The sequence below is a fragment of the Paenibacillus sp. Y280 genome (genome assembly GCF_056786335.1).
The window spans coordinates 115344-346029 of record NZ_JBXCIW010000001.1; the positions used below are offsets into that span (position 1 = coordinate 115344).

At 47.1% G+C, this 230686-nt stretch carries 208 protein-coding genes, 8 tRNA genes, 3 pseudogenes, 2 riboswitches and 1 other annotated feature (2 of these 222 only partly in view); of the genes and pseudogenes, 50 read left to right on the forward strand and 169 right to left on the reverse strand.

Annotated features, from left to right (window positions below; translation table 11 throughout):
* The 6 genes from AC1TPC_RS00530 to AC1TPC_RS00555 all read left to right on the forward strand — a co-directional run.
* On the forward strand, positions 1-573 hold the 3' portion of the coding sequence (locus AC1TPC_RS00530) for an extracellular solute-binding protein (protein ID WP_482064929.1). The gene continues 543 nt to the left of window position 1, outside the view; the window shows 573 of its 1116 coding nt (coding positions 544-1116); the start codon falls outside the window, past its left edge; the stop codon is at positions 571-573.
* Positions 574-588: 15 nt separating this feature from the next.
* Positions 589-2259 carry an ABC transporter permease gene (locus tag AC1TPC_RS00535; RefSeq protein WP_482064930.1) on the forward strand — a complete coding sequence of 557 codons (1671 nt, stop codon included), beginning with the start codon at positions 589-591 and terminating at the stop codon, positions 2257-2259.
* A complete protein-coding gene (locus AC1TPC_RS00540) occupies positions 2256-3458 on the forward strand; it encodes an ABC transporter ATP-binding protein (protein WP_482064931.1) in 1203 nt (400 codons plus the stop codon). The genes AC1TPC_RS00535 and AC1TPC_RS00540 overlap by 4 nt, the downstream gene beginning before the upstream one ends.
* A 9-nt stretch (positions 3459-3467) precedes the next feature.
* The gene (locus AC1TPC_RS00545; protein WP_482064932.1) at positions 3468-4136 is read left to right on the forward strand and encodes a metallophosphoesterase; all 669 of its coding nucleotides are present in this window, start codon (positions 3468-3470) and stop codon (positions 4134-4136) included.
* 138 nt (positions 4137-4274) lie between these two features.
* Positions 4275-5039 (forward strand): VCBS repeat-containing protein, encoded by a 765-nt coding sequence (locus tag AC1TPC_RS00550; RefSeq protein WP_482064933.1) that lies wholly within the window; start codon positions 4275-4277, stop codon positions 5037-5039.
* Positions 5040-5139: 100 nt separating this feature from the next.
* Positions 5140-5535, forward strand: a complete 396-nt coding sequence (locus AC1TPC_RS00555; RefSeq protein ID WP_482064934.1) for a collagen-like protein — start codon at positions 5140-5142, stop codon at positions 5533-5535.
* 710 nt (positions 5536-6245) lie between these two features.
* Here the strand turns inward: AC1TPC_RS00555 and AC1TPC_RS00560 are convergent.
* The 6 genes from AC1TPC_RS00560 to erpA form a co-directional block, all read right to left on the reverse strand.
* Positions 6246-8186 (reverse strand): ABC transporter permease, encoded by a 1941-nt coding sequence (locus tag AC1TPC_RS00560; RefSeq protein ID WP_482064935.1) that lies wholly within the window; start codon positions 8184-8186, stop codon positions 6246-6248.
* Positions 8161-8937, reverse strand: a complete 777-nt coding sequence (locus AC1TPC_RS00565) for an ABC transporter ATP-binding protein (protein WP_482064936.1) — start codon at positions 8935-8937, stop codon at positions 8161-8163. The genes AC1TPC_RS00560 and AC1TPC_RS00565 overlap by 26 nt, the downstream gene beginning before the upstream one ends.
* A 125-nt stretch (positions 8938-9062) precedes the next feature.
* Positions 9063-10142, reverse strand: coding sequence for a sensor histidine kinase (locus AC1TPC_RS00570; protein WP_482064937.1), 1080 nt, complete (start codon positions 10140-10142; stop codon positions 9063-9065).
* Positions 10139-10873, reverse strand: a complete 735-nt coding sequence (locus tag AC1TPC_RS00575) for a winged helix-turn-helix domain-containing protein (protein ID WP_482064938.1) — start codon at positions 10871-10873, stop codon at positions 10139-10141. Before AC1TPC_RS00575 ends, AC1TPC_RS00570 begins: the two co-directional genes overlap by 4 nt.
* A 650-nt stretch (positions 10874-11523) precedes the next feature.
* Positions 11524-11886 (reverse strand): hypothetical protein, encoded by a 363-nt coding sequence (locus tag AC1TPC_RS00580; RefSeq protein ID WP_482064939.1) that lies wholly within the window; start codon positions 11884-11886, stop codon positions 11524-11526.
* Between the two features lie 120 nt (positions 11887-12006).
* Entirely contained in the window at positions 12007-12369 is a 363-nt protein-coding gene (gene erpA, locus AC1TPC_RS00585) for an iron-sulfur cluster insertion protein ErpA (protein WP_482064940.1), read from the reverse strand.
* 248 nt (positions 12370-12617) lie between these two features.
* Here erpA and mqnE point away from each other — a divergent pair, with 248 nt between their 5' ends.
* Together mqnE and AC1TPC_RS00595 are read left to right on the forward strand one after the other, a co-directional pair.
* Positions 12618-13721 carry an aminofutalosine synthase MqnE gene (gene mqnE, locus AC1TPC_RS00590; RefSeq protein WP_482064941.1) on the forward strand — a complete coding sequence of 368 codons (1104 nt, stop codon included), beginning with the start codon at positions 12618-12620 and terminating at the stop codon, positions 13719-13721.
* Positions 13722-13784: 63 nt separating this feature from the next.
* The gene (locus AC1TPC_RS00595; protein WP_482064942.1) at positions 13785-14852 is read left to right on the forward strand and encodes an NAD(P)/FAD-dependent oxidoreductase; all 1068 of its coding nucleotides are present in this window, start codon (positions 13785-13787) and stop codon (positions 14850-14852) included.
* An 8-nt stretch (positions 14853-14860) separates the two neighbouring features.
* Here the strand turns inward: AC1TPC_RS00595 and AC1TPC_RS00600 are convergent, their stop codons facing one another.
* Positions 14861-15133 carry a YuzB family protein gene (locus AC1TPC_RS00600; protein WP_482065314.1) on the reverse strand — a complete coding sequence of 91 codons (273 nt, stop codon included), beginning with the start codon at positions 15131-15133 and terminating at the stop codon, positions 14861-14863.
* An 86-nt stretch (positions 15134-15219) separates the two neighbouring features.
* Here AC1TPC_RS00600 and AC1TPC_RS00605 point away from each other — a divergent pair, with 86 nt between their 5' ends.
* Entirely contained in the window at positions 15220-15465 is a 246-nt protein-coding gene (locus AC1TPC_RS00605; RefSeq protein ID WP_053372062.1) for a NifU family protein, read from the forward strand.
* A gap of 130 nt (positions 15466-15595) precedes the next feature.
* Here AC1TPC_RS00605 and AC1TPC_RS00610 read toward each other — a convergent pair whose 3' ends face one another.
* From AC1TPC_RS00610 to AC1TPC_RS00710, 21 genes are all read right to left on the reverse strand, one after another.
* Positions 15596-16378 carry an SDR family oxidoreductase gene (locus tag AC1TPC_RS00610; protein ID WP_482064943.1) on the reverse strand — a complete coding sequence of 261 codons (783 nt, stop codon included), beginning with the start codon at positions 16376-16378 and terminating at the stop codon, positions 15596-15598.
* A gap of 19 nt (positions 16379-16397) precedes the next feature.
* Complete coding sequence (locus AC1TPC_RS00615; protein ID WP_482064944.1) at positions 16398-17108, reverse strand: Cthe_2314 family HEPN domain-containing protein; 711 nt, start codon at positions 17106-17108, stop codon at positions 16398-16400.
* Between the two features lie 48 nt (positions 17109-17156).
* Complete coding sequence (locus AC1TPC_RS00620; RefSeq protein WP_482064945.1) at positions 17157-18920, reverse strand: UbiD family decarboxylase; 1764 nt, start codon at positions 18918-18920, stop codon at positions 17157-17159.
* On the reverse strand, positions 18920-19849 hold the full coding sequence (locus tag AC1TPC_RS00625; protein ID WP_482064946.1) for a COX15/CtaA family protein: 930 nt from the start codon (positions 19847-19849) through the stop codon (positions 18920-18922). Before AC1TPC_RS00625 ends, AC1TPC_RS00620 begins: the two co-directional genes overlap by 1 nt.
* 159 nt (positions 19850-20008) lie before the next feature.
* On the reverse strand, positions 20009-20356 hold the full coding sequence (locus AC1TPC_RS00630) for a thioredoxin family protein (protein WP_482064947.1): 348 nt from the start codon (positions 20354-20356) through the stop codon (positions 20009-20011).
* Positions 20357-20425: 69 nt separating this feature from the next.
* Positions 20426-22045, reverse strand: a complete 1620-nt coding sequence (locus AC1TPC_RS00635; RefSeq protein WP_482064948.1) for a copper amine oxidase N-terminal domain-containing protein — start codon at positions 22043-22045, stop codon at positions 20426-20428.
* Positions 22046-22163: 118 nt separating this feature from the next.
* Complete coding sequence (locus tag AC1TPC_RS00640) at positions 22164-23387, reverse strand: polysaccharide deacetylase family protein (RefSeq protein WP_482064949.1); 1224 nt, start codon at positions 23385-23387, stop codon at positions 22164-22166.
* Between the two features lie 94 nt (positions 23388-23481).
* Positions 23482-24507 (reverse strand): sensor histidine kinase, encoded by a 1026-nt coding sequence (locus AC1TPC_RS00645; protein WP_482064950.1) that lies wholly within the window; start codon positions 24505-24507, stop codon positions 23482-23484.
* A 14-nt stretch (positions 24508-24521) separates the two neighbouring features.
* Entirely contained in the window at positions 24522-25226 is a 705-nt protein-coding gene (locus tag AC1TPC_RS00650) for a response regulator transcription factor (RefSeq protein ID WP_482064951.1), read from the reverse strand.
* A gap of 342 nt (positions 25227-25568) precedes the next feature.
* The gene (locus AC1TPC_RS00655; protein ID WP_482064952.1) at positions 25569-27212 is read right to left on the reverse strand and encodes a putative polysaccharide biosynthesis protein; all 1644 of its coding nucleotides are present in this window, start codon (positions 27210-27212) and stop codon (positions 25569-25571) included.
* Between the two features lie 20 nt (positions 27213-27232).
* Positions 27233-27958, reverse strand: coding sequence for a ThuA domain-containing protein (locus tag AC1TPC_RS00660; protein WP_482064953.1), 726 nt, complete (start codon positions 27956-27958; stop codon positions 27233-27235).
* 30 nt (positions 27959-27988) lie between these two features.
* Positions 27989-28471, reverse strand: coding sequence for a DUF456 domain-containing protein (locus tag AC1TPC_RS00665; RefSeq protein WP_482064954.1), 483 nt, complete (start codon positions 28469-28471; stop codon positions 27989-27991).
* Between the two features lie 7 nt (positions 28472-28478).
* Positions 28479-29231 carry a Cof-type HAD-IIB family hydrolase gene (locus AC1TPC_RS00670; RefSeq protein WP_482064955.1) on the reverse strand — a complete coding sequence of 251 codons (753 nt, stop codon included), beginning with the start codon at positions 29229-29231 and terminating at the stop codon, positions 28479-28481.
* Between the two features lie 183 nt (positions 29232-29414).
* On the reverse strand, positions 29415-30842 hold the full coding sequence (locus AC1TPC_RS00675; protein WP_482064956.1) for an ABC transporter substrate-binding protein: 1428 nt from the start codon (positions 30840-30842) through the stop codon (positions 29415-29417).
* Between the two features lie 231 nt (positions 30843-31073).
* Positions 31074-31943 carry a metal ABC transporter permease gene (locus AC1TPC_RS00680; RefSeq protein ID WP_482064957.1) on the reverse strand — a complete coding sequence of 290 codons (870 nt, stop codon included), beginning with the start codon at positions 31941-31943 and terminating at the stop codon, positions 31074-31076.
* Positions 31940-32881: a metal ABC transporter permease gene (locus tag AC1TPC_RS00685; protein WP_482064958.1), complete on the reverse strand. Its 942-nt coding sequence runs from the start codon at positions 32879-32881 to the stop codon at positions 31940-31942. The genes AC1TPC_RS00680 and AC1TPC_RS00685 overlap by 4 nt, the downstream gene beginning before the upstream one ends.
* A gap of 3 nt (positions 32882-32884) precedes the next feature.
* Entirely contained in the window at positions 32885-33700 is an 816-nt protein-coding gene (locus tag AC1TPC_RS00690; protein ID WP_482064959.1) for a metal ABC transporter ATP-binding protein, read from the reverse strand.
* 29 nt (positions 33701-33729) lie between these two features.
* Positions 33730-34692 carry a metal ABC transporter solute-binding protein, Zn/Mn family gene (locus AC1TPC_RS00695; RefSeq protein ID WP_482064960.1) on the reverse strand — a complete coding sequence of 321 codons (963 nt, stop codon included), beginning with the start codon at positions 34690-34692 and terminating at the stop codon, positions 33730-33732.
* A 194-nt stretch (positions 34693-34886) separates the two neighbouring features.
* On the reverse strand, positions 34887-36995 hold the full coding sequence (locus tag AC1TPC_RS00700; protein WP_482064961.1) for a peptidoglycan D,D-transpeptidase FtsI family protein: 2109 nt from the start codon (positions 36993-36995) through the stop codon (positions 34887-34889).
* Between the two features lie 47 nt (positions 36996-37042).
* Positions 37043-38200, reverse strand: coding sequence for a transglutaminase domain-containing protein (locus tag AC1TPC_RS00705; protein WP_482065315.1), 1158 nt, complete (start codon positions 38198-38200; stop codon positions 37043-37045).
* A gap of 5 nt (positions 38201-38205) precedes the next feature.
* Positions 38206-38655 carry a hypothetical protein gene (locus AC1TPC_RS00710; protein WP_482064962.1) on the reverse strand — a complete coding sequence of 150 codons (450 nt, stop codon included), beginning with the start codon at positions 38653-38655 and terminating at the stop codon, positions 38206-38208.
* A 161-nt stretch (positions 38656-38816) separates the two neighbouring features.
* On the opposite strand from AC1TPC_RS00710, the gene AC1TPC_RS00715 reads away from it, so the two are divergent.
* From AC1TPC_RS00715 to AC1TPC_RS00725, 3 genes are all read left to right on the forward strand, one after another.
* On the forward strand, positions 38817-39977 hold the full coding sequence (locus AC1TPC_RS00715; protein ID WP_482064963.1) for an MFS transporter: 1161 nt from the start codon (positions 38817-38819) through the stop codon (positions 39975-39977).
* A 140-nt stretch (positions 39978-40117) separates the two neighbouring features.
* The gene (locus AC1TPC_RS00720; RefSeq protein WP_482064964.1) at positions 40118-40237 is read left to right on the forward strand and encodes a YjcZ family sporulation protein; all 120 of its coding nucleotides are present in this window, start codon (positions 40118-40120) and stop codon (positions 40235-40237) included.
* A 144-nt stretch (positions 40238-40381) separates the two neighbouring features.
* Positions 40382-40753, forward strand: coding sequence for a toprim domain-containing protein (locus tag AC1TPC_RS00725; protein WP_482064965.1), 372 nt, complete (start codon positions 40382-40384; stop codon positions 40751-40753).
* Here AC1TPC_RS00725 and AC1TPC_RS00730 read toward each other — a convergent pair.
* Positions 40750-41355 (reverse strand): SCO family protein, encoded by a 606-nt coding sequence (locus tag AC1TPC_RS00730; protein WP_482064966.1) that lies wholly within the window; start codon positions 41353-41355, stop codon positions 40750-40752. The genes AC1TPC_RS00725 and AC1TPC_RS00730 overlap by 4 nt on opposite strands.
* Before the next feature lie 24 nt (positions 41356-41379).
* Positions 41380-42258, reverse strand: coding sequence for a heme o synthase (gene cyoE / locus AC1TPC_RS00735; protein WP_482065316.1), 879 nt, complete (start codon positions 42256-42258; stop codon positions 41380-41382).
* A gap of 240 nt (positions 42259-42498) precedes the next feature.
* Here cyoE and AC1TPC_RS00740 point away from each other — a divergent pair, with 240 nt between their 5' ends.
* Together AC1TPC_RS00740 and gerQ are read left to right on the forward strand one after the other, a co-directional pair.
* The gene (locus AC1TPC_RS00740; RefSeq protein WP_482064967.1) at positions 42499-42921 is read left to right on the forward strand and encodes a cell wall hydrolase; all 423 of its coding nucleotides are present in this window, start codon (positions 42499-42501) and stop codon (positions 42919-42921) included.
* Positions 42922-42958: 37 nt separating this feature from the next.
* Positions 42959-43549: a spore coat protein GerQ gene (gene gerQ, locus AC1TPC_RS00745; protein WP_482064968.1), complete on the forward strand. Its 591-nt coding sequence runs from the start codon at positions 42959-42961 to the stop codon at positions 43547-43549.
* On the opposite strand, the gene AC1TPC_RS00750 is transcribed toward gerQ, so the two are convergent.
* Positions 43546-43854, reverse strand: a complete 309-nt coding sequence (locus AC1TPC_RS00750) for a hypothetical protein (RefSeq protein ID WP_482064969.1) — start codon at positions 43852-43854, stop codon at positions 43546-43548. The genes gerQ and AC1TPC_RS00750 overlap by 4 nt on opposite strands.
* Before the next feature lie 86 nt (positions 43855-43940).
* On the opposite strand from AC1TPC_RS00750, the gene AC1TPC_RS00755 reads away from it, so the two are divergent.
* Positions 43941-44927, forward strand: a complete 987-nt coding sequence (locus AC1TPC_RS00755; RefSeq protein WP_482064970.1) for a metal-dependent hydrolase — start codon at positions 43941-43943, stop codon at positions 44925-44927.
* Between the two features lie 389 nt (positions 44928-45316).
* Here the strand turns inward: AC1TPC_RS00755 and AC1TPC_RS00760 are convergent, their stop codons facing one another.
* Positions 45317-45538, reverse strand: coding sequence for an alpha/beta-type small acid-soluble spore protein (locus AC1TPC_RS00760; protein WP_482064971.1), 222 nt, complete (start codon positions 45536-45538; stop codon positions 45317-45319).
* A 142-nt stretch (positions 45539-45680) separates the two neighbouring features.
* Between AC1TPC_RS00760 and AC1TPC_RS00765 the strand changes: the two genes are divergently transcribed.
* Positions 45681-45857, forward strand: a complete 177-nt coding sequence (locus AC1TPC_RS00765; protein WP_169083723.1) for a DUF5325 family protein — start codon at positions 45681-45683, stop codon at positions 45855-45857.
* Positions 45858-45880: 23 nt separating this feature from the next.
* Here AC1TPC_RS00765 and trpS read toward each other — a convergent pair whose 3' ends face one another.
* A complete protein-coding gene (gene trpS / locus AC1TPC_RS00770; RefSeq protein WP_482064972.1) occupies positions 45881-46870 on the reverse strand; it encodes a tryptophan--tRNA ligase in 990 nt (329 codons plus the stop codon).
* A gap of 70 nt (positions 46871-46940) precedes the next feature.
* Positions 46941-47200: a binding site (T-box leader), on the reverse strand.
* A gap of 74 nt (positions 47201-47274) precedes the next feature.
* The gene (locus tag AC1TPC_RS00775; protein ID WP_482064973.1) at positions 47275-47682 is read right to left on the reverse strand and encodes an O-methyltransferase; all 408 of its coding nucleotides are present in this window, start codon (positions 47680-47682) and stop codon (positions 47275-47277) included.
* Positions 47683-48198: 516 nt separating this feature from the next.
* Here AC1TPC_RS00775 and AC1TPC_RS00780 point away from each other — a divergent pair.
* Positions 48199-49461: a methyl-accepting chemotaxis protein gene (locus AC1TPC_RS00780; RefSeq protein ID WP_482065317.1), complete on the forward strand. Its 1263-nt coding sequence runs from the start codon at positions 48199-48201 to the stop codon at positions 49459-49461.
* Between the two features lie 71 nt (positions 49462-49532).
* On the opposite strand, the gene AC1TPC_RS00785 is transcribed toward AC1TPC_RS00780, so the two are convergent.
* The 3 genes from AC1TPC_RS00785 to AC1TPC_RS00795 form a co-directional block, all read right to left on the reverse strand.
* Entirely contained in the window at positions 49533-49868 is a 336-nt protein-coding gene (locus AC1TPC_RS00785) for a (2Fe-2S)-binding protein (RefSeq protein ID WP_482064974.1), read from the reverse strand.
* Between the two features lie 105 nt (positions 49869-49973).
* Entirely contained in the window at positions 49974-50339 is a 366-nt protein-coding gene (locus AC1TPC_RS00790) for a hypothetical protein (protein WP_482064975.1), read from the reverse strand.
* A gap of 75 nt (positions 50340-50414) precedes the next feature.
* Positions 50415-51308, reverse strand: a complete 894-nt coding sequence (locus tag AC1TPC_RS00795) for a fumarylacetoacetate hydrolase family protein (protein ID WP_482064976.1) — start codon at positions 51306-51308, stop codon at positions 50415-50417.
* A gap of 164 nt (positions 51309-51472) precedes the next feature.
* Here AC1TPC_RS00795 and AC1TPC_RS00800 point away from each other — a divergent pair, with 164 nt between their 5' ends.
* The gene (locus AC1TPC_RS00800; RefSeq protein ID WP_482064977.1) at positions 51473-52279 is read left to right on the forward strand and encodes a polysaccharide deacetylase family protein; all 807 of its coding nucleotides are present in this window, start codon (positions 51473-51475) and stop codon (positions 52277-52279) included.
* Between the two features lie 51 nt (positions 52280-52330).
* Here AC1TPC_RS00800 and AC1TPC_RS00805 read toward each other — a convergent pair whose 3' ends face one another.
* The 9 genes from AC1TPC_RS00805 to yicI form a co-directional block, all read right to left on the reverse strand.
* Positions 52331-52981 carry a 3D domain-containing protein gene (locus AC1TPC_RS00805; RefSeq protein WP_482064978.1) on the reverse strand — a complete coding sequence of 217 codons (651 nt, stop codon included), beginning with the start codon at positions 52979-52981 and terminating at the stop codon, positions 52331-52333.
* A 120-nt stretch (positions 52982-53101) separates the two neighbouring features.
* The gene (locus AC1TPC_RS00810; protein WP_482064979.1) at positions 53102-53881 is read right to left on the reverse strand and encodes a CAP domain-containing protein; all 780 of its coding nucleotides are present in this window, start codon (positions 53879-53881) and stop codon (positions 53102-53104) included.
* Positions 53882-54124: 243 nt separating this feature from the next.
* Entirely contained in the window at positions 54125-54814 is a 690-nt protein-coding gene (locus AC1TPC_RS00815) for a peptidoglycan recognition protein family protein (RefSeq protein WP_482064980.1), read from the reverse strand.
* Between the two features lie 144 nt (positions 54815-54958).
* Positions 54959-55795 (reverse strand): DUF4097 family beta strand repeat-containing protein, encoded by an 837-nt coding sequence (locus AC1TPC_RS00820; RefSeq protein WP_482064981.1) that lies wholly within the window; start codon positions 55793-55795, stop codon positions 54959-54961.
* Positions 55792-56349 carry an HAAS signaling domain-containing protein gene (locus tag AC1TPC_RS00825; RefSeq protein WP_482064982.1) on the reverse strand — a complete coding sequence of 186 codons (558 nt, stop codon included), beginning with the start codon at positions 56347-56349 and terminating at the stop codon, positions 55792-55794. The genes AC1TPC_RS00820 and AC1TPC_RS00825 overlap by 4 nt, the downstream gene beginning before the upstream one ends.
* Positions 56346-56666, reverse strand: coding sequence for a PadR family transcriptional regulator (locus AC1TPC_RS00830; RefSeq protein ID WP_482064983.1), 321 nt, complete (start codon positions 56664-56666; stop codon positions 56346-56348). Before AC1TPC_RS00830 ends, AC1TPC_RS00825 begins: the two co-directional genes overlap by 4 nt.
* A gap of 213 nt (positions 56667-56879) precedes the next feature.
* Complete coding sequence (locus tag AC1TPC_RS00835; RefSeq protein ID WP_482064984.1) at positions 56880-57902, reverse strand: Gfo/Idh/MocA family protein; 1023 nt, start codon at positions 57900-57902, stop codon at positions 56880-56882.
* Positions 57903-57934: 32 nt separating this feature from the next.
* On the reverse strand, positions 57935-58705 hold the full coding sequence (locus tag AC1TPC_RS00840) for a sugar phosphate isomerase/epimerase family protein (protein WP_482064985.1): 771 nt from the start codon (positions 58703-58705) through the stop codon (positions 57935-57937).
* Positions 58706-58910: 205 nt separating this feature from the next.
* Positions 58911-61232, reverse strand: coding sequence for an alpha-xylosidase (gene yicI / locus AC1TPC_RS00845; protein ID WP_482064986.1), 2322 nt, complete (start codon positions 61230-61232; stop codon positions 58911-58913).
* Between the two features lie 170 nt (positions 61233-61402).
* On the opposite strand from yicI, the gene AC1TPC_RS00850 reads away from it, so the two are divergent.
* The 3 genes from AC1TPC_RS00850 (at position 61403) to AC1TPC_RS00860 (ending at position 63802) form a co-directional block, all read left to right on the forward strand.
* Positions 61403-62314, forward strand: coding sequence for an AraC family transcriptional regulator (locus AC1TPC_RS00850; protein WP_482064987.1), 912 nt, complete (start codon positions 61403-61405; stop codon positions 62312-62314).
* Positions 62315-62456: 142 nt separating this feature from the next.
* Positions 62457-62684, forward strand: a complete 228-nt coding sequence (locus AC1TPC_RS00855) for a 3-dehydroquinate dehydratase (RefSeq protein ID WP_482064988.1) — start codon at positions 62457-62459, stop codon at positions 62682-62684.
* Between the two features lie 218 nt (positions 62685-62902).
* Positions 62903-63802: an ArsR/SmtB family transcription factor gene (locus tag AC1TPC_RS00860; RefSeq protein WP_482064989.1), complete on the forward strand. Its 900-nt coding sequence runs from the start codon at positions 62903-62905 to the stop codon at positions 63800-63802.
* Positions 63803-64779: 977 nt separating this feature from the next.
* On the opposite strand, the gene AC1TPC_RS00865 is transcribed toward AC1TPC_RS00860, so the two are convergent.
* Positions 64780-66018, reverse strand: coding sequence for an MFS transporter (locus tag AC1TPC_RS00865; protein WP_482064990.1), 1239 nt, complete (start codon positions 66016-66018; stop codon positions 64780-64782).
* Between the two features lie 255 nt (positions 66019-66273).
* On the opposite strand from AC1TPC_RS00865, the gene AC1TPC_RS00870 reads away from it, so the two are divergent.
* A complete protein-coding gene (locus AC1TPC_RS00870; protein ID WP_482064991.1) occupies positions 66274-67164 on the forward strand; it encodes an ROK family protein in 891 nt (296 codons plus the stop codon).
* A 265-nt stretch (positions 67165-67429) separates the two neighbouring features.
* Here AC1TPC_RS00870 and AC1TPC_RS00875 read toward each other — a convergent pair whose 3' ends face one another.
* The 3 genes from AC1TPC_RS00875 to rbsK all read right to left on the reverse strand — a co-directional run bounded on the left by AC1TPC_RS00875 (position 67430) and on the right by rbsK (position 69731).
* Complete coding sequence (locus AC1TPC_RS00875) at positions 67430-67993, reverse strand: TetR/AcrR family transcriptional regulator (protein WP_482064992.1); 564 nt, start codon at positions 67991-67993, stop codon at positions 67430-67432.
* 17 nt (positions 67994-68010) lie between these two features.
* Positions 68011-68721, reverse strand: coding sequence for an MBL fold metallo-hydrolase (locus AC1TPC_RS00880; protein ID WP_482064993.1), 711 nt, complete (start codon positions 68719-68721; stop codon positions 68011-68013).
* An 86-nt stretch (positions 68722-68807) separates the two neighbouring features.
* Entirely contained in the window at positions 68808-69731 is a 924-nt protein-coding gene (gene rbsK, locus AC1TPC_RS00885; protein ID WP_482065318.1) for a ribokinase, read from the reverse strand.
* An 88-nt stretch (positions 69732-69819) separates the two neighbouring features.
* On the opposite strand from rbsK, the gene AC1TPC_RS00890 reads away from it, so the two are divergent.
* Positions 69820-70371 carry a hypothetical protein gene (locus AC1TPC_RS00890; protein ID WP_482064994.1) on the forward strand — a complete coding sequence of 184 codons (552 nt, stop codon included), beginning with the start codon at positions 69820-69822 and terminating at the stop codon, positions 70369-70371.
* 410 nt (positions 70372-70781) lie between these two features.
* On the opposite strand, the gene AC1TPC_RS00895 is transcribed toward AC1TPC_RS00890, so the two are convergent.
* From AC1TPC_RS00895 to AC1TPC_RS00905, 3 genes are all read right to left on the reverse strand, one after another.
* A complete protein-coding gene (locus AC1TPC_RS00895) occupies positions 70782-72083 on the reverse strand; it encodes an MFS transporter (RefSeq protein WP_482064995.1) in 1302 nt (433 codons plus the stop codon).
* Positions 72084-72218: 135 nt separating this feature from the next.
* Positions 72219-73400: an MFS transporter gene (locus AC1TPC_RS00900; protein ID WP_482064996.1), complete on the reverse strand. Its 1182-nt coding sequence runs from the start codon at positions 73398-73400 to the stop codon at positions 72219-72221.
* Between the two features lie 143 nt (positions 73401-73543).
* On the reverse strand, positions 73544-74101 hold the full coding sequence (locus AC1TPC_RS00905; protein ID WP_482064997.1) for a TetR/AcrR family transcriptional regulator: 558 nt from the start codon (positions 74099-74101) through the stop codon (positions 73544-73546).
* A gap of 110 nt (positions 74102-74211) precedes the next feature.
* Between AC1TPC_RS00905 and AC1TPC_RS00910 the strand changes: the two genes are divergently transcribed.
* Positions 74212-74376 (forward strand): hypothetical protein, encoded by a 165-nt coding sequence (locus AC1TPC_RS00910; protein ID WP_482064998.1) that lies wholly within the window; start codon positions 74212-74214, stop codon positions 74374-74376.
* A gap of 40 nt (positions 74377-74416) precedes the next feature.
* Here AC1TPC_RS00910 and AC1TPC_RS00915 read toward each other — a convergent pair whose 3' ends face one another.
* Positions 74417-75124: a DNA alkylation repair protein gene (locus tag AC1TPC_RS00915; RefSeq protein ID WP_482064999.1), complete on the reverse strand. Its 708-nt coding sequence runs from the start codon at positions 75122-75124 to the stop codon at positions 74417-74419.
* A gap of 277 nt (positions 75125-75401) precedes the next feature.
* On the opposite strand from AC1TPC_RS00915, the gene AC1TPC_RS00920 reads away from it, so the two are divergent.
* Positions 75402-76511 carry an N-acetylmuramoyl-L-alanine amidase family protein gene (locus AC1TPC_RS00920; protein WP_482065000.1) on the forward strand — a complete coding sequence of 370 codons (1110 nt, stop codon included), beginning with the start codon at positions 75402-75404 and terminating at the stop codon, positions 76509-76511.
* A gap of 98 nt (positions 76512-76609) precedes the next feature.
* Here AC1TPC_RS00920 and AC1TPC_RS00925 read toward each other — a convergent pair whose 3' ends face one another.
* From AC1TPC_RS00925 to AC1TPC_RS00940, 4 genes and pseudogenes are all read right to left on the reverse strand, one after another.
* Positions 76610-78307 carry an Ig-like domain-containing domain gene (locus AC1TPC_RS00925; protein WP_482065319.1) on the reverse strand — a complete coding sequence of 566 codons (1698 nt, stop codon included), beginning with the start codon at positions 78305-78307 and terminating at the stop codon, positions 76610-76612.
* A gap of 30 nt (positions 78308-78337) precedes the next feature.
* Positions 78338-78808 (reverse strand): annotated as a pseudogene (locus AC1TPC_RS00930) (S-layer homology domain-containing protein); the annotation flags it as partial.
* 80 nt (positions 78809-78888) lie between these two features.
* Positions 78889-79347, reverse strand: coding sequence for a type II toxin-antitoxin system VapC family toxin (locus tag AC1TPC_RS00935; RefSeq protein WP_482065001.1), 459 nt, complete (start codon positions 79345-79347; stop codon positions 78889-78891).
* Between the two features lie 13 nt (positions 79348-79360).
* Entirely contained in the window at positions 79361-79654 is a 294-nt protein-coding gene (locus tag AC1TPC_RS00940; protein ID WP_482065002.1) for a hypothetical protein, read from the reverse strand.
* A gap of 181 nt (positions 79655-79835) precedes the next feature.
* Here AC1TPC_RS00940 and AC1TPC_RS00945 point away from each other — a divergent pair, with 181 nt between their 5' ends.
* A complete protein-coding gene (locus tag AC1TPC_RS00945; RefSeq protein ID WP_482065003.1) occupies positions 79836-80120 on the forward strand; it encodes a hypothetical protein in 285 nt (94 codons plus the stop codon).
* A 737-nt stretch (positions 80121-80857) separates the two neighbouring features.
* On the opposite strand, the gene atzF is transcribed toward AC1TPC_RS00945, so the two are convergent.
* The 12 genes from atzF to AC1TPC_RS01005 all read right to left on the reverse strand — a co-directional run bounded on the left by atzF (position 80858) and on the right by AC1TPC_RS01005 (position 99047).
* Positions 80858-82714 carry an allophanate hydrolase gene (atzF, locus tag AC1TPC_RS00950; RefSeq protein WP_482065004.1) on the reverse strand — a complete coding sequence of 619 codons (1857 nt, stop codon included), beginning with the start codon at positions 82712-82714 and terminating at the stop codon, positions 80858-80860.
* Positions 82711-86346 carry an urea carboxylase gene (uca, locus tag AC1TPC_RS00955; protein ID WP_482065005.1) on the reverse strand — a complete coding sequence of 1212 codons (3636 nt, stop codon included), beginning with the start codon at positions 86344-86346 and terminating at the stop codon, positions 82711-82713. Before uca ends, atzF begins: the two co-directional genes overlap by 4 nt.
* A 55-nt stretch (positions 86347-86401) precedes the next feature.
* Positions 86402-87052, reverse strand: a complete 651-nt coding sequence (locus AC1TPC_RS00960) for an urea amidolyase associated protein UAAP2 (RefSeq protein ID WP_482065006.1) — start codon at positions 87050-87052, stop codon at positions 86402-86404.
* A 38-nt stretch (positions 87053-87090) separates the two neighbouring features.
* Positions 87091-87810, reverse strand: coding sequence for an urea amidolyase associated protein UAAP1 (locus AC1TPC_RS00965; RefSeq protein WP_482065007.1), 720 nt, complete (start codon positions 87808-87810; stop codon positions 87091-87093).
* Positions 87811-87868: 58 nt separating this feature from the next.
* A riboswitch (guanidine-I (ykkC/yxkD leader) is annotated at positions 87869-88031 on the reverse strand.
* Positions 88032-88150: 119 nt separating this feature from the next.
* A complete protein-coding gene (locus tag AC1TPC_RS00970) occupies positions 88151-88951 on the reverse strand; it encodes an ABC transporter permease (RefSeq protein ID WP_482065008.1) in 801 nt (266 codons plus the stop codon).
* A 6-nt stretch (positions 88952-88957) separates the two neighbouring features.
* Positions 88958-89971 (reverse strand): ABC transporter substrate-binding protein, encoded by a 1014-nt coding sequence (locus AC1TPC_RS00975; protein ID WP_482065009.1) that lies wholly within the window; start codon positions 89969-89971, stop codon positions 88958-88960.
* A 76-nt stretch (positions 89972-90047) separates the two neighbouring features.
* Positions 90048-90199, reverse strand: a riboswitch (guanidine-I (ykkC/yxkD leader).
* Positions 90200-91016: 817 nt separating this feature from the next.
* A complete protein-coding gene (locus AC1TPC_RS00980) occupies positions 91017-92801 on the reverse strand; it encodes a sensor histidine kinase (RefSeq protein ID WP_482065010.1) in 1785 nt (594 codons plus the stop codon).
* On the reverse strand, positions 92798-94339 hold the full coding sequence (locus AC1TPC_RS00985; RefSeq protein ID WP_482065011.1) for a response regulator: 1542 nt from the start codon (positions 94337-94339) through the stop codon (positions 92798-92800). Before AC1TPC_RS00985 ends, AC1TPC_RS00980 begins: the two co-directional genes overlap by 4 nt.
* A gap of 122 nt (positions 94340-94461) precedes the next feature.
* Positions 94462-96123 (reverse strand): extracellular solute-binding protein, encoded by a 1662-nt coding sequence (locus AC1TPC_RS00990; protein WP_482065012.1) that lies wholly within the window; start codon positions 96121-96123, stop codon positions 94462-94464.
* Positions 96124-96199: 76 nt separating this feature from the next.
* The gene (locus AC1TPC_RS00995) at positions 96200-97096 is read right to left on the reverse strand and encodes a carbohydrate ABC transporter permease (protein WP_482065013.1); all 897 of its coding nucleotides are present in this window, start codon (positions 97094-97096) and stop codon (positions 96200-96202) included.
* 32 nt (positions 97097-97128) lie between these two features.
* Positions 97129-98085: an ABC transporter permease gene (locus tag AC1TPC_RS01000; protein WP_482065014.1), complete on the reverse strand. Its 957-nt coding sequence runs from the start codon at positions 98083-98085 to the stop codon at positions 97129-97131.
* A gap of 185 nt (positions 98086-98270) precedes the next feature.
* Complete coding sequence (locus tag AC1TPC_RS01005; protein WP_482065015.1) at positions 98271-99047, reverse strand: YheC/YheD family protein; 777 nt, start codon at positions 99045-99047, stop codon at positions 98271-98273.
* Between the two features lie 188 nt (positions 99048-99235).
* Between AC1TPC_RS01005 and AC1TPC_RS01010 the strand changes: the two genes are divergently transcribed.
* A complete protein-coding gene (locus AC1TPC_RS01010) occupies positions 99236-100540 on the forward strand; it encodes a glycosyltransferase family 39 protein (RefSeq protein ID WP_482065016.1) in 1305 nt (434 codons plus the stop codon).
* 229 nt (positions 100541-100769) lie between these two features.
* On the opposite strand, the pseudogene AC1TPC_RS01015 reads toward AC1TPC_RS01010, so the two are convergent.
* From AC1TPC_RS01015 to AC1TPC_RS01040, 6 genes and pseudogenes are all read right to left on the reverse strand, one after another.
* Positions 100770-100892, reverse strand: a pseudogene (locus AC1TPC_RS01015) (carbohydrate ABC transporter permease); the annotation flags it as partial.
* Positions 100893-100999: 107 nt separating this feature from the next.
* Complete coding sequence (locus tag AC1TPC_RS01020) at positions 101000-101239, reverse strand: Spo0E family sporulation regulatory protein-aspartic acid phosphatase (RefSeq protein ID WP_482065017.1); 240 nt, start codon at positions 101237-101239, stop codon at positions 101000-101002.
* A 199-nt stretch (positions 101240-101438) separates the two neighbouring features.
* The gene (hflC, locus tag AC1TPC_RS01025) at positions 101439-102305 is read right to left on the reverse strand and encodes a protease modulator HflC (protein ID WP_482065018.1); all 867 of its coding nucleotides are present in this window, start codon (positions 102303-102305) and stop codon (positions 101439-101441) included.
* Positions 102302-103369, reverse strand: coding sequence for an FtsH protease activity modulator HflK (hflK, locus tag AC1TPC_RS01030; RefSeq protein WP_482065019.1), 1068 nt, complete (start codon positions 103367-103369; stop codon positions 102302-102304). Before hflK ends, hflC begins: the two co-directional genes overlap by 4 nt.
* A gap of 661 nt (positions 103370-104030) precedes the next feature.
* Positions 104031-104957 (reverse strand): SPFH domain-containing protein, encoded by a 927-nt coding sequence (locus tag AC1TPC_RS01035; protein ID WP_482065020.1) that lies wholly within the window; start codon positions 104955-104957, stop codon positions 104031-104033.
* Between the two features lie 6 nt (positions 104958-104963).
* On the reverse strand, positions 104964-105392 hold the full coding sequence (locus tag AC1TPC_RS01040; RefSeq protein ID WP_482065021.1) for an NfeD family protein: 429 nt from the start codon (positions 105390-105392) through the stop codon (positions 104964-104966).
* Positions 105393-105534: 142 nt separating this feature from the next.
* Between AC1TPC_RS01040 and uraA the strand changes: the two genes are divergently transcribed.
* Positions 105535-106836 (forward strand): uracil permease, encoded by a 1302-nt coding sequence (gene uraA / locus AC1TPC_RS01045; RefSeq protein WP_482065022.1) that lies wholly within the window; start codon positions 105535-105537, stop codon positions 106834-106836.
* Positions 106837-107172: 336 nt separating this feature from the next.
* Here the strand turns inward: uraA and AC1TPC_RS01050 are convergent, their stop codons facing one another.
* The 7 genes from AC1TPC_RS01050 to AC1TPC_RS01080 all read right to left on the reverse strand — a co-directional run bounded on the left by AC1TPC_RS01050 (position 107173) and on the right by AC1TPC_RS01080 (position 115018).
* Positions 107173-108645: a leucyl aminopeptidase family protein gene (locus tag AC1TPC_RS01050; protein ID WP_482065023.1), complete on the reverse strand. Its 1473-nt coding sequence runs from the start codon at positions 108643-108645 to the stop codon at positions 107173-107175.
* Positions 108646-108658: 13 nt separating this feature from the next.
* Entirely contained in the window at positions 108659-109567 is a 909-nt protein-coding gene (locus tag AC1TPC_RS01055) for a carbohydrate ABC transporter permease (RefSeq protein ID WP_482065024.1), read from the reverse strand.
* Between the two features lie 80 nt (positions 109568-109647).
* Positions 109648-111354, reverse strand: coding sequence for an extracellular solute-binding protein (locus tag AC1TPC_RS01060; RefSeq protein ID WP_482065025.1), 1707 nt, complete (start codon positions 111352-111354; stop codon positions 109648-109650).
* Between the two features lie 80 nt (positions 111355-111434).
* Positions 111435-112358, reverse strand: a complete 924-nt coding sequence (locus AC1TPC_RS01065; protein ID WP_482065026.1) for an ABC transporter permease — start codon at positions 112356-112358, stop codon at positions 111435-111437.
* Between the two features lie 10 nt (positions 112359-112368).
* Positions 112369-113226 carry a histidinol-phosphatase HisJ gene (gene hisJ / locus AC1TPC_RS01070; RefSeq protein ID WP_482065027.1) on the reverse strand — a complete coding sequence of 286 codons (858 nt, stop codon included), beginning with the start codon at positions 113224-113226 and terminating at the stop codon, positions 112369-112371.
* A gap of 345 nt (positions 113227-113571) precedes the next feature.
* Positions 113572-114366 carry a DeoR/GlpR family DNA-binding transcription regulator gene (locus AC1TPC_RS01075; protein WP_482065028.1) on the reverse strand — a complete coding sequence of 265 codons (795 nt, stop codon included), beginning with the start codon at positions 114364-114366 and terminating at the stop codon, positions 113572-113574.
* Positions 114367-114754: 388 nt separating this feature from the next.
* On the reverse strand, positions 114755-115018 hold the full coding sequence (locus AC1TPC_RS01080) for a helix-turn-helix domain-containing protein (protein WP_482065029.1): 264 nt from the start codon (positions 115016-115018) through the stop codon (positions 114755-114757).
* Between the two features lie 134 nt (positions 115019-115152).
* Between AC1TPC_RS01080 and AC1TPC_RS01085 the strand changes: the two genes are divergently transcribed.
* The 3 genes and pseudogenes from AC1TPC_RS01085 to AC1TPC_RS01095 all read left to right on the forward strand — a co-directional run bounded on the left by AC1TPC_RS01085 (position 115153) and on the right by AC1TPC_RS01095 (position 116111).
* Positions 115153-115542: a DUF4981 domain-containing protein gene (locus AC1TPC_RS01085; protein ID WP_482065030.1), complete on the forward strand. Its 390-nt coding sequence runs from the start codon at positions 115153-115155 to the stop codon at positions 115540-115542.
* A gap of 81 nt (positions 115543-115623) precedes the next feature.
* Positions 115624-115707: pseudogene (locus AC1TPC_RS01090) on the forward strand (hypothetical protein); the annotation flags it as partial.
* A 44-nt stretch (positions 115708-115751) separates the two neighbouring features.
* Positions 115752-116111, forward strand: coding sequence for a beta-galactosidase small subunit-related protein (locus AC1TPC_RS01095; protein WP_482065031.1), 360 nt, complete (start codon positions 115752-115754; stop codon positions 116109-116111).
* A 278-nt stretch (positions 116112-116389) separates the two neighbouring features.
* Here AC1TPC_RS01095 and AC1TPC_RS01100 read toward each other — a convergent pair whose 3' ends face one another.
* From AC1TPC_RS01100 to AC1TPC_RS01205, 22 genes are all read right to left on the reverse strand, one after another.
* The gene (locus AC1TPC_RS01100; protein WP_482065032.1) at positions 116390-118387 is read right to left on the reverse strand and encodes a beta-galactosidase trimerization domain-containing protein; all 1998 of its coding nucleotides are present in this window, start codon (positions 118385-118387) and stop codon (positions 116390-116392) included.
* A 12-nt stretch (positions 118388-118399) separates the two neighbouring features.
* Entirely contained in the window at positions 118400-119317 is a 918-nt protein-coding gene (locus AC1TPC_RS01105; RefSeq protein WP_482065033.1) for a metallophosphoesterase family protein, read from the reverse strand.
* Between the two features lie 104 nt (positions 119318-119421).
* Positions 119422-120231, reverse strand: a complete 810-nt coding sequence (iolB, locus tag AC1TPC_RS01110) for a 5-deoxy-glucuronate isomerase (RefSeq protein ID WP_482065034.1) — start codon at positions 120229-120231, stop codon at positions 119422-119424.
* Between the two features lie 123 nt (positions 120232-120354).
* Complete coding sequence (locus tag AC1TPC_RS01115; protein WP_482065035.1) at positions 120355-121800, reverse strand: CoA-acylating methylmalonate-semialdehyde dehydrogenase; 1446 nt, start codon at positions 121798-121800, stop codon at positions 120355-120357.
* A 31-nt stretch (positions 121801-121831) separates the two neighbouring features.
* Positions 121832-122842 carry a 5-dehydro-2-deoxygluconokinase gene (iolC, locus tag AC1TPC_RS01120; protein WP_482065036.1) on the reverse strand — a complete coding sequence of 337 codons (1011 nt, stop codon included), beginning with the start codon at positions 122840-122842 and terminating at the stop codon, positions 121832-121834.
* A 48-nt stretch (positions 122843-122890) separates the two neighbouring features.
* Entirely contained in the window at positions 122891-124756 is a 1866-nt protein-coding gene (gene iolD / locus AC1TPC_RS01125) for a 3D-(3,5/4)-trihydroxycyclohexane-1,2-dione acylhydrolase (decyclizing) (RefSeq protein ID WP_482065037.1), read from the reverse strand.
* Between the two features lie 101 nt (positions 124757-124857).
* Entirely contained in the window at positions 124858-125622 is a 765-nt protein-coding gene (locus AC1TPC_RS01130; protein ID WP_482065038.1) for a sugar phosphate isomerase/epimerase family protein, read from the reverse strand.
* Positions 125623-125641: 19 nt separating this feature from the next.
* On the reverse strand, positions 125642-126601 hold the full coding sequence (locus tag AC1TPC_RS01135; protein ID WP_482065039.1) for an aldo/keto reductase: 960 nt from the start codon (positions 126599-126601) through the stop codon (positions 125642-125644).
* 1 nt (position 126602) lies between these two features.
* Positions 126603-127952 (reverse strand): glycoside hydrolase family 125 protein, encoded by a 1350-nt coding sequence (locus tag AC1TPC_RS01140; protein ID WP_482065040.1) that lies wholly within the window; start codon positions 127950-127952, stop codon positions 126603-126605.
* Positions 127903-131046 carry an alpha-mannosidase gene (locus tag AC1TPC_RS01145; protein ID WP_482065041.1) on the reverse strand — a complete coding sequence of 1048 codons (3144 nt, stop codon included), beginning with the start codon at positions 131044-131046 and terminating at the stop codon, positions 127903-127905. The genes AC1TPC_RS01140 and AC1TPC_RS01145 overlap by 50 nt, the downstream gene beginning before the upstream one ends.
* Before the next feature lie 207 nt (positions 131047-131253).
* The gene (locus AC1TPC_RS01150; protein ID WP_482065042.1) at positions 131254-132375 is read right to left on the reverse strand and encodes a GntR family transcriptional regulator; all 1122 of its coding nucleotides are present in this window, start codon (positions 132373-132375) and stop codon (positions 131254-131256) included.
* An 81-nt stretch (positions 132376-132456) separates the two neighbouring features.
* Positions 132457-133284 carry a carbohydrate ABC transporter permease gene (locus tag AC1TPC_RS01155; RefSeq protein ID WP_482065043.1) on the reverse strand — a complete coding sequence of 276 codons (828 nt, stop codon included), beginning with the start codon at positions 133282-133284 and terminating at the stop codon, positions 132457-132459.
* Between the two features lie 43 nt (positions 133285-133327).
* A complete protein-coding gene (locus AC1TPC_RS01160; protein ID WP_482065044.1) occupies positions 133328-134227 on the reverse strand; it encodes a carbohydrate ABC transporter permease in 900 nt (299 codons plus the stop codon).
* 79 nt (positions 134228-134306) lie between these two features.
* Positions 134307-135617, reverse strand: a complete 1311-nt coding sequence (locus tag AC1TPC_RS01165; RefSeq protein ID WP_482065045.1) for an ABC transporter substrate-binding protein — start codon at positions 135615-135617, stop codon at positions 134307-134309.
* Between the two features lie 415 nt (positions 135618-136032).
* Positions 136033-137574 carry a GxGYxYP domain-containing protein gene (locus AC1TPC_RS01170; RefSeq protein ID WP_482065046.1) on the reverse strand — a complete coding sequence of 514 codons (1542 nt, stop codon included), beginning with the start codon at positions 137572-137574 and terminating at the stop codon, positions 136033-136035.
* A gap of 87 nt (positions 137575-137661) precedes the next feature.
* The gene (locus AC1TPC_RS01175; protein ID WP_482065047.1) at positions 137662-139764 is read right to left on the reverse strand and encodes a GxGYxYP domain-containing protein; all 2103 of its coding nucleotides are present in this window, start codon (positions 139762-139764) and stop codon (positions 137662-137664) included.
* Entirely contained in the window at positions 139761-141989 is a 2229-nt protein-coding gene (locus tag AC1TPC_RS01180; protein WP_482065048.1) for a GH92 family glycosyl hydrolase, read from the reverse strand. The genes AC1TPC_RS01175 and AC1TPC_RS01180 overlap by 4 nt, the downstream gene beginning before the upstream one ends.
* 24 nt (positions 141990-142013) lie before the next feature.
* Positions 142014-143399, reverse strand: a complete 1386-nt coding sequence (locus tag AC1TPC_RS01185) for an extracellular solute-binding protein (RefSeq protein WP_482065049.1) — start codon at positions 143397-143399, stop codon at positions 142014-142016.
* Between the two features lie 40 nt (positions 143400-143439).
* Entirely contained in the window at positions 143440-144354 is a 915-nt protein-coding gene (locus AC1TPC_RS01190) for a carbohydrate ABC transporter permease (protein ID WP_482065050.1), read from the reverse strand.
* The gene (locus AC1TPC_RS01195) at positions 144351-145322 is read right to left on the reverse strand and encodes a carbohydrate ABC transporter permease (protein ID WP_482065051.1); all 972 of its coding nucleotides are present in this window, start codon (positions 145320-145322) and stop codon (positions 144351-144353) included. Before AC1TPC_RS01195 ends, AC1TPC_RS01190 begins: the two co-directional genes overlap by 4 nt.
* Before the next feature lie 167 nt (positions 145323-145489).
* Complete coding sequence (locus AC1TPC_RS01200; protein WP_482065052.1) at positions 145490-147043, reverse strand: S-layer protein; 1554 nt, start codon at positions 147041-147043, stop codon at positions 145490-145492.
* 188 nt (positions 147044-147231) lie between these two features.
* The gene (locus AC1TPC_RS01205; protein WP_482065053.1) at positions 147232-148383 is read right to left on the reverse strand and encodes a GntR family transcriptional regulator; all 1152 of its coding nucleotides are present in this window, start codon (positions 148381-148383) and stop codon (positions 147232-147234) included.
* Positions 148384-148539: 156 nt separating this feature from the next.
* Between AC1TPC_RS01205 and AC1TPC_RS01210 the strand changes: the two genes are divergently transcribed.
* On the forward strand, positions 148540-148878 hold the full coding sequence (locus AC1TPC_RS01210) for a L,D-transpeptidase (RefSeq protein WP_482065054.1): 339 nt from the start codon (positions 148540-148542) through the stop codon (positions 148876-148878).
* Between the two features lie 325 nt (positions 148879-149203).
* Here the strand turns inward: AC1TPC_RS01210 and AC1TPC_RS01215 are convergent.
* The 10 genes from AC1TPC_RS01215 to AC1TPC_RS01260 all read right to left on the reverse strand — a co-directional run bounded on the left by AC1TPC_RS01215 (position 149204) and on the right by AC1TPC_RS01260 (position 151275).
* Positions 149204-149285 (reverse strand) — tRNA-Leu (locus AC1TPC_RS01215).
* Positions 149286-149345: 60 nt separating this feature from the next.
* Positions 149346-149421 (reverse strand) — tRNA-Lys (locus tag AC1TPC_RS01220).
* Positions 149422-149471: 50 nt separating this feature from the next.
* Positions 149472-149546 (reverse strand) — tRNA-Glu (locus tag AC1TPC_RS01225).
* 113 nt (positions 149547-149659) lie between these two features.
* Complete coding sequence (locus AC1TPC_RS01230) at positions 149660-149974, reverse strand: hypothetical protein (protein WP_482065055.1); 315 nt, start codon at positions 149972-149974, stop codon at positions 149660-149662.
* Positions 149975-150152: 178 nt separating this feature from the next.
* Positions 150153-150237 (reverse strand) — tRNA-Leu (locus AC1TPC_RS01235).
* Positions 150238-150290: 53 nt separating this feature from the next.
* Positions 150291-150366 (reverse strand) — tRNA-Lys (locus AC1TPC_RS01240).
* 50 nt (positions 150367-150416) lie between these two features.
* Positions 150417-150491: transfer RNA gene (locus AC1TPC_RS01245), tRNA-Glu, on the reverse strand.
* 105 nt (positions 150492-150596) lie between these two features.
* Positions 150597-150687: transfer RNA gene (locus AC1TPC_RS01250), tRNA-Ser, on the reverse strand.
* 5 nt (positions 150688-150692) lie between these two features.
* Positions 150693-150768, reverse strand: a tRNA-Asn gene (locus tag AC1TPC_RS01255).
* A gap of 27 nt (positions 150769-150795) precedes the next feature.
* Positions 150796-151275: a SprT family protein gene (locus tag AC1TPC_RS01260; RefSeq protein ID WP_482065056.1), complete on the reverse strand. Its 480-nt coding sequence runs from the start codon at positions 151273-151275 to the stop codon at positions 150796-150798.
* Between the two features lie 133 nt (positions 151276-151408).
* Here AC1TPC_RS01260 and AC1TPC_RS01265 point away from each other — a divergent pair, with 133 nt between their 5' ends.
* Positions 151409-151771: a hydrolase/acyltransferase gene (locus AC1TPC_RS01265; RefSeq protein WP_482065057.1), complete on the forward strand. Its 363-nt coding sequence runs from the start codon at positions 151409-151411 to the stop codon at positions 151769-151771.
* Between the two features lie 90 nt (positions 151772-151861).
* Positions 151862-152005 (forward strand): cortex morphogenetic protein CmpA, encoded by a 144-nt coding sequence (cmpA, locus tag AC1TPC_RS01270; protein WP_141680301.1) that lies wholly within the window; start codon positions 151862-151864, stop codon positions 152003-152005.
* Between the two features lie 180 nt (positions 152006-152185).
* Here cmpA and AC1TPC_RS01275 read toward each other — a convergent pair whose 3' ends face one another.
* The 6 genes from AC1TPC_RS01275 to uptA all read right to left on the reverse strand — a co-directional run bounded on the left by AC1TPC_RS01275 (position 152186) and on the right by uptA (position 157768).
* Positions 152186-152860 (reverse strand): nitroreductase family protein, encoded by a 675-nt coding sequence (locus tag AC1TPC_RS01275; protein WP_482065058.1) that lies wholly within the window; start codon positions 152858-152860, stop codon positions 152186-152188.
* A 176-nt stretch (positions 152861-153036) separates the two neighbouring features.
* A complete protein-coding gene (locus tag AC1TPC_RS01280) occupies positions 153037-153483 on the reverse strand; it encodes an RrF2 family transcriptional regulator (RefSeq protein ID WP_482065059.1) in 447 nt (148 codons plus the stop codon).
* A gap of 95 nt (positions 153484-153578) precedes the next feature.
* Positions 153579-155735 (reverse strand): Tex family protein, encoded by a 2157-nt coding sequence (locus AC1TPC_RS01285; protein WP_482065320.1) that lies wholly within the window; start codon positions 155733-155735, stop codon positions 153579-153581.
* A gap of 123 nt (positions 155736-155858) precedes the next feature.
* A complete protein-coding gene (locus AC1TPC_RS01290; protein ID WP_482065060.1) occupies positions 155859-156512 on the reverse strand; it encodes an MBL fold metallo-hydrolase in 654 nt (217 codons plus the stop codon).
* A gap of 19 nt (positions 156513-156531) precedes the next feature.
* Positions 156532-157098, reverse strand: a complete 567-nt coding sequence (locus AC1TPC_RS01295; protein ID WP_482065061.1) for a thioredoxin family protein — start codon at positions 157096-157098, stop codon at positions 156532-156534.
* A gap of 61 nt (positions 157099-157159) precedes the next feature.
* Positions 157160-157768: an undecaprenyl phosphate transporter UptA gene (uptA, locus tag AC1TPC_RS01300; protein ID WP_482065321.1), complete on the reverse strand. Its 609-nt coding sequence runs from the start codon at positions 157766-157768 to the stop codon at positions 157160-157162.
* Positions 157769-157936: 168 nt separating this feature from the next.
* On the opposite strand from uptA, the gene AC1TPC_RS01305 reads away from it, so the two are divergent.
* Positions 157937-158383, forward strand: a complete 447-nt coding sequence (locus tag AC1TPC_RS01305; protein ID WP_482065062.1) for a cupredoxin domain-containing protein — start codon at positions 157937-157939, stop codon at positions 158381-158383.
* A gap of 82 nt (positions 158384-158465) precedes the next feature.
* On the forward strand, positions 158466-158777 hold the full coding sequence (locus AC1TPC_RS01310) for a dehydrogenase (RefSeq protein WP_482065063.1): 312 nt from the start codon (positions 158466-158468) through the stop codon (positions 158775-158777).
* A gap of 87 nt (positions 158778-158864) precedes the next feature.
* Here the strand turns inward: AC1TPC_RS01310 and AC1TPC_RS01315 are convergent, their stop codons facing one another.
* The 14 genes from AC1TPC_RS01315 to AC1TPC_RS01380 all read right to left on the reverse strand — a co-directional run bounded on the left by AC1TPC_RS01315 (position 158865) and on the right by AC1TPC_RS01380 (position 175630).
* Positions 158865-159050 (reverse strand): H-type small acid-soluble spore protein, encoded by a 186-nt coding sequence (locus AC1TPC_RS01315; RefSeq protein WP_482065064.1) that lies wholly within the window; start codon positions 159048-159050, stop codon positions 158865-158867.
* Positions 159051-159104: 54 nt separating this feature from the next.
* Positions 159105-159287 (reverse strand): hypothetical protein, encoded by a 183-nt coding sequence (locus AC1TPC_RS01320; RefSeq protein WP_482065065.1) that lies wholly within the window; start codon positions 159285-159287, stop codon positions 159105-159107.
* Between the two features lie 124 nt (positions 159288-159411).
* Entirely contained in the window at positions 159412-160842 is a 1431-nt protein-coding gene (gene cls / locus AC1TPC_RS01325; protein ID WP_482065066.1) for a cardiolipin synthase, read from the reverse strand.
* Between the two features lie 143 nt (positions 160843-160985).
* Positions 160986-161957 carry a glycosyltransferase family 2 protein gene (locus AC1TPC_RS01330; protein WP_482065067.1) on the reverse strand — a complete coding sequence of 324 codons (972 nt, stop codon included), beginning with the start codon at positions 161955-161957 and terminating at the stop codon, positions 160986-160988.
* Positions 161947-163353, reverse strand: a complete 1407-nt coding sequence (locus AC1TPC_RS01335) for an undecaprenyl-phosphate glucose phosphotransferase (protein WP_482065068.1) — start codon at positions 163351-163353, stop codon at positions 161947-161949. Before AC1TPC_RS01335 ends, AC1TPC_RS01330 begins: the two co-directional genes overlap by 11 nt.
* 94 nt (positions 163354-163447) lie before the next feature.
* Complete coding sequence (locus tag AC1TPC_RS01340) at positions 163448-164386, reverse strand: glycosyltransferase family 2 protein (RefSeq protein ID WP_482065069.1); 939 nt, start codon at positions 164384-164386, stop codon at positions 163448-163450.
* 8 nt (positions 164387-164394) lie between these two features.
* Complete coding sequence (rfbD, locus tag AC1TPC_RS01345; RefSeq protein WP_482065070.1) at positions 164395-165243, reverse strand: dTDP-4-dehydrorhamnose reductase; 849 nt, start codon at positions 165241-165243, stop codon at positions 164395-164397.
* A gap of 1 nt (position 165244) precedes the next feature.
* Positions 165245-166267 (reverse strand): dTDP-glucose 4,6-dehydratase, encoded by a 1023-nt coding sequence (gene rfbB, locus AC1TPC_RS01350; RefSeq protein WP_482065071.1) that lies wholly within the window; start codon positions 166265-166267, stop codon positions 165245-165247.
* Between the two features lie 9 nt (positions 166268-166276).
* Positions 166277-166834, reverse strand: a complete 558-nt coding sequence (gene rfbC, locus AC1TPC_RS01355; RefSeq protein ID WP_482065072.1) for a dTDP-4-dehydrorhamnose 3,5-epimerase — start codon at positions 166832-166834, stop codon at positions 166277-166279.
* Positions 166835-166849: 15 nt separating this feature from the next.
* A complete protein-coding gene (locus AC1TPC_RS01360) occupies positions 166850-167593 on the reverse strand; it encodes a sugar phosphate nucleotidyltransferase (protein WP_482065073.1) in 744 nt (247 codons plus the stop codon).
* Positions 167590-168564, reverse strand: a complete 975-nt coding sequence (locus AC1TPC_RS01365; protein ID WP_482065074.1) for a glycosyltransferase family 2 protein — start codon at positions 168562-168564, stop codon at positions 167590-167592. The genes AC1TPC_RS01360 and AC1TPC_RS01365 overlap by 4 nt, the downstream gene beginning before the upstream one ends.
* A gap of 30 nt (positions 168565-168594) precedes the next feature.
* Complete coding sequence (locus AC1TPC_RS01370; protein WP_482065075.1) at positions 168595-172938, reverse strand: rhamnan synthesis F family protein; 4344 nt, start codon at positions 172936-172938, stop codon at positions 168595-168597.
* A 24-nt stretch (positions 172939-172962) separates the two neighbouring features.
* Positions 172963-174234, reverse strand: a complete 1272-nt coding sequence (locus AC1TPC_RS01375; protein WP_482065076.1) for an ABC transporter ATP-binding protein — start codon at positions 174232-174234, stop codon at positions 172963-172965.
* 19 nt (positions 174235-174253) lie between these two features.
* Positions 174254-175630, reverse strand: a complete 1377-nt coding sequence (locus tag AC1TPC_RS01380) for an ABC transporter permease (protein ID WP_482065322.1) — start codon at positions 175628-175630, stop codon at positions 174254-174256.
* Between the two features lie 477 nt (positions 175631-176107).
* Here AC1TPC_RS01380 and AC1TPC_RS01385 point away from each other — a divergent pair, with 477 nt between their 5' ends.
* The 3 genes from AC1TPC_RS01385 (at position 176108) to AC1TPC_RS01395 (ending at position 179998) form a co-directional block, all read left to right on the forward strand.
* Positions 176108-178369: an O-antigen ligase family protein gene (locus AC1TPC_RS01385; RefSeq protein ID WP_482065077.1), complete on the forward strand. Its 2262-nt coding sequence runs from the start codon at positions 176108-176110 to the stop codon at positions 178367-178369.
* Positions 178370-178547: 178 nt separating this feature from the next.
* Positions 178548-179561 carry a M23 family metallopeptidase gene (locus tag AC1TPC_RS01390; RefSeq protein ID WP_482065078.1) on the forward strand — a complete coding sequence of 338 codons (1014 nt, stop codon included), beginning with the start codon at positions 178548-178550 and terminating at the stop codon, positions 179559-179561.
* Between the two features lie 5 nt (positions 179562-179566).
* On the forward strand, positions 179567-179998 hold the full coding sequence (locus AC1TPC_RS01395; RefSeq protein ID WP_482065079.1) for a bactofilin family protein: 432 nt from the start codon (positions 179567-179569) through the stop codon (positions 179996-179998).
* A gap of 84 nt (positions 179999-180082) precedes the next feature.
* Here the strand turns inward: AC1TPC_RS01395 and AC1TPC_RS01400 are convergent, their stop codons facing one another.
* From AC1TPC_RS01400 to AC1TPC_RS01420, 5 genes are all read right to left on the reverse strand, one after another.
* Positions 180083-180877: an ABC transporter permease gene (locus tag AC1TPC_RS01400; protein WP_482065080.1), complete on the reverse strand. Its 795-nt coding sequence runs from the start codon at positions 180875-180877 to the stop codon at positions 180083-180085.
* A complete protein-coding gene (locus AC1TPC_RS01405; RefSeq protein ID WP_482065081.1) occupies positions 180870-181790 on the reverse strand; it encodes an ABC transporter ATP-binding protein in 921 nt (306 codons plus the stop codon). Before AC1TPC_RS01405 ends, AC1TPC_RS01400 begins: the two co-directional genes overlap by 8 nt.
* Before the next feature lie 457 nt (positions 181791-182247).
* Positions 182248-182706, reverse strand: coding sequence for a S24/S26 family peptidase (locus AC1TPC_RS01410; protein ID WP_482065082.1), 459 nt, complete (start codon positions 182704-182706; stop codon positions 182248-182250).
* Positions 182707-182717: 11 nt separating this feature from the next.
* On the reverse strand, positions 182718-184100 hold the full coding sequence (locus AC1TPC_RS01415) for a sugar phosphate nucleotidyltransferase (RefSeq protein ID WP_482065083.1): 1383 nt from the start codon (positions 184098-184100) through the stop codon (positions 182718-182720).
* Between the two features lie 52 nt (positions 184101-184152).
* Entirely contained in the window at positions 184153-184593 is a 441-nt protein-coding gene (locus AC1TPC_RS01420) for a PilZ domain-containing protein (RefSeq protein ID WP_482065084.1), read from the reverse strand.
* A 131-nt stretch (positions 184594-184724) separates the two neighbouring features.
* On the opposite strand from AC1TPC_RS01420, the gene AC1TPC_RS01425 reads away from it, so the two are divergent.
* The gene (locus AC1TPC_RS01425) at positions 184725-185093 is read left to right on the forward strand and encodes a helix-turn-helix domain-containing protein (RefSeq protein ID WP_482065085.1); all 369 of its coding nucleotides are present in this window, start codon (positions 184725-184727) and stop codon (positions 185091-185093) included.
* On the opposite strand, the gene AC1TPC_RS01430 is transcribed toward AC1TPC_RS01425, so the two are convergent.
* Together AC1TPC_RS01430 and gltB are read right to left on the reverse strand one after the other, a co-directional pair.
* Positions 185068-185223: a hypothetical protein gene (locus tag AC1TPC_RS01430; RefSeq protein WP_482065086.1), complete on the reverse strand. Its 156-nt coding sequence runs from the start codon at positions 185221-185223 to the stop codon at positions 185068-185070. The genes AC1TPC_RS01425 and AC1TPC_RS01430 overlap by 26 nt on opposite strands.
* Before the next feature lie 224 nt (positions 185224-185447).
* Positions 185448-190052, reverse strand: coding sequence for a glutamate synthase large subunit (gene gltB / locus AC1TPC_RS01435; protein WP_482065087.1), 4605 nt, complete (start codon positions 190050-190052; stop codon positions 185448-185450).
* Between the two features lie 429 nt (positions 190053-190481).
* On the opposite strand from gltB, the gene AC1TPC_RS01440 reads away from it, so the two are divergent.
* Positions 190482-191843: a stalk domain-containing protein gene (locus AC1TPC_RS01440; RefSeq protein WP_482065088.1), complete on the forward strand. Its 1362-nt coding sequence runs from the start codon at positions 190482-190484 to the stop codon at positions 191841-191843.
* Between the two features lie 2 nt (positions 191844-191845).
* Here the strand turns inward: AC1TPC_RS01440 and kapB are convergent, their stop codons facing one another.
* Positions 191846-192241 (reverse strand): kinase-associated lipoprotein KapB, encoded by a 396-nt coding sequence (kapB, locus tag AC1TPC_RS01445; protein WP_482065089.1) that lies wholly within the window; start codon positions 192239-192241, stop codon positions 191846-191848.
* 204 nt (positions 192242-192445) lie between these two features.
* On the opposite strand from kapB, the gene AC1TPC_RS01450 reads away from it, so the two are divergent.
* From AC1TPC_RS01450 to AC1TPC_RS01460, 3 genes are all read left to right on the forward strand, one after another.
* Entirely contained in the window at positions 192446-193561 is a 1116-nt protein-coding gene (locus tag AC1TPC_RS01450; RefSeq protein WP_482065090.1) for an MGDG synthase family glycosyltransferase, read from the forward strand.
* Positions 193562-193656: 95 nt separating this feature from the next.
* A complete protein-coding gene (locus tag AC1TPC_RS01455; protein WP_482065323.1) occupies positions 193657-195060 on the forward strand; it encodes an NAD-dependent malic enzyme in 1404 nt (467 codons plus the stop codon).
* A gap of 387 nt (positions 195061-195447) precedes the next feature.
* Entirely contained in the window at positions 195448-196089 is a 642-nt protein-coding gene (locus AC1TPC_RS01460; protein ID WP_482065091.1) for a YqaA family protein, read from the forward strand.
* Between the two features lie 73 nt (positions 196090-196162).
* On the opposite strand, the gene AC1TPC_RS01465 is transcribed toward AC1TPC_RS01460, so the two are convergent.
* Together AC1TPC_RS01465 and AC1TPC_RS01470 are read right to left on the reverse strand one after the other, a co-directional pair.
* Positions 196163-197068: a cation diffusion facilitator family transporter gene (locus AC1TPC_RS01465; RefSeq protein WP_482065324.1), complete on the reverse strand. Its 906-nt coding sequence runs from the start codon at positions 197066-197068 to the stop codon at positions 196163-196165.
* Between the two features lie 262 nt (positions 197069-197330).
* Positions 197331-198329, reverse strand: a complete 999-nt coding sequence (locus AC1TPC_RS01470; protein WP_482065092.1) for an ABC transporter substrate-binding protein — start codon at positions 198327-198329, stop codon at positions 197331-197333.
* Between the two features lie 268 nt (positions 198330-198597).
* Between AC1TPC_RS01470 and AC1TPC_RS01475 the strand changes: the two genes are divergently transcribed.
* Genes AC1TPC_RS01475 through AC1TPC_RS01485 form a run of 3 tightly spaced genes read left to right on the forward strand, consistent with a single transcriptional unit; the run spans position 198598 to position 201523 of the window.
* A complete protein-coding gene (locus AC1TPC_RS01475) occupies positions 198598-199605 on the forward strand; it encodes a FecCD family ABC transporter permease (protein WP_482065093.1) in 1008 nt (335 codons plus the stop codon).
* Between the two features lies 1 nt (position 199606).
* Complete coding sequence (locus AC1TPC_RS01480; RefSeq protein WP_482065094.1) at positions 199607-200653, forward strand: FecCD family ABC transporter permease; 1047 nt, start codon at positions 199607-199609, stop codon at positions 200651-200653.
* Positions 200654-200707: 54 nt separating this feature from the next.
* Positions 200708-201523, forward strand: coding sequence for an ABC transporter ATP-binding protein (locus AC1TPC_RS01485; RefSeq protein ID WP_482065095.1), 816 nt, complete (start codon positions 200708-200710; stop codon positions 201521-201523).
* A gap of 95 nt (positions 201524-201618) precedes the next feature.
* On the opposite strand, the gene AC1TPC_RS01490 is transcribed toward AC1TPC_RS01485, so the two are convergent.
* The 10 genes from AC1TPC_RS01490 to AC1TPC_RS01535 all read right to left on the reverse strand — a co-directional run bounded on the left by AC1TPC_RS01490 (position 201619) and on the right by AC1TPC_RS01535 (position 214848).
* Positions 201619-203280, reverse strand: coding sequence for a glycoside hydrolase family 13 protein (locus AC1TPC_RS01490; protein ID WP_482065096.1), 1662 nt, complete (start codon positions 203278-203280; stop codon positions 201619-201621).
* Positions 203281-203296: 16 nt separating this feature from the next.
* Positions 203297-204388: a carbohydrate ABC transporter permease gene (locus AC1TPC_RS01495; RefSeq protein ID WP_482065097.1), complete on the reverse strand. Its 1092-nt coding sequence runs from the start codon at positions 204386-204388 to the stop codon at positions 203297-203299.
* A 1-nt stretch (position 204389) separates the two neighbouring features.
* Positions 204390-205472, reverse strand: a complete 1083-nt coding sequence (locus AC1TPC_RS01500; protein ID WP_482065098.1) for a carbohydrate ABC transporter permease — start codon at positions 205470-205472, stop codon at positions 204390-204392.
* A 156-nt stretch (positions 205473-205628) separates the two neighbouring features.
* The gene (locus AC1TPC_RS01505) at positions 205629-207029 is read right to left on the reverse strand and encodes an ABC transporter substrate-binding protein (RefSeq protein ID WP_482065099.1); all 1401 of its coding nucleotides are present in this window, start codon (positions 207027-207029) and stop codon (positions 205629-205631) included.
* Positions 207030-207313: 284 nt separating this feature from the next.
* Positions 207314-208321 carry a LacI family DNA-binding transcriptional regulator gene (locus AC1TPC_RS01510; protein ID WP_482065100.1) on the reverse strand — a complete coding sequence of 336 codons (1008 nt, stop codon included), beginning with the start codon at positions 208319-208321 and terminating at the stop codon, positions 207314-207316.
* A 304-nt stretch (positions 208322-208625) separates the two neighbouring features.
* Entirely contained in the window at positions 208626-210245 is a 1620-nt protein-coding gene (locus tag AC1TPC_RS01515) for an ABC-F family ATP-binding cassette domain-containing protein (protein ID WP_482065101.1), read from the reverse strand.
* Between the two features lie 46 nt (positions 210246-210291).
* The gene (locus AC1TPC_RS01520) at positions 210292-210873 is read right to left on the reverse strand and encodes an MFS transporter (protein WP_482065102.1); all 582 of its coding nucleotides are present in this window, start codon (positions 210871-210873) and stop codon (positions 210292-210294) included.
* A 10-nt stretch (positions 210874-210883) separates the two neighbouring features.
* Complete coding sequence (locus AC1TPC_RS01525) at positions 210884-212314, reverse strand: FAD-binding oxidoreductase (protein ID WP_482065103.1); 1431 nt, start codon at positions 212312-212314, stop codon at positions 210884-210886.
* Positions 212315-212427: 113 nt separating this feature from the next.
* Positions 212428-213495 (reverse strand): Gfo/Idh/MocA family protein, encoded by a 1068-nt coding sequence (locus tag AC1TPC_RS01530; RefSeq protein WP_482065104.1) that lies wholly within the window; start codon positions 213493-213495, stop codon positions 212428-212430.
* A 201-nt stretch (positions 213496-213696) separates the two neighbouring features.
* Positions 213697-214848 carry an MBL fold metallo-hydrolase gene (locus AC1TPC_RS01535; RefSeq protein WP_482065105.1) on the reverse strand — a complete coding sequence of 384 codons (1152 nt, stop codon included), beginning with the start codon at positions 214846-214848 and terminating at the stop codon, positions 213697-213699.
* A gap of 299 nt (positions 214849-215147) precedes the next feature.
* On the opposite strand from AC1TPC_RS01535, the gene AC1TPC_RS01540 reads away from it, so the two are divergent.
* A complete protein-coding gene (locus AC1TPC_RS01540; protein WP_482065106.1) occupies positions 215148-216305 on the forward strand; it encodes a virulence factor in 1158 nt (385 codons plus the stop codon).
* 395 nt (positions 216306-216700) lie between these two features.
* Here AC1TPC_RS01540 and AC1TPC_RS01545 read toward each other — a convergent pair whose 3' ends face one another.
* The 5 genes from AC1TPC_RS01545 to AC1TPC_RS01565 form a co-directional block, all read right to left on the reverse strand.
* Positions 216701-217885 carry a transglutaminase domain-containing protein gene (locus AC1TPC_RS01545; protein ID WP_482065107.1) on the reverse strand — a complete coding sequence of 395 codons (1185 nt, stop codon included), beginning with the start codon at positions 217883-217885 and terminating at the stop codon, positions 216701-216703.
* A gap of 174 nt (positions 217886-218059) precedes the next feature.
* Entirely contained in the window at positions 218060-219034 is a 975-nt protein-coding gene (locus AC1TPC_RS01550; protein WP_482065108.1) for an alpha/beta hydrolase, read from the reverse strand.
* Positions 219035-219051: 17 nt separating this feature from the next.
* Complete coding sequence (locus tag AC1TPC_RS01555) at positions 219052-219684, reverse strand: bifunctional 4-hydroxy-2-oxoglutarate aldolase/2-dehydro-3-deoxy-phosphogluconate aldolase (RefSeq protein ID WP_482065109.1); 633 nt, start codon at positions 219682-219684, stop codon at positions 219052-219054.
* Positions 219685-219712: 28 nt separating this feature from the next.
* Positions 219713-220972, reverse strand: coding sequence for an A/G-specific adenine glycosylase (gene mutY, locus AC1TPC_RS01560; RefSeq protein ID WP_482065110.1), 1260 nt, complete (start codon positions 220970-220972; stop codon positions 219713-219715).
* A complete protein-coding gene (locus tag AC1TPC_RS01565) occupies positions 220972-221850 on the reverse strand; it encodes an AraC family transcriptional regulator (protein ID WP_482065111.1) in 879 nt (292 codons plus the stop codon). Before AC1TPC_RS01565 ends, mutY begins: the two co-directional genes overlap by 1 nt.
* Positions 221851-222026: 176 nt before the next feature.
* Between AC1TPC_RS01565 and AC1TPC_RS01570 the strand changes: the two genes are divergently transcribed.
* On the forward strand, positions 222027-222380 hold the full coding sequence (locus AC1TPC_RS01570; protein WP_482065112.1) for a c-type cytochrome: 354 nt from the start codon (positions 222027-222029) through the stop codon (positions 222378-222380).
* Positions 222381-222468: 88 nt separating this feature from the next.
* Here AC1TPC_RS01570 and AC1TPC_RS01575 read toward each other — a convergent pair whose 3' ends face one another.
* The 5 genes from AC1TPC_RS01575 to AC1TPC_RS01595 form a co-directional block, all read right to left on the reverse strand.
* Entirely contained in the window at positions 222469-222696 is a 228-nt protein-coding gene (locus tag AC1TPC_RS01575; RefSeq protein ID WP_482065113.1) for a hypothetical protein, read from the reverse strand.
* 67 nt (positions 222697-222763) lie between these two features.
* Positions 222764-223156: a holo-ACP synthase gene (acpS, locus tag AC1TPC_RS01580; protein ID WP_482065114.1), complete on the reverse strand. Its 393-nt coding sequence runs from the start codon at positions 223154-223156 to the stop codon at positions 222764-222766.
* Positions 223157-223250: 94 nt separating this feature from the next.
* On the reverse strand, positions 223251-225374 hold the full coding sequence (locus AC1TPC_RS01585; protein WP_482065115.1) for a copper resistance CopC/CopD family protein: 2124 nt from the start codon (positions 225372-225374) through the stop codon (positions 223251-223253).
* 59 nt (positions 225375-225433) lie between these two features.
* Positions 225434-226495 (reverse strand): DUF4198 domain-containing protein, encoded by a 1062-nt coding sequence (locus tag AC1TPC_RS01590; RefSeq protein ID WP_482065116.1) that lies wholly within the window; start codon positions 226493-226495, stop codon positions 225434-225436.
* 117 nt (positions 226496-226612) lie between these two features.
* Positions 226613-228247 carry a hypothetical protein gene (locus AC1TPC_RS01595; RefSeq protein ID WP_482065117.1) on the reverse strand — a complete coding sequence of 545 codons (1635 nt, stop codon included), beginning with the start codon at positions 228245-228247 and terminating at the stop codon, positions 226613-226615.
* A gap of 121 nt (positions 228248-228368) precedes the next feature.
* On the opposite strand from AC1TPC_RS01595, the gene AC1TPC_RS01600 reads away from it, so the two are divergent.
* Positions 228369-228527: a hypothetical protein gene (locus AC1TPC_RS01600; protein WP_482065118.1), complete on the forward strand. Its 159-nt coding sequence runs from the start codon at positions 228369-228371 to the stop codon at positions 228525-228527.
* Between the two features lie 53 nt (positions 228528-228580).
* Here the strand turns inward: AC1TPC_RS01600 and AC1TPC_RS01605 are convergent, their stop codons facing one another.
* From AC1TPC_RS01605 to AC1TPC_RS01620, 4 genes are all read right to left on the reverse strand, one after another.
* Entirely contained in the window at positions 228581-228979 is a 399-nt protein-coding gene (locus AC1TPC_RS01605) for a ribosomal maturation YjgA family protein (RefSeq protein ID WP_482065119.1), read from the reverse strand.
* 124 nt (positions 228980-229103) lie between these two features.
* Positions 229104-229913, reverse strand: coding sequence for an ammonia-dependent NAD(+) synthetase (gene nadE, locus AC1TPC_RS01610; protein ID WP_482065120.1), 810 nt, complete (start codon positions 229911-229913; stop codon positions 229104-229106).
* 14 nt (positions 229914-229927) lie between these two features.
* A complete protein-coding gene (locus AC1TPC_RS01615) occupies positions 229928-230362 on the reverse strand; it encodes a BrxA/BrxB family bacilliredoxin (RefSeq protein ID WP_482065121.1) in 435 nt (144 codons plus the stop codon).
* Between the two features lie 97 nt (positions 230363-230459).
* Positions 230460-230686, reverse strand: the 3' portion of a protein-coding gene (locus AC1TPC_RS01620; RefSeq protein ID WP_482065122.1) for a DUF3905 domain-containing protein. The gene runs 151 nt beyond the window's last position; 227 of the gene's 378 nt are visible here — the last part of the coding sequence; the start codon falls outside the window, past its right edge; its stop codon occupies positions 230460-230462.

Consider the following 230686-nt stretch of genomic DNA (forward strand, 5'->3'; position numbering starts at 1 on the left):
CCACAATCATGGGAGGACTTCTCCAATGCGAAATACAAAAACTTGATCGGCATGGCTGATCCAGCGATTGCGGCTCCTGCTTATCCGTTTGTTTCTTGGTTCTTTAACGAAAAAACAATTGATGGCGGACAGAAGTTCTTTGGCTCGCTGATGAGCAACGGCCTTCGCGTCTATCCAAAAAACCCGAATGTCGTCAAAGCGCTAGCCGCTGGCGAAATCTCCATAGCTGCGCTGCAAGAAAGCAATGCATACGCCATGAAAAACGACAATGAGCCAATTGAAATCATCTGGCCTGCTGAAGGAGCGCCTGCTTCGGTCCGGGTAGCAGCGATTCAGAAAAATACGAAAAATCCGAATGCGGCAAAAGCATTTATCGAATTTTTGCTCGATCCAAAAACACAGCAAGCGCTAATTGACAAAGGCGACGAAAGTTATTTCCAGCCTTCCGTTAATGGCGTAAATGCTAAGCAAGGTCGTGCAGCCGATGCGAAGCTCGTTGCAGCCGACGCTTCATGGGCATCCGAGAATGAAGCGGCCATTAAGCAATGGTTCGCCGACCAATCCGTTAAGTAACCGATGCAAACCTTTATGAAGGATCGACTGGGGTGGTTCGTCAGCATCATCCTATTCATCCTCGTCTTATATCCCTTGGCGGCAGTCATTATTCAAGTACTGCTGCCCGGGGTTTTCTTCGGCAATTGGCAACTTGGGGATCTTGCGCTGCTGCTCGAAATATTCAAGCGTCCCCTATGGCAAAAATCACTCGAAAATTCCGTCGTGCTTGGACTAGGGACAACCGTGCTCGCTACGCTGCTTGGCGGCGTACTGGCAACGATTCGTGCAAGATGGTCATTTCCGACGGCAAAGCTGTTAGACGCATCGGTTTGGCTGCTTATTATTACGCCTTCCTTTATTTTGGCGCAGGGCTGGGTGCTGTTTGCAGCCGGCGGCGGCATTGCCGTGAGCCTGCTTGGCTGGCACTGGGTCACGAGCGCTGTTTTCCAGCCAGCCGGACTTATTTTTATTATGACATTAAGCAAATTTCCGTTCGCTTATTTAAGCGTTCATGCGGCAATGGAGTGGAAGGTTGATCAGCTGTCCCACGCTGCTCGTCTATCCGGCGCTTCGGCTTTTACCGTATGGCGGACGATCGAGGCACCTCTGCTTATGCCAGCCGTCTGGGCTGGAGCAGCACTTGTTTTTATGGACACCATCGGCGATTTTGGGCTTCCCGCATCGATTGCCGCCGTTTATCGTTTTCCAACGCTGCCCTACTCTATCTATTCAGCTATTTATACTTCGCCAATTCGGTTCGATATGGCAGGCGTCCTTTCGTTTTATCTCGTTTTGCTGATTGGCATTGCGATGTTTGTTCAATTTTACGCGATGCGCCGCTCTCGCTTTGATTTCTTATCGGCGCGTGCAGAACGCTCCGTACCGAAACCGGCAGGCAAGCTTGCCGTGCTTCTTACGACACTGAATTTGTTATTTCTTGCCGTAATCATCGGCATTCCGATAGGCGCGAACGTACTCATGTCCGTATTCAAAACCCAGTCAGGCGGCTTGAAGCTAAGCAATCTCACCTTCGAGCATTACCGCGTTTTATTTCATAGCTCAAGCACGCTGCTGAAAGGTTTGTCCCATTCCTTAATGATCGCCGGCATCGCTGCCATGCTTGGTTTAATATTCGGGCTATGCGTCGCTTATGTGCTAACCTATTCGCAGTTCAAGTTCAAACGTACGATTGAGGTATTCTCGATCGTCACGCTTGCCGTACCCGGCGTCGTGCTTGGCATTGGCTATATTTTTGTATGGAATCAAAAATGGCTCGAAGCGATCGGTCTGCTCCTTTACGGCACGCCATGGATTCTTGTGCTTGCCGCCATTGCCGGCGCCATCCCTGTCATTACAAGATTGATGGTAGGCGCAATGGCGAAGGTGCCGCACAGCTTGCTCACAGCCGCACAGCTGCAAGGCGATACGCTCGCAGGTCGGGTCCGCTTCATACTTGTACCGCTCATTCGCGGCGCGCTGCTCTCTGCCGGCCTTGCGGCATTTGGCTCCAGCGTCTTTGACCTCGCGGTCAATTCGATCCTGTTCCCGCCGAACTTCCTTACGCTGCCCGTTACGATCAACAAAGCGTTTGAGGATTTGGATTTCGGTTATGCGTCAGCAGCTACCGTACTTGGATCGGCCATCGTTATACTCATCATTTTGGCGATTGAGCTATTGCTCCGCCGCAAGGAGGCCAAAGCATGACATCGACTGCTATGAAGCAAAACCATTCTCTCTCTGACGAGATTAAGCTTGCAGTTCCGGAAGCTGCGAGGCCACTGCTAACAGCGGATAACCTGACCAAAAGCTATGGCGCTTTCCAAGCGCTCAAAGGAATTTCCTTCGACATGCGCGAAGGTGAGATCATTAGCGTGCTTGGGCCGTCTGGCTGCGGCAAATCGACGCTGCTCCAGCTTGTTGCCGGCTTGTCGAAGCCAGACAGCGGCCAGCTTACGCTGGGCGATGAGGTTATCGCCTCGTCTTCTAGCATGATGCCCCCTGAGAAACGCGGGGTTAATATGGTTTTTCAAGACTATGCGCTGTGGCCGCATATGAATGTCCTCGATAACATCGCTTATGGGCTGCGCAGAAGCAAGATGGCACGGGCGGACATCCAGCAGCGTGTCCAAGAGCTGCTGAGGATGCTCCATCTCGAAGGGCATGAGCATAGGCTGCCGCCCCAGCTCTCCGGCGGCCAGCAGCAGCGAGTCGCCATTGCGAGGGCACTGGCAACAAGGCCAAAGCTGATGCTGCTTGATGAGCCGCTCTCCAATCTCGATATGCGTCTGCGCGTAGAAATGCGTAGCGAGATGGCGTATTTATTCCGCCAGTTAGGCATGAGCGTTTTCCATGTTACGCATGACCCGGAGGAAGCCTTCGCGATGGCTGATCGGCTGCTCATTTTGCGCAATGGACAAATCGACCAGATCGGCACGCCGCAGCAATGCTTTACGCGTCCTGCCAGCCGCTGGGCAGCTTCCTTGCTAGGGGCGATCAACGGCTTGCGCGGCGAAGTCGTAAACGGGAGCAGCGGTACCGCTGTTCGAATCGGCTCGACGCTTATTCACGGCTTGCTCGCACCAGAGCAGCATAACCTGCCTGACCACTCGCAAGCGATCCTCATGTTTCGTCCCGAGGAGACCGAGGTGCTGGAGCGCCATGGCGAAGCAGATCCAGCAGCCGTTCTATCACTAGCTGTACCGCAGGAGCACGCTGAAAATACGCTTTTGCTTCATGTGCTTCACTGTACTTTCGAGGGAAACCGCTGGCGTACGGTCGCACAAACGAGCTGCGGTCAAAAGCTGTATTTGGTGCTTGCGATTCCATTGGAGGCTGGCGAATATGTAACGATTAAGCTTGCCACACGTTCTGCTTTCATTTACCCGAATGAGGAAGAAAGGTAGTCGATTCTTTTGCATAACCCAACTAGAACAAACTCGCGGCTGCTGGCTGTCGCAGATATTCACGGCTATAAAAAAGAGCTGTTGTCTTTGTTGCAAGAGGCAGACTATAACCCGCTTAAGGATCGGCTTATTCTGCTTGGCGACTATATCGATGCCGATAATCCCGCTACTTGGAGCACGCTCGATACGGTTCGCCAGCTTGTAGCCGAAGGCGCAGCAGCCTTGCTCGGAAATCAAGAGCTTCGCCTGCTCGCTTCTACAAAGTCTAGCAAAAAGCTTAGCGCAGGCACGAAGGAATGGCTGCGCAAGCTTCCTTTATATTTCATTCAAGGCCCCTACCTTTTCGTTCATGCCGGCATACGTCCAGGCGTACCGCTGCATCGGCAAAAACCGGCGGATCTTACTGAAATTCGCGACGAATTTATCTATACTTCGTTATCCGAGCAGGACGAGGCACAGCCATACACCATTATTTTTGGCCATACGCCGACCTTTAAGCTGGGCTCCCCCGGAACCCCATGGCATGGTGACCGCCGATTCGCCATCGATACTGGAGCCAAGCATGGGTACCGTTTAACGCTGCTTGATGTCAACAGCAAGTTAAGCTATTCATGCTCAACCTCGCCTGAAAGCCGCGGCAGCGATTTTAGAATCGACCCGCTCACTTCCTCCTCATAAAAAAAGCGCTGCCCGAATTTTATTTACGAGGCTTGCGCTTTTTTTCATATAGCAGATAGGCATCCGTACAATCAAAATCGAGCATGCCTGCATAGGTATAGACAGGAGCATAGTTAATTCACGCTTGGAGGAATGGTTATGTACTCGTCTTTCCATACACATAGATTTGAACCGAATCACTTTCCTAGAGACAATGAGTTGCTGGACATGAAGCAAGGCGATGTGAACGGGGACGGCATACCCGATCATGTTTATTTATTCGGACATAAACCAGATGGACCATCCGGCATATTCGCTGATCAGATTACGCTTGTCATACTGGATGGCTATTCCCAGAAGCGTACAGTCGTTCCTATGCAGAACAATGCAGGCTACAATGCCGCATTGTTTTTAGGTGATTTTGATCAGAACAAAATACCCGATATGCTAGTGAGCATCGACTCTGGGGGAAGCGGCGGATATGGCACCTTCTATATCTACTCCTTTGCTCATAACGAACTTCGCATGTTATTTGATTCAGAAAGCTATAATCAACAATACAATTTCCGTGTCCAATATGAAGACATGTACAAAGTAACCGTATCAAGCCCTCAGCTCGATGTGCTGTTTACGATTGACATAAGCGGCAAAGGCTGCTCCTATTTGTCTGCCTACTACAAGGAGGACGGAAAGCTAAAGAAGCCGCTGCAGGGCGAGGTGCTTGCTTTGGCGGCTTTAAACCCGATTGTGACTGCTGAGAACCGATCATCTTATGATTTACTCGCTCTTCAGCGCATCATCGGCACCACGAACGCAGATACGCTAGGCTACGTTGAAAATCTGCTTACATGGGACAGGAGCCAGTTTATTTCCGCAAGATTATCCGTTGCCATCCTTGGCGCCAAATTAATTTCTCATTTCTAGCCGCCTTCCACTTAAGCAAATTTTATTAATGAATAGCCCAGTCCTCGCCATTTGCTTCTGCATAATATGCTTTAGCCTACAACTTAAGGAGTGATATTGCATGGCATTTATGCCCCCTCCAGGTCCACCAGGTTCGTCTGGACCTTTTGGACCGCTAGGGCCGATAGGACCGTTTGGACCGTTTGGACCACAAGGGCCTCAGGGACCGCAAGGACCGCAAGGACCGCAAGGAGGTCCCGGTATGATGGGACCAACAGCCCCGCCCCCACAGTTCACGCCGCAGCAGCCATCTGCTTCGCTTTTTGCCGTTGACCCTGGCGCGATTTCCGGCTGTCTATTTCGCAACACTTATGTTTGGCTAAATAATGGGCAAAATTTTTGGTTTTTCCCTATCTTTGTAGGGCGTACTTCCGTTGCAGGGTTTCGCTGGTTCGGAAGATCTTGGGGCTATACAGGAATCGATTTGAGGCGAATCAGCTCGTTTACCTGCTTCTAAATAATATGGATTTATCAAAAAAAGTTGCCGTCCAAAAGTAGTATGCTTGTTGGGAAGATAGCTCGCTTTGAATTTAATGTTGGAAGAAATGAAAAAGCGGTACAGGGGCTATTCCTGTACCGCTTTTTTTCTATTCAGGTCTATGGTTGCTTGGCTTATTGAGATTGTGAGCAATCGAAAGTCTCCCCACCTTCAGGCTTGCCTATGGCAAGCTACGAAGCAGGAATCGGCGGGATCCCTGGTTCTTCTGTAGTCTCGGGTTCAATCATTCATGGGGCTGAGCCCTCTTGAGTCAGCAATTACGGGAAAAACTCCCGTTATTTCATGTGTTTCTTGGCAAAAATCGGATTTAGATGGATTTTCTCCCGTTAATATCTCGCTTTTGACCCTATTTCGGTGAAAATGCTCCGAGTAACGGGAGTTTTTCCAGCTAAATGAACGAACTAGCGTCTTATCAGGGAATTAGATGGAGAATTTCCTGTTAATTCCACAAAACTGATTTGAGATAGCCTTTTATTTCAAACTTACGGGTTAGAACAATGAGCGCTGGAATAAGCGAAAAAGCCTGCGGAAAGTAAGGTTAAGGAGCGAATGACAGGAGCTCAGGGTTCTCAGCTAACTGGTTAAAAAATTTCATAGTTAGGAACAAGTAAACGAGCAGCATTGGGAGTTCCCATTCCGTGCGAACACTTGCCCCTTCTTCAATCGTGCTACGCCGATGCGCCGCGAAGCATGCTCTTCATATAACTGCTGCATGCAACGAGGAAATACAGCGTCTGCATTAAAATATAGATGCCAATGACGACAAAAGAATAAAACCAATTGGATGACTCCATCATGTTGTCCAGCGCCTTCATGGCGAACAGCGCGTGAGAAATACCAACAACAACAGGAACGAAAAATACAAAACCTATCTGAGAGACGACGATTTTGCGTATCTCGCCCTTTGTCATGCCGATTCGAGTCAGCGCATTGAACTGTGCCTGATCCTCCTGCAGCTCGGTGAACAGCTTGAAATAAATCATGCTGCCTGACGCGATGAAGAACAGCAGACTAATGAACATTCCGATAAATAAAGTGAGTGCAACCGTTTCCTGCATTTCCTCATAATTCGAAACGCGGCTAAAGTCGATTTGTCCTTGAAGCTCCTCAGGTACGAGCTTCTTCAGCTTCTCCGCTGTTGCAACGGTGTTCTCCCAATCGCTCAGCTCATAACCGTACATCACATACAGCTTTTCTTCCGGTACGCTCGATAGCAGCTTCACAAACGAGAAATCGTCCATGACAAATGTAAAGTAGTTGCTATCCAACCAGTTCATGATCTTAGCATCTATTACCCTGCTGATCTCAAACCTTTCTTCTTTGCCATTGATGCTGCCTTTAACAACGCCTGTGCGTTGTACATCGGCACCATATGGCTGCGCAAGAGTCAGCTTGCCGCTCTCAGGATGGATGCTCGGTTGACCCGTTATATCCGCCAGCTTATTGTAGTCGGTTTCCGAAATGATCAAAGCATCCGAGTCATTTAGGTTGGGTTCATCATTATTCCAACCAATCGCATAGCGGTTAATCAGCACGCCAGCCACTTTTGCTTCACGTACGATACTCAATCCGTCCTCAGTGACGATGCGCTTTAGCTCCGCCGGGTCGATCACCTCATGCGAATTTAAGCCCACTTCACTATAGGCAAGCGAGAACGGCGAGTTCCAAAGCATGCTTTGCTTGCTGCCGATTTGCATAATATAAACGGTACCCAAGGCAGTCATAACGACGGCGCTTAAGATCGATACGGTAAATAGAATACGTGCATTATCTTTGATCTTATAGCCAAGCTGGGCGAACACAATCATATTCGTGCGTTTGTAATAAACCGAGGACCGTTTTTGAATAAAACGAAGCAGCAATATGCTAAGCTGCGTAAAGAGGAAATACGTGCCGATAACGACGGTAACCAAAATGGGCAATGCCAGCACAAGAAAAGTTTCGCTTGTCATTAATATCGCCATGCCGTAAGCAGCGCCAAGGCAAACCACGGCAACGGTCACAAGCCAAGACGAGAAGACAAGCTGTCCCTTTGGCTTCCGGGCCGCTTTCAGCAAATCTATAATTTCCGCACGACCGATTCGAAGCGCCGTCCAAACCGAGATAAGCATGAACAGAACGAAGAAGCCTCCAGCCGTCATAGCTACCGCTTTGATCGGAGCCGCGAACGGAATCGTTTCATTCAAGTTTAATAGCACCGCGAGCGCCATGAAGAACAGCTTGCTGAACAGCATGCCAAGCCCAATTCCGACAGAGATAGCTAGGACTGCAATCGCAGCATTCTCATAAATCACCAGCTTGCGCAGCTGCGCCTTCGTCATTCCAAATAAGGAGAACAATCCAAACTCCTGCTGCCTTGTCTTGAGAAAGGCTGAATTGGAATAGAGCACGAATAGGAAAGAGAAAATGACGATAATGTATTCGCAGAACACCATGCCGGTTCGAATTTTTGAGGCTGCCATAATCTGGCCGTTAGCCACTTCCGGATGGTACAGAAACGCAGCATAAATATAAAAGATCATTACGGAAAACACGCTGCTCAGAAAAAATGCGCTGTACGACCGCCAGTTGCCCCGAATGTTGCTAAGCGCGAGCGAACGGAACGTCATCGAAATTACCTCCCAGCACGCTGAGAGCGTCTAATATTTGTTGGAAAAATGCTTGTCGATTCGAGCCGCGGCGAATTTCAGAGAAAAACTTGCCGTCCTTGATAAATACGATGCGCTGGCAATAGCTCGCTGAGAACGGGTCATGCGTAACCATCAGCACGGTCGCCTTAAACCGCTCGTTCATATCCTTAAGCGAGTCCATGACGTCCTTCGCTGATTTCGAATCCAAATTTCCTGTCAGCTCATCTGCCAGCACGAGCGAAGGCTGATGAACAATGGCTCTCGCAATCGCGGCGCGCTGCTTCTGTCCGCCTGACACCTCATAAGTCCGCTTTTCCAATATCGGCTTAATTTGCAGCAGCTCAGCTAACGGATTTAGCTTCTGTTCAATTTGCTTCGGTGCCATACCCTCCAATACGAGCGGCAAAATAATATTCTCCTTAATCGACAGCGTATCGAGCAGGTTGAAATCCTGAAAGACGAAGCCGAGCTCACGGCGGCGGAATAATGCCAGCTTCTTATCGGTCAGCTTGCTTGGGTTCACGCCGTTAATTTCGATTTGACCGGAGGTCGGCCGATCAATGGTGGACAATAAATTCAGCAGCGTCGTCTTACCGCTTCCCGATGGCCCCATGACGCCAACGAATTCCCCTGCTTCCACCTTTAGTTCAATATCCTCTAATGCTTTATAGGCCACATTTCCTTTACTGCTGTATATTTTGCCAAGTCCTTGTGCTCTTAGTACACTCATTGCTTTGTTCCTCCCCGGATCTGTCTGTATTTGCGCTTCATTAGCCTTAGTATAGACGAGCGGAAGAGGTCGAACCCATCGATTTCCCTTTCAATTGCATGCACTGAACCTTACAAAGTTGTCACTTAATGCCCGTTCGCATCACTTTCGCTGTTTAAAATATGAATGCCCCGCGGCTGGAACGCTACCGTCAAGGTTGTGCTTTCCCCAAGCACCGAAGCTATGTCCATTGCATGTCCCAGCCGGTTGCATACCTGCTTCGCCAAATAAAGTCCCATGCCCGTCGACTCCCCTGCAGTGCGACCGTTCTCTCCCGTGAAGAAGGGCTCGAATACGCGAGGAAGATCATGCGGCGCGATGCCGATTCCTTCATCGGATACCGTTAGCCTGCCTCCTCCGTTGCCATAAGCTTGCAAATGAAAAATAAGCTTCTTCGCGCCCGATTTGCTTTTGCTGTATTTGATCGCATTGCTCACGAACTGGTTTAATACAAAGGTCATCCATTTCTCGTCCGTCTCTACAGTGAGCTCCCCATCTATACGCGGAAATATCGAGTGGCGGATACACAGCTTTTTGTGCGCATTGATAACAGTACGTACAAGCTCATGCAGCGCTGTCTGCTTCACGTGAAGGTCAATCTCAAACTTGTCCAGGCGCGCCGTATAGAGCATCATTTCCAGTCCGCGCGTCATCCGGTCCGTCTCCTCCTGTACGCTTAGCGCAAGCTGCTTATGCTCGGGCTGCAAAGCTTCCTGAGCCAGCAGGTCGATAACCGAAACGGGCGTCTTCATATGATGCACCCATTGGAGCACAAAATGATTATGCAGCTCCTGCTGGCGGCGATACTTGCCCAGTTCGTTCAAATAAGCGCGGCTCTGCTCCTCCAGCATTTTGGCGACGAGCTTCTGTTCCTGCGTAATGGTAGCTTGCACGATGGTTGTCGCCTGAAGCTCTTCAGACCGTTCAATGGCGTCAATCAATTGCTTGAAATAGGCACGCTGGCGCAAATAGTCGACCGCAAGCCATACCCCAAGAAAAAATAAAGCAAGAATGACAAAGTAATAAATGGTTCCCAGCGCGATAAGGCCGGGATAACGCTCCCGCTCGAGCAGCAGCATAGAGATCGACAATGAAATAATTAATAAAGCCATAAAAATAAACAGCAGACGGTCACGCAAAAATAACGCCAGCGACAGGCCTCTCATCGCGGCGTTTCCTCGCATCGTGCTAACGTCAGCTTATACCCATGTCCGCGCACCGTCTCGATCGCTTTCGGCAATCCAAGCTCTTCAAGCTTCTTGCGAAGTCTCGTTACATTAACGGTGAGCGTATTATCATCGACAAACTGCACGACATCCCACAGCGCCTCCAGCAGCTGCTCGCGGGAGGCTACTTCGCCCGGATGCTTCATTAAGCATTCAGCAAGCAGCTGCTCGTTTTTGGTCAGCTCGACACGCTGCCCTTTCCATTCAAGCTCATTCCGGTTTAAAAAAAGCCGGAGGCCGCAAGCTGTTAGTTCGCCATGCGCACCAGCGCCCGTTTCAACTGCTGCTGCCACAGCACCCGCATACTCCCCGTATGCGCGTCTTAGCACGCTTTTCACTTTCGCCATCAATAAGTCTAAATGAATAGGCTTCGTTATGTAATCATCCCCGCCGTTCTCAATGGCCATGACCTGATCCATTTCACCCGCGCGAGCCGATATGAAAATAATGGGCATGCTTGAGCGGGCGCGAATTTGCCGGCACCAGTAATAGCCGTCGAAATACGGCAAATTAATGTCCAGCAGCACCAAATGCGGCGCAAACGCCTCGAGCTCCGGCATGATTTCCCGGAACTGCGTGACGGCTGCCGCTTCAAAGCCGTACTTATCCATATTGTTTTTCAAGATGGAAGCAATCTTGTCGTCATCCTCAACAATAAAAATGCGATACATGAATTTCTCCCTTCACGATTTTGGTTTACTGAGAATAAGGACTGCCGGATCAGACCATCGCATGGTCATCACCTATCATTAGCTTTATCATTTCCTTCATCCTCCGCTGCCCCATTTGAAACATAATGCTGCCATTTCCACACTATTATAGCTTATATTTGCGGTTCGAGCAGTAGGCTCGCCAGTTCATTCGTTAGGATGGACGCTAACTCAAGCTCATTGGTTAGGTAGCTTTGGGAAGAACGTCTGCCGATCAGCTGGACGCTATGCTCTTGCTTTATATGTCAGGGAATTCCCTGAATTATGCTAAGCAATACTCCCCTCGGCCTTCTCATGGCAAACAAAAAAGAGAAGCCCTTTTACAGGCTTCTCTTATGACGGTGTTTGATCGTTCGAGTCTCTTCCATCTAACACTTCACATTATTAAGATAACTTGGGCACCGCTTATTTACTTTCCGGTTTTAACGGATCGCTTTCAGCGTGTGTGTTCAGAAGTGCTCTGCGACACAACCCCTCGCTTTCATAAAAGCTAAGTGATTAAATAAGTTCCTCCTGCAGCCCTAGCACCAAATGGTCCAACGGAACCACACCTCTCTTCACACCGTCAACACTATCTTGCACGCAATCAGCCGACCTTATACATCGTTTTTCTATACAGCTGAAACTTCTTTTTTCGTCTCATGGGCAGCGCTCTTTTGTTCCGCTTCTTTTTCGTGGATCATATAAATGGTCTCGCCTGCAAAAAAAACGATAACCAAGCCAATGACAACCATCATTTTGATCGTCGTCGCTTTATTTCTTTTCATCATCTCATTATTTTCCGACTTCAAAGTCCGGGTACACTTGTCCTTGTTAGCGGTGCTCTCCGTTTGGCCGCAAGAACAGCTTACGGGTGAGTGAAACGAATAGCCCTGCGAGGTAACGCTGTATTGATCGGCTTGAACGGTATGCTTCCTGCCGCATGATGAACAACCTACCTCGATAAATTGTCTATAATCATGAATAAATGTCATGTGCTGCCAGCCCCCAAAGATGATTGATTAATAGACTTGAAGCGAAAAAACAAACAAAAAAAACTTCCGGAATGCATATGTAATCATACGCATTTCGGAAGATGCCTATACTAGCAAGTATTAACACTCACCCGCTGCAGCCGGTTTGCCTGCATCGGCAGCTGTACGGAATGATGAACCGCAGCCGCATGTTGCGCTGGCGTTCGGATTTTCAATCGTGAAGCCGCCGCCCATCGCGGATTCTTTAAAATCGATAACGAGACCGTTCAAATATTTGATGCTGTCCTCGTCTACGACAACCTTAAGTCCATCCATATCGAGTGCTTTGTCTCCATCATGCTGCTCATCGTCAAAGCCCATTCCGTAGGAAAAGCCGCTGCAGCCGCCTTCCTTAACGCCAATTCGCAAGAAGAGCTCTGGTCCGCCTTCTTCAGCGAGCATTTCTTTTATTTTGTCAGATGCCGTGTCACTGATCGTGATCATGCTACATCCCTCCGTTTATCCGAATAATGATTCGATTGCACTCACTTCACTTACTTATTTGTAGTATACTCCAGTTTGTTCCGTTGCTCAAGAGCAGCCTGCCCAACTACTCATTTTCCAATTTATGGTCAATGAATCACTTTTGTTATTGCCCATGTTACGTATGAGGTTTATAATAGTTACAGCTTCTTTAAACGGGAAAGAAAGTTCTTTTTTTCACAATCGATTAATATTTAGGAGGCTAGACCATGAACGTCGTTATACCGACAGAGGATACACATATGCATCACATTATTGAAAAGGTGCGTCATGGGCAGCGTTTAACGCTTGAGGACGGTGTTTTCTTATATCAATCAGATGATCTGCTCACGATTGGACAGCTCGCTAATGAAGTCGCCATGCGCAAAAATGGCAAAAAGGTTTATTTTATCGAAAACATGAGTCTCTATTTTACAAACGTATGCGAGGCTCACTGCGCTTTCTGCAATTTCCGTAAGGACGAGGGCGAAGAAGGCTCCTATACACTAAGCGGCCAGCAAATGATTGAATATGTGGAGCAGCACTTTCACCCTGGCGTACGTGAATTCCATATTGTTGGCGGCCATAATGCGAATGTTCCATTCCAATACTATGTAGACTCGCTTAAAGCGTTGAAGGATCGGTTTCCAGAGGTTACACTTAAAGCTTATACAGCTGCGGAAATCGATTTTTTCTCGCGCATTAGCGGCCTGACTTACCGTGAAGTGCTTCAAGAGCTAATGAAAGCGGGCTTGCAATCGTTGACTGGCGGCGGCGCTGAAATTTTATCCGATCATTACCGCAAAAAAATGCGCGTGGACAAAGCTGATGTTACACAATATTTGCAGGTACACCGCACAGCTCACGAGCTTGGACTGCGGACGCATACGACGATGCTGTATGGATCGATCGAAACGAAGGAAGATCGGATTCGCCACTTGATGCATCTTCGCGAGCTTCAGGATGAGACAAACGGCTTTCTTGTTTTCATTCCGCTTTCGATGCAGCCGATCAACCCTAGAGCCGGCATACGCCGCCGCAACTCAGCGTTCGAGGATTTGAAGACCATTGCAATCAGCCGTCTGATGCTCGACAACTTCCAGCACATCAAAGCTTACTTTATCAACATCGGCGTTCAGCTCACGCAGGTTGCTCTAACGATGGGCGCATCGGATGCTCACGGTACGATTGTGAAGGAAAAAATCAGCCATGCTGCTGGAGCACTGACGCCTGAGGGCATTACTCGCGAGGATCTGATTTGGCTTATAAAAGGCGCAGGCCGCATTCCGGTTGAACGCGATACGTTTTACAATGAAATTAAAGTTTACGAATGAGTAATCGACAGCACGGAAGCACAAAATAGAATTATCATCAAGAGGCGTGGAGTTGGAAATCATATGAGAAAACTTATTATTTTAGGCGGAGGCTATGGCGGTCTCGCCATTGCTAATGAATTGCTCGAAAAGCAGCTGCCGATCGATGTCTCCGTCGTATTAATTGACCGGATGCCGTTTCAAGGCTTGAAGACGGAATATTACGCGCTTGCCGCTGGAACGGTTTCGGATCTGGAGCTCCGGGTCAAATTCCCGGTTGATCCAAGAATTACTTTGACATACGGGGAAGTAACAGATGTGGACATGGAATTGAAGCTTGTCCATATCGAAGGACAGGAATCGATCGAGTATGAATGGCTTGTTATCGGTCTTGGCTGCACCGATAAATATCATGGAATCGAAGGCGCTGAGCAGTTCTCAACCAGCATCCAGACCTTCTCTGCGGCTAGAAAAACCTACATGCAGCTGAATGACGTTAAGCCTTATGGTCAAGTAACAATTGTGGGCGGCGGTCTAAGCGGCGTAGAGGTTGCAGCAGAGCTCCGTGAAAGCCGTCCGGACCTTAACATCCGTATTTTGGATCGTGGTCCGAGCGTGTTGTCTGCTTTCCCAAGCAAGCTTCAATCTTTTGTTTCGGAATGGTTCGAGGAGCATCATGTTGAGATGCGCGGGCATGTCGGATTGACGCACGTCGAAGGCGGAATCCTCCATGATTGCAATTCTACAGCGCCAATCTATACGGATGTAACGGTATGGACGGCAGGCATTCAGCCTGTTCCGCTCGTTCAGCGTATGAATTTGCCGAAGGATAATCAAGGAAGGCTGATTATAAATGGATATCATCAGCTGCCAGACCATACCGATGTGTTTATCGTAGGAGACTGTGCAGCATTGCCGCTTTCACCAAGCGGTCAAGCTGCAGGCGCCCAAGGCAAGCAAATTGCCGAGGTGCTTCAAGCGATCTGGCATGACAAGACGCCGCGGCTCGGCAAGCTTAAGCTGAAGGGCGTTCTCGGTTCGCTTGGCAAGAAGAGCGGATTCGGCCTTATGGGCGGTACGCCTATTTTGGGACGCGTGCCACGCCTCGTTAAGAGCGGAGTGCTCTGGCGCTCTAAGCGCCACCTTGGTTAGGACAAGTCTTACAAATCATCCAGCAGCTTATCCAGCGCTTCTTTATCTGCTTGCTGCTGCTTGATTGCTTTCAAAATGTTGGCATGAAGCTCATCCACCGATTCGGCAGATACAATCTCGCCATCGACCAAAGCGAATGGATTCAAATAACATTCGCCGCAATTTCCTAAGCAGCCATATTCGGTTACTTCGTACTCAACATTTTGCTCAAACTCATTCATTATACGGTCAGTGCCGTGATGCATATTGCTGGCACAAAATTCGATCATTGGTTTAAACATCATGCTTCACCTAACTTTACTTAGTTACTATCCATTTTCAATTGCTTCACTTTGTACTATAATAGGGGAGAAAGGAGATGATTGCAATGAGTGAACAAGTACAAGATACGATGTACGATGAAGTTTTGGACGTACTCGATAAGCTTCGTCCGTTTTTGCAGCGCGATGGCGGCGACGTTGAACTGGTTGATGTCGAGGGCGGCATCATCAAGCTTCGTTTGATGGGCGCATGCGGAAGCTGCCCAAGCTCGACGATCACGCTTAAAGCGGGTATCGAACGTGCACTTCTCGAAGAAGTTGAAGGTGTAGTCGAAGTCGTTCAAGTATTCTAATAGATAAGAACGAACCAGGCACGCCTCATGTATGACAAATGATGAAGAGTCTTATCAGCGCTGCGGAGCATGTCTCCCTAGCTTCCTGATAAGACTCTTTTTTTGCGGTGATTTGTTTATGCTTGAACAGCTAAAACATTCCTTTGATGTTGGCAACAATGGGATCGAAGCCGCCTGTCACATCAATGACGTTGCCGGTCAAGAAATTCGAATTTTTGTCGCATAGGAAAAGCACCACTCGAGCAACGTCCTCCCCCGCACCGGGGCGCCCGATAGGCGACTCCTTATCGTATTCTTCCTCCACCTCGGCAATGGACCGTTCCTTGTTAACCCCGCGAATATCGCCTGGACCGATTAGATTGACAGTGATGCCATGAGGTGCCTCTTCTACGGCGAGCGACTTCGTGAATGATACAAGCCCCGTCTTGGCGGCGGCATACACCGCACGATGCGGCCAAGCTCTCGCTTCACCTGCATGGCCGAAGCCAAAATGGATGATCCGCCCCCATTTTCGCTCGCGCATGCCCGGTAGAAGGCGATGGTCAAGCATCATAACGCCTAACAAGTTGCCATGCAGCAGCCTGATAATCGTTTCCTCATCGTATTCGCTGAAGAGTCGGCGTTTGCGGACGAAGGGCCCTGCATTATTGACAAGAATGTCAACGCCTCCAGCCCATTTCTCCGCTGCATCAGCCAGCTTTGCTGCACCTTCTGTTGTTGCAATATCGGCTTGCACGGTAATCGCTTTTACACCTAGCTGCTCAATCTGTGCCTTTACCTGTCTTGCTTCAAGTTCGCTCTCGTAGTAATTAATAACAACATTGCAGCCTTGCTCAGCAAGCTGAAGCGCCGTTCGTTTGCCAAGCCCCTTCGCACTGCCTGTTACTAACGCGGTTTTGCTGTTGAGTCCCACGAGTGTTCCCCCTTTGGGATTAATGTTGCTTGTTTCGCATTAATCCGCATGCATATTGAAATGTCAGCAGCAGCGATTCCATCGCCAGATATAGCCCCTGCGTCAAATCAGCCGATTGCTCGGCTAAATTTTCGAGTTTGACCTCCTCGCCATACATACGGCTGCTTTGAATCAGATCATCATGCATTTCCGAGTTCATATAATGAGTTTCGGTATTTCTGCGCTTGCGCAGCCTTGTCATTGGTTCCTTGTATTTCTCCTTCACATCGTTCAGCTTCCAAGTCAGCTCTGGATGTGCCCTCTTCTCGCGCATGTTGCGCAAAACCGTGAAATAGGAGAAATGAGACTTTATCCGCTCCGTCTTCATGTCTAGAAGCTCATTTAGCAATGTGCCAAGCTTATCGAGCAAAGAAAAAACGCGAATGAAAGCGTTTTTATCAAAGTAGATATAACGATTATAAAAGATTCTCTCCTCCGCTGTCATTTGCTTAACCGAGGAGGAGGTAATTTTATGCTGAAAATGAAACGCAACATAGTGGCTCTGCTCAAGCTCATCCAAGGATGAGCGGAGACCTAACGTCCATATTTCGTACTTCCGAAGCTTATGGGGGTCTCCGCCTTCTGCCATTTTTTTGGACAAAGAGGATACGAACTGATCCATTATACGAAACGTTTCTGCAAGGGTTCCTTCCGCTTCTCTCAAGGGTTCATCAAACAGGAAACGCAGCATAATTGAACAGTCCTTTCGTCACAAAATTACGATTTTTTATCGGCGAAATTACAGCTTGTATTCACTCCACCGTTTATCTACCAGCTTCACGATATCCTCGCGCGGGAACAGCTCATCCGGATATCCCGGCTTCATTCTCGCATCGATTACGACAGGAAGCTTATAGCCAAAGTGGTGACGGGTAATATCGGAATTCGCATAAATATCGTCCGCTGGATTAAACCTTGTAAATACCGTCCATAAGAACGGCGTTTGCGCGGCCGCGATACCTGCATCATCGGCAAGGATCACGAGCGGCCATTCTGTTTCCTTCTCTGACAGGCGCTCAAGCAGACGCTGTGCCAGCTTTGGCTCCTGCTCATAGGATGCTCCAGATACGACTAAGCAACCCCGGCAATACGGCTGAGCAGCCGTTATCTCATCGATTGCTCCTTCGGTATAGGTGCTTGGGAGCTCACGTACCTTATCACCAACACCAAGCATAACCCCTTTGCTGCCGTGGTTTAGCTTGCCGCCAGTATAGTCGAGCGTATCATGCGAGGTATTATCGAAAATAAACAAATCGGTTTCCGGGCGGAAACGCTCAAGAACCGTTTCAAGCAGTACAGGAAAGTTTTCAAGCTCTACTGACTGATTCGTAACGATTAGAAATTTGGTAAGCGTTAGCTGCCCTTCTCCCAGAATGCGAAATGCAGATGTCAATGCTTCGCGTGAATAGCTTTCCCTAACGACAGCCGCCGCAAGCGCATGAAAGCCCGTTTCCGCGTATGTCCATAAATCCTTAACGCCAGGCATAGCCATCGGGAACGCGGGCGAGAGCAGCTTTTGCAAAAATTCGCCCATATAATAATCCTCTTGGCGCGGCTTGCCGACAATCGTTGCCGGATAGATAGCATCCTTGCGATGCCACATATGGCTGACATTGAATATTGGAAAATCATGCATTAATGAGTAGTAGCCGTAATGATCGCCAAACGGCCCTTCCGCTCTCTTAATATGTGGCGGCACATGGCCGCTTAACACAAATTCAGCTTCTGACGGAATGCGATGCGCGCCGTTTGGATCTTTGACAATCGACAGCTTGCCGCCCATGATGAGCGATGCAAGCAGCAGCTCAGGCAGATGCTCAGGTACTGGAGCTATCGCAGAAGCGATTAGAGCGGGTGGGCCGCCGAGAAAAACGGAAACGGGCAGCGCTTCATTCCTTTTCTCCGCTTCATGGTAATGGAAGCCTCCTCCTTTATGTATTTGCCAGTGCATGCCTGTTGTAGAGTCATCGAAAATTTGCATTCTGTACATGCCGAGATTATGCTGTTTGCGATGCTTGGGATGTTCCGTATAGACGAGCGGCAGCGTAATAAAGGGACCGCCGTCATCCTGCCAGCTTGTAATCGCAGGCAAACCTGCAAGCGGATTTTCATGTTTGCAGGCCTGTAGAATAGGAGCGCTGCTGGCAGGAACCTCTTTCATTCCCACCTTCAGCATGTCCCATATTAAGTTTTTCTCGCCCCAAATCGCCTTTGGCGTAGGCGGCAGAACGCGGTCAACCGCCCCAATAATTTGTTTCATAAGCGCTTCAGGCCTTGGTCCGAAGGCCAGATCAACCCTGCGGCTTGTCCCGAACAAATTTGTTACGATCGGGAAAGGACTCCCCTTCACGTTCGTGAACAATAATGCAGGCCCTCCCGCATCGATTACGCGCCGATGAATTTCAGCTACCTCAAGATTTGGATCTACAGGAGCATCTATAATTGCCAAATCATTTTCACGCTTTAGTACGTCCAAAAATTCTCGTAAATTTTTAAAGCTCACTAACCTCCACGCCCTTCCCTTAGCCGCCACGAACGAATTAATATATCCATTAATATGCCAAACAGACCAGTAACAATTAGATTATGCAATAAATTGGTGAACAAAAACCAATTCGAATTCGAAATCGTGTATGTCAGCAGCGCCCCGCTGAATATTTGCGTAACAACAAGACCTAACGTCCATGCAGCCGGCTTCGTTAAGCCCGCTCCGCCTATGCTTACCTTCCGAATGTGAATAAACAAGCCTGCCAAGCTGATAGCTAGCGCCATAGCAGCCACCCGGTGTATGAATACGGCTCCGGTTGCGCCGCTAATCTCCGGAACGACCTCTCCGTTGCATAACGGCCATCCCATACAGCCTCCACCTGAATCGGTATGCCGAATGAATGCGCCCAGGTAGACGACAATGTAGCAAAAAATCGCAGTAAGCAGCACGCGCGGAAATATGGAGCGCGGTACTTTGAATTCCACTGGAGGTCCGTTTTTGGCTCTAAACGTCCAGATCACCAGCAGCAATGTCGAAGCGAATGCGATTAACGATATGCCGAAGTGAATCGCCATAATAGGCGGAGATTGCGGCCACATGACCGCTGCCGCACCCATTAAAGCTTGAATAATGGTGAACAGCAATGCGCCTCCCGCATAAAACAACGGCTCGCTGTATCCTGTGCGGTTTTTTCTAAACTTCGAATACATCGAAAGACAAGTAGCGAGAACGAGCAGCCCTTCAAAGCCGGTTACAAGCCGATGCGAATATTCAATCAGGGATTCAATCGTATAAGCAGGTATAAACTTCCCATGACACAATGGCCAATCATCACCGCAGCCGCGTCCTGAATCTGTATTCGTGACTAGTGCCCCGCCGAGCAGTACAAGAAGCATTCCGATGCACGCAGCGATAGCTAACGCGCGAAAACGCCCGGTTACCATAATAAAATCACCTTATTTCGTGTTTTAATAACAGTTCAATTATAGCTATAAAAAAAGGCAAAAGCCATGTTGAAAATGTGACACTTCCGAGTAGAAACGCGATAAAAAAAGGAAAGCCCGCGCGAGAGAAATGCTTCCTCCTCAAGCGCGGACCAGCGATTACTTATGGGTCAGCGCATCGCTGACTTGTATGGCTCGATCTACAAACTCCTCGATCTCCTCGCGTGACTTGCGCAGCTTGCTTACGAAGCGCACTAGCTCCTGGCTTTTCCGGAAAGCAATAAAGCTTGGAATGCCTAAAATGTTCAGCTCGGAGCACAGGTCGGGAAGGTCATCGCGGTCAAGCTCTACGAAAGCAGCCTTTCCTTCATATTGACGCTCCAAATCAGGCATAAATGGGTCAATAAAGTGACAATCCTTGCACCAGGTCGTTTTGAATACGGCAATCGTGAGTCCTTCGCTGGCAACTGCCTCGCGAAACTGCTCATCCGTCGTTAGCTTTTTCATATGGCACCTCTAAATTAATCATATTAGAATCTTTACGGTATTGTTATTGTTCACTACATTCGCTACAGCTTAGACTTCCCGATCAATCGTAAATATTCTCATTTCGTCGCTAATAACAGTCCAGTCAATCTTTGCTTTCAGCGCAGAAGCCAAATTGCGCGCCGGAACATAGGTTACTCCGTCAATTACGGTGACTGGGAATGACCATTTTACGTTTTTGCCATTCACGACTGCAGCATCGCTGCCGTTCTTCAATAAAATCGTTGTGTTCGTCGCATCGTCAAATACTTTTAAGCTTTTTGTCTTCTTATCGTACGCAAGAGTGCCGCCAAGCTGTTCAATTGTATCGCGAAGCGGAATGATCGTTACGTGGCTGGCTGTCACAATGACCGGATTATAATACTGGTATGAGTCCCAAGTCATGTTCTGTTTATTGATATGAAACTTATTTTTAAGAAGGTCATAAACGGTTGAGTTCTCATTAAACTGCTTGAGCACTTGATAGCCCTGCGCGTTGAATAATTTGGCTACCGGTACTGCTGATTCCGATGCGACTGGCGCTTCCGCTTTAACCGCGCCGTTCACATTCCAAGACTCGCTCACGACTTTGATTGTCAAACCTTTCACCGGCAGCACGCCGTATGCCAGCTCCACGCTTGGCACATAAGACAGCTCATAGGCTTGCTTACGGATGTCAAGCTTGCTGTCGACATAGACGTCTGCTTTAATCGTTAAATCCTTGCTCAAGATTTGATCAACCATTTCCTGATCCTCTTTAACTAGCTGGTTCAGCTCTCCCTGTAGCTCAGTCAGCAGAAGCGCCATGCCATCGGATGCTTCCTTCAAAGCTTCCGCTGAATCAGGAGCATCAAGACCGCTGTCCGCTAAAGGATTAATCGTTCCGGCAGCTGCCCATACATCCGGGTTTTTTTCAAGAATTTCGAACACGCCAGCTATCATTTTATCCAAGCCCGCACGGTCAGCGACAAGCGCGTCCACATATTTTTTCACCCACGCCCAAATCTCAGGTCCATCCATATCGATATGCACATGCATCAAAGAGGTTGAGGTGCCGTAAATCGATTCCGTCACGGGCTTTACTGCGATGCGTTCCGGATTCGGCAAATTATGAATGACATAAGTGCCAACCGTATCGATCATTTGTTGACCCAGCTCCGTTAGAGCGGCTTCATCCAGCGTAGGAGCATCTGCGGCTGCGGCTTCTTCAGGAAGGCCAGTCACGTCAGACATGCCCATCAAACCTAGCAAGCCCTGGCTTGTCAGATCAAGCACGAACGGCTGCTTCGCGCCCTCCAGCTCCATTACCGCAAGCTTATCGGACATTTTCAACGAGAATTTAATAGAAGCTGCATCTCCCAAAATCAAATTGCCGTCAAAGGATACATGCGAGTTATCCTGTGCTTTTATGTTATTAAGCTGTAGTTTCAAATTGGAAACCAGCTTCATTAGCGCAAGCTGCTCTTCAGGTGCGCCTTCGTACGCTGCTTCATCCAAGAGCAGCTTGAGCTCTACCGATTGATTGCTTTCACTCGATGTTACCTTGAGAGAATTTTTTAGCACGGTATTGAAATCGAGATTAGAAACCGACTGACAGCCTGCCACAAAAACGAGCGTGAAGGCTAATAATAGCACAATCAGCTTGCTTGGTTTTGCAAAAAATTTTTTCATTCATTCGTCTCCTTTTATAACGCCAAGTATAAGTCCGCTTTATTTACAAACTCTACTTATTGTACAGGAGACACTATGTATTGTAAATGTATGGAAAGAGCTAGTTTTGTCGAATTTGTTAGGATTTTTCCTCTGAATATGGCGATTGAAGCATCTTGATCTCGACGAGCTCCTGCCGCTCATTCCAGACGATTGTCCAGTCAAAAAAACGGCAAAAATCACGTAAAGAAATCATGTTTTCTTGTGTATCTTCATTTTTGGAAAAGCCTATGTCCACAGCCTCTTGTCCGTCCATAATCATAATGGCTGCATTGCCGTCTTTCTCCGTATGACTGCCTAATCGTTTCAGCTTATCGATCAATTGTTCTTCGGTTTCACCTGCTTTCGTACCATTAATGCGGTAGCCTGTGTGATGGAATCTCGAGTTTATGCCTTCTTTTGTACTAAATTTTATCAGAATGCCTGAAGCACTCGCTAGCTCTGAGGCACCTGCGTTGTAGGCTCCATATGGAAAGGCGAGTGCGCTTTGCGTATTTCCCAGCTCACTCCGCAGCATTTCCTCGGCTTTTTGCAAATCCTCGACCACACGTTTGACGTATTCATCCTCTGTTTCGTTCCTTTGACTCACTTTGTCATAAATATGTCTCACCATGACTGGCGTTGTATCGCCAGCTTCATTCACCGCGCCATATACATGCATATTATAAGTATGACTGCGAAAGCTCATCCCTTCTTGCTGCATGGTCCTCATTTGATCCCAGGTTAGCTTGGCTGTTTGCGGCTTAGTACGGTCGCCAACCGAAGATACGATGACAAAGTTAGTAGCCGGGTAGCCGTATTTCTTCAAAACAGGAAAGGCAAACGTATAAAAGCTTTCATAGCCGTCATCAAAAGTAATCAATACCGCATTATCCGGCACTTCGCCATTCGATAGTATAAAGCTTTCATATTGTTCCAGACTAATGACTTGAAATCCGCTTTGCTTCAATAGGCTCATCTGCTTCTCAAATCGCTCGAGAGCTATAATGGAATCGTCAAGAGGGTTCGGTGCGATATCATGATACATAAGCACGGCTACCTGATCCGAATAATAGGCAGCATTGTTTTTTGGAGGCAGGTTCAGCCATTCAATTTGTTTTTGAGATATTTGCTCAAGATAGCTCTCCGGCACCATCAGTCTGCCGTCACGGATGAGCGCGGACGCTTTAGTCTCCATTTTTGTATCGTTGATTACAAATTGAAGATTTACCTTCTTTTCATTCGAGCAGCCCGTCATCAACCATCCCACCATCATAGCTGTCGCGATTACGGCTGCGATCGCAGTTTGCCTTATACGATCCATTTAACTTCTCCTCCTTGGTCTAATTAATGAGTAGTGTAGAGGACGGATCTTATCGGCCGGGCATCTTTTCGCTTACCAATTGCTTAACGAATTCTTAAACTTTGCTATGCGGCAGAGGAAACCGTGTTTCAAATATCGTTTCCTTCGCAGTGCTGCTAACCGAAATAGCTCCTCCCTGAGCCTCGATGATGCTTTTCGTAATCGCAAGACCAAGCCCGGTGCCTCCCGATTCAGCAGACCTAGCTTGGTCAACACGGTAAAAACGATCAAAAATATAGGGAACATCCTTAGCTGGAATTTGTTCGCCATAGTTAACGATTTGAACAATCGCCTCATCTCGCGTCTTCTCAATACGAATATCAATCGATTTTCCAACATGGCCGTATTGAATCGCATTGGCTATGAGATTGTCGAAGGCGCGCACGAGTAAATCGCCGTCAGCCATAATCCATAAGGCCTCTTCTGCTGTTTGGATGCGGCAGCTCATCCCCGCCTTCTCCAGACTTGGGACAAATTCCTCGGTGAGCTGCATCGTGAAACCCACGATATCCAGCTCCGCTAAAGCGAGCGGCATGCCGTTGTTCAGCTTCGTGTATTCAAACAAATCGTCAATTAATCGCTTCAAATGCTGCGATTTCTCGAAGGCAATGTTTACGAAATAACGAAGCTCCACCTCGTCCTGATAACGATCGTTCTCGATAAGCTCTAGAAACCCCAATATGGACGTAAGAGGTGTGCGGAGATCATGCGAAACGCCGGTTATCAAATCATTTTTCGTTTTCTCGGCGTTTCTTTCTTCCTGCAGCAATTGCTGGAATTGCTTGCCTAGAATGTTGATGCTGCCGGCGATCTCTCCAAGCTCATCAGCGGCTTTGACCGGAATAACATGATCAAGCTCTCCGGCTGCCATCTGCTGAAGCCCTTGGCGTATTTCTTTTAAATACAACATCATATTCCTGCTCGTCCAGAAAAAGAAGGCAAGAAACAGCAAGCAGCCAACAATCGCAATAACAGGCGCAGAGCCGATATGATTCACGATCCAAACCAAGGTTCGGTCATAGGATGTATATTGTATGAGAACATAAGCGATCAAATGCCCCGCAATGACGAAGCAAATCATAAGTCCTAAACTTTTTAGAAAAGCATACATAAACGTCCAGCGAATCGTGCGGAACAGCTTGCTGCAAACTTCGGATTTTGAGTATCCTTTTCAATTTTTTCGCGAATTTTGCGGATGTGGACCATGACCGTGTTTTTGGATTCCATAAACGGCTCGTTCCAAGCTTCCTCATAAATTTTATCCATGCTCAAAACGATGCCCCGATTGACCGCAAGCAGCTTAAGAATTGCAAATTCGCGAGGAGTGAGCTTGATCTCCTCCTGATCGACAGTAACGGTATGCGTCGCAATATTGATAATCAGATCATCGTTAATTATTTCATTGACGTTAATAACGGAATTGGCATGAAATTGCTTCGCTCTGCGTATATGCGATTTGACGCTTGCCAGCAGCACCAGCGGGCTAAAGGGTTTAGTTACATATTCGTCTGCACCGAGGCTTAAGCCGGAAATTTTATCGATATCCTGCGTTTTAGCAGAAAGCATTATGATTGGTATATGATTTTTTTCACGAATTTTCATGCAGGCCTCTAGACCATCCATAACTGGCATCATCACATCTAAAATAATAAGATCAACCTTATGATTTTTTAGCTGCTCCAGCGCTTCAAGTCCGTTAGACGCCTTCAACATCGTAAAACCATCATTATTAAAATAAATGTCCATCAAGCTTAAAATTTCTTTTTCATCGTCTACCATAAGAATCGTTTCCCTATTCATCCCTATACTCCTTTCAAATTGTTACTATTCATAAATATAGCACGATATCCATCATTTGGTTATTTTCAGAAAATTGAAAATAGACAGTTCCAGCTATCAGCAGTTGCCGCTTCTGGAACAACCCATTATTGCGTGCATATACGTGCTTACAGCCTGCTTTCGACCTAACTCACACGTCGATTTCGCTCAATAAGCACCTATAGGTTCTTACAAACATCAAACTCACGTTACTTTTACGCTGTAAGAGCATATACGTGCTTATTGCCTGCTCCCCAACCTGCCAGTAAACAGAAAAAGGACGCAGCCCGTTTGACGGGCTGCATCCTTTTCTCTTAAACAAATTTAAACCGCTTTTTTATAGAATGGTTTTAAAATAAGATTTAGTACCTTCCGCAGCGGCCCAGGGAATGACCGAACATCCTCCGGCGTAATGACCCGGAGCGCTGCCAGCAAGATGACGTAAAGTCCGCCGACTACTAGCGATGTCACTGCTCCCGCTGCCAAATAAGACAACTTGTTCGCCCATGACTCCGTCAGTGCCAGCACGCCGTATTCCGCGCCCCAGCCAGCCAAGGCTGGCACAGCAATTGCTGCCATATAGGCAAGCCATTTGCTGCCTAGCACGTTCAGCTTAACTTCCTTCTTGATCGCTCTTATATTAAGCACAGTAATGACGATAAAGCAAATGGTTGAACCAATAATAAGGCCATATACGCCAAGTAACGGCGCAAGCGCAATACTTGAAACTACTTTAAGCCCCAATCCGATAAACGTATGGTTCATAGGCAACTTAGGCTGATTTAATCCATACAAAATCGAATTTGATGTCATCATCGTAATTTGAAAAATCGCACCCGCCGTAAGCATAGCTACTGTGCCGCTGCCGCCTGGGCTCGTAAAGAGCAAGCCCGTAACGGAATAAGAAGCTACAGTCAGCAACAAAGCAACCGGTACGCCGGTAAAACAAACGATCCGCATAACAAGCGAGGATTGACGTTGCACTTCCTTCATATTGTTAAGTGAAAAAGCTGATGAAATGACTGGGATAATCGATGCCCCAAGCGCAATTGCCAAAATCGGCGGTATGCCGGCAATCCCCATCGCCCTCGTCGTATAATCCGCCAAAACTCTCGTTGCCGAAGCTTCATTATAGAAAGACTGCGTCAGCCGCATAAACAGCGTCGTATCAAAAAAGTACAAAAACTGCACTGTCATTGCCGTAACAACAGCTGGAATGGAAGTACGGAATATCTCTTTATAAATCGTACGATAAGGCAAGTTGGACCTTGGACTTTGCAGTTTATCCTGTCCCGCAGCCGAGGATTTTGCAAGCTCAACTCGATCCTGCTTCTTCAGCTTACGCCAAAACCACATCATGACCGAGAAGGCGCCAATACTTCCGAGTACGGAGCCGAAGGCAATTGCCGCTGCTCCATACTTATCGCCCCAACCCCAGCCGAGTACAATCAGCGCCAGCCCGATACCGCCGATCAGCCTTAAAATTTGCTCCATAATTTGCGAAATGCCGCCTGCGGACATAATTTGTCTGCCTTGAAAATAACCTCGCATCATCGCGATTATTGGGAACAAAAGCAGCGCAGGCGCGATAGCCTGCAAGGATAAGACGGAATCCGGAACCTTGGATATTCTTTCATAGGCAGGTGCAAAGACAAACATAGCAGTAGCAAGAAGCAGCCCAGTTACGGTTCCGAACATCAATGCCGCTTTGTAAATACGCTTAGCTTCATCGGGCCTGCCGAGTGCATAACGTGTTGAGATCATTCTGCTAATGGAGAGCGGAATTCCTCCGGTAGCGATAGTCAGAAGCAATAAATAAATCGTGTTAGCAGAATTAAAGGCCGCCTGGCCCGCAGGGCCCAGCATATAATCGAGCGGAATACGCTGGAATAGCCCAAGAAACCGCACGATCAGCGCAGCGGCAGCCAGTATTAATGTGCCTTTAATTAATGAGTCTTTTTTTAACATAATGGTCTGTCCAAGTCTCCCTATCCTTTATTGCCAATGGGCTCAAGCGGCTGGTGGTTGCCGCGAACCGGCACAGCCGTGTTCGATGGTACTGCCCATCGTACAGCATTCTGAATGACCTGCAGCACTTGCGGGTTATAGTAAGTTGGGTATGTTTCATGCCCCGGACGGAAATAAAAGATTTTGCCTTGGCCGCGACTAAATGTGCAGCCGCTGCGGAATACTTCTCCGCCCTCGAACCAGCTTACGAATACAAGCTCATCCGGCGCTGGAATGTCGAAGTGCTCGCCATACATTTCCTCATGCTCAATCGTGATGTACTCAGGCAAGCCCGCTGCAATCGGGTGAGCTGGATTAACGACCCAAATACGCTCCTTCTCGCCTGCTTCACGCCATTTTAGATCACAACCCGTACCCATCAGCTTTTTGAAAATTTTCGAGAAATGACCGGAATGCAGGACAATCAAGCCCATGCCCGCAAGTACGCGCTGCTGCACACGCTCCACAATGGCATCATCCACCTGATCATGCCCCATATGTCCCCACCAAATCAGAACATCCGTATTCGCTAGACGCTCCTCTGTAAGCCCGTGTTCAGGCTCCTCCAGCGTAGCTGTAGCAACTTCAATGTCGCCGCTTGCAACGCCTTTGGCCAAAGCTTGATGAATGCCGTCTGGATAGACGCTCTTCACTTCATCGTGAATCTTCTCATGTAAAAATTCATTCCAAACCGTTACTTTAATCATAGTCTTATCCACCTTTTCATTTCATTCCAATTAGAAAACAAGCCACAACACAAACAGCACGATCATAGCCAGCTGCAAAATAAACTTCACAACAACGCTCGTGAATAAACCGACGACCGATCCAAGTCCAACTTTTAGCGAATTTTTAAAGTTTGTTCCGATAATAACTTCTCCAATTACAGCACCAACAAAGGGACCGATAATGAGACCAAACGCAGGAATGATAAAAGGTCCAAAGATAAGGCCGATCGTACTGCCGATAACCGAGGCTCGCGAGCCGCCAAATCGTTTGACGCCCCAGGCGCTGACGGCATAATCGGCGATAAACAGCACAACAACAATGATCGTCTGAAAACTCCAAAACAAAAAGCCAAATTCACTAAACGTAAAAAACCAACCATAAACAAAAAATGCGCCATATATGGCAAGTGCTCCGGGCAGGATTGGATAAATAGCCCCGGCCATCCCTACAACAAACAGCAATATGACTAATGTCCAGCCTAAAATATCCATTCGTTCCTCATCCCTTCAAAAGGTACCGCTTGATTACCTCTGCTACGCCATGCTCGTTGTTCGTAAATGTAATAAAGTCAGCCGCTTCCTTCACAGCCTCCTGGGCATTGCCCATTGCCACGCCTAGACCTGCCTCACGAATAGCGGCAATATCATTTAAGCTGTCGCCAACAGCAATAACCTGCGACATTTCGATATTGAGCAGGCCGCATAGCTCTTGAAGCGCGCTTGCCTTTGAGATGCCAAGTGGATTAAGCTCCAAATTATGAGGCGAGGAATTCGTAATCTCAAGCGCTCCCCAGCTTTGCACTTCGGCAAGCAGCTTCTCTCTGATGCTGTCATCCTCCGTGTAGTAGCCAAACTTCAGCCAATGATGCGACGCATAATCAACGGCGGGGCTAATCCATTTTTCCTTATTAAAAATATCATCGGCCGTATATGCCCAGAACCACGGCTCGCCATGCGAAAGCGCTAGCTCATGCAGCCTCTGCACATAGACAGCGCTGAGATGCGTGCGCTTATGCAGCACATGTGGACGATGCCATATTTCACTGCCGTTTACCGTAATCATAGGCGTCTCCAGCTTCAGCTGCTCTGCATAAGGCAGCGCGCTGCGAAAGCCCCGTCCGGTTGAGAAGGTGACAATAACTCCTGCATCAAGTGCTTTTTGAATCCACTCCGCGTTTTCAACGCTAATTTCACTTTGCTCATTCAGCAGCGTCCCGTCCATGTCGAGCGCAAGCAATTTGTAATCTCCCAATATTGTGCCTCCTCGTAAAAGCCGTATCACTTATTTACCTAGCTAGTAAATTATTTTAGCACATTTGCGACAGATTCCAAATGAAAGTAGCTCCACAATTTCAAACATCATAGGAACATAACAAAAAGGAGCAGGCCCCGCATAGACGCGAAGGCTTGCTCCCTAGATCCTCAACCCGATTCCTTACTCGACAACGGTCGTATTCACTTCAGTTGAAGGCGCCTCTTCCGAAACGACCGGGTCCTCCTTGAGGAGCATCTCCTGACCTTTTACCTGCAAAATGCCAAGCGCTTCCTCAACCGTCTGCTTGTCATCCTTCACCTTCTGAAGCTCTTTCTGGGCAGCCATTCTAAACTCTCCAAAGAAGCTTTGAGGCAGCTTGTCAAAATCTCGATAACTATTGTTATTGCTTGGCTTCAAATTATAAAATGCCGCGTAATTTCGTCCTTCAGGATCTGTTATAAATTTCGTTCGAACCGGCATGCCGCCATAGTTATTGGACTTCGTTTTTACCCTAGCGTAATCCTCACTAGTCACATAGCTAAGGAATTCCCATGCCGTTTCCTTGTTCGGGGAATCCGCTTTTATTGCAAACAAATTATGAAACGACATCATACTGGATTGATCCGGATTTTGTTGTCCGACAGGAACGGTAACCAAATCCCAATTTTTAATAATTTTATCCTTAACCTTTTCATTGCTGCTTGCTTGCTTAATTTGAGAGATAAAATTGTTATCTCCAATTGCCATTGCCAAGCGCCCGGATAAGAAAGGATCCCTTAGCAAATAATCCTCATACGATTGCCCCATGTTTGATTCTTGATTATTCATGCTTTCAAAATAGAGTGCCTTCGAATCGATCGCATCTAGTGCAGTCTGGAGCGCATGCTTCCATGAATCTGTATTAATCGTCATCTGCTTTTGCGCCGCATTCACAAAATTAACGCCTTCGGAAGAAGCAAACATGCTTGCTACGTCGAATAGCTCCTCGTTATAGCCCATTTTCAAACCATAGATCCGATCCTTAGGTTCCCCATCTGTCGGAAAGCGGCGGGCAAGCTGCAGAACAGCATCCCAGCTCATTCGATCGGTTGGGAGCTCTATCTGGTATTTCTCAAACAAATCCTTGTTATAGAATAAAACCTGGCTATAAAAATTCGGAGAAATAGCGTACAGCTTGCCGCCGCCCTCTTCTCTCAAATAATCAAGCATGCCTGGGATGAGTCCTTCAGTGTCGTATTTCTCTTTCTCCATCACAGCATCAAGATCATAAAGCTTGTTATCCTGCGCCATCTTCTTGTACTGTTCTGGATTCAGCATAAGGATATCAGGCTGCTTCTCTTCAATCAGCTTGTCCAGTACAGCTTCATAGTCCTTCATATCACCTGTATACATACTTTGAGTAGATATAACTTCAATTTCAACATTTGGGTGCAAAGCGGAGAACACCATGCCGTATTCCTGGAAAAAAGCACTTTCATCGTAATACATAACTTTCAGAGTCGATGGCTGATTATTATCTGCTCCCTTACCGTCTCCTCCGAAGCTGCAGCCTGATAAAATAATAGCAATGATTACAAACGGCAAAACAAATTTAGACAATGCTTTCATTTTAGATTTCCTCTCTCCTTTATTATCTCCTAATATGTAACAAATATAGAACGTTTCTTACTGGATAAAAGTTGCAGATATTAATCATTTTTAGGAGGAAATCAATAAAAAAGGAGCAGGCTCCGCTAAATTGCAAAGGCATACTACCTGTATAACGCTCGATTTATACAAAAAAAAGCATCCCATAATCGGATGCTTTTCACTATATACCGTCCATTTATCCCTCTACGATTAGGCTAGTCTTCTCATGCGCAGCTTCTTGATAATAACGCCCTGCGAAGGCGAGAATAGAAATGCAATGACAAACAGCAGCGCTGCCGCGCATACCATGCAGCCCGCTATCGATGCGTCCAGCATGACGGCAGCCCCGTAACCGATAAACGAACTAGCTACGCCAACAGCTACGCTCAGTGCGATCATGATTCCAAGGCGATCCGTAAGCAAATAAGCAGTGGAGGCCGGTATGATCAGCAAGCCTACGACAAGAATAGCACCTACACTCTCAAAGGAGCTGACCGTTGCCATCGAGACGAGGCCCATCAGCAAATAATGAAAAACAGCTACAGGAATGCCGATTGCTGCTGCAAGCGCCGGATCGAATGCACATAGCTTGAATTGCTTGTAAAATAATGCGATTACCGTCACGATGACAAAGAGGGTTACTCCTAGCAGCCACACGGCCTTCGGCCCCATACTGATGCCGCCTAGCTCCCAAATATTCCAGTGCACATAAGCAATTTCACCGTACAAAATGGCATCCTGGTCCAAATGCACCTGACGCGCATATAAACTGACGAGTACGACCCCAATAGCGAATAAAGACGTAAATACTACTCCGATTGACGCATCCGATTGAATGCCGCTTTGCTGGAACATTTGAATGAGAAATGTGGTCAGCAACCCGCATAAGAGTGCAGCGAACATCATAAGGAGCGAATCGCGAGAGCCGCTTAGCAAAAATGCGATAACGATACCCGGCATGACAGAGTGGCTAATCGCATCGCCTATCATCGCCATTTTGCGAAGCACAAGAAATACGCCTAGAACGCCGCAGCAGCTAGCAACGAGCGCCCCCGTCAGCAAAATCCAAAAGTCGCTCATAGGGCAGCCTCCTTCTTCACGCCGCTCTCAAGATGCAGCTCGTTTTCTCTTATAAAGCGCTGCTTTACTTTTTGGCGCAGCAGCCGCTTGGCAATCAAGCCGCGCTGAGGGCCGAACAGAATCGAAAAACAGAAGAGCAGCGTAGCTGCTAGAACCGTTACGGGCCCGGTCGGCAAATTGGATACAGATGCACTAATCCATGTACCTGCTGCTCCGCTGACAGCTCCGAACAAGCCTGACAATACGACCATAAGCCCTAGTCGGTCCGTCCAATATCTCGCAGATACGGCAGGCGTGATAAGGAGCGCCGCTACGAGCACGACTCCTACCGCCTGTATGCCGGCAACGACAGCTACTACAATAAGAAACATAAGCAATTGCTCGAGAAAAGCTACCGGATAGCCGATGCCTCTGGCAAAGCCCGGATCAAAGGAAATGATTTTAAATTGTTTAAAGAGCAGGGTGCATATCGTAATAAGCGACACGCAGACAACTGTCATCGTGATAACGTCCGAGGCGATCATCGATGCCGCCTGGCCGAACAGAAACTTATCCAACCCTGCTTGATTGCCGTAATTGCCATGCTGAATTAATGTAAGAAGCACAATTCCGAGTCCAAAAAAACCTGACAGCACGATGCCCATTGCCGCATCCTGCTTAAGCTTGGAATTTCTCGTTACATACCCGATGCCGAACGTTGCGACTATGCCGGCAATACCCGCACCAATCAAAAATATACCTATCGATTTGATTCCCGTAAGCATAAAAGCGATACATATTCCGGGCAGAGCTGCATGAGCGAGCGTATCGCCCATCAAGCTTTGCTTGCGCAAATAAGAGAAGCATCCGATTACTCCGCTGCTTAGCCCAAGCATCGTGCAGCCAAGAAAGATCCACTGCATGTTCGGATCAGCCAGCATTGACCATATTTTATCCATAGCTCACTCACCCTTTCCGCCATGATAAGACGGAGGCTGAAGGCTGCGATCAAGAAAGGCGAGTCTCCCGCCGTATGTGCGCTGTAATTTTTCTTGTGTAAAGGTTTGCTCCGTCGGACCATAGGCTTGAAGCTCCACATTAAGCAGAAGAACAGAGTCGAAATAATCCTGTACGGTCGCAAGATCATGATGCACGACTATAACGGTTTTCCCCTGCAGCTTCAGCTCCTGAAGAAGGGTAATAATCGCTTTCTCCGTTGCGGCGTCAACGCCCGCGAAGGGCTCATCCATAAAATACAGCTTCGCATCCTGCGCCAGCGCGCGCGCCAGGAACACGCGCTGCTGCTGTCCGCCTGACAGCTGGCTGATTTGCCTGCCTGCATAATCCGCCATTCCGACCTTGCTCAGGCTCTCCATCGCTAACGCCTTATCCTTCGCGCCAGGACGGCGAAACCAGCCCAAATGACCATAACGGCCCATTAGCACGACATCAAGCGCATTCGTCGGGAAATCCCAATCAACCGATTCGCGCTGCGGCACATAACCGATTATTTTCCGCTGCTGCTTATAAGGCTTTCCGTAGACTAGCACTTCACCGCCGATGCTCGGAATAAGACCAAGCGCCGCCTTCATCAGCGTCGATTTTCCGGCTCCATTCGGTCCGATTACACCGACAAGCTCGCCTTCGCTTACTTCAAAGGAAACATTGCGAAGCACCGGCTTCTTCTGATACGCTACGCTTAATCCCTTGATGGCAAGCGGTGCTATCGTCGTCTTATTAGGCTGAGTCTTCACTGCTGTATAAGTTTGGCTCATCATTATCACTCGCTTTCATTGCTCATTGTTTGCTATTTCAAGGCGGCTACAATCGTATCGACGTTGTGCTTCACCATTCCGATATACGTTCCTTCCTCCGTACCCGCATCACCCATTGCGTCGGAGAAGAGCTCTCCGCCAATATTCACCTCATGGCCTAATTGACGCGCTCCTTCAATGACACTTTCAATCGATTTTTTGGGAACGCTGGATTCAATAAAGACAGCTTTGATTTTTTTCTCGACCAAGTAGTCGCGCAGCTTGCTGACATCCTTCGATCCGTATTCAGACATCGTATTCATCCCTTGCAAACCCGTGACAGTTAACCCGTATGCTTCGCCAAAATACCCAAAAGCATCGTGAGCCGTTACTAATATGCGACTCGCTTCAGGAATTAAGGCGATTTGCTCCTTCGCATAGCTATCCAGCTCTTCGAGCTGTTTGATGTAGGTCGCTGCACGCTCTTTGTAGTAATCTGCGTTGGAAGCATCCTTCTCCGCCAATGTATCGCGAATGACTTCCGCTGCAGAAATCCAAAGCTTTACATTAAACCAGATATGCGGGTCATGCATGCCTGCTCCTTGTCCCGGGGCAGCGTGCAGCTGTTCCTCCGTCAAATACTTGGATACAGCAACCGTAGGCTTGCGTTTCTCCAGCGATTCGAACATCTCAGCCATTTTGCCCTCTAAATGCAATCCGTTATAAAAGATGATGTCCGCATCATCCAGCTTCTTCACATCGCCTTGAGACGCTTTGTACAAGTGGGGATCGATTCCCGCTCCCATTAAGCCGCTTACTTCGACAAACTCGCCGCCTACCTGCTGGGCAACATCCGCAATCATTCCCGTAGTCGCTGTAATGTTTAGCTTGCCGCCGCCCTCAGATGTCGATTGCTGCTGACCGCAGGCTGATGTTGCAATTGCCGTTACCGCCAAAAATATAATGGTCATAATGAATCTGCGAAGAGCTGAATTTGCCTTGTACGTTTTACGCATAAATAAAACCTCCTGCTTCCTTGTCATTTTTTATATGCTCATTAGTTAGCCCTTATGAAATTAGTTTGCCTTCTGCCTCTTTGTTTATAATACACAAAAATGTTTCTCTAGTGCAACTTTTATTTTAAAAAATACCCGCATTTACAAATATAAAAAAACTGGAGCTTATGCTCCAGCCTGCTTAAAGCGATTCATTATTCATTCGCGCCTGTTCCGGCATTGCCGGCATTCTCTCCGTTTGCCACGTTTTCATTTGTTCCTGTACCATTAGCATTTGCATTAGCATTTGCATTGTCATTTGCCTTTTTCTTAGGCACGCCATATAAACCAATTTCCTCGTCATAGGCATCAAAAATTTTACGCGCGATTGGCGAAGCTCCATAGCCGCCGAAGCCGCCGTCCGGCACAACGACCGCAACCGCAAGCTTAGGTTTATCCGCAGGTGCAAAGGCAATAAAAACCGCATTCTCAGCCGTACGCTTAGCTACATCCTGCTCCGATGTACCTGTCTTCCGCATATAGCTGTAATCTACGCCTTCGAAGCCTTGCGAGCTAACCTTGGACATGCCTGCTTCAATCTCTTTCCAATATTTGTCGGGGTAATTTACCTCATTCAAAATTTCAGACGTATAGCCTTGAACGACATTCCCGTCTGAGTCCTTTATTTGATTAACAAATTGCGGCTTCATCCGTTTGCCGTGATTGGCAAGCATCGCTGTATATTGGGCAAGCTGCAGCGTCGTATAACGGCCTTGTTGACCGAATGAGGCAAAAATAAGCGCAGATTGAGTACTAAACCTCTTAGCAGAATCAAAATAATCGATAACGCCCTTCAATTCGTTCGGAAGGCCGCTGCCTGTAAGCACGCCAAGTCCGAACTGCTTCATGTAATCATCCCAAATCTCAACACTGCTCTTGCCGTTCACGGTGCCTCGCGAGTAAAGCTTATTGCCAACCATTGATGCCATAAATGGATTGGAAGAATGCTCAATCGCTTCCGCACCATCGATGTAGCCGTATACTTTATTTTGCGAGTTTTTAATTTTGCGCTCATAGCCCGATTTACCGAACGTGAACACCCCTGTATCATGAAACTGCTCGGTTGTCGTAAACAGCTTCTCATTCAAGCCGATAAGTACCGAAAGAGGCTTCATAGTAGAGCCAAGCGGTACGATTGAAGAAGGATGCTCTCTGCGTTCCTTCTCCGAGTACTTTCCATAAACGGTACGGATCGTCCCGTTAGACAATATGTTTGAGAAGTTATCATAATCCGCTGGACTAATGCTTCCACCCGCCCAAATATTCGGATTATAGTCCGGCATGCTCGCCATCGCCACGACTTTTCCCGTATCGACTTCCATCGCTACAGCAAATCCCGTTTGTGCATATTCGGCGCGTTCATATTTGTTCGTTGATTTCGTTATTTTTTTCAGCTGATCCATAATGGCAGTCTCTGTCTTTAATTGCACGTTTTTATTAATGGTTAAATAAATGTCGGAGCCCTTTTCAGGAGTCGTAATTTGCATAGGGCCTATAATGCGCTCAGCATTGTTGACCGGGTACGTCTTCAAGCCATTTTTCCCGCGCAGAACGTCTTGATACATAAACTCAAGGCCGTCCATGCCCACATCCTCTTCTTCTAAATACTGAAGAGTCTCATCCTCTTCCGTCGTTTTTTCCTTGTAGAAATCAAGCGTTTCCCTGACGCCTTTATATTTCTTCAGATAACCGACGAGCTGCACGGCAATCGTGTCCGTGTCATAATTCCGAACGCTTTCCTCCATGATGTCGATGCCTTTAAACGCGGTGCGGTTTTCCATGAAATAAGCGATCTCGTCATTCGTCAAGCCGGATTTTATGCGCCTTGGCGTTGAAATGTTGTTCCGTCTAAAATCAAGGTCCATTTGACGGATAATATCATCCACCGTCATTGCCTTTTCAGGATCTCCGAATTCGGAGAATACCTTTATCAATTTAGCAGCCATATCCCGCGCATTTTGTTTGGCATCCTCCAGCTTAGGCTCAGGCTGAATGCTGAAATACAAGGATTGGGTTGAGGTTGAATAAGCGATTGGATAGCCCGTAGAATCGTAAATATTGCCGCGAATCGGTGGAATCTTGTCACTCCGCGTAGCTTTGCGAAGACCCTCCGCGCTAAGCGTAGGACCCTCTACGAACTGCAAGATCGCGAGCCGAACAATTAAAACGCTGAACAATGCGAATGTTACAAAGAAAAATAAGTTCAATCGAAACGAAAAATGACGCCGATTTATAATCTCCCGCTTTTGCGGATCATCTTGCACGTTGAATCACCTCATATCCATTAAATAAAATTAACCTTTTGGCCTGGCTAAGCATCTCGAATATGAGTATCATCAAATGACGGCGGATTAAACCAGTCTCCTGCGCTTGCCCAGGTGGCATCCAGCGGAATCCAGCCTCCGTCGCCATCACCAATTTGCACTTCATTCCAAGCATGCGGACCAAAGCCGCCTCTGCCGTCAGCGCCCATACCCGTTACCACTCGCACCTCTAGACCAGCTGACCTAGCCATTACCGCATACAAACGAGCTATATCTATACATACGCCTTTGCGCGTATCAAATGTCTCGGGCGGAGTTTGTTCCTTCCAAATGCCCTGTTCCTCATAATTTCGGGCTTTGTCATAATCGTACGCAATTCTTGTGCCTAGCCACTCGTAGAGGCTGCGCGCCTTATCTTCCTTCGATTCCGCATCCTTCGTCACGTAAAGGGCGGCCTGCTCGATCTCGGCAGGAATGGCATAATCAATAATTTCATATTTTCGTTGTAAAATTTGCTGGAACTGCGCTTCTACCGCTTTGGTAAGCACGGGTCCTTGACCAGCCAGCACCTCGCCCGCAACCGGACTCAGCCATGCGGCCGCTTTATTGTAGATCTGCGATTCGGATATTTTGTCGACATACCAGCCGTTTGGAATAAGAGATACATAAACGAATAACAGAGCAACAAAAATGAATGAACGTCCTGCACCGTGCGCAGCCCCGATTATTGCGCCTGCAGCACGGCTTGCGCTTCTCTTGCCCCGCGAGCCGGCAACCTGCTCTTCTCTGTCGCTGCGCAATATAATCTCTACGCCGCGCGCAACTAATGGCTCCAGAAATGCCGCCAATGTGCGCAGCAGCAAATACCCGAGCAGAAACAAGACGCCATAGCGCAGCAGTCCAAAATCCCGCAAGCTCGTCAGCAAAGTGAACCACGCTTGTTCCAAGCCGCTAAGCTCATGCTGCGGAACCTTCACGCGTTCAATTAGCCATTTTGCGATGACGGGAGATAAAACATTTGTAAGCTGTGCTGCCAGCACCAAACAAGCGACCAAAACAACGCCTTCCCATACAAAAAAGAAAAGGCGCCTCGCGGAACCCGATGCGCCTCTCCTGAGCCCTTGTACAAGAGAGCCAAGCAGCAGCACAAGAACGATAATGGCAATAGGCTCCGGCTCTCTAAATAATTGAACCCAACTGGTCATTAGCATTACCCGTTCTGCTTCGCTTGGTCAATGAAGGCTTGTATCGCACTGCTTATATCCAGCTTGCCAAGCTCGGTCCCGCGAAATGATACGGAAACCTCAGAAGCGCCAGCCTCCCCGGAAAGCTCTACATTTTTGGTTTTTACCGTAAAGGTACCGTCAGGGTTAGTCACGAAGGTCGCATCCTTTGCCTCGCCTACCATGGCATTAACCGCTTCCTGCTTCATCGTGTCTACCGCTGTTGTGCCAATCGCCTTCAGATCATCCATGCTATAGCCGCTATACACGACAATACCTAGCACGATTGCCGCGACGATCGCCCATTTCAAAACGGTTTTTACGATTCTGACAATAATGAGCAGTACGATAAGCGCAATGACAAGCATTAGCCAATGCTCTTTGAAAAACGCTGTCCAAGTATCCAAATCATATGTCGAAAAATTCAAAAACTCCAAACCTGATCCCCTCCATTATACCTCGTACAAAATGCCATTACAAAATATTATACCCTACGAAATTTAGGGCGTAAACGCTCGCTTCCTTTTTATCCAGACATATCCTGTCCCAATTAAACGTACAAGTATATAAGAGTGTATTCGGCAAGGAGGGCAGCCCTGTGAAAACCGCTGTTTGGCTTTATTTATTTTTGTTTGTCGCCTTTTTCGATCTGCATGCGCAATACCCGATTTTAACGCCTTTTGCCATTTCTTTAGGCGCAGCGCCTTCCTTTATCGGACTTATGATGGGCATGTATTCCATTACGCATTTGCCCGGCAATCTTATCGCGGGCTTCGGCGTTGACCGTTATGGCAGCAGGTTTTTTATTGTGTTCAGCCTCATGGCTGCAGGTGTCGTGCTCCTCTTCCAGTCGCATGTGACGAACCCCTGGCAATTGCTGATCCTTCGCTCCATAAGCGGCTTTGTATTAGCCTTTCTGTCGCCAGCTTGCCTCTCGCTGCTAGCTAGAATAACGAGCGACCGAACAGAGCAAGGAAAGCTCATGGCAGGCAATGGGCTCGTTCATACGCTTGCATCCGTCGTATCGCCTGCGGCAGGTGCCTACCTCGTTGCCAAAATCGGATTTACGACCGCATTTACGATGCTTGGATGGGTGCTGATCGTGACATCCATTTGCGCTCTCTTCTTTATAAAAGATGTTCGGGCGCAAGTCGAGCCAGCGGGTAAAGCAGCGAGCCAGGCAAAAAAAGAAAAGCTGCCGCTTGAGAAAGCTACGCCTATTTCATGGCTTGTCTACTTGCTTCCCGTTGCTCTGAGCTGCGCGCAAGGCATACTCTCGTTTGAGCTTCCGCTGCTCGCCAAATCACAGGAAGCCATGATGACGACTGGACTCTTGTTCTCAGTAGTCAGCATCGGGGCTCTCGTTACGCTAAGCATGCTTTTTTTAAACCGGGTATCCGCCTATCAGCGAACCTTATGGGGCTCCCTTATTCTAGCGATAATCTATTTTGGCATCGCCTTTGATACGCCGGCCCCTCTCACTGTGATGCTCCTTTTTGTCGGGATGGCCAAAGGGGTCATTTTACCGGCACTGTCAACACTTCTAATTGAGCTTAGCGGCGGAGCCCGCTACGGGCGTACGTTTTCCGTGCTATCCATCGCATTTTCCGTTGGCGCATTTATTGGACCGATGGCTGCGGGACAAGTCCGCGACTACATTTCGCCTTATTATATTGCTTTTATTGCATTAATGATCGCTGTGGCCGTACTCCCGTTTCATATCTCGCGCACGCTTTCCTCCCGCACCCATTTTTCGTAGGCCTAGGTATATGCACAGGGCTAATCTCTCGTAGGTACATATGATGCATTATGGCAAATGACCAGTCGAAAAAAGGACATTAGCTGCATATGGTCATCGACGACGAAGATCTTACGTAAAGGAAAAGGGGGACTCCATAAATGTCTGGACATGTAAGTTCCGAAAATCGTGGTGGTGGAAACAATGGCTTATCGAATCTTGGCATCATTCTCGTATTGTTTATCTTGCTCGTAATCATTGCGTGCACCTGTATGTATTAGCATATGAGAAAAAAGCCTGCCCCCCGCGCAGGCTTTTACTATTTGGTCTTCATGCAATTAGCTATCGGTAAAATGTATAATCGGTGGTAAACTATCCGTAGGCAGAATCTCTCCACCATTATTCACTTTCCCGAGGTGACTTCGATGAGTATCGCCATAATTGTAGAAGGAAAAAATGATAAATCGCGCCTTAAGCGCGTCCTCCATCCTGATGTTCCGATTTATTGCACCTTCGGTACGCCAGGCGCTGAGCAGCTGGACAAGCTTCGCAAACAGGTTGGGTATGATCAGGCTTATATCTTTACCGACAACGATTCATCCGGCAAGCGGATTCGGTTCCTGCTGCGCGACGTTTTTCCCGATGCCGAGCATATTTACACCCGCAGAGGCTATTCCGGAGTCGAGCATACGCCTGAGGAATATTTAATCGAGCAATTAGAAAAAGCGGGCCTCGATGCGCATATTCTGTACCCTGCGCAGAGTCCCGCTTCCATTTGGAGCAAAGATGAGTTTTAAAGAATCTTGTTCAATTCCGCAACGATCTGGTCAGCCGTTAATTCCTCTTTGCTGCCATTGATCCATTTGCGTATTTGTCCTTCTTTATCAACAATGGTAATCACATTCATATGAGTAAAAGAGCCGTCTTCGTTTTTGATTACGCCTAAACCGAAGTCTTTTGCAAGCTGCATCGTTTTTGCTTCATCGCCGCGGAGGAACCGCCAGCCGTTCAAGTCTGCAAAATGACGCTCCGCAAAGTCCCGAATAACTTCAGACGTATCGCGAACCGGATCGAACGTAATCGAAATGAGCTCAGCCTTCGTGCCGAGCTTGCCTTCAGCTTCAAGCTGATCCTGTACTTGCGACAGCAGGAAGGTAGTAGGCGGACATACATCCGGGCAATTGGCAAAGTAGAAGTATACGATGCGCGCCTTGCCGTTAGTGGATGCGAGCGTTACCTCGTTGCCATCTAGATCCGACAGCTCGAAAGCCGGAGCAGCCTTCTCGATCGGAAGCGTCTCCTTCTCCGGCATGCCGTATGTTATAAATAAATAAATGCCCATGGCTGCACATAGCGCAAGAACGGCTATCTTGAAGCTATGCTTCTTCACAAAATCCACGCCCGTCACTCCTTAAAGCAATGATTATGATCCCGTCGTATTTAGAATCATAGCTAAAAATATGATCATTAAGTAATTAACTGAAATAAGAAAGTTTGTTTTTGCCCATTTTTCCGTGTCTTTGGCACCAGTTCCGCGCAGCGTATGGACGAGCCATACCGCACCTCCAAGAATGGATATTATTAAGAAATAAATGCCTACATACCCATACGTGTAAAACAAAATACCCGTTGGCAGCAGCAGCAAAATATAAGGGATCATTTGCAGCTTAGTCCGTTTGATTCCTTTCACAACAGGCAGCAAAGGAAAGCCTGCAGCACGATACTCCTCTACTCTGCGAATGGCAAGCGACCAGAAATGAGCAGGCTGCCAGAGGAACAGCAAAGCAAACAATATCCAAGCACCCGCATCAACCTCATTTGTAACCGCGCAGTATCCAATAACCGGCGGCATCGCCCCTGAGATTCCACCTACTGATGTGCTCCACGTGGACGTCCGCTTTAGCCACATCGTATAAATGACGATGTATACGAACCATCCCAGCAGCCCAAGCCAGCCCGATAGCGGGTTAACAAGTACAAACAAGATAAGCAGTCCAGCGATTCCTAAAATAATACCATAAATCAATACCGTTCCTGGCTGCATGCGACCGGTCGGCAGCGCGCGATCCTTCGTACGCTCCATCTTTAGATCGAGTTCCCGATCCCAATAATTATTTATGACGGTGGCCGACGCTATCGTCAAGGTTGAACCGACTAGCGCCCATATGAGCAATAGGATATCAATATCCCATTTAGAAGCAACCAAGAAACCACCTAGTGCAGCAAACACATTAAGTCGAAGTAGCCGCGGTTTTGTCAATGCAATTAAGTCTTTCAGCACGAAGCGAGCCTCCCGAGTTATGCGACAAGACGCGAGTAGCGTCTATCATTCATTGATGAATCGTTTTTAATCATACCGAAAAAAGAATGCAATGACAATGTTCGACGGCTATGTTCATCATTTTGCCACGTTAATTGTGACAAATCATTTAGTAACCAATTTGCCGGGTGCTCAATACTATAACTATGTAGTTTGATGCCTATGCCGATCCAGGCATCAAACCTTTCTAAAGTATGCGAAAGGAAGTGAACCATCAAGTCTATGGCAGTCATTAAAACGAACTCCGAGAATACGAAGATGCTCGCCAGGCTCATGCGCGCTGAAGCTGAAGGGGAAGGTGAGCTCGGAATGCTCATGGTTGGCAATGTCGGCGTAAACCGCGTACGTGGAAATTGCTTGGACTTTAGAAACATTCGCTCCATACCAGACATGGTATTTCAAAAGCCAGGCGGCTTCGAGGCAACGGTTAAAGGCTACTTTTACCAAAGTGCACGCGATAAAGAAATTCGATTGGCAAAGCGGGTTATCAACGGGGAGCGTCAACACCCGGCTTCCAATGCGCTTTGGTTTTTCCGTCCAGCAGGCAACTGCCCTAATACATGGTACGACCAAGGAAATAGCGGAAGATTTAAGGCGCATTGCTTCTTTGTTCCTACACAAGCAGACTGCCCTTCCGTCTATTAAATTCTATTTCTAATGTGTGAAAGCGAGGAGTTTCAACATGTCTAACGGTTACGGCAACAAAAATCAGGTAAGTCCAGCAAATGCAGCACCTATTCATGGGTATGGCTACGGAGGGTATGGCAATTATCCACAATCAATGGGCGGTCAGGCTACGACGTTCCCGGCTGCTATGCCGATGCAGCAAATGCCCATGCAACAATTGCCTATGCAGCAAATGCCTATGCAGCAAATGACGATGCAGCAAGTGCCCCCAACCTCCATCCCTAGCGGCTCATTTGTTACGCCATCAGGCGGCAACATCGTCACGCTTCCTGCAGTTGAGGAGTCTTATGTTGAGAACATTTTACGCTTAAACCGCGGCAAAATGGCTACCTTCTATATGACATACGAGAACAATCGCGAGTGGAACGCCAAGATTTTCAAAGGAATCATCGAGGCTGCCGGACGCGATCACATCATCATCAGCGATCCGACAACCGGTATGCGTTACTTACTTTTGACGCTTAATTTGGATTATGTCACTTTCGATGAGCCAATCGCTTACGAATATCCATTCCAAGGCAGCGTAGTAAGCTCTTCCACTCCGCTCGGCATGGCTACGATTGGCACTGTAAATTCCAGCCGCTAATCCGAAGCTGCCGCGCCGTTGATCGGATGTGCCGGCTTAAAGGTCCACACATGCATCTTCGCAGGTCCGCCAACAATCCACTCCGATACTCGGAACCAAGGGGAACGCTCATTGCAGCGTTCTTTTTTGATTTGTTCCGCTTGCTCCTCGTTTGATGCATTCCATACCTCCACGAAAAGGCCAGGCTGATCTGTTCCTTCATATAAATGCACCTCATGGCCTTCTTCAAGCAGCCGGCTCGTATATACAAGATACTGCTCCCGCCATTCCTCCGAAATACGGTATTCTGCAAAACAAATAAACATTGCCTTCAGTCTCCTTTTGCTTTCATTGATAAAGTTCCCCCGCTCCGTCGATACTACTCCTAATCATCTGATTGGGAGGACTCAACATGGATACAGGCACACATCTTGTTATGGGAATCGGACTCGCCGGACTCGCGGCCATCGATCCTGTAGTTGCTGCAGATCAATCGATTCAGACAGCCGTCCTGCTCGGCACGGTAATCGGTTCGCAAGCGCCGGATCTGGACGGTCTTCTTCGATTAAAAGGAAATGCCGTATATATTCGCAACCATCGCGGCATTTCACATTCCTTGCCCGCAATCGCCATATGGACGATTCTGATCACCGGCATTCTTCAATTATTTTACGGCGGCAGCCTGCCATGGCTTCATATTGGAGGTTGGGTACTTCTTGCCGTTTGCGTTCATGTTTTTACCGATTTGTTCAATACGTATGGCACGCAGGCGATGCGTCCTTTTACAGATAAATGGATCTCATGGAACATTATCCATATTTTTGATCCGATCATCTTCACAATACATGTCATTGCCATTTTACTTTGGGCTGGCGGGTTCGTAAATCCTGCATTTTTATTTCCGCTTATGTACTTATTTCTAGCCGTCTATTTTGTATGGCGAACGATCACAGCCAAGAGCACGGTACAAAAAATGAAATCGCTCGATGCCGAGCATCAGGAAGGTGATGTCTATATCGCGATTCCGACCATATCGCTCACGATATGGAACGTCGTCAAGCAAGTGAAAAATGGCAGCTTCGTCATTGGCAATCTGCGAAATGACACCTTGCTATGGCTTGACCGCGTGCAATGCTCGGAGCATCCCGCAGTCGCAAAATCCAAGAACGATCCAGCCATACGCTCCTTTTTGTATTTCACGAGCTTCGCTTGCGCAGATGTCCGTGAGCATCAATGGGGCTATGAGGTAAGATGGTGCGACGTTCGGTATCGTCACCGCAAGCAATATCCATTCGTCGGGGTATTGCTGATGAACAAAAGCTATGAAACCATCGGCTCCTATGTTGGCTGGCTAAGCGACGAACGGTTAATGAAACGATTGCGAATAGATACTTATTGACATGTACGCCTGAGAGCCCTTAGCTGCAAAAGAGGAAGCTGAAGAACTTATGTTTTCTTGAAACAAAGGAAAGGCTAGAATGAACAATACCACCCTGTACTGAAAAACCGGTACAGGGTGTCGTATTTTGAGCTTTATATACTTTGTTCTTATTTTGCGATCTTCAGAATTCGCTTAGGTTTATACTAAGTGATGAAGTCGTTTAACCAGCATCCTATCCTTATCTGTTTCGTACTATTTCAGTGCCTTCAAAGCAATAAGGAGGACTTTCTTTTTTTGGATACAATAATAAGGCGCCATCTAATTATCCCTGTGATAAAATAGAGCTTACAATAGTAAAGAAGCCCAAGGCAAGCCTGGGCTTCAATTCATCATTGTATTAGAAACGATTAACGGGAACCGCCAGAAAGCTGTTGCTCAGCAATTTGGACTAGCTTTTTCGTAATGTAACCACCAAGGGAGCCTGCATCACGAGTCGAAACATTGCCGTAGTAGCCATCTTGAGGAATTTGCACGCCCAGCTCTTGTGCTGCCTCAAGTTTCAATTGTTGTATTGCTTGGTTAGCTTGTGGAACAACAAGTTGATTGCTTCTGTTGTTTCTTCCTGCCATAATGTATTTCTCCTTTCGTCCTCTGCACTTTGATGTTTGTTGCAAGCTTGCAAGCTTATTATGTGCACCCTTGGGGAAACTATTCTAAAGTTTTAAAAATATATTGATGATTTATGATGATTTATTAAGGAGAGAAAACACCGTGTCCAAACCGCTTTCCCTGTTCTTTTCAGTGCTTGCCATCGTATTTATGAGCGCAATGGCCGTATCCATTAGCTATAATGGCTGGCTCGTATTATTATTTGGTTTATTGAGTCTCTTTACGATCGGAGCCGGCTTTATCGTGAAGGCTCGCTTGAGAAGAAAAAAACAAGGCTGACGCAGGAGCGTCAGCCTTCATTTTTAGCTGCGAGGAGAAAGGAAGCCCATAAGTTCCTTCGCATCGGCAAGCGTGCGATCTGCGATGACGGAAGCACGCTCAGCGCCCTGCTTTAAGATTTGATGAATCTCGCCTGAGCTCCGAATCTCATTGTATCTGGCTTGCAGCGGTTCAATTACTGAGACAACATGCTCTGCAAGCTCTTTTTTGAACGGCCCATAGCCTTGCCCCTCATAGCGAGCCTCGATTTCTTCAATCGTCATATTCGCGCAATTAGAGTAGATGCTGATCAGATTGCTGATCTCCGGCTTGTTAGCCGGATCATATTTGACTTCCCGACCCGAATCGGTTGTCGCTCGGCTTATTTTTTTGCGAATGACATCCGGTGGATCAAGCAAGGCTATAAAGCTGCCTGCATTAGGATTGCTTTTGCTCATTTTTTTGCTTGCATCATCCAGCGACATAACTCTTGCGCCTACTTTCGGAGCATAAAGCTCAGGAATCGTAAAATAATTTCCGAATCTTGTATTGAAACGATGCGCCAAGTCTCGCGTCAGCTCCAAATGCTGCTTCTGGTCATCTCCTACCGGCACAAGATCAGCTTTGTAAATCAAAATATCGGCTGCCATCAGTGACGGGTATAAGAACAACCCCGCTCCTACAGAATCTTTGCCTTCCGATTTATCCTTGAACTGCGTCATTCTCTCCAGCTCGCCCATATTCGTAAGCGTCGTCAGCAACCATCCAAGCTCCGCATGCGCGCGGACATGGGATTGAACGAACACATTCGCTTTATTCGGATCGATTCCTGCAGCAATAAATAATGCAGCTACCGCCTCCGTTTGCTCCCTAAGCGCTGCGGGGTCCTGAGGCACTGAGATAGCATGCAAATCCACTACCATAAAATAACATTCCTCTGTATGCTGAAGCTTAACGAAGTTTTGCATGGCACCGATATAATTTCCAAGTGTAAGCTGACCGCTTGGCTGAATGCCGGAAAGTACCTTTTTCATTCCACGTCTACCCCTTTTTCGATTTGATTATGGAATCATAGCGTTAAAAAAACGCAAAAAATCCCCCGCCGCAAGGGACGAGGGACCGTGGTGCCACCCTAATTCGCTTATAGTACGCTTTTTTTTAATAATAAGCGCATCTTTAAAACCCATAAGCCTTGTTGCTCCATAACGGGGAGCTTCCGTACAAACATCTTCGGCAGCAGCTGCCAATTTCCGTTCATAGGCTCCGGGGTCCATTCAGCATCGTCGATTGCACCGGTTCGCAGCATCCACCGGCTCTCTGCACGCAAATCAATCGAGCTTACTTATTCCCATCATTGCATTTAAGACGATTATACCTGTGTAAGATTGAATGTCAAGCGCGCAAAAAGTTGTCCGATTGAAGGTGGACGGTGCATAAGCTATGCTTGCGAGTCCCACAACTCATTTTTTTTAGAATAATAGCGTGAATTCCAATTGGCCATATTGTAGTTTGATTCGAACAAAATGCTTGCTGACCACGAATTCGCGCTTGCGCGTACGGAGAAATCATACAGAATTTCTCCATGTGTCCATTCGCTGCGATACTTGAGCGCTTCGATCGCCATTTGTTTAAAGGCTTGAACCTGCGCAGCGGTCAATCCCTTATCCACGTTTTCAAACTTTCCATTTTTGCTCTCGATTGGATGATGCCTAACTCCAAACTTCCCCACCGCGTTATTGCGAACATGAATTAAAACGGTACCTGCAGTTGCATTCGTGAGCTCACCCTCGAGCTGTCGAAACACAAACTCTACTTGACGAGCGAGCGATGTGGATTCCAGTATCATAATATTTATCCTCCTTTTGAATTAATTTGGAATGAGCTCCATATAGGACTCTTCGCAAATTATGTAGTTCATTTCTATCATTTTCAATATAGGAATCCGTTTATTTCAGAAAATTCTAATTATTCTGACTTAATTTAATTTAGTTATTCCTTTATTATACATAATAAAATCAGACTTTTGGGCTACTTCCGAAGCTTACGAGACTTTGGAGTCCGCAGCAGCTGCTTTTCAATTGAAAATATCCGAAACAGCCTATTTTTCATCCTTCCCCCTCCTTTTCAATAGGATTTTTGGACCATACAAATTATGCAATGTAAAAATAAACAAAATAAATGCCAATTACCGATTATAGTATCATTATCTAAATATTGTTACACCGAAAACGTATTTGGTATTTTCCGAAAAGCCAATTGCGTGCACTATTATTATTTATTTTTATGAATCGACAATTATAGACCAATTTCGCAACGGGTGCTATAATATGGATAATCTAATAAAAGGAGCGTTTTCATAATGATTCAATGGTACTATTCGCTTTCCGTGCGCAATAAGCTGCTGATCACTTCCTATCTAAATTTAGTAGTATTTGCCCTCATTATGCTTCTCATTTTATCAGTATCTGGCGGCTCGATTATTGCTGGCATATTCGTTACGATCATTATGGCAGTCGCTACGCTCCCGTTCGTTTCTTTTATTGAAAAATCCATTAATAATTCCTTCGACGAGATTAAAGGAACCGCATTACGCATATCCAAGGGTGACTTCACCCAAAAAATTGACACCAACTCCTCTTCCGCATTAGGTGAGCTGGGACATTCCTTTAATAGCATGATTGATAAGCTTCGCGAAATCCTTACGGAAACGTTCAACATTATCCGTCACGTATCCGATACGAGCCACAGCATATTTGACAAAAGTAATAATATCCAAATCGCCTTGCAGCAGGTGGCAGCGTCTGCCAACGAGCTTGCAACCGGCGCAAATGAAATTTCCGAGGATGTATCGGACATGAGCGAGTCCATTACCGAGATTGAAGATAAGGTTTCCGACTATGCCACTTCTACCAAAGAGATGAACACTCGCTCTGAACAGACACTTCAGCTTGTTGACAAAGGCATGAAAGCTCTTGATGTACAAGCAGATGGCATGCGCCGCAACGTTGAGGCTACGGAGAAAGTATCTGCTACAATTGAGGATCTTGCCCGCAAAGCACAAGGTATTAGCGCAATTACAACAACGATTTCAGATATAGCAGAACAAACGAATCTCTTGTCTTTGAACGCTTCGATTGAAGCCGCAAGAGCAGGCGAGCACGGCAGAGGCTTTGCTGTTGTTGCGCAGGAGGTTCGCAAGCTGGCCGAGGAATCAAGCGCCTCAACAAAAGAAGTATTTAATTTAGTGAAGAGCATTGACGAAGGCATCAAGCAAGCCATCCGAAATATGAAGACTAACGAAGAGGTCGTCAAGCTGCAAACCGAGCATATTAAGGAATCCGAAGTCGTCTTTTCTGAAATTGTTGAAAGCGTTCAATTCATTACCGATAAAATCTATGTATTCTCCCAGGAAAGCGATGCGATGCTTGAAAGCGCGCGAAAAATTTCCGGAGCGATTCAAAATATTTCCGCGATTACGCAGCAATCTGCTGCGGGAACCGAGCAAGTATCGGCTTCTATGAACGAGCAAATCGCATCCGTGCAAGCGGTCGTCGAAGAGACCGAGCGTATGCGTACGATGGCAGCCCAACTGCTCAAAACGATTAGCGTATTTAAGATGAAATAATCATATGAATGGCTTCTATAGCAAAAGACCATGATCCTCCGTATAACTGCGGTGGGATCATGGTCTTTTTTTTAAGCTTGCTGCTTTGATCGATAGGCTGCACGCTGCTTCTTGCGCTCATCTTCTTTGAGTCTAGGGCATGTAAAGCAATAATAACCGCCGTCAACAAGATAATACAAGCAGCAAGCCGCTTTCATTCTAACTTGGCTTTCTGGGTCGCCTAGCGATTCCGTCATGCGGAATTTGACGTCGAACGGATTTTTGCTTCTGCCGAAGATAGCTCCATCCAGCGATTTCACAAGCTCAAAGTTCTTAACAGCCAGCTGCTTTACTTGCTCGCTTTCTTCTCCATTCATAAGCCGATCGTAGCCATAAGCCAGAGAGGTTGGAAGCTGACTCCAGAGCATGCCTGCCTGCAATGTTCCGACCTTGGCTATCGATTCAAATACAGGGCGAACAGTCTGCTCGAAAAAAGCGATAAGCGTATTTCTCGTCCACTCCCCATCATCTGATTATCTAGACGCAGCTATTAGGTCAATGTTATGCATAAGGAAGGAGGTTGCATAATATTCATGCTCATTATAAGCAGCCTTATAAATTTGAACAGTCAAATTGCGAAGTGATAAGTCCGGTACTTTGTTCCAAGCGGAAAGCATATAAAGCAGTCCAAGCATCGGTCCTCTAAACCAGCTTGCCATATATACTTCTCCTACAGATGGGTCTGTTCCTTTTACCAATGGCGTATATAGCTCTAACAATGACTTCATTTTGTTCTCATCCAGCAAATCCGATGCAGGACAGCTGAATGCGAGGTTTTCCGGCTTGCTAGCCGTTAGATCATAGCTGCTCTCCAGCAGCGCAACCATAGCGTCATTCATCGATTTACTCGCCCTCTCTTGTCAGACCATGTACAATAATTAACTATATTATTATACAGTGAATGACAATGATTATCAATTAGGCTTAGACATCGTAACGGTCAGCTCACCAAGCTTCTCGATTTGAACCGTAACTTTGTCACCGGGTTGCAAGTAAACGCGCTCATCTCTCGGATATCCGATCACTACGCCTTCAGGAGTTCCCGTTAAAATAATGTCACCTGGAACGAGTGTCATATGCTTAGATATGTAGCTAATGATCTCTCGGCAAGAGAATATCATGTCCGCTGTATTGGAATGCTGCTTTTGTATGCCATTCACTCTGCAGAAGATGGAAAGTTGATCAGGATTCGGCACTTCGTCAGCTGTAACAAGGTATGGCCCAATCGGCGCAAACCCATCACAGCTTTTGCCAAGCATCCACTGAGAGGTGCGGCGCTGCAAATTGCGAGCCGACAAGTCATTAGCACAGCTATAGCCAAAAACATAGTCAAGCGCATCAGCTTCATCGATGTTTTTGGCTGTTTTTCCAATAATGATCGCAAGCTCGGCTTCATAATCCACCTCGTCGCTGGTGTTCGGCAGCTCTACAAAGTCGCCGTGAGCGCTTAGCGCATTAGCAAACTTGTTGAACAAGATCGGCGAGGTTGGAATTTCTGCTTTTGTTTCCTCAGCATGCTTGCGGTAATTCAGACCTACGCATATGATTTTTTGCGGATTCGTAACGACTGGTGCATATGATAGCTTGTCTTCCTCAAGCAAGCAGGAACGTTTTGATTCATCTAATACAGACTTGATCACAGCTGTAAGCTGAGCAGCTGTCTCATCGCCGCCTGCCATAGCTTCATCAATCGTTTGCGGAGCAGCTATTCCAAAAGCTTGTGATGCAGACGCTACATCGATAATCCCTTCCTCAACCTTAACGCCAAGCCTCAATTGATTTGAATGCTTATAGTGCAGCAGCTTCATTTAAGCGCTCTCCTTTGTTTGGCAAATAGAATCTGTATTTATCTTAAGCTTCCGCTTTTTTAATGTAAAGCGCATGGAAGGCAAACACATGGGAATAATAGCGGCACGTCTCATTTAATTTTGACTGCGAGGACTGATAAAGCGTGTGGAATGTTGTATGCAAAATGGGGATAACTACAGTTGGCGCTGCTTTAATAGGTTTCTTGCTTCTGAATATGACAGCAGGCTCCTCTATCGCATCTGCCAACGGAAAGCAGATAATAGCGGCACATCATCCATCCAAACAAGGTAAGAAGCGACGAGCAGCGGACATGTCATGGGTCAAGCTGAACAAGCAGTTTCCGAGCGCCTTTCTCACCAACGGACCGCGCCATGCGAAGCGAGTTGCATTAACGTTCGATGACGCTCCTGATCCTAGATACACGCCAGCAATATTAGATGTATTAGCCCGTTATGATGTTTGCGCCACCTTTTTTGTTGTTGGAAATCGCGCCTCCAAAAACCCTTCGATTGTAAAACGAATACATCATGAAGGTCATATTATTGGTAATCACTCATACAACCATGCCGTACTGTCGACCCTTACCTTAAACAATTACCAAAAACAAATTTGGAGCACTGATGCAATTATCAAAAGCATTGTTGGCTATTCCCCTCACTTCATCCGTCCGCCCTATGGCGAATTGCTGCCGCAGCAGGTGAGATGGAGCAAACAAGCAGGGTTTACCATTGTGAATTGGGATGTGGATTCGATCGATTGGAGAAACAACCCAAGCAGCGCGGCGATTATGCAAAATATAAAAAAAACGCTTCAACCAGGATCAATCGTGCTTCAGCATGCCGGCGGCGGGTCAGGCCAAAATTTATCAGGTACGATTAACGCTTTGCCTAAGCTTATTCAACTTCTCCAAAGCAAGGGCTATGAGCTCGTGACGCTGCCTGAGCTTATTGGACAAGCTGCAGCCCGCTAAATCAACAAAAAAAAGAAATCCGCTGATTGAAGCGGATTCCTTCTAGTCGAATTATTCTAAAACAAACACTTTAACGTTTTGGATGCCAAACGACCTCGCTTGGCTCGTAACGCCTGGAACAAATATATCGATACGGTTGCCTTTAATAGATCCTCCGATATCGGTTGCAGTCGCAGCCATACCGCCTTGCGGCAAGCCGTTGTAATCATATCCGGTAACATAAAGTTTTGTTCCCAGCGGTATCATCTTAGGATCAACAGCGACTGTCCCTACCTTAAGCTTATCGCCAAAATAGTCGACTGCGCCCCATTTCCCATTCTCCGATGCTGCTGCAGTGTAAGCAGTAGCTTGTACGATTAAAGCTTTGGAGTAATCGTATTCTTTGCCATTCATGGCTTTGATTGTCTTCGTGGAACCAGCGGCGGATGCTGCCAGCGTTTCCTGTTTCTTGGCTGCTGATGCTTCTGTAGTTATAGTTGTAGTTGGAATGTTTAATTTTATGCCTTTATATAAATTAAGCGGATCGACTTTTGGGTTCGCTTCCATTAATGTATCCAATGGAACGCTATATTGCTTGGATAGCTTCCAGAATGTATCATTGTCAGTCGTAGTATGTGTTTTTGAAGCTGCATCAACCGTTCCAGCCGCCATCATGACGGATAATCCAATTACTGCTGCTGCCATTGTTCGTTTTTTAAACATCGGGCAAATCCTCCTGTGCACTTCCGACGTTTCACAACCTCGGCAGCGTTATTGTAAAAGAATAGTTAAGGGCGACAAGCGCCCTTAACCTTAACCATTTCATTCATTAGTTGATTAATATTAACCAGTAAATTCTTGTACCCATTCGCCGTTCACATAACCAACGCCGATTTTAGTGAAATTAGCGCTAAGAATGTTCGCGCGATGACCGGCACTGTTCATCCATGCTGTCATAACCTCTTGCGGTGATCTTTGACCGGAAGCAATATTCTCACCAGCGTAGGAATAAGTTACTCCGAAAGAACGCATCATATCAAAAGGCGATCCGTAAGTCGGCGATGTGTGGCTGAAATAGTTGTTTACATCCATGTCTCTTGCTTTCTCAGCAGCTACTTTCGTAAGCAAAGCATCGCTTTTCAAAGCCGATAATCCAGCCTTCGCGCGTTCTTGGTTTACTAAGTCAACGACTTGAGTTGTGAATGTGCTTGCCGTAGTACCACTTCCCGTATTGCCGCCAGTCGTTGTTCCTGGTTTAGTTGTCGTGCCTGTTCCTGTGCTAGGCTTCGTTACTGTGCCTGTTCCTGTGCTTGGTTTAGTTACTGTACCAGTGCCTGTACCAGGGGTCGGCTTAGTCGTTCCAGCATTTCCATTAGATCCGCCTTGCGTTGGCATTTGAATCGTACCGCCGTTCAGAAGCTTGCTAATATCTATACCATATTTATCTGCGATCTGTTTAAGCATATCTTGGTTAATCGTGCCTACAGGGCAGTTCTGAAAAGTGGAGTAAGTTTTCACAGCCGGTGCTGCACCTGCGGTTGGAGCCGTAAAGCCTACGCCTGCGCCAATTACTGTTGCTGCTAGTATGCCTGCGACACCTACACGTATTGGTTGCATCTTCATGAATAATTCCTCCTATAATAAGATAGTTTTTTTTAACTAAACGTCTGTGGGCTGAAGCTTTATTCAGCGGCACGTTCGTTTTGTTTGCGTGTTGTTCTTCCTGACGCCACCTATCTTACCATGGGGTTTTTGCTGTTTCATGACACAAAAACTGGGAAATGTCTAAAAACAGCTTGCAAAACAGCACCATTACAGCTTTATGAGAATATGCTCATTACTGTTATTAGCTGTTTTTTGCTCTTTTTATAGCTGTCCGCTAGCTTTTCGCAGCTCATTTGCCAGCCGATGGATTTCATCACGCTCCGTCTTCGAGCTGGCTTTGAACCATGCGGGAGACAGCCAAGTAGAGATGATTTTGTTAGCATCCTCTGGACTCATTTCAACATCCCTCCAATCACGAACGAGCTCTAGGAAGGAGACTTTATTAACCGAGCTGCCTGGGCATGTTTTGCCTGGATTCAATTCACGGTGAAACTTAACCTGAGCTTCAGAAAGCTTCCACATCGTCATAATACTGCTTGTTAGCTTCACAGACGTTGCCAGCTGCACACCCTCAAGCTTCTCGGCGCCAACATCAAAATTTCCGATCATTTCGAACATAAAGGGATGAGTGCGATCGTTATCCGAGTCATTATAGCCGACCGCAGATGCTGGCGCTGTCAGCAATGATCGGCCTTCCCATATATAGCCATCCGGGTCGATAGTCGCATGCTGCGCAATGTCGCCCCAGTTTTGCGTAATCGTATGAAATCGCCACATCGCTTGAATGATCTTCATTTTGTTTGTCGCTTTGCGATAATCCGCAATCGTCGGCTTCCATGTTCCATGCACATGAACCTGCGAGAACTTTACCTTTGACACGAATGGCTTCAAATAATCCATATACTCCGCATACGTGAACCTGCGGAAGTTTTTGCGTTCTACGGTCATCATGCATCGCTCCCTTTGAGAAAATCATTGCAACATCATATGCATCCTGCAACAAGCCCGAAACGGCAGACAAGCAAAAAAAGCAAGCCGCGGGGAATATACCCGTAGCTTGCTTCCTATTATTGCGGATAGGCGCTGACAGCCTCGTTACCTGCTGCCGAGCTTCACGTTGCCAACCTCAGACCTAATGTCAATTTGAATATCGCCGCTTCCAATTTTGCCGTCTACATTCCGTTTGGAATCATTGTTATCGGTTAAGCCAGCCCATTCCACCTTACTGTTTCCAACATCTTTCTGTATACGAATCGCTGCTGATTCTGGTTGTTTATCTACATTAATGGTTACATTGCCCGTATCGGATTGCAAAGCAATATCATTGCGAAGCTCTTCATTTTCTATGCGAATGTTGCCGGTGTCTGTTTCGCCTTTGATGCTGCCTACTCCGTCCGTAAAGGTAACGTTGCCGGTATCTGTCTCAAACACGATGTCATTAAAGCTATAATTCGATACTTTCAGATTGCCGGTATCCAACTTCACGTTGAATTGGTCTGCTTTCAGCTGATCGATAGAAATATTGCCGGTATCCGTTTTGATATCGACGGTATCCCACAGTTTCTCAGGCAGCTCGACCGTCAGCTTTAGATTAATAATTGAAATGCCAAAGGTGAAATTGTTTTTTGTGTTACCCTCAATATAGAGGGTATCGCCCTTTGAATCAGCCGTAAACACAATTTTGTCATTATATTTTTTGCTGGCGCTGCCTTCCAGCCGCAATTGAATATCATCTGACGTTCCACGAACAAACGTGACATTAAACGTATCGGTTTCTGCATGAATAGATTTAATCGCTGACGCATCAACGGTCTTTTCCTGCAAATAGGGGTCGCCTTTAAATTTCATCAAATCATTTTTATTAAAAACAAAAAATGCGCAAAGTACTCCAACGCCAAGCATGATTAAAGCAAGAGCTGCCAGCTTCTTCATTTGTTATTCCCCTTTACAATTCTTGTGTTGAACTTCAAATATTTCAAAGTCATTTTATAGAAGGATGCTGTTAATGCCTTTAAGCCGATGATGAGCAAAATCGTAAGCGAGCTTGTAATCAAGCCCAGCGTCAAAGCCTGAGGAAGCGTAAACGTTCCGTTCCACATACTCTCTATGACGATTCCTACGCCAGCAATCCCAAGCGAAGCAGCTGTCGCCCATAATGCGAGGAGTACGGCAGCCAAGGCCAAGTATGGACCTAATATGAAAATAATATTGAATAGTCCAAGGCTAACCGTTGCGAACACAGCACGTGACAGCTTGCCGAAGCTGTTGTTCGTCTCAGCCTGGCCTACCCGGTAGCCAAGCAGCAGCTCATTGGCAATCATTCTCGGATCTCCCAGCTCGCGTGCTGCATCCTCTTCGCTCTGGCCGTTTTCAACCGCTTGTTGAAAATGAATGTAATAATCGTATAACCATTCCTTGCGCTGTGCCTCCGGTATTTTAAATAGCAAACTCTCTAGCTCCAACATATATCGATCTCTTGTCGTCATGGCTTTAATCCTTCCTCTACGATTTCGTTAACTGCACTTGTGAAATTTTCCCATTCTGCGATTAAACTTCGCATATGGCTCCACCCTTCTGGTGTTAAATGATAGTACTTTCTCGGGGGACCTTCATTTGATTCCTTCAAATAGGTCGAGAAGTATCCATCCTGTGTCAATCTGCTCAATAGCGGATAGACGCTGCCTACTGCTACTTCGAATTTTTCGGAAATTTTGACTGCAAGCTCATAGCCGTAACGATCACCTCTAGTTGCCAGCACTAGCACGCAAATTTCAAGCACGCCCTTTTTAAATTGGATGTTCATTTCTTGTCCTCCATTTGTGAAATCGAGCTTATCAGCCTCGTCTGCTCCGTTATAAAACATAACTCAGTATTCACTATTATAGTATAGCGTTGCGCAAATATTTGCTGTTTTGTATAATTTACCACATGCTATTCTACAATGCAAGATAGTGTGCAAAAAATAATACCTCCAGGCTTCCGGCTCACGCCAGTTCCTCGGAGGTATTGAATAGCATTAGTTCACGCTAATGAACTTGCCTGTCGCTTGCGATTCGAATGCGCACAAAATAACTTTGAGCGAAGCACGGCCGTCTTCACCGCTTACTGCAGGCGTTGTATTCGTAAGAATGCTTTCCAGGAAAGCATCAACCACGCCGCTAGTCTCCTGCTTGTCATTCGTCGAGATAGCGCCAACCTTATGCTTCTCAACTGTACCGTTGCGCAGTTCAACGATCACTTGATCGTCTGGATGCGTACCGATTTTCATTACGCCGTTCTCGCACCATAGAATCGTGCTGTTGTCCTCGCCTTTGTAGTAAGTCCAGCTCGCTACCAGCGTTCCGATAGCGCCGCTCTTCATGCGAAGCAAGCAGGATGAGTTATCGTCTACTTCGGTGCCTTTTTTGTCAAGCGTACCTACAAAACCAGCTACCTCCGAAACCTCATCGTCAAGCATCCAGCGGATAAGATCGGATTTGTGAACGCCAAGGTCGCCCATTGCGCCCATAATCGCTTCCGGCTTGCGGAAGAACCAGCTGTTTGCGCCATCAATGCTCCAGCCGTCTGGACCAGGGTGACCGAAGGATGTGCGGAATGTCAGTACTTTGCCAAGAATGCCTGATTTCAATACTTGCTTAGCTTTAACATGCGGCGGCATAAAGCGTTGGTTGTGGCCAACCATTAGATGAACGCCGTTTTTCTTAGCAGCCTCGATCATCGCTTCTGCTTCCTCGTCTGTTACGGCCATTGGCTTCTCAACAAGCACGTGGGCGCCAGCGTCAGCTGCAGCAATGGACATAGGCGCGTGCAAGGCATTTGGCGTACATACGCTTACCGCATCCGGCTTGATCTCTGCCAGCATCGTTTCGAAATCTGCAAAGGCTTTGCCTCCGTGCAGATTTGCATAAAGCTCAGCGCGCTCAATAATTGGATCTACGAAAGCAACAAGCTCAACATTCTCATGAGCCGCATATTCCGGGATGTGACGATATTTAGAAATCGAACCGCAACCGATAACTGCTACACGAACTTTTGACATAATGATTTTTCCCCTGTCTATTCTAAATTAGTTTATTTGCTTAAAAAATTCGTTTTCATCCATTCCATGCTTTCCGAAACAGCTTCAAGCGGCGGGTTTGCGCATGTGTCCTGCTCAACGATAAGCCATTCAACGGATGCTTTAGAAGCAGCTTCAATGATTGGCAATAACGGCAAATCGCCGCGGCCAAGCTCAACGGTATCGATTTGCTGGCCTTTCTCGCCGCCGCGGAAATCCTTCAAGTGGAGTAGCGGCAAACGGCCTGCGTATTTTGCAATATATGCAATCGGATCTACACCGGAATACTGCACCCAGCCGATATCCATTTCAACCTGCAAGTATTGCGGGTCGATACGCTCATACATGGCGTCAAAAACGATTTGACCATCAATTTCCACTTCAAATTCGAAATCATGATTATGGTATGCGAATGTAATGCCCGCTTCACGGAAACGCTTTCCATACTCTTCAAATTTTACGAGATGGCCGCGAAATGCTTCCGTATCGCGAGCGTCAGCTGGAAGCCAAGGACAAATCGCATATTTTGCACCGATCGTTTGAAGATAAGCGATTTCTTCTTCAAGGTTTCCTTCAAGCAAATGCAAGCCGATGTGGCTTCCGATTGCTTTCAGGTTCAGCTCTTGCAGCAGGTCGCGCATCGCTTCCGCCTTGATATCTCCGTAGCCGGCAAATTCTACGCCTTCATAGCCCATTGCGGCAACCTTGCGAAGCGTGCCTTCAAAATCCTGCGCTATAGCGTCGCGTAATGTGTACAACTGCAAGCCAATATTCATTCTTGTCATGTGAGCTGCACTCCCTTATATTTTTTATTTTGATGTATTTGATTTTGCTTTATGCCTTCATTATATCGACAGTTTCATGTGAAAAACAGTTGTTTTATTAGTCTTTTCTTATGCGATTTTGGTCAATGCCTATTTTAATGGCTAAAAAAAGAGAAGCAGCTCAGAGTTAACCAACAAAGGGCTGTGACTGAGCTGCTCTTGTTCATTAGATGTTAATCGTAAATGCCAATGACTTGGAACCCGAAGACAGCTTAGCACTATTGCCGCTTATTTCGGCTTCCGTGCCTTCTACGGATACGATATCTCCAAGACCTTTCAGTGCAATCGTGAAAGGTTTGCCGCTGCCGTCTACTTTGATCGAAATCGCGCTGCCTTGACGGCTTGCCGTTACCGTAAGCTCAGTTGCGCCTTTTACATCGCGAACCATCGTTGCAGCCGTCTTGCCGTCCTCGAGATTATGAAGCTCTAGCAACACGCCGTCGGCATAATCATAATCCGGACGGACATCATTTGCTCCAAGCGCAATAATCGAGTTCGGACGAACAAATAACGGTAAGCTGAAGAAATCATATTTCTCTTTGCGCCATGATCCGCCCTCTACGATTTCACCGGAGAGCAGATGCGTCCATTTGCCCGCTGGCAAATAATAAGTGACATGGCCTTGCTCATTAAAGATTGGAGCTACAAGCAAAGAATCACCCAGCATATATTGGCGATCAAGAATTTCACTTGTTGGATCTTCAGGGAATTCAAGCACCATCGCGCGCATCGAAGGCAAGCCAAGCTCGGTAGCTTGAACAGCTGTATTAAACAAGTAAGGCATAATGCGGCATTTCAGCTTCGTGAAGAAGCGCGTTACATCTACCGCTTCGGTATCATATGCCCAAGGCACTCGGTACGATTTGCTTCCATGCAGGCGGCTGTGGCTCGACAGCAAGCCAAAGGCTAGCCAACGCTTGAATACATGATCAGGCGCCGTATTTTCAAATCCGCCAATGTCGTGGCTCCAGAATCCAAAACCAGAGATTCCGAGCGATAAGCCGCCGCGAAGACTTTCTGCCATCGACTCGTAATCGGCATAGCAGTCGCCGCCCCAGTGAACAGGGAATTTTTGGCCGCCGGCAGTAGCGGAACGGGCGAACAAGGCCGCTTCGTTTTTGCCAAGCTTCTCTTCCAGCACTTCAAATACAACTTTATTATAAAGCTGCGTGTAATAGTTATGCATTTTCATTGGATCTGAGCCATCTGAATACACAACATCCGTAGGGATACGCTCGCCAAAATCGGTTTTGAAGCTGTCTACGCCCATGTCTACTAGCTCGCGCAAATAGCTCGCATACCACTCGCAAGCAGCCGGGTTCGTGAAATCAACTAGCGCCATGCCTGGCTGCCACAAATCCCATTGCCATACGTCTCCGTTTGGTTTTTTCACTAAATAGCCGTTTTGCTTGCCTTCCTCGAACAAGCGCGAGCGCTGCGCGATGTAAGGATTGATCCATACGCAAATTTTGAGCCCTTTTGCTTTCAAGCGTGCAAGCATGCCGACTGGGTCTGGGAAAACACGCTCGTCCCATTTGAAATCCGTCCAGTGGAATTCGCGCATCCAGAAGCAGTCGAAGTGGAATACATGCAGCGGCAAGTCGCGCTCTACCATGCCGTCAACGAATGAATTAACCGTCGCTTCGTCATAATTAGTTGTAAAAGATGTCGTCAGCCATAGACCAAACGTCCATGCCGGCGGCAGCGACGGCTTGCCTGTCAAATCGGTATATTTGTTAAGGACATCCTTCATGCTAGGACCGTCGATAATGAAATATTCGAGTGATTCGCCTGTAACGCTGAACTGTACTTTTTTCACTTTCTCCGAAGCGATCTCAAACGATACGAGCTCGGGATGATTGACGAATACGCCGTAGCCCTTGTTCGTGATGTAGAAAGGTACGTTTTTGTAGGCTTGCTCGGAGCTTGTGCCTCCGTCTTTGTTCCAAAGATCGACGACTTGACCGTTTCTTACGAACGGCGTAAAGCGCTCGCCTAGGCCATAAACCCATTCGCCAACACCAACATCCAGTTCCTCGCGCATGAACGTATTGCCATTGTTCTCTTTAATGTAAGCCATCGATTTTTGCGTGCTGCCCGTAATGCGCTCGCCGCCGCGGTAGAAATCGACTGCCCATACCGGGCCTTTACGTATATGAACGCTTAGATTGCCGCTTGTAAGAACGGCCTCGTTTTCGTTTTCTTCAATAACAACATGATCGCCGGTTTGCGAGGATAGCTCGAATACCGGACCGCGTTCCACGAGGCCTGCGTTATGCACGAGCTTAACACCGATGATGCCTGGCAGCGGAGAATGAAAGTGAACCGTCAACAGCATCGTATCCAGCATATTTGAACGCGTTACGATGGGCTGCGGAGATGCATAAGCCGTCAGCTTGCCTTCATTTTGCTCAAAATCATGTACCTGTACCGCTCCTAATACTTTGTATTCATCACGAATGAGCCAGTTGCCGTCTGTAAATTTCATGGACTGAACCAACCTTCCTGTTTTGTTTATTTGCTTTCCTGCATAATTGCATTATACTGATAGTTAATCGAACTAATCTAACAAAATCATGCTCATCTATAGCACTATTCTGACGAAATGCCTCTCTGGGAGCCATTCATCATGAATCAAACATAGGAGGCACTTGCAAAATGGATCAAACAATACGTCATGCTTTAAAGGAAGACCGTCTTCATGGCGACAACATGTTCCCGCTTGCAGCCTATTGGATTGAACATCATGAAGCCGGTGTCCCCGTTCTCGATTGCCACTGGCATGCTGAAGCTGAATTTTTTTATGTGCTTGAGGGTGAAGTACTCTTTCAGGTAGATACCGATTATTTCCCTGTCCGGGCAGGCGAGGCCGTCTATATTGATGGAGGAGATATTCACGCTGGACATGCTCTTGGCGATAAAGCATGTTCGTTTTGCGCAATCGTATTCGATACGCATTTGCTTGCAAGTGCAAGCTACGATGCTGTGCAAGAACGCTATATTTCACCGCTTCAGGACAAGAAACGAACGTTCCCGAGACATATTCAGCCAAAGTCGGATTGGGAACGCGCGCTGCTTCATCATTTGCAAAGCATCATGAGCGTTTACGAAAGCCAGCCGCCCGGTCTTGAGACCGCGGTGAAGGGTCGCTTCTATTTGATGCTTCACGAAATCGCAGCTGTAGGTGCCTGCTGCAATCGCAGCGAGACGAGCACGGCAGACACAACTAAGATCGACAGACTGAAGAAAGCCATCGTGTATATGCAGCAAAACTTTCACAGACCCATCCGAATCGCAGAAATCGCCGATCAGATTCCGATGAGCGAGGGACAATTTTGCCGTTTCTTCAAGACGATGACCAGACAGACGCCAATCGAATATTTGAATGCTTATCGGATAAGGCAAGCGACCGAGCTGCTGCTCAGGCCCGAGCTCAAAATATCGGCGGTAGCACTTGATGTCGGATTCGATCACATTAGTTACTTCGTTAAAGTATTTCGCAAATTGATGAAATGTACACCTTCGCAGTTCCGCAAAAAACAGCTCGAAGCGCCGGAACGACGAATATGATGAGCAAATAAGCCGCATTTAGATGACTTTTTAACAAAAGTTACAGCTTTGTAACCAAATACTCACCGAATTTTAAGAATTATTTAATAATTGTCAGTTACACTTATAAAAAAAAATCCTTCGCGGGATGGAGGTCCATACTATGAAAACAATGCTGATATTCCAAAATAAATCGATACCTGTCTATTTAACCGATACGAATAAGCAAGCGATTGAGAAGCTGACCGCAGTGCTTAACCGCAAGCTGACTACAGGCAAAAACGCTTTAAAAACATGTATTAAATCTTTGATCAGCGTAGAAATTGTAGGCAGCGAGGCAACGCTTCATTCTTATTTTGAGCGCGACACGCTAACTATTTCTCTTTACTAAAACGGTCTTCGACTAAAACTAGCGATATGACTTTCGTCTGCTTAAGGCATTATGAATAATTCGCGGTGAAAAGCTTTCTAAATAGGGTGCCCCGTAGGATCTTCTCAGATCTTACGGAGCACCCTATTCGTTATTTCGTTAATAGTAAACTTTAAAGTTGTGTACTTAACTTGCAGATTATATAATAGTGGCAAAACGAACGGAATGAGGAGCTTTCCATGAATATCGAGGTTACGAGCCATAATATCAAATTTCTTGAATGCTTTTCATCGGATACAAGAATCAAAATCATTGAGCTGTTGAATATCAAGCCCATGAACATTAAGGATTTGGCAGAAGCGCTCGGCATCTCGTCGGCTATTGTAACCAAGCATATTCAGAAGCTCGAGGAGGCTTTAATTGTTACGACCGAGAGCGTCCCAAGCACGAGAGGCCGCCAAAAAATTTGCCACTTGACGCTCGATTCCGCAACGCTGCAATTCCGCGTGAAGGAGAAAAAGGATCAAAACCGTTATGCCGTATCGATTCCGATTGGCCAATACTCCTCTTACGAGGTAAAGCCGACCTGTGGACTGTCGTCCGACACCAAAATTATCGGAATGGTTGACGACCCGCGCTACTTCTCTGATCCCGAGCGTATGAAAGCATGCCATCTCTGGTTCGGCAGCGGCTATATTGAATACCGTATCCCCAATTATTTGGTCGGCAAACAAGTCGTCAGAAGCATTTCAATCTCGCTTGAGATTTGCTCAGAAGCACCGCATTACAATGAAAATTGGCCATCTGACCTTTCTTTTTATTTGAATGATGTATGCTTAGGTGTATGGACTTGTCCAGGCGACTTTGGAGCGGTAAAGGGCGTATACACCCCGGCTTGGTGGGAGCTCGGAACGCAGCATGGCTTGCTTAAGCAGATCACTATCGACTCTGAGGGCTCCTACATCGACGGCATTCGGATGTCTGACCGGACCGTAATGGATCTTGCGGTTGAATACGGTGAAGATATCAGATTCCGCATAAGCGCACCGGAAACGGCTACCCATAGCGGAGGATTAAGCATGTTCGGCAAGCAATTCGGCAATTATGATCAGGATATACAGGTTTATATCGCTTATTAATGTTTAAGGCTTGATAAAACAGTATAAACCTTATGGCGGTTCGTCTCATTTATAACAATAAAGGAGCTGTCCCAAAAGTGTTCGCACGGAATGGGAACATCCCAATTCTGCTCGTTTACTTGTTCCTAACTATGAATTTTTTTACCAGTTAGCTAAGAGCCCTGAGCTCCTTAAAGTTACTTTTTACAGGCTTTTTCGCTTATTCCAGCGCTCATTTTTCTAATCCGTAAGTTTGAAATAAAAGGCTATCTCAAATCATTTACGTTTTTGTGGAGTTAACAGGAAAAGTTCCATCTATTTTCCTAATAAGACGTTCAGTTCGTTCCTTTAGCTGGAAAAACTCCCGTTAATCTGAGCACTTTCACCGAAATAGGGTCAAAAGCGAAATATTAACGGGAGAAAATCCATCTAAACCTGATTTTTACAAAAAAAACTTGAAATAACGGGAGTTTTTCCCGTTAATGCTGCCTAAAGAGGGCTCAGCCCCTTTTGGGACAACCCCTTCTTTTATACCGTTATACCGCCGTTGTCGCCTGCTCCTGCTCTTGGTGCGGCGGTCTGCCGCCACCGCGGCCGCCGGTACGAATCGTAATCGACTCGGCCACCTGCGAATCATCCTTAAGCATAATGGACAAATATCATCCGCCTTCAGATCCGCAACCCGCGGCTTCCATCTCCACCATTTGCTCGTTCTCGAAGGGGACGGAAACCTTTTTGTCGTATCCGTCACTTGAATGTCTACCGTCTCGTCTGTGAACATGGCACCCCTATCACGTCCGCGCCTTCTGGAGCCGTTCCATCTCCAGCGGGAGCTTGCGGGCGTTCACCATCGGCTGGTTGTTCGCCCCCTACTGGCGGCTGCTGTCCTAATCACCAGAAGGCATTTCGCCCGTGCCGTCTCCTTGCGGAGGTCCGCCTTGTCCCATCGCTGACGTGTAGAGCGTTATCGTCTGCCCGTCAATCGAAGTTAAAGAATGCTAGCTAAGCGAGCGCCGCTTCCAGTTGCCCGATAGAAATAGAATCGTGCCGAACCAACCGCAAATAGAAGCTATTATTAATAAAACCGACAAGGATACGCTAGTTGAGAGCGACGCACTGAGGATAGGCCCAAGTGTACCGCGAACACCGAACAGCATCAAATGAATCCCGAACACCATCGCCTCCCGGCCCGGCGCTAACCGGAACACAAATGCCAATATGCCGATATCCCAAATCGCTTCCCCGATTCCTTGAATCGCATTTCCTGTAATGACTGCAGCGTAGCTGCCCCATAATCCGTAGAGCATCGGCACGACTGCATACGCAGCAATACCGCAAAGCAGCGTATAATTAATATCGATCCGATCGATCATCCAGCCCGCAATCCAAAAGGTAAGCAGCAGCGCTGTAAAATAAGCGACCCGAGCATAACCAATTTGCACGTTGGTCAGCTCTAGCACATCGACCTGAATAATTTGATAGAGAGGATTTGCTAGCATATTGCCAAAGCCTGAAAACGTAGTAGCCGCTAAAAAAACAGCAAGCGTTCGATTTTCTTTAATAAGCTTCCATTGCTCATGCAGTGGAAAACCGCCCTTTTTCAGAACAGCTGGCTTTGCTTCCGCCTTTTTGTCTGGCAGCTTTATCGTATTAAATAAACCTATTGACAGCAAGCCTGTAATAGAAGCCGCTATAAGCGGACCCGAAGGGCCAAACGCATCCGACCAGCTTCCGACAATGTAAGCGAGCGGAATCATGATGATCCCCATCGCTACACGCACGTAGCCCATCAATCTGCCCCGCAAGTCGGAAGGATACATTCGCGATACTAGCGCGGCATACGCAGGAGCCTGAATGCCCATCAACAATTGAAATAGAAGCGCCGCGATCACATATACGGATGGATAAGCAAAAAAAGCAGGCAGCAGCAGAAGCAGCCTTCCGATCGCATTCGGTATAATGACGAAAGGACGTGGATTATTCGCTTTCTCGATCCAATTCGCCCAATAGGGTGAAAACAATAGACCAACTGCTGGTGCAGCCGATAACAAGCCCACTTGAAAATTAGTTGCGCCCTGCTGAATCGCAAATGCAATGTAGAATTGATTCAGTACGACATTAAATAAGCTGAATAAACAGGATGCGCCTAGATCGATGCGGGCGTTTCGCCATACATTAACGCTCATTGGCATTCCGAATTTTAAAATGCGCGAGCTTGCTTTAGCCTCGGGTTTCATGTGGGCAGCTACCTTCTTCTTTTTTGTTTGTGAAAACGCTTTAGAGGACCCTTTGCACCGCAAAGGATCCTCACTTGCACTTCATTTGATTGGATATTACTACACTCCTCTCCAATTGTACAGCATTAGTTGGAAGGAGATTTTGCTTCTTTCGCCTAGCGTTCCTGCTTACGGTTCTTCCTAATACTCCGGTAGTATGATAGACTTTTTCTCAAACGGTTAAAGCCATTTTTCATATTAATTGGAGGGTACTACGTGAGTATAGCACTAGGAATTGATATTGGCGGCACAAAAATAGCATTTGGATTTGTAGACGAGCAGGGCTCGGTTATTGCCAAAGGCTCGCTCAAAACCGACCTTTCAGTCGGGCCGGACGAGATGCTTGCGAGAGTCGCCGACGCGGTCAAGCAGCTAGCCGAGCAAAACGGGCTGTCGATTGAGACAGTAAAAGGTGTTGGCGTAGGTGCTCCTGGCCCGCTCAATACGCAAAAAGGCGAGCTTACCTGCCCGCCGAACTTAAAGAGCTGGTGGGGCTTCCCCGTCGTAGAAGCGCTTAAAGCACATTTGCCTCTTCCTATCAAAATGGAGAACGACGCAACTGCAGCTGCGCTTGCTGAGAAATGGATCGGGGCTGCGCAGGATTCGGATCATTTCATCTTCATTACGATAAGCACAGGAATTGGCGCCGGCATCTTCATGCACGGCAAGCTGCTAACCGGTTCAACAGGCAATGCGGGCGACGCGGGCTTCATGCTCGTGGATCAAGCGGGCACGCCATGGGAAGTGGTAGCTTCAGGAACAGCCGTTGCCCGTCAAGCGACGGAGATGCTCGGCCGTGACGTTTCTTCCAAAGAAGCCTTTGAGCTGGCGGCGCAAGGCGATCCGCAAATGTCCGAGCTTGTGAACCGCGTGTTTACTTCAATCGGCATGGGCTGCGTATCGCTCATCAATATACTCGATCCGAACAAAATCGTCATCGGCGGCGGCGTTTCGCAGGTCGGCGAACCGCTTTTTGCAGCGGTACGGGATTATGTATCCAAAAATGCGCTTAACCCTTCCGGCAGACAAGCTGCCATCGTTCCAGCACTGCTGCAGCAGGATGCAGGATTAATCGGCGCAGCCGCGCTGATTCAGCAAACGTACTAGTAAAAACAGGGCAGTTCTTCAAGGTTGCTATACCTTAAAGGACTGCCCCTTCTTATAGCTTGTTGCGATCATTAACAGCTGCTGACTTTTGCGCGCCGCCCCAGCGGGAAATTGATCTACAATGTAGATCTATTTTCACCAAACTAGCCCCATCCGCTGAAATCAGTCTAGAAAATAGACTTATTCCCGCGCGACTGCCCGCGATCAGCTGCAATTGCGCTGTGTTGTCGAGTGGATCTTCCTCACTTTTAATGCACTTTTAATACTAGCTCTGACGAAGACCGTTCAAATAAGTTTGGATTGTTGTTTTCAAGCTTTCATCAATGGCATAAGGCATTCCAAAGCCGCCCTTCTGCTCAATAGAAGCAAAGCCGTGCATAAAGCTTCGCAATCCCCGCACGATGTGTATGGACTGATCGCGATCAAGCTTATAATAGCTTAGCGTCTGCACTAATAGGTCAACCAGATGCTGTCCGGCAGCAGCATATTCAGCCTCATCGGCATCCGGCGAGCGCAAAGTCAGATCATATAGGCCCGGGTGCTTCCTTGCAAAAGCGATATATGCCGCAGCTATCGCATGTACGGCCTCATCGCCGATTTTATCATTTAGCGCTTCACTAATAGCAGCAGTCAGTTTCTTCAAGCCGTATACGGCAAGCTGAATACGTAATCCATTCAAGCCGCTCACGTGGTTGTATAATGAAGGAGAACGAACGCCAAGCTTCTGAGCAAGCGATGCAAGCGTCACTTCTTCTATGCCATGCTCATCCGCAATTGCCGCTGCCTCTTCCACGATGGTGACCAAATCCAGCCCTCTTCTAGGTGACAAGGCGAATCCCCCCTTTTCTATTTTGCCAAAGACCGTTCCGCCGCTTGAATCGCTTTCTCAATCAGACGCTGCGGCTGCAGCACCATGTTGCCATGTCCGGCCGCGAGCAGCGAAGGCTTCAAATCTCTTAATCGACGCGCTGTTACTAGACTTGTTCGTTTATCCCAAGTCGCCATTGCGGGAAAAGGAAACAGAAGCTTCAGCTGTCCGGATACCGCCACGCCAGCGCGTGTTTGGAAGGCATCGCCAACGATCAAAATGTCGTTTCTCGTATCCAGAAATGCCATTGAGCCCGGCGTATGCCCTGGCGCAGCAACCGCGAGCAAGGAGCCAACACGATCACCGTCCTGCAGCAGAACATCCGGCTTCGTGCGAACCTTCTTCGGTACGCCGCCGCGAATCGGAGTGCTCGGCTCGCCCGGCTCAAGCGAACGATCTCCCTCTAGCAGCTTCGCATCCCTTTTGGATATGAACACCTGGGCTGCTGGAAGCCGCTCCTTTAATCCATCGAGGGCGCCGATATGGTCATCATGAGCATGCGTCAGCACAATTCGATTAATGGGCTTACCTAGCTGATCAGCTGCTTGAAGAATAACTTTGATGTTGTTAGGCAGCGCTGCATCCACAAGCGTTAAGCCATCCTCTTCCTCAACCAAGTAGCAATTAACCGGAAACACATTTGGCAAATATGTCAGCTGTACCACCGTTTTCTCACGAGTCATTCTCATCCTAATCGGCCCCCTCAAATTAAAAAACTAATACCGTTAGTTTTATAATAAACTAATGTCATTAGTTTTTGCAAGCCCAAATTCAATTATTTGTTTTCGTTTAGGAGAAAAGCTTCAATTTCCGCCTTGTCAGGAATAGATGATTGAGCGCCGGCCTTCGTAACCGCGAGTGCTGCCGCAGCAGCGGCAAACGTTAAAGCTTGCTCAACAGGCAAGCCATCTGCGCTTGCTGCCGTATAGGCGCCAAAGAATGTATCGCCTGCTGCTGTCGTATCAACCGGCTTTACTCGGAAGGCTGGAATCGCCGCTGATTCACCCTGTTCATTTTGATAAAAGCAGCCCTTCTCGCCAAGTGTAATTATGACACTGTTTGTCCCCTTATCCAGAACCCACACCGCAGCCTCCTTGGCAGAGGAAATATCGCTTACCGCCAAGCCAGAGATGACTGCTGCCTCTGTTTCATTAATAATAAGGGTATGTATAAGAGGGAATACATGCTCTGGAATAGGCCTTGCGGGAGCAGGGTTATAAAATACTTTGACGCCGCTGCTGCTTGCGCTGCCCATCATGGATAAATTCGTCTCCCATGGGATCTCATTTTGAAGCAGCACCGCATACACATCTGTCCAATTCCCCGCGCCTGCTGCCGCATCATCCGCCGTAAGCTGTCCGTTCGACCCCTCTGACAAAATAATATGGTTCTCGCCTTCTTCGTTTACCGTAATAATGGCGAAACCTGAAGTGCCTTTTTTCCGTAATACTTGATCTGTGGCAATTCCATTATTTTGCAAGGCATTAATTAGCGTCTCTGCAAAAGGATCCTCGCCTACGGCGCCGACCATAGCGCATTTGCCGCCAGCCCGAGCTGCCGCAACCGCTTGATTGGCACCCTTGCCGCCTGGAAAAAAAGAAGTGGCTGTACTAGGTATCGTTTCTCCCGGCAACGGGAAGTTTCTCACATTGCTGACGATATCCATATTGATGCTTCCAACGACAAGCAATTTTTTCATCAATCATTCAATCCCTTCCATGTTCGTGTTATCCCATTCGTAATGTTTCAAGCATGAAACTATTTTAACAGAAGGAGAAGATATTGACATGATTACCGCTTTTATCATTGGCTGTGAAATTGGTTTTTGGGTATTTGTGCTTGCCGGACTATTATTCCGCTATATTTTCAAATTAAAGCTGCTAGGAACCTTATTCCTATTAGCTACTCCTCTTATCGATCTGGCGCTCGTTATCGCAACCGTCTATGATCTGCGCGGCGGTGCTGAAGCTACGTTCGCCCACAGTCTGGCAGCTGTCTATATAGGCGTTTCCATCGCCTTTGGGCATCGGATGATCAAATGGGCCGATGAGCGATTCGCTCATCGCTTCGCTGGCGGTCCCGCCCCTGCTGGGAAGCCGAAATTCGGCGCAGAGCATGCCCGATATGAACGGAATGGATGGCTGCATCAACTGCTTGCATGGGCAATCGGTTCCATCATTTTGTACGGCATGATTAGGATGGTCGGAGATGCAGCGCGAACGGAAGCTTTATTTCATATGCTTCGTCTCTGGTCACTCGTGCTCGGCATTGATTTTCTTATTAGCTTCAGCTTTACGATATGGCCGCGCAAGAATAAGGGGCTGTCTCAAAAGGACTAAACTCGCTAGGGAACTAGCTCGCTTTGAACAAAAGTGAAAAGATGGCGGTGCAGGGGTCATTCCTGTACGGCCATCTTTTATTCTCAAATGAAGACCATCTATGCAGCATCAACAAATTTTTCGATCGTAGAGGAACTTAGGTTGCAATTACAGTCACAATTAAATGAATTGCTCGGCCCATAACAGCATTTAAAATAAAGACGTCAACCAAAGCATTCTTTCTCTTATTGTCTTCAATGGGCTTAGCTTTCTTGTAAAAGCTAAAGCCCTTCAAGAGTGCTATTCAACGTTCAAGAGTGCTATTCAACGTTCAAGTCCCATTGCGCAGCGAAGGACTGCCTCTCGGCAGTCCTTCCGTTATTGAACTAACGTTATCCGCTGTCGTAAATTTCAGCACGGTGCCTCGTTGATTAGTTCAACCCGCTCGTCTTGTCTTCATGTCTGCCTGTTAAGCCGACCGCCTGCCCTCTACCCGGCTCCGGCACTCGCGTGAGAATGACTATGCCTGCGATGAACAGGATGACGAGACTGAACACGCCCATGCTCGTGTTGCCGGTGAGCTGCGCGGTTACGCCGACGAGAAGGGGGCCTAGAACCGAAGCGAACTTGTCGAAAATATTATAAAACCCGAAAAATCGATTGGCGTTCTCCTTAGGCACCATCCGTGCGAAGTAAGACCGGCTCAGCGCCTGGATGCCGCCTTGCGAAGTGGCGACCAGCATCGCAAGCACCCAGAAATCGAACGCCGATTTCATGAAATACGCGTAGATACATACGATGATATAGACGCAGATGCCGACGTACAGCATGATTTTTCCCGAGAACCGATCTGCCAGACGCCCGTACAACATCGCGAACGGAGCAGCTACGACTTGCGTGACAAACAATATGATGAGCAGGTCGGTCGATTCGATGCCCAGATCGGTCCCATAGGCTGTGGACATCGTAATGATTGTCCCTACGCCGTCGATGTAAAAGAAATAAGCGAGCAAGAATAAGAAAATCGCACGATGCTGCTTGATTTGCTTTAATGTCTCGTAGAGACGCTTGAAGCTGTTAGCAACGATGCGAGGCTCGCGGTTCAAGTAATGCTTCTGTCGTACGTTGCGGAGCATGGGCAGGGTGAAGACGCCCCACCAGAGGGCCGTAATGAAGAACGCGATTTGGCTCGCCGCCGTGACGGAGATCGGCAGAACCTCTTGCTTAGCAAGAAGAATGATCGCGATGCTTATGATAAAAGGAATCGTGCTCCCTATATATCCAATCGCAAATCCGCGGGCAGACACTTTGTTCATTCGTTCGTCGTTAGTGACGTCCACGAGGAAGGCATCGTAGAACACATTGGAGCCCGCCGAACCGATCGCGATGAACATATAACAGAGGAGCAGCAGCTCCCAACTGTCGTTCGGAATAAACGTGAGCAGCGCAGTGGCGACGATGCCGAGCAAGCTGAAGCCTGCGAAAAACGTTTTTTTGAACCCTTGGTAATCCGCAATCGTGCCCAAGATCGGGCCTAACAGGGCAAGGATAAACGTTGAAATCGCAATCGTATATCCCAGGTAAGCCGTAGAATTTGTGGCGCTAATGCCAGCGTCCTCTGCCGCCGCTTTGTAGAAGAGCGGAAAGATGGCAGTCGAAATGATGATGGAGTAGGCGGAATGGCCCCAGTCGTACCACATCCAGCTTTTTTCTTCCTTCGAAAATGACCTCATAAACTTGGCCTCCTGAATGAACCGAATGCTCTTATTGTATAGGAAATGGGGACTTCCGGGAGCAAAGAACAAAAAATTTACAATACACCGGGTTCGCCAAGCGCAAAGTATCTACTGTTAAAAATATCGGTAAAACTATTTTGATGTAATTTTCGAATAATAACGATTAAATTTGACTGAATAAATTAATACATAGATAACGATTAGTGCAGCAAACAAATTTAGAAAAATCAACGAGAAGTTCAAATTGAAAAATTGAGTTAGCACTCCGACTCCAACAGGAGGAACAATGAATCCGGAGTAAGCGCATATATAAAATGCCGAAATGACTCGCGGACGTTCTTCCGGCTTCGGCAACTGGCTGGCAAACCTTAAAGAAACTTGAAAAGTCCATCCGGCGCCAATTGCTTGAATAATTATACCAGCCCAGAGCAAAAATAAACTCGCTGTCTGACCAGAAAAAACGATGACCCACGATCCAGTGGCAAGGAAGAGGATTCCAATACGCATCCGAGTAACGGGATTACGCGGCCAAGGGAAGAACTGCATCAAAGCTCCCCCGCCTAGAAGGACCAGAATTAACAACCCGGAAATAGAAAGATTGTCGGTGTGAATAACGTTCTTGGCAAATGAAGGAATTAGAGAAAATACAATTCCGCCTAACGTAAAAACAGTAAAGATTGGAAGTCCGATAAATGACCAAAAATGGGTACGAATATGGTCTGGAACACCTAGCGAAATTTTAGTTTTATCTGTTGGCTTCTGCGCTTGGGAATCTTCATTCTTCGGTAACATTTCCAGAACGACCAAGGAACTGACTAACATGACAAGCAGAAACCAATATGGCAGCCGAAGCGGCATAAAATGAACATATTGCACAATTAAGCCTGAAATAGCTGGGCCCAGGCCAAAACCGATGTTTACTATTACTCCTGATAACTTAATTGCCATACCCACTTTATTTTGAGAGGTTTGTTTTAATAAAAAAGCGCTAGCAGTACCTGTAAAAGCTCCATATGCAATGCCTTCCAAAATCCTTGCAGCATAGAGCATCCAAACGTTAATACTCATTAAAAAGATCAATGTCGAAGCAATAGAAATCCAAATACTGATGCGAAGCACTCTTTTCAATCCCCAGGCGTTCCCTCTGGCCCCAACGACAAGCAAGGTCGGCAGCAGGATAGCGGCATAAACGGCAAACAAGATCGTGATTTCCAGACTGCTCAGCCGATAATGCTCCCCATATAAAGGGAATAATGAGGAAATAAACGTAGCTCCGCAGGACATCATAAGAACAACCCAAAGCATTCTTTTCATAAAATCTCCTCTTTCTAATTTGAGATTACCTCCTAGTAGGTAATCTCAAAGTTCAAATGTTTATCTTGTAATTAGATGAAACTGGAAGAAATACAAACTTCAATATACTTACTTACTAGTTGGTAAGTTTTCTTCAAAAAAATTTAACTTCTAATTAACCTATCTATTTGGTCAGTAATTTTAGATAATATGTCCTTTTCTAACACGCGTTTGTACTGCAGGCTACCTTTAATGCATGACAAGACGGCATAGGCTAAAGATTCAACGTCAACGGAACTTTTAACTACCCCTTCTTTTTGCGCTTCTGTTAGGAGTTCCATCCAAATCGTCAATTCAAACCGGCTTAGTTCTTGGACTTTTACTTGAACGACTTCCGGAAGGGATTCAAAGTCCGTTTGAAGCGAAGATATTGGACAAATGCCTTTATTCCCTAGCTTTAATTGTTTAGTCATTAATCTTTTTATTTTCTCTTCGACGGATATTGAAGCGTTATTCACGGACAACATTAATGTATGCAAAGTCTGATGGATCCTATCCGTTAAAGCAACCGCTAAATCCTCCTTCTTTTCGAAATGGTAATGAATGCTTGCCTTTGTCACACCTAATTGCTTAGATATATGGTCATAACTAATTGCAACATAACCTTTTTCGCGGATCAGATCCAGCGACAGGTCAAGAATTTGTGTTTTTCTATTTTCCATAAACAAATACTAACTTACTAGTTGATAAGTTGTCAAGAAGAGCAGTTCGTTCAGGTGGACAATATTCTCAGTCAGGAAGAGGTCGCGGAGCTCACAGAGGCGATGGAAGAGTGATGGTCAGCACCGGCTCATATTACAAGGTGCTTAATCAAAAGGTCAACGTCTGGCGTGACCATGGCATCATAGCTAAATATTCGCTGCATGCCAGAATCGCCCAAGCGGCAAGTGAAAAGGAGCAGCCAATCGGCTGCTCCTTTTACATACGCACAAAATGAGATGTTATGCACATCGTTTTGCATGTTCGTCACGTAATCATTAACACCTTACATAATTGCGTTTGAAACCAAGTTGCCCTTTATCTACCGCCTTCTGAATAGTTTCGGAAGCGTGTAGAAACTTGCTTTTTGTCTTGTCCCGTTTGACTTCTACTTGACCAACTGCTTTTGCGGTCTCGACAGCCTTATCATGGAGAGGCGAATAGGATACCCCCACGGTGTAAAGAAAACTATTCATTGCATATTTTGTTCGTTCGGGAGAATCGTGAATCGTATTTTGCACGATTTCAAGCATATTGGCAAGTTTGCTTTCGGAAAATTCGCCGTCCGGTCGACTACCCAAAAGCCAGCAGTAACAACTCCAGCCTGCTGACATTCTCAGTTCTTCGCCGCTTGCGATCCATTTATCGGAAACTTCTTGTGCAATATCTGTTTCTGCCAAGGTTACAGCCACTACATAGTCGGATAGCATATAAAAATAAGCCGAATCTATCCAACGGTTAAAATCATCATCGGTCATTGCTTTTGGGTCTGCAATTATACCGGCAAAGTACATGGCATCGTAATTTCCGCTTGCGTAAAGCTGCTCCGCCAAAGGTTGGTTTTTTTTAATTTTCTTGGCGATTGGTTTCATTGCGCCTGTAGCCACACCAAAAAGCGGTTCGTGCGCGCCATTGGATACGTATATTTTCTTGGTACGTTCTTTGCCGAGAGCTTCAAGCTCATGCATAACCATCTCGGAATTCATTGTTTAACACTTCCTTATTCATGAAGGATTTCACCAATTTTATCATAAACACATACTGGACAGCCATAGTGTACTGCATTTGTCTCCTTGTCATACGGTTTAATCCGTATAAAACAGCTATTTTACTAGTGTCAGACTCTGACTTATGGCCGTGACTCTAGTTTTTGACGACGCATGGAGAATGCAGGCAATTTTACATATATAAGACTGCATGAATCTAGTAATTGCTGGTATAATAGTAGACCTACATAGCCTAAGAATACTAAAGGAGACTTGTATGAAAAAAAATGTATACGTGATCATTTTGATCTGTGGGTTGATTAGTATTTCCGGTTATATACCAAACCAAGCGGCAGCAAGTGGTAATTATACAGCCAGGGTATACACCGACTCATTGAATGTCCGCAGTGAGCCTTCACTTGAATCGTCGATCGTAGGTGCTTTGAAGAATCGCGAGTTGGTCACCGTTTCGAGTGAAGAACACGGCTGGCTGCGCATCAAGTCGGACCGGGTCTCCGGCTGGACGGCAGGTCATTATTTGAAGAAGGTCGATGGCAGTGTCGTAACGGCATCGGCGACAGATCAAGATGGCATTGTGCAAAAGAGTTCTGAAACCACCCGGGCGACTGTGCTCGCGGATTCGCTGCGGATCAGGGCTGGCGCCGGATTGAACTATAAGGTTCTAGGAGGCCTAACAAAGGGTGAGGCTGTTACGATAATGGACAACCAGGAAGGATGGGTTCGGATCCAGACTCCGGATGGGCAAATCGGCTGGGTATCCGATCGTTATATCGTGAAAGGCGCAAAACAAACGGCGGCGGTTTCTTCGGGAAAATCGAATGGACTTAAGGGGAAGGTAATCGTCATTGACCCCGGTCACGGCGGAGATGATCCTGGAATGATCGGTACGAAATATGAAACGATAGAGAAAGAGCTTAATTTGAGCACCTCCTCCTACCTCGAGGATGAGCTTCGCAGCCGCGGAGCTCGCGTCGTCATGACAAGAACGAAGGATGAGGAGAGGCCCAAGCTTTCCGACAGGGTGAAAATAAGCGAATCCGCCGGGGCAGATGCTTTCGTCAGCATCCATTATAATTCTTCGGAGAAAAAAACTTCCGGCATACTTACCTTCTATTATTCGGAAACGAAAGATCAACCATTGGCCCGCGCGATAGAAAACAGACTTTCAGATGGCATCGGCTTGAAGAGCAACGGGATTTCTTTTGGCAATCTTCACGTTTTGAGGGAAAATGATAGGGTATCTACACTCGTAGAGCTCGGTTTCTTGTCCAACGCAAAGGATGAATCCATTGTCCGCGTCTCCGACTACCAGAAGAAAGCAGCCAAAGCAATTGCAAAAGGGCTGGAGGATTACTTCAGCAGGTAACTGCAAATTTGATCGGACAAGAGCAGACCGCCCGCTTTGGGCGGTCTGTTTTTTCTTGTAGGGGTCTCGCCATCAAAACGATCAATAGATTAAGTTTCTTATACGCCGGTGAAAAGAAGGCTGATATCCTCGTTGCCGTTCTTCGTCTTCCATCCGTTGTAGCCTGCCGCATCGGTAATGCCCGGTTTGAACGTGAGTACATACACCTGGCCCGGCTTCATGTCCTTGGACAGCTTCAGCGTTACCTCGGTAACGACCGCACCCGTGTTGTTTAATTCGTCGCGAGAGATAGCGACGGCGTCCCCTCCCTGTTCCTTCATTACGAAGAACGGCTCGTTGACGTTTTTCACTGGTTCGCTGAATACGACCTTAATCGTCGTCCGGCTCAAGACGATAACCTGGTTCGCATACGGAGCCTCGTTGGCGACAATGGTTCCCGCGAACGCGGATTCGTTCGCGCCGTCCTGCGAGATGAGTGACGACACGCCATTTACCCTCGCCGTGTACACGTGGCCAGGATGGAACAAGCCCGGATTCGGATCAGTTCCCGTGCGGAATTGGACAGCAATGACCCTATTCGTTCCCGGCTTGCGGACAGCGTATTTGCTCCAGCCGGACATCGAAACGTTGGCGCCGTTGTCCTTAAGAATCGTTACAGCTAAGGAACCGACATCCGCGTCCTTGATATCTCTGTCGAACGTGATCTCGATGGTGTTCTCGTTAACCGCGGCTATGCTCTGAAGCTTAACCGGAAGGATCGGATTGAAGATGCCTCCGAATAGAAGGCCCGATTTCGAATCCATCACGTTGCCAGCCAGGTCGGGAATGCCCGACACGGTAAGGTTGTACACGGTCTTGTCTTGTTGGGCGGAAGTCCGCAGCGTGACGGTGCGTCCCTCGTTGTCCAGGCTCGCTGATATGATCGTCAAGCCGCCAATGGTGTACCGTCCAGTCTGTACGGCAATATCCCGATTTACCTTCTCGCTGAATTTGACAGTCAATGACGCATCCGTATTCACCTTAAATTCCGAATCGATGATCGTCGGCTTTACCGCGTCGTCGTTGCCGATGATGGACAAATCCGATCGCGTGTCCATCACGTTGCCGGAGAGATCTTTGACGTTCTTGACAGTCAGCCAGTACCTGGTGTTATCCGACTGATTCGACGTGGAGAACGTGACCTGTCTCTTATCCGAAGAGAGTTGCAGATTCGTTAGCTTCAGATTGCCGGAAAACGAGTAGTTCGCGGGACTCGTAGCCGTCTTGTTTTCAACCGGCTCAGAGAATGTCAGGATATATGCGCGAGCCGTTACCCGGTCGAATCCGGTTATCGCAGGCTTCACCAAGTCCGATCTCGTCGAAGAGAAATCCCAAGCTTTTCCATCGATGGTTAAGTAATGCTTGCGGTTCTCGAGCTGGTTGCTCGTCGTGAGCAATATTGACATCCCGTCTCCGCCGACCGTCGCGAGAATGATCGGCACGACGTTGTCAAGATCGTCACGCAGAGAGAATCGTCCGATATCCGCCGAGTCGGTCTTCGCCTTCAGGTTCACTCGCACCGTCTGGACGTTCAGTCCTTCGATCGACTTCACGTCCAGCACACTATCCCAGCCCGTATAGACCGCGTAGACAGCTTCTACGAGCACGCCTCGCGTGGCGTGGACCGTGTAGTCGTTCCGAGGGGTGATCCAGCCTTTGCTAAGAGCGGTTCCGACCGCAACCTTCGCCCAGGCCGATACTTTGCCAACGAAGCCGACGTTCGGGCTGGCAGGGACGTTGTTGACCTTCACCAGCACGGTGGCCAATTCTTCGACCTTCACCGGGGTTTTCGGCTCGAATCGGTTACCCCCTTTACCGATCATGATGCCCGCGCTTCGCACCGCTTGGACAGCCGCGAACGACCAGCGCGTCTTCAGCACGTCCACGAAGCCGGGCGTGGAATTGGAACGAGGCAATTCGAGCAGCTTGTAGAGCACGGTAGCGAATTGTTCGCGGGACATTGATTCGTTCAGGCGGGACGAGCCGTCCTCGAAACCGGTCATAATTCCTTGCCGCTTCAGCACTTGGAACTTCTCCTCCGTTGTGAGCGTCGCCGCTCCCGCTGCAGGGACGGCCAATCCAAGGAGCAACGATAACGCGAGCAATGCCAATGCGATTTTCCTCATCTTTGCAGTCCTCCTATAGAATTTCTGCTGGAACCGCGGAAAAAGAAAAGACCGTAAGCGGATGCGGACCAGCGAATATACCCTCTTTAACGACGCCACGGAGGAAAATGTTTCTGTCGAAGGCTGTCTCATCCAAAACTAGTCACGATTCGAGCAAACTTCCGTAAATCCGCCGCGAGCTTATATCAACAAAATAAATACAGCCGAAGTCTTTAATGGGATGGAATGATTCGAATATCCTTATCCAAATTGGCAAGCATCATGTAATTGCGGTTGAAAGTAAAGATGCGTTTTACCTGATAATAGGACATGGACACAGCAGTTAATGCTTCGCTGAGCGAGAAACGGAGCTCGGGCCTGTCCATAAGCAGTCTGCGCGATTCCCTCTCAAATTCGGGGCCGCTGGAGATGATCTCCAGCTTCCCTTTGCTCACTGCCTTATCAATTGCATTCAGAAAATATTCCGCCTGCTGATAGCTGTATTCATTGCGAAGCCATACGTGAAGATCAAATATAATGGAGTTGGTAGTCACATAATTACGTTCAAGATCATGCAAATCCAAAAACAGGGAACGGGCTTTCAAATAGCGGGGGTCTTCAGGGTTCATTAAGGCGGCTAAAGCCGTTTCATCCAGAAAAATAGTTTCCTGTATGTTCAAGTAGTTATCCATATGTAAGCACTCCTTAATCCTCTAGTTTGCAAATACCATCCAAATACAGAAGTGGGTTATCTTCCTTTTGATCCACTGAGATTGGGGTTGATTCGTATGGGGCGCTTGCCAGGTATTGGACAATGATTCCATTGACGATTTCTTGCACGGTCGTATGCTGCATATCGGCGATTGCTTTCAGCTCATCATAATATTGCGGATTGAGTTCTATAGTACCTTCTTCTTCTTGTACTTCACTTCTTGAGGAAATGAATTCGGAAGCGGTAGACTTCGCTTTTTCGATAAAGCGTTTGTAATTATTCACCATCGTGATTCACTCCTTATGCATAGCTTTTATATTAATTCGTCTAATTTTGTCGATTTAAGGGGGTAGTGTCGGGTGGAAAGTTAGCTTCTGGCTTCTAGCAAGGTGATGAGCGTCTTGGGTAAATTGGAAACATTTTTGGAGTTGGAAGAGTCTAATAGAGAAAGTAAGGGGATGGCTCACATTGAATAAATATTTATATGCAGTACTGATTTGTATCAGCATAGTGATATCTGGTTGCAGTCATAGCAAAGGAGAGGAATTTACACTTTCGGGGAAAATCACATCAATTGATGAAAAGAAGGGTTATGTTTACATCAATGACGTCACAGAAATCGAGTATAAAGACTACAAAAAATTACAGGTTGGTCAATCTGTAAAATTCACTTTATACAGTTTATCTAATGATGATATCTGGGATCCCAAGCTAATAAAAGTAAAGTCTGTTGAAGTCCTGAAGACTCCTTAAACGTCAATAGAAAAATCTGGAGTTCTCCCGTTTGCGTAACCTAGGAAGGGCCACAGGTGAGCTACTTTAATACTTTAATTTTAAATCTGTAAGCAACATAAGCTATTGTAAAAACAATCATACTACCAACTGTGTTAATAGCAAGATAAGGTTTAACGTAGCCGGAACAGTAAAAGGGTAGCTCTTCGCACAATAATTCAAAGCCCGCGGACGGAAACTCGTGTCCATACCATGGGAAACCTTTAGCCATCAAATTTGCCAGCAAAGTAACGCCTAGTTTATCCACTGCTTGCGTTACTAAAAGAGTATGTATTAACAAAAAATATGTCTTTTTGAAAACTGCTTCTGTCGGTTTAGTTCAGCTAAAGTAATAACCAATGAACCTAGATAAGGAATGATTGTAAACATGATTCCATAATAAAGCCAAGAGATTGACCTGCTTTGATCTGCGGGAGCATTAAATAGCGCCGAGTAACTGAATCCAGCAAGCATGTAGGTTAAAAAGTAAAGCATCGTATACGTCGCCGCTATAATAAAAGTTCGTTTTATAAAAGTTCCTACACACGTCGAGAGTCTATTCATTAAAGAAATACGCATACTATATTCTCCTTATACAGAAACCATCTATTATGATAATATGTCCAATTACTAGACGCTTGTATTCCCCCTTTTGTTTCTAAAAAAGAAAAAGACTTCCGAAAAGCTCGAATAACGAGTTTTTTCGGAAGTCATTATTATTATACTTGCGGAATATGGCGCCAGCCGCCGTATGCGGTAATATCCTCTGCATTCGCAGCAGCGTATGCTTCACAGACGAAACCGGATACCTCTGTACCATCATCCAGCTCAACCTTGCCAATGCCTAGCGGCGCCGGAATTAAGGAAGTGAACGTTCCGAAGGCTGCCGGAGACATTTCCCAAAGCTCGAGCTCAATGGATGCGCCGCCCTGCAATTGCTTGATCATGCCTGGCTTCGCTGGCGTCGTTGGCAGCTTCACCAGCTTATAGCGAGGTGCCGATCTCGCCTCGCGCATGAAGCGCGCATTGAGGCCATTCATTTGCTTCTCAAGCGGATAGCCTCGCATATGCAAGCCGCAAACCGCAACTACGATCATCTCTTCAACAGGATCGGATGCAGCCCCTGTTTCATTTACCGCTGTCAGCTCGGTCAAAGTCAACGTATCATCAGCGACTGCCTGCGAATTTTCATTTCCGGCAGCATTTCCCGATTCAGCAGTTCCCTCACCTTCGCTCACGAACGAACGCGCAGCTTCGTTAATAAGATGCTCATTCTCCGCAAGCGCGAACAGCGTAATGCCAAATGGCAGCCGCTCATCCGCAATTCCTGCCGGTACAGCTACTGCACATAAATCGAGTAGGTTGCAGTGGTTTGTGTAGCGTCCCATGTCGCTATTCGTGCGGATCGGGTCCTGCCTCACTTGCTCGCGCGTCCATGTTCCGCCGCAGGTCGGCATGACGAGCACCGCATCCTGCAGCAGCTTTCGCGCTTCAAGCTTATAAGCCTGCAGCTTGTGCATCGCGCTGAATACCGAAGTCGCATCATGCTTTGCCGCAGCACCCGAGCGCAATACTTGTTCCGTCACCGGAAAGGCAACATTCGGATTCGTTTCAATAAAATCTCTTAAATCCGCCCAGCGCTCCGCAACCCATGGACCATCGTACAAAATAGCAGCCGCATCCGAAAATAACTCGTAATCCACATACGCAATCGGAATGTTTAATTTCTCTATGCGCTTCACCGCAGCTTGCCAAGCTTCCTCATATTTCTCTGCGAACGGTCCATAGAAATCTACCGGCTGCTTCGGCAAACAGAAATTGGCTGGCAGTTTTGCTTCTTGCCTCGGCACATACCGCGACCAAGGGTCATTCTCGTCAACGCCTCTAGCGATGCTATCCACGACAAGAGCATCCTCCAGGCTATGCGCAAATACGGTAACGCAGTCAAGGCTGGCGCAAGCAGGCACAACGCCCTTCACCGGCCATGAGCCGAGACTTGGCTTATAGCCGACAAGCTCATTAAGCGCAGCCGGCACCCTTCCGGAGCCAGCCGTATCTGTCCCGAGCGAAAATACGGCTTGGCCGCGGGCAACAGCAACGGCCGAGCCGGAGCTCGAACCGCCGCTGATCAGCTCCGGACGAAGCGAATTATGGGCTTCGCCATAAGGGCTTCGAGTGCCGACAAGCCCAGTCGCGAACTGGTCTAGGTTCGTTTTGCCAATCGGAATCGCTCCTGCCGCGACAAGCCGCTCCACGACAGACGCATGCTCCTGCGGCGTATAAGCGAATGTCTCGCAGCCAGCCGTCGTCGGAACGCCGGCTACATCGATATTGTCCTTGATCGCAAACGGGATACCCCAAAGCGGAGCATTAGCTGGGTCAAGCAGAGCCAGCCTTTCCAAATAAGGCTTAAGCGAAGCCATAGACGGAGGCGTAATCCATATATTCATGCCCGCATCTGATATTGATCGCTGCACGATTTCCGCTATAACATCCTCTGGCGTCAATAACCCGCTCGCATAGCTTTTTTCCAGCCATTCAATCGATAGCTTCTGTGGAATGGTCACTTTTGTCATACGACCGCCTCCGTTTCCTCATGCTGCAAGATCCCAACGATCAACTGGCCCGTATGCACCTGATCGCCCGGCTCTACATGCACGGAGCAGACTTCGCCGTCGCATGAGGCTTGCTGCGAAAATTCCATTTTCATGCTTTCTACGATGAGCAAGGTGTCCCCTTTCTTCACCTGCTCGCCAATGCCTACAAGCACCTTCCACACACTGCCCGGCATCGTGCAGCGAATAGCAGCCGCGCCCTCCTGCAGCTCTTCCTCCTGCTCGGCCCGCGCCGGCTCGTGCTCCGCCACATACTCGGCAAGACCAAGCTCCTTCCAGCTCTCGCGCTCCGCTTGGAACGAGGCTTGCTGCTTCTCCTTGAACGCCGCGGCGCTCTCTTCAATAGAGCCTAGAAATTTCAAATATTCGCCTAGATCAAACGTCGTTTCGGTAATGTCCGCTTCATATCTGCCGCGCAGGAAATCCTCGCGAAGCCTCAGCAGCTCATCGGCCTCCACCGGATAAAATTGAATTTGGTCAAAAAACCGCAGCAGCCATGGCTTGCCTGGCCTGAAGCTCTCTGTGCTGCGCAGGCGGTTCCACATTTGAATCGTTCGGCCAACGAATTGGTAGCCGCCCGGACCCTCCATGCCGTATACGCACATGTAGGCGCCGCCGATACCGACGGCATTTTCCGGCGTCCATGTTCTTGCCGGATTATATTTCGTCGTAACAAGGCGGTGACGCGGATCAACCGGCGTCGCAACCGGAGCGCCTAAATATACGTCGCCTAAGCCAAGCACAAGATAGTTAGCTTCGTATACGATTTTTTGCACGTCTTCGATGCTGTCCAGCCCGTTAATCCGTCTGATGAATTCAATATTGCTCGGGCACCAAGGGGCATCCGGGCGAACGGTTTGCTGATAGCGGTCAATCGCCAGCTGCGTTGCCGGATCATCCCATGAGAGCGGCAAGCGAACGATACGCGAGGGTACTTGAATCGTCTCCAAAGGCGGCAGCGAGCTGTCCAGCTCCAAAATAAGCTTGCACGCCTCGTTAACTGTAATTTTGGAACGGTCAATGTGTACCTGCAAGGAGCGAATGCCCGGCGTCAAATCCAGTACCGGAATTTGTCCGGACTGCTCGATCGCCTGCATAAGCGCATGCGCTTGGAAGCGCAGCAGCAGATCCAGCTCCAGATCGCCGTATTCCACAAGCAAATTCTCATCGCCGCTGCAGCGGATTTTGATCGGGAATCTGCGGCCTTCTACTTCATTAACGAGCAGCGGGTAATCCGGCGTCAAAGCCGATGCCGTATCCGAAAGCTCAGCAGAAGGCAAACCATTGCGTGCCGAGCCTCCGATCGCCTCCAAGTTGCGCTCTTGCACATCGCGAAGCTCATCCGCTTCTTCAAGCGTCAACAACCGGAAGCGCACTTTATCGCCGGCATGCAGCTGGCCAATTTTCCAAAACTGCGCCGAAGCTGTCGTCACCGGACATACAAAGCCGCCAAGGCTAGGTCCATCCGGGCCCAGCAGGATTGGCATGTCGCCAGTCAAATCAAGCGTACCGATCGCATACGCGTTATCGTGAATATTCGATGGGTGAAGTCCTGCTTCTCCGCCATCCTCCCGCGTCCATAGCGGTGCAGGCCCAATCAATCGAACCCCGGTGCGCGAGCTGTTAAAATGAACCTCATAAGCCGTCTCGGAAAGCTGCTTCAAATATTCAGGCTTCAAAAACTCCCCCGTACAATGCGGTCCGGGAATGACGCCAATCGTCCATTCACGCGACATCTGCGGACGTTCACTCGGAGCAAGCTCCACCAACAACTCAGGCTCAGCCGCTTTGTTTACGCCAACCACGTCGCCTGCACGAAGCGCGCGTCCGCCATGCCCGCCAAACCCGCCAAGCGTGAACGTCGCCGCGCTTCCAAGAACACGCGGCATATCGAAGCCGCCTGCAACGAGCAAATACGTGCGCAAGCCCATTTGCGCTTCCCCAAAGCTAAGCAACTGGCCGCGATCCGCAAAAGTTGGCTTGTACAGCTCAACCTTCACGCCGTCCAGTTCCGCTGCCATATCCGCGCCGGTAATACAGAACCATACGCCGCTGCGGAATTTATAAGCGCCGCCGCGCAGCGTTAGTTCAAGACCAGCGGCCTGATCATCGTTGCCGAGCAGTTTATTGCCGATTCGGAAGGAGTAAGGGTCCATCGGCCCGCATGGCGGAACGCCGACATCCCAGTGACCGACACGTCCCGGCCAATCCTGAACGGTCGTTTGCACGCCTCCGTCTACAACCTCGATCGCATGCTCGGCAGGCTCAAAGCCATTTAACAGCTGCGTATAGACATGACCGTCTACAACCTCTTGATCGCCAAGCAGAGCCTGCAAATATTGCAGGTTTGTCGTAATGCCGTACATCCTTGTCTCGCCAAGCGCCTGAATCAGCTTCTTGATCGCTTCCTCGCGATTTGCGCCGTGAACGATAATTTTCGCAAGCATCGGATCATAAAGCGTCGTCACCGTAAGGCCGTCTCTTACCCATGACTCATTGCGGGCGTTTTCCGAAAATACAGCTTGATCAAGCTGGCCCGCGCTCGGACGGAAGTTCTGCAAGCAATCCTCCGCGTAAATGCGCGCTTGAATGCTGTGGCCGACAGGCGCTTTCACAAGCGACTGCAAATCCGTAAGCTCATTAGCCGCTTCCCGGACCATCCATTCCACTAAATCAACGCCCAACACCTCTTCCGTAACGCCATGCTCCACTTGAAGCCTCGTGTTCACCTCAAGAAAATAAAATTCGCATGTTTCCGGATCATACAAATATTCGACCGTTCCAGCGCTTCGGTAACCCGCTTCTGCCGCAAGGCGCTTCGAGGATTCGAACATCGCATTCCGAACCTCTTCCGTCAGATTTGGAGCAGGGCTTTCTTCAATGACCTTCTGGTTGCGGCGCTGGATCGAGCAATCCCGCTCGCCCAAAGTGACAACCTCGCCAAAGCCATTGCCGAATATTTGCACCTCGACGTGGCGCGCTCTCGCAATATATTTCTCCAAAAACAATCCGCCGTTTTTGAAGTTTGTTTCCGCCAAATGCTTCACGCCGTCATAGGCCGAGCGCAGCGCTTCCTCATCCGCGCATACCCGCATTCCGATGCCGCCTCCGCCCGCGGTGCTTTTCAAAATAACCGGATAACCGATTTGGGCAGCCTGTACGAGCGCTTCCTGCAGCTCCGTAATCAATGCCGTACCCGGCAATAGCGGGACGCCTGCCCGCTCGGCAAGCTCCCGCGCCGAATGCTTGAGGCCAAACATCTCCATTTGCTCAGGAGTCGGCCCAATAAATACGATGCCGTGCTCGCGGCAAGCGCGTGCAAAGTCAGCATTTTCGCTGAGGAAGCCATAGCCCGGATGAATCGCCTGCGCGCCTGTCTCAAGCGCTGTTTGCAAAATTAGGTCTGTATTCAAATAGCTCTCTTTAGCCGGTCCTTCCCCAATAAGTATTGCTTCATCTGCATGATCGACATGCAGACTGTCTTGGTCGGCGCTGGTGTATACGGCGACAGATGCGATGCCAAGCTTGCGCAAGGTTCGCTCTATGCGAACGGCGATCGCGCCGCGGTTTGCAATCAATACTTTCGTGAACATCGTAACCTCTCCTCGCCAAGTGATTCTTCTGTAGATCTACCAAGTATAAAAGACTCTATTGCTCCCAAATGAGCACCCGAACCGGAGTTGGATTATAAGCATTGCACGGGTTGTTAAGCTGCGGACAATTGCTGAGCAGCACCGTTGTGCGGCAAAGCGATTCCAGCTCCACATAAGCGCCGGGCGAGGATACGCCATCCGCGAACTGAAGGCCGCCGTCAGCCGTAACCGGCACATTCATGAAGAAGTTTATGTTCGGAGCCAAATCCCGTTTCGTATAGTTTTCATTCCGCTTCGCCAGCTGCAGCATAAACGTATCGCGGCAGTTATGCATGTGCAGCTTGTCATGCGAGTATCGAACCGTGTTGCTTTGTGCCGAGCATGAGCCGCCGACCGTATCATGGCGACCGCATGTATCTGCAACGATCTTCAGCATTTCCTTGCCGGACTCTGACAGCAGCACCGTACCTGTCGTCAAATAGATATTGCCTTGACCAACGATCGTCGCAACCGCACTGTAATGATCCTCCGGTTGATCCGCATCGTAAAACAAGGTGTCGGCCGCTTGATTTCCGTCCAAATCGACGATTCTTAGCACTTGCCCCGGCTCCAAATCATACATCCAGCCATCGCCGGCGGCTATCACTTCATCGTATATGGCATCCTCTGCCTTACGCGGGCTTTCCACTCGATTAAAAACAGACATATGTCATTCCTCCTGATCTATGATGGGTATTGCTAAGCTTATAGACCTTGCAGCAAGTAATATTCTTGCGTATTTTCATAGGCGCGCCGGTTCTCCGGACGGTAGTTCAAGCAATAATCATCATCCGTTACAGCCTCAGCTTCAAGCACCTCGATTTGAACGGGCACCGACGGGTATTCACCGCTTGGATCAAGCGGGTTTGGCGTGTTCGACAGCACCAGCAGGACATCCATATCAGTTCTCAGCGTTACGGTCGCACCAGCCTCGCAATGCTCCGAGCTGAAATGCATAACGCCCTGCTCATCGCAGAACACCTTGGAGAACAGATTCACGACGGGAACCAGATCCCTTACTCCGAGTCCGTTTCTTACCAGCTCCACCGCAAAATTTTCTTGTCCGCTATGCAGCCATTCATTACGCAGCTCCTGGTAAGTGGTCTTGCCGTATTTGGCATCCGTCGCCGCGCGGCTCGTGTAGCCGCATATCGCATCATGCCAGCCAAGCTCGTCGTCCACGATGCTGGCAAGCGACCTGCCGTTATCGCTCATGAGTATATTTCCTTTAGTTAGATGTGAGGTATGCTGCGCTTTTAACGTGTCCGGCATGTTATAGCGTTCCGTCAAATCCTTTGCATTGTATAAAAGCAAGGATATATTCGCTCCCGCCTCGAGCGCGGTGAACCGTAGCAATCTCCCTCGACTAATCGTTCCTGACCATTTGCCGCCCGGTCGAATGGTTGTGCTCCAAATGCTGCTCATCCTTGTTTCCCCCTCAAAAAATGTTGGTCTTAAAAATTAAAGAAAGCCCGCGAGAGTAATCTCCCAGGCTTTTATCCTTCCGTGTACTATAGCGGGCTCCGTTATCCAATAACTGCCCTGCTATATGCCGTCTCTCGGACCAGACCTGCTACATGCCGACGATTCAGTTCAACTATTGCAAATCGTCAGCCGTCTTCAGCGGAACCCTAGACAGCTCTTCGTCCTCAATGGCAATCACGAGAACCTATATGTTATTGTGATGTTTCCTAACGTTTAATCGAAGTATAATCGGGTTCAACTAATATTGTCAATATTGATGTTAGGTATTATCACACTAACCTTAAACCCAAGGGAACAGGCGACGATTTAGAAAAGCAAACACCCGATCGCTTACAAGACCGAGCAAGCCGATGACGATAATGCCGACAAAGATTTCATCGGTATTTAGAAACCGCTGCGCCTTCATAATCTGATAGCCTAGTCCGCTGCTTACAGCTACGAGCTCCGCTACAACAAGATAAGTCCAAGCCCAGCCTAGAATGAGACGAAGCGTATTCATCAGTTGAGGCTGGATAGCCGGTATGATAACGGTCTCGATTGCCTTCCATCTCGATGCTCCCAGCGTAAACGAAGCATGCAGCAGGTCATGCGATACGCGTCTAGTAATATCCGAGACCATCAGCACCAGCTGGAAGAAGCAGCCGATAAAAATTAACAGCACCTTAGCCCATTCTCCGATGCCGGCCCATACCATAATGAGCGGAATGAAGGCAACCGCCGGCATATAACGGATAAATTCCATTGGCGGCTCTACGAATGCTTCGCCGTACTTAAACGTGCCGGCAAACACTCCGATTGGAATGGCAATCACGCAGGCAAGCAAGAATCCAGCTGTAACCCTGAATACGCTAATTCCGATATGCCCCCAATACTCCGGGCTGCCGAGATTCAATATGAGCTGAACGAGCACGGCATGCGGCTTCGGCAGGAAGATCGGACTAACCGTCTCGGTATAGCTGAGCAGCGACCAAATGCCAATCAGCAATACGAAGGAGATCCCCGCCGTTACGGCAAACGGCTTTGGGCCGATGTCTTTGAATATTTGAAATGTATACGGTTTACGTCGTAGTGGCGTCCCCATCGCTTATCACTTCCCTGCTTTATGATTTACAAACTGCGGATCCAGCAGCTCATCAACGCTATCGAGCTTGTCGACCATCTCAAGCTTAAAGAGAAAATCCGCTGTTTTCAGACCTGTGTAGCTAAGCGATGTATAATCGTCGCCCTTCTCAAACGCCTTGACGTTATCCTCTACTCCGAATAGCTTGATGCTGTCTAAGCCAAGCTTGAAATCTTCCGGTGTCGTTTCCGCCTTCTCAGCGAGCAGTTTAATCGCTTCTTCCTTGTTATCCTCATACCAAGCCAGTGCATCGAACCAGGCATCGACGATTTTTTGCACATCTTCCGGGCGATTCTTCACAACCGAATCACGGAACACAAGCAAGTCAGGAATGAGTCCCGGCGTATCCTTGGACGAATAAAGCACCTTGCCTTTGCCTTCCTTCACAGCAGTCGTTTGGAATGGCTCCCAAAGCACCGAAGCATCCGTGTTACCCGAAATAAAGGCAGGCCCCGCATCATTCACCGTCATGTTCACATATTTAATGTCCTTCTCGTCCATTCCGTTTTCGGCAAGCGCAGTAAGCAAAAGGAAGTGATCAACCGTACCAAGCTCCGTCGCAACTGTTTTGCCTTTTAAGTCTTTGATGGAATTTATGTCAGGTTTACTTACAATCGCATCTCCGCCAAAGGAGTTATCATTTACAAGGACAGCCTTTAGACCGATCCCCTTAGAAAGAGGAGCGAGTGAATCGCTTAACGTCTGGCTGTTCGCATCAACCTTGCCAGCTACGATCGCTTGAAGCGAGTCGCTGTATACCGGGAAAAACTCCAGCTTCACGTCAACATCGTGCTTCTCGAAAAAACCCTTCTCCTCTACCAAATACCACATATACCAACCCGGCCAAGGACTAAGCGCAATCGTAATCGGATTGTCCGTTGCCCCTCCCGACGTTTCCTTTGTTTTTCCGGAACAAGCAGCCATAAACACCATCGATACGATAAGCATAAGAACCAATGTTGCCTTCAATGATTTTTTCATTACGCCCCACTCCTGTCATCTTTTTACTAGCGCCTGCCTAAAAAGTCCTATAAAAAAACAAAAACCAGGGAGAATGATCTCCCAGGCTTTTATCCTTCCGTGTTATATAGATGATCGGCCGCTTCCCCGCTTCATCTATACGCCGTCTCTTGGACCAGTCTTAACCACTTGCCGAACGCATTCTTGCTGCGCCGAGTCGTCGTTAACGGAACCCTAGACTGCTAGCTGCTCTCATCAATAATGGTAAAGAGCCGATATTCATTTGTTATAAAACCTTACGTTTAACCGAATTATAGTGTGGATCGTACGGATATGTCAATAACTATGTTAGGTTTTATTACATAAAGTTTAAAAGATACGAAAAAAGGGGCTGCCCCAAAAGTGCTCGCACGGAATAGAAACACCCAAATTCTGCTCGTTTACTTGTTCCTAACTACGAAGTTTTTTAACCAGTTAGTTGAGAGCCCTAAAGCCCTAAAGCTCCTGTCTTACTCTCCTAACCTTACTTTCCACAAGCTTTTTCGCTTATTCCATCGCTCATTGTTCTAACCCGTATGTTTGAAATAAAATGCTACCTCAAATCATTTCAGTTTTGTGGAATGAACAGGAAAAACTCCATCTATTTTCCTGATAAGTCGCCAGTTTGTTCATTTAGCTGGAAAAACTCCCGTTAGTCAGAGCACTTTCACCGAAATAGGGTCAAAAGCGAGATATTAACGGGAGAAAATCCATCTAAACCTGATTTTTGCCAAAAAACACTTGAAATAACGGGAGTTTTTCCCGTTAATGCTCACTCAAGAGGGCTCAGCCCCAAGAATGATTGTACCCGAGACTACAGAAGAACCAGGGATTCCGCCGATTCCAGCTTCGTGGCTTGCCACAGGTAAGCCTGGAGGCGGGGAGACTTTCGCTTGCCCACAATCTCATGAAGCCAAGCAACCATAGACCTAAATAGAAAAATAGCGGTACAGGAATATGTCCCTGTACCGCTATTTTTTCACTTCCAACATTCCATTCAAAGCGAGCTATCTTCCCAGCGAGCATACTACTTTTGGGAGAGCCCCTCTGATTGGCTAACGCTTGTTTTCGCCGGAATGGTTATGCATACTGACGTTCCCATTCCTCTTTTGCTGACAATCCTGACACCATACTCGGCGCCAAAATGAAGCCTAATTCGCCCATCAACATTGCGAATGCCATAACCAACGTTCAAGCTCTCAACAGGATCGGACAGCTGGCGCAGCATTTCGGGGTGAATGCCGACACCGTCATCAATGACTTGAAAGGTGATCAGCTCTCCCTCCAGCTTTCCAACGATCCGAATATTGATCCGCTCGCCATACCAAGCATGCTCCAGCGCATTTTCAATAAATGGCTGCAAAATAAGCTTCACGGTTGTGAACTTGAATACATCAGGATCAACATCAAAAAACACCTGCATGCCGTCAGCAAATTTTGTCTTCTGTATGTTAATATAAGCGCTGACCTGCTCCAGCTCATTTCTAATCGGGATGACCATTCTTCCTTCATTAAGCGACAGACGATAAAATTTCGCCAGATCGAGCACCATCCGCTGCAGCTTATCCACTTCGCCAAACTTAGCCAAGCGGCTGATCGAAGACAGTGTATTGTACAAGAAATGAGGATTAATTTGCGCTTGCAGCGATTCCAGCTCTGCTTCCTTTTTCTTTATGTTCGTCATATATACTTCTTGAATTAATTCATCGATGTTCTGACCCATTTCATTTAGGGCAACGGATATGCGCGTAAATTCATCCTTCCCCTTGAAATTAATGCTTTTCTGGAAGTTCCCTTCTTGGAACGAATCCAGCACGCGAACGATCTTGGATACTTTACGCGAGTAGAAACGGGATATAAACAAGCCTGCGAAAGAAAACACGATATAACAAGCCAAACAAATAAATATCGTCCACACTCTAACCTCGTTCGTCGCCTTCTCCATTATATCTTTTGGTACTAGCGCTATGAGCTTCCAATTCAGCTGCGGTATCGAATTATCAATAACCCAATAATTAGCAATGTCCTCTTCATTCAGCGTCTCGCCCAGCTTAACGTCTGTATCGCCTGAGGAGAACATAATTTTGCTATTTTCATCAATCGCGAAGATTTTTGTACCCTTGCCGATTTTCTCAGAATCAACGCTTCCCAGCAAATCTGCAAGCCGAAGGCTGATTCGAATAAAGCCAATTTCCTCCAGCTTGGTTGGCTTATTCGTATCCACAAGACGTCTCAACAGTGATATATGTCCAAAAACCGAATCGCCCTCTATCTGCTTCCATTGCATGGTCACCCCATATTTTTCCTTCGGGTAATCCAAGTACCATGGCTTATCCTTGATCCTTGAAATGTGATACAAATCGTAAAGAGGCCCCTCAGAATTAAGCGGATCCGTTTTTTTATAGTCATGATAAATTTCGGGCAGCGTGTCATTATGCAAATAGACCTCAAGCCTCATTTTATTGTTTGCAGCCTCGATTGTCGTTAATATTCTTGGAATAAGCTGCTTCGTCGTAGCCTCATAGCTAACCCAGCCCTCTCCAAAGCGGCGTAAATAGGAAGCTAAATTGCTATCGAAATAAAGCATGCCCGAAATGCGCGACATATCCTCAAGCTTGTAATTGATATTATCCTTCATCTGCTCAAGCGTCCCGTGATTGATTTCGCGCGTTCGCTCTTGTATGGAGTTCGTAAAGATCAAATTGGCTGTGTATCCGACGAGAAGCACTGGAATAATGATAAACAAGCTATACGTAAGCATCAGCTTGATGCCAAACGGAATGTAGCGGTGCTCCTTCTTCTGAGTCGTCATGTTCGTCTGTACTCCAGTGGCGTCATGCCGTATGTTTCTTTAAATTGTCTGCTGAAATAAGGCAAATGGCGATAGCCAACACGGTCGGCTATTTCATAAATTTTCATATTGGTCGTTTTAAGAAGCTCGCAGGATTTCTCCATTCGCAGCTGAATGAAATATTCGCTGAAGTTTTTCCCTGTTTCCTCTTTGAAAATCAATCCGAGATAGTTTGGCGATAATGAGAATTGCTCAGCCAAATCCCTCAGTGTAATGTTATCATGCGTCCGCTCTTTCATAAAATCGATCATTTGCTTAATGAGCTTCCAATTTTTCTTTTGCTTATTCATCTGAAGCGTCTCGGAAATTTCATAAACGCGGCGTCTAAGCCACACATGAATGTCGTGGATCGTTTCGAATTGCATAATAATATCATAATTATTCAGCTCCATACCGAGCAGCTGAAACACATTTTCATTCGTTCTTTGCAAATAATTATCGAGCTTCATGAGAATATAGAGGGCATAGTTCCGCATCGTGAATTTGGATTTTAAATTTTTGGCAACCTGAAACAGATCGTCCAGCTCATCATGAATGCTTACAAGCTCATAGCCTGACATCGCTACGAACAACGCTTCAAGCTTAGCGTCGAGATGCTTCAAATCCTCCTTCTCAGCCGGTCTAACCTCGCCGTGACCGATTACCTTTCCTTTGCCGTAGAACATTTTCATATCGAGCGCTTCCACAGCCTGACGATGCGAGAGGGATAATTCGGATATGGAGCCGAACTGTTCTCCTACTCCTGCCGTTATGGTGAACGTATTTTGTGCATTTACAAGATTAACTATTTTCACTGGCAAAAACTCGCTGTCTGAATGCTCGATAAGAAGCGCGACCCGTGCTTTGCTTATTTTACATATTTGCCGGATACCGAGCTCCTTACAGATCGATACAACCTGCTTCATCTCGTCTGGTGCGTTCCGGCTCTCATCATGCTGTTTCCAAGACATATCATCAATTTCGATCACAACAGCATAACCAGGCCAATTGAACTGATTCATTTCATACTCTTTATTCAGTACCTCTATCGTCTTCTCATTGCTCGTACCTTCCAGAAGCTGCAATAAATATTCGTTTTTGACGATCGGCACCATTTGCCAATAGGCATCCTGTCGTACTCGCTCTTTGTCCAAATCGTCACGAACTTTAAGCAAGGAATCAATCAGCTCCTGATCATCCATCGGCTTCAGCACGTAATTGACCGCATTTAGTGACAATGCCTGCTTCACATAGCTGAAATCCTGATATCCGCTGACAAATATAATTTTAATATCTTTCGACATTTCCAGTGCGCGTCTCGCCAGTTCCAGCCCTGTCATATTCGGCATGCGGACGTCGGTTACAAGAATGTCTACCTTCTCAGAATCGAGCACCTTACAAGCATCGAAGCCGTTCATCACACCAGCCACGACCTCCATGCCTAATTCCTTCCATGGGATAAACGTGCGCATCCCTTCCAAGTCCAGCCTTTCATCGTCAGCAAGCAATACTTTATACATGATGTCCTCAGCTCCAATAAACACAATAAGTATATCTTACAAATAAATGACCCCATTTAAACGAAAAAACTCGGGTATACTAAGAATCTTAGTATACCCGGCGTTTTTTGAAAAGCTATAAGTTATTGCGCTTTAATTTTTGCTAGATTTGCTTGCCATTTTTCTGTTTTGAAAGCAAGCAGCTTATCGTAACCCGCTGCTTGAGCATCTTTTTCCGCTTGATCAAAGATCGCTAGCACTTCTTCATCGCTCTTAGCGAACAATGCTTTCGCACTTACTTCAAGGTATAGATCCTCGATACGTTGACGGATAATGCCTTCTTCCGAATCCGGTTGCGGATCAATGTTAATGAACTCAGTAATATTGGATTGCGTTTTCCAAGTGATCTCGCGTTGGAAGCGAGTCGCCCAGTTTTGTTGTTCTACCGGCAATTTCTCTTCAAACTTCGCTTTAGTCGTATCTAGGAATACCGTGTTGCCAACCCAGTTCAGATCTGTTGTTTCTGCTTGAAGCTTAGCCATCTCGCCTGCTTCAGTCGTATATTTTTCTGTGAATTTCGGCGTGAATCCATCTGCTTCTACACCGTCCCAATAAAGTCCAGGGGGTCCCCACATCAATACGCTTTGTCCTTCAGGACCAGTCAGCCAGTCGTAGAAAGCGAATAGTGCTTCTGGGTTTTTAGCTTTTTTCGTAATAACAGTTACGTTCCAGCCTAGCATACCGTAGCTGCCAGGGAAAATTTTGTTTTTATCAAGACCTTCTTTGTGAATCGGCCAGATCATGAAGTAACCTGCTTCAGGATCGTTCTTCACAAGCTCAGCATGTGCTTGCATCGCAAGCTCAGTTGGGCTAGCCCCTGCATATACCGCTACGCGGCCTGTCATTACTTTTTCTGTAATTTGATCTTTCGTTTGCGTCATTGCATCCTGTGTAATCAATTTTTCACGGAATAGCTTAGAAGCATATTGGAAGCCCTCGCGGTATTCCGGATCAAGGAAGATTGAAGTCAGCTTATCACCGTTAGGCACTGCACGCATGCCTGGGAAGTTCTGGTCGTTTTCTTTGAAAGCTGTGTACAAGACATCAATACCTTGTCCGTCTTTCGCCAAATCCGGCTCGTAAGGAACGACGTTCGGATATTTCTCTTTTACAAGCTTCAAGTAGTTGTAAAGATCATCGGTTGTTTCCAGCTTTGGAGCTCCAAGCTCATTGTAGATCTTTTTGTTTACAACATAGCCGGCATTACCGTTTGGTTGGCTCGTATACCAGTTCGGGAACTGGTAAAGCTTGCCGTCTTCGGAACGAAGCATGTTAATGCCTTCCTCGCCCAGCCATTTTTTCAAGTTCGGGTATTTATCTAGGTAATCATCAAATGGTACGAGCAGGTCTGCTTTGCGCAATTGCTCCACATCGACGCGCTCCAGCCAGATTGCATCAGGAAGATCGCCTGTAGCGATCATCGTGTTCAGCTTCTGAGGAGCTGCACCACCGGAATGAATCGGTTTTACGTTTACTTTCTTATTATCTCTAATCCATGAGCTTGTAATTTCTCCGCCCCATGTTGGCATCGTGTACCAGTCATAGTGACCATATAGCGTAAAATCCAACTGCTCCTTGCCAAGCTCATATACAGCTTCCGTTTTGTTGCCGTTATTCGTTTCCGCCGCGTTGCTAGGCGTTGCACCATTGCCAGAATTGCCATCTTTTCCGCTGCAGCTTGCCAATAATGAAACAGCCATAAAAGCAGAAACCATTGGAATGAGCAATTTTCTTTTTGTAATCATCTGTTTAAAATCCCCTTTCAAACTTTTTTTATATGTTCAAAGCTTTCGCTTTAAACTACTTTTCATACGCTTGCTGCTACTCTTTCAACGATCCAACCAGAACGCCTTTTACGAAGTATTTTTGCACGAACGGGTACACCATAATGATTGGGATGGTAGCTACCATCATCGTCGCCATAGACAACGACTTGCTGGTAACCGATTTCATTTTCGCCATATGACCTTGTGCTGCTGAATCTAGGGAAGCCATTTGATCCGAAACGATGTTCGAATTCAATATTTGCTTAAGCATCGTTTGTATAGGAATCAGCTTCTCATTGGTAATGAAAATACTTGGACCGAACCAATCATTCCAATGGTAAACGGCGGTAAATAGCGATAGCGTTGCAATAACCGGTCCAGAGAGCGGAACAACAATTCGGAAAAAGATGCCCCAGTTGCCGCTTCCATCGATTTTCGCCGATTCCTCAAGACCAGCAGGCAAGCCTTGGAAAAAGGTTCTGAATATGATCATGTTCCATACGCTGACCAGCGTCGGGATGATGAAAACCCAGAACGTATTCATCAGTTGCAGCTCACGGATCAATAGAAAGTAAGGGATAAGTCCGCCGCTGAAATACATCGTAATAATGCATAGGATCATGTAAAACTTCCGGCCAATCAGCTCTTTCTTAGAGAGGCCATATGCGAAAACAGCTGTAAAGAGAATCGATGTAATCGTACCTACAACCGTCCGTAAGATAGAAATCAGGAAAGCACCGATCATTCTTTCATCTTTCAAAACAATGCCGTAATTCTCAAGTGTCCAGACACGTGGCCAAAAGGTTACGCCACCCAGCGCCGTGTCTATGCCTTTGTTAAAGGAAATGACCAGCGCGTTCCAGAAAGGATAGAAGGTCATAAAAGCTAATAGTGTTAATAAAATGTAGAAGGTTACCGTCATCACGCGGTCTCCAAAGCTGAGCCTGATCACTGAATCATCCGCCTTTCCGGGCTAATTATAGTCTACCACAAGCTGCTGCCGGCTCTGCGTGCCATATAGTTCGCCATCGTCAGAAGTCCAACGCTGATAATAGCTTTGAATAGGCCTACCGCAGTTGCGTACGAGTACCTTGAGCTTTGAATACCGACTCGGTAAACGTACGTATCGATAACATCGGAGACGTCTCGGAGCACCGGGTTGACGGCAAGCAGGAGAATGTCCTCAAAGCCTGCATTCAACAGGTTCCCAATCGCCAGAATCATAAAGATAAGGACAACCGGCATGATGGAAGGCAAGGTGATCAAAAAGATTTGTTTGAATTTGCTCGCTCCGTCCATTGATGCTGCCTCGTACATGCTTGGGTCGATGCCGGCGATAGCCGCTAAGTATACGATGGAGCCAAATCCGATTTCCTTCCAAACGCCGGTCGAAACGAGAATCGACCAGAATAACTCTGGAAGCGATAAGAAATTTATCGGCTCTTTTATAAAATTCATTTCCTGAAGCAAAATATTAACGCTGCCATTATCCGTCGAGAGCATCGACATGATCAATCCCGCAACGATTACCCATGATAAAAAGTGAGGCAGATAGCTTACCGTTTGCACGATACGCTTAAACATCATGTTCTTCACTTCGTTAAGCATTAACGCTAATGCAATAGGTGCCGGAAATCCTATAAAGAACTTCAATAAGCTGATGATGATCGTATTTCGCATGACTTCAAAAAACTCCGGAGAGTTGAAAAACATGTCGAAATGCTTCAAACCGACCCATTCGCTTGCAAAAAAACCTTTGAAGATGCTGTAATCTTGGAAAGCCATCAATACGCCATACATTGGAATGTAGCTAAACACTATAGTGAGTAACAATGCAGGCAACACCATCATCTGGATGTCGATTTGCTTCAAGAATCGGATGAAAACGTTTTTAGTTTTTGGTTTAATTACTAGTTCGTCTTTAACTGAAAGCTGCGCCACTACTCAATCCCCCTTGCTCTTGTTGTTCTCCTTGTATTTTATCGTGATACCAAAAACACTAATAGCTATCTGAACAACTAAAAATGATACTTTTCAATCATAGAAGTAAGCGCAATCAATTAATCTGTTACAAAAAAGAGCAGCTGATCAAGGCAATAGCCATGACCTGCTGCTCTTCTTTCTTCTTAAGCATCGCGTCTGCCGTAGCTGACCGCTAAACGTTTCATTTTGCGATAAGCAGCTGGGTCGAGCTGCTTAAGCGGATAAAATTGCGGATGATTAGAGTTCACCTCCAGCACCCATAGATGCTGCAGCTTATCGAAAGCAAAATCGACGCCTAGCTCATGCATGCCAGATCGTTTCTTGCTCAAGGTTTGCGCGATTTGCAGGGCAACATGGTTAAGCTTCGTTACGCGGCTTTCAATTTCCCCTGCTGACAGGCCTTGTTTTTTCCCCAGCTTTTTCATCGATAAAATAGTGCCGCCTTGATAATAGTTCGTTACGATTTTATTGCGTGCTCCGACTTTTACAATTAATCCCGTGCAAACCCAAGTGCCTCCTGGCTTCCGCTGCACCATCGCCCGAATATCGTATGGACAATCGTTTACGAGATCCAATGATATCCCTTTTTGAATAATCAGCCTAGCCGATCCCTGCTTTTTCATTCGATCATAGACTTCAGAAATTGACTTGTAGTGACTGCGTACTTGTTTCTTTTTCACAATTTCATACAGCTCATACCCCGAATCGTTCCGTTTGACCTTAAAGATGCCGATCCCATGAGAGCCTATGTTGGGCTTAACATAAGCCATACCATAGCGGTTAATCATCATCTCCAGATGCTCAAGGCTAAACGAAACGGTTTGCGGCACGTAACTTTCCAGCTTTGGATTTGCCGATAAGTATTCACATACTCGCAGTTTTCCTTGTATATTACGGCTGGCATAATTTTTTTTGTACACTAGTGTTCACCTCCATTTACTATATGTGAGGAAGATCTATAGCAATTGTACGAATGCTTATAGATAGAAAATATAGTAAATCGAAGGAATGAACACTTCAGCTGGAACATTTTACATCTTTTATTCGTTATAATGTAGTTAATATATTCGTTATAATGGTTTTAATACAATTGAAAGGTGTGTAGTAATTGTTTAATTTAAGTCAAGTATCAAAGCCTATCCGAACTAGTCTTCTCGTAACTATTCTGCTCGTATTCGCAATCAGCACAGCATCCGTTCTTATTTATGGTGATCATTTTTTGCTCGGCACCTATGAAAAATTAAATAATGATGACGTGAAGTACGTAGACAGCGCCAAAATTTTGTTGAATAAGCATACGCTTGCTTATAATAGCGGCGAGTCGCCGTCCTCCTTCATTATGCCTGGGATGCCCTTTGTTTTGTCTGGTTTAATGTTGATTTTCGGACAAGGTGAAGCAGCTGTGATCGCATTTCGAATTTTGCAGGCAGCGCTGCAGGCTTTCTCTGTTTATCTTATTTTTGTCATTGCGAATCAGCTGTTTAACAGCAGAGCCGCTCTTATTGCCAGTATCGCAACCGCGCTATATTTGCCAGATTATTTCTCTTCTGGTGTTATTTTGTCCGAGACGATATTCCGAACGATATTTATGCTGTTAATCTGCTTCAGCCTGCTTGCTTTAAAGAGCAATAAAACGAAGCATTACATCATCGTCGCGGTTCTCGTCATATTAGGCTGTTACTTTAAACCGCATACCGGACTTTTTCCAGTCGTATTATTTCTATTATGGCTGTTCAATAAAGTTTCCTGGAAGACGATCGTTAAGCATACGATTGTCATATCCATAACGATGGTGCTGCTGCTCTGTCCTTGGTGGATACGCAACTACATTACGTTTGATGAGTTTATTCCGTTCACCAAGTCAGCTGGAAATCCTATGCTTTTAGGAGCTTTAATTAATAATGCAGCTCCCGCGCAGCCGTTCTTCGACGCTCACCCGGAATATCCAGGACGCGATAGGGCCAGCTTGTTTCTAGGCTCTGATGATGCTTTGGCAGAAACAGCGAAAAAAATTATGCGCTACGGCTTTACGAACCAGCCAATGGATTATTTGAAATGGTATACGACCGATAAAATAAAAGGGCTGTATCTCGGACCTTACTATTGGAGAACGGTGTTCGACATCCCAATTGCGTACGTCTATCCAATGCATACGCTTATGACGCTAATCGGTACCGCAGGCTTGGTGCTCATGCTAGTCAATGCCATTAGGAAGCGCAATATACCCTATTTGCTTTTGCTGCTGACGCTGGCTTATTTCACCGTTATTTATATACCTTTCGTCGCCTTCTCCCGATACGGATATCCGAATCTGTTTTTAATCTTCATAGCAGGGGCGTATTTTATCGATCGGATGATTAGTATTCGGGTTAATAAGCGCTTGGCTGCAAGGCCTGATGCATTGAACCATTAAAGAATTACTGCCAGACCTTCAAGGGCGTTTACTGCCAAACCTTCAAAGGCGTTCCGTACCCTCCCAAACCCTACCAGCCAAGGGAGGGCCCCGAGGCGCTGCGCCCTCTGGACACCCGCACGGAGTAAAGTTGATGAATAATGCGCTTTCGTCCGGAGGTGCTTGCTGATAGCGCTTCTGTTGATCGTACTATCGACACTGATGAGCTGGAACTAGCTTAATTCAGCGATTACTCCTTTACCAAGCCCATAATCAAGCCTTTCACAAAAAACGTTTGGAGAAACGGGTAGACGATTAGGATCGGGAGTGCGCCGATGAAGATTTGGGCTGATTCTACTGTTCTTTGCGAGATGAATGGCAGCTCTTATGCCGTAACCCATGAGCAATTGGCAGTCATACTGGATCGACTCGGATTATTGAATAAATAAAAGCTTTTGACCTTAATTGGTCGAGGGCTTTTTAAACAGCGATTATTTTGACTTCATCATTATTGTTGCACAAAGTATCCTTCTTGACTTGTCTCCATCGTTCAGTGTTGCACAATTCATAATTTGGGCATTTCCTATATTCGACAAGCGCATCATCTAGGGCTTGGCTTGCAGTAAGAACAGATGCATCTATGAAAGAGTGGACATTATCATAAGCTTCAGTCATTTCTTTTCTTAATTTTTCAATGTTTTCTCTACATGTGCATGTCATTTTACTTCTACCCTTCCAAACACACTATTTGGTAGAAGTAGTTTACATCATGTGTGTCAATATTACAATAAGTGGAATAGAAATTAGGATCACCTGACTATCTCGTTGATACCGAGTTAATTATTCGCAAATCATGCGGCAGCCTGTAAGCATACCAAAAAACGTGTTCTATTCAACTAACGAATAGAACACGTTTTTTTTATTGGCCTAACAATATTTTCGCATAAGGCGAATCAATCGGAATCATGATGACCGGTTCATTTTGCAAAGTGGTCGAGTAGCTTTCCAGCGTCCGGTAGAAATTGTAGAACTGCGGATCACTGCCATAGGCTTTGTTATAAATAACGGCTGCTTCACGTTCGCCTTCAGCGACGATTTTTTTGGCATCGGCTTGAGCCTGTGCAAGCAGCTCCGTCGCGGTGCGATCCGCCTTGGAAGTAATTTTGCGCGACTCCTCGTCTCCCTCTGACAAATAGCGGGCCGCAATCGATTGGCGATCCGAAATCATCCGGTTGTATACGCTTTGCTTATTTTCCTCCGGTAAATCAGTGCGCTTGATGCGGACATCAATAACTTCGATTCCGTAATTATCCCTTGTCAAAGCGGAAACAACATCCTTCGTAATCTCGTCATTGATGTTGCCGCGCGCTGTATTTTCGCTGATGATATTATCGTAATTAACCTCCGACAGCTTGCGTCGAACGGAGTTGTATACCGCCTCATCAATCCGCTGAATACCGCCGCTTACCGACTGCACCGTTCTTAGGAACTGCGATGCGTTGGTGATGCGCCATACCGTGTAGTTATCTACTACGATCGGCTTCTGATCCTTCGTCAAAATCGTAGTCGGGCTGCTCTCATAAGTCATTTGGTACTTAGGCAGCGTCGATACGTTCTCAATGAACGGAATCTTGAACTTAAGGCCTGGCTCAGGCACAGCTCTCATCGCTTCTCCGAACCGAAGCACAACCTTGTATTCGCCTTCCTTCACGATATACATCGAGCCTGAGCCCAAAATAACGACCACAAGCACGATAATTAGCGTTAACCATTGGTTTCGTTTCATTGTGCGCCACCTCCTTGCGGAGCTTCTGTGGCTGGCGGAGTTGTTGCAGGCGGAGTCGCCGTGCTGCCTGATCCGCTGCGCAGCAGCTCATTTAGCGGCAAGTAATTTACCGTATCGCTGTTGGAATTCGTAATAAATATTTTGGCATTCGGCAAAATTTTCTCTAGCGTCTCCAGCACGAGCCTGCTTTGGGTAACATTCGGATTTTTTTTGTACTCTCCGAATATCGCATTAAACTTGGCAACGTCACCCTCCGCGTTCAAGATCCGCGATTTCTTCTGGCCTTCCGCATTCTCAAGCAGCGCCTGCGCCTCTCCGCGCGCCTTCGGTATGCGGTCATTCTCATACTTCGCGGCATTATTGATTTTCGTATTTTTCTCCTCGCGCGCGTTCGTCACTTCGCGGAAGGCTTCGGCTACCTGACCGCTAGGCGGCTCAATATCCTGGAACTTGATATCAATGATCTGAATGCCAGTCTTGTACTTGGCCTGCAGCTCGATCAGCTTCACCCTTACCTTGTCCTGGATGACCGTCTTACCGTCCGTGATCGCATAATCAAGCTTCTCCGAGCCAATGACGGAGCGGATTGAAGAGCTTGCCGCATTGCGTAAAAACTGCTCAGCGTCCGAGATGTTATATAAATAATCGTGAATATTGCTTATCTTCCACTGCACAACCGCGTCTGCCGATACGATATTTTCATCACCCGTAATCATCATCGCTTCCTCATCGACGGGAATCGCCTCGCTGCCTTCCTGACGATAGCCGATATGAATCCGCTGTGTCAGCTCTGCCGGAACGGTAATAACCTGCTGAATCGGATAAGGCCATTTGAAGTGCAGTCCTGCCGAGGTTTCCCCCGAATATTTGCCAAACGTTAGAATGGCTGCCCTTTCTTGCTCTTGCACCGTATAGAAGGATGACGTTCCTATAAGGATGACAACTACTGCCGCAACGATCCCTATGATGATTTTCTTCACCGTGGCCGGTCTTAATTCCGGCGGCTTGCGACCGCTCATACCAAGATTCTGTTCTTGATTTTGATTCTGATCCGTAAAGCTCAATGACATCTCTCCCCTTTCAAGCGACTGTTATATTTTTCAAAGTAATGGCTTAGGGGATAATACGAGAAAGTCAGGCAAAGGTCACGGATATTTGGCAAATTTTCTTATTTTACTTTAATAACAACCTATTCCCTTCGATTATCTGCGAATTAAGCCGTCTTTATCGCGATTATGCTTGTTTGTAAAGCAGAAGCTTAAACTCAGCCGGCGCCAGCTCAATACGATGCTCAGCATCCTCAGGCATTAAGCGCCATTCCTGACCACTCCATAAATCCAAGCAACTATCCCCTTAGAGGAATCTATGCCCATTCTTGAAAATGATGCGAGCTTGACGCTCTCGTCACTTGGATGCCTTTGCCATGACCGTCTTTTACCCCGCGTATTCCAATCCGCTGTTTTCGGAAGGTCGCAGCGGTCGCTAGCCCCGTCGTTCACACGAACAGTAAACGATCTCGGATCTCCAGAAATATAATGTAGTTTAAAGCTGATTAAATGGTAGAACTAGCCAAGAATGTTACGATTCGTACTCCAAACCAACTGACTTTCACTTCTCGGCGCCAATCGTCCCGGGCACCTTGGAACGAAATAAAAATGCCCCAAAAGCAGCCGAAGCCGCTCATGGGACATTTTATATAGAAATCCGTACTAGCTCTAGCTGCCGCTATTTGCTTGCTTTCAGCATTTCTCCAATAGCTCCTATACTGCCAAGCGTATCGACTGCCCTAGTTGGAATGAACACTTTATTTGCCGCACCCTGGGCTATATCGGTAAGCGCCTCAAGCGAGCGGTACGTCAGCACGTTCTCGTCGAGGCCGGCGGAGCGGATGAGCTCGATCCGGTTTTTCTCCGCCTCGGCTATCGCTTGGATTGCCTTCGCCTCCCCTAGCGCCTCAAGCTCCTGGGCGTGTCGCTGCCCTTCCGCTTGACGAATACGCGCTTCCTTATCGCCCTCCGCCTTTAATATTTTGCTTTGCTTATCGCCCTCGGCGCGCAAAATCATATCCTGCTTCGCCGCTTCCGCATCGAGCACCATCGCACGCTTGCTTCGCTCCGCTTTCATTTGCTTATCCATCGCATCCTGAATATCAACCGGAGGCTGAATGTCGATCACTTCGACCCGCTCGATGCGTACGCCCCACTTCTCAGTCGCTTCATCAAGCGCGATCCGAATATCCGACGATATTTTCTCGCGTCCGGACAGCGTCTCGTCCAGCTCCATTTTGCCGATAATTTGCCGCATCGTGGCCGTACTAATATTGCGCACGCCGTATACGTAATCGGATATGCCATAGGTTGCCTGCTCCGGACCGGTCACCTGATAAAAAATGATCGTATCGATTTTCACCTGAACGTTATCCTTCGTAATGACCGTCTGCGGCGGCACGTTCGCTTGCTGAATCCGCAAATCATGGTACGTCCGAACATGATCGATAATCGGAATAAGTATATTGACGCCAGGCGTCAGCAGCCTGTTGAACTTCCCGAGACGCTCAACAACGCCTATCCGTTGCTGCGGTACGATTTTGATTGATAAAGCGACGAATACGACGACGATTGCAAGCAAAATGATCGCTACGATTAGACCCATTAATCATTAGCCTCCCCATTTCTCAACTTGGAGCACTGCGCTTCCGCGACTGACGACTTTAACAGACTCTCCTTTTAACAACGGCTCGTTGGACACCGCGCTCCACGTTTCATTTCCTACTTTGACGATGCCGGGCGCTTCTCCCGTTACCTCCTCAAGCACGATTCCTTGCTTGCCAACAAGCTCGTCCACGGCATCCTTAAAGCCCCGCGAGGAATGAAAGCGCTTAGTAATCGGTCCCGTAAAGATCGTCAATATGAGTGCAGCGATGCAGAGAGCTACCAGTTCAAGCACAAGAGACCCTGGCCAAAACCAATCAATAACAGCAGCAACAAAGGCGCCGATGCCGAGCCACAGCAAATAAAACGTAAGCGTTAGCATCTCCACGACTACCAATATGCCAGCGAGAATGAGCCAGATCGCCCACAATTCCATCCTGTGTCACCTCCTCCTTATCATTAATGTATTCGTTTATGTCTAACCTATGATAAGAAAACACTTGCCAAACCATTGCTGAACTATGTAGAATCGACAAAGGTCAAAAATAGACAACCTATCCTTGAAGGAGCTTATTCTCATGAAAAACGCAATTGGGGTTCACGAAAGGCCTCCTGGTCTGCAAAGCTTTCTGCTGAGCTTGCAGCATCTATTTGCTATGTTTGGCTCCACCGTGCTCGTACCGAATATACTCGGCGTTGATCCGGCAATCTGTTTGCTCATGAACGGGATCGGAACGCTGCTGTATCTCTGGATTTGCAACAACAAAATTCCAGCTTATCTCGGCTCAAGCTTTGCTTTTCTCGCGCCAGCAGGCGCCGTTATCGGTGATCACGCATCTGGCGGCAGCTATGAGGCTGCTCTTGGCGGATTTATTATATCGGGCGTCATCTTTACGGTCGTCGCACTTATCATTCAAGCAGCCGGTACCGGCTGGATCAATGTTGTATTTCCACCTGCAGCAATGGGTGCAATCGTCGCGATTATCGGTTTAGAGCTTATCCCGGTCGCGGCACGGATGGCTGGCTGGATTAGACCTGCAGATGTTTCATCTACTGCAGTATGGTCGCCAGATCCAAAAATTGTAGCCCTCTCGACCATCACCCTTGCTGTAACGGTGCTCGGCTCGGTGCTGTTCCGTGGCTTCATGCGGATTATCCCGATTCTGATCGGTATCGTAACCGGTTATGTACTTGCCTATTTCATGGGCTTTGCCGATTTCAGCAACGTGGCAGAGAGCGGTGTTGTTCAGCTTCCGCATTTCACCACCCCCGTCTTTCAGTGGTCGGCGATCATCGCTATTGGGCCTGCGGCGCTTGTCGTCATCGCTGAGCATATCGGGCACTTGGTCGTCACCGGCAACATCGTAGACAAAGACCTATCGAAGGATCCAGGCCTTCACCGGTCCATGCTGGGCAACGGGATTTCTACCATCCTATCCGGATTTGTAGGCTCCACGCCTAACACGACCTATGGAGAAAATATCGGAGTGCTTGCGATCACGAAGGTCTACTCGACTTTTGTTATTGGAGGCGCGGCGGTTATTGCGATCGTGCTTTCATTTTCCGGGAAATTTTCGGCGCTCATTTCCGCTATTCCAGGACCGGTTATGGGCGGCGTTTCCTTGCTGCTGTTCGGCGTAATCGCGGCTTCCGGCCTTCGGATGCTCGTTGAATCCAAGGTGGATTACAGCAAGCCTACCAATCTGTTCTTAACGACAGTCGTGCTTGTTATTGGCCTTAGCGGCGTGAATCTTACAATCGGCGATTTCTCCCTTTCGGGGATGGCGCTCGCTACCGTAGTTGCGATTGTGCTTAGCCTGCTATTCAAAGTGTTTGACGTGCTAAAGCTATCCAACGACCATGAAGCTTCGGGTCATTAAATAGAGTAGAGGCTGTCTCATATGCGGCTAACTAGCTTGGAATATGCCCCATTTATAGATATGCACTCATTCGGTCTAAACAACCGAATAGTATTGCTACTTATAGCCTTTAGTTGTTTCAGGTACGGCCCATTCGTTGCTGTAATGCGCATATGTGCTCCTATGCATTTTTTCCGTACCACATAAGCAGAATCTATAACGCTGTCACAACAATCAACCTGCCCAAAAAAGCCTCCAAGCCCACTTGTATAGTGGATTTGGAGGCTTTTTTGCACTTTATCCGGAACTCTCTCATTTAATGCAGCACAGGGAATGGTATGATCTCATTTTACATCTTTAGACGCCGCTCGCAATCCATTCGGCGAGCAGTCTCGTCCCATAGCCAGTTGCGCCGACAACTATATGACCCTTGCTGTCGGACGATTCCTTCAACGCGTTCATATCGATGTGCGCCCACTTATACGAAGAGCTTGTGAACTTGCGCAGAAACAGAGCAGACGTAATAGCTCCGGCTTCGCCTACGCGGCTGATATTGCAAATGTCGGCGTAATCGCTTCTCAAATAAGCTTCATACTCATCGACGAGAGGGAGCTGCCATAATTTTTCCCCAACACTCTCGCCTATGGCCCGAATCGATTGCACGAGCATGTCGTCTCCCCATATTCCAGCCAATAGCGAGCCGAGCGCACCTCCGCATGAATACGTCAACGTTGCCATATCGACGACCCGCTGAGCGCCGATTTGACCCGCGTACACAAGAGCGTCCGCCAGCACCAGCCGACCTTCCGAATCGGTATTGCCAACCTGCACCGTCGTACCATTCGCATACCTTAGCACCTCCCCTGGCAGCAAAGCATTGGCGTCAGGGACGTTCTCCGCTGCAGCGACCAATACAGCGATATTCGCCGGGATGCCGCGACCAGAGACAATGCTCAAGGCACCAATTACAGCAGCGGCACCCGCCATGTCCATGCGCATATCGCTAATATCATTGTCGCGCTTCAGGCTGATGCCGCCTGTGTCGAACGTAATGCCTTTGCCGATTAGAACGGTGAGAGGCATAGCAGGGTCGGTGCAATACCTTAAGTCCATGAATACGGACGGATTTACGCTCCCGCGGCCGACTGCCGGCAGACCCGCCATACCAAGACGCTCCAGCTCTTCTCCCGTCTTAATAGCAATACTTACCGCTTCGCCCTCAAAATGCTCCTGAACACGTTCGGCAAACTTTAGTGGAGTAAGCGCATTCGAAGGCTCGTTAGTCAGATCGCGGGCCAGCATCGTGCCTTGCGCCCGAATTTCACCGAGGCGAACTGCTTCCGCCAGACTCTCTTTACCCTCCGCCTCGAAAAGGATGGATGTAACGCTGCGATGCGTTTTTTTCGTACGGTAACGATCGAAAGCATATGTCCCAAGCAGCCAGCCTTCTACCCATGCTGATATGAATGTTGCTTCTTCGACATCATTGCCCGCCCGAACGCCCAGCCCCTCAAAGGAAATAACCGCCGACTGCAGCCCTTCCCGCTCCGCCGCTCGACCAGCAGCTCCTGCAGCTTCCGTTAAATGAAAAGCTGTAGCGTGACCGCCATCGCCCATACCGACGAACAAATAATGCGGCTGCTCTCCGCGTCCGTAGAACCATGTAAATTGTCCACGCTCGCCCATCCGCTGCCGCGGTTCATGCTTTTCAAGAAACGAATTCAGCAGCACGCCGCTTTGCGAATTCTCAAAGCTGTCTTTATAGATAGGAAAAATAATGGCCTGACCCGCTCCGCCTATTCGCAGTTTAAAGGTTGGCATCGTATTCATATTAATTCCCTCCTTATTCTTTCAAAGATCCGATCATAACGCCTTTTGCAAAAAACTTCTGGATAAAGGGATAGACCATTATAATAGGCGTCACCACGATGACGATTGTCGCCATTTTGAGCGAATTTCCGGTTACATGCATTCTATCGAGCATCTCAAGGTTCGCGCCGCTTGCCATGTTATTAAGCAGCCGCCGCAGCGATTCCTGACGGGTCAGCATTTCCTGGAGCAGCGTAGACAGTGGTCTCAAATCTCCATTCCGAACAAAAAATGCGCCCGTAAACCAATCATTCCAATGGCCTACAGCATTAAACAAGCTAATTACGGCGATCACCGGACGGCTAAGAGGCAATATAATACGCCAAAAAATCGAAAAATCATTGTAACCGTCGATACGAGCGGCTTCTTCGAGACTTCCGCTGATCTGTTGGAAAAATGTCCGCATGATGAGAATATTCCACACGCTGTACAGCGACGGAATAATATAAACCCAGATGGAGTTCGTCAAATGTAGATCTTTTAATAAAATATAATAAGGAATCAAGCCGCCATTGAACAGCATTGTGAAAAAAATCGCCATCGTGAACAGCTGGACTCCAGGCATTGTCCTGCTCTTCAAGGCATAAGCTGCCATCGCGGTTAGGATAACGCTGGATACCGTGCCTATTACGGTGCGGAATAAAGAAATGAAGAAAGCCTGCAACACATTACCGGAAGAGAACAGCTCTTCAAAGTTCTCAAGCGACCATGCGCGCGGCCAGAAGTAAATGCCGCCGCTCTCCGCGTCCTTGCCCTCGTTGAAAGCTAATGCGATTACATTCAGAAAAGGAAGAATGATGGATAAACATAACAGAATGAGAAGCAAGGCATTGATGATTCGGAAAGCCTTTTCCCCAGGAGATAATTTATACGCTTCGTTCAACGCTGTTCATCCTCTCTAGCCGCATCAAGGAAGGAGAGGCGCCCTCATCCATCTCAGGATGAAGACGCCTGTTTCAAGCCCTATTGCATGATGAGCTTTGTTTTTATATCTTTGTCCTTTTGTTCAAGAAGCTCCAAATATTCGTCCAATCCAGCGGATTTTAGCTGCTCAGAAGCTGAATCAACTATCTTCTTTGCTTCATCAAGAGATTTTGTGTAATAAGCCCTTATCATGCTGTCCTTGTAATTGTCCAGAGCCGCCTTGAGCTGCTCACCCTTCGGATAATCGGATAGAAATGACAATGGCCTGTATCCATCTTCAAGGCGAGCGTTGCTGCGCTTCTCATCCCAATTCCAATATTCCGCGATTTTCTCCGGTCCGGCATTCAGATCCGGATTAACGGCATCGCCGTAGAACATTTCACCGAAATCACCCAAAGGTTCCTTGTCAGTCGCGCCAAGCGCCTCGCCCCATGTGTTGCCCGCGACTGCAAAGCCTAGCTTTAACGCTGAGTCCGGATCATTCTTTTTGAGATCGAGCACTTCTTGCTTCACAATCGGATTGCCATTCTCATCAAGCGTATAATCTCTTCGTTCGAGTCCGTATTGCCACAATAGCTTTCCTTCGCGGCTTGCGAGAAAATCTGCGAATTTAACAACTTCCTCTGGACGCTCCGTTGTTGCCGGAATCGACCATGCGCCATAGGCTGTCTTGTAAGGCACTGACATTTGGTAAGGGGCATCCGCTCTATTCAGAGGCCCAATCGGCAAATAATGCCCGTCATTGTTAAAATCAATGTAGTTGTGCATGCCGATAATCGCGAATGAGCCATTCAAAGCGCCCTCTGTTGCCCGTGTCTCTTCCATTGTGAAAAACTCAGGGTCCATCAGTTTTTCATCCAAAAGCTTCTGCATGAATGCAACCCGCTTCATTGGAAATTCCGTTTGGCTCTCATGTACGATTTTGCCTTCCGCATTGCGCTTGATGAGCTGATCGCTTTCGCCCCATACTAGATCAGAATATAGCAAGCTATCTTCTCTGCCACCGTAGTAGTCAGGTCCAATTGGGTAAATATCCTTGCCGTTATTATCCTTAAAGCCGCCAGCCTTGATTTTCTTCGCCAGCTCGTATAACTGCTCCGCAGTATGGATTTCTCTTGGATCGATTTTCAGCGCGTCTGCGATATCCTTGCGAATATATGGACCAGAAACATATTTACGGGAATTGTAGCCTGGTTGGCGCCAAATATTCATATGGGCCAGGTAGGACGAGCCGTTGAATTCAGGCCGGAACATCGACCCGAATTGCGTGTCCTTCGGAAGGTAGCCTTCCTCCAAATATTTGCTGTATACTTTCGTCCCTTTAAACAGAGGGGTCAAATCTGCAAACATGCCTTCGCTAGCTGCTTTAAGAATAACCGCCATCTCTGGACGTCCGCTGTTATCCAAATAATAAGCGATGAAATCGGGCAAATCCCCAGATGCGATGCCGGCTGCGAGCAATTCGGTCGAATCGCCGCCTTGTACCGCCTCCATCTCAAGCGTAATTCCTGTCTTTTCCTTGAGCTTGGCAGCAATTTCAGGGTTCATTTCTGTGTTGATGTCGCTGTCCATAAAAACAAGTCCTTTAATCGTACGATCGGCAATCCAAGTAACCGGCTTTGCTGCTGCCGAATTGTCCTGCGAGTTCTCCGTGTTTGGTTTCTCATTGCCCGCATTTCCCGTACAGCCTGCCAGCAGCAAACCAGCGACAATCGGTGTAATGAGCAGCATGCTCCATCTTTTCATGTAGAATCCCTCTCCCATTCCTCATCAGCTTGATAGATTTATGAAAAACGTCTTAAACGCTCTTCCAATGGAATACTTGCTTACCATAGCGCATTGTCCGAAAGCTTTCGGCTTGCCCGATTAGCGAGGACAACAAGCACAAGTCCGATTAAACCTTGCATGAGACCAACAGCCGTCGCGTAGCCAAATTGCGCGCTCTGAATGCCGACGCGAATGATATAGGTGTCCAGGACGTCAGCTAAATGCATATTGCCCGGGGTTCTCATCAAATAAAGCTGATCAAAGCCCGCCGTCATAATGCCGCCAAGCGAAAGAATAAATACGATTACGATTGTCGGCATAATAGATGGCAGCGCAACATAGCGAATTTCTTGCCATTTGCTCGCTCCGTCTATTTTTGCTGCTTCGAATAGATTGGGATTAATACCGGTTATTGCAGCATAGTAGATAATCGAACCCCAGCCAGCCGTCTGCCAGATGTAGCTCCAGAACATCATCGGGTAAAAATACTTCGCATCCATTGCAAAAAAAGTACTGCCGTCTCCGCCGAACCATTTGATCACTTCATTAACGATTCCGATCTCCGGTGCAAAAATCCGCTGCATCAAGCCAACGATAATGACCCAGGATAGAAAATGCGGTAAATACATGATGCTCTGCGTGAATCCCCTAAACCATTTGTTTCTTACTTCGTTGAACATCAACGCCAATATTATCGGAAACGGCATTCCAAGAAAGAGCTTCATGCAGCTGATGATGAGTGTATTTCGAATAAGCTGCCCGCTTTGATAATCCTCGAAAAACCTTTTGAAATATTCAAGACCGACCCAAGGACTGTTCAGAATGGTCATGTTGAACTTGTACTCCTTAAACGCGAGAAGCAATCCTGCCATTGGAATGTAGCTAAATATAGCAAAAAACACGAGACAAGGAATGAGCATGATGTATAAATAACGATGTGCAACGACTCTTCTCAACCATTTGACAGTCGGGTTTGTAACCATGAGGGAGCAATCACCTCTTTTCCAAATTTCTGCTGATCACTTTTCCTGCTTCATTTAATGTCCGCTCGAACCAGTCCCAGCCAGCTCCAACTTCATCAGGCTTATGAGAATCCGAGCCGTAAACGAGCGGAATTCCTCGCTGCAGACATTCTTGCATGAACCATTCCGGTACATAAGCTCTTCCGCACGTCGGCTTCCTGAAGCCTGCCGTGTTCACGTCCACACCCGCTCCGGCCGCTTCCAGCTTTGGCAAAATGCCGTTCAATCGACGCTTAACGAGGGTCTCGTCCAGCTCCGGCAGCGCCAGATGAAATTTTTCAATCAAATTGATATGCCCGATTCTTTTGCGGCACGGAAGATCCGAAGACCATTCGATAGCCGCTTCGACATGGTTGTAATACTCATCAGCAACCTTATCCATCGATCCGTAATATTCGATCAGCTTGTCCTTGAACGTCTCAGGCGTGTAGTCAATACACTGGTTGCCGCCGATTCCGGGAAGATAATGAACCGAAAATACAACATCCTCTAACCGCTCACCGTATTTGTCGACCAACCGCAAGGCAAAGTCGGGATCCTCAGGCAAGTAATCAAGTTCGAGCCCAATCGTCGTTTCGATCTGATCAATGTAGCGTTCCTTTGCTCTTCTTGCTTGTTCAAAATAAAGCGGCAGCTCTTCTTCTTTCATCGCCAGCTGCGCCATCAGAGGAAGATCGTCGATGTAGCCTGCTGGCAGCGGGGGATGCTCACTGAACGTGTACCGCTGAAATCCAAGCCGGACTGCTTGCTCCAAATAAAGCTCCATGCTTGCGCTGCTGCCGTGACGGCAAAAATTAGTGTGTGTATGTCCATCCCATTTCAATTGCATGCTTCTGCTCCTTTTTTCGTTGTCTGCCCTTCTGCTGGCCATGCCACGGGAGACAATCACATCGTATTATGTTACTTGTCATTTGACAATATGTTTGATCAAACATTAACACAATCAATACAAACATTCTATCTTTTGTTATCTAGAGATTAAATATTGCTGATTTATCAACGTTTTATCAACGTTTCATCAAAGTTTCATGAATGTTTCATGCATGTATTTCCATGCCCGATAATGTGTGATTATATAGTATTTATGTTTGATCCCACAAAAAAAGAACTGTACACGCATTATAAAATGCATAGTACAGCCCTATATTTTAATCGGCTCGCTCTAGTTGGATGACTATTCCGCTAACGGAGCTTCGATCCACTCGACCTCATTAGCCGCAAGATGCTCCGCCCAGCCCTCTGGGCATGGACTGTCGGATATGACCGAGTCCACTTCCTCGAACGATAGCATATGCGTAAACGCAATGACACTAAGCTTCGAATGGTCTGCCAAAACATAAACCTGCTCAGCCGTCTGTGCGAAAATGCGCGACATCGAAGCCTCGTCCGGATCATAATCGCTGATGCCTCCGGATATCGAGATGCCGCCTACTGACAAGAAGGCTTTGCTGACGCGGAATTGCTGCATCGTCCTCTCGCAGATGGAACCGCTGATCGATTGCTGTTCCGGATTAAGCTCCCCGCCAAGCAAAATAATCTTTCCGCTAAATCTTCCTTGGTTGACGCCGTCCATCAATCCTGTTGCCACGGAAACACTGTTAGTCAGTACCGTCAGCCGCCTGCGGCCCGTAATCGCCTTGACCAGCTCGAGCGCCGTCGTACCGACGTCAATCGCGATTGTATCTCCGTCTTCAATTAACTCAGCCGCGCGGCGTCCGATAGCTTCTTTTTCTTTGACATACTTCAATTGCCTCTGCGTAAATGGCGCCTCGGAGGTTTGGAACAATGGCTTCGTCGCTCCTCCGTATACGCGGCGCAGCAGCCCGTCCTTCTCCAGAACGTCCAAATCTCTTCGAATCGTTTCTGGCGATACGTCAAAGTGCTCCGCGAGCGGAATGACTCGGACCTTCCCTTCCGAATTCAGTAGCTTTATAATCATTTGTTTGCGTTCTTCTGCTAAAACCGACACTGCTACGCACCTCATTTATCGATTGTTAGTTATATATGTTGTGGATTAATGTGGATTTACTTTTTTAATTTTATCGTACTTGCAGACACGTTGTAAACTAATAAAAGCATTATTTACAATTGATGCGCCTTGTTTAAACATCAAGAAAACAGTATAAGCGTATGATCGCATTTAGTGGTTTTATGTTTGATTTTGTTGTGTTTGGCGGAATTCGACGAAGCCGCCGGCCGGATTTATTTTCGCACCTATTCACCTTGGGTCGACCGGTTGGCGGAACGTCCTTTATGCTGCCCGGACTATAAGTTTCTGACCGGTGAATACGACCAGTTCGAGGTGCCATGGCATTTTCAAAGCAGATTCAAGTTTCGTTAAACGGCTGTTGATCAGCTCACTCCGCTTCGCGTCGCTCCACCCTTGATTCGGAAGGCGTTATCCCGTAGACCCGGCGGAACAATCGCGTACAATAGACCGGCTCCATCCCGATATAGGAGGCAGCCTGCCTAATCGTCATATTCGGCTGCTCGGCGAGCAGAAGCGCGGCTGTTCTAAGCCGCAATCGCTGCAAATATTGCAATGGCGTCATTTGCAGCGCATTTCTAAACAGCCGAGTGAGCTGTTTCTGTGAGTATCCGACATGGTCGGGATTCAACAAAGAGATGACTCAAGGCTTGTGCATTACGAAAGTGCGGCTCCCCATTATGGAGGCCATGAGAATATAGAATCATCGACGGACTCGTTTATCCGGATCGCAGGCCGCATACCGGGCTGCTTGAGCTGAAGCAGGTTATGGCACCGATTCATATCGAAGCGGTTGACTTGTCAGGCGGCAAGCTAAAGATCACCAATTTGCATGATTTTATCGATCTGTCCCATCTCGGCCTGCACTGGAAGGTTGAGAAGGATGGCACAACCATCGAACAAGGCCAAATCTGGCAGCTCGATGCCTCTGCGCATGAGCATCAGCTCGTAACGCTGCCTTATGCTTGGCCCAAATCGCAGGATAGCTGTTATACACTTACTTTGTCCTGCTGGATGAACCAGCAAACAGCATGGGCGGAGATGGGCTATGAGGTAGCGTTCACGCAGTTCACACTGTTTGAAGCTGAGCCATCCGCAGAGCCGGCTAGCCCACCCTATCCTTCATCATTATCCCTGCAGGTCGCTGAGAATGATTGATCGCTGACGATAGATGGGTTCGAATTCCGCTACGCCTTTAATCTGGACCAAGGGACGTTCGAGAAAATAACCCGGAGCGGCATTGAGATGCTGAAGCAGCCGATGACCTTCAACATCTGGCGGGCTCCAATCGACAATGATATGCATATCCGCAAGCAATGGGAGGAGCTAGGATACGACCGAGCAGTTATGAAGGTTTACAGCTGCGAATGGTCACTTTTAAGCCAATCTACGCTAGAATGTTCGAGCCTTACATCATGCCGCAGGAGAATGGCTCGCGTTACGGCACCAATTGGGCGGTCATATCGAGCGAGCAAGGGATGGGCTTGAAATTCGCCTCGCCTGAGCCGTTCTCGTTCAACGCGTCGCACTATACGCCGCTTGACCTTACGGTCGCTGCTCATAATCATGAATTAAAGAGGCGGATGGAAACCATCGTTCATCTTGATTACAAAATGAGCGGCGTCGGATCAAATTCCTGCGGACCAGCGCTGCTGGATCAATACCGTCTGAACGAGAAGCAATTCCGCTTCGAGCTTCATATAAAGCCAGTGTTCAGCGAAGACTAACAGTAAGAAAAAGGACGGAGCAGCGTGATCTAGCTGCTTCGTCCTATTTTAACTCAGCTGATGCTCTCTCGAACAAACGTTGAACATGCTCTAAATAGGCAACTAATGCACATGTGCGACACGAATGCATTAGGTCTATTTTCTAGACTTATTTCTATGATTGAGGCCGGTTTGCTAAAAATAGATCTAGTTTCTAGATTTATCCACATTAGGAGCGTCCGATGTTCTACAATCGGCTATGCATCATCCTGAGACTTCCAAAGCCTCAGCCATACAAATTAAACTTGAAACTGAACCATCCGGTGGCTATGAACATCAACCGAGATGCACGTATAACCTTCCTCGTCTTGCACGAATGGAACATCTACCATTTCCGGCAGCAGCCGCACACCCGTTACAGCCTTGTCCAGCTTGACCCGAACGGAGATGTTGCTTAAAGCCGGCACATCCTCGATAACCTGCGTGTCGCCGCGTAGAATAGGCACCGCGTACAGCAAATGCAGCACATAATCCGATTCGCCCGCAAGCTTCGTCAAGTTCACTTTTCCAGCGGAAGGCAAGAATGTTGTCAGGATCGGCTCCGGCAGCAATTGCTTGATGATGTTCAGAAGCAAATCTTTGTACAGCTGCATGCCATGATTCCGATATAGACGGAACAAAGGCTGAGCGATATAGACGATATTTTCATGCTGAATGACTGCCGGATAGCCCGCTTCTTCCGCTGCTGGAGCATGCAGATGGGAGCAGAAATGTCCGTAGGTCCGATTAAAGTAAGGTCTGTAAGAGCTCGCCAGCACCTCAGCCCCGCCTACCTCAACCCGGTAACCGGACTCATAGTTAATAAACGGCGAGGATACAAACCGATCCCCAAGCTGCTTCGACACTAAAGTATAATCGAGCTCCCACTCGGACTTCCCTTGGAACTCCGCCCCAACGGCAAGCGCGAATTCATCATGATCTGCCTTAAGACCGCTCTGCGCGCTTAGAATGATTTTTCCTCCGCCTGCGGTATAACGCTCCAGCTTTTGCTGCAACGCATCGTTCAACCTGATCTGATCTGGCAAAATCAAGATGCGGTAAGATGAGAAATCAGCTAGATCGTCGATCATATCGAATAAGTAATGGCCTTCCTCCAGCATCATATAAGCGCCCATATCGCTCGTTCTGCTGTCCTCGGCTCCATTGAGCGCGTTAGCTGAAAGAATGGCGATTTCAGCGATGCTCTCCGTATCGCGGCACCATTCCTCCTTCGCTTCAACATCCGCAAACGCTTCCCCAATAATCCGGTACGTTTCTTCGTCCATGCGGCCGCTCGGGTGAAGCTGATCGCCGACGCAGATTCGGGCTCCGAATGAAATCATCTGCTGGCATTCATATCGCAGCGCAGCCGGGCTTTTGAAGCCTCCGAACTCTCCCCACGACTTGTGGAACTTCCCGGTCATGCCGAGATACTGAAAGTCCTGCTTGCGAATATACCGAACCATGCTTGTAAAATAATCGTACCCCCACCCGCCGGTAGGCAGCGATTCGATATCATAATGCGAATAATATTCATGATATTGCTTGTCGCCCATTCTCTCTGTCGTGCAGTTATGATAAAGACGTGTCTCCGGGTTGATCGACCAAATCAATTCCGATGTCGCCTTCAAATAGTTCAAATAAGTCTGCTTGGCGAGCTGCATGCGGTGCTCTGGATTGTTCTCATCAAGCCCCTGCTCCTTCAGGCTGCTGCGGCAGCTTGCGCATAAGCAAGGATATTCGCCTACGATATCGTAGAAAATACCGACAGGCTGGAAGCGCTCCATTACCTCGCGAGTGTAGTCCAGTATATATTGAAGGTAAGGAGAATTCAGACAAAGCATATGCCAGCCATCCCAGCCGGTAAGAAGACTTGTCTCCTCTGTCGCTTTCGGAGGGCCGTAAGGGTCGCCATCCTCCTTCACCACTACCCATTCAGGATGCTCTCTGGCAGCAAGCTCATTAAATCCGACCGTTATATAGATCGGCGCCTCAATGTCGTTCTGCTTGCATGCTTCGAGCATTCTTGGCAGCAAATTTGTTTCCAAATGCGGATGCGGCTTGCCGACCGCCGTGTCATAATAGCTCCAGCCATGATGGCACATCGCAAAAACATTTATCGTATCAAGCTTCGCCTGCTTCAAGCTGGCAACGAACTGCTCCTCGTCAAAGTCTCTGCCTACGCCCGTAATATGCTCTGATGTATGAAAATCAAGATGAACCTGTCTAAATCCGATCGGATTAAATCTTTTTTTCATAAAATACACCTCTTATCCCTCATGGTTGCTCTTATCCACTTGATCAGCTTGAACGATCCATGTATCGAATGCCCGTTTTCCTTCCTCAAGTCGAATGACTCTGGCGCCCTTCGGCAGCTTTCCATAGCAATTGTATCCAGTTGCCCGTCCATAACAAAGCCTTATTCCGTGCAAAGTGCCGCAATAATCGTTGTCATGATCATGGCCGACGAAAGTGCCAATCACATCGCCTGAATGTACCATCGCCCCGAGCAAGCCTGTGTTTACCTTTGGACACTCCACATTTTCCTCGCGGGTGCCCGTCACTTGCTCTCCGTTCCACGCCGCATCGTATTCAGGTATCGGAATATGGAAAAAGGCCAACGATGGAAGCGGACCGCCGTTTTGAGCGGTAAGCTGCTTGGATTGCTCTGTATACCATCTGATTTGATCCGGGTGAATCCAAGCATAGCCGCCAATCGGTTCCGGCGCATTGATGCCGGAGTCGAAGAAATAAAGCGCTGCCTTATCCTCGGCTCCACTCGCGTTCATCACTTTTAACATAAAATTGCCTATCCCATTGATGTCCTCTGGTCCGGCTTCAGTAAGGCAATTGACATCCTCTTGCTGTATAGCAAGAAGCTCCTCTCTGGTTACCCCTGCCTCAGCATCATGATTGCCGAACACGGCTGCCCAAGGAACTCCGGATTCAACTACGGGAGCAATAGCTCTGCGAAAGGATGCCTTTGGATCGGCAACGCCGTCGCTCCATATCATATCGCCCGTTAACACGACGAGATCAGGCTTCTGCGCCGCAATGATGCTGCGAACTAAAGCAGTCGTTCGCTCATCATCCTCGCGCTCTTCCTCTTTGCCGTCTCCGAGATGCATATCCGTAAACTGTAAAATATTAAAAGTGCCGTCTTGACGAAATTTTAAACTTGCAGCCATACGCATTCCCTCCAATGAACTTGAGCGGTCTGCCTAAAAGATGCTATGCACTGCTAGGCAAGCTTCTCCGATTATATTAAGCTGAGATTCCGCATGCTGTCATCTTAAGGTTTCGTCATCATCCATTCGTGATCCTTGTCGTTATGAAACTTCCAAATGCGAGTCGGACCAGCCATGACATTCAAATAATAACAATCATAGCCCGGAGGCGCGGATACCGGATGGTAGCCGCGCGGAACCATGACAGCTTGACCATTCTTCACAACGAGCGTCTCGTCAAGGGAGCGGTCGTCGGTATAGACGCGCTGCATAGCAAACCCCTGCTCCGGCTGTACCCGGAAATAATAGGTTTCTTCGAGCAGCGACTCCGCAGGAAGATTATCTTGATCGTGCTTGTGCGGCGGGTAGCTTGACCAATGGCCGTTCGGCGTAAATACCTCCACAACGAGCAGACTGTCCGCAGGCTCCGATTCTGGCAAAATATTATGAATACGCCGCTCGATGTTTCCATAGCCGCGCGTTTCGGTTCCAACCTGAGCAGGCGCAATCAGCCTTGCTTTGTGGTTTCCGTAACCTGGTGCGGAGCATACGGCCACTTCAAGCTCGGTGAGCGCATGAATATGATAGCTGTCGCCGCTAGGAACGTATACGGAATAAGGAGGGATTTGCTCGAAAACATTCATCCGCTCGCCAATTTCACGCCATTCCTGCTCAGCGGTTATGACATCTGCTTTTCCGCTGAGCAGTACGAGACACACTTCCTTATCCGCCGTTTCTCTGTGTAAGTCCTGCCCTTTCGAGAGACGAATCATTTCAAAGCCGACATATTGCCAACCGGCCGATTCCGGTGTAATTCGCATGAGGCTTCCTTCACGATCCGGTTCAGCCGATGGAGCTACAATTAGTTTGGACATCGTGTCTTTCCTCCTTTACACTTTGCCGGAGCTTCCGAGCAGCTGCGTTTTCTGTACTCATCAGGCAAGCCGCTTCCGCCCCAAAACACAAGCGCAGCGGCTGCATGCCTTCCAATTTGATCCTTACCAACGCGTCGTTATCATTTTTTTGCGCGTATAGAACTCAACGCCGTCAGTGCCGTTGGCATGAAGGTCGCCGTAGAACGACTTTTTCCAGCCGGAGAATGGGAAGAATGCCATCGGAGCAGGAACGCCTAGGTTAACGCCAAGCATGCCGGCTTCAATCGTCTCGCGGAATTGACGCACATAGCCGCCGCTCTTCGTAAACAGGCATGCGCCATTTGCAAAATCCGACGCGTTAGCTAGCTCGATCGCTTCCTCAAGCGTTTCTACTCGCACAATAGAGAGCACGGGAGCAAAAATCTCGTCCTCCCAAATTTTCATTCCGGCTTTAACATTATCAAAAATCGTCGGACCGACGAAGTAGCCTTTGCCCTCGCATGCCGCATCTTTGCGTCCGTCCCGCAGAAGAATCGCGCCTTCGTTCTCGCCGATTTCGATGTACTTAAGGGTACGCTCCTTATGAGGGCCCCGAATGACCGGGCCGAGGAAAATGCCATCTTCCGCACCGTTGCCGATCGTGATGCGGTCTGCCGCTTCCATCAGTTTGCTGACGAGCGTATCGCCCACTTCGCCGACAGCTACTACGACGGAGCACGCCATGCAGCGTTCGCCCGCGGAGCCGAAAGCGGCGTTAATAATTTCTTTGACCGTTACATCCATGTCAGCATCCGGCATGACGATGGAATGGTTTTTGGCGCCAGCAAGCGCTTGAACGCGTTTGCCATGCGCCGTTCCGGTTTTGTAGACATACTCTGCTACCGGCTGCGAGCCGACGAAGGAAATCGCAATGACATCTTTATGCTCAAGCATGCCGTTAACGACATCATGCGCGCCATGTACGATATTGAATACGCCGTCCGGCAGGCCGGCTTCCTTAAACAGCTCTGCAAGTCGATTGGCGAGCAGAGGCGTGCGCTCCGATGGCTTTAAGATGAAGGTGTTGCCGCAAGCGATAGCAAGCGGGAACATCCAGCAAGGCACCATCATCGGGAAGTTGAACGGTGTAATGCCTCCGACAACTCCAATCGGATACCGGTACATCGCGGACTCCAAATTTGAAGCGATATCCGGAAGCTGCTTGCCCATCATAAGCGTAGGCGCTCCGGCTGCGAATTCGACGCATTCAATGCCGCGCTGCACTTCGCCGTAAGCCTCGTTGTAGCTTTTTCCGTTCTCGAGCGTAACAAGCCGCGCAAGTTCTGCCCAATTGTCGACCAGAAGCTGCTGGTATTTAAAAAGAATGCGGGCACGGCGCGGAACCGGCGTACGGCTCCATGTTTTGAACGCTTCCTTAGCCGTTTGAACGGCCAGATCTACGTCCTCGCGCGTAGAAAGCGGAACAAGCCCAAGCACCTCTTCCGTTGCGGGATTGTATACTTCCTCGGCTTTAGTAGATGTGGATGGAACCCATTCTCCGCCTATCCAGTTATTCAATACTTGCGTCATTATCGTTTGCCCCTTTCGAATCTGTCGATATCTATGAGATCGTTATTTTGCCATTGTTGCAATCTTCAATATATTGCTGAACCTCAGCGAGAGTCGGCATCGCATCGGAGCAGCTATGGCTCGAAATGACGATGCAGGCTGATGCGCTTCCGAATTCCATGCTTTTTGAAAGCGTCCAGCCTTCCATAATGCCATATAGAAAACCAGCCGCATAGGAGTCTCCCGCTCCGAAGGTTTTGACGACCTTCGCCGGGAAGCTCTTCGCGCGATGCGTCGTTCCATCTGCGGTGTAGGCGATGGAGCCTTCCTTGCCGTGCTTGATGATGACGATTTTAGCCGAGTAGTCGAACCATTTGGATGCAGTAAAATGATCGCTGTGATCCGGATTTTGCTCGAACGCCTCCATCATATCGAACTCTTCGCGCGTGCCCAGAATGATGTCGCACTTCTCTGCGGCAAGATTGTAGTAGACAGCCGTTTCTTCTTTGGATGTCCATGTATAAGGCCGGTAATCGAGGTCAAACGCGATGACGGTCTGATGCTTTTTGGCATAGTGCAGCGCTTGGAAGACCGCTTCCCGTGAAGGGCTCTTGGCGAGTGCCGTCCCGGAAATCAGAAGCATTTTCGAATCGGCGATCAATTGCTCGCTTACCTCACCTGCTTCAAGCTTAAGATCGGCGACGTTGTCTCGATACATAAGGATGCTGCAATCGGTTGGGCTCTTTATTTCCGTAAAAGCAAGACCTGTCACCGCTCCGGTGGTGTCGGTCAAGACGTTTGATGTGTCGATGCCGCCCCGGTTCAAATAATCGTTGATGAAGCGTCCCATTTGATCGTTCGCAATTTTGCCGATAAACGCGGTTTTTCGGCCGAGGCGGGACATTCCAATCGCGATGTTGGCGGGGGAGCCGCCGACATACTTGGTGAACGTCATTGTCTCCTCCATCGGACGGTTAATTTCGTTCGCATTCAAATCGATGCAGAGCCTGCCGATAGCGGTAAAGTCAAACTTTTTATTTTGAGAAAAAGATAAATAAGTCATTGTGTGCTCCCTGCTTTCTTTGGACTTTAGACAATCCTTGATCAGGCTTTAGCGGAGGGTGACGGTTTGGATTATGGCATTCATCTCTCTGCCCGCTTGAGCAACTTTATCGCTGACGGATACCTCCGGCACGCCCACGTTCCACCAAGACTCATATCCACCCGTATTCGTGCCCGGCACGACAGGAATTTCGATCAAAGTCGTCACCGTTTCCTGCTTTGCGAGCTCCAGCGCTTCCTTTAATTGCTCCGCATTATCGGCTTTATAAGCCTTCGCTCCCAAGCTGCGGGCATGGGCTGCAAAATCAATCGGCATATAAGTGCCGGACAGTCTGCCCGTCTCCTGCGAGCGATAGCGGAACTCGTTGCCGAATCCGTCGCTGCCATGTCCTCGCTGCAAATTGTGTATGCATTGGAAACCGTGATTGTCGAATAGCAAAATCGTTATTTTACGGCCCTCTTGCAGGCTCGTCACCATTTCGGAGTGAAGCATCAAGTAGCTGCCATCCCCAACGATCGCATAAACCTCACGCGCAGGCTCTGCGAGTGCTGCCCCAAAAGCGCCTGCTATTTCATATCCCATACAGGAGAAGCCATATTCCATATGATAGGTTTTGGGCTCGACAGGCCTCCACAGCCGGTGGAGATCGCCTGGAAGACTGCCCGCCGCGCATACGACGACAGAGGATGGATCAATCGTCTCCTGAATAATGCCAAGCGCCCTAGTTTGTGCAAATCCCGCTTCATGCTCAGCCGCGTAAAGCCGATCAACCTCATTGTCCCATTCCTGCTTCAATGCTTGGATGACTGACGGAGTATGCTCGCTGCGGTAATGGATTTGTTCCAGAGCCTCATGCAGCGCCTTCAGCCCTTCTTTAGCATCTGCGATAACAGCTGCGCCGTTCAGCTTGGCGGAATCAAAGCCGCTTACGTTCAGATTGACGAATTGCACATCCGGATTGCCGAATGCCGATTTGGACGATGTCGTGAAATCGGAATAACGGGTGCCGACACCGATAATCAGATCCGCTTCCCTTGCCAGCTTATTGGCTGCCAGCGTCCCTGTAACGCCTATCGCTCCAACGTTTAATGGGTGGTTCCACGGCAATGTGCTCTTGCCGGCCTGCGTTTCCGATACGGGAATGCCGAAAGCTTCAGCGAATGCGCCAAGCTCCTTCATCGCTTCAGCGTACAGCACTCCGCCGCCAGCGATAATCAGCGGCTTCTTTTTATTTTTGATAAGCTGGGCAGCACGCAGAACAGCTTCAGCGGAGGCAGGTCTCCGATCGATGTAATGAACCTTGCGCTCGAAAAATGTTGACGGGTAATCGTACGCTTCCGCCTGAACATCCTGCGGCAGGGCGAGCGTAACCGCTCCTGTCTCTGCAGGATCAATAAGTATACGTATCGCGTTCGAAGCTGCCGTCATAAGCTGCTCCGGACGAACGATCCGATCCCAGTACTTGCTTACCGCTTTAAACGGCTCGTTAGCAGAAATCGTATAGTCGCTGGCCACCTCAAGCTGCTGCAGCACCGGGTCGGGCTGTCTGCTTGCAAAGTTGTCGCCCGGCAGCAGAAGAACGGGAATGCGGTTCACCGTTGCGGTAGCCGCAGCGGTTATCATATTGAGGGCACCAGGCCCGATAGAAGAGGTGCAGGCAAAAATCTGCTTGCGATTGCTTTGCTTCGCGAACGCAGCAGCGGCATGAACCATACCCTGCTCGTTTTTCCCTTGCACATAAACCAAATCGCCGGCGCTTCTCTCTAAGGCTTCACCGATTCCAGTCACGTTTCCATGACCGAAAATCCCCATAACGCCCTTCATGAACTTCGTCTCTACTCCGTCAATCGATACGTACTGATTATCGAGAAATCGCAGCAGCGCTTGCGCCATCGTTAGCCGAATCGTAGTCATACGTTTCAAGGCCTCCCTTTATTTCGAAATGAGCCAACCTTATAAGAAGAAAAATGGAGCGAGTTGTAAAGAAGCTCACTCCACCCATTCTATTTGCTACTCTACTTGTTCCATTTGCCTGTCATTTCTTTCAGGTAGTTAAAGCTCGTTTCCAAGCTGTCGAACGGACTGCCTGGGCAGTAATCCTGCTCAACGCAATACCATTCTACTCCATTGTTCTCGCCCCACTTCAGAATCGGCTCAAAATCAATGACGCCGTTACCGATTTCGGTAAACGTTCTGCTTTCATCTGCGGACATATCCTTCAAATGCAAAATCGGTATTTTGTTCGGGAATTTGGACATGTATGCAAGCGGATCCCGGTTTGCAAAGCTTACCCAATAAGTATCAATTTCCGGATAAATAAAGCGGTCGCCCTCAGGCTCAAGCACGAAGTCCAGTGCCGGCTTCCCATCGACATCGAGCTCGAACTCGAATTCGTGATGGTGATAGCCAACGCGGAAGCCCTGCGGCTTTACTTTGTCCGATATTTCAAGCAGCTGGCGCTTCGCAAGGCGGTAACCAGCCTCGTTTTGCAATTCGTCCTCCAAATAATGATTAAAGAAGTCCGTCGTTCCGAAGAGCCGCGCTTCTTCAAGCACGACATCAAGCTCCTGCGTCATCCGGTCGAGGCCAACATGCATGCCTGCTACGGATAAGCCCGTCTCCTTCAGAACAGCCGCGATTTCGACAGCAGGGTAGCCGTGCAAGCCGTCGATCTGTACGGCTTTCCAGCCCATCTTGCTGAGTGTGCGAAGCGTCTCATAAAAGTCCTTCTTAAGCTCGTCTCTAAGTGTATATAGTTGGGCTGCAAATTTATGCTGCATGATTGTTGCTCCTCTCAAATTAAATGCGGTCTGTAACCAAATCCAGCCATTGAATCTCGTTTTCTGTAAGCGGCATGCTCATGCCTTGTATGGATGATTGCAATTCCGGCAGTCTCTCAGGACCAATGAGCGCTGCAGTCGGATAAGTCTGGTGCAGCACGTAAGCCAGCGCGATTTGAATAGCTGATGCGCCCTTGCTCTCAGCAAGCTCAGTCGCGCGGCGGTAGCGCTCCCAGTTGTCCGCTGTATAATAAACGTCTACCATTTCTTCGTCTTCCAAATTATCAGGCGAGTAACGTCCCGAGAAAAATCCGCCTGCCTGCGAGGACCAGGACAGAAGCGGCAAATTGTTATTCTGATGCCATTCGATCATTTCGCGCCCAGCGGATATGCTTCCCGGCCAACGGGGGATGCGGCATTTTGCCAAGCTGAGGTTCGGGCTGCTGAACGTAAAGCCGATTAGCCCATGCGCTTTGGCATAGTCGTTAGCTTCTTGAATTCTTTCGTGGCTCCAGTTGGATGCTCCGATGGCATGAATGCGTCCAGCTTCTACATGCGCGTTCAATGCCTCCATGATCGGTCCAACCTCGACGGAAGGATCGTCGCGGTGCAGCGCATAAAGATCAATGTAGGAGGTGCGAAGACGGTCCAGACTCTCCAAGACATCCTTGTTGATCGCTCTTGCATTCACGCGATTGCCAGGCTCGCCGTCGTCCGGATGCGCCCCCTTTGTCATAATGTTTACCTCAGCCCGTTTGCCTGTCTCATCAATCCATCTGCCTATTTTTTGTTCGCAATCATCATACTGGTGCGCAGTATCGAACGTGTTGCCGCCTGCCGCGAGATATGCGCCAAACATTTCATGGATGTAGTCCATATCATCCGCGCGCAAAAAGTTAGTGGAGCCCATAATGAGCTGCGAGCAGGATTTAAAGATCGGCTGCCCGTTTTGAGCAGCTTGTATTTGAATTGTTTTCATCTTATCCCTTCCATTCTTCAGAGGATTGTTCGGCTATCATGCTGACGTATTCTGCAAATAAGCTATTCGCCCATGCAAACCATGGCCTTGTATACGTTGATGGATCATCTTTATGGAACCCTTCATGCATAAACCCGGTTCCTGCATGAGTGGATGACAGCATGGCCAAAATATCTCGCTTTTCCTGCTCGTCGCTTGAGGTTAATCCCTGCATGCTGAGTGCAATATGCCAAATATACGATTCCGGCGTATGCGGGCTTCCAATCCCTCTAGCTGCTGTGCCTTCGAAGTAATAAGGATTGTCTTGGCTAAGAATAAACCGCCTTGTGTTCTGGTAGACAGCATCGTCCTTCGCCTTGTAACCAAGATAAGGAATCGAGAGCAAGCTTGGCACATTGGCGTCGTCCATCAGATTGTAGTTGCCGAATCCATCTGTCTCATAGGCATACATCTTGCCATACTTTGGATGATGAACCACTCCGTATGTTTCGATTCCGTATTCGATTTCTTCCCTAAGAGCAGATGCTTTGCCCATCCATTCGCGGTCCTTGTAAATCGAATCCGCAATTTCCTCTACCTGCTTGAGAACGACTGCTGCAAACATGTTGGAGGGGATCAAATAGCCGTGCGTGCAAGCGTCATCGCTTGGACGGAAGCCCGACCAGGTCATACCGGTATAATTAACCGGCATGCCCGTTCCGTTATTTCTAAGCGTATCGGTGGGCGGGCAATTATGCCGAATAAATTGATAAGGCGATTGCTCGGTATGCCTTTGCTCCAACCGCCATAGATCGATAATTTGATGAACGGCTGCTCGGAAGGAGTCATCGAACAAGCTCGTTATCCCCGTCTCTTTCCAATATAAGTAGCTGAGCCAGATCGGATAGCACAAGGAGTCGATCTCATATTTCCGCTCCCATACCCACGGATTTAATTCCGTCTCATCAATATCGATACGGTGATCGTTGTCCTCAACGTTAAACGCGTTTGCGTAAGGGTCGATTCCGATATATTTCAGCTGCCTGCGAATTAAGCCTTCAATTACTTGCTGCAGCGTCTCATCCTCTCTCGCTAGCGGGAGATAATGCTTGACCTGTGCAGAAGAGTCGCGCAGCCACATAGCCGGAATATCGCCTGTTATGACAAAGGTTGTTCCATCATCTAAACGCTCAACAGTCGTTTCGAACGTACTGGCAAAGCAAGGCCCGAACATCGGGGCGAGCGCCTTGAGCTCGGGATGCAGCTCCAGCTTGCTAATGATTTGTTCGACATATTCGCTCATTTGTTCAGTCAGCTTCATCTTAGAAATCGTTCCTTTCTTTAAAGACGACAGCAAATGTCTTAATTTCATAAGGAGTAAACTCCGTTACAATCGAAGAGCCTGGATGGGTCTCACCCAAAGGTTTTTCCATCAGATTGCATTCCTGCCAAGAGACGATGCCCAAATCACTTCCGATTGTCACTTCTTTGCGGCTTCCTGAATAATCATGCAGCCTAATGATAACCTTATCGCCATCTTCCGCTTTTTTGACCGCATCGATCATCACGCCGTCAGCCGACAATGTGAACAATGATTTTTGCAAGCCTGGTGCTGTTCCCGGATGGCTGGTCAGCGGATTATTCAAGTTCCATGCTTCAACAGCCGTACCGCCTTCGTACCAATCGCCTTTATGAGGCAATAATGAATAAGTGAATTGGTGCAAGCCGATATCCTGTTCCGGATCAGGGAAATTAGCCGATTTAATAAGCGACAGGCTGAGGACATTGTCCTTGATGTCGTAGCCGTATTTGCAATCATTAAGCAAGCTTACGCCGAATCCCCGCTCGGAGAGATCCGCCCATTGATGTCCAACGACCTCGAATCTTGCAAAATCCCAGCTTGTATTCCAGTGCGTCGGACGTTTGACATTCCCGTATTGAATGTCGTAGGTTGCTTCGGTCGAACGAACGTCGACTTCGAAGGCTGCTTTCAGCAGCTGGCTTTGTTCCTGCCAGTCTACGTTGGTCACAAAATCGATTCTCCGATTGCTGCTGTATACCTTCATATCTTGAACGAGAGAGGAACGGTTATAAGTCCAGCGGAAACGAACGACAGCGTACAATGGTCCAGATTCCAGCAGCACAGCTGATTCCAGCTCGGTTACTTCACGCATCTTTTCCTTATAAAAAATATCGATATCCCAAGCATCAAATGCGAGCGGCTTGTCTTCAAATACACGAAGCACATTGCCTCGGCCGTCCTTCTTCAGTACATTTCGGCGAAGCTCCTTATCCCAAATGTCTGTTAGCTGGCCTTGTTCGTTCCATGTCATCCTATAAAATGGCGTTTCAATTCCGGTCTTAGTAAATGTAAAGCTTGCTGCCTGGGATGCTTCTGAGGACCTCGGAACGAACCGGATAGGCGTATAGCCCATAGATGGCACCTTCACCAAAACCGCCCAGCCCTCCTGACCCCTATGAGCAGGAAGCTCCTTGCCTTCATGATCGATCCAGACGCCGCTTCCTTCAACTGGATTTGCAATTTCTAGCAAATCCTCCCGCTCCCAAGCCGAGCTGTTCAGAACGGTATATGCACCGGGGCTTGCCTCCGTCAATTGGTTCAGTGCTTCCGAGCGAACATCCGAAACCAACATTTGCGCTTCGCTGTATTCCGCCGCAGCGTCTTCATACACCTCCTGGATAGAAGATCCAGGAATAATATCATGGAATTGGTTGCGCAGGATGATCCTCCAGCCGTCATTGATTTGCTGCTGACGGTATTTCATCCAATTCCCTTCAAGGAGGCTTGCGAATGCGCTTATCCATTCACCCTCGCGATAGCCAAGCTCAAGCTTGCGATTCATCCGTTTAACCTTCGCTTGGCTCGTATATGTCCCGCGGTGATATTCAAGGTACAGCTCGCCGTCCCAGGTATGAACGTATTGCTCTGTGTTGTCAATCGTCTCTTGCAGCCGCTCGAAATAATCGCCTGCCGTTCCGGTCTTCACATGCGGGAGACCCGGCATGTCATCCAGCCTGCGGCGCATCTCCAGCATCTCGCGATTCACGCCTCCTCCTCCGTCGCCATATCCGTATGACAGAAGAAGCTCTTCATTTAATTCTTTATCCCTGTAATTGTCCCAAATATGATAGGCCTCATAAGCCGTTAATCTGCCGTTGTAAGTGTACATCCAAGAATCTTTGCTATGTCCCGGCTCCGGAGTCGTAATGAAATGCGCCATGATCTCCGACCCGTCCATCCCACGCCACGTAAACGTATCATGCGGAATGCGATTGAATTGATTCCAGCTGATCTTAGTCGTCATGAATCGGTCGATTCCCGATTTCTTCAAAATTTGCGGAAGCGCCCAGCTGTAGCCAAATACGTCTGGGAGCCATAAGTACGTGCAAGCCTTGCCAAACTCATCCTGCAGGAAACGCGTCCCGAACAATACTTGCCGAACGAGCGACTCCCCTGAAGGAATATTGCAATCGGCCTCAAGCCACATGCCGCCGGCCGCTTCCCATCTGCCCTCTGCCACTCTCTCGCGAATACGTTCATAAATTTCAGGATAATCCGCTTTGATGTACTCGTATAACTGTGGTTGCGTTTGCAGAAACACGTAATCCGGATACTGCTCCATCAACCGCAATACGGTCGAGAAGGATCGAGCAATCTTCTCGCGAGTATGCTTTAGACGCCATAACCAAGCTACATCGATATGAGTGTGACCAACGCAAGTAACCGTAATGCGCGAATGCTTCTCGATCCGAGCAAGCTCTTCCTTCAAGATAGCGAGGGCTGCAGCGATTGATCTGTAAAAATCATCGCTTTCTTTGTTTTGCCAATTAATTTCACGCAAGGAACGATCGATGGCTTTCAGAAGCTGATGTCTTTCGGGCTGCACGGCTGGCAGTACAAGAACGGTTTCCAATGCCGCTTTAACCGTAAAGTAATAGTCATCTGCGTTTTCATCAAGCCAGCTTATTTCCGCCATCTTAAGACGGTGAACCTGAACGGTTTTAGGGCCCCCGCCCTCCAAACCAGACCATAAACGGAACGTTAATCGAAGCTTATTCCCAGCTTCCTGAACAGGTAAAAATACTTCCTTATGGTTGGCATCTACGCCTTGGTAAGGAAGTCCGTGAAGAAATAGGAGCGATTCGAACCCTGAGTTGGTTCCTTCATCGGTTTTGCCAAAGTCGAATCTGCCAACTATTTTTTTACCGCTCCATTGTTTAGGTATATCAACCTCACAGGAAAGCCAAGCATACAGATCTCTGCCTTCCCAACGGGAACCTGTCTCGATAGTCGTCCACGCTTCATCCTCTTTAGGAGGAAATGCGCCGATTTCACCCTTCTCATCTTGCAAGAAGCGGAACGCTGGTATTTTTACCCCTTCACGATAACGCAAGGGCTCCATTTCATCTAATCTTGCCTTAATCTTGTCTTCCAATAAGAACATGCTTAAGCCCCCTGACACCATGATAATATATACCCAATTATATATCTAATGCATGTTGATGTAAATAAAATAATATTACTAATTAATAAAAAATAGTTGAATTTGGTATGTAAATGACGAAAGATGTTATATCCACATTCAGAAGAGAACATAAAAAGCCCCTGGGGATCCAGGAGCTTCATTTTACAATTTTAAACAAAATAACGATTATTCTTCTTCAGCCATCTCTTTAACGCTATCCCTTTCCACCAAATTAACAGGGATGAGATGCTGCCGATAATCCATATTTTTCTTTTCAATGATGTCCACGATAATGGTGGCAGCCTGTTGCCCGATTTCATAGTAATTTTGGGCTACCGTCGTTAATGGAACCTGTGCGTATCCAACGTTCTCCTCATTATCGAATCCAACGATCGACATTTGTTCCGGTACCGAAATGCCGGCATGATGACATGCCTTGAGCAAGTCGATCGCCAGATCATCATGTTCAGCTTGAATAGCTGTAATATTTTGATCGGCCAGCTCTTCAACCAATGCCGTCAATTTAGCGATACGATCCTCATCTGCGATCCCCTTATAAACCTCAGATACGATAAAATCGCTCTGAATAGTCAACCGGTGATCCTTATGAGCCGAGCAATAACCGATAAACCGCTCTCTAATCGTGCTCCGAAGATCTACCTCGATAGCCGTAACGAATGCGATGCGGGTATGCCCTTTGCGTATTAAATGGTCAGCTGCCAAATATCCGCCGGTTTTATTGTCAGACACGACATTACTAATTTCAACGCCCTCATAGTGCTGGTCAATCAGCACGATCGGGAAGTCGTTCATGAAGAGCGTGTTTACCGTTGCAATATTATGAGAAGTACTCGAAGGGTAGAGAATGATGCCGCTATGCCCGCTATTGTACATTTTGAGCAGCAGCTCTTTTTCTTTCTCTACGTTCCAGTTCGAGATATGAATACTCACGAAATAACCTCTCGGATCCAAGTAATCATTGGCCCCTTGAATATAATCAAGACGGCCTGTCGAGGACCAGGGAAGGATCATCGAAATGATCGGAGTTCGGAAGGAAGAAGAAGCCTTCTCCATTCCTATCGTATCATCATGGCTTTGGACATAGCTTCCGCTACCTCGTTTCCTGTAAACAAGACCTTGCTTCTCAAGCTCGATTAGCGCCCGCTTGGACGTAATTCGGCTAACGCCATACTGGTTTGCAAGATCTATTTCCGTCGGCAACTTATCATTATCTCTGTACACTCCGTCTTTGATTTGCTGCTGCAAATCTTCCATAATCCGAAGATATAAGGGCTTGCTACCTTGCATCAGCACTCCGCCACCCTGTTCATTGTAATCTGAATGTTATGTCCATTTTACCAGAGGCTGTAAGACTTGCATACCAATATATTAGCTTTTAACCGCCCCGTCAGAGAGACCGGCAATAAATTGACGGCTGACGATAAGGAAAAAAACAATTAACGGCAGCGTTGCTAGCAGCGTTCCAGTCATAAGCATTGCATAGTTCGCTGTATGTGTTGTTTTCATCGATGCGAGCGCAACCATTAGCGTGAATTTCGAAGAATCGGTCAAAACGACCAGCGGCCACAAGTAATCTTCCCATGTCGCCATGAACGAAGTGATGCCAAGGAAAGCAAGCGCCGGCCTTAGAACCGGAAGCGCAACGCTGAAATAAAGCCTGAAATTGTTGCATCCGTCTATCCGTCCAGCCTCAAGCAGCTCGTCATGAATCGCATCTTGAGCGAATTGACGAATCCAGAAAATGCCGAAGGCGCCTGCTAGTCCAGGTATGATCAGCGCTTTGTAATCCCCTAGCCAGCCCAGCTCCTTCATAATCATGAATTGCGGAACAAGCGAGAGCTGTCCTGGAATCATCATGGTCGCAAGCAGCACGACAAACAATATTTTACTGCCGGGAAACTTGAATTTCGCGAATGCGAAGCCAGCAAGTGATTCCAAAAACAATCGCAAGACAGTTGTAACCACTGCGACAAAAACGGTATTCATGAACGCCCGGCCGAAATCGATGGTATCAAGTACGCTGCGAATATTCACCCATAGCTGATCGCCGACAACGAGCTTCGGCGGAAAGGCGAACACGGCGCTAGTTGTGTTCGTTGACATTACGAACAACCAATAAAACGGGAAAATGGATATAACAACTCCGATCATCAAGACCAGATGAATCATCAATTTTTTGATTATTTCTTTTTGCATATTCCTGCACCTCACGAAAGGTTAGTCGTATCTATCACCCTGGTTAACGATCATCGGCAGGCTTAAATAGTTTCCAGTTCAGGAATGAGATGACCATTATGATGGCGAACATTACCCAAGAAACTGCTGCTGCATAGCCATAATTGTTATACTTGAATGCTTCCCGGAACAAGTAGAGCACTATCGTTTCTGAGCCTGGATAAGGCGATGTAAGCGTTGATAGCACTTGAGGCTCCGTGAAGATTTGCAAGCCGCCGATCGTCGACATCATGACTGTGAACAGGATGATAGGCCGAAGCATCGGAATCGTAATTTTACTAAAGGTATCATACATTGTAGCTCCGTCAATTTTAGCAGCCTCATAAAGATCATTTGGAATTTTTTGAAGTCCTGCCAAATAAATAATCATATTGTACCCAAGGAATCGCCAATAAATCATAGTAGCAATAATGAATTGCACACTTATTTTGTGATTCAGCCAAGCAATTTCATTTAGACCGATTTTCTGCAACACGTAATTTGCAAAGCCGTAATGATTTCCGAAAAAGGATTGAAAAATGATAACGACAGCAACCATTGCGGTTACATTCGGAAGATAAAAGGCAATTCGGTAAAAATCTTTGAATCGAACGATGCTCAAATTGATTAAAAAGGCGAATACGAGCGCGCTGCACAATAATGGAATATTAGCCATCGCCCACATGGTGAACGTGTTTTTCACCGCTTCATAAAACTTAGGATCTTTAAACAAGAACTCGAACTGCGACAATCCGACATATTCCAAATCCCCGATTCCGTCCCATTTGTTAACAGCAAGATAGGCTGAGAACAAGATCGGGAACAGACCAAACACCAAAAACAAAAGATAAAACGGAGAAATAAACAAATAAAGCGTCTTGTTTTTCATAGCCTCTTTCCACGTTTGCCTTACATTAGTACCCACATTGCCAACCTCCTAACTTCTTGATGCATGGGTGAAAGAAGGACGAGGCCAATTAGCCATCGCCCTTCTAAGTTTAAGCTTAGCGACTCAATTCTCTCTTCACATTTTCAAGCGCTTCATTCCATGCAGCTTCTGGATCTTTCTTACTTGTATCAACCAAGCTTAATTGCTCAAGGATAGCATCTTCTACTTTGCCGTCTTTTGGATCGGAGTAAGAGATCACGACATCTTTTGCCGCTTCTCCAAACACTGCGCCAACAGACTGCCCGCCGAAGAACTCATCCGGCTGTTTCATATCTTCATCCTCATAGATGCCAGGAGTTGAAGGATAGTTGCCGAATTCCGCGAATCCTTTTTTCAGGTTTTCTGCATTTGTCAGGAACTTAATAAGCTCAGCTGCTTCCTCTGGGTGTTTCGTTGTCTTCAATGCGCCGAAGAAGGATCCACCTTGGTTGCCGACTCCGCCCGCCGGATAAGCAATACGCCATTTGCCTTTCGTTTCTGGAGCTGCGGAAATAATGTCGCCCTTCATCCATGATGGACCGATAAGGGATGCCATCGTTCCATTGTTAAGGGCCGCGTTGCTCTCCGAGCTCGACGACATGCCGAAGGTTGCGCCGGATTGGTATGCTTTAACGGCAGTATCCCAAGCTTGCTTCACATGTCCTTCTTCACCAATGAACTTGCCTGTTTCATCAAAGTAGCGTTGCGGCATTTGACCGATTACGTTGCGGTAGATGTCCACGATCGTAGCCATGCCGCCTTTTGTTTTTTCATGAACGGTCTTGGATACCGCGATGAAATCATCCCAAGTCTTCACTTTTTCTTTGATTTCTTCCGGCGTTGAAGGTACGCCTGCTTGCTTGAATAGATCCTCGCGGTAGAACATTACAGTCGGAGCGACATCGATCGGCATAGCGATTTGAACCTTGCCCTCATCTGCCGAAGCTACATTCCATTTCCACTCTAGATACTGATCCTTCAAATCAGCCGCACCATAGTCATTCAAATTTACGAATTTGTCGCTGTACTGGATCAATTCCGTAATCCAGCTGTCCATTGCCGTTACATCCGGGCCGCCAGCGCCGCCAGCGAGAGATGTTTTCAGCTTTGTCATGTATTCACCGCCAGGAGGCAGCTTCTGTGCATTCAGCTCAATATTCGGAAACTTCGTCTTTGCTTCTTCAACCGTTGAATCCGAAATAGCGCCATTCCAGTACCACAACGTCAATTTCACTTTTTCGCCTGCTGATGAGGAGCCGCCGTTATTCGGACTGTTTTCTCCTTTATCGCCGTTATTACCCTTATTACCATTCCCGCCGCTGCAAGCCGATAGTAGAATAGCAGTAATCAGCGTAAGCACAAATAAATAAGACATTTTTTTGTTCATTTTAGATTCCCCCTGTATGAAATATTCAAAGCACTGCATGATGAAGCGAAATCAATGTAATATAGCGCTGTCATAAATCTAGCTTGTGCAGCCCCCCTCGACCGTAATGGAAATCACCCTTGTGACAACCATTTAAAAAAACGCTTACAAATGATATCTAAAATAAAGCACACCACATTTGGTATAACATATTATATAACCACTCATTTGCGGTGTAATAAGATGATATATCATCATAGCTTGAAAATCAAGCGGTATTTACCAAAAATATATTTAATTTATATATCTTATTTTCGTGGTACCGCTTCCTATTCGTATATTTATATACCTAATAGTATATTTGTTATACAATTACCTATATCTTTATAGTAAACGCTCCAGCAATAATGTCTATCGGTAATATCTGTAGGTAAAATTACTCCTCCAGCGGCGTCCTTGTCTTCACATCTCGAACGATACGCCCAAACAGCTCATCCGGAGACACTACCTTCACATGCGCATCCAGATGGTCGATTACGTTCCTCACGTCGCTCATCGTACGACTCCATGGATGCACGTTAATAATCGTATAGCCATCTTCCTTTGTCGGATCTGTCGTATAGCCGTTAATGCGCTCTGCCATCTTCACTGGATCGGCATCCCACAGCGTCTCTCTAACGCTTGCGAACGGCTTATCCTTCACCCACCAGACCTTGCCTTCTCCTCCTACATATTTTTCGCCATAAGCGAGAATACCGCCTTTTAAAGAGGGGATCGAAGCGAATTGCTCGATAGATGCTTTCTCAGGACTATTCCAGTCGAGAAGCACCGCAAGCTGCATATCTGTTTTTTTCATATAAGCATCAAGCCGTTTGACGTTCTCCTTGAGATCCTCCTCCGGATACTCGCTGGGAAAGAAATACCCCGTACCTGATACCGCGACGACAAAATGATCCTTCTTTGCTTGCTCGTAAATCGTCGATAGAGCATCAGGAGCCAAGTCGGCGAGGGTTGGAGCCATCTGCCAGCCCATCGGGAATTGTCCGCGCTCGCTGCTTCCGTAATATTTATCATTATTAACAAAATCATTCAGCAGCCATTGCACATTGTCCCCGTCACTCATAACAAACGACACATAATGCGCTTTCGGATCTGCCTCTCCTGCTTTGACATGATAAGGCTGCTTGAAGGCCTTATCAGGCTTAACAGCAGATAATGCAGTCAAATTCATCGCCCAATCCGATGGAATCGCCGCAACGCCTTGCAGGCTGGCCGGAGCGATATGCTCAGATTCGCTGCCTTTCCCCCAGCCGAGACGAATCGCATCCGAGTTCAACGATTTGTAGATTTCAGGCAGCTCTTCATCGCTTGCGCTATCGTAGATGTACATTGCTTTCAGCGCCACGCCATAATCACGCAGCTCCCCTCTTTCGGGATGCAGCTGCACGAGGATATCCTTATTGAATTGGTCGCCATACTGCTTGAAGAGCCACATGTCATCCTTATCGCTAACATCCTCCAATTGCTTGAAGCCGATTGACTCCATTTTAGAGGACAACGACTTCTCGGCAGCAACAGCTTGCTTAAGCCCTGCCAGCGAGGTAGCCACGTTTACCGATGGCGAATTTTTCTCGTAGACGTAAAATCCTTGAATACGATCCTTAAACTTCTCCAGCAGTGTCCAAGCGTCTTTTACTTCCTCAGTCTTCACGCCATGCTTCGCACTCAGCTCTTCCAGCCACTCATCGTAAGCATTGTCTGTAATATAAATTTCCGGTTTGTCTTGAGCCAAGACCCCTTGCAGCGTTCCCACCAGGACAAGCTCCTCCGGGCTTAAGGACGATTTTTGAATGACGTATAAATGCTCAGGTGCTTCTATTTTGGGAAAATAACTAAAGGTCTTTGCATTCGCACCGCTGCAGCCGGCCAAAATAAGCAAAAACATCGCTAACCCCAGCCATTTAGCAAATTTCATCATTTTCTCACTCTCCCAGGTCGCCATGCCATAAAGCCAGAGCCCCTTGCTTAGAAGGGGGCCTGGCCTTGGCTTAGCATAGTTTGATCATTACTCTACAGTAATTTTCACATTGTCCAAATGAATATACTCGCCGTCTCCTTGTCCGCTGTCGGACTGCTCCAGAAGAATCGTTACGGCCTTGCCGGCAAATGCGCTCAAGTCAACGGTTTTAGCCGTCCACTCCCCTGATTTGATCGTCTCCCACGGGGCCAAGGTCGTAATCGAGTTATCCTCCTGAATGATCTCAATTTGGAAATCTCCGTCGTGCTCGGCGCTTTTCGACTTGATGTCGAAGCTCATCGTGACCTTGCCGCTTGGCAATAAGAGCTTCTTGTAGAAATAACCATTCGGCTTCAAATCCATTTTGCCCAGGTCTGACCCGTCCATCTGCAAAAATCCGTTGCCGTCTTGCTCGAACCAGCCAGCCTTGTCGTATTCTTTGCCGGCATCGACTGCTGCCCAGCCTTCCGAATCTTTGTCGAAGGTGTATATAAACTTCGTATCTGCTGTCATATTTGCGACCTCGTCCAAATCAATGATTCCCTCGTCAAGCTTTTTCTTCACCCCGGAATAATCAAAGGAGGTCACATCGTTCAGCTCGCTCACATTTTCCTGCTTTACATTTTTCTTAATCAGCTCCATGAACTCGTCAGGCGTTACGACAACGACGTCTGGGCCGAGATTAGCCGCGATGTCCAAAACGTCCTGATAGTTGTGAGACCAAGGATGCACATTAACCATGGTGTAGCCTTCAATTACGCTAGCATCCTTTTTGTAGCTGTTCAATCGAACGGCCATCTCTTGCGGCTCCGTCTCCCACAGCGTTTCCCGCGCAGCTACAAACGGCTTTCCGTTTGACCAAGAGATCGCGCCTTTTCCATCTCCATATTTGTAGCCCATGAAGTAGAATCCGCCTTCGATTTGGTCCTGAGCGGCATATTGATCAATCACATCTTGCGAGATTTCATTATCGAGAATCGACACATATTTCAAATCAGCTCTCTTCATGAAATCGTTTGTATCCTTCACAAATTTTTTCAATGTTTCTTCCGGATAGAGCGACGGATTGATGTAGCCAATGCCTGACACAGCAGCAACAAAATGATCATTCTCCGTTGCCTTCTCATAGCTGTATTTCATTATGTTTGGGGCAAGATCCGCTAAACTAGGTGCAATAGACCAGCCAAATGGAACCTTTCCCTTGTCCTTATGGCCTTGCATCTTGGAGGCGAGCGGCGCACCGTTCGCATACCATTGCACGTTGTCCCCATCGCTCATAATGAAAGTGACGTAGTGGACCTTGTCGCCGTCTCGCGCGTTTTTCTTCGACGGTTTCTGTTTCATTTGATCGCGCGGAAGCGCCGAGAATACCGAGAGATTATGCGCATGGTCCGAAGCGATCGTCATTTTGCCCAGACGAGATGCTGTATCAACGCCGGAGAGCTCATCCGAATGCCACCCCATAATGGCGCTGTTCGGATTCGTCCAATTGAACGCTTCTTTCATATCCGCGAGGCTGGCATCGTACATGAAGAAACCTTTTACCGCAGCACCGTAATCCCTCAGTGAATCCAAGCTGTACTCCTGTTTGAATATAAAATCTTTATTTAGCTTGTCCCCATATTCGGTTAAAGCCCACATTTCGTCCTTGTCGCTCACATCAAGCTTCTTGACCAGTCCATGCTGGACGGCCTTATTCGCTAGAGACTCTTCCACTGCCGCATACTTCAACGCACCGCTGACAGTGGTGGCTGCATTAACAGTCGAAGTGTTGCTTCGTTTGAACTGGACGAATCCATTTTCAGCCAGCTTGCCTTTGAATTTGTCAACGAGATCCCAGACAGACGGAACATACTCGTAGGTAATGCCATAGTTTGCTTTCATATCTTCCAGCCAAACGGTATAAGCGTTGCCGTTGTCGATATAAATCTCCACTTGATCCTGCGCCACGATTCCTTGCAGCGTTTCAGCCAGCACCCACTCTTCTTCTTTAAGATCATCGCCTTTAATGACATAAAGATGCTTGGCTATATTTAATTTAGGAAATATGGATTCCGATTCCGACGCCGTCTTCTGACATCCCGACAAAATGATGATGGCAGCCAGCAGCATAACTATTATGCTCGATGCTCTCTTCCATGTTTTGGTCACAGCAAACTCTCCTTCATGCAGCTGCTGAGCGAGAATGGCAGCTGTTCCTCCGCATACTCCTTAATTACAGGGCGGTCCGTCATCACGAAGCGGATCGTGCCGCCGCCCATAAGCGTCTCATGTGGAATCGACAAACCGTCCTGTAGCTCGTCGTTAACGTATATGGCATGAACGTAAACATTTTCCGCGCTGTTATTTTCCGATTCTATTGTAAGCTGCACACTATTCTCCAAAGTTAGCACCGCTTTTTTGAATAACGGACTTCCCCATACATATTCCGGCGTTCCCGGAGATAACGGATAGATGCCGAGCGCTCCAAAAATGTACCAAGCGCTCATGCTACCGTTGTCTTCATCGCCAGGCAGGCCGTCTGGATGCGAGCTGAACAATTCCTCCATCGTTTTTCTCACCCAATACTGCGTTTCCGCCGGATAGCCGATGGCTGTAAATAGGTAAGGAATGTGAAAGCTTGGTTGGTTGCTGATGGCGAATTGTCCAAAATCAACAGCGGCCATCTCCGACATTTCGTGGATCTCAAAGGAGTACGAACCTATGCGGAAGTGCGGCGGCGTCGCAAACAGCTCAAGCAGCCGGTTATACATCTTCTCTCTCCCGCCCATAAGCATAGCGAGTCCCAGCAAATCATGCTGCACCGCCCAGCTCGTTTGCCAAGGGCCGCCTTCGCAGTAATCGCCGCCCCAAGCATATGGATCGAACTCGTCTTCCCTGCTCCCGTCTGCCTTTAGCCCGCGCATAAAGCCGGTTTGCGGATCGTAAAGCCGAGCATAATTTTTAGACCTTTCGAGCATTTTCCGGCTTTCCTCGTGTTTTCCTAATCCGTCAGCAAGCTGAGCGATACAGAAATCGCCATAATAATAATCGAGTGCGTTGCTCACGCTTTCGTGGTATTTATCGCTTGGCATAAATCCATATTTCACATAATCGGCCAAACCTTTGCGCCCAATGCCTTCTTTCCCGGAATCTACGGTTGCATGCTTCTTCAAGCCTTCATAAGCAGCCTCTATGTCGAAGCCGCGAACGCCTTTGACATAAGCGTCTGCAAACACCGCATCAATCAACGTGCCAGGCATTAAGCTTCTTTCCCCCGGCGACACCCACTTCGGCATCCAGCCGCCTTCCTTATACACATTCACCCAAGCCTGCAGCATTTCGCCTACGAGCGTTGGCGAGAGAATCGAAAGCAGCGGATACTCCGTTCGAAACGTATCCCAGAAGCCATTGTCTGAATACATCGGGCCTGATTCTACATTGCCGCTAAACGCGCTATAGTGGACTTGATTGCCCATATTGTCATACTCATACCAAACTCTCGGGAACAACGAGGTGCGATACAGGCTCGTATAGAACGTTTTTAATTTTTCATCATCCTCGTCCTCGACTTGGATTTTGCCGAGGGTGGTCTCCCACTGTTCGGCTGCATCCAGTCTAACCTCATCAAAGCCGCGTTCGCCGATCTCATTTTTCATATTTAGGAGAGCTTGCTCGACACTAATAAAGGAGGTCGCGACCTTAACCTGCACATAGCCTGTTACAGGAACTTTCAGACCGACATAAGCGCCGACACGGTTTCCGCTCGCTTCCCTTGATTCGCTTGAAGCAAATTCCTTATCGAACGTTCCGCTTTGCCCTTCATTAATGTCGCAATCGAATGAAATAGCAAAATACTCAGCAAAATTTTCCGGAACGAGATTTTCGCTGTTCGCTCTCGTGAAGCCTGTCACAAGGCGGGCTGCCGAGTCGATCTGAATGGCAGACTCGCCTTCAAATGGCGATACGAGAAACCGAGCGCCGTCCCGCTCCTCGAAGCGGATTCGAATGACGGCGCAGCGTACGGTTGGTGCAAGCTCCAGCGTCGCTCTATAGCGAAGCAGCCGAACGCGGTAATAGTCAGGTCCGATAATTGTTTCCTCAGGCCTGAAAGAAGACGCCCAATCAAATGGTGACAAATATAACGGACCTGATTGAGGCATTAGCAGCAAATGTCCATAATCAGCCATCCACGGGCTTGGTTGATGAGTTAGACGGATGCCTTGCAGGCTCCGGTGGGAAGGATGGAAAAACCATCTTTCTCCCGCTTCATCCGTTTGCGGACTCCATGCTGCCATCCCGAACGGACGTGTAATGAGAGGCAGCGTATTGCCATTCGAGAATTTCATGACAGATGCGGTACCTTGCAGTGGATTAACAAAATCCAAAAGTTTCATATGATCTAGTCTCCCTTATTCGTATTAGCGTGTCAGCTTCTCCGCTTTTTCTTGCGCTTCGTTCAACAGCTTCTCGATCGGCTCTTCCGTCATGAACGTCTTAGCCATCGCTTCTTGAAAGGCTTGCCATACTTTCGAGCTGGCTTTGTCAAAGGTCGGCAGTCCTTGCACGTTTTCCTTCAACCCCTGATAAACCTGGAAGAGCTCTGGATGCTCCGTCCGATAACCGTCGCTTTCTCCGATATCCTTGCGTATAACGGGACGAATGTTGAACGTCTTGACGATTTCCTGCGATGCCGGGCTGATTGCCGCTTGAATATACTTGAATGCATTTTCTTTGTTTTTCGAATAGGTCGGAACCGAAAGGAAGGCTGCTCCTATCGTCAAATTCCCTACTTTGCCGCCCTCAGGAATCGGCAGCGGCGCAATCCCGCAATCCATCTCCAGATCCTTGCAAATTTGAGCCCGCCAAGGTCCGTCAACCGCGAAAGCCAACTGGCCTTTTTGGAATCCATCCCAGAACGGAGCTTCCGCATTCGATACCAACGCGCCTTTGTTGTTGTATTTGCCCAGCTCGCGGATGAGCTCGAATGCCGCTGTATTGCTCGGCTGGTTGAAAGCCGCATTATTCGCTTCGTCGACGAATCCGCCGCCGCTTACCATTAACAAGGAGCCGAACCGCAGCACGCCGCCGAAATTCGGACCTGCGTAGACGCCTCCCGCAAAAAACTTCCCTTTGCCCGCTTCGGCAATTTTTTTGGACATCTGGGTCCACTCGGTCCAAGTAACCGGAGGCTTCTCCGGGTCGAGACCGGCCTGCCGGAATAGTTCCTTGTTCCAATACAAATTGCTGACACCCGGCTGCACGGCAACGCCGTATATTTTGCCGTCAACCTCCATCGGCTTCCATGCGCCATCGACGATGTTTTCGCGAATTTCTTGTTCAAGCCATTCCGGGAAAGGCTCGAATACCCCTTGAGCCGCGAACCCCGGCGACTGCGTCTCGCCGATCATAATATCCGGTCCTTGATCGGAGAGGATAGCTGTAGATTGCTTCTGGATCAAAGGCTCCGCCCAGCCCCAATCCTCATATTTGAGAGCGATGCCTTGCTTCTTCATCTCTTCATTAATTAATGAGGTCCATTCATATTGAAATTTACCGTCATTTCCATACTCTGTAGTCAACATATCTTTCTTTCTGCGTTCTACAACCTCATCTCCGCTGCCTGTTCCCAGATTAATGGCTCCATCGGCTAGTACGACAAGCGGATTATTGCCAGCCTCAGAAGCTCCATTGGTCTCGGCCGACTCCTTGCCGCTGCCCTTAGAAGACGAGCATGCAGCCGTTCCGAGAACAGCGATAATAACGAGCAAGATAAGCATTATTTTTGTTCTGCGTATTTTTATCAAGTTAGTCAACCCCCGTCGTAAGTCTATCAAAAATCAGTTATCAGCCCTTCAGCCCACTGTTCGCTAGTCCTTCCACCATGTACCGTTGAAAGAAAAAGAATAAGAGCAGGGCAGGCAGCGTGACGCCAAGGCCCAGCGTAATGATGAGCGGATAATCAGGAATGCTCATCGGGTTCGAGGCGATGGAGCTGAGCCTCGTAATCGCAGCTGGCAGTGTCTGGAGACTGTCGCTGCTCGTGAAGAAGAATGGCGTCGACCAGTCATTCCATGTCCCAATCGCCGTTGTAATCGCGATAAATGCCAAGATCGGCTTTTGCAGCGGCAGAACTAGACCAAAGATGATTCGGATCAAGCTAGCACCGTCCACTCTAGCCGCCTCCTCCAGCTCATACGGCAGCTTCTCGAGCGATTGCTTCATTAGAAAGGTTCCCATAATGTTGATGGCTGGACCGCCGATTACGTATACCCAGAACGAATCCAAAATACCTTGTCCGCCGAAAAATACATCGTTCCCTCCTGCATACGGCCATCTTGCGTATTGAATAAACGTAGGAATCAAGCCCACGACGCCGGGAATCATTTGCGATGCCAGCAATGCAAGGAAAAGAGTCTCTCGTCCTGCAAATTTCAATCTTGCAAATACATATCCAGCAAGCAATGAGGTCAGACATGCCCAAACAACGCTATAGCCGGTTCGAAGGAGCGAGTTGACGAAATAGGTTTGTACATTGCTGTCTGCCGAGCCGAACACAAGCGTCGCATAATTTTTAAACGTCATTTCCTGCGGGAAAGGGAACAGACCGATTACGGTCGATGCATATTCCTCCTTCGTCATAAAGCCGACCAGTACGATAAACAGAATCGGATACAGAAGAACCAAACCGCCAAGCAGCAAGGAAGCATGCCCTAGCAGATAAAGCGGCTTGCGCCGTTTTGCCGACATCATATGACTCATACTCGTTTCCTCCCCTTGCGGCTCGTTCTCTCGTTCTCGGTCATCATTCGGAAATAAATGACCGTGAACAGGAAGACAACCCCAGCGAGCACGACGGATGAAGCTCCGGCCATCCCTAAGTTAAAGTCCCAGAAAGCGTCCCTAAGAATCCGGAAAACAAGCACCTCCGTCGTGCCGAAAGGCCCGCCGCCTGTAATGAACATGACTTGCTCATAAATTTGAACGGCTCCGATAAAGCCGGTTATCATCACATACGTCGTAATCGGCTTCAAGCCCGGCATCGTCACATGTAGAAATCGCTTCCAAGCATTTGCGCCGTCCATCTGCGCCGCTTCATATAGCTGCCTGTCGATCGACTGCAGCCCGGCCAGCCATAATAGCGCCGTGCCTCCGATGCCTTTCCACACCGTATACACAATAATCCAGAACACACCCCAAAATGTGGAGTAGCCCCACAAAATCGGCTGAAGCCCCAGACTGATCAACACATTATTGATAACTCCATTGTTCGGATCAAGAAAAATGTTGAACACCTGAGTGGTAGCCACCGTGGAAGTTACGACAGGTACATACCAAATGGTCCGATAAATACCTCTGCCCTTTAGAGGCAGGTTCATCAGCAATGCAGCTCCAAATCCGAACAAGATAGTTAAGCCCGTTCCCAGTAAGCCCATCCATACGGCCCGGAATAGAGATTCATAGTAGAGTGGATCAGAGAAAAACTGAACATAATTTCCGAGTCCGATGAACTCAGGCTTAGCCGTAAGCCCAACCCAGTCGAAGAAGCCGAGCAAGAAGCCAAACAGGGTCGGAACGCCGCCAATGACAATCCACCATAGAACCAGCGGTCCCAAAATAAGCAGTGCGGCGATCGGATCTCTCTTGCGTCTATGAAATTGGCGCAGCTTCGTTTTAAAACTGACTTTTTGAGTCGGAGCGAATAATTGCGGCTTCGAGGATGAAATCAATTTAAGTTGCCTCCGTTCTTTAGTAGTTCTATGTTTATTATATTTAATATTGCAAATATGTCAATATAGCTTTATATCATAATAGCACATAAAAAAAACTGCAGCCGCGCGGCTGCAGTTTCCGTTATTCCAAGCATTATTTTATTTGTTTGTCCATGTTAAAATCCTTATTTCACACTTACAAAAATCGGGTTGGAGTAGAACCACAGATCTTTGTAGTTTCTTTTGTTGATTTCGATAAACCGAGCTTCGTTATCTTCGATATCCGTCTTCTCATCCATCAACGGCTCTCCGTTTAGCGTCTCCCCTGGCACGTTAACACCCAAATTAGTGCCTCTAAGCCGGAAATACTGATTTTTATCGGAAGCTTTTACTTTAAAGGCAATGACATTGTAGCCGTCTTTCGTCGTTTTCCACTCCTTGCTTGTAAAGCGCTTAAGCACCTTGGTTGAATCGTTGGTTTCCTTGTTGTACGCATCTGTTCCCGGCTTCGCTTTTCCTGTCACATCACCCGAGATGAGATCCACATGATCGACTTTAACGGCATCGCCATTGTTATTTTTTTTCGGGCTTTTAAATTTAATAGTCACAGTCAGCTGTTCGTTCTTTTTCACTTTCAGCTCCCCGCCCATCTCAGTCTTGTTGTTGCCCTTCGCTATGTTGAAATCAAGGGCATTGATCAAATCGCCGAATACGGAGAACGTTTTCCCCGAACGCATGCCGTTCAACACAGCAAGTGAATCGCTGCCATTCACCCAAGTATAGTTTTTCGAATATTCGCCCGGACGGTATCCGCTTGAATACAGACGATTGTCGCTAATGAAGAAATGTGAATCTGAATTGGCAAAATTCCAGAACCGGCGTCCTTCTCCCAGAAGCGCATCCCAAGCGCCGCCCTTTTGAGCCAGCATGTAATCTGCACCGCCGTAAGTCCGGTTCTTCGGAGTTGCTAAATTGAGGCCGCCGCGATCGGGCTCCATTTGATTGCCCACCATGCCTTCAAAGCCGAAAGCAACAGTCGGTGCGATATTGTTGAAATCGCGGAAATCCGCTATCGTATATACCGTTTTTCTCGATGGGTGATTGAATAGTGCAAAGCTGGTCTTCTTATAATTGGTTTCCAGCCAATTCAATGCGGTACGCGCATCCTCGCGCGTAGAGAAAGCCCTGCTGTCCTTTGACGACCATTCGGCTACATCAGCCGGATCAAAATACTTTTCTTCACGGTTCGTGAACAAATACTCGAACTGATTAGCCGCTTTCAAGCTCTGCTCGGAGCCTGGCTTGTCCGTAATAATACCAATCCCAACATGCTCATAGGTCGGCATATCCCACTCAAAGCCTGAGAATATGATTTTCCCAGCATATTTGCCTGCCTCTTGCAGCTGCTTGATCTTTGGTACCTGATACTCCAGCATCCCTTGAGAGAACGGGATGGATCCATTCGGCAGCGGTTGTCCGTTGTCATCTCTCGATTCCATTCGCAGATGATCCGCAAACCCCATCCAATCGAGGCCGTAATTCTCAAACCCTTGATCCAGCAAGGAGGTCAATGAATGCTGCGCGTCATCGGATTGATAGGTATGCACATGATATTCACCCGTTAACCATTTGCCGCTTTTAACAGCTTCTTTCTGGTCCGAAGAAGCAGAAGCGCCTTGTGCTGCGATTGTTGCAGCAAGCGTCAGCCCAAGCAAAACAGACATACGTTTCTTTGACATAATGAACCCCTCCAGCAAATATTAAGATTTAGTAAATGCTTTCAGTATAATTCGGTTTTTGGTTTTTTACAATGATATATTTAATATAGACAATATTAATGTTTCTCATAAAAACCGCCGCAACACAAAAAAACCTAACCAAGCTCGGTCAGGTTCAATATGCTTTGCCAATATTCCATTTTGAAATATTACAATGATAATGATTCGTTAATTGCTGCGGTTGTTTGCTTGATAACCAGCTTTGGCTCTAGTACCGTCCTTATATTTTGCGTCGAAAGCTGCTTGCCCTTCAAAATATGCAAAATCAGCTCTCCCGCCTTCAAACCCATATCGCTTTCCGATTGGTCGATATGGGTAAACAGGCTAAGATCCTCCATCATCGGGCTGGGATTATCGAACGTGACGATAGATAACTCTTCAGGCACCTTTATGCCGGCTCGTTTGGCGATCGACCAAATTTTGAAGCCCAGGTTTCCATTCAAGGCAATAAATGCAGTAGCTACACGGTTCTTGATATAACGGAACAATGGATGCTCCGGGTCCAGCATGTCCATTTCGGAGTCAAAATCCGTAAGGAGCATGGCCGGATTGATCATCGCCCCACGCGCTCTTAAAGCGTTCATGTAGCCGTTGATCCGATCATCAACAGACACAGTAGGCACCGGCGAATCCGAACAGATTGCGATTTCACGATGACCTAGGCTCCATAGATGATCTACAGCTAGTTTGGCCGCCAGCATACTGTCTGAGTATACGGCGTTCGTTTCTACACCGGGAAGATAGCGATCAATAAGTACAAATGGATATTCGGACATTTTCAGCGCAATGATTTCCTCGTTATAGATTTCTGCATCAACCGGGAAGATGATCAAGCCTTCCACCTTGTTTTTCAAATCGCGGATAATTTCTTTCTCTCGTTCCTTTGAGTTAAAGCTAAACATCATCACCAGTGAATATTCGCTATCCTCCAGAGCATCCGTAATGCCCCGAATAAGACGAATCGCGAAATAATCATCCACAAAAGGAAAAATGAGACCGATCTTAGATCGTCCCAAGTTATTCGAGCTCTCCAGGGCAGGCGCAGAAACTGATTTCTCCGGCATTATTTCCTGCTCTGGCACCCCTTTGACGAAGGTTCCGCGGCCGGGAATACGATAAATCCAACCTTCCCTCGCAAGCTCGTTAAGCGCATTCGCCACCGTAATCCGGCTGACTTTGAATTGCTCAATCATTTCTTTTTCCGTCGGAATTTTGTCATCTTCCTTCAGCTGCCTCGTACTGATGAGTTCTTTAAAATAGTTCTGAATTTGTATGTAAAGAGGTTCTCTTTCTGAGCTCATCTTTTCAAGCCTCCAAGGCTAAATTTAAAGTTAATTATAATTATTATATATAAATATAGCATAGCATCAAATAATGTGCGAAGTAACTCCAAATATTAACTCTTGAAGCAAACCTCCACTGCTCTACATAACCTATGAGAAAAGGAGTGGAGCCCCATGCCCGATTATCGCATTATCGTTGATCTTTCCGATCGCCAGCTGCATCTGCTCGATAACAACATCGTTACAAGGTCCTTTCCTGTTGGCATCGGCAGGATGGTCACGCAGACGCCTATCGGCGAATATACGATTATAAACAAGCAAGCTAATCCAGGCGGTCCGTTCGGCGCCTTCTGGATGGGATTATCAAAGCCCCATTATGGCATTCATGGCACAAATGATCCTTCATCTATCGGCCATCTCGTCTCGCTTGGCTGTATCCGCATGTATAACGACGACGTCCTTGCCCTATCCAAACTCGTCCCCATCAACACGCGCGTAACGATCAGGCCATAGCCAAGCCGCGTTACTATAAGCATACAATGGGGCGCCTCTCTCAATAGCCGTGAGCATATTATCGATTTGACCGGCATGCCCCTCGCAGGCCACCTCTGGCAATGCCTCATAGCAGCGATGAAGCTCCGCCTCCCAAACCGCGCGTTCGTCTCTAGAAAGCCATTAGCCAGCGCCGTAGACGCCTTAACCTGCCATGGAGCGGAGACACGAGCCTTCGTTCCTTGGAAAATAAGCTGCTGCTCCTGCCCATGCTTTGCGGTTTTCCTCGCAGTAAATATAAAAAAAGCCCTTGCTTTCGCAAGGACTTCGAATGTATTTGTTATGATGCGGTAGACAGGATTTGAACCTGCACGTCCATGGGACACTACCCCCTCAAGATAGCGTGTCTGCCGTTCCACCACTACCGCACATTTTAAGTTTGAATGTCGTTTCCTTCGCTCTCATTCGCCTTCAGCTTGCTAAGTGAATGGTGAGCCATGAAGGACTCGAACCTTCGACACCCTGATTAAAAGTCAGGTGCTCTACCAACTGAGCTAATGGCTCTCAATGTGACTGTGCAGAGGCTCCAGGAGCTGATACACTTTGAGGAAGAATGGTGACCCGTAGGGGACTCGAACCCCTGTTACCTCCGTGAAAGGGAGGTGTCTTAACCACTTGACCAACGGGCCGTTTTGATGCCAGAAATCAATCGCTGTCTGAGACAACAAAAATGATTATATCAGCTAATTAGCAGGAGTACAAGCATTTTTTGAAGAATTTTCAGAGCAGCGCACTGCTTACATTATTCAATGGTTTCCGCTTTAAATACGTTGTCCAACTTGTCTTCAGGCGTAAGTCTCTTCTTCAAAGGAACCTTAACATCTCTTCCTAATTCCTTAAAGAACGTGTCAACATCGCATTCGATTTTGTCTACATAAACCGAAAGCGTGCCTTTTTCGATAATCGCTTCATTGCCTTCCGCAGGTACAGTCACTTCAATGGAATACTTTTTCATTAAGGTGTTGCTGTAACGCCCAAAAATCTCGAGCAATTCCTCGTTATTAAATTTCCCAATCGCCGCTTGTCCTTTGTTCGTAAAGTTTAAGTTTATTTTCATGTTTACAGCTCCTCATCTCTAATGATGCATCTGTTTGGACGGTTCGAGTAACTTATAACGAAAAAACCACTCTCTAGTCAGATTTTTATGATCTGAATATAAAGTGGCATCATCTATCAGAAAAGTGCTTTATGACACCTTCTAAGTTCACCTATATACATCGGCAAAGAGTAAGTTATGGTGCGGTAGACAGGATTTGAACCTGCACGTCCATGGGACACTACCCCCTCAAGATAGCGTGTCTGCCGTTCCACCACTACCGCACATTTATAAGTCGATCATCCTTCACTCACATTTCCTTATCAATGCTAGAAAATGGTGAGCCATGAAGGACTCGAACCTTCGACACCCTGATTAAAAGTCAGGTGCTCTACCAACTGAGCTAATGGCTCTCGCTGTGATTGAATCGAGCTCCTTAGAGCTGGTACACTTTGAGGATAAATGGTGACCCGTAGGGGACTCGAACCCCTGTTACCTCCGTGAAAGGGAGGTGTCTTAACCACTTGACCAACGGGCCTTATGTGTCACATCAATAAGCTTCTCACAAAGTCGCAACCTCAAGCGGCAAATAAAAAAGACCGGATGAACGGTCTTCCCGTTACAAGCACTTGTGAAAAAAATGTGGCGGAGAGAGAGGGATTCGAACCCTCGCACCACTTACGCAGTCTAACCCCTTAGCAGAGGGTCCCCTTGAGCCACTTGGGTATCTCTCCAAATCTGGCTCCCCGAACAGGACTCGAACCTGTGACAACTCGATTAACAGTCGAGTGCTCTACCAACTGAGCTATCAGGGAAAAGTAAAAGTGACAAGTAATAATATATCATGTTGCATTTTGATTGTCAATCCATATTAGCTTTAATTTTCCGCGGCATTTTCCGCAGGCATATTTGGCTGGATCAATCTTCCGCTTTCGCAAATATTCCATCCCGCATTTGCTGCAAATGAGCTTGTACCGAAACGGCTGCTGCTTGCGCTCTGCGCGCTCCGGAAGGGTCTGGCAATAGCGTGAGCCGCCAACATGGGCAAGCAAATTTTTGAAATCAGCATCCTGGTGCCGGTATCCCCGCTTCATTATATGTAAATGATAATGACATAGCTCATGCTTAATAATTTTCTCCGTTTCCTCATGCCCAAACGAGGAAAGCTGATGCGGACTGATCTCTATGTTGTGCGAACGCGTAAAATAACGTCCTCCCGTTGCCTTTAGACGGCTGTTGAATGTTGCTTGATGTAGAAACGGACGGCCAAAAAACGCAGTTGATATTTGCTCAACCCATTGCTGCAATGCTTCATTGTTCATTGATTAATCTCCCCCAACTACTTGAATTTTAAAGCCGCGATACGCTACACTGTCAAGTAGGAATTATAGAATTTGCAGAAAAATCTGCAGCATGATGCACCGGCAACATACCGAGGGGAGATCTAGAACTATTATGGCTACAATGCGCTACGTCCTACTGAAACAAAACGACAGCATCTTATTCATCGAAATGCCTGATTCACACGCTTATCAGCTAAGCGCGCTCAATCTGCGGCTTCATAAAGAAATCGATAAATTAACTGCCGAGCATGTACCAAGCTTGCCTTACGCTGTCGCGGAATGCAACGATGTCGAGCTTCATGATTCATCAATCGCTATCGTATCAGGGCTGGATTACATCAACAGCCTGGAGAAGGATTTTGCAAGCGTGCAAGAAAAATCATATCCACTTATCTCGCTGCTTACGGAAATCCGAGCGCTACAGGCTCAGCTTGAGCAGTGGTATGAGGAGTACGAAGAAGAACAGAGCATTTAGGCAGCATTTACGTTGGACCTGCACGGACACTCGCCCTCCCCCATATTGTAGTATTACAACAAGTTAGGCACGGGAGGAGGACGATGTATAATGCCACAGTGGCTGTGCAATCAACTGATGCGCGCTTTTCAGAAGAAAGACCGCAGGCAGATTAAGCTGCTTAATGACTGCTGGTATTTCTACCGCAACAAACAAAGTCCGAAGGAACAAGGCAACGGCACCGAATTTCAATAATGCATGCTATTCGCATCACATAACCGCATGAGACAAATTCCTTTACCCGTAATTAGCTCATTTCGCGGAGTAATATAAGCAGGTTATCATTGCCTAGCAATCAACTACTTATATTTGAACAAAAAAAACCGGCCTCATCAAGTGAGAGGCCGGTTTTTGCATGCTACTTGCAATCAGCTATTATAGTCCGTTATAAAAAGTAATATCATCAATTGACAAACGAGTTGTTGGATGAGCTTCAACAGCCGCTTTGCCTATTGGCAGCACTAGAGTAGGTACGTAACGATCCGAAATATTAAAGAACTCTTTCAATTGATCTTTGTTATACCCGCCCATTGGTACCGTATCATAGCCTTTAGCACGCGCTGTCAGCATAATTTGCATAGCCACAAGGCCTGTGTCGAAGACAACGATATCCTTCAAGCGCTCAGCCGGCAAGGATGAGTACATTTTGACCGAGTTGTCGATGAAATTTCTCGCCACTTCCTCCGTCATAAAACCAGCTGCTACAGTCGCATTATAGATCTTGTCGGACAAGGAGTACATTTCTAGATCGCCGAGTACAATAACAATCGCCGATGCTTCTACAACTTGCTGTTGATTGAATGCGATTGGAAGAAGCTTTTGCTTCAGTTCTGGATCAGTGACGACAAGAAAACGCCAAGGCTGCATGTTTGAGGAAGAAGGAGCTTTTGTAGCAATTTCCAAAATCTCACGAATTTCCTCTTCCGAAATAACGACGCTGCTGTCATATTTACGAACGGAACGACGGCTATTCAATACATCGAAAAAAGCAGCTTCAGAGCTTTCATTGGTTTGAACTTGTACTTGCGAATCAATTTGAGTGGATGACATTTGGTTCCCTCCAAAGGAATATTTTTTATCTGTGTAGAATGGTCCACAGTTATTTTCAAATACATACTGTGTAATTATCCGCACAGTTTACTTCCGGTTAACTGTACAATTTATATACACAGTATAGTTCGTGCCGTTATGTTTGTCAATTAACTAACTTTATTAAATTTACTTTTTTACGAAGATTGTGATAATGTTCTTTCTGCGAGCTGAGCGATCGTGCAGTTCTTCAGCGTTTCGATCGTCTTCTGCTCGATTTCTTGCGCAATATCGGTAAACGCCGACTTCATCCTCAGATCTGTATCATGAATGCCGATCGTCTCAAGCATTCCACTGCAGAAAGGCTCTCCGACCTTGAGCGCGGTATATACCTCTGCAAGCGAGATGGTCTCAGGCGGGCGCTTCAATCTATAGCCGCCGTCGCGGCCTTCCCTTGTTTCGATAAGCTGTGAAGCCGCCAGCTTTGCAAGCACTCTGCGCAGCTGAGTCGCCTCCGACTTCAAGCAGTCCGCGATTGCAGCGCTCGGGCAAATTTCCGACTTTTGCGATAAAACAACGAGCGCCTGAAGCGAAAGTCCGAACCATTTTGGATGGGCGGTGCTGCTGCTTTTGTCTGTCTTCATAGTCATCGCACTCCTTTTTGTATGGGATGCCCATGCTCTTACTAAAGAATAAGGGCTTGCCTAGTGACAGGCAAGCCCTTATTCTGGATTGCTATTTAGTTAGGCTTGCGCATAGTCAAGCTTACGCGGCCCTTCTTCTCATCAACGCTGAGCACCCATACGGTGACCGTATCGCCAACGGATACGACATCCATCGGACGCTTAACGAATTTATCGCTCAGCTGGGAGATATGGACGAGCCCGTCATTTTTGATGCCAATGTCAACAAAAGCGCCAAAGTCAATAACGTTGCGAACCGTTCCATGAAGCTCCATCCCTGGCTTCAAATCTTCAATGTTCAGCACATCCGTATGAAAAATCGGAGGCGGAAGCTCCTCGCGAGGATCTCGTCCCGGTCTAATCAGACTGTCCATAATATCACGAAGCGTCGGAACGCCAACTCCGAGTTCAGGTGCAACTCGGTCCGCATCAAGCTGGGAAAGCTTCACCTTCAGCTCCTCAGAGCCCAGATGCTTAAGCGTAAGGCCCAGCTCCTTGAACAGCTTGTCTACCACATCATAGGACTCCGGATGTATAGGCGTGCTGTCGAGTGGGTTAACGGGTTCGACGATACGCAAAAAGCCGATGCATTGCTCATACGATTTAGCGCCAAGACGCGGCACCTTCTGGAGCTGCGCCCGCTTCACGAACCGACCGTTCTCATCCCGGTATTTGACGATGTTTTTCGCGATCGTTGCATTAATGCCCGCTACATAGGAGAGAAGCGATGCGGATGCCGTATTCACATCGACTCCGACATGGTTAACCGCCGATTCGACTACGCCGCCAAGCGTCTCGTCGAGACGCTTCTGACTCACATCATGCTGGTACTGGCCCACGCCGATTGCCTTAGGCTCAATCTTGACGAGCTCAGCGAGCGGATCCTGCAGCCTGCGGGCAATCGATACCGCGCTGCGTTCTGCCACGTCAAGGGACGGAAACTCCTCCTGAGCGAGCTTGGAGGCCGAATAGACGCTTGCGCCAGCTTCATTGACGATTATATACTTCAGCTCGGGCCCGCCCGGAGCAACCTTCTTACGCTTGCCTATCAAGGCCGCGATAAATTGCTCCGTCTCGCGGGATGCCGTTCCGTTGCCGATTACGATTAGTTCAACTTTATATTTATCAATCAGCCCGTTGATCAGCCTCTCCGCTTCCGCCACCTTATTGTTTGGCGGGGTAGGGTATGAGACCGCGACCTCAAGCAGCTTTCCGATATCGTCGATAACTGCCAGCTTGCAGCCCGTACGGAACGCAGGGTCTACACCAAGCACGATATTGCCGCGAACGGGAGGCTGAAGCAGCAGGTTGCGCAAATTTTCCGAGAAAATCGAAATCGCATGCTCCTCCGCTTTCTCCGTCAGCTCGCCGCGCACCTCGCGTTCAATGGAAGGTGAAATTAATCGCTTGTAGCAATCCTCAATTACAGCAGCAAGCACATCGCGTACGGACTGGACTGTACCATTTCTAAGCAGCTTTCGCTGAATATGCTCATGAATACGTTCCGTCTGGACGTCAAAATTAACACGCAGAACGTCCTCTCGCTCTGCTCGATTGATGGCAAGCACGCGGTGCGGAGGCAGCTTGCGAACCGGCTCCTGGTAGCTGTAATACATTTCATAGACCGTTTCTTCAGCGGCGTTCTTTGCTTCTGTCTTCAAGAGTGCTTGGTCAAAGGTGAATTTACGCACCCAAGCACGAATCGAAGCATCGTCTGCAATGTTTTCCGCGATGATGTCCATTGCGCCGTTTAGAGCGTCCTGAGCGGTCGGCACCCCTTTATCCTCATTTACATAGCTTGCAGCTTCAGCAAGCGGATCGCCGCTGCGCGGCTGCGACCATAGCCATTCAGATAGAGGCTCCAGCCCTCTTTCCTTCGCGACGCTGGCGCGCGTTTTGCGCTTTTGCCGGTACGGGCGGTAAAGATCCTCGATTTCCTGCAGCTTAACCGATTTATTGATATCCGCACGCAGCTCTTCCGTCAGCTTGCCCTGCTCATCGATGAGGCGTATAACCTCGCGCTTTCGCTCTTCCAGATTGCGCATGTACTGCAGCTTCTCTTCGATCGCTCGCAAGTCATTCTCATCAAGCTCGCCGGTCATTTCCTTACGGTAACGGGCGATAAATGGTATCGTATTGCCTTCGTCAAGCAGGCTTACAGCCGATTTCACCTTCGTGATCGGAATGGATAGCTGCGCTGCTATGCCGTTCATGATTCGCTGGCTTTCAGCTGCCTTCTGCTCCGCTGTCAGCTTCGTTTTTCCCGTACCTTCATCTGATTCCTCTGTAAAATGCAGTACCTTTGAATCCGCCAAACGTCATGCCCCTTCCTTGCATCATGCTCCCGTATACGGGTTGTTTGCCATTTCATAACCTATCGTCGTACGTCCGCCATGTCCCGGATATACAATGACATCTGGGCTTAGCTTGTACAACTTCAAACGAATGGAATCATAAAGATCCCGCTCGCGCCCGCCAGGCAGATCCGTACGGCCAACCGACAATTTGAACAGCACATCGCCAGAGAACAAATGGCTGCCGCACAAGAGGCTGACACTGCCAGGCGAGTGGCCTGGCGTATGCATAACTCGGAAGGATAAGCCTAGCAGCTTCAAGGTTTGTCCCTCCGCAAGCGCATGCTCAGCAGCATCCGTAGAGAGCGGCGGCGTTACATCCTGCCATCTCATCGAGCCGTTCTTGCGCGGATCGGTTAGCCAGTCCGCCTCCAAATCATGTATGTAGACTGGGCATCCGGCTGCCTTGCGCAGCTCATCTACTCCGCCCATATGGTCAAAATGCGCATGCGTCAGCAGAATAGCTTCCACCTTTACGCCATCAAGCCGCTCAAGCAGTTTTTTGGGATTCATGCCCGGATCAATGACGATAGCCCGTTCTGTGGGCTGCTCTCCTTCGCTCGTTGCCGGTTCTGTTACTGTAATCAGATAACAATTTGTCTGCAGCGGTCCTAATGTAAAGGTTTCGATTTTCATATTTTCATTCATGCCTTTCTTAAAACGACTCCAGCAAAGTACGGAGCTCTTTAACGATTACGGATTGGTATTCGGTTCCTTCTCCATAACGGCGGCCAATCTCTTGCCTAGTAACAGTAAGGTTATCTTGATAATCTGCTGCTTCTCGATCTGGATTTTGCTGTTTGAACGCAATCATCGCTTCCTGTACGTGGATCGGACGCGGTCCCCATTGTCCAAGCACAGCTCCGCCTGTATCCGCAATAATAACGACGGGAACGGAACGGCCGCCCATCGTCAAAAATTGGTCCATCGTATCGAGATGCTCTTCCATAATAAGCACCTCTGTCGGAATGCCGCTATTCTCAAGCGCTTTGAATACAACGGGAATGTTGCGAACAACGTCACCGCACCAATCTGCCATCAGAATCAACACCCGAAGATCGTCACGATTGTTCAGCGAATCGAAATATTCCTTGTCGCTCACATCTATCCAAACAAACTTTTCGGACCATTCGATAAACTTCTCTTTATTTTTTGTCATGCCGTCAATGAACTGCTGTGGGCTAATGCCTTTGCCGAGCTTGTCTGCTACGCTTTTGCTCATAAGAATCCCTCTCTCATCCATTTAATGGTTAATGATTCATTTCGCTTCCTATACGATTCCATTATACCGATTTGCGGCGCGAGCGTACAAATTTGAAAAGAACATATACGATAAGAAGTGCTATTGCGATTAAAATGGCTGGCTGAACATACGGCGCAGCTTTCTCGTCGATTTTATCCCAGTTTTCGCCAAGAGATTTGCCTAAGTAAACAAATAAAATGGACCAAGGCAGCGATGCAAGCGCAGTGAGTAGAGTGAATAATCCAAAGTTCATGCGCGCCATACCGGCTGGAATCGAAATAACCTGTCTCATTACGGGTACGAAGCGTGCTGTAAACACGATACCTGCACCATACTTGTTGAACCAACTCTCTGAAATGTCGACATGCTTTTGCTTGATTTTGATATACTTGCCATACTTCTCAACAATTGGACGCCCGCCGTATCGACCGATCCAATAAAGGATCCAGTTTTGCCCGACCGCGCCAAGCGTACCGAAAAAAACAGCGCCCCAGAAGGAAATATCCCCTTTCCATACGAGATATCCTCCATAGCCTAATACAATTTCACTTGGAATAACTTCAATTAATAGTCCGATCAAAATACCAAAATACCCTAAGCTCTCTACCCATTTCAGTACGCCATCCAATAATTCATGAATCAAATCCATTTCTGCTCTCAATCCGCCTTCCTTCATAAAAATGAAGCATTTGCTTGCAACTCCAGCACTCAAGCTATTCTAACATACGTTACAGACAGCCTTCCACTTTTGTCATGTGCTGACAAGCCCATGCATAGACTAGCCTTAAATGATACGAAAAGTCGAGGTGATCGTTTCATGTCCAAAGTATTTATCGTAAGCAAACGGCAGATCCAATTGTTTATCGTAGTAGCTGCACTGATCATTTTAACCGGCGTTTACTTAAGCTGGAACCAATCGCGAACGGTTAGCGGACAGGCTGCCGAGGCACGAGTCATCCAGCTTGTGACTGGCGAATACAAAACACAAACCGCCGACGGCAAGGAGCTTGAAGTTTACCGCTGGGACCCGGGTACGATTATCGTAAACAAAGGCGAGTCGATTGAGCTGCAAATTAGCGGCGTAAACGGAAATAGCCATCCGTTTGTCGTGGAGGGGCTAGGCATTCGGGGTGAAGTAACAAAAGGCAAAACAACGGTTGTTCGTTTTACGGCCGATAAGGAAGGCACTTATCCGATTCAATGCTTGACCCATACCGATATGCGCCATGGCGGCCCAATGGTCGGCTATATCGTCGTTCAGTAACTCTTTTAACCGCTAAACGAGTAACTGTGACCTCCTCCTCCCCGGGCGCATACATATGGGATAGAGAGGAGTCGGTTTTACAATGAAAGCTAACACGCCTAAGCATGATGCCGGCTATCCAACCGCGCGAAAATTCCGAAGAGCCTGCAGCAAAGAGCTTTATCGAACCGTCAAGCGAATGAAGCTGTGGATATCGAAGGAAAAAATGGAGCAGGCCGAAGAGCTCTATTTTAAGAAGGTTATTTTAAATCTTACCTGGATCGTCGAAAATCAGAGCAATCGCAAGATCCAATCCGATTGGTGGGACGAAAATGTCAGCGCTGAGATTGCAGAGCTGTGGGAAGTCGATCGCGCCAAGCTGTGCGCTGCCTTTCGTGATGCGTACGGCGGATAAAGCCGAATATACGAATGAAAGAGGCTACCCCTCCGATATGCGGGATAGCCTCTTGTCATGTGTAATTTGCTTGAAACGTTGGATAGTTTACTTGCTGACTTCCTTCAATCGATCGCAGGATACCGTCTTTGTGTTTACAGGGTTGTTCCCGACCATAACGGTCGCCATGCCGTTCGCTTCGTCCACATTTTCGATCCAGACTGAATCCTCGTCAAGTTGAACCAAAAATGTTTGCTCCGACTCATAAATTTGCATTGCGCGCGCTGTTTCCATTTAACCAAGCCCTCCTTCTGCCTTTTATTGTGTTCCCTGTCTGAGTAACTTCTGTTACTTTGATTCCCGCTCCATCGTATCGGTAGTCGACTCGTCGATCAGGCCGTTTTGCAGCGTAACGTTGCCGCCGCCGAGGCCTTCATTTACCATCCTGTCGATATCCATAAAATAATCATCTCGGCCCTCATGCATCGGCTCTGCTGCTGTTTGCTTTTCATCATTATTCGTATCCGTCATTGTAGTACCCTCCCCTTATTTTTTTCGCATGCATGACGGCTTGCGTATGCAATTGCTGCGCCCAGCTCGTTGCTCTGAGCCACTACGAAAAATATGCCCGAAATGGCTTTGTGCCATGCATTCGTCAGAGCAGCGGCGAGAGCATATGGAGCAGGGATTCTGCTGCCTTTTGCCCCCTTGGACGATTTTGGAACGATTGGCGCTCCAGCTCCCTGCTATTCCGTAAATCCTCCATAAAGTCAGCCTCCAGACGATCGATCGTTCTTTCATCAAACAGCACCGCATTGAGTTCAAAGTTGCTAATCAAGCTTCGCATATCGACATTCGCTGTACCAACAGTTGCCAGCATGCGATCAACGATCATCACCTTCGCGTGAACGAAGCCTTTCTCATAACGGTAAACCTTAACTCCCGCCCCAAGCATATCCTGGATATACGATAAGGTTGCGAGCAGCACAAGCTTCGAGTCGGCTATGCCCGGAATAATCAGCCTAACATCCAAGCCGCTGAGAGCCGCCGTTCTGAGTGCCATCACAAGACTAGGATCGGGAATAAAATAGGGGGTAGTTATAAAAATTCGCGAGCTCGCTGCGGTTATTGCCGCAAACATAACCTCTATGATTTTATGATTATGCTGACCCGGCTTGCTTGGCACAATTAATACACGCTCATCCCCTTGGCAACTGTGCCTTGGCATATAAGCTTCGCTATCAAGCTCTTCTTTTGCGGCAAACGCCCAATCGTTCATAAACAGCTCCTGCAAGTAATAAACCGAGTCGCCCTTTAATTGCATATGGGTGTCGCGCCAAAAGCCCAGCTTCGGGTCCTTTCCTAAATATTCATCACCGATATTGATACCTCCGACAAAGCCAACCTTCCCATCAACAACGACGATTTTGCGATGATTGCGATAATTTAATTTTCTGTCATAAAAGGCAACTCGAGGGGGAAGAAAGCAGCTCGTTTGGGCACCTGAGAGGCGCAGCTCGGTTAGATAGGCTTCACCTAAATGCAAGCTGCCGATGCCATCATACACAACACGAACCTCTACGCCCTCTCGCGCTTTTCGTGTAAGCACCTGCAAAAAACGCGAGCCGATATCATCATCTCGAATTGTGTAATAATCCATATGTATATGATGGCTTGCTTGCTCAAGCTGCTCCAATATCGCTTCATAGGTGTCTTGGGCATTCGTTAATACAATCGCTTCATTGTTGCGAGTAATGGGAAAAGGAACTAGTCCAGTAAGCATGGCATACAGCTTGTCTTGCTGCTCAAGCTGCTTGTTTCCAATGTCCTTTGCCCCATATACCTTTTCAGACATTTGGTTCGCGCTGCGTATAGCCGCTTGTTTAAATCGTTCTATGCGCCTGCGTCTTGTGAAATCTTTCCCAAGAATAAAATAGGCTATGAAGCCTACAAGCGGACAAGTAAAAACAATCAGCAGCCATGCCGTCAGCTGCGCCGGCCTGTGATGCTCCATAATAAAAACGGCAGCTAATTGGGCAATATAAACAACAAGCACCGCTATTAGCCAAATGCACCATGTAGTCATAAGAACACCTCTTTCCTGCTTGCCTACAGGCCGCTGACAAGTGTCACTAGTTTGAGCGCAGTGTAAGAAACGTATACTTGCTAAAAATAAAAAGCCCATCCGATGATCGATCATTGGATAGGCTTTCGAATAGTACGATTGGATTATTGCTTCATCGTTACGCCAGAACTGTTATTCTCGATATGAGTAAGGATAAGACGATGCATACTAAGCCTTCTGGTGATAAAGGAAGGAAGCCGCCGGAAATTCATGCCTAGCTTATAGCCGATGAGCTTTGCTGCCGATTCGGCAACCAGCTTAGGAATAAGCTGCCACTGGCGAGACTGGTGCAGCTCCTGCAATTGCAGCTTAACAAGCTTCGAGCCCGCTTTGCCAACAGCACTGTAAGGCGTTATCCACGTATTGCAGCGCATCGAAATTCCGTTATCGAAATAGCGCTTGAATTGCTGCTTGATCGAGTAGTCATGTGAATGATAAACAACAGCCTTTGCGCTATAGGCTACCTTATAGCCAGTCAAGATACATTTTGCAGCCATAAACAAATCCTCATTAAAAATGACCGGCTCTTGAAAGCGGCCCATCGCTTCAAACGTATCGCGCTTGATAGCAGAGCAAACATTCGAACAGAAAAAAGTTTTTATCCCCAATTGCTCGATATCTTCATACGATTTGATCTGCGACTCGGCTGGATAATTATATTGTCTTGCAAGCTGCTCCAATACGTTCGCGCCCAGTCTAGGGAGCTGCCTGGCGTACGAATAGACAATGGTCTCCTGTTCGATAAGGGGTTTAGTTAATTCCTCTATGAGATTCTCATTATAAGGAAGCGCATCCTGTGTCATGAAGAGCAAAATATCGCCTTGCGCTTGAAGGGCTGCTTGGTTTCGCGTGCCGCCGTGATCGAATTCTTTTCGTTCTACGTTCAAAAGGCGTACACCAGCTTTGCGAGCCCGCTCCTGCGTCCCGTCCTCAGAAGCAGAATCAATTACGATGATTTCATGGGGAGGGACAGACTGCCGCTGCAGCCGCACTAATAGCTCTTCAAACTCTGTCCCTGCATTTAGCGTAGGAATAATAACCGATACTCGGATTGCTGATTTGCTGTTAGTAAGCATTTTTGTTAATCAAGCCCTTCAGTACCGTTTTAAAAATAATTTTGATATCAAAGAAAAAGGTCCAGTTCTCTATATAAAAAATATCAAACATGATGCGGTCTTTTATGGAAGTGTCGCCTCTAAGGCCATTCGTTTGCGCCCAGCCTGTAATTCCGGGTCTAATTTGATGCTTAATCATATATTTCGGAATGTCTTCCTTGAACTGATGAACAAAATATGGTCGCTCTGGACGAGGTCCGACGACGCTCATATGACCAAGCAGCACGTTAAAAAACTGCGGGAGCTCATCGAGACTCGTACGGCGCAGGAAGCTGCCGAATTTCGTGCGTCTCGGATCATTTTCTACAGTCCACTGCGTATCGGATACAGTATCGTTTGATACGTGCATCGAGCGGAATTTGAACATGTGAAACGTTTTGCGATCCAGCCCCATACGCTCTTGCTTGAACAAAACCGGGCCAGGTGAGGTCAGCTTGAGACCTAAAACTATAAATAGCATTATTGGAGAAGTGATTATGATGGCAGCCAATGAAAACGAAATATCAAACCAACGCTTAAGGATACGATTGCTTAGCTCATCAAGCGGTACATCCCTTACGTTAATAAGCGGGATACCAGCAAAGTTGTCAAAAAACGGCCGAGCAGGCAGCAGGTCGAAAAAGTCGGGAATAATAAGCGTCTTGACGCCAGTCTGCTCGCAGGTTTCAATAATTTCCGCATACTTCACATGAGCATTGAGCGGCAAAGCGATAATGACCTCATCGATCGGCTCCTTCTCCAGCTTAAGCTTCAATGCGTCCAGCCTGCCAATAATCGGTTTCATATGCTGATACTCCGGCGCGTGATCCGTTTGATAATCATCGAGAAAACCGACTACCTCATAGCCAAGATCCGGGTGCTGCTGCAGGTTCGTATAAAAGCTTCGTCCCACTGATCCTGCTCCAACGATGAGCACAAAGCGCTTATTAAAGCCTTTGCGTCTGAACGAGGCAAGCATCGATTTTACCCAAAAGCGGTATAACGTTATCGCAATAAAATTCATAATGAAGAAAATCGCCAGAAATTCACGAGAGATATGTACTTCACGTGTGAAAAAGAACAAGCTGAGCAAGCCAAGAAAGCTTATCGTTTGAATTTGTAATATCCGCAGCACTTCGTAGGAATAGTTTTTGCGTCGCTTGGGCGAATAAAATTGAAAGTAAAAGCCGATCAGCACCGCTGAAAAGGAATAAATGGTTCCCCATAGCAAGTAGGTCGAGAATGACACGGAGTTATAGCTTGGCAGCAGGCCGCTATAAAATTTAAGCCAATACGCCGCCATAAATACGACCAATGTACAGGTTAAATCCGCCAACATATATAATTGTGTTAAAAATTTTTGATTTTGCCTAAGCATTCGCCGCTTTCACCCGCATTCTCTTAAATTTCGACTCTATCTGCATTGTACCAAAAATAGAATACGAGGAAAACCCCACATTTTACCACATTTTCTAATGGGGCTTACGTTGTTTTTGCTTCGCTTTATCCATCGTCCATTTACGTTTTTGCAGCATGCTTGGCAGAGAACGAAGAATAGTAGGCCAGCAGCGCAGCAAGCCGGGTTCCCGCAATGCAATATAAGCAAGCTTTATAGCTTCAACTGCTAGTATAAGTGGTCCAATCGCTAACGAATGCCAGCCGAAAGGTTCATTTTTTATTAATGTAAAGAAGCGGTTTTGATAGGAATGCTTCCGTACGAACAATGGAACATTGCTCCGACTGCCCTTCTTCCAGCCTCGATGATGCAGTGCGCTCGCTGCCGGTACATAATAGGAAGTCCAGCCAAGCTTCTGCGCACGCCACGCTACATCAACATCTTCCTTGTATGCAAAATATTGCTCGTCAAAAAATTGTCCTTCGTATTCCACATCGTGAATCATAGCCGTCCGATAAACCGCCGCCGCACCTGAAACGCCAAATACAGCCTGCGTTGCATTCCAATTCGATACTGGCTCGCCAGCACCTAGATCAAATGCATTTCTCGTTCGCTTCATGCCTAGTCCCGCGCTGTCCATTACTTCTGTATTAGACGCAAAAACGAGTCGACCGGTTGCACTTCCAATCGACGGATCATGTTCCATATACTTTATTATTTCAGCGATGTAGTCCCGATCAAGCGTCACATCCGGGTTTAATACGAGCACATAATCCGAACGGGTTTGCCGGATAGCCTGATTTTGGCCTCCGGCAAACCCGTTGTTCACTTCGTTCGCTATAAAATGAACTTCATCCGCAAAACGCAGCAACCGCTCTGAAGTACCGTCTGTTGACGCATTGTCGATCACGACAATTCGTTCTACCGGAAAGCTTTGCTCCAGAACAGCGTGCAGGCAAGCTTCAATATCTTTTGCGCTATTATAAGTCACAATACAAACGCTAGCTGTAGGCATAACTGTTATCACTCACTGTCTTTTAGATAGTGGTTTAGCGCTTCACGCCAAGGCCGCAGTATGTTAAGTCCGTTGCTGCGAATGGCGCAATGATCCATAACCGAATAGGCAGGTCTTCGAGCCGGTCTTGGAAAATCAGCCGTTGTGCAGGGCTCAACTTGAATGTCAGTGCCGCTATCTTCGAAAATCGCTTTGGCAAAGTCATACCATGAGCATATTCCGCTATTGGAAGCATGGTATATCCCGTAGTAATCGGTATGCACGAGCTCTAATAAAAATGCAACCAGATCATGCGTATAGGTTGGCGATCCGATTTGATCTGCTACTACTTTAAGCTGATCACGTTCGCCAGCCATTCTCAGCATCGTCTTCACAAAGTTATTGCCGTATTTCCCATAAACCCAGGAAGAACGCACGATAAAGAAGCGATCATGAAGCGTAAGTACAGCCTGCTCACCCGCAAGCTTCGACTTTCCGTATACAGTTTGTGGATTCGTCTGGTCATATTCATTGTATGGTACTGTGCTAGAACCATCAAATACATAGTCCGTGCTTATATAACAAAGCTTAGCGCCAACCTCGCGAGCAGCAACCGCCACGTTGCGAGTAGCCGCTGCATTCACACGATAAGCCTCTTCCGGCTCAGACTCGGCTTTATCTACTGCTGTATAGGCAGCGCAATGAATTACAACGTCTGGACGATGAAGTGTAAAAAGATTGCGGCAAGCTGGCAGGCTCGTGATATCCAGCTCCTCACGGCCAAATCCAATAATGTCAGCCGTATCCGTCGTCCACTCTGCCAATTCACGTCCGAGCTGTCCATTTGCGCCAGTAATGACGATTTTTAGTTTAGACATGTTATTTATTCGCCTCCAGGCGATCCTTATACTGTGTATCGTAATATAGTTGATAGGAACCGGAAGTGACTTGCTCCATCCATTCTGCGTTGCTCAAATACCAACTAATCGTTTCCTTAATTCCGTCCTCGTAGTTGAACTTTGGCTGCCAGCCGAGCTCATTGCGGATTTTGTCCGCATCGATCGCATATCGGCGGTCATGACCAAGACGATCCTTCACATAAGAGATAAGCGTCTCGGGTTTTCCAAGCTCTTCAAGGATCGTACGAACAACTTGCAGATTGTTCCGCTCATTCCGTCCGCCCACATTATACACCTCACCGCTGCGGCCCTTGTGCAGAACGAGATCGATAGCGCTGCAGTGATCCTCTACATACAGCCAGTCGCGCACATTCAGGCCATCGCCGTATACTGGAAGCGGCTTATCCTGAAGAGCGTTCTGTATCATCAAAGGAATAAGCTTCTCAGGGAATTGATAGGGACCATAGTTATTGGAGCAGCGCGTTATGTTAATATTTAGGCCAAAAGTTTCGTGATAGGCTCTAACGAGCAGATCAGCTCCAGCCTTGCTCGCCGAATAAGGGCTATTTGGCGCAATTGGCGTATCTTCAGTAAAGAGGCCTGTCTCCCCAAGCGTTCCATAAACCTCATCCGTTGATACCTGAACAAATTTCGTCACATGATATTGCTTCGTGAGGTCAAGCAGCGTCTGCGTACCAAGTACATTCGTCTGCACAAAAATTTCCGGATGCAAAATACTGCGATCCACATGTGACTCTGCTGCAAAGTTGATGACAGCATCGATCCCTTGTTGGAATAACGGCTCTAGCTCTTTCCGTACGGCAATATCTGCCTTCACGAATGTATAGTTCGGATGCTGCTCGATCGAGCGCAGGTTTTCAAGGTTGCCAGCGTATGTTAACGCATCAACATTTATGATTTCATAGCTCGGATAGTTATTGATCATATAGATAACAAAGTTGCTGCCGATAAAGCCGGCTCCGCCGGTAATTAGTAATTTCACGAGTCTAACTCACCCTTCATATACAAAGTTGATTTCCGCATCGGCTAGCATAGGATGCTTGCTATCCTTATCCGATAGGATCGGACTCGAAGTAGGCCAGTCTATCGCTAGAGTTGGATCGTTCCAGGCGATCCCTCGGTCGTGTTCGGGGGAGTAAAGGGCATCAACCTTATACTGAACCTCGCAATTTGGTACGAGGGTACAGAAACCATGTGCAAAGCCCTGCGGAACTAATAGTTGTCGTTTGTTTGCTGCACTTAAAATAAATCCTTGCCATTGTCCAAATGTAGGAGAGCCCCTACGTATATCAATAACTACATCATAGATGGCTCCTGCAGTAACTCTAACTAGCTTCGTTTGCGCTTTTGGAGATAGTTGATAGTGCATGCCGCGGAGCACTCCGGCTTCTACTGATAGGGAATGATTGTCTTGGATGAAAGCGTGTGGGATTCCATTAGTATGGGCCGTTTCTTCGTTGTAGCTTTCCAAAAAGAATCCGCGGTGATCACCGAAAACAGCAGGCTCGAGCAGCTTTACACCAGGAAGCTTAGAATCTATTACTTTCATATGTCACCTATTCTTTTATAATTTTAGTTTTCCAAATTCTTCGCCAAACGTAAGGTCTTTAGCAAGCTCATTTGCTTTCGTCAACGAGGCATGTGTACCCGCATCCGTCCACCAGCCTTGGAGAATATCATAGCTTAGTTCATTTGCTTCAATATATGCATTATTCACATCCGTGATTTCAAGCTCACCGCGACCGGATGGTTTAAGCGTTTTAACAATTTCAAATACATTGCTGTCATACATATATATTCCCGTAACAGCATAATTACTCTTAGGTTGCTTAGGTTTTTCCTCGATTGAAACAATTTTATCTCCATTCAATTCTGGCACACCATAGCGTTGCGGATCGTGAACCTCTTGAATAAGAATCTTTGCTCCCTTCTTCTGTTCTTTAAAATTACTTACAAACGGAGCAATGCTATCATCAAAAACATTATCACCTAATATAACGACCATTTGATCACCGTTTACAAAGTGCTTTGCTAAACCAAGAGCTTGAGCAATTCCGCCAGCTTCGTCTTGCACTTTATAAGTAAATGATACGCCGAATTCATAGCCGCTTCCTAGTAAATTAACAACGTCACCCATGTGTTCTTTGCCGGTAACGATGAGTATATCTGTAATATCTGCTTCTTTAAGCTTGGCGATAGAGTGAAAAATCATTGGATATTTGCCGACAGGTAGTAAGTGCTTATTAGTAACCTTTGTCAGAGGGAATAGACGTGAGCCGGTTCCTCCTGCTAGAATGATGCCCTTCATGTTAGCCTCCCAATAAAGTATTTCACTGTATGCGAAATAAGATCAAATTGAATTTTTATATAACTTTCAATATATCCAAGTTTATGCTCAACCTTTTGAATTTCTTTGCATTTTTTTATTCCTTCAAGAGTTCCTTGAAAAAACTCTTTACCAAACCCTTGTCGAGTGTATGAGATAAGTTTCCATATGGTGCCAATAAAAATGAAAGGAGAATTAATAATAAGTTGAAATGAAGGCATATTCTTATAAAAAAGAAAAATGTTATTTCTAGCACTTAATCTTACTTTAAAAGTATTTAGACCTTTTTTCCCCCCACCACTAGTTGCACTTCCAATATGATACACCACCGCTTCCGGGCAATATAAATTGATAAACCCGTAGATTTTTGCTCTGTATCCAATATCAACATCTTCTAGGTAAGCAAAAAAGTTTTCATCAAAACTACCTATTTTGTCTAGCAGACTTTTCCGGTAGATTGCTGCTCCAGCACAAGAACTAAATATTTGTTCTGGATTAGAATATCTACTAATAGGTTTACCATCTCCTCTCTTATACGCCCATCCAAATAACGTAAGACCATCACCTGCATCATCGATATATAGGTTATTATGGTACTGAATCATTTTACTACTCACAGAAAAAACATTTGAATCATTTTCAATTGAATTTATTAAGCTATTTAACCAATTCCCACATACTTCTGTATCATTGTTTAACAAAACTATAAACTCTCCATTGGCAAGCTTAATACCTTCATTTACCGCACGAGCGAAACCAAAATTTTCATCCAATGTAATCAGTTTAATGTACGGATAAGCTGATCTAATGTATGAAATACTATTATCAGTTGAGGCATTATCAACAATAATTACTTCGTCCAAATTCACATCTATTTCTCTATCTAATGAGCTTAAACAACCATTTAAAAACTCAATACCATTGTAATTTGGAATGATTATTGTAGATCTCATATTTTCGCCTCTTATCATAATTACCTATTCTTATAGTCCAAACCAGCGCTTGTAGTGTGTAAAGACGGATATTTCTTCAGATAAACAATATGTGTCCTCTACTAAAAATAGTTGTTTTATCTCTTCGGAAACTAGGTTATCGAAGACCATTAAAGAGTCCATAAGTTTCTCTACAACACTTTTTGAGATTGGCATATCCAAAATAAAATCAGAGTGTAAATTAAGAATATCTTCAAAATAATTCTCTATTCCATCCATAATCTCTTTAAGATTCGAAAAATTATGTTGAGCAAATCCCTTAACTCCGAAGTTTGGAACTAACTCTCCTTCCTTATCTTTAATGAAATTAATAAATTGACCTTGATCTGAGGTTAGTATGCTTTCTAAAATTAATTGATATTTGTAAATCGCACTTTTGGATTTTAGATAATTTTCATTCTCCCCAAAATATCCATTCATGGTATTTCCACTAAATTCAGTTGCTTTGGGTTTATTGCTTGTAACAAAATAGTAACCACTTGTCTTTTGATTTAATAATTTTGATAAATATAACTGTATGCTACCTGAATAACCCACGTCGACAACCGCATTCTTTTTCCCATCAAGTTCATATGATCTAAAGTAATCTACGTATAATGCTCTCTCTTCTTCGGCAATTATTAAAATCTGTTCCGCATATTTATCTATCACATTCTTAATATCATCTACATCATCAGGCATGCTTATCTTCTTATCAAGCTCTAGATTGTTTGAAACCAAACCAAACCTTACTTTTAATAAATCACGGATTGTGCCCTCAAAAGGAGTGTCCAATAAATAATATATATCTTCTATGCTCTTCAAACTTGCAACAGAAGCAGCACGTCTTGAAGTTAAGAAATAAATACTATTAGGTTTTTTGATATTTGATGATGAATCCAGTTTAGAATTAAACATGTCAAATAATTTTTTAAGCAAATACCCTTCCCTTGCAAGAAAAAGAACATTATCAATCTTATCTTCTCGAGTTTTTTTAGTAATCCAAATAATAAAATGCATTAATATAGGACCAAATATTGTATAACCTAATGTATTTAATTTTGTAATCTGATAAACTCCATTACTATATGAAAGCTTAAATGGACTATTAAACTCCTTAGAAATTATAGGACCAATGAGAGCAGAATCACCCCAATTGTCATTCAATAAAATTTCCTGTCCGATATTACTACCAAAGTCAGTATTATAAAACATATTAGGTCCATTCATTACATGATACGTTAATAAACCTTTATCTTCTGGAATTTGCACATCAGAATGTTCATTATCCCCTAAATGTAGAGTCTTTTGACCTTCAAAGTTGGTCTTGAAGTGGTCCCACATTTGCCCATTATCTTTTCTCTTTTGAACTTTTGAAGATACTAATAACTCATCATAATAATTAACATTACATTTTGAAAGCATTCTCTCAATTGTTTTTTCATCTAAATACATATCACTAATTAATATGATTTTTTTATTTTTTATTCGTGCATAGTTAAGAACTTCTATAACCTCTTGTCTTGGCATAGCAAGTTTTACTTCAAGATCTATTTCAATGTTTTTTATTTTTTCAGATAAACTAGGACTCAGTTCATACAATTGAGTCATCATTGCATAAATCTCATCTAAAGAGCAATCTCCATTATAGTTTTTACTTTTTCTTACTTCAGATTCTGCTTCTTTTCTCATCCAGATATAATCATCTTGATTTTTGAAAAATAATTCAACTACTTTTGCGATCATTTTAAAAACAGTATCTGGTGAAAGTAATGGTCGGGTTATTAATGTATCAAAGATATCGAAAGTAATGACATCAATTCCGTCAATAATATCTTTTAATTCATTTATTTTTCTCGGCCAGTATTGCATAAGATTTCTACTTCCCTTGTTAAACCTGCACACATTATTACTAATGTTAATTTCGGCATAACCATTCCCTGTACTTGTTACGATTGGTATGATTGCTCTTTCTATAGCATGGGCAATAGTACCATCAATTTGTTTTGCTTCCTCATCAAAATCATTATATGTCAGACCTAACTCAAACAATGGTTTTAGTGATTCTACTTTAGCCCAAAACATTGTACCTGCTGGAAAATCAATGTACTTTGAAAAATCATGTTTTATTCCCATTCTTCCCAACAAGCTTGTGCCAATCGCTCTATTGGAAAGCCATGTATGTGCCCAATAAGGGATGGATTGATAAGTTTCAGGATATATTAATCCTAGTTCCTTATGATTATTAAATAATGAAAAGATCTTTTTTATCACGGATTGGTCTCCGAACAAATTATCAAGAAGATGTTTTCGCCAACCATCTTGTTCAGTACCAGTATATAATGATTTCTTCGAATGAACGTGACTGACATAATCGTATTTTGATAGATACTCTCCAAAATCAACAAACATTGGAGCAACATCTCTTCCACGATTTGGTGTTACATTAACAACTAATTTATTAAGATTATTAATGTTACTAAACTTTTGTTCAATCTCAGTCTTTTTATTTCCATGTTGAATTGAAACATATAGATCAAACTCATATGGCATTTTAGAAAAATAATTAAAAAACTCTTCTAATAAGTCTGTGTAATACAAATGCAAGTGAATAGCAATTTTTCCAGGCTGTTCTTCAAAACTCTCCACTGAACCAAACATTGAATCTCCTAATAACCCTAATTTGTTTTCATGTAATATAAGTTGCCCTTTTGACTCCAACCAAATCTTATACATACCAGTGTTTTTGATTAAGAACCTTAGTTTTTTGTAAATAAAGTCTTTCATATTTTTTTTCAGTCTGTTATTTATTGGTAAACTCCTATATATATTTTTAACCAATTTTTTAAATATTTTTTTTGTAGTAATATTAAAAGCTCTTATCTTCCTAGCAATATATCGAAGAGGTGATGTAAGAATCCATGACTTTGATCGTATTAAGTCATTAATTGTATCGTTTAATTGAGTGTTAACGGAGAGTATATGGTTTCTTTCATGAAATAAATTGTTTCTTTCAATTATTGTTTGATTTATTAAATTCCTCAAAGAAACAACTTCTTGATTAAAATCTACTACCATTTTTTCTATATTGTCGTTTAGTTTATTATTTTCAACTAGTAACGTTTCTTTGCTTATTATTAGTTCACTTTTTTCATTTTCTAACTTTACCAATTGAGATAAAACAACGTCTGAAATGTTATCAAATTTATTTTCTAAACGATCTAATTGTTTTTTTTCATTTAAGTCTGATTCAAGTATGTTAATCCTATTCATCATTTCATGAAAGATTGAAGCTTCATCCAGTACTCTTAAATCTCCAGTAATTATTATTCTATCCACCTGTTCATTTGTAACAGTAATTTCGTACTGAGGCAGATAATCATGAAACTCATCGAAACCTTCATGGTTACTCCTTGCATTCAATGGTCTTATACATGAAACAGGGAATGTTGTTGAGATTCTCATTTTAATGATGCGATCTTGTAGAGGTATCCATTTATAGCTTTTTACACCTTGTAGCTGACTTAGATTATCAAACTCCACTCGAAATTCATTACCAGTAATGATTAAATCGGCATAAACAATGATATCTTCGCGATACCCTTCGCCAAAATCAACAAATAACTTACTTGTAAAGTTCGGATTGTTTTTCAATAACATCATATTTCCAAAAGAATCAATATCAGGAATATCTATTTCTGAACACAATGCTACAATATATTTCCTTTCACTATTAATAAGATTATTCGGATCAATTAACTTGTAATTGCCATTTACTTTCACATCATCATCTACATGATTTATTACACTTAAGGTTTCAAATCCTTGATTAAATAAATGTACTCTGTCAAAGTATTTACTTAAAAACAACTGAAATTCATTGAAATAAAACTCTTTGATATGAAAAACATTTCTAAACTTCGGCACATCAGAGTAATTGCGTTTGTCTGGAGTTGAAATAACTAAAATACCATTTGGTTTAAGTACTCTTTTTATTTCCAACATAAACTTTACTTGTATTTCTTCACCAACATGCTCAATGGTTTCAAAGCTTACAACAACATCAACAGAATGACTGGGCAATGGTATGCTTTCTATGCTCGATTGGATAAACTTTATTTTCGAACCATTATACTCTTCTTCTGCAGCTTTAATTGATTCTTTAGAAATATCAATTCCATATACAAATTTAGCTGATTCAGACATTAGAGCGGTTCCATAACCAACACCACATGCTGCATCAAGAACAACTTTGTCTTTTATTAGGTCAATGACTGAATAATATCTTTGTTTGTGTTCAATCTCTATTTCCCCAGTAGCTTTTTCTGGAACAAAACGTTCTCCTGTGAACTCCATATTTACCTCCTGTTATAGATACTGCTAATCAATTATTTGTTTAATTCCAATTTTATCTAAAATACAAAAACCTTGAGCATTGGGATATGGTTTTTTATTTCTCACATCTATTAACAAAGCATCACTAATCCAATGGTGTTGTACATGTTGTTCGTATGTTCCATCAGCAATAGCTAAATCCAAACTATAAACACCATCTCGAATTAAAGGAAAATCAAAACTCCATTTAAAAGTATAACTATTACTCATTAATATAGACTTAATATTCATATTTTCTATTTCAGTGTTTACTATTATTATAGAATTCCCTAATCGATCTTTTAACACAAAACCAAGTATTGGCATCATTAGGTCTTCACTTGCGGCAATCCTTACAATTAATTGAACTTTCTCTCCTCCAGAAATAAAAGAATTTTCGGTTTCTAAATGATTTAAAAATTTTGCATCAACAATTTCAGCCCCCATTTCCCCAAATACTTGAGAACGATTGGAAAATGAATTTCCTTGCGGCAATATTTTATTTTCATCATCTTCAGAGTCTCTTATATCACTCAGTGTTGTATCATATGTCATGAATGCATGATACTCATCAATAATATCTTCTGGTAGTCCATCTTTATGAATTTCACCTTCATTAAACCAAACAACTCTGTCACAAAAATTAGATATTGCACCAAGATCATGACTTACAAACAAAACAGTTCCTTTCTCTTTAAACTCTCTGATTTTCCTATAACATTTTTGCTGGAATCTTATATCCCCTACACTTAATGCCTCGTCAATTATTAATATTTCTGGCTCTACATTAACTGCGCATGCAAAAGCTAGACGAACAAACATACCACTAGAATATGATTTAACTGGTTGATGAATAAAGTCACCTATATCAGCAAATTCAAGTATTGATTGTAGTTTTGAGTCTATACCTTCTTTATTAATTCCCATCATTGATCCGTATAAGTAAATATTCTCTATACCAGTATATTCAGGATTAAAGCCAGCTCCTAGTTCAAGTAGTGCAGATATTTTACCTCCAACATTTACTTTGCCGAGAGTAGGAGTTAATATGCCTGTTATTACTTTTAGGATTGTAGATTTTCCAGCGCCATTCTTCCCAATAAAACCAACAGTTTCACCTTTTTTTATTTGTAATGAGATGTTTTTTAATGCATGAAAATCCCTATGTCTTTTTTTAGCAAAAGGATTAAGAGCCTCTAGGATCCGATCTGTTGGTTTATTATAAAGTTTATATATTTTCGATACGTCCTGTATGGATATTGCAATACTTTCATTCATCCTGACAATCTCCAATCTCTCAAAGCACATCAGCAAAATGCGGCTTTAGTTTTTTGAAAATGTAAACACCTAGCATAAAAGTTATCAAGGCAAAAAACCAAAACCAAAGTGTAAGATATATATTTTCATAAAACCATGCTTCATAAAATAATGATTCTCTATAACCTTGAACAACATAGTACATAGGATTTATTTTAAATATCCAACTATATTTATCACTTAGTATTTTTTCCGACCACATAATAGGAGTAAGCCACATGCCTATTTGAATTATTATGGATACTATTTGTCCTAGATCTTTAAAAAACACAATAATAGCAGAAGTTAGATAAGAAATTCCTGCAACAAGAATTATTGTGCAGAATGAATAGTAAATCAATTGTATATTGTAAATTTGGAATGAGTTTCCATATGATAAAAATACAATATAAAGAAATATTACAAAAACACAGTGAACAAATAATGAAGATACTATTTTAACAATTGGAAGAATACTAACTTTAAAGACGACTTTTTTCACCAAAAAGCTATATTCCGTAAAACTATTTGCAGCATTAGAAAGTGAGTCTGCAAAGAAAAACCACGGAATCAAGCCAGTAATAAACCATATTGCAAAAGGAATATTTTCATCTGTTGGCGTTACCTTAAGTCCTACTTGAAAAACAAACCAATATACAATAATAGTCACAATAGGCTGTATATAACCCCATACAAACCCCATATATGAACCTGCGTATTTAGTTTTAAAATCATTTTTAGCTAAATCTAATATTAACTTTCTATTACTGAATATGTCCCTACAGAAGTTATTAATCATTCTTCTTTTTATGATTAATATAGATATTAAAGAGCTTAATAATATTGCAATGAAATTAATGATCAAAGACCTAAATTTCTCGTTATCTTTCACTATTTCTTCTTTTAATTCAGCTGGTAAAGGTACATATATATAAGGGTCGGATCCTCTTGTAACTATCTCTATGTAATTACTTCTATTTATAAACTTGCTAATTTCATTCGCTTCATTATCCGTTAATACCTTTAGAGATAGCGATTTTTTATTAATAAATGATTTAAAATAAATATCTAATATTTCAACTTTTCCTGGGTGTTCTCCTAAATCGAATCTTATTCGATCAACATCAGATGTCATTAAAAATTTTAATTCCGAGCTCTTTTCGGATCCATTAAATTTGTCGCTACTTGAATTTTCCTCTGTGAAGTCTTCTCCCTTACGTGCAAAAAAGGCTTGAAAGTTATTTGATTCGCTACTTACCAATTCTATATACATTTTCATCGTTTCAGGTACTTGAAGAAATCTATTTAACAAACACGAGGAAAGTAAATACAGTACAATAAAAAATATAATTTTACTCATTTTTCTTTTAACATTCATTCTTTTCAACACAAGCCTTTCATTAACATAATTTTAATCTTTTGAAAACTCTATTTCAGACTACTCCATTTAAAGATACGTCCTATTTTTACTCATCTCACAAAGAAATTACAATTAAATCTGTAAAAATTATTATCTCTTCAAAAAAGAGAATTCTACAATATTAAGCATGATATAATATTAATCAATATTCCAAATACCAACACAAAATCTCGATTTAAATGTCTTATTCATCCCTTGTTATCTTACCAAAGTTCCTCCCATATTCATACCTTATTCTACTTCCAGTACCGAACAAATTGTAGAAATTTTGCGTAATGTATACTTTTTCGACAATCCCCCATTCCCTACAAATCTGTAAACGCCATACATTTTAATGGTTTCTATTATAGTAATCTACTCCCCCATTTGATAAAATACAAAAAGAAGCTATATCTGTTTCATATATACATAACTATGGATGAGGAGTACTTACGAATGAGCGCACGAAACAATTCAAAAAGCAGTACGGAGACGATAACCGCTGATTTATCGCTTTTGAGGTGGATTGGCACGATTGGAATTGCCCTGTTTCTTATCATTTTCCCTTATAATCGAGGATTGTTCAACGGCTATGAGTTAGGCTTCGAGTCTGCGATCTATGGTGCGGCCATCTTTGGCTACGTTGTACTGATCGTAACAGCTGCCTACATGTTCCGCAGCACGCTGCTGAGCAGTTACCGAGGTATTTTGTCGATTGCTGTCATGACACTTCCGCTCATTTATTGGTTATCTTCCTTTCAAGCCGTATCGAGCTATTATGCACAGTTCATGACTCTCGTTTATTTTTTGCTCGCTGCTCTCTTTATTAGCGGACTCTATTTTGCAGACTCCAAGCTTTCACGCAAAACGATTGAATATGCCCTTATGCTCTCATCCTATTTAATCGTCATCTTCGGCTTATTGAATCTGTTTGGCCAAATGTACTATAGAGATGCGCTATGGCTCGCTCATGACGGCTATCGTTTGTCATCCGTTTTTCAATATTCGAACACTTATGCCGGCTTCCTAGCTGCGTTGTTTTTAGTTAGCCTCTACTATGCCGCACACTGCATACGTCCTTCTGCACGGCTCATTCATGCAGCTATGCTTGTACCGATATGGATTTCTTTCATGTTCACCTATTCGCGGGGCGCTATCGTAGTTATTCCTGTTATGGTGCTAATCCTACTGCCGTTTTTACGGTTGACGAAACAAATCACATACATCGTATTTATGGTTTTGTCTGTTGTTGTCTCAATGGCTATATTAGGAAAGCTTACAACGAATGCCGATGCCATTGCCGCATTGGTTCAACCGACCGCAACGAAAGCGCAAAGCCCAATTTCATTATTCAGCTCATTGCCGCTGCAAAACTGGGGACTTCTGCTGCTCGGAATGGTCATTACTGCAGGCCTGATTTTGCTTTACCACACCAAAGTCAATGCTTTCATTGAAGCAAAGCTTACAAATCTATCCTCAAAGAAATGGTCATTCGCTGCTGTACCCGTCGTCGCAATCGTCCTAGCAGCGGTTGCTATAGTAGCTCTATTAGGCAGCAGTGCGATCCGCGGTTTGTTACCTGATAAAATTGCTGCACGCTTTGAAAATATTAATTTACAGCAGCACAGCGTACTGGAGCGATTAACCTTTTACAAAGATGGTCTTCATGTCGCTGAGGATTATCCGCTTCTCGGCGGAGGCGGCGGTGCATGGCAGGCGATGTATGAGCAATATCAGAACAACCCATATTGGAGCAGACAAGCGCACAGCTTCTTTGTTCAGACGCTTGTAGAAACCGGCTGGATTGGTTTAATCGCCTTGCTCGCGTTGCTCGCTTTTGTTTACAGCTTATATATCCGATCCTTCATCCGTTATCCCGAGCTGCGAGGCAGCCATTTTATCTTTTTTATTCTTTCGTTTTCACTGCTCATTCACAGCGCGATTGATTTTGATATGAGTTTTCTGTTTATTAGCGCGCTCGTATTTATTTCTCTAGGCTGTATGCTTGCTCCTTATAGCAGCAAGCTTTTAATTGAACGCCTCAAAGGAAAGACGGTACGCCCATGGCAAAAGGCTGCTTATCCAGCAGTTCTTGCTCTACTGTCCCTATTCCTGATCGTCATTGCTATTCGGGAAAATAGCGCCGTTCATAAATACACTGATGTATATTCGTTAGCCGTTCAGCAGCAAACGCCTTTAGACCAGCTGGTGCCGATGTTAAATGAAGCAATCGATGCATCGCCTAAGCATGCGGCTTTCTCGTTAACGATGGCAGATTGGCTGGAGCAGGCTTACAAACAAACATCTGATTCATCCTATCTAGATAAAGCCATTGACACGGTTACGCAAGGTAGAGATTCAGACTCTTATAACCGCGGTCTTCTCCTTGCGCAATATCGTCTTCTTCAACAAAAGGGACAATTCGAAGAATCACTTGCTATACTTGACGAGGGTGTCACCAAGTTCCCTTGGGACATCACTCTTTATGAGGCTTCGATAATTTCTTATGTAAAAGCAAATCAGATCGCTTTTTCCGAACAAAACGGTGACAAGGCAAAGCAGTACGCACAGCGTGTAACTGATCTCACTAATGAAATAAATAGAAGAATCGGTCAGCTCGCAGCCTTGCCGGCTGAGCAGCAGCAGGGCCGCTCCTTCGCCATCACGCCAGCTATTGAGCAAGCCATTGCACAGATAGAGCTAGTAGAAGCTCAATAGTTGTTAGCTTAACCTCACTAGCATTTCCTAAGACTGTCCGCCCGCACCATTCGTGCATGGCTGGCAGTCTTTCTTGTTTTCGCACAAGTTTTATGGCATGTTTTACTGCTTCCAAGAATAAATAGCATTAGAACGTTCTGATCGATCCTGTATGAGCTCAGCCGGAAGGAGTAGGCTATTGAAACGAGCGAGGAATCCAAAATGGTCCTTTGTCGTGATGCGCGGCGCGGATAAAACTGTGAAGCAATTTCACATATCAAAGCGATCTGTCTTTGCCGCGCCTACGGCAGCGGTTTTAGCGGTTACGGGCTGCATTGGGGGCCTCCAAATCAAGTCAGCCTATGAGCTGCATCTTTTGGAGGAACAATTGTCTAATCAGGATGCTGAGTTTGCTCAAACCGTAACCGCAAAAGACAAAGCAATCACATCTTTGCAGCAAGAAATACTCGGGCTATCGCGTCAAACCCTTGAAATGAAAGCGAAGATTGATGAATTGCAGCAGCTTGAGCTCAAGCTGAAGCAATTCATTAAAAACTACGGAAATAGAGTAGATCCATCTGCCTACCTAGCACCAAAAAGAACATCAGATCTATCCTCTCGAACGCTGCCGTCTACGCCCACTATTTCCAGTAGTTACTCCACTAGTCAACAAAAATCTATAAGCTTTTCATTACTCGCACAAAATACCAGCCATGAACTCGCTTCACTCGGCACGATGGTCGAGACGATGGAGGAAACACTTGCGCTAACCTATGAGTTGGCCCAAGCAACAAGGTCCACTGTAGATGCCTATCCTTCCTCCTGGCCGACACGCTCTAAGCTGCTTACATCCGGTTTTGGTTATCGCAGCGATCCTTTTACCGGACGTTCTACGTTCCATGCAGGCATTGACATAACAGGCAAGCTTGGTGATCCCGTACTTAGCGCAGCAGACGGCACTGTATCCGAAATAGGGTTCAATAGCTCTCTTGGCCATTATATCGTGATCGACCATCTAGGAGGCCTACAGAGTGCCTATATGCACTTAAAGGAGGTCGAAGCGAGTAAAGGCGACGAGATCGTCCGTGGCGAGAAAATCGGCTTATTAGGCTCAAGCGGCAGAAGCACGGGTCCGCATTTGCATTTTCAGATCATGCAAAAAAATGAGCCCGTAAATCCCATTACATTTCTGGCGCTAATAAAGGAGGATTAAAATTTATGTTTAAAGACAACAAACGGCTCGCGGCAACCGATACACTGATCGGTCAAGGCACGGTGAGTGAGGGCAAAATGAACTGCGAGGCAAGTCTGCGCATTGAAGGTGAATTCCGTGGCGATATTGAATGCAAGGCTGATGTCATCATTGGAGAATGCGGCATTGCAAGATCGAATATTACAGCAAGAGATATTACGATAGCTGGCAAAGTGTACGGCGATATCGTTACGAAAGGACGGCTCATCATAACCTCTACCGGTCATTTAACCGGTACGATTACAGCTAGTACATTCATCATCCAAGATGGAGGCAGACTTAACGGCATGTGCCATATGGATCCGGTTACGGATGTCAAAAACCGTGCACATCCGGAATCCGATACAACTCCTATTCATGCCAAAGAGTCTAAAGAAAAATCTAGACAAGCTGGATAATCAGCTAAAATAAAAAGCCGTTCGTCTACTGTCTTCCTTCAGAGGATGACACAGCAGGAACGGCTTTTTTGCTAAAGATGAAGCTTAGGTTGCAACGTCACGCTTATTGAATATATACCAGGTCAATGCAATGAATATGACGTAATAGACACCCAGTATGCTTAGCGAATAGCCTAAGGTCATGCCTTCACGCATCGGGCTGCCATTTAAATATTGCGTAAGGTTCAAATGGACAAACAACAAATAATCGATCCATTTGTAATCGAGCATCGCAATTAGGCCAATAAAGCTGTTAACCCCAAGCAGAAGAAACAGAGCCATACCGATAGCAAGTCCGCTGCTGCGGAACACTGTCGAGAGCATGAAAGCAAGTGTAACCGTAACGACGAGCGAGATTAACGTTAAGCCATAATACTTCAGCATATATGCAATTGGATTAGATCCTTCTTCGCCTACAAAATTTGGACTCACATCAGGCGATGCGTTGATGCCAAAGCAAATCCAATTCACCAGCAATGTACTTGCGAACAATAGAATAGCGAGCAAAATAGCGAATTGAATGATCGAAATATATTTGGAAAGCAATATTTTCGACCGCGACCATGGACGGATCAGCAGCAGCTTAATCGTCCCGCTCGTAAACTCCTCCGCAACCCCGCCGGCAGCGATAACTACCGTGAATATCGTTACAAGCAAAAACAAAATTGAAGACTCTAAAAATACGACATCCCACATCGATGTGTCCCTACCGCCAAAAACCAGCCATAATATAGATATCGTTAATACTAGAAGCACTAAAATGGCTGACATTACCCATGTGCGGGGACGACTGTATATTTTCATATTTTCATTTTGAATAAGCGGCAAGAAATTACCCAATGCGTTCCCCTCCCGTTACTTCCAAAAATTGATCTTCAAGCGTTTTGACTTGCGCGCGGATGCCATATACTTTAATGCCCGCTGATACAAGCGAAGCGTTAATCGCAGCTGTGCCTTCCTTGTCCGCCTCGACAGCGAGTGTATTCTCACCCTCAAGCTCTCCTGCAAATCCAGCAGCCTGGATAACCTCGATAGCGCTTTGCAGACGATCAACTTCGATAACAACTCGCGTATTTACTTTGGCAGCATGCTCGCCGCGAATCGTTCTAACGTCGATCAGCTTGCCGTTTTGGATAATGGCGACGCGGTCGCACATAAGCTCCATTTCGGACAATAAATGGCTCGATACGAATACGGCAATGCCTTCCTCCTTGGAGAGCAGACGCAAGTAATCACGCAGCTCGCGTATGCCGGCAGGGTCAAGACCATTAGTCGGCTCATCCAAAATAAGAAGCTGCGGTTTATGTAAGATTGCCTGCGCAACGCCAAGACGCTGCCGCATGCCAAGCGAGTAGGTTTTTACCTTGTCGCCAATTCGCCCTTCAAGGCCCACAAGCTTCACGACTTCATTGACACGATGCTCTGTAATACCGGGAATCATACGCGCATAATGAATTAAATTATCATACCCGCTCAAATATTTGTACATCTCGGGGTTCTCTACAATCGCTCCAACATGGCGAATAGCCTTCTCAAAGTTTTTCGTGATGCTATGTCCGCTAATCGTTATTTCGCCCTCAGTCAATGACATTAAGCCAACCATCATGCGAATGGTAGTCGTTTTGCCTGATCCGTTAGGACCAAGGAAACCGAATACTTCGCCAAGAGGCAAATCAAGCGTCAACCGATCAATAATCGTTCTTTTACCGATTTTTTTAGTTACATTTTGCAATCTAACAATAGGCTGCTCCATCTCATAGCTCCTCCTCAAAAAGATCCAAATCTCATTCATTATAATCGATTCAGGAAAGAATTGGTAGTTTGCAAAAAAAGCCTCCGCTCTACAGTTAGACTGTAGGGCAGAGACTCTCATCATCATTCACGCGATAGGGTTGTATAACATGTTCGGCAACTTTCGCATCTGCGCGAAGGAACATTTTATAGTCATAGTTACTGGTCTTACCCGGCGATCCTACTATAGCATCCAGCTTATCTTGCTCCACGCTGCATGTTAAGCAATAACCCATTGGATGTACCACTCGGAAAAATCCTGTCCGAAACAATATATCTGCCTCAGGATTTGCTACCATCTCTCCGCAACTAACACAATAAAAACGGTCCTTTGAACATATCATCCGATAGATCGCTCCCTCTCTCTTTCGTAATGACTGTATCAACCTCTTCCTAACGTATGCATGATGCATGATGCGTTAAATGGCAGATGTTCGATCATAACGTCGATTTGCAATCCATCTAGAAACCTTTGGCCAAAACGGAATTTGAAGCACCGCAGCCTCGAGAAGCCTCGAGCGCCAATGATTGACATACAACACTTTTCCATCGCGGTGAACAGCTTTTAATTTCCCTATAATTTTGGAGTAGGCTACTGGCCGCTCCGGCACATCGCATGTATCGCCTCGGAATGTATAGCTTGCTGACTGCTGATCATATTTTATCTCAATCATTCGATTAAGCAACAGGTGTCCTTCGTTATTTTCAAACAAGCACACATCGCCGATCTGCAGCTCCTCTTCGCGTACACGAACGAACGTCGTCACATTCCCATCTTGTAAAAATGGAAACATATCGTTGCCGTAGCATGTGACATCAATAGAGCCTCGCTTTTCAACGACCTTCGCAATAATGACAGTCAGCTCATTCCGATGCATACGATAGTCTCCTACGCCATATTTAATTGACTAGTAATCTCATCCCATGTAACGCCTAGCTTGATGACATCATCCTCAAGTATTTGCTGACCTGTCTGCACTTCAATGAGCTCAACATCCGTACACGCACGCAGGCAGTGTCTAGAACGTTCTGGGATGATTATCGTATCACCTGGCCCAACTTGGCTGTACTGCTCATCGATAACAATCAGCCCTTCTCCAGCTAAAATCGTCCACACCTCTTTTCGTCTAAAATGCAAGTGATAGCTGATGTTCTGTCCTGCAGCAATAAAGATACGCTTCGTCACGCTATGTAAACCTGATGCCATTATTGCTGTATCAATAATTCTATAATGTCCCCAGCGCCGCTCTTCATATTTAGGCTGTTCATTCATCGACTGCAGCTTTGCATTTAGAATGGCGCCTGCATTTTTGCTTGTTACTAGAATTCCGTCCGGACTTGCGGCTACAATCACGTTTTTCAAGCCAATAATCGAGATTGGAATGTCCAGTTTATTAATAAGCTGAGATTGCTCGCTATCCTCTGACACTTCACCCATGCCTAATCGATTAAACGATATTTCCTCCGATAATGTTTTCCAGGTGCCTAAATCCTTCCAATCGCCATCATAACCTACAACAGATCGAGAATATGTTTTTTGTGTAACTTCAGTTTCAAAGCTTGCTCGCGGGATTTTAAAATACTGCTTATACAGCTCATCGTAATGAATAGGAAGACCGCGGTTCATAAGCATAGCAATCATAAAATCAAGCGAAAAGGCATAGATGCCGCTATTCCAAAATGCCCCGTCTGCAATAAGCGATTTCGCTTCTGCCTCATAGGGCTTTTCCATAAATGTTAGCACCTTGCGCTCGCTTATGCCCTCATCCTCCTGATAGGGAGCTAATTCAGGTACGATGTACCCGTATTGCTCGGATGGAAAGCTAGGCCTTGTCCCAACCATTAGCAGCTCTGACCTGCTCTCTCTTGACAGCTTAGAAAGCCTTCTTATGTATGAAAAGAAATCACTATCAACATATGCGTCAACTGGCATTATAATGACTGTTTCACTTAAAGATACACCGGCGATGGAATACAAATAAGCGGCAGCGAGCGCCACTGTCGGAAAGGTGTCTCGTTGCTCAGGTTCAATAATAAGCGGTGCTTCTGTACCAACTTGTGTATGCAATAGCTCTACCTGCTCGCGGCAGGTCGCTATGCGGACATGCTCCTGCAGATCCGCTTCATCTAGCTGACGCCACAAGCGCTGCAGCATAGATTCCATGCTGCCTCGCGGGCCTTCGAGCACCGGTAAATATTGCTTCGCACGCTTACTATTTGCTAAGGGCCATAATCTCTTTCCAGATCCGCCTGATAACAATATGATCTTCAAAGCTTGTCCCCCTTCTATCAAGCGCTTACCAAATTACAGATACTCAAACAAGCTAGCCGCTGTAATGCATGCGCTTTGTATTTAGTAGTCTGCTGTATAAATAATGTATTTTTTTCTGCTGCGGCTGGCATTCCAGTATTTCTTGATTCATCACGCCAATAATTAAAGAACGGAGCGTATTCGAGCATTCAAAAAGGACGCCATGTGCAAACTGATTATCAGCCTTCGAATTCCATACGATTCGGCCGCGCACATTAATTTGTACATTGGAAATCGTCATTCGAAGCTCTACGGAATAATTGTGCTGAATCGGCAGCTGCAGGCCAGATAAGAAACATAGGCCATTTGGGCTTAAGTTAAGCAGCTGTACCGTAGTCGTCGAGGGAGTGAGCATCTGCCCATCTTTGCTTATTAGTCTAAGCTCTGCTTTTACGCCTTCTGTGAAGCGAAGCCTGATGTGGGCGCGCGAGAGATCATTTGAATTCGTCGCCATGCTGGGTTTCCTCCATCATACCTAATAACAAAAATGATTATAGTCACTTATAATTTGCAGCAAATGAATGCAATTGCTGCGTTTCCGTATTAATATAGACTTAGCAGCCTTTCTAAGACAGGAGGAGTTTGATGAGCATAGGCAATCGGCTTGCAGAATTGAGGGACGGACGGAGGTGGACGCAACTGCAAACCGCCACAGCGCTTGGCATTTCACGAGCGGCTTTATCGCATTATGAGAAAAATCGAAGAGAGCCTGACACCGAAACATTATCGAGGTTCGCGGATTTATTTCAGGTCACAGTCGACTTTTTGGTAGGTCGGACTTCAATCCCTCAGCAAACACTAACCGATGATGTGAGAGCCTTCGTCGACCATCTCGAGCTATCAGATGAAGAGTTATTAAAAACCTATCATTTAAGCATAGATGGACGGACTCTGACTCTGGATGAAACCAAACGCTTTATTGCTTTTATTAGAGCTGAGCGTTTATTGCGTTAACGTCCTTCTTTGAAATCCACCTTTCTTGTGGAATGCCGATTTGATCAAGTATTTCATTTATTTCAAGTGTGGTGACCTTCGATAGTTGTGCATCATCCTCGATCGACATTTCTAGTTCATCTCTCAACATACGACCGGCTCCTCATCGTGTAATGACAATGAAAGAAATTATAACATCATTATACCCGAGCCTTCGGATGGAATATGTCGGTTAGTGGGTGCGGCTTTCTTCTAATTTACTGGCATTTTGTCGAAAAACAAAAGGGACTGTCGCCTGAAGTAGCGTATCTACTTCAGGGACAGTCCCTTTTGTTAACCTTTTATTAAATCTATAACATTATTAGTCTGGTATTATTATTTGCCACCTGCGCGAGCAAGCTCTTTTTTGTTTGCTTCAAAGGCTGCAAGCAATGCTTCTTCGCCCACTAAGCCGGTATCCTCGACTTTGCGGATTTGTTCAAGCATGCGTTTGTAGTCCTTCGGAATGACTTTGACGAACTTCGATAACGATACATCCCAGTCATTTAATATACGGGAACCGAAAGCACTCTCTGTATACTGTACATGGGATTCAATCAAGCCACGCAGCTCAGCGATATCAAGCGAATCCTCAATACGCTCCAGCAGTACCATTTCCAAATTGCAATGGTTGTAGAAATCGCCTTTCTCATCGTAGACATATGCGACGCCGCCGGACATACCTGCACCGAAATTGCGTCCCGTGTTACCGAGAATGACAACGCGTCCGCCTGTCATATATTCGCAGCCGTGATCGCCCACGCCTTCTACGACAACACTTGCTCCACTATTCCGTACGGCGAAGCGTTCGCCTGCTGCACCGCGGATATACGCTTGACCGCTAGTTGCGCCATACAGCGCAGTGTTGCCGATAATAACGTTATCCTCAGCAACGAAGGTTGCTTTTGGTGACGGAGCTACGATGATTTTACCGCCCGATAAGCCTTTTCCGACATAGTCATTCGAATCGCCCTCGATCGATAGCGTGATGCCTTTTGGTACGAAGGCGCCAAAACTTTGACCAGCTGTTCCAACGAAGTGATAAGAAATCGTATCCTCAGGCAAGCCAGCCGCGCCATAACGACGAGTGACTTCGCTGCCCAAAATCGTTCCGACTACACGGTTCGTGTTCAGGATCGGGAACGTACCGCGAACGCGCTCACCGTTCTCAAGCGCAGCCTGCGCAAGAGGAACAAGCTGCTGCATATCAAGCGACAGCTCAAGTCCATGGTTTTGCTCTTGAATATTATAGCGTACGGCATTCTGCGGAAGCTCCGCTTCGTACAGCAAGCCCGAAAGATCAATGCCTTTTGCTTTGTAATGCTCAAGAAGCTGCTTCGTTTCCAAAATATCGACGCGTCCAACCATTTCTTGAATGGTACGGAAGCCAAGCTCTGCCATAATCTCACGCAGCTCTTCTGCAATGAAGCGCAGGTAGTTGACAACATGGCTAGGATCGCCCATAAATTTCTTGCGAAGCTCTGGGTTTTGCGTTGCAACGCCTACTGGACATGTGTCCAATTGGCATACACGCATCATGATGCAGCCTAGCACGATGAGCGGAGCAGTGGAGAAGCCGTATTCTTCGGCTCCAAGCAGCACTGCGATTGCAACGTCGCGGCCATTCATCATTTTGCCGTCCGTCTCAAGGACAACGCGGTCACGCAATTTGTTCAGCATTAGCGTCTGGTGGGTTTCTGCAAGACCAAGCTCCCACGGAAGACCGGCATGACGGATCGAGCCCATTGGTGAAGCACCTGTTCCGCCGTCATAGCCGCTGACCATAATAACATCTGCACGGCCTTTCGCTACGCCAGTCGCAATTGTTCCTACGCCAACGCCCGATACGAGCTTCACGTTAATGCGAGCACGCGGGTTGGCATTTTTCAAATCATGAACAAGCTCAGCCAAATCCTCGATCGAATAAATATCGTGATGCGGCGGCGGCGAGATTAGGCCCACACCAGGCGTTGAACCACGAACCTCGGCTACCCAAGGATATACTTTAAGGCCAGGCAATTGTCCGCCTTCACCAGGCTTAGCGCCCTGCGCCATCTTAATTTGAATTTCATCTGCATTTACCAAGTAGTTGCTCGTTACGCCGAAACGTCCGGATGCAACCTGTTTGATTGCGCTGCGCCTTGAATCTCCATTCGCATCAGGAATGAAACGTGCAGGATCTTCTCCGCCTTCACCTGTATTCGACTTGCCGCCTAGACGGTTCATCGCAATAGCCAGACTCTCATGCGCTTCTTTACTGATTGAGCCAAACGACATCGCGCCTGTTTTGAACCGTTTCACGATGGATTCAAGTGATTCTACTTCATCAAGAGGCACCGATTGGCGGCCTTCCTTAAACTTAAGCAGCGAACGAAGCGTTAAATGCTTCTTGTCCTCGCCTTGTACAAGCGCTGAGAACTTCTTGTAAAGCTTGTAGTCGTTCGAACGCGAAGCCATTTGAAGCGTATGAATCGTTTGCGGCGTGAACAGGTGGTCCTCGCCGTCTTTGCGCCATTGGTAATCGCCGCCGGAGTCAAGCTCCTTCTCTCCGCCCTCTTGCTCGGCGAATGCACGATTGTGATGCTTAAGCGTCTCTTCTGCGATTACATCAAGGCCAATGCCGCCGATGCGGGACGGTGTCCATGTGAAGTATTCGTTAATGACATCCTCTTTCAAGCCGAGCGCTTCGAAAATTTGTGCGCCGCGGTAGGATTGAATAGTTGAAATACCCATTTTTGACAATATTTTAATAACGCCTTTAGTAGCTGCTTTAATAAAGTTTTTGACTGCTTTGTCATGCGATACGCCGCGAAGCATGCCCTGACGAATCATATCGTCAAGCGTCTCGAACGCTAGGTATGGGTTAACGGCGCTTACGCCGTAGCCAAGCAGCAGCGCAAAGTGATGCACTTCACGCGGTTCGCCCGACTCAAGCAATAGAGCTACCTTTGTACGAGTTCCTTGGCGAATAAGGTGATGATGCAAGGCCGATACCGCTAGCAAAGCCGGAATGGCAGCATTGTCCTTGTCGACGCCGCGATCAGATAGAATAAGCAGGTTGTGTCCCTTCGCGATAACGCGGTCAGCAGCTTCGCACATTTGAGTTAGCGCAGCGCGCAGGCCTGCTTCGCCTTCATTCGCAGGGAAGAAGATCGGAAGCGTGATCGAACGGAAGCCAGGACGGCGCACATGGCGCAGCTTAGCGAATTGCTCGTTGGATAAAATCGGCGTAGCCAATTTGATATGACGGCAGCTTTCCGGCTCCGGGTTAAGCAAATTGCGTTCAGGGCCGATCGTTGTGCCAGTCGCCGTAATAATCTCCTCACGAATCGCATCAATCGGTGGATTCGTAACTTGGGCGAACAATTGCTTGAAGTAATTGTACAAGCGCTGCGGACGCTCTGACAATACCGCAAGCGGTGCGTCGTAGCCCATCGAAGCAATTGGCTCCGCGCCGCTGCCAGCCATCGGCTCAAGCACTTTACGAACATCCTCGAACGTGTATCCGAAGGCTTGTTGTCTCATTTGAACCGTTTCGTGGTTCGGCTCCGGCAATTCCGGCGCTTCCGGTAGGTCTTCCAAATCAACGAGATGCTCATCAAGCCATTCGCGGTAAGGATGCTCCGTTTCGATTTCCGCTTTCACTTCCTCATCGGAGATGATGCGGCCTTTCTCTGTATCAACTAGCAGCATGCGCCCAGGACGCAAGCGGTCTTTGTATAGAATATCCTCTGGCGGAATTTCAACTGTTCCAGCCTCGGAGCCCAAAATAATGTGATCGTCCTTCGTTACATAGTAACGGGCTGGACGAAGACCGTTGCGGTCAAGCACGGCACCGATTTTTACGCCGTCAGTAAAGCCAAGCGCTGCCGGTCCATCCCACGGCTCCATTAAAGTGCTGTGGTATTCGTAGAATGCTTTGCGCTCGTCGCTCATGCTCTCATGGTTGGACCAAGGCTCTGGAACCATCATCATCGCTGCATGTGCCATCGAACGACCGGACAAGAACAGAAACTCCAGCGTGTTGTCGAACATCGCCGTGTCAGAGCCGTCAGGGTTAATGACCGGTTTGATTTTCTCGATGTCGTCGCCGAACAATTCTGTTGCAAACAAGGTTTGGCGGGCATGCATCCAGTTTACGTTGCCGCGCAGCGTATTAATCTCGCCGTTGTGGATCATGTAATGGAATGGATGCGCGCGCTCCCAGCTTGGGAACGTGTTCGTACTGAAACGGGAGTGAACGAGCGCCATTGCCGATACTACCGACTCGTCATTAAGCTCGGTGTAGAACGAGCGAACCTGCTCAGTCGTAAGCATCCCTTTGTAAACGATCTTTCTCGAGGACAAGCTCGAGAAGTAGAACATATTGCCGCCTTCTTTGCCGGCATAACGAATCGCAAGCTCTGCGCGCTTGCGAATCACATATAATTTGCGTTCAAATGCCATATTGTCCTTCAAGCTATCATTCATGCCGATAAATAGCTGACGAACATACGGCTTCACCGCTAATGCGGATTCACCCAGCTTCTTGTCATCCGTCGGTACCGTACGCCAACCGATTACCGATTGGTTCTCCTCTTGAACGATCGACTCCACTTCACGCTCAATTGCATTGCGGGCAGCTTCATCCTGCGGCATAAAGATCATACCGACAGCATAATGGCCTTCGGCCGGAAGCTCAAGCTCTTGCTTCTTTAATTCTGCTGCAAAAAAAGCATGCGGAATTTGAAGCAAAATACCTGCTCCATCTCCGGTATTCGGTTCACTGCCTTGACCGCCGCGATGCTCCATATTCTCGAGCAGCATCAGCGCTTGGCGGATGACCTTGTGTGATTTAATTCCCTTAATGTTGGCCACAAAGCCCATGCCGCATGCATCTTTCTCGAACTGCGGATCATAGAGCCCCTGCTTAGGCGGCAATCCCAAAATATGTTCTTTCATTGTGTGCAACCTTTCTATGAGAAGATTTTTGGGTAAGCGTGAACATGTTGTAAATAAGCTCCGATGAATACGCATTACGCTTCATTTTTGGCTTGTTTTATCATAGAATGGTAGTCAGCGAGGCGCATCGGCCTGCTCCTTGCCATTCATAAGCTAAACGGCCAGCAGCTCGACTTAATGAGCGCCGTTCGTTTAAGCGACCATATACCGGGCCTCTACCGCGACATTGCGATTATTATATTATTTTAACACCAGCCCATAGCGGAATCAATTTAATATTTTCATAATTATTTGCACTATTTTACTACAATTGCATACCTCGAATGTCGGCCTTTTGGCCGTACAGCCTCCGTTTCGTCAAGAATAATAAGCATATCATAAGTTCTCATTTACAATTTCATTTTATTTTATCAGAAGGATGTGTGCGTTTTGTATAGCAAGTTTAGGAAAGCGATGCTGCGCGCGGCGGCCACAGTCGTTATTGCCGGTTCGATGACGTTAGCGCTTGCCCATCCTCTTAAGGCTGCCCCAAATGGAAGTCTTCCTGCTGATTCAGCCTTCTTAGCTGTCGCATATGCCGCCCCGCAATCAGAAAAAGTTATTGAAGAGAATATTTACAAAATCGTCGCAGTTGGCGATTCCGTCACAGCAGGCTACGAGTTCGGCTTTACAGAGCAATCGATTCCATATGGGTTTGCAGAGCATGTCTATGAACAAGCTCTTTTCCATGGACTTCGCACGGAATACACCAATTATGGCGTGCTAGGGCTGCAGACAACAGGACTGAAGCGATGGATGGAGGCAGTCGCAAGCGGAGCGAGCGTGAAGAGCTCGGATATACAGAGCATCCTTCCCGACCCGCGGGCAGATCGCATTTTTGCTAAAACGAAGCAGCTTCGAGCGGCATTAACGAAAGCCGATTTGATCGTGATGACGATCGGCGGCAATGACATGTACAACGTCCTTGCGAAGCTGGAAGCCGGAGCAGATCAAGTGGAAGCAGCAGCCGTGCGTGAGAGCACGCTTGCCAATTACGAATCAGAGCTTGAAGCTGCGCTTCGATTGATGCTGAGCCTGCAGCCGAAAGCGGAGGTCGTCGTCGCAGATCAATATTTGCCGATCCCGCCGCCGATTAAGGTCGGAGAGCTATTTTTCCCATTGTATCCCGAGGCTGATCGTTTGTTTCTTCTTGATAGCGTCAAGCAGCTTCGCGAGCGTCTTCATTTAGTGTCGGAGCGTCTAACGGAGGATGACTTTCATGTTCGCATCGCAAACGTCGCTTCTTCATTTATTGACAATGAGCTTAGCTTCACTTCAATTGCCAAGGGAGATATTCATCCTACTCAAGCCGGCTATGCGGCAATGGGGAAAGCATTTGCGAAGGCCATTTGGAGCGATTACCGAATAGTCAAGCCTAGAGAGAGCAAAGTGCCCGTATCTATTGTTGTCAAAGGGAAAGAGCTCATAGGTTCAAACAAGCCGCTTCTCGTGCAAAATCGAACCTACGTGCCGCTTCGCAGCATAACGGATGCGCTTGGGGCTGCAATTAAATGGAACGCCGCAACACAGACAGCGTCCATCAAGCTGCAAAGCGGAACGGTTGAAATTACCGCCTATTCGACAGCATTTAAGCGCAATGGGGTGTCTAAGCCGCTCCAAGCGCCGCCGGCCTTCATACATTCAAGCGGCAAAGCAAGCACGCTATACGTCCCGCTTGCCGCTATATCCGAGGGCTTGCAATATCAAGTTGTGTATCGCGATACCTTAAAAACCGTCTTCATTAATAAATAATATTACTTGTATTCCTTGAGAAGCTGCTGCATTTGCTCAAGCCCTTTGGCAGCCCAGCGGTGCAATCGATCCAGACCGGCGATTTCCGCTTCAGCGGCAGTCCTTAACGAAGCGCCGTATTCTGGAATGCTTCCTGTAAACCGCTTCACATCACGCATCAGAACGGTCGTTTTCTCCGTATAGCTAAGCGCGCGCCGCTCGTGAAACATAGGAACATCCGGGTTGTAAGGATTATGAAGGTCACCTTGCTCGGGATGCTTCAGCACGGCTAACACCTTTACGAGCGCGCGCGGCCCGTTTATTTCGATTAGCTCGCCTATATACTGCCCGGAGCGGACTTCCGCACGAACGTGATCTCCTATTTTCATGCTCTGATCTTCCTGATTAAATGATTCCATTTGGCCACATCCTTGCTGGTTATTTTTTTATTTCCTTGTAAATTATATGTAAATATAGTTGACAGTAGGGATACATATCATAATAATATGCACATCTGCATATAAGGATAGATTATCCACCTCAATATTCGCAACCCTATCGGATAAAACTTGTGTTAGTCGCACTTGCATCGTAATATGGAATTAGAAAAGTAGGTGGAATGAATGCGTAAGAAAAGAGTGCTTCTGCTCTCTGAAGGCTTTGGCTCCGGTCATACTCAAGCTGCCTATGCGCTCGCTGCTGGACTGAAGCAGTTAAGTCCGGGAATTCAGACCCGCGTTATCGAGCTTGGAAAATTTCTTAATCCGGTGCTTGGTCCATGGATCATATCTGCATATCGCAAAACGGTAAACAAACAGCCAAAGATGGTTGGTCTTATGTACCGCAGCAACTATAAAAAATCTTTTAATCGCCTTACACAGCTTGCGCTTCATCGTATGTTTTATACCCAAACGTCTCAAGTCATTTCACAGCTCAAGCCGGATTTAATTGTATGCACGCATCCGGGTCCAAATTCGGTTGTAGCCAGACTCAAGCGTCTAGGACTGGAAGTTCCGCTATACACGCTTATTACTGATTACGACGCACATGGGTCCTGGGTAAGTCAGGAAGTCAATCGATATCTCGTCTCCAGCGAGCTTGTAAAAAATCGACTGATAGAAAAAGGCGTCACAAACGATCGAATTGAAGTAACAGGCATACCCGTTCATCCGAATTTCTGGCATACATACGATAAGGAAGAGGTAAGGAAGCAGTTTGAGTTGAAAAATATGCCTACAGTACTCATTATGGGCGGCGGTTGGGGAATTATGTATGAGGATAATGCCCTTGAGTATATGACCAAATGGCGGGAGAGTACTCAGCTCATTTACTGCGTCGGCTCGAACGAGAAAATGAAGGAAAAAATGCTCGCCGATCCGCTGTTTCAGCATCCGAACATCCGAATTCTTGGCTTCACTCGCGAGGTCCATAAGCTGATGGATGTGTCGGATCTCCTTATTACGAAGCCTGGCGGCATGACCTGCACCGAGGGAATGAGCAAAGGAATTCCAATGTTGTTCTATGAACCGATCCCCGGCCAAGAGGAAGAGAACTGTGAATACTTTATTAGCAACGGCTTTGGCGAAATGCTCGATTCGAACGATACTGTCGATCGCTGGCTCTCTCTTATCCATGAGCCCTATGCCTCAGGTCAATTCAGGCACAGTCTACTAACGAAGCGAAACCAACAATACGACCCGACGAGTTGTCCGAACGCTGTCCTGCGCCTTATGCAGTGACGGCTTTCTTTATATAAAAAGAAAGAAGAATAAAATGTTCGTCCTTATCCAAAAATGATAACTGATAAAGGGGGCCGTTTATTGTGAGTTCGCATATGACAGACGGGAAAACGATTATTTTGAGGGTTGAAATCGATACGAATATCGCGCAGTTTGGAAGAGCGGCTACAGCAATCGAGAAAGCCGGCGGCGACATCATCGCTATCGATGTCATACACACGGACAAAAACAAAAGCTTGCGCGACTTAACGGTCAAAATTACGGAGCAAGGCGCAGGCGATCGACTGGCGTTGGCGCTCAAATCATTAGTCGGTATCAGGCTAGTCCATATTTCCGACCGTACCTTCCTGCTGCATCTCGGTGGAAAAATTACGATCCAGCCAAAAACGCCTATTCAGAACCGCGACGATTTGTCGCGTGTTTATACGCCGGATGTCGCTAGAGTTTGTCAAGCTATTTTCGAAGAGCCTTCCAAAGCCTTCACGCTTACCGTAAAAAGAAATATGGTCGCAGTCGTTTCCGACGGCAGCGCCGTGCTCGGTCTTGGCAATATCGGTCCTTATGCCGCAATGCCGGTAATGGAAGGGAAAGCGATGCTGTTTAAGCAATTTGCCGATGTTGATGCGTTTCCGATCTGCCTGGACACGCAGGATACAGATGCGATAATCGAAACGATCAAGAACCTTGCTCCGGCCTTTGGCGGCATTAATCTCGAAGATATTTCGGCACCGCGCTGCTTTGAAATCGAGCAAAGGCTAAGGGACGAGCTTGATATCCCCGTCTTTCACGATGATCAGCATGGAACGGCGGTCGTCTTGTATGCAGGTCTGCTTAATGCGCTTAAGCTCACTGGGCGCAGCTTAAGCGAAACCCGCATCGTAATTTGCGGAATCGGTGCTGCTGGTACAGCATGCACCAAAATGCTGCTCGCGGGCGGTGCTCAGCATATCATCGGCGTGGACCGCGAAGGAATCTTAACCGCAGACCGCACTTACGATAATGCGATGTGGCAGTGGTACGCAGATAATACGAATCCGCAGCGCCGCAGCGGCGGGCTCGCTGAAGCACTTATTGAAGCCGATGTATTCATTGGCGTATCGGCTGGCGGCATTTTAACTCGCGCCCATATTGAGACGATGGCAAAGGACCCGATCGTATTTGCGATGGCAAATCCAGAGCCAGAAATACGACCTGAGGCGGCGGAGGATATCGTTGCCGTCTTCGCAACAGGACGGTCCGACTACCCGAATCAAATTAACAACGTTCTTTGCTTCCCTGGCATTTTCCGAGGAGCGCTGGACAGCCGCGCCACAACGATTAATGAAGAGATGAAGCTCGCGGCTGCCGAAGCTATCGCCTCTGTCATCAGCGACGATGAGCTAAGCCCTATGTACATCGTTCCAAGCGTATTCAACGCAAGAGTCGTTGAAGAGGTTCGTCGCCGCGTCATTCAAGCTGCACAGCTCAGCGGCGTATCGCGCCGTCAGACTCGGGAGTAGCACTATAGCAACAATCATTAAGCAAAAGCCCCTTGTTATGGGATTCCTCCCTTGGACAAGGGGCTTTTTTTATCGAATCCAGCCAAAACATAAAAAAAGTTGATGAAACCTGAGAGCAGGATATACGTATTCGTTCTTATGACTTTATTAATCTGGATATAGATCCTAAGAACTAAACTCAAATACTCGAATTTGCTAATTTTCAACAAACACATGACAACTATCATCTTTTTAACCGTATCAATTGTGCTATAATTAAAATATTAAGCGTTAAAGCGCTTTTTCAACAAGCTGCAGCATATGTTAGCACATAGGGAAAGTTCCAAATGGCATAACTCGATAAGCAGGCTTTATGTGCAGGTAAGTTGATGGAAAGGGAGCCTGGTAATGTTTCAAGCTGTAGTTGACTTTTTAAAAGATTTCGGGCCGCTGGGGTTGTTTATTCATTCGTTTCTTGATGCAGTCATTTTCCCTATTCCCGCTCTCTTTCTTCAAGTTTCATTAAGCTTACTAAATCCATCTACAGCACTTTGGCTAGCTACAGTGGGCTATATCGCCTGTCTTTTAGGCACACCAGTTGGGTATTATCTAGGAAAAATAATGGGTAAATCAGTCCTATATAAATTTCTGAAAAAAGAATGGATCGATGCCGCTACAGAAAAGTTCCAGAAGAACGGCGAAGCCGCTATTCTAATCGGCTCGTTCACACCGATTCCATTCAAAGTGTTTACCATTTTATCCGGCTGCTTGAATTTTCCTTTATGGCGATTGATCGGCTACGCAGCAATCGGTCGAGGATTGAAATTTTATATTGTTGGTGCGTTATTTTACTTTTATGGACAGGCCGCGGAAAGCATGGTTAAGGATGTTTCCTTATATATTTTCATAGGAGCAGTTCCGATCATAGTCGTATATCTTTTCCTTCGCAAAAGACGCAACAAGAAAAAAGCGCTGGCTGAGAAGGAAGCAGCAGCTAAATCCGAACCTATTAAACAAACCGAAAGTACAACTATACAAATAGATTCTTAACCATTTAGGCGAAATCGCTTAAACCCAATCAAGGCCGGTCAGGGTATTCCCCTAACCGGCCTTCACGCTTTTCTTAATGCTTCTCCGTCGTAATTACCTCTACCCTCTCCACAAGCTCATGCGGCTCGACGTGAACATGCACGCTCATAATATTGTGCTTGCGGCCCATACGATTCTCGATTTCGTCGCTAATCCGATGGCTTTCAATCAATGTAAGCCCGGGATCAACCTGTACAATCACATCCACGAGCACATGGCTGCCATGCACTCTCGCCTTAATATCCTTTATCGTTTTGACGCCCTTCGTCTTAGCGATTGTTGCGCGCAGGGAAGAAAGCTCGTTTTCGTCAAAACCATCCGTAAGCGCATGTGTAGAGCTGTAGAAAATTTCCCAAGCCGTTTTACATATAATAACGCCTACCGCTAAAGCAGCAACCGGGTCAAGCCACGGCAGGCCAAATTGCGCCCCTATAATCCCGATAGCCGCGCCAATACTGACAAGCGCATCCGACAGGTTATCTTTTGCAGCAGCTAACAATGCTTGATTATTTATGCGAAGGGCTAGCTTCCGATTGTATATGTAGACGCCGCCCATACATATAGCCGCGAACAATGCTACCCAAGCCGACATTAAATTTGGAATATGATGATCGGAAGCAAACAATGATTTAACAGCCCCGATTAATACCTGAATGCCGACTGTGGCCATAATGAATGATGCAACCAGCGCTGCAATCGTCTCTGCCCGAAAATGTCCATACGGATGATCCTTGTCCGGCGGCTTCTGAGATATTCGCAATCCAATCAATACAGCTGCCGATGCAACGATGTCCGTGAGGTTGTTAAAGCCATCTGCAACGAGAGCCCCTGACACGAACCAGTAGCCTGCGCCAAGCTTAATCGCAGAGAGTGCCAAGTAGGACGCTATACTTACCCAGGCACCCTTCTCGCCCTGTTTTATTTCTTCATACTGATCCAGTTTCAATACCCTCCCAAGCGTAAAACGTATATATTTTTAAGCCTTATAAAATAACCTATCGGTATCATACCCGAGAGAACCTATGTGGGTCTAGAGAAACAGTGTTTACCAGGTGCGCACTTTTATGCACCCGTGCAACAATTCATCATGCATTGTGATAGCTAAATGATTCGCATATACCTATTTTCTGATACCATTTACGCAAAATAACCTAAATAAATAAAAACAGCCGGAGTATTTTCCGGCTGTTTTCATAAATTATTTATTGAATTTCATAAATTTTATAAAGCTCATCAAGCATAAGGTTAGCTGCAATTACGCCGCCTGCTGTGTTCCAGATCGCATCGCTCACTCGAATGGCTTTGTTGTTCTTCACAACCTGCAGGCTTTGCCACAATGGATCCTTCAGCATTTCTTCCTCCATCGCAGTTCCCTTGCCGTCACCAGTCTCATACGTGAAGTAGAAGAGCATATCCGCGTCTACCTCAGGAAGACGCTCCTTCGTAATTTCTTCAACAAAGGTGTCTTTATATTTTTGGTTATCAGGACGTGTAATGCCAAGCTTGGAGAATGCAATGCCAGTAAAAGTATCATCTAAATAAATACGGGTTTTGCCTGCCATGAAACGAACGACGGACACTTTCTGATTCAGCTTGTCACCTGCTTTAGACTTAAAGTCGACAGTGCGGCTATCATAATCAGCAATGACTTTTTCTCCCTCAGCCTTCTTGCCGATTGCATCTGCATACAACAGGAAGTTGGATTGCCATGCCCCGCGAAGCGTCTCGGAGAAGACAGTTGGCGCGATTGCTTTAAGCTGATCATAAACTTTCTCTTGGCGCAATTTATTACCAATAATAAGATCTGGCTTTAGGCTAGCGATCAGTTCCATATTCGGCTGGCTCTCCTCGCCGACTTCCGTAACGCCTTCCATTTCCACTTTGATGTGCTCATACCATGGATCACCTGTCCATGATTTAACTGCGCCTACCGGTTTAATGCCAAGCGCTAGAAGTGCTTCCGTTCCTTCGTTCGTCAACACTACGATACGTGCCGGCGTGCCTTCAACCTTCGCATCGCCCATTGCGTGCGTAATTACTCTTGCCTCTTCAGTCTTCGGCGCTTCTGATTGTTCAGGAGCTGCCGCATTTCCGTTGCTATTGTTTGACCCGGATTGACCGCAGCCCGATACGACTACGGCAAAAGCAAGCAGCATCGTAGTAGCAGTCCAAGTGAATTTCTTCTTCAATAAATGTAACATTTGTATACTATCCCCTTTTCGATGAAAATCATTCTCATTGTTATCCCAAACGAAACTATATCAGCTGTTCAAGGCAAAGTCAATAACGAATGATAATGATTTTCAACATCATTGACACTATGTATTCGATACCCTAAAATGTTTTAGTAGCTATAACTTATTCAATAACAGAAAATATTAAGCTCATCCATTAAAATATTTAGTCTCTTGGCATGAAACAGGGCTAAGGCACAGTCATTCATACTGGACACTGAGGAAAGAGGCATTTATGGATACATTATTACATACGCGCTCCCAGAAGGTAGCAGGGCTTATTGTTGGATTGCTGCTCTTTGTTGCGGGGATCATTTGCAGCATCGCCTTCGGTGTAACCAATATCAGCTGGCGAACCATTCTCGCTTCCTATAATGCGTTCGATGGCTCTCAGGAGCATCTCATTATTCAGACGGCTAGAATGCCGCGCGCGCTTATCGCTGCCATTACCGGCGCAAGCCTTGCTGTAGCGGGCTCACTCATGCAAGGGATTACGCGCAACCAGCTGGCTTCGCCAAGCCTATTCGGCATTAATTCAGGAGCAGCATTCTTCATTGTCGTAGGGTCGGCCTTTTTTGGCGCAAGCGGCTTAACGACGTTCGCTACTCTCGCCTTCATCGGCGCTGCTTTCACAGCAGTGCTCGTCTATACGCTTGGCTCAATTGGCAACGACGGCCTGACGCCGCTCAAGGTTACTTTGGCAGGAGCAGCATTGACCGCGTTCTTCTCGTCTCTATCGCTAGGCTTGCTGCTTACGAGCGGTCAAACATTCGATCAAGTACTCTACTGGTTTGTTGGCTCCGTATCTGGGCGCGATATGCCTATCTTCACTGCTGCCGCTCCATACATGGGGATTGCCTTAGTTGGCGCAATCGTGCTTGCAAGACATATGAATGTGCTGGCACTCGGGGAGGATGTCGCCGTAGGGCTGGGGCAAAAAACGATCTATATTAAATTAGCAGCTGGTATCATCATCGTTTTGCTCGCAGGCGGCTCGGTCTCTATGGCTGGTCCGATCGCATTCGTAGGCATCATCGTGCCTCATCTTATGCGCTACATGGTAGGCATAGATTATCGCTGGGTTATTCCTTACTGCGTATTGTATGGCGGTATTTTGCTGCTGGCGGCCGATATCGGCTCACGCTACATTTCTTTTCCGAAGGAAGTTCCCGTAGGCATTATGACCGCGATCATAGGCGTTCCTTTCTTCGTTTTTATCGCTAGAAGAGGAGGCCAATCCTAATATGAACAAATGGATTACACTTAGAGGCCGCAGACATTCCTTCCAGTTGAACCGCCGGACAATAATGATCATTCTATTTTTAGCTATAGCGAATGCAGCAGCAGTCGTCATCTGTGTCGGCCTTGGCAGCAAGATGATAAGTCCGATCACCGTCATTCGCGCATTTTTTGGAACCGCTGACTCAGCTGATTCGATGATAATATTATCGCTTCGAATGCCGCGCGTTTTGATTGCTGTGATGGTAGGCAGTGCGCTCGCAGTGTCAGGAGCGTTGCTGCAAGGCATTGTACGCAACCCTTTGACATCGCCCGACATTATTGGAATAACCGGCGGCGCATCGCTCGGAACCGTCATATTCATCCTTTACTTCTCGCATGTGAGCATCCGCTTTATGCCTCTGAGTGCAGTTATAGGAGCTTTTGCCACTGCTTTTCTAATTTATTTATTCGCTTATCGCAAAGGAGTTACGCCGCTTAGGCTCGTTCTTGTCGGTATTGGGATGGCAACTGCGCTAACTGCCTTGACCTATATGCTTATTCTAACGGCATCCTTTACGCCTACAGCCGTTGCAGTCAAAGCTTTTACGTTTATGACGGGCAGCATATATGGGGTGTCGTGGGAGAGGGATGTTGCTACGCTGCTTCCTTGGATTGTCGTCCTTCTACCAATCGCTCTGATCTTCGCTCGGCATCTTAATGTACAGGAGCTTGGAGATGAGGTTGCAACAAGCGTAGGAAGCTCGGTCCAAGTGAAACGGACGATTCTTCTCATCATCAGCGTGGCGCTCGCAGGCGCAGCGGTTGCTATCGGCGGAGCCATCAACTTTATCGGCCTAATGGCACCGCATATTGCTCGAAAGCTTGTAGGGCCGTCTTACGGAGGAGTTATCCCCGTATCCGCTTTAATCGGATCGCTCGTATTGCTGCTCTCGGATCTGATCGCAAGGATTGCGTTCATTCCGCTTGATATTCCCGCTGGCGTTTTCACCGCAGCCATAGGCGCGCCGTTCTTCATCTATTTGCTTTATCGTCACCGAAACGGATCATAATTAGCTTTAAGACATGCATGTATATAAATTGAAAAAGAAAAAGGAGTGGTCCTCATGTCCTCCATTCAAGCAAAAAACCTTACCTTATCCTACGGTCAAAAAGCGATATTCAACAATCTCGACTTGCTCGTTCCTCCAGGTAAAATTACGGTGTTCATCGGCAGCAACGGCTGCGGCAAATCAACGCTGCTTCGTTCGCTTGCCCGACTATTAAAGCCTCAGGAGGGCTCAATCCTGCTTGATGGCGCTGAAATTGCCAAGCTATCCAGCAAGGAAATCGCTAAACGTCTCGCTATCTTGCCGCAAGGGCCGCTCGCGCCGGAAGGGCTTACCGTTCACCAGCTTGTGAAGCAAGGACGCTATCCTTACCAAAGCTGGCTCCAGCAATGGTCACGCGAGGATGAGAAGATGGTAAAGAAGGCACTCGAGGCAACGCATATGAACGAGCTTTCCTCCCGTACTGTTGACTCGCTATCCGGCGGTCAGCGTCAGCGTGCTTGGATTGCCATGACGCTTGCTCAGAACACGCCGACCATTTTGCTTGACGAGCCGACCACCTATCTGGATATGGCTCATCAGATAGAGATTCTTGATTTGCTTTATGACTTGAACGAGCAAGAGAATCGTACGATTGTGATGGTTCTGCATGATATTAATCTTGCCTGCCGTTATGCCGATCATATCGTAGCTGTGAAAGACGGCCGCATACATGCCCAAGGCAAGCCGGAAGCCATTATGAACGAGCAGCTCATCCGTTCCGTATTTGAGATGGAATGCCAAATCACGACCGATCCAATCTTTGGAACGCCGCTTTGCATTCCTTACGGCAAAGGGCGCAGGCTGCCAGTTGCACAGAGAACCGCGCTTTAGTCGCATAACGAAAAAAATGGTGGAGCAGGAATTCATGCTTCACCATTTTTCGATTATAAGCACTTGCTATTCTTTCGCAAAAGAATGCTTGTTAGCTAAGATAACACCTCGTAGATTCGAGCCTCATAAGGCCTTAGCACCATGCTGCGATCCACATCATTCCATGTGCTGGACGTATTTACATAATTGCCAAGCACAAGCTTCAAATTCATAGTCTCGCTTCCACAAACCGGTTCCGAGAACGTAAAGGTGTGGGCTTCTTCCCCATGGTTGAGCAGCACGATCCATTCGGTTCCCTCAAGCTCCCGCACATATACATATAGATGCGGATCATCGCCGCTAATGTCGGTGAAATCACCATAAACCATAACGGGATTTTCCTTTCTTAGCGCAATAAGGCTCCGGTAAAACGCCAGCACCGAATTCGGATCATTTTCCGCTTGCTCTATATTGATCTCCTCATAATTCGGATTGAGCTTAATCCACGGCTCCGTGCTGCCAAATCCCGCATAATGGCCAGCATTCCACTGCATCGGCGTTCTCGAGTTATCTCGGCTAAGCGGCTGCAGAGATTGGAAAACTGCTGCCGGGTCTTTGCCCTTGCCGATCTCCTCCACATACTTATTTATCATCGCGATGTCCTTATAATCGCCGATCGTTTCATACCTTACGCCCGTCATCCCGATCTCTTCGCCTTGATAAATGTAGGGAATGCCTGGCAGCGTATGTATCATTGTCGCAAGCAGCTTAGCCGACTCCTCGCGGTATTCCATATCATTGCCGTATCGCGTCACTTGTCTCGTATGGTCATGGTTATTGAGAAACTGCGAGCCAAACCCTCGCCCTTCCAAAGCTTCCGCCCATTGCCTTTGTATTTGCTTGTAGCGAACCATATCCCACTCCGGCATTTCATCAGCAACCTCAAAATGAAACAGCGTATTCAGCTCCGCGCGCTCCTCATCGACAAATAGAGCGCCCAGCTCAGGCGTAGCAAATGCGATTTCGCCAACGGTCATCATATCATAGTGACGAAACACCTCATAGTTCATTTCCTGCAAATAATCGTGAAGACCCGGATTATGCGTCAAATACCGAATATCGCGCGGCTCCTCCACATCTGCAAAGCTTTGCGGCTTAGCGAGCAGCGCCAGAGCATCGAGCCTAAGCCCGTCGACACCTTTATCCAGCCAGAATCGCAGCATTTTATATATTTCCAGCCGCATCTCTTTGTTTGCCCAATTCAAATCAGGCTGCTCGATCGCGAACGAATGCATATAATATTGACCTGTAGCCTCGTCCAGCTCCCAGCATGAAGGATTAAAATAAGAGCGCCAATTCGTAGGAGGTCCATCATTCACGCCGTCCTGCCAAATGTACCAGTCCCGCTTCGTGCTGCTGATCGAAGAGCGTGATTCTTTGAACCAAGGATGATGATCCGATGTATGATTGACGACGACGTCCATCATCAGCTTCATGCCTCTCGCATGGGTCTCTGCCACCAATTGATCAAAGTCCTCCATCGTGCCCGCCTTGTTCATGACCGTATAATAATCGGACACATCATAGCCATTGTCTCTGTCAGGTGATTCGTTAAATGGATTGATCCACAACATCGTCACGCCTAACGATTTGATGTAATCAAGCTTCTCAATGACACCTGGCAGATCGCCAATGCCATCCCCGTTCGTATCGCGGAAGCTGCGCCAATAAACCTGATATACAACCGATTCCTTCCACCAAGCCGGCTTTGCCTGCATCCCAATCTCTCCTTTTCTATCCCTTGATGGAGCCGCCGAGCATACCGCGTACAAAATATTTTTGAAGAGCGAAAAATACAGCTAACGGCATCAGCATGGAGACAAACGCAGCGGCTGTGAGCAAATGCCAGTCATTGCCGCGAGAGCCGACCATATTAGCGATATTCATGGACAATACCTGTACCTCCGGCTGGCTGCCGAGGAAAATGAGCGATACCAGGTAATCATTCCATACCCATAAAAACTGGAAGATGCTGATCGAAGCAAGCGCGGGAACGGAGAGCGGCAAAATAAGCTTGCTAAAGATCGTAAAGTTGGTTGCCCCGTCCATAAACGCAGATTCGAATAAATCCTTTGGCAGCTGACTGATTGAGGTATACATGAAATAAGTTATCAACGGCAAGCCAAACGCCGTATGCGCGAGCCATATGCCAAAGTAGGTGCCATTGAGACCAAGCGACGTATAATCGCGCAAAATCGGAATGAGCGCCACTTGGAGAGGCACAACGAGCAAAGCGATTACGATGACAAACAACGTCTTTCTTCCCGGAAAGCGAAGCCATGCGAAGGCATAGGCCGCAAATGAGGCGATGAAGATCGGAATAACGGTCGCCGGTACCGTCACCGCAATCGTATTCCAGAAGGAACGCGACATCCCGCTTCCCTTCTCTGTTTTGGTCGTTCCATCGGGCATCGTGATCGAGTAGGTTTTCCCGCCAAGCACCGTCTCATAGTTCTGGGTCGTGAAGCTGGAAATGACCGTCCACTGCTTCTCCTGCACATTCAGAGTACGTGCCCGCCGATTTTCCCAAATCAGCCTCTCCCCTTCAACCTCTACCCCAGCACGCAGCTGATCATCGGTAAACGTAACGCCGTTAACCTTGATTGGCTCGCGGAGATCGGTATCCTTGGGCAGTTGAAGCTGCTCTGTCGTTTGCCAATCGCGATGCGGCAAAATATTCCACCAGCCCGTTGCCAAAATATCTGCGGCAGGCCGGAATGAGGATACGAGCAGTCCGATTGTCGGAATTGTCCAAATCAGGCAAATGACGGCGAGTATCGTATTCACAAGCCACTTGGACTTGCGAGGTTTTTTGTTTTTGCCCATATTAGAAGCCCCCCTCTCTACGGAACTGGCGCAGATTGATAATAATGACCGGTATAACAGCGATTAGCAGTACGATAGCTAAGGTCGAACCGTAGCCTGCATTTTGATACATAAACAGCTGGCGGTAGAACTGCGTAGCCACAACATCCGTCTCATATTGTCCGCCTGTCATGATCATGACAACATCGAATATTTTGAGCGTAAATACGATGATCGTTGTCGTAACCGACAGCAAGGTGCCCGCAATGTAAGGAATCATGATTTTGAAGAAAATGCGAACCTCGCTTGCACCGTCCATCCTCGCAGCCTCCAGCATATCCTCAGGGATGCTCTTTATCGCAGCAGAGAATATAACCATGGCAAAGCCCGTTTGCATCCAGATGAGAATAACGATGAGGAACAGATTGTTCCAAGGCTGAATCATGCTTAGCCATGCCTGCGGTTCGCCTCCGAACTTCACGACTATCGCATTTAGAAGACCAATCTGCTCCTCGCCCGGCTGATAGTAATAAATGAATTTCCAAATGACGCCGGCAGCTACGAATGAGATCGCCATCGGCATAAAGATAAGTCCCTTAGCAAGCTTCTCAAAGCTGCTTCGGTCAGCCAAAATCGCGATAAGAAGACCTAGGCTTACGCAAGCCAAGGTACCGAAAAACACCCAAAGCAGATTGTTGCGCAGCGCCATCACGAGAAGCCGATCCGTAAATACAGCAACATAGTTGGCAAAACCGACAAAATTGACGGAACTAGCATCGAAGAAGCTTAAATACAAAGTCCGCAGTGTCGGAAAAACAAGCAGCCATCCAAGCAGCAGCACCGCCGGACCAACAAATACAAAAGGCAATATTCTCCGCTTCCATTGATCCGGATATTGCTCAACTACCCAGTTGAAGGAGTAGTAAATAGAATAAATGCCGAGTGCCCCCCATATAACGGCCAGTACTGCGTTGATGACTGGCGGAAGATTGGAGTCGCGAAAAAATAAAAAGATGCACCAGTGAACGGCAATATTCAGAACTGGTACGAGCACGGATAACAACAGTAGCCGCAGAGCATTGCCTTTCCTAGCTTGTAGTTCCATATGGATCCTCCTCCAAGGTTTGTGAATACAAACCTAACTTCGTAAGCGTGTGCTTAGGTTTGTGAATACAAACCTAACTTCTTACTAATTGTATTTAAGATTAGGGGAGGGCTTTCGCCTTGCGGCAAGAAGCCCTCCAATCCTTAAAGCAGTCAATTATTTTTTCCAGCCAGCTTGAATTTCTTTTAGTGCCGTATCCAAATCTACCGTTCCGCTTACCCAGTCTGTCATGCCTTTCCAGAATGTGCCTGCGCCTACTGCTCCAGGCATCAAGTCGGAGCCGTCAAAACGAATCGTATCCGCTGTTTTCACGAATTCAGCCATTCTGCGCTCTTGATCATTCGGGTACCAGGACGGATCAGCATCATTCATTGGCGCCGTTACGCCGCCTGTTTGAATCCATGCTTTAAGCGATTCTCCCGTTGTGAAAAACTCCATTACGGCACGAACCTCCGGACGATCGTTAAACATTGCGTAAATATCGCCCGAAATAAGAGCTGGTTGGCCGTATTGCTCGTCAATAGCAGGCAATGGGAACCAATCGTAATCATCGGCAGTCAAGCCTTCTGGGAAGAAGCTTGTAATAAATCCAGCTTGACGGTGAAGCCATGCTTTTGGCGGATTATCGAATAGAGGCTTAACAGCGTCACCAAACGATGTTGTAGCAATCGATTTTTTGCCGCCATACACATAATCCTCGTTGAACCAAATTTCAGCCATTTTTTCCGCAGCGTTTTTAACTACAGGATCTGTAAACGGAAGCTCGCCAGATACCCACTTGTCGTAATTTTCTGGAGTCGTTGTACGGAGCATAATGTCCTCCATCCAATCTGTAGCCGGCCAGCCAGTCGCAGTACCGCTCTCAATGCCAATGCTCCATGCTGGGTCGCCATCCTTCGCGATTTGGTCAGTCAAAGTCATAAGCTCCGTCCATGTTTTCGGTACGGTATAGCCAGCTTCTGCAAAAGCCTTTTTGTTGTACCATACAAGGCTTTTTACGCTGCTGCGTGCCCATACGCCCGCCATTACGTCTCCGCTGGCACCCTTCATTGTTGCCATGTCAAGCCAGCTTTGGTTATATTGCTTTTTCAAATATTCATCGCTCAGGAACGATTTCACGTCAATCACTTTTCCGGCATTCACGAACCCTTTAAGCAAGCCTGGTTGCGGGAAATCCGCAATATCAGGAGCATTTCCGCCGTTCACTCGAACAGAGATGGTAGCCTCAAATTCCTTTGAGCCTTCATAAGAGATATCGATACCTGTCTTGTCCTCAAAAGCTTTGATGCTTTCATTAAATTTCACTTCATCCGCATCCGTAAACGGACCGAACATCGTTACTTTTTTACCTTTAAAATCACCATTCATCGCCTGTGCCAGCGCTCCGTCACCTGTGCCTGTGTCGGTTCCGCCTTCGGTCGTATCGCTTGGCTTCTCAGTCGGCTGGTTGGTCGTATTATTTGTATTTTTATTACCTCCGCAAGCCGTAATCGCCATTGCAAGCACAACCATTAAAATAAAAATAGTTAATGCGTTCTTTGTTTTTCTCGTGTACATAGACCTCATCCTTTCATGTTCAAATCATTCAGTAATGAATTACACGTACATGGCTCATTTGAAACGCAACTTTAAAATTAGAAGACGAGCTGAGTCATCACCTCCTTTAAAATGCCAACATAGGCTCTTTTTATGCTCAAAGCAGCTCAAAATCAGAATGACAATTGATAGGCAACGCTTACATCGTCTTGAAAAGCTTTTCAAGATTCGACAGCGAAAACGATCAAAGCCGTATTTTGCGGCGTTAGCTCGTTTCGCGATTATCATTTACAACAGGCACGGTGTTATTGTACAGGCCTTGTCGACTCTCGCACGATTAAATGATGAGGCAGCTTTTCTCTTAGAATGGCTACCTCGCCTGTCGTAATTAGCTCATGCAGCTTCTGTACCGAACGGTACCCAATATCATAGGTCGGCTGGTCAATCGTTGTCAGCTTCGGAATAAACATTTGGGCCATACGAATATTGTCAAAACCGACTACGGATACATGCTCGGGAACGGATTTGCCATGGTCACGCAAATACGAAATCGTCCCCATTGCGAATTCATCCGACGCTGCAAAAACCGCCGTCAGGCCGGGGCAGCGCGCCAACAATAGCTCAGCTGCGTCATAACCATGCTCGAACCGATGCTCGGCAAATTCGATGCAATTCTCATATTCAGCAAGACCATACTCCCGCAACGCCATCTTGAAGCCAGCGTAACGCGGTTCCCCGGAAATGGTATCCCCTAGCGGAAAACCAATCATACCGATTTGGCGATGGCCTGATTCAATGAGATGTTTAACCGCTTCATACGCGGCATGTTCATCATCAATATCGACCGAAGGAATATGATACTCAGGAGCATTGGTTGAAGCAAGCACGAAAGGCAGCCGGTAGCGCTGCATCTCCTCGTAATACTCTTCATGCAGTGAATCGCTTGTAAATATGATGCCATCGACCTGTTTCTCGAAAAAGCTTTGCACGTACGCGATCGTCCGCTGCTTGTCGCGATCTGTATTGCAGATCATCAGACTATGGCTCAGCATATTGGCTGCGTCCTGCATGCCGCGGATCAAGCCGGCATAGTAGGGGTTCTCAATATCCGGAATCATAACGCCAAGCGTATCGGATTTTTTGTAAATCAGCCCCCTAGCAAATCCATTCGGTTGGTATTGAAGCGCTTCAATAGCCTCAAGCACCTTCATACGCTTCTCTTCCACCACTGTTTCCGGCGCATTCATAACCCGGGAAACGGTGCTGATAGATACGTTTGCGTATTTTGCGACATCGCGTATTGTCGATTTCATGATTGCACGCCTTTCTTGATGAGCGAGTTCGTTTGCAGGTGTAATTAGCGGTAGTTTGCTCTAGTTCAGATCATTTTACAATGATACTTGTTTACTCACTTCATGAAAGAGCTTTCTGAAAAGCTTTTCTGAAAACCTTTTCAAACGTAGTATAAATCCTTTTCACCCATTATGCAACCAAAATTTATGCTAGCTTGTTCACTGCGCTTGCGCCTCTTATGCAACCTATTTATTGCTCATTCCGCACAAAAAAAAGCGCCGTCTACAAGATTTCTCTTGCAAACAGGCGCTTTTCTATATGATCTTATACGGCGTACATACGCTCGCGAAGTGCTTTAACTTCAGCACTCTCAAGGTACTCGTCATACGTCATCATCCGGTCGATTACGCCGTTTGGCGTAATTTCAACGATGCGGTTAGCAATTGTTTGAACGAACTGATGGTCATGCGAAGTAAATAGTACGGTACAATCCGTGTCCGTAAGACCGTTGTTGAGTGCCGTAATCGATTCAAGATCCAAGTGATTCGTTGGCTCATCGAGAATAAATACGTTGGCGCCCTCAAGCATCATCTTGGATAGCATGCAGCGAACCTTCTCGCCCCCGGACAATACGCTTGCTTTCTTCATCGCATCGTCGCCGGAGAATAGCATACGGCCAAGGAAGCCGCGAATGAACGTCTCATCCGGGTCCTTCGAATATTGACGAAGCCATTCCACAAGATTCAAATCTACCCCATCGAAATAAGGTGAGTTGTCTTTCGGGAAATAAGCCTGTGTAGTCGTTACGCCCCATGAATAGCTGCCGGAATCCGCTTCAACCTCGCCGACAAGCAGCTGGAACAGCAAAGTCTTAGGCAAGCTGTTAGGTCCAACAAATGCGACCTTGTCACCCTTGTTAAGCGCAATGGTCAGGTTGTCGATAATTTTCTCGCCGTCGATCGATTTCGTCAAGCTGTCAACAAGCAATAGCTGCTTGCCCGCTTCACGCTCCCCTTTAAAGAGGATAAACGGATATTTACGGTTCGATGGACGAATATCGTCAAGCGAAATTTTCTCAAGCAATTTTTGCCTTGATGTCGCTTGCTTCGCCTTCGATTTGTTCGCGCTGAAGCGCTGAATAAACGCTTGAAGCTCTTTAATTTTGTCTTCCTTCTTCTTGTTCTCGCCGCGCATCAGCTGCAAAGCAAGCTGGCTGGATTCGTACCAGAAGTCGTAGTTGCCGACGTACATTTGGATTTTGCCGAAGTCGATATCCGCAATGTGCGTACAAACTGTATTCAGGAAGTGCCTGTCATGGCTGACTACGACAACAGTGCCTTTGTAGTCGGCAAGGAAATCTTCCAGCCAACGAATGGACTCAATGTCCAAGTGGTTGGTAGGCTCATCGAGCAATAGAATGTTCGGCGCGCCGAACAAAGCTTGAGCCAGCAATACACGAACCTTCTCGTTACCGCTTAGGTCAGCCATCTTCTTATCATGCAGCTCAGGCGTAATGCCGAGACCGTTAAGCATTTCTGCCGCTTCCGACTCCGCTTCCCAGCCGTTCATATCTGCAAACTCAGCTTCAAGCTCGCCTGCGCGCATGCCGTCTTCGTCAGTAAAGTCCGCTTTTGCATAAAGAGCGTCCTTCTCCTTCATCACTTCGTAAAGACGTTTGTGACCCATCATTACCGTCTCGAGTACGACGGACTCGTCGTATTCGTAATGGTTCTGCTTCAGAACGGCAAGCCGCTCGCCCGGCGTTATATGAACTTCTCCGTGCGATTGCTCCACTTCGCCTGATAGTATTTTTAAAAAGGTCGATTTGCCTGCGCCGTTAGCGCCGATCAAGCCGTAACAGTTGCCTGGCGTAAACTTGATGCTTACATCTTCAAAAAGCGCCCGCTTCCCATAACGGAGCGTTATGCCACTTGTACTAATCATTCGTTTAATCCCGTCCTTCACTACAAAATCGCTTCATATCGAATCATTATACCACAGTATGCGCGGAAACCGAACCTTCTTTTGCCTTGCCGTCAACCTTTCTGCTCATCCGCCAAATCATCCAAGCGCTCGCTCCGTACAGCAAGCCGCTCAAATAAAACAAAATATTAATCGTCAGCCAGTCTATTAAATAGCCTCCCACAATGACCGCAAAGCCCGAAGCAACCGATGTCCAAAAGTGATACGACCCGATTGCTGAACCTCTAGCTCCTGTCTGGGTATAATCAGCGAGGAGCAGCCGTTCGCTCATCTTTTGCATTGCATTGCACATCCCCATGACAAGCTGCAAAACAAGCACCCATCCATAGGATGCTGTCCACGGAAAAGCGAGCATCGCCCCCATCATGCCGACCGAGCTTAAGACCAGTATGGATACGCCATGCTTATCCAGTCTAGGCGCAATCCATTGCGATACTGCCGCAGAGCTAATCGTAAAAACGGCAAAGGCCAAGCCATACTTCGAAAAGCTGTTGCCCAGATTTTTGAGAAAAAGCAGATAATAAGGATAAATCATGCCTGCCGCTAAAGTCATTATGCTTTGAGCTCGAATTAGCCATTTCAAATTCATAAGCTGCCTCCTAAGGTCCATATTGCTCATAAAAATAGTTCATAAATAGCTCGTCTGGATCGTACTGCTTCTTCTTTGCAAAAAACTGCTCTTGCTTCGGATATACAGCTCGAAACTGCTCTACCGTTGGATAAGCAATATAAGGTAAATAATAAGAGCCTTTATGCGTAATGACCTCTTCGATAATCCGCTCAACGCCCAGCTTCATCTGCTGCTGCCCTTCCTTCGACAAAGGCGCATGGAACAGGCATACGAGAGCCAGCATGTCCTGCTTTGCATAAGAAAGGATCGCTTCCTCGTCCTTATTCACAAAACGGATCGTTATATTTAGTAAATTCAAATCCTCTTCCTTCACAATTGCGCCAAGACGTTTTACAAAATCATCAAAATGATTCAATGGTATAAAATATTCCTGCAACAGGTCGCTTGCTCCCGGCCCGCTATACTCCATAAATTCCGAGGCTGCCCGCATCGCATTGTTCCGGCTGATGATCTTGTCCGATTGCTCCACGAAAAAGTATTTCTGCAAATCCCACTGTAGATTTTTGCCCCAATCGGTAAACCGATTTAAATGAAACAATAGCTTACCGGGCGCAACCCATTTCTCATTGCTCTCGAGTTTGTTATAGTCTGTCAATTGCAGAGAGCGGTCTACCGTATAATTTTTGGAAAAAGCTTCTGTGAAATAACTGTCCTTCGCAACTGAAATCCGGGCGATATGCAGCCGAATGTCTGGATTCTTTAGTACCGTGTTTTGAAAATAAGAACGGTATTCTTCAAGCTTCATTAGCACCGTTGACTCACGATATATTTCGTCCTCTGTCAGATCCAGAGTCACTTCCAAAATAATGCCAAACAATCCATATCCGCCAAGCGCGAGCGGAAACAGCCCGGCATTTTCCGTACGGCTGACATTTTGAATATTTCCATTTGCTGTTAGGAGGCGAAAGGATTGTACGCTTTTGATAAGCGAGCCGCTGCGTATATCCCTGCCATGAGCGTTGATGCTGATTGAACCGCCAATCGTAAAGGTATTCTGCGACTGCATCGTTTTTACGGACAGTCCAAACGGATTAATCGCCTTCTGCACGTCCTCCCACGTCGCCCCAGCTTGCACCACAATACGCTTTGCCTTCGGATCTACCGATAAAACCTTATTGTAACTTGTCATATCAACAACGATTGCGTCCTTGTAGTAAGTGTGGCCGCCCTGACTATGCCTCTGTCCTGCAATGGATATTTTCATTCCTTTGTCCTTCGCCTCTAACACAAGCTCGGAGAGCTGTGCTTCTGCCTTGCCTTGAATGACACGCTCAACCTTAACAGGATGAAGGCTGCTATAATCGGTTACGAGATATGGATCCTGATCAGCCGAGCTAGTTCTCACATATTGCACAACAGCCAAACTTATTAGCAGCAGCAATACGATCCCTTTTTTCAATCCTATAACCTCCTGTACGCAAAAAAAACCTCCTCAAAGTGACCAGCATCATGTCATTTCATAAGAGGAGGCATTACTCTATTTTGTTATTTTCGCGCTTGTGCTTTAAACCTTTAATCCCAGTTCAGCTTAACTTCATTGCCCGTGCGGGATGACTCGTAAATGGCGTCGAGAATGCGGTTGTTCGTATAGCCCGACAGCGCGGATGTAATCGGCTCCTTGCCTTCACGAATGCATTCCACGAAATGACGGCTCATCAGCATGCGGTCCTCTTCGCCCTCAAGCGGCGCAATATCGCTCTCAACGACTTCATTGTCCGTATGCGTGACATACTTTCCGTTATTCCCAATGATCGCTACACCGCCCTGCGTTCCCATCAGATGAATAAACGGGTCCTCCGGCAGAAAGGCGGAATGTGCCGCCCAGCTCACCTCAAGTGATAAGGTTGCCCCGTTATCGAGCTTGATGAGCGCCGAAGCAAGATCCTCAACATCGTAATACCCGTCCCAATTCGGCGTCCCCCACGTTCCTATGCCTTGACGCTTCGGTCCGAATTCCGCATAGGTAGAGCCATATACCGAAATCGGCTTCGGATTGCCCATCAAATAAAGTGACAGGTCCAGCATGTGAACGCCGATATCGATAAGCGGGCCGCCGCCGGCTTGGTCTTTGCGAGTGAACCACGAGCCCCAGCCGGGAATGCCTTTTTTCCGAAACCAGCCAGCCTTCGCATTGTAAATTGGACCGACATCACCGTTGTCAATGCTCTGCTTAAGAGCGCGGCTTAGCCCGCTCCAACGCATTTGATGCGACATCATTAATATTTTTCCGGATTTCTTGGCTTCCTCAACAATGGAGCGAGCCGCTTTGGAATCGATAGCCATCGGCTTCTCCAGCAGCACATGCTTGCCTTGCTTCAGCGCCTCTATAGCAAGCCCTGCATGGAATTGATTCGGTACGCCGATGACAACCGCGTCGATCGTTGGATCCTCAAGCAGTGATTGCGGGCTTGCGTGTACAAGCTGAATGCCATGCTCCGCAGCGCGCTGCTCGGCAAGCGGCAAATAAACGTCCGTAACAGCGACGACGTCGATCCCATCTACCTTATTAAACGTCTCCATGTGGACGCTCCCGATCGCACCCGCGCCAATAACACCAAGACGTATGTTTGTGTGACTCATGTATTGCTCCTCCTATTAGGTTTGCGGAAGCAAACCTTACTTCGTAAGATTAAGCTTAGGTTTGCGGAAGCAAACCTTACTTCGTAAGATTAAGCTTAGGTTTGCGGAAGCAAACCTTACTTCGTAAGATTAAGCTTAGGTTTGCGGAGGCAAACCTTGCTACGACAATTTCTGAAAGTTTACTAGCTCAGTATACAGCTTTCACTTTCCGCCGTCACTGTCCGCATTTGGCACACTCTTGTACTCGTTAGTCATTTGCCGACAGAGGCGCCACGTTTCGCCATGCGGCAGGATTAGAATACGTTCATCATCGAGGCATCGTTTTCTGCGCTCGGCCTCCAGCCGATCCAGCGCTTCGCGCGGCGTATCATCAGCCAGCTTGAAGGCACCGTAATGCATCGGCACAAACCATTTGGCTTCCAAATCCTCAAAAGCTTGTAACGCCTGCTCAGGTGTAATATGCTGAGGCCCCATGAACCATTCCGGCTCGTAAGCACCGATGGGGAGAAGCGCAACGTCGATTGGAAAACGGCGGCCGATCTCCTTGAAGCCATGAAAGTATCCGCTGTCTCCTGCAAAATATATAGTCGGCGCCTCCGATACGACAGGCCGGTCAACTTTGGAATGCTCACTGAAAAATGGTTTTTCCAATGCCGCAGCAGGCTCCCCCGCACTAGCAATTTGCGCTCGAGCATCTCCTTCATCGGAACTGCTTCGTGACTTTTTGACGCCAGCGTGACTGACAAGCTTCCCGCTTCGCGATGCCGTACGCTCGATAACGAAGCCGCCCCAATGCGAGCTGTTCGTATCCCATGGATTCCGGCGCGTCGAATGCTGAGAAGGCACGAACGTGAACTTCACACCGTTGATTATTACCGATTCCCACCAATGCAGCTCCTTGATTCGAATAAAGCCTTTTTTACGCAGCTTCGTGCCAAGCCCGGCAGGCACCAGCAATTGCCTAGTGCCGATAAGCCTGCGCAGCGAATTTATATTTAAATGATCATAATGGGAATGTGAAATAAGTACGACATCTACCGGCGGAACGTCCTCTACTTTGATCCCCGGCGGCGAAAGTCTCTTTTGAAAAGCCATCTGGGTCGACCATACGGGGTCCGTAATAATGTTCAATCCGCCCAGCTGAATGAAAAAAGTCGAATGACCAACCCAAGTTATGGAAGGCCATTTTCTGTTATCCTCCAAGTATGCGATGTCAGGTTCAACATTCGGAACGGTGAATGAATAATCCTTCATTCTCAGTCTGCGAATGCGTTCCTGACGCCATCTTTTGAATTGCTTCAAAGATGTATGCTGCTCAATAGGATCTATGTTAGCAAATCGTTTTAACCTCAACCGTCCATCCCTCCCTCGCAAATATCTGTTGTTTAAATAAGATACCAAGCTGACAGCTCCTAATGCAAATAGGTTAAATATTTTTTATACGTAAACAGCCTGCCTGTCTCGCATTGGTCGCCTTATCAGCCAAAATACGAATGATGGCATCCAAACACTTCGCTGTTAGCATCCTAACATGAAATCAGTTAAACTACTTTATATAGGTTTTACACATAAGACTACGCTTTCGACGCATCATTTGTTACTGTAAATCAGCTAAAACAACAATCACATCATCATTTCCAGGAGGTTTCCTTATGAAACTAATTTCAATAGAACCGACGCCGAGCCCCAATTCCATGAAGCTGAATGTCGATGAAATGCTTCCGCGAGGGCGCAGGCTTACCTTTAAGGCCAGCGAAGCAAGCGATGCTCCCGAGCTGCTGCAGCAGCTTCTGCAAATCAAAGGCGTGCGAAGCCTGTTCCGTACCGCAGACTTTATTGCGCTTGACCGAAAGCCAGGAGCGGATTGGGCGGCCATATTGGCTGCGGCAGGCCAATTGCTGCAGAAGGATGAAGCTGATGGAGGTCAGGCTGACGGCAAGAGCGGACCATCTGCAAGCTATGGAGAAGCGCAGGTGCTCGTTCAAATGTATCGCGGAATTCCGATGCAGGTACGTGTGCGCATGGGGGATAGTGAAGTTCGGTCGGCACTGCCCCCGCAGTTCGCTGAAGCGGTTGGCGTCGCTGCCGGCTCGGGCATGATTCGCGAACGCAAGCTGGAGGAATTTGGCGTACGTTACGGGGAGCCGGAGGAAATCGCAGCCGAGATCGTACGCGAGCTGGAAGCCTCGTATACGGCAGAACGATTAGAAGCACTCGTACAAGCTGCCATCGAACTTGGAAATTCAGGCGGGGCGGAAGAAGCCGCTGCTGCGGTTGTAAGGCCGGCTCCGCTTACGCTAGAAGAAGCGCAGGCGCAGTTTGCCTCTCCGGATTGGCAGGTGCGCTATGCCTCACTTGATCGTTACGTCTCCTCCATCGAGGGCTTGCCTCTGCTTGCAGCGGCGATAAAGGATGAGAATACTTCGATTCGCAGACTGGCGGTCATCTATCTAGGGGATTTGCGGGCGCCTGAAGCGCTGCCTTATTTATTTATCGCGCTGCGCGATTCCTCGACCTCCGTTAGACGGACAGCCGGCGATACGTTATCCGATCTCGGCGATCCGGCTGCCATAGGCCCGATGATCGAATCGCTTCGTGACAAGAACAAGCTTGTCCGCTGGCGCGCGGCACGCTTTCTATACGAGGCTGGCGACGAGTCAGCGGTAGAGGCGCTCCGCGAGGCTGCAAAGGACAGCGAATTTGAGATCCAACTCCAAGCCCAAATGGCGCTTGAGCGGATCGAGCGCGGCGAGGAAGCAGCTGGCTCCGTATGGCAGCAAATGACATCGGCGCGCAAAAATGAGCAATAAACTTACCTCATACTACAAGCTTGCTTCGTGAAAATCATGCAAGCCGAAACCCAGCTATAGAATGAAAAAGTGATCTAAAAATGAGCTGTCTCAAAAGGTTATCGACCTTAAAAGACAGCTCTTTTATTTGCACGCAACCGGACAGACGGGCAGCTGGACGCTCAGTTAGCGAATTTAGATCTAGAAATTAGATCTATTCTTCTCAAACTGGCTCCATTCACAGAATTAAGTCTAGAAAGTAGACCTATTACAGGCGCTCAACCCGCAAACTGGGCAACTGAGGCTATTTCTCCATGAAGCTTGCCACGTTAGAAACCTCTTTACGCAAGAATCTCCAATCTAACAAAAAGAGGCGCATCTCTGCACCTCTTCCATCCTTGGCTCCGACTTTGTTGCTAGCGTGCGTACTCCAGCTGTATGCGGACGATAAGCGAGTCGTTGCCGGCATACGGCTCATAGCTTGCCCGGTAGCCGACTGCCACCTTTACGCTCTCGAAGGCCGCCTTAAGTGCTGCGGGAAATTGAGCGCCATCCTCATATCTGAACTCTAAGCTCGCTGTACGGGAATCAAGCGCCGATTGAATAACCTGGTTAAGCTGCTTCGAGCTCGATACCGTAAACTCAGGCTCAAGCCAGTGCAGGCCCAGCTCCAGCTTCAGCTTGGTGAATCGACTCCGTTCTGCCGCCTGTCCCTGCTGCTCCAGCTCACGAATCGTATCTGCGTAAGTTACGGTTGCGGCAGGATAAGTTTTGGTCCATTGATGGTCTGCGCGAAGCTCCGCGTCCGTCTTCAAATAATAATTGTAGCGGATTGTACTTTTGTTCGCCTTGGAAGCATCCGTTGAAGCGCTCTTGCCAGCAGCCGTTACACCAACTGGATCATCCCATGTTAAATCAAGATGATACCAAGCTCCGTCCAGCTGTACCATATTCCATGCATGCTCGCCCGTGTTGACAGTGCCTTCGGCAATTAATACCGTAATTCCCGCTTCCTTCAGCATCTTGTAGCCGAGCAATGAATAGCCCTGGCATACTGTCTCGCCTAGCGTTATCGCATTATAAGCCGTGTAATGCTTCAAGGACTGATCATACTCGACATGACTAACGATCCAATCGTGAATCACTTTTATTTTCTTATGCTCGTTCATACCCGGATCAATGATCTCTTGGAGCGCCTTCGCTACTTCGCGGTCAACGACAGCTGTTTGCTCTGGCGTCTCCCGGTATCTGGCTTCGAGGGCGATCGTCGATTTAGTGCCCCAGCTTCGAATGGTATAGATATAGGATTCAAGTATGTAAGCCGAATAGTCATCATGACTAAGGGCTGCGCGAATGACATCCGTCAGCTTGCCCGATAGTTCCTGCTTGTCCCCCGTGTATGTTACCGAAAAATGCTCGGCCCGAGCTTGAAACTGCTTAGCGATTTCTCGCTCCAAGCCCTCCAGCTTATTCGAATTATCCACGGCGGCGACCTCCTCCGACTCGGCTGCGGCAGGAAATAGATCCAGCTCGAAGTCAAGATAGAATGCAGCTATTATGATGAAAACTACCACCAGCAACTTGGAAGCTACTCTATGCATTCGTACCTCCTGAACGGCTTGTGAAGCAAATAGCACCGGAATTCGCCGCTTTCCTTCACAAGCATTATTTTTAACTGCAGCCGTTTCGCCTTTTAGCTATGTAATCAAACTGTAATATTTCTCTCATCTTGGTTTCATCTTATGCTTATATAATGAATTCATGACCCCCCTTTATTATATATTCTCTCTTGTAGCCTGCAGCCCCGTGCCGCAGGCTTCCTTTTTTGGAGTATTCATGACCGTTTCCTGTAAAAAAGGGATTACCTTCTCCCAAAATGCAGGCTCCTGTTCCGATGTGCTGTGTCCCTTCGTTGATACGAACAACGTATCAATCATTCCCTTAGGCAATTGCTTCTTCAGCTCTCGCAGATCCTCCGCACTAATAAAATCATCGCCATTCGAGTGAATCATCATGACCGGCGTGCGGCCTTCCTCCGAGCTGCCCGCATGCTTCGATAGCACCAATGGAATGCTGGCCTCTCTGAAATCCGCCCGCGAGATGCGTGCGCGAATGAGCCAAATCATCGGTATAAGATAAGCAAGCGGGAAGAGCGGCAATTTTTTGCGTCTCAGCTCTGATTTCATCATCGTCTCGAATCGAACGGGCATCGAGTCTGTCACAACTGCACACACCTGTATCCCTTGATCAAGCGCAAGCAGCGCTCCGAAGCCCCCAAGCGAATGCCCCAGCACCGCAATCCGATCCGGATCGATTCCTGGGAGCTGCTTAGCAGTTTCGATCGCAGCCCTTACATCATCGCGAAACATAAGCGCGGAGGGCGCAGAAATCGAATCGCTGTTGCCGTGACTTCTCGCATCGTACATAAATACAGCGAAGCCCGCTTCATAGAGAGGACGCGTATAACGCAGCACTCTCGTCCGATTGGAGCCCCACCCATGCGCGATTACGATAAGAGGGTTTTGTCCATTCTTCGAACCGGCAGCCGCGGCTGGATGAAGCAGCCAGCCTTCGAGCTTAGATCCATTGTTCATGAAGGATAAGGATTGCCACTGCGTGTCCACATCAGGTTCGTCCGCATTCGAAAGCTTGCGCGGATTCTGGCTGCGAACTCCCATTTGCCAGACGAGCGCGGCTAGCAATACAACGATAATGAGCAAGCTTCCCAGCAGCCACAAGATGGCGTTCATAGGATATCCCCTTTCCTTTACAAAGCCCGCACAGCGTCTACAAATTGCCGTGCCCGCTCCGTTACTTGCGTGAATTTGCCTTCGCGAACCCATTCCAGATTGACAAGCTTGCTGCCCATTCCGACGGCGTTCGCTCCAGCTTTAAAGTAATCGGCAATATTATGCAAATCAACTCCGCCTGTCGCAATCATAGGTATGTTATTCAGCGGTCCGCGAATTTCCTGCAAATACCCTATGCCAAGCGTTCCCATTGGGAATATTTTCACAGCATCGGCGCCTGCCTTCCATGCTTTGACGATTTCCGTCGGCGTCATGACGCCAGGCCATACGGAGAGTCCACGCTCGCGTCCGAATGCGATAACGTCCTCATCCAAATTGGGCGAAATAAGAAACTGGGCTCCCGCAGCAACAGCCTGCTCAGCAAGCGCAACGTCGGTTACCGTCCCAGCCCCTACTGCCGCCTGCCCGTCGAACTTGCTGCGCCAGCGCTCTATCATTGCTGCTGCGCCTTCCGTATTCATCGTAATTTCCATCATATGAATGCCGCCGTCTATTAGAGCCTGCGCAGCAGCATCAGCATGCCGATCTTCTATTCCCCGCAAAATCGCTACAATTTTGTGCTGCAGCAGCAGCTCGAGCATCCCGTTCATTCGCTTCTCCTCCGATTCATACTTTCATTTATTCCCAAAATTGCTTTAAAATCCGCAAAAACAAATTAGGAAACGGCAAAGTTTCCATATCTTCCTTGCCAATCCATCGATAAGGGTTCGATTCCGTATCCAGCATGCCAGCGGAAGCTTCGCTTTGAGCCGCCGAATGGTGTGCATCGACAGCACCCACCGCCTCATATAATGCGGCAGGCTCAGCAGCAATACTCGAGCCATCTGCTGCGGCAGCCGCGGTCAACCCCATGACCGAGCCAGCCTCTTCACCCAAATCAGCCAAGTAAAAGCGCATTTTCCAGTGGATATGGCTAAAAATATGATCAGCATCCATAAACCAGCTGCGCGGCCTTATAAGCAATCCCGTTTCTTCTTCCAGCATGCGGCTGATCAGCTCGGCAAGCTCGCTTTGCTCCTTCGGCGCAGTCTCAGCCAGCCATTTTGCGTTATCCGGCGACAATAGCAAATGAGGCAGCTCCCACATCTGGGCAAGCAGCCCCGAAGCTGGCCGCTGTCTTACAAGCACTTTGCCCGCATTGTCGCCGCTGCCTAAAATAATGGCCGCTGCTCGGAACTCTGGACGAGGCGGCTTCGCCTTCGTCTTGATCGGCAGCTCCATCTCTCGGCCCGCAAGCCGAGCGCTGCAGTGCTCCATCACGGGACACGGCAAGCAGCTTGGCGATTTTGGCGTACAGACGAGTGCTCCAAGCTCCATCAGCGCTTGATTAAAATCACCTGCCGCGCCTTCAGGAATTAGCGAAGCAGCCAGCTTCTCAATACCAACTCTCGTAGATGGCTTGGCAATATCTTCCTCCAAACAAAAATAACGAGAGAGTACACGCATGACGTTGCCATCAACCGCAGGTTCCGGACGATTAAACGCGATGCTCATAATTGCTCCGCTCGTATAGGGACCTACGCCTTTCAGTCCACCAACAGAGGCCTTGTCATCCGGCACAATGCCGTCATAACGTGCTACCACTTCTTTGGCTCCTGCTTGCAAATTACGTGCGCGCGAGTAATAGCCGAGTCCCTCCCAGCTTTTGAGCACCTCCGTCTCCGGCGCTTCAGCAAGCGCTTTGACGGTCGGGAACTTGCTCATGAAGTTGTTGTAAAACGGAATGACCGTGTCCACCCTCGTCTGCTGAAGCATAATTTCCGATACCCATACCCGGTAAGGGTCCCGGTTAAGCCGCCAAGGAAGATCGCGCTTAATAAGCCGATACCAAGTTAGCAATTCTGTACTAAAAAACAATTTGATGGCTTCCTGTTCCACTAGCTGTAGTCCTCCTCGGATGTAACCGCGGTTTCCAAACGATTGCCAATGCTATGCTTGACGATCTTGCGGTAATGAATCGGCGTAAGGCCCGTATATCTTTTGAACAGCCTTGATAAGTAATGATTTTGCATACCCACCTTCTTGGCAATGGTTGCCACGGGAAAGTCCGTTTCCATCAGCAGCTGCTTCGCAAGCTCGATTCGGCGATTCGTCACATACTGAATCGGCGAGCAGCCCATGAAGTTTTTGAAGGAGGTTATGAAATAATTGGGATGCAGGAAGGCGACTTTCGCAAGATCCTCGATTTGAATATTCACATGCAGATTCGCTTCGATATAAGCGAGCACCTCATTCCATTTTACCTCAAAGTTAGGATCTTGGATCGTTTGTGTCTGAATATGGCCTTCATCCAGATAGAAGGAAAACATCTCTAGAAAAATCGCTTTTAAACGCAGCTCTCTCGTAATCGTAGGGTGATATTGAAAAGTATACATTTTGGAGAAGAGCTCATTCATCATCTGCCTGTCCCGCACATAAACGAACGGCGGCAAATGGATCGAATTAATAAATTCGATATCGCCAAGCTCTAACCGAAAATGACACCAATAGCAGCCATAAGGCTCGTCACCTTCCGTACCGAATGATTGTACCGTACCGGCAGGCAAAAAATAAAGGGCTCCCGGCTCAAGAATATATCGCTCATTTTGGATTTCCAGCCACGCTTTTCCCTTGTCTGGATAACAGAACCGATAAAAATCGGGCTCTGTTTTTTGGACCTTCCAGCCTGGCAGGTTCTCCGAATATGCGGTCATGATGACTTCAGCTTGGATTTTATTCAATTGATTTTGCAATATACTTTCAATTGTCGGTTTCATAAATTCTCCTATAGGTAAAACTGCGATATAATAATAGACATCACCGATTGATATAAACACAAAACTACCTATTCTATTATACGAACTAACGATACAAATTCATATGGCATTCACGTAAAAACCCAAAACAAACCCGAAATTTACAAAATATTGAAAGTGGAGCAGGAGCGCTAAATATGAACTTTAAACGAATGACGACATTTATTGCCGCCTCGGGGCTGCTGCTCGCTCTAGCAGGCTGCGGTGGCGGAGATGGAGGAGCACAAAAGAGCAGTGCACTAGATGGGCCGGACGAGGTCGTTTCCGTTTATAAAGCCAATTGCGTCAGCTGTCACGGAACAGGACTGCAAGGCAGAGTCGGCCCTGCTACGAATCTTCAGAAGGTCGGCTCACGTATGAGCGCAGCGGATATTGCAGAGCAAATCGAGCAGGGAGGCCGCTCAAAAGGCGGCTCAATGCCTTCTTTTAAGGATACGCTGACTGCCGAAGAAATTGCTGGTCTTTCCGATTGGTTAGCTGAAAAAAAATAATAGCAAGGCTTGTTCACTCCTATTTATATAGCAAAAAAGGATGCCGGAGCGGATATACGATTCGCAAGGCATCCTTTTTCATTATGGGCTAATAGCCGATATGGTGACCGTTCATTTTGGGAGATTTCATATGATGAAGAGCATATTGGCCGGCATACGTCCAATGGGTTTCACCCATTTGGGGGTGTGTTGGAAATAGATCGCCCTGCACCAGCACCAGATCACCGCCCCAATCGTCCGAATACAAGCCGTCATATTCGACCCATTGTCCCGTTTTAAACCGACGCTTTGTCTTCCGCTGCCGTTGCTCCTTCATTGCCGCCAACCCCTCTCGACTCGCTAACTTGGTATATTACATTCCAAGTATAGGCAAAAGGTTACCGTTATATCCGTTCTGCAACAGCAAAAGCAGAAGCAAGCTTGCGCTCATGCGTAATCGTAACATGTATACATACAGCTTCAGGACGTAAGCCAAGCCGCTCCCAAGCCGCTTCAGACAAGCTGCACGCAGGCTTGCCGCAGCTTCCGCGCAATATTTCGATGTCCGTAAACCCGATAACCTTGCCGATTCCGCAGCCAAAGGCTTTCACAACCGCTTCCTTCGCGGCGAATCGCCCAGCCGTAAATTGATGGAGACGCTCGCCTGAATAATGCGCTGCCAGCGCCAGCTCACCCGGGGACAGCACCCGTTCTAAAAATCGTTTTCGCGTGGGCCCTTCCAATACTTTAGTTATTCGGGCAATATCCGATAAATCATGTCCGATGCCGATGATCATGCTAACACCTGCCTTTTCCCTGATGGTGAGATTAGCAGATGCTTAAGTTGAAGTCAAGCCTTGCGGCAAGCAGCAAAACATTTTGCCCTCCTAATCATTCCTCTGCCTGCTGACCGCCTATTGCACGTTCATAATGAAAGCTATTTCCCAGCTTGTCTTTGACGTCTACCGTCATCAAGCTTTGCACGTTGCCGTCGATGAACACACCTGTTGCCCGGTATGTGTATTTGGTAAAGCCCGGAAACTCAAAAAGTTCTGCTGCTAGAGGCTGCAGCTCAAGCGGAATTGACTTCTTATCCACATTTCCAGCAGCAGGATCAGCAACAGCAAGCGTAATGTCAGCGCTGGCCGATACAGGTGCCCCGAGTCCTTCAGGCAGCCAAACATCAAGCCTGACAGCTTGCTCCTCCGTCTTGTCATCAACTGAAATACGCAAGCTCATATGTGCCTTCTCGCCCATCACATGCCAATAAATCGGCTCGGACAGCTTCTTCACGTCACCCTCCGCAGGCGGCGAAGTTGAGGATAACCAGCCTGCCAGCACGAACAGAGTGACAGCGAGCAGCACTTCCATTCGAATGCCAAGCAGCAGCCCTTGTGCTGCTCTAGGCTTATTAGCAATTTGCGGCATGAATATGAGCTTATGAAGCGCAGCTATGACTAACACGAGCAGCATGAAGAAGGCTTTGGCTAGTATCAGCTTGCCATAAGCGGTTGACAATAGCTGCCCCCATGCTGAAAGCCTTGCTGCCGTAAGCCATATGCCGCTAAGCAAGATAAGCGCCATACTAGGCAGCGCCCAATGCGAGAAGCGAACTGCCGCATTGTTCAAGCGGTCTAAGGCATCGTGATTGAAGGTTAAAGAAAACAAGCCTGCGAGTCCGCCAAACCAAATCGCAGCGGCACCCATATGAACCGCGTGGGAGGCTATCGCCATAGCGACATCCTTCAATGCCGCGTACGCATGGCCAGTCAAAGGAAACGTGACGATTAACGCTGCAGCAGCTGCAAACTTGAGCGGATTAGCCCATTTCCGCTCTCGAGCGGGTGCGAATGCAAGCAGCAGAACAAATAGCGCAAGTATAGGTCTTAGCGCAGCAACCTTGCCAATCATCGTCCCGTTAGCCAGCTCATAAATAGAAACGCCGCCGAACTGATCCGCTAACATGGAAAGGCGGCTAAAGCCGGATATGATCCAGATCATTGCTGCCAGTCCTATTAACAGCCGCTCCGCCCGCAGCGAGAAACCAAACGGAGCCTCATTCCCCTCGTCTCGCCAAATGACAATTCGGAAAAACAACATGCCAGCCAGCATCACGCCGGTTAAAATATCAAGCACGCGCAGCGTGATCATAAGCTTCTGGCCGCCCGAATGCTCATGCTCGCCTTCCTCGGCATGGCTGCTCTCCCCATGTTCGCCGTGACTTGTATGATTGCTCGCTTCTTCATCCGATTCGGCTTGCTGCGACGGGCCAGCCTTATCCGTTATATCGGAGCCATCATCTACCGATTCAGCGGTCTCTGAACCGTCAATCTCTTCGGAAGCATCATTTGCACTTCCAGAAGCTCCATCTCCAGCTCCAGCTCCATCTCCAGCTTCATCGCCTAAATCCGTCTCAATTGCTGTTTCCTTGCCGCTATCCACAGCAGCAGTCGAGCTTGGCGCAGCACTCATTGAAGGCGCTGGAGCGATAGAACGCTTCGGAGTCGCCGCTGCCTTAGTCGCATCGTTCTGCATTTTCGCATCGCTCGTCAATTTCGTATCGCTCGGCTTCTTCGTCTGCGACGGCTTCGCCGATGCCGATGGCTTGCTGGTTGGTTTCGCTTCGCTTCCTGAGCCGCTTCCCGCGCTCCCGCCGGAATGACCATCAAGCGATATGGTGTCATCCGGCACGGCAGCCTCTATCTTAGTCCCTATGGCGAAATCGAAGGAGCCATCAGTCATATGGGAGTCGAGCGACAACACCTGCCAGCTGACCTCATAAACGCCTTTTTCCAGCTTCGGAATCGTATAGATAAGCGTAAAATCATCTTCACCGCTTAGCTTGCCAGCGATCAAGGCACCGTTATCTTCTCGTTGAAGCGTTATGCTGCTTAGCTTCTGATCGATTTTCTCTGTAAATGTAATTCGAATGGCAGGCGGAGACTCCGTCAGCTCCGCATCCTGATAAGGGGTCGACTGCGCAATATAGGCATGCGCCGAGACTAAGCTCGGCATGCATGCCCACATCATAATAAGTATAGCTATACTATTTATTAGCTTTTTCATAAGCAACCTTATTTCGTGTAGATCGCAACAGCTGCTTGAATGCCGCCAACTGCCGGGAAATATTCAACAACTGCGCCTGCCGCCTCTGCTGCTTCGCGAAGCGTTGCGGAGCCGGTGCCTTTGTAGGCTGCGTCAACATATTGTTTGATGAAGGAAGCATCTACCTTTGTCGTTCCCTGCGCAATCGTTAAGCTATTCACCGCTGTCACATTTCCATTTACATAAATAAGCGGCTTAGCAGTCGTTACAGAGCCGGGAAGCTTTGCCGATTTATTTTGAACCGTAAATGTCATGGTCGCTTCATAATTAGTTGCGCTGTATTCACCTTCCTTAACTTCCTTTGTGCTTGGCTTAGCGCGAACCAAATAATAATCAGCAGCGCCAGTCGTGAACGAAACCAGTCCATTCGCATCGGTTTTCAGTTCGGATGCTTCCGAATTGCTGCGGCGAATGATATCTACAGCAGTATCTGCCAGCGGCTCACCCTTTAGAAGCAACTGGATCGACACCTTCTCGCCTGGCGTTATAGCAGCAGGATTAAACGCCGGGACAAGCTCTGCGCGATCAGGACTTACTTGCTTCGTGAAGCCTTTAAGCGCCTTGACGCGTTCCAGCACGGGAATATCACCAACCGCTACAAACGATTTTGCGCTGCGCAATGTACGGCTTGCAGTCTCTTTGCCCTTGAAGACGCTGTCCCCTTCTGTAGAGATGATGTAAGCACCCGGTATGTTTGATTTGAACGTTGCTACAAAGTAATTATTAAGTGCTGGCGTCGTTTCGGTTGCCGGCTCGCCCGTGTAGAAGCGTGTTCCCGAAATGTCGGATTTCACGCCTGCAGGCGTAGTAACGTAAACTTTAGAGGCGCTGCCCCACTGTCCTTCGAGCCGGTAGCTTTTGTGCTCGTTAGAGTGATTGCCATACATAAGCTCAACGTAAGATACCTGGCCCTGCGCTACGATCGGTGCGCTTGTCTGTGACCATCCATCATGAGCGAATACTGGTGCTGCCGCGCTTAATGTCATTACGGCAGCCAGCGCTGCCCCTACCATTTTTTTCCGAAATGTCATACTCAAAAACCCCCATCGACTTGGATTAACTGACCAAATTGTATCAATGGGGGGGCATGCAGCACATGACTCTTAAGAGCTATTGAGCTGTGAACGATATGTGAAATGAACGTCTAGTTAGAGCGTGTATTCGGAAAAATCAATCGGAGTCTCATTAACCCTTTTCTCAGTTCCGCCGTAATCGTCAACGCTTAGCTGAAGCACGCTTCCATCAAAGGACGCATATCGGACGCTCAGCTTATCATCGGCCGACCAAGCAGGGGCACGGAGCCTTGCTTCATCCGCAAATGTCTCAAAGCTGTTGAGACCCCTTTGCTGCGCCTCCTGTACACGGATTGCTTCAAGAATGACACCGTTTCGGCTTCCTTCGCTTGTTACAATATAACGATCAGTCAACCGCTCAACCTCATAAGGCTGCATCAAATAGACGGCCAAATATACATTTTTCATCTGACCGAGCAGAACGCCTTGCTCCTGCAGCCAATCCGCATTCGGCAATACACCGACAATTTGATGCGCCACGCCTGCTGGAAGCGGATAGAGTGCGGCGATCGTGTTTCTGTGAAATAACACTTCCATATGCTCGGTTTGATGCCTTGGATCACCACTCGCATATGTCTCTGCCGGATGGAAGAAGTAAGCTTGGTTCACGCCGCAAAGCTGATCCAGCAGTGGAAACGTAATATCCCAGCGATGCTGCTCGTTGTCGAACTCCCCATGCCGCTCCCACATTCCCCCGGCTGCAAAGTCCGAGGTAATGTAAGCATAGCTGCGAAGCTGTTTCGAGCCCTCATCGGTAAGCTTCGTGATCACTTTCTTCACCTCGACAGGCTCGCTGCGATTAAGCGCTATTTGACGGGCCGACTCAGGAGCCTCGTAATATAGAAACCCGGCATACTCCGTCCGAGGCATTTCCGCAGGCAGCTCAAAATCGCCGAATTGCACATAGTCGTGGAGCACATTGCCATCAAGCGGAATATCATGCTTTTGGCCGCGGCAATGGGCGCCAACCCAGGCTCCCTTCAGATAAAACGCCGCTCTCTCGCTCCAGAGATAGTCGAGCATGTCGCCGAGCTCTTTTTTGATCGCCGGATCGTTGATTTGCTGCCATGCACATGTGAAGGCCTGCACCCAATGCCAAAACCACGGCAGACTCCCGTACTCGGACATTCCATGCTTGCGAACATGGGCTAAAGTAAGCTGGAGATTGCTGCGCCCGTCCTCTAGCAGCTCAGCATCCTCGTATAATTGACCGAAGATCAGCTTGGCCGCTGTATATTTGGCATCGTGATGGCCGAATACATTTTTTCGCAGGTAGAAGCCGCTTCGGTAAATGTGAACGAGCGCCGATTCAAAAGCAAACGCAAGACTCTCGGTAAAAAGTAGGCGATATCGATCCGTGAAGAAGGCCATCAGGCTCCCCATGAGCTCCACAGGCAATACATTCGGCTTTGCAAGCTGCGGCTCCTGACCTAATTTTAACGGCCAATGCCCGTAGGTAGCGCTTTCAGGGTTCTGATCTTGAAGACGAAGCACCTCTAGCAGAATACGTTCTGCCGTAAGTTTAGCGGCATTCGACTCAAATGGCAGCTGCTCTGGAATACTGACTGCGGCCGCGAATAAATACGAGGCATAATAGAAATTATCGCGTATATCGTGATGAAACCATAATCCGCTGCTTAGGAGTGGCTGGCTATGGGCTTTTATCGCAACTTTCCGTATGATCTCGATTTGTCTAGCTGTGAAGGTCATTTCACTAGTCTCCTTGGTTTTACCAGATTTTCTTTCTATCATATTATAATTTCAATTGTATCGGAAAGCGCTTCATTGTCATCCTTCCGAAATAATGATAGCTGCAACTGGCGCTGAGGCTGTGTCCGGCATATTCGACATCGCTGCCGTACTTGGACAAGCCGTGCCTAATGACCAGCTGCTCCGGCCCGAATTTATGAGTCCTTATGACGATCCTCATCCGAACGGCGCTGCTGGCACTGCGGTTGCCGAGGCGTTTCTGGCATGGTATAGAAAATAATAATAAAAACAAACGAGGAAGCAAGTCATCTCGCTTTCTCGTCTGCTGCTTCATCATTTCATCATGCTGCGTTTGCTGAAATACCCATCAATCAACAGCGATAAGATAATTCCAGCGCTGTACCTCGCCAAGTCAACCCCCAAAAACCCGCGCCCGAGCACCAATGCTCCGATAAAAGTGCTGCGGATCGATTGAATCCAATGCGCCTGATAAAGCTGGCTAAATTCGATGCCAAAACAAAATAAAAGGCTAATTAGCGCAGCCCATAGCAGACTCTTTTGCACCCACACCACTCGAACGCCAAAATAGATCATGCTCGCCCAAAGCGCATCGCCCGCATGCTCCGCAGCAAAAACAGGCAATGCTTCAGCAAATCGCCTAGAGCTCAAGCCAAGTATCATCGTGACCATAACGGCAATGAAGTACGGTATTCTCGCTTTCAATTCATGCACACCTTCTTATTTGATTTGCAAAAACGAGCTGATGCTGCGTATAAAGAAAAGACTGTCCCAAGCCGATTGCTCGGTCCAACGGGACAGTCTCGTAACGAAATCAAGAACAAAATCAGCTTAAAGGTTAAATACCCGGAATCGGGGAGCGCTTGTGCTCGGTTTTCAAATATTGTTTTTCAAGCTTCTCGCGAGCTTCGGCGCTAATATCCTTGCCTTCAAGATAATCGCTATTGTCGCCATAGGTAATGCCCAGCTCACCCTCATCGGTTTGCCCATCCCATAAGCCTGCGGTTGGCGCTTTGTCCAGCACGCTTTGCGGAACGCCGATATGGGAGGCCAACTGGCGAACCTGACGTTTGTTGAGCGTGCTAAGCGGAGTAACATCCACTGCTCCGTCGCCCCACTTCGTATAGAAGCCGGTAATCGCCTCGGACGCGTGATCGGTACCAACGACAAGCAGATTCAAATCAAAAGCAAGCGCGTACTGTACGACCATGCGCGTTCTTGCCTTCACATTGCCTTTGCCGCCGCGGCTCAAATGGCGAGGGATGCCAAGCGACTTGAAGCTATGCTCCACTTCGATCGCAATTTCGTCCACCGCTTCCGCGATATTCGTCTCGGCGCGATGCTTGAGCTGGAACGCTTCTGCTACCGCGTAGCTGTCGGCAATATCCGATTGCTCGCCGTAAGGCTGGAAAACGCCAAGCGTCATATATTCGCGGCCGGATTCCGCGCTGAGCTCATCCGTTGCACGCTTGCATAAGCCAGTTGCGACTGCGCTGTCAATCCCGCCGCTAATAGCGATGAGAAGTCCCGTCGTACCTGATTGCTTTACATATTCCTTCAAGAAATCGACCCGTTTGCGAACCTCAGCCTCTGGATCGATGCTTGGCTTAACGCCAAGTCTATCAATAATTTCTTGTTGTAAACTCATCGTTACCGTCCTACTTAGCGGCAAAACCGATCGAAAGCGTCTGACAGATCGGCTGCAATGTCCGCTGCGGAACGATTTTCAATCTGGTGGCGCTCGATAAAGTGGACTAGCTCTCCATCCTTCAACAAAGCGATGGAAGGGGAGGATGGCGGGTAAGGAGCAAAATATTCGCGAGCCTTAGCAGTCGCTTCTTTATCCTGTCCTGCAAATACAGTAAACAGATGATCAGGAGTAATATCATGCTGAAGCGCCTCGGCAACGCCTGGACGGCATTGGCCTGCTGCACAGCCGCAAACCGAGTTGATAACGACAAGCGCCGTACCCTTTGCGTTTGGCAATTTTTCTTCTACTTCTTCAGGTGTGCGCAGCTCCTGAATACCGATGCGAGTAAGATCGTCCCGCATAGGCTGCACCATATCTAACATGTATCGTTCGAATGACATCGACATCGAAACACACTCCTTTAATTACTTTATTTTAGCTACTATTATACCGTCCGTAGTTAAAATAAAGCAACCGGAGCGCGTACACTCCGGTTGTTCTTTTTCATGTTGAATCGGAAGAGCCGCTCGGGTCATCAAGGCCGTATGCTGCATTTTTGTCGGGATGCGCAAATAATCCTTCCTTCGGAGGGAGTCCCTTCTCAAAAATATCCCGGTTCTCTTCTGTCAGAAAACCTATATCTTTAAACGGATGCACCCATTCATCGCCCGCCATTACAGCCGGATCGGTATCCTCGCTCCACTGTGATAGCGGTGAGTCTGGCGACTCAT

Coding starts and splice junctions, on each gene's coding strand:
- atzF (WP_482065004.1), bottom strand. CDS start 82,714: ATGACAAAAGTGACCATTCCACAGAAGCTATCGATTGAATGGCTGGAA.
- AC1TPC_RS01505 (WP_482065099.1), bottom strand. CDS start 207,029: ATGTACACGAGAAAAACAAAGAACGCATTAACTATTTTTATTTTAATG.
- gltB (WP_482065087.1), bottom strand. CDS start 190,052: ATGAAAGAACATATTTTGGGATTGCCGCCTAAGCAGGGGCTCTATGAT.
- AC1TPC_RS00645 (WP_482064950.1), bottom strand. CDS start 24,507: ATGATTTGCTTCGTCATTGCGGGGCATTTGATCGCTTATGTTCTCATA.
- AC1TPC_RS01190 (WP_482065050.1), bottom strand. CDS start 144,354: ATGAGTCATATGATGTCGGCAAAACGGCGCAAGCCGCTTTATCTGCTA.
- rfbD (WP_482065070.1), bottom strand. CDS start 165,243: ATGTCTAAACTAAAAATCGTCATTACTGGCGCAAATGGACAGCTCGGA.
- AC1TPC_RS01485 (WP_482065095.1), top strand. CDS start 200,708: ATGTCCTCCATTCAAGCAAAAAACCTTACCTTATCCTACGGTCAAAAA.
- AC1TPC_RS01585 (WP_482065115.1), bottom strand. CDS start 225,374: ATGCCGAGCTTAGTCTCGGCGCATGCCTATATTGCGCAGTCGACCCCT.
- AC1TPC_RS01140 (WP_482065040.1), bottom strand. CDS start 127,952: ATGAAATTAAGACATTTGCTGTCGTCTTTAAAGAAAGGAACGATTTCT.
- AC1TPC_RS01375 (WP_482065076.1), bottom strand. CDS start 174,234: ATGAATGAAAGTATTGCAATATCCATACAGGACGTATCGAAAATATAT.
- AC1TPC_RS01480 (WP_482065094.1), top strand. CDS start 199,607: ATGAACAAATGGATTACACTTAGAGGCCGCAGACATTCCTTCCAGTTG.
- AC1TPC_RS00720 (WP_482064964.1), top strand. CDS start 40,118: ATGTCTGGACATGTAAGTTCCGAAAATCGTGGTGGTGGAAACAATGGC.
- AC1TPC_RS00905 (WP_482064997.1), bottom strand. CDS start 74,101: ATGGAAAATAGAAAAACACAAATTCTTGACCTGTCGCTGGATCTGATC.
- AC1TPC_RS00920 (WP_482065000.1), top strand. CDS start 75,402: ATGAAAAAAAATGTATACGTGATCATTTTGATCTGTGGGTTGATTAGT.
- gerQ (WP_482064968.1), top strand. CDS start 42,959: ATGTCTAACGGTTACGGCAACAAAAATCAGGTAAGTCCAGCAAATGCA.
- AC1TPC_RS00565 (WP_482064936.1), bottom strand. CDS start 8,937: ATGAGTGTACTAAGAGCACAAGGACTTGGCAAAATATACAGCAGTAAA.
- AC1TPC_RS01370 (WP_482065075.1), bottom strand. CDS start 172,938: ATGGAGTTCACAGGAGAACGTTTTGTTCCAGAAAAAGCTACTGGGGAA.
- AC1TPC_RS01495 (WP_482065097.1), bottom strand. CDS start 204,388: ATGGGCAAAAACAAAAAACCTCGCAAGTCCAAGTGGCTTGTGAATACG.
- rfbC (WP_482065072.1), bottom strand. CDS start 166,834: ATGAAAGTAATAGATTCTAAGCTTCCTGGTGTAAAGCTGCTCGAGCCT.
- AC1TPC_RS01365 (WP_482065074.1), bottom strand. CDS start 168,564: ATGAGATCTACAATAATCATTCCAAATTACAATGGTATTGAGTTTTTA.
- AC1TPC_RS00840 (WP_482064985.1), bottom strand. CDS start 58,705: ATGACAAGAATGAATATTGGCTTGCAGTTGTACACATTACGCGACGCT.
- AC1TPC_RS01430 (WP_482065086.1), bottom strand. CDS start 185,223: ATGTTGAGAGATGAACTAGAAATGTCGATCGAGGATGATGCACAACTA.
- AC1TPC_RS00535 (WP_482064930.1), top strand. CDS start 589: ATGAAGGATCGACTGGGGTGGTTCGTCAGCATCATCCTATTCATCCTC.
- AC1TPC_RS01425 (WP_482065085.1), top strand. CDS start 184,725: ATGAGCATAGGCAATCGGCTTGCAGAATTGAGGGACGGACGGAGGTGG.
- AC1TPC_RS00650 (WP_482064951.1), bottom strand. CDS start 25,226: ATGAATAGGGAAACGATTCTTATGGTAGACGATGAAAAAGAAATTTTA.
- AC1TPC_RS00760 (WP_482064971.1), bottom strand. CDS start 45,538: ATGGCAGGAAGAAACAACAGAAGCAATCAACTTGTTGTTCCACAAGCT.
- AC1TPC_RS00985 (WP_482065011.1), bottom strand. CDS start 94,339: ATGTATAAAGTATTGCTTGCTGACGATGAAAGGCTGGACTTGGAAGGG.
- AC1TPC_RS00810 (WP_482064979.1), bottom strand. CDS start 53,881: ATGAAGATGCAACCAATACGTGTAGGTGTCGCAGGCATACTAGCAGCA.
- AC1TPC_RS01180 (WP_482065048.1), bottom strand. CDS start 141,989: ATGAAACTTTTGGATTTTGTTAATCCACTGCAAGGTACCGCATCTGTC.
- AC1TPC_RS00690 (WP_482064959.1), bottom strand. CDS start 33,700: ATGATGAGCCAAACTTATACAGCAGTGAAGACTCAGCCTAATAAGACG.
- AC1TPC_RS01385 (WP_482065077.1), top strand. CDS start 176,108: ATGAGCGCACGAAACAATTCAAAAAGCAGTACGGAGACGATAACCGCT.
- AC1TPC_RS00825 (WP_482064982.1), bottom strand. CDS start 56,349: ATGACGACAAGAGATCGATATATGTTGGAGCTAGAGAGTTTGCTATTT.
- AC1TPC_RS01135 (WP_482065039.1), bottom strand. CDS start 126,601: ATGAAAACAATTCAAATACAAGCTGCTCAAAACGGGCAGCCGATCTTT.
- AC1TPC_RS00555 (WP_482064934.1), top strand. CDS start 5,140: ATGGCATTTATGCCCCCTCCAGGTCCACCAGGTTCGTCTGGACCTTTT.
- AC1TPC_RS01205 (WP_482065053.1), bottom strand. CDS start 148,383: ATGAGCTCAGAAAGAGAACCTCTTTACATACAAATTCAGAACTATTTT.
- cls (WP_482065066.1), bottom strand. CDS start 160,842: ATGACTACATGGTGCATTTGGCTAATAGCGGTGCTTGTTGTTTATATT.
- uraA (WP_482065022.1), top strand. CDS start 105,535: ATGAAAAACGCAATTGGGGTTCACGAAAGGCCTCCTGGTCTGCAAAGC.
- AC1TPC_RS01550 (WP_482065108.1), bottom strand. CDS start 219,034: ATGAACGCCATCTTGTGGCTGCTGGGAAGCTTGCTCATTATCGTTGTA.
- AC1TPC_RS01420 (WP_482065084.1), bottom strand. CDS start 184,593: ATGGCGACGAATTCAAATGATCTCTCGCGCGCCCACATCAGGCTTCGC.
- AC1TPC_RS01095 (WP_482065031.1), top strand. CDS start 115,752: ATGGTCACTTTTAAGCCAATCTACGCTAGAATGTTCGAGCCTTACATC.
- yicI (WP_482064986.1), bottom strand. CDS start 61,232: ATGAAATTTACAGACGGCAACTGGCTCATTCGTGATGAATACAAAGTA.
- AC1TPC_RS01170 (WP_482065046.1), bottom strand. CDS start 137,574: ATGATGAAATTTGCTAAATGGCTGGGGTTAGCGATGTTTTTGCTTATT.
- acpS (WP_482065114.1), bottom strand. CDS start 223,156: ATGATCATCGGCATCGGACATGATTTATCGGATATTGCCCGAATAACT.
- AC1TPC_RS01155 (WP_482065043.1), bottom strand. CDS start 133,284: ATGCAAAAAGAAATAATCAAAAAATTGATGATTCATCTGGTCTTGATG.
- AC1TPC_RS00750 (WP_482064969.1), bottom strand. CDS start 43,854: ATGTTTATTTGTTTTGCAGAATACCGTATTTCGGAGGAATGGCGGGAG.
- AC1TPC_RS01145 (WP_482065041.1), bottom strand. CDS start 131,046: ATGTTCTTATTGGAAGACAAGATTAAGGCAAGATTAGATGAAATGGAG.
- AC1TPC_RS00540 (WP_482064931.1), top strand. CDS start 2,256: ATGACATCGACTGCTATGAAGCAAAACCATTCTCTCTCTGACGAGATT.
- AC1TPC_RS01285 (WP_482065320.1), bottom strand. CDS start 155,735: ATGAACGGCATAGCAGCGCAGCTATCCATTCCGATCACGAAGGTGAAA.
- AC1TPC_RS01265 (WP_482065057.1), top strand. CDS start 151,409: ATGGCTACAATGCGCTACGTCCTACTGAAACAAAACGACAGCATCTTA.
- AC1TPC_RS01380 (WP_482065322.1), bottom strand. CDS start 175,630: ATGAATGTTAAAAGAAAAATGAGTAAAATTATATTTTTTATTGTACTG.
- uptA (WP_482065321.1), bottom strand. CDS start 157,768: ATGGATTTGATTCATGAATTATTGGATGGCGTACTGAAATGGGTAGAG.
- AC1TPC_RS01565 (WP_482065111.1), bottom strand. CDS start 221,850: ATGAAACCGACAATTGAAAGTATATTGCAAAATCAATTGAATAAAATC.
- AC1TPC_RS01555 (WP_482065109.1), bottom strand. CDS start 219,684: ATGAACGGGATGCTCGAGCTGCTGCTGCAGCACAAAATTGTAGCGATT.
- AC1TPC_RS00935 (WP_482065001.1), bottom strand. CDS start 79,347: ATGGATAACTACTTGAACATACAGGAAACTATTTTTCTGGATGAAACG.
- AC1TPC_RS01475 (WP_482065093.1), top strand. CDS start 198,598: ATGGATACATTATTACATACGCGCTCCCAGAAGGTAGCAGGGCTTATT.
- AC1TPC_RS00790 (WP_482064975.1), bottom strand. CDS start 50,339: ATGAATGACGCTATGGTTGCGCTGCTGGAGAGCAGCTATGATCTAACG.
- AC1TPC_RS00980 (WP_482065010.1), bottom strand. CDS start 92,801: ATGACGACTCAGAAGAAGGAGCACCGCTACATTCCGTTTGGCATCAAG.
- AC1TPC_RS00820 (WP_482064981.1), bottom strand. CDS start 55,795: ATGAAGAAGCTGGCAGCTCTTGCTTTAATCATGCTTGGCGTTGGAGTA.
- AC1TPC_RS00835 (WP_482064984.1), bottom strand. CDS start 57,902: ATGTCAAAAGTTCGTGTAGCAGTTATCGGTTGCGGTTCGATTTCTAAA.
- AC1TPC_RS00625 (WP_482064946.1), bottom strand. CDS start 19,849: ATGGTAACCGGGCGTTTTCGCGCGTTAGCTATCGCTGCGTGCATCGGA.
- AC1TPC_RS00960 (WP_482065006.1), bottom strand. CDS start 87,052: ATGTCTGTTTTTAATCGAGTGGAAAGCCCGCGTAAGGCAGAGGATGCC.
- AC1TPC_RS01490 (WP_482065096.1), bottom strand. CDS start 203,280: ATGCAGGCAAAGCCGGCTTGGTGGAAGGAATCGGTTGTATATCAGGTT.
- rbsK (WP_482065318.1), bottom strand. CDS start 69,731: ATGAAAAAATTGCTTGTCGTTGGAAGCATCAATATGGATATCGTCAGC.
- AC1TPC_RS00800 (WP_482064977.1), top strand. CDS start 51,473: ATGGGGATAACTACAGTTGGCGCTGCTTTAATAGGTTTCTTGCTTCTG.
- AC1TPC_RS01515 (WP_482065101.1), bottom strand. CDS start 210,245: ATGATTAGTACAAGTGGCATAACGCTCCGTTATGGGAAGCGGGCGCTT.
- cmpA (WP_141680301.1), top strand. CDS start 151,862: ATGCCACAGTGGCTGTGCAATCAACTGATGCGCGCTTTTCAGAAGAAA.
- AC1TPC_RS01100 (WP_482065032.1), bottom strand. CDS start 118,387: ATGAAAAAAAGATTTAATCCGATCGGATTTAGACAGGTTCATCTTGAT.
- AC1TPC_RS00755 (WP_482064970.1), top strand. CDS start 43,941: ATGGATACAGGCACACATCTTGTTATGGGAATCGGACTCGCCGGACTC.
- AC1TPC_RS00990 (WP_482065012.1), bottom strand. CDS start 96,123: ATGATTACAAAAAGAAAATTGCTCATTCCAATGGTTTCTGCTTTTATG.
- kapB (WP_482065089.1), bottom strand. CDS start 192,241: ATGGAATCATTTAATCAGGAAGATCAGAGCATGAAAATAGGAGATCAC.
- AC1TPC_RS00660 (WP_482064953.1), bottom strand. CDS start 27,958: ATGATTAAAGTAACGGTTTGGAATGAATTTTTACATGAGAAGATTCAC.
- AC1TPC_RS00595 (WP_482064942.1), top strand. CDS start 13,785: ATGAGAAAACTTATTATTTTAGGCGGAGGCTATGGCGGTCTCGCCATT.
- AC1TPC_RS01405 (WP_482065081.1), bottom strand. CDS start 181,790: ATGGAGCAGCCTATTGTTAGATTGCAAAATGTAACTAAAAAAATCGGT.
- AC1TPC_RS00605 (WP_053372062.1), top strand. CDS start 15,220: ATGAGTGAACAAGTACAAGATACGATGTACGATGAAGTTTTGGACGTA.
- AC1TPC_RS00915 (WP_482064999.1), bottom strand. CDS start 75,124: ATGAATTCCGAGATGGTTATGCATGAGCTTGAAGCTCTCGGCAAAGAA.
- hflC (WP_482065018.1), bottom strand. CDS start 102,305: ATGAAACGAAACCAATGGTTAACGCTAATTATCGTGCTTGTGGTCGTT.
- AC1TPC_RS01575 (WP_482065113.1), bottom strand. CDS start 222,696: ATGAAGGAGCAACGGCAGCGGAAGACAAAGCGTCGGTTTAAAACGGGA.
- AC1TPC_RS01320 (WP_482065065.1), bottom strand. CDS start 159,287: ATGACGGATACGAATAATGATGAAAAGCAAACAGCAGCAGAGCCGATG.
- AC1TPC_RS01040 (WP_482065021.1), bottom strand. CDS start 105,392: ATGGAATTGTGGGCGATCTGGCTCATTCTCGCTGGCATATTGGTAGTC.
- AC1TPC_RS00725 (WP_482064965.1), top strand. CDS start 40,382: ATGAGTATCGCCATAATTGTAGAAGGAAAAAATGATAAATCGCGCCTT.
- AC1TPC_RS01060 (WP_482065025.1), bottom strand. CDS start 111,354: ATGAAAAGATGGAGCATGCTGCTCATTACACCGATTGTCGCTGGTTTG.
- AC1TPC_RS01290 (WP_482065060.1), bottom strand. CDS start 156,512: ATGAAAATCGAAACCTTTACATTAGGACCGCTGCAGACAAATTGTTAT.
- AC1TPC_RS00655 (WP_482064952.1), bottom strand. CDS start 27,212: ATGTTAAAAAAAGACTCATTAATTAAAGGCACATTAATACTGGCTGCC.
- AC1TPC_RS00635 (WP_482064948.1), bottom strand. CDS start 22,045: ATGAAAAAATTTTTTGCAAAACCAAGCAAGCTGATTGTGCTATTATTA.
- AC1TPC_RS00630 (WP_482064947.1), bottom strand. CDS start 20,356: ATGAAAAAGCTAACGACGGATGAGCAGTTTCGCGAGGCAGTTGCCAGC.
- AC1TPC_RS00580 (WP_482064939.1), bottom strand. CDS start 11,886: ATGACATTTATTCATGATTATAGACAATTTATCGAGGTAGGTTGTTCA.
- AC1TPC_RS01130 (WP_482065038.1), bottom strand. CDS start 125,622: ATGCAGCATAAATTTGCAGCCCAACTATATACACTTAGAGACGAGCTT.
- AC1TPC_RS01460 (WP_482065091.1), top strand. CDS start 195,448: ATGTTTCAAGCTGTAGTTGACTTTTTAAAAGATTTCGGGCCGCTGGGG.
- AC1TPC_RS00850 (WP_482064987.1), top strand. CDS start 61,403: ATGGATCAAACAATACGTCATGCTTTAAAGGAAGACCGTCTTCATGGC.
- AC1TPC_RS01280 (WP_482065059.1), bottom strand. CDS start 153,483: ATGAAGACAGACAAAAGCAGCAGCACCGCCCATCCAAAATGGTTCGGA.
- AC1TPC_RS01275 (WP_482065058.1), bottom strand. CDS start 152,860: ATGTCATCCACTCAAATTGATTCGCAAGTACAAGTTCAAACCAATGAA.
- AC1TPC_RS01500 (WP_482065098.1), bottom strand. CDS start 205,472: ATGGAACTACAAGCTAGGAAAGGCAATGCTCTGCGGCTACTGTTGTTA.
- iolC (WP_482065036.1), bottom strand. CDS start 122,842: ATGACTTATTTATCTTTTTCTCAAAATAAAAAGTTTGACTTTACCGCT.
- AC1TPC_RS00615 (WP_482064944.1), bottom strand. CDS start 17,108: ATGCTGCGTTTCCTGTTTGATGAACCCTTGAGAGAAGCGGAAGGAACC.
- AC1TPC_RS01165 (WP_482065045.1), bottom strand. CDS start 135,617: ATGAACAAAAAAATGTCTTATTTATTTGTGCTTACGCTGATTACTGCT.
- AC1TPC_RS01315 (WP_482065064.1), bottom strand. CDS start 159,050: ATGGAAACAGCGCGCGCAATGCAAATTTATGAGTCGGAGCAAACATTT.
- AC1TPC_RS00795 (WP_482064976.1), bottom strand. CDS start 51,308: ATGAAGCTGCTGCACTATAAGCATTCAAATCAATTGAGGCTTGGCGTT.
- AC1TPC_RS01230 (WP_482065055.1), bottom strand. CDS start 149,974: ATGAAAATAAACTTAAACTTTACGAACAAAGGACAAGCGGCGATTGGG.
- AC1TPC_RS01540 (WP_482065106.1), top strand. CDS start 215,148: ATGAAACTAATTTCAATAGAACCGACGCCGAGCCCCAATTCCATGAAG.
- AC1TPC_RS00880 (WP_482064993.1), bottom strand. CDS start 68,721: ATGAGAATGACTCGTGAGAAAACGGTGGTACAGCTGACATATTTGCCA.
- AC1TPC_RS01115 (WP_482065035.1), bottom strand. CDS start 121,800: ATGACGCAAGTATTGAATAACTGGATAGGCGGAGAATGGGTTCCATCC.
- AC1TPC_RS00680 (WP_482064957.1), bottom strand. CDS start 31,943: ATGAGCGACTTTTGGATTTTGCTGACGGGGGCGCTCGTTGCTAGCTGC.
- AC1TPC_RS01455 (WP_482065323.1), top strand. CDS start 193,657: ATGACAGACGGGAAAACGATTATTTTGAGGGTTGAAATCGATACGAAT.
- AC1TPC_RS00785 (WP_482064974.1), bottom strand. CDS start 49,868: ATGCTCTGGAGTCAGCTTCCAACCTCTCTGGCTTATGGCTACGATCGG.
- uca (WP_482065005.1), bottom strand. CDS start 86,346: ATGTTCACGAAAGTATTGATTGCAAACCGCGGCGCGATCGCCGTTCGC.
- AC1TPC_RS01395 (WP_482065079.1), top strand. CDS start 179,567: ATGTTTAAAGACAACAAACGGCTCGCGGCAACCGATACACTGATCGGT.
- AC1TPC_RS01410 (WP_482065082.1), bottom strand. CDS start 182,706: ATGCATCGGAATGAGCTGACTGTCATTATTGCGAAGGTCGTTGAAAAG.
- AC1TPC_RS00815 (WP_482064980.1), bottom strand. CDS start 54,814: ATGATGACCGTAGAACGCAAAAACTTCCGCAGGTTCACGTATGCGGAG.
- AC1TPC_RS01335 (WP_482065068.1), bottom strand. CDS start 163,353: ATGCTTAGGCAAAATCAAAAATTTTTAACACAATTATATATGTTGGCG.
- AC1TPC_RS01035 (WP_482065020.1), bottom strand. CDS start 104,957: ATGGGTCTAATCGTAGCGATCATTTTGCTTGCAATCGTCGTCGTATTC.
- AC1TPC_RS00855 (WP_482064988.1), top strand. CDS start 62,457: ATGAAAACAATGCTGATATTCCAAAATAAATCGATACCTGTCTATTTA.
- AC1TPC_RS00575 (WP_482064938.1), bottom strand. CDS start 10,873: ATGTATCGCATTTTTATTGTTGAGGATGACGACAAGATTGCTTCCATC.
- AC1TPC_RS00970 (WP_482065008.1), bottom strand. CDS start 88,951: ATGGGGACGCCACTACGACGTAAACCGTATACATTTCAAATATTCAAA.
- AC1TPC_RS01150 (WP_482065042.1), bottom strand. CDS start 132,375: ATGCAAGGTAGCAAGCCCTTATATCTTCGGATTATGGAAGATTTGCAG.
- AC1TPC_RS00705 (WP_482065315.1), bottom strand. CDS start 38,200: ATGACCAGTTGGGTTCAATTATTTAGAGAGCCGGAGCCTATTGCCATT.
- AC1TPC_RS01450 (WP_482065090.1), top strand. CDS start 192,446: ATGCGTAAGAAAAGAGTGCTTCTGCTCTCTGAAGGCTTTGGCTCCGGT.
- AC1TPC_RS01330 (WP_482065067.1), bottom strand. CDS start 161,957: ATGCTTACTAACAGCAAATCAGCAATCCGAGTATCGGTTATTATTCCT.
- AC1TPC_RS00640 (WP_482064949.1), bottom strand. CDS start 23,387: ATGGATCGTATAAGGCAAACTGCGATCGCAGCCGTAATCGCGACAGCT.
- AC1TPC_RS00940 (WP_482065002.1), bottom strand. CDS start 79,654: ATGGTGAATAATTACAAACGCTTTATCGAAAAAGCGAAGTCTACCGCT.
- AC1TPC_RS01545 (WP_482065107.1), bottom strand. CDS start 217,885: ATGCATAGAGTAGCTTCCAAGTTGCTGGTGGTAGTTTTCATCATAATA.
- AC1TPC_RS00775 (WP_482064973.1), bottom strand. CDS start 47,682: ATGATACTGGAATCCACATCGCTCGCTCGTCAAGTAGAGTTTGTGTTT.
- AC1TPC_RS01520 (WP_482065102.1), bottom strand. CDS start 210,873: ATGAATTTGAAATGGCTAATTCGAGCTCAAAGCATAATGACTTTAGCG.
- AC1TPC_RS01530 (WP_482065104.1), bottom strand. CDS start 213,495: ATGAGTCACACAAACATACGTCTTGGTGTTATTGGCGCGGGTGCGATC.
- AC1TPC_RS00865 (WP_482064990.1), bottom strand. CDS start 66,018: ATGAAACCCGAGGCTAAAGCAAGCTCGCGCATTTTAAAATTCGGAATG.
- AC1TPC_RS00665 (WP_482064954.1), bottom strand. CDS start 28,471: ATGGATATTTTAGGCTGGACATTAGTCATATTGCTGTTTGTTGTAGGG.
- AC1TPC_RS00805 (WP_482064978.1), bottom strand. CDS start 52,981: ATGTTTAAAAAACGAACAATGGCAGCAGCAGTAATTGGATTATCCGTC.
- erpA (WP_482064940.1), bottom strand. CDS start 12,369: ATGATCACGATCAGTGACACGGCATCTGACAAAATAAAAGAAATGCTC.
- AC1TPC_RS01595 (WP_482065117.1), bottom strand. CDS start 228,247: ATGACCTTCACAGCTAGACAAATCGAGATCATACGGAAAGTTGCGATA.
- AC1TPC_RS00830 (WP_482064983.1), bottom strand. CDS start 56,666: ATGAACATCCAATTTAAAAAGGGCGTGCTTGAAATTTGCGTGCTAGTG.
- AC1TPC_RS01200 (WP_482065052.1), bottom strand. CDS start 147,043: ATGTCAAAGAAACGTATGTCTGTTTTGCTTGGGCTGACGCTTGCTGCA.
- AC1TPC_RS01085 (WP_482065030.1), top strand. CDS start 115,153: ATGGCACCGATTCATATCGAAGCGGTTGACTTGTCAGGCGGCAAGCTA.
- AC1TPC_RS00975 (WP_482065009.1), bottom strand. CDS start 89,971: ATGAAAAAATCATTGAAGGCAACATTGGTTCTTATGCTTATCGTATCG.
- AC1TPC_RS00695 (WP_482064960.1), bottom strand. CDS start 34,692: ATGCGTAAAACGTACAAGGCAAATTCAGCTCTTCGCAGATTCATTATG.
- mqnE (WP_482064941.1), top strand. CDS start 12,618: ATGAACGTCGTTATACCGACAGAGGATACACATATGCATCACATTATT.
- AC1TPC_RS00675 (WP_482064956.1), bottom strand. CDS start 30,842: ATGAAAGCATTGTCTAAATTTGTTTTGCCGTTTGTAATCATTGCTATT.
- AC1TPC_RS00895 (WP_482064995.1), bottom strand. CDS start 72,083: ATGAGGTCATTTTCGAAGGAAGAAAAAAGCTGGATGTGGTACGACTGG.
- AC1TPC_RS01510 (WP_482065100.1), bottom strand. CDS start 208,321: ATGAAATCGACAATACGCGATGTCGCAAAATACGCAAACGTATCTATC.
- AC1TPC_RS00740 (WP_482064967.1), top strand. CDS start 42,499: ATGGCAGTCATTAAAACGAACTCCGAGAATACGAAGATGCTCGCCAGG.
- iolD (WP_482065037.1), bottom strand. CDS start 124,756: ATGACTACGATTCGGCTAACGATGGCGCAAGCGCTGCTGCGATTTCTC.
- iolB (WP_482065034.1), bottom strand. CDS start 120,231: ATGTCCAAACTAATTGTAGCTCCATCGGCTGAACCGGATCGTGAAGGA.
- nadE (WP_482065120.1), bottom strand. CDS start 229,913: ATGAGTTTACAACAAGAAATTATTGATAGACTTGGCGTTAAGCCAAGC.
- AC1TPC_RS01570 (WP_482065112.1), top strand. CDS start 222,027: ATGAACTTTAAACGAATGACGACATTTATTGCCGCCTCGGGGCTGCTG.
- AC1TPC_RS01470 (WP_482065092.1), bottom strand. CDS start 198,329: ATGTTACATTTATTGAAGAAGAAATTCACTTGGACTGCTACTACGATG.
- AC1TPC_RS00965 (WP_482065007.1), bottom strand. CDS start 87,810: ATGAGCAGCATTTGGAGCACAACCATTCGACCGGGCGGCAAATGGTCA.
- AC1TPC_RS01295 (WP_482065061.1), bottom strand. CDS start 157,098: ATGAGCAAAAGCGTAGCAGACAAGCTCGGCAAAGGCATTAGCCCACAG.
- AC1TPC_RS00570 (WP_482064937.1), bottom strand. CDS start 10,142: ATGAGAGGCCTGTCGCTGGCGTTATTTTTGCGTGACCGTCTGCTGTTT.
- AC1TPC_RS00560 (WP_482064935.1), bottom strand. CDS start 8,186: ATGACGTTCCGTTCGCTCGCGCTTAGCAACATTCGGGGCAACTGGCGG.
- AC1TPC_RS01050 (WP_482065023.1), bottom strand. CDS start 108,645: ATGAATACGATGCCAACCTTTAAACTGCGAATAGGCGGAGCGGGTCAG.
- AC1TPC_RS01260 (WP_482065056.1), bottom strand. CDS start 151,275: ATGAACAATGAAGCATTGCAGCAATGGGTTGAGCAAATATCAACTGCG.
- AC1TPC_RS01020 (WP_482065017.1), bottom strand. CDS start 101,239: ATGACATGCACATGTAGAGAAAACATTGAAAAATTAAGAAAAGAAATG.
- AC1TPC_RS01210 (WP_482065054.1), top strand. CDS start 148,540: ATGCCCGATTATCGCATTATCGTTGATCTTTCCGATCGCCAGCTGCAT.
- AC1TPC_RS01305 (WP_482065062.1), top strand. CDS start 157,937: ATGTCCAAAGTATTTATCGTAAGCAAACGGCAGATCCAATTGTTTATC.
- AC1TPC_RS00900 (WP_482064996.1), bottom strand. CDS start 73,400: ATGAAAAGAATGCTTTGGGTTGTTCTTATGATGTCCTGCGGAGCTACG.
- AC1TPC_RS00860 (WP_482064989.1), top strand. CDS start 62,903: ATGAATATCGAGGTTACGAGCCATAATATCAAATTTCTTGAATGCTTT.
- AC1TPC_RS01340 (WP_482065069.1), bottom strand. CDS start 164,386: ATGCCTACAGCTAGCGTTTGTATTGTGACTTATAATAGCGCAAAAGAT.
- AC1TPC_RS01615 (WP_482065121.1), bottom strand. CDS start 230,362: ATGTCGATGTCATTCGAACGATACATGTTAGATATGGTGCAGCCTATG.
- AC1TPC_RS00600 (WP_482065314.1), bottom strand. CDS start 15,133: ATGTTTAAACCAATGATCGAATTTTGTGCCAGCAATATGCATCACGGC.
- AC1TPC_RS01310 (WP_482065063.1), top strand. CDS start 158,466: ATGAAAGCTAACACGCCTAAGCATGATGCCGGCTATCCAACCGCGCGA.
- trpS (WP_482064972.1), bottom strand. CDS start 46,870: ATGAAAAAGGTACTTTCCGGCATTCAGCCAAGCGGTCAGCTTACACTT.
- AC1TPC_RS00550 (WP_482064933.1), top strand. CDS start 4,275: ATGTACTCGTCTTTCCATACACATAGATTTGAACCGAATCACTTTCCT.
- hisJ (WP_482065027.1), bottom strand. CDS start 113,226: ATGCAATTGAAATGGGATGGACATACACACACTAATTTTTGCCGTCAC.
- AC1TPC_RS01360 (WP_482065073.1), bottom strand. CDS start 167,593: ATGAAGGGCATCATTCTAGCAGGAGGAACCGGCTCACGTCTATTCCCT.
- AC1TPC_RS01105 (WP_482065033.1), bottom strand. CDS start 119,317: ATGGCTGCAAGTTTAAAATTTCGTCAAGACGGCACTTTTAATATTTTA.
- AC1TPC_RS00685 (WP_482064958.1), bottom strand. CDS start 32,881: ATGGATAAAATATGGTCAATGCTGGCTGATCCGAACATGCAGTGGATC.
- AC1TPC_RS00890 (WP_482064994.1), top strand. CDS start 69,820: ATGATTACCGCTTTTATCATTGGCTGTGAAATTGGTTTTTGGGTATTT.
- AC1TPC_RS01590 (WP_482065116.1), bottom strand. CDS start 226,495: ATGACATTTCGGAAAAAAATGGTAGGGGCAGCGCTGGCTGCCGTAATG.
- AC1TPC_RS01065 (WP_482065026.1), bottom strand. CDS start 112,358: ATGGTTACAAACCCGACTGTCAAATGGTTGAGAAGAGTCGTTGCACAT.